215 protein-coding genes and 9 pseudogenes (1 of these 224 cut by a window edge) are annotated in these 227,362 nt (G+C 70.6%); 129 read left to right on the top strand and 95 right to left on the bottom strand.

What is annotated here, in order from left to right:
• The 9 genes from MQP27_RS38005 to MQP27_RS51795 form a co-directional block, all read left to right on the top strand.
• Positions 1–359 carry the 3' portion of an ABC transporter permease gene (locus tag MQP27_RS38005; protein ID WP_242773894.1) on the top strand. The gene continues 520 nt to the left of window position 1, outside the view, so only the last 359 of its 879 coding nucleotides appear in the window; its start codon lies off the left edge, out of view; its stop codon occupies positions 357–359.
• Positions 360–361: 2 nt separating this feature from the next.
• Positions 362–1,078: an ABC transporter ATP-binding protein gene (locus tag MQP27_RS38000; protein WP_242773892.1), complete on the top strand. Its 717-nt coding sequence runs from the start codon at positions 362–364 to the stop codon at positions 1,076–1,078.
• A complete protein-coding gene (locus MQP27_RS37995; RefSeq protein WP_242773890.1) occupies positions 1,075–2,043 on the top strand; it encodes an ABC transporter substrate-binding protein in 969 nt (322 codons plus the stop codon). Before MQP27_RS38000 ends, MQP27_RS37995 begins: the two co-directional genes overlap by 4 nt.
• 17 nt (positions 2,044–2,060) lie before the next feature.
• On the top strand, positions 2,061–3,161 hold the full coding sequence (locus MQP27_RS37990; protein WP_242773888.1) for an LLM class flavin-dependent oxidoreductase: 1,101 nt from the start codon (positions 2,061–2,063) through the stop codon (positions 3,159–3,161).
• 44 nt (positions 3,162–3,205) lie between these two features.
• Entirely contained in the window at positions 3,206–4,207 is a 1,002-nt protein-coding gene (locus MQP27_RS37985; protein WP_242773885.1) for an ABC transporter substrate-binding protein, read from the top strand.
• On the top strand, positions 4,204–5,325 hold the full coding sequence (locus tag MQP27_RS37980; protein WP_242773882.1) for an acyl-CoA dehydrogenase family protein: 1,122 nt from the start codon (positions 4,204–4,206) through the stop codon (positions 5,323–5,325). Before MQP27_RS37985 ends, MQP27_RS37980 begins: the two co-directional genes overlap by 4 nt.
• Positions 5,322–6,698, top strand: coding sequence for an FAD-binding oxidoreductase (locus MQP27_RS37975; RefSeq protein WP_242773879.1), 1,377 nt, complete (start codon positions 5,322–5,324; stop codon positions 6,696–6,698). The genes MQP27_RS37980 and MQP27_RS37975 overlap by 4 nt, the downstream gene beginning before the upstream one ends.
• A gap of 570 nt (positions 6,699–7,268) precedes the next feature.
• On the top strand, positions 7,269–7,517 hold the full coding sequence (locus MQP27_RS51800) for an nSTAND1 domain-containing NTPase (RefSeq protein WP_372511420.1): 249 nt from the start codon (positions 7,269–7,271) through the stop codon (positions 7,515–7,517).
• Between the two features lie 53 nt (positions 7,518–7,570).
• Entirely contained in the window at positions 7,571–7,726 is a 156-nt protein-coding gene (locus MQP27_RS51795) for a hypothetical protein (RefSeq protein ID WP_372511419.1), read from the top strand.
• Here the strand turns inward: MQP27_RS51795 and MQP27_RS37965 are convergent.
• Positions 7,716–8,480, bottom strand: a complete 765-nt coding sequence (locus MQP27_RS37965; protein ID WP_242773877.1) for an SDR family NAD(P)-dependent oxidoreductase — start codon at positions 8,478–8,480, stop codon at positions 7,716–7,718. The genes MQP27_RS51795 and MQP27_RS37965 overlap by 11 nt on opposite strands.
• Positions 8,481–8,639: 159 nt before the next feature.
• Between MQP27_RS37965 and MQP27_RS37960 the strand changes: the two genes are divergently transcribed.
• A complete protein-coding gene (locus tag MQP27_RS37960; protein ID WP_242773874.1) occupies positions 8,640–9,203 on the top strand; it encodes a TetR/AcrR family transcriptional regulator in 564 nt (187 codons plus the stop codon).
• A 287-nt stretch (positions 9,204–9,490) separates the two neighbouring features.
• On the opposite strand, the gene MQP27_RS37955 is transcribed toward MQP27_RS37960, so the two are convergent.
• Together MQP27_RS37955 and MQP27_RS37950 are read right to left on the bottom strand one after the other, a co-directional pair.
• A complete protein-coding gene (locus tag MQP27_RS37955; RefSeq protein ID WP_242773872.1) occupies positions 9,491–10,030 on the bottom strand; it encodes a TerD family protein in 540 nt (179 codons plus the stop codon).
• 179 nt (positions 10,031–10,209) lie between these two features.
• Positions 10,210–10,971 carry a class I SAM-dependent methyltransferase gene (locus MQP27_RS37950; RefSeq protein WP_242773870.1) on the bottom strand — a complete coding sequence of 254 codons (762 nt, stop codon included), beginning with the start codon at positions 10,969–10,971 and terminating at the stop codon, positions 10,210–10,212.
• Between the two features lie 153 nt (positions 10,972–11,124).
• Here MQP27_RS37950 and MQP27_RS37945 point away from each other — a divergent pair, with 153 nt between their 5' ends.
• Positions 11,125–12,534 (top strand): GNAT family N-acetyltransferase, encoded by a 1,410-nt coding sequence (locus tag MQP27_RS37945; RefSeq protein ID WP_242773868.1) that lies wholly within the window; start codon positions 11,125–11,127, stop codon positions 12,532–12,534.
• Positions 12,535–12,912: 378 nt separating this feature from the next.
• On the opposite strand, the pseudogene MQP27_RS37940 reads toward MQP27_RS37945, so the two are convergent.
• Positions 12,913–13,014, bottom strand: a pseudogene (locus MQP27_RS37940) (transposase); the annotation flags it as partial.
• Positions 13,015–13,327: 313 nt separating this feature from the next.
• Between MQP27_RS37940 and MQP27_RS37935 the strand changes: the two are divergent.
• Entirely contained in the window at positions 13,328–14,281 is a 954-nt protein-coding gene (locus MQP27_RS37935; protein ID WP_242773867.1) for an expansin EXLX1 family cellulose-binding protein, read from the top strand.
• Between the two features lie 23 nt (positions 14,282–14,304).
• Here MQP27_RS37935 and MQP27_RS51790 read toward each other — a convergent pair.
• Positions 14,305–15,114, bottom strand: a pseudogene (locus MQP27_RS51790) (LacI family DNA-binding transcriptional regulator).
• Between the two features lie 20 nt (positions 15,115–15,134).
• Here MQP27_RS51790 and MQP27_RS37925 point away from each other — a divergent pair.
• Positions 15,135–15,536: pseudogene (locus MQP27_RS37925) on the top strand (glycoside hydrolase family 6 protein); the annotation flags it as partial.
• Between the two features lie 219 nt (positions 15,537–15,755).
• On the opposite strand, the gene MQP27_RS37920 reads toward MQP27_RS37925, so the two are convergent.
• Complete coding sequence (locus MQP27_RS37920) at positions 15,756–16,232, bottom strand: hypothetical protein (RefSeq protein WP_242773864.1); 477 nt, start codon at positions 16,230–16,232, stop codon at positions 15,756–15,758.
• A 462-nt stretch (positions 16,233–16,694) separates the two neighbouring features.
• On the opposite strand from MQP27_RS37920, the gene MQP27_RS37915 reads away from it, so the two are divergent.
• Positions 16,695–17,030 (top strand): hypothetical protein, encoded by a 336-nt coding sequence (locus MQP27_RS37915; RefSeq protein ID WP_242773862.1) that lies wholly within the window; start codon positions 16,695–16,697, stop codon positions 17,028–17,030.
• A gap of 127 nt (positions 17,031–17,157) precedes the next feature.
• Here MQP27_RS37915 and MQP27_RS37910 read toward each other — a convergent pair whose 3' ends face one another.
• Positions 17,158–19,275, bottom strand: coding sequence for a pentapeptide repeat-containing protein (locus MQP27_RS37910; protein WP_242773860.1), 2,118 nt, complete (start codon positions 19,273–19,275; stop codon positions 17,158–17,160).
• 405 nt (positions 19,276–19,680) lie between these two features.
• On the opposite strand from MQP27_RS37910, the gene MQP27_RS37905 reads away from it, so the two are divergent.
• The 4 genes from MQP27_RS37905 to MQP27_RS37890 are packed head-to-tail and all read left to right on the top strand — an operon-like array spanning position 19,681 to position 24,351.
• Positions 19,681–20,514 (top strand): alpha/beta fold hydrolase, encoded by an 834-nt coding sequence (locus MQP27_RS37905; protein ID WP_242773857.1) that lies wholly within the window; start codon positions 19,681–19,683, stop codon positions 20,512–20,514.
• A 19-nt stretch (positions 20,515–20,533) separates the two neighbouring features.
• On the top strand, positions 20,534–21,439 hold the full coding sequence (locus tag MQP27_RS37900) for an alpha/beta fold hydrolase (protein ID WP_242773856.1): 906 nt from the start codon (positions 20,534–20,536) through the stop codon (positions 21,437–21,439).
• Positions 21,436–22,965, top strand: a complete 1,530-nt coding sequence (locus tag MQP27_RS37895; RefSeq protein ID WP_242773855.1) for an FAD-dependent oxidoreductase — start codon at positions 21,436–21,438, stop codon at positions 22,963–22,965. The genes MQP27_RS37900 and MQP27_RS37895 overlap by 4 nt, the downstream gene beginning before the upstream one ends.
• Positions 22,966–23,025: 60 nt before the next feature.
• Positions 23,026–24,351 carry an amidohydrolase family protein gene (locus MQP27_RS37890; protein ID WP_242773854.1) on the top strand — a complete coding sequence of 442 codons (1,326 nt, stop codon included), beginning with the start codon at positions 23,026–23,028 and terminating at the stop codon, positions 24,349–24,351.
• A 248-nt stretch (positions 24,352–24,599) separates the two neighbouring features.
• On the opposite strand, the gene MQP27_RS37885 is transcribed toward MQP27_RS37890, so the two are convergent.
• The 3 genes and pseudogenes from MQP27_RS37885 to MQP27_RS37875 all read right to left on the bottom strand — a co-directional run bounded on the left by MQP27_RS37885 (position 24,600) and on the right by MQP27_RS37875 (position 25,968).
• Positions 24,600–25,226 carry a TetR/AcrR family transcriptional regulator C-terminal domain-containing protein gene (locus MQP27_RS37885; RefSeq protein WP_242773853.1) on the bottom strand — a complete coding sequence of 209 codons (627 nt, stop codon included), beginning with the start codon at positions 25,224–25,226 and terminating at the stop codon, positions 24,600–24,602.
• A gap of 235 nt (positions 25,227–25,461) precedes the next feature.
• Positions 25,462–25,614 (bottom strand): annotated as a pseudogene (locus tag MQP27_RS51530) (transposase); the annotation flags it as partial.
• Between the two features lie 15 nt (positions 25,615–25,629).
• On the bottom strand, positions 25,630–25,968 hold the full coding sequence (locus MQP27_RS37875) for a hypothetical protein (RefSeq protein ID WP_242773850.1): 339 nt from the start codon (positions 25,966–25,968) through the stop codon (positions 25,630–25,632).
• Positions 25,969–26,363: 395 nt separating this feature from the next.
• On the opposite strand from MQP27_RS37875, the gene MQP27_RS37870 reads away from it, so the two are divergent.
• Positions 26,364–26,708, top strand: a complete 345-nt coding sequence (locus MQP27_RS37870; RefSeq protein WP_242773848.1) for a MerR family transcriptional regulator — start codon at positions 26,364–26,366, stop codon at positions 26,706–26,708.
• A gap of 222 nt (positions 26,709–26,930) precedes the next feature.
• Here the strand turns inward: MQP27_RS37870 and MQP27_RS37865 are convergent, their stop codons facing one another.
• The 7 genes from MQP27_RS37865 to MQP27_RS37835 all read right to left on the bottom strand — a co-directional run bounded on the left by MQP27_RS37865 (position 26,931) and on the right by MQP27_RS37835 (position 33,568).
• Positions 26,931–27,872: a lysylphosphatidylglycerol synthase transmembrane domain-containing protein gene (locus MQP27_RS37865; RefSeq protein ID WP_242773846.1), complete on the bottom strand. Its 942-nt coding sequence runs from the start codon at positions 27,870–27,872 to the stop codon at positions 26,931–26,933.
• Positions 27,873–28,195: 323 nt separating this feature from the next.
• A complete protein-coding gene (locus MQP27_RS37860; RefSeq protein WP_242773845.1) occupies positions 28,196–28,864 on the bottom strand; it encodes a response regulator in 669 nt (222 codons plus the stop codon).
• Positions 28,861–30,162 (bottom strand): sensor histidine kinase, encoded by a 1,302-nt coding sequence (locus tag MQP27_RS37855; protein ID WP_242773844.1) that lies wholly within the window; start codon positions 30,160–30,162, stop codon positions 28,861–28,863. Before MQP27_RS37855 ends, MQP27_RS37860 begins: the two co-directional genes overlap by 4 nt.
• A gap of 28 nt (positions 30,163–30,190) precedes the next feature.
• On the bottom strand, positions 30,191–31,030 hold the full coding sequence (locus tag MQP27_RS37850) for an ABC transporter permease (protein WP_242773843.1): 840 nt from the start codon (positions 31,028–31,030) through the stop codon (positions 30,191–30,193).
• The gene (locus MQP27_RS37845) at positions 31,027–31,971 is read right to left on the bottom strand and encodes an ABC transporter ATP-binding protein (protein WP_242773842.1); all 945 of its coding nucleotides are present in this window, start codon (positions 31,969–31,971) and stop codon (positions 31,027–31,029) included. Before MQP27_RS37845 ends, MQP27_RS37850 begins: the two co-directional genes overlap by 4 nt.
• Positions 31,972–32,106: 135 nt before the next feature.
• Positions 32,107–33,150: a M56 family metallopeptidase gene (locus MQP27_RS37840; RefSeq protein ID WP_242773841.1), complete on the bottom strand. Its 1,044-nt coding sequence runs from the start codon at positions 33,148–33,150 to the stop codon at positions 32,107–32,109.
• 4 nt (positions 33,151–33,154) lie between these two features.
• Positions 33,155–33,568, bottom strand: a complete 414-nt coding sequence (locus tag MQP27_RS37835) for a BlaI/MecI/CopY family transcriptional regulator (RefSeq protein WP_242773840.1) — start codon at positions 33,566–33,568, stop codon at positions 33,155–33,157.
• Positions 33,569–33,735: 167 nt separating this feature from the next.
• Between MQP27_RS37835 and MQP27_RS37830 the strand changes: the two genes are divergently transcribed.
• From MQP27_RS37830 to MQP27_RS37815, 4 genes are all read left to right on the top strand, one after another.
• Entirely contained in the window at positions 33,736–35,124 is a 1,389-nt protein-coding gene (locus MQP27_RS37830) for a glycosyltransferase (RefSeq protein WP_242773839.1), read from the top strand.
• Positions 35,121–35,858, top strand: coding sequence for a polysaccharide deacetylase family protein (locus MQP27_RS37825; RefSeq protein WP_242773837.1), 738 nt, complete (start codon positions 35,121–35,123; stop codon positions 35,856–35,858). The genes MQP27_RS37830 and MQP27_RS37825 overlap by 4 nt, the downstream gene beginning before the upstream one ends.
• Positions 35,859–36,084: 226 nt before the next feature.
• Positions 36,085–36,747 (top strand): response regulator transcription factor, encoded by a 663-nt coding sequence (locus tag MQP27_RS37820; RefSeq protein ID WP_242773835.1) that lies wholly within the window; start codon positions 36,085–36,087, stop codon positions 36,745–36,747.
• Positions 36,744–38,126, top strand: coding sequence for a sensor histidine kinase (locus MQP27_RS37815; protein ID WP_242773833.1), 1,383 nt, complete (start codon positions 36,744–36,746; stop codon positions 38,124–38,126). Before MQP27_RS37820 ends, MQP27_RS37815 begins: the two co-directional genes overlap by 4 nt.
• Positions 38,127–38,154: 28 nt before the next feature.
• On the opposite strand, the gene MQP27_RS37810 is transcribed toward MQP27_RS37815, so the two are convergent.
• The gene (locus MQP27_RS37810; RefSeq protein ID WP_242773831.1) at positions 38,155–38,946 is read right to left on the bottom strand and encodes a COG4705 family protein; all 792 of its coding nucleotides are present in this window, start codon (positions 38,944–38,946) and stop codon (positions 38,155–38,157) included.
• A gap of 390 nt (positions 38,947–39,336) precedes the next feature.
• Here MQP27_RS37810 and MQP27_RS37805 point away from each other — a divergent pair, with 390 nt between their 5' ends.
• Positions 39,337–40,464, top strand: a complete 1,128-nt coding sequence (locus MQP27_RS37805; protein WP_242773830.1) for a hypothetical protein — start codon at positions 39,337–39,339, stop codon at positions 40,462–40,464.
• 115 nt (positions 40,465–40,579) lie between these two features.
• Here MQP27_RS37805 and MQP27_RS37800 read toward each other — a convergent pair whose 3' ends face one another.
• On the bottom strand, positions 40,580–41,020 hold the full coding sequence (locus tag MQP27_RS37800) for a nitroreductase family deazaflavin-dependent oxidoreductase (protein ID WP_242774218.1): 441 nt from the start codon (positions 41,018–41,020) through the stop codon (positions 40,580–40,582).
• Between the two features lie 552 nt (positions 41,021–41,572).
• On the opposite strand from MQP27_RS37800, the pseudogene MQP27_RS37795 reads away from it, so the two are divergent.
• A pseudogene (locus tag MQP27_RS37795) lies at positions 41,573–41,659 on the top strand (IS5/IS1182 family transposase); the annotation flags it as partial.
• Positions 41,660–41,986: 327 nt separating this feature from the next.
• On the opposite strand, the gene MQP27_RS37790 reads toward MQP27_RS37795, so the two are convergent.
• From MQP27_RS37790 to MQP27_RS37780, 4 genes are all read right to left on the bottom strand, one after another.
• Positions 41,987–42,802, bottom strand: a complete 816-nt coding sequence (locus MQP27_RS37790) for an MBL fold metallo-hydrolase (RefSeq protein WP_242773829.1) — start codon at positions 42,800–42,802, stop codon at positions 41,987–41,989.
• 48 nt (positions 42,803–42,850) lie between these two features.
• Positions 42,851–42,979, bottom strand: a complete 129-nt coding sequence (locus MQP27_RS51175) for a hypothetical protein (RefSeq protein WP_278197009.1) — start codon at positions 42,977–42,979, stop codon at positions 42,851–42,853.
• 72 nt (positions 42,980–43,051) lie between these two features.
• Entirely contained in the window at positions 43,052–44,350 is a 1,299-nt protein-coding gene (locus MQP27_RS37785) for an amidohydrolase family protein (protein ID WP_242773828.1), read from the bottom strand.
• Between the two features lie 203 nt (positions 44,351–44,553).
• Positions 44,554–45,738 (bottom strand): trans-sulfuration enzyme family protein, encoded by a 1,185-nt coding sequence (locus tag MQP27_RS37780; RefSeq protein ID WP_242773827.1) that lies wholly within the window; start codon positions 45,736–45,738, stop codon positions 44,554–44,556.
• 152 nt (positions 45,739–45,890) lie between these two features.
• On the opposite strand from MQP27_RS37780, the gene MQP27_RS37775 reads away from it, so the two are divergent.
• On the top strand, positions 45,891–46,355 hold the full coding sequence (locus MQP27_RS37775) for an Lrp/AsnC family transcriptional regulator (protein WP_242773826.1): 465 nt from the start codon (positions 45,891–45,893) through the stop codon (positions 46,353–46,355).
• On the opposite strand, the gene MQP27_RS37770 is transcribed toward MQP27_RS37775, so the two are convergent.
• The 3 genes from MQP27_RS37770 to MQP27_RS37765 form a co-directional block, all read right to left on the bottom strand.
• A complete protein-coding gene (locus MQP27_RS37770; protein ID WP_242773825.1) occupies positions 46,345–47,193 on the bottom strand; it encodes a PhzF family phenazine biosynthesis protein in 849 nt (282 codons plus the stop codon). The genes MQP27_RS37775 and MQP27_RS37770 overlap by 11 nt on opposite strands.
• 247 nt (positions 47,194–47,440) lie before the next feature.
• Positions 47,441–47,563 (bottom strand): hypothetical protein, encoded by a 123-nt coding sequence (locus MQP27_RS51170; RefSeq protein ID WP_278197008.1) that lies wholly within the window; start codon positions 47,561–47,563, stop codon positions 47,441–47,443.
• 94 nt (positions 47,564–47,657) lie between these two features.
• A complete protein-coding gene (locus MQP27_RS37765; RefSeq protein ID WP_242773824.1) occupies positions 47,658–48,065 on the bottom strand; it encodes a RidA family protein in 408 nt (135 codons plus the stop codon).
• Positions 48,066–48,217: 152 nt separating this feature from the next.
• Here MQP27_RS37765 and MQP27_RS37760 point away from each other — a divergent pair, with 152 nt between their 5' ends.
• Positions 48,218–48,598: a winged helix-turn-helix transcriptional regulator gene (locus MQP27_RS37760; RefSeq protein ID WP_242773823.1), complete on the top strand. Its 381-nt coding sequence runs from the start codon at positions 48,218–48,220 to the stop codon at positions 48,596–48,598.
• A gap of 246 nt (positions 48,599–48,844) precedes the next feature.
• Here MQP27_RS37760 and MQP27_RS37755 read toward each other — a convergent pair whose 3' ends face one another.
• On the bottom strand, positions 48,845–49,681 hold the full coding sequence (locus MQP27_RS37755; protein WP_242773822.1) for a DUF1206 domain-containing protein: 837 nt from the start codon (positions 49,679–49,681) through the stop codon (positions 48,845–48,847).
• A 262-nt stretch (positions 49,682–49,943) separates the two neighbouring features.
• On the opposite strand from MQP27_RS37755, the gene MQP27_RS37750 reads away from it, so the two are divergent.
• From MQP27_RS37750 to MQP27_RS37725, 6 genes are all read left to right on the top strand, one after another.
• Positions 49,944–51,671: a serine/threonine-protein kinase gene (locus MQP27_RS37750; RefSeq protein WP_242773821.1), complete on the top strand. Its 1,728-nt coding sequence runs from the start codon at positions 49,944–49,946 to the stop codon at positions 51,669–51,671.
• A 127-nt stretch (positions 51,672–51,798) separates the two neighbouring features.
• Positions 51,799–52,545 carry a phosphotransferase gene (locus tag MQP27_RS37745; protein ID WP_242773820.1) on the top strand — a complete coding sequence of 249 codons (747 nt, stop codon included), beginning with the start codon at positions 51,799–51,801 and terminating at the stop codon, positions 52,543–52,545.
• Positions 52,546–52,918: 373 nt separating this feature from the next.
• The gene (locus tag MQP27_RS37740; protein WP_242773819.1) at positions 52,919–53,767 is read left to right on the top strand and encodes a class I SAM-dependent methyltransferase; all 849 of its coding nucleotides are present in this window, start codon (positions 52,919–52,921) and stop codon (positions 53,765–53,767) included.
• A 309-nt stretch (positions 53,768–54,076) separates the two neighbouring features.
• Positions 54,077–54,913, top strand: coding sequence for a DUF2182 domain-containing protein (locus tag MQP27_RS37735; protein ID WP_242773818.1), 837 nt, complete (start codon positions 54,077–54,079; stop codon positions 54,911–54,913).
• A gap of 144 nt (positions 54,914–55,057) precedes the next feature.
• Positions 55,058–55,714, top strand: coding sequence for a DUF1326 domain-containing protein (locus tag MQP27_RS37730; protein WP_242773817.1), 657 nt, complete (start codon positions 55,058–55,060; stop codon positions 55,712–55,714).
• 108 nt (positions 55,715–55,822) lie between these two features.
• Positions 55,823–57,742 carry a hypothetical protein gene (locus tag MQP27_RS37725; RefSeq protein ID WP_242773816.1) on the top strand — a complete coding sequence of 640 codons (1,920 nt, stop codon included), beginning with the start codon at positions 55,823–55,825 and terminating at the stop codon, positions 57,740–57,742.
• A gap of 278 nt (positions 57,743–58,020) precedes the next feature.
• Here the strand turns inward: MQP27_RS37725 and MQP27_RS37715 are convergent, their stop codons facing one another.
• Both MQP27_RS37715 and MQP27_RS37710 read right to left on the bottom strand, forming a co-directional pair.
• Positions 58,021–60,204: a 2Fe-2S iron-sulfur cluster-binding protein gene (locus tag MQP27_RS37715; protein WP_242773814.1), complete on the bottom strand. Its 2,184-nt coding sequence runs from the start codon at positions 60,202–60,204 to the stop codon at positions 58,021–58,023.
• A gap of 10 nt (positions 60,205–60,214) precedes the next feature.
• Positions 60,215–60,979 (bottom strand): siderophore-interacting protein, encoded by a 765-nt coding sequence (locus MQP27_RS37710; RefSeq protein WP_242773812.1) that lies wholly within the window; start codon positions 60,977–60,979, stop codon positions 60,215–60,217.
• A gap of 146 nt (positions 60,980–61,125) precedes the next feature.
• Between MQP27_RS37710 and MQP27_RS37705 the strand changes: the two genes are divergently transcribed.
• The gene (locus MQP27_RS37705) at positions 61,126–61,746 is read left to right on the top strand and encodes a TetR/AcrR family transcriptional regulator (RefSeq protein WP_242773810.1); all 621 of its coding nucleotides are present in this window, start codon (positions 61,126–61,128) and stop codon (positions 61,744–61,746) included.
• A gap of 58 nt (positions 61,747–61,804) precedes the next feature.
• On the opposite strand, the gene MQP27_RS37700 is transcribed toward MQP27_RS37705, so the two are convergent.
• Positions 61,805–62,497 carry a GntR family transcriptional regulator gene (locus tag MQP27_RS37700; RefSeq protein ID WP_242773809.1) on the bottom strand — a complete coding sequence of 231 codons (693 nt, stop codon included), beginning with the start codon at positions 62,495–62,497 and terminating at the stop codon, positions 61,805–61,807.
• Positions 62,498–62,610: 113 nt separating this feature from the next.
• Entirely contained in the window at positions 62,611–63,783 is a 1,173-nt protein-coding gene (locus MQP27_RS37695; RefSeq protein WP_242773808.1) for a lactonase family protein, read from the bottom strand.
• 731 nt (positions 63,784–64,514) lie between these two features.
• On the opposite strand from MQP27_RS37695, the gene MQP27_RS37690 reads away from it, so the two are divergent.
• The 15 genes from MQP27_RS37690 to MQP27_RS37620 all read left to right on the top strand — a co-directional run bounded on the left by MQP27_RS37690 (position 64,515) and on the right by MQP27_RS37620 (position 80,555).
• The gene (locus MQP27_RS37690) at positions 64,515–65,309 is read left to right on the top strand and encodes an ABC transporter ATP-binding protein (protein ID WP_242773807.1); all 795 of its coding nucleotides are present in this window, start codon (positions 64,515–64,517) and stop codon (positions 65,307–65,309) included.
• A 154-nt stretch (positions 65,310–65,463) separates the two neighbouring features.
• Positions 65,464–66,132 (top strand): SRPBCC domain-containing protein, encoded by a 669-nt coding sequence (locus MQP27_RS37685; RefSeq protein ID WP_242773806.1) that lies wholly within the window; start codon positions 65,464–65,466, stop codon positions 66,130–66,132.
• Positions 66,129–66,989, top strand: coding sequence for an HpcH/HpaI aldolase family protein (locus MQP27_RS37680; protein ID WP_242773805.1), 861 nt, complete (start codon positions 66,129–66,131; stop codon positions 66,987–66,989). The genes MQP27_RS37685 and MQP27_RS37680 overlap by 4 nt, the downstream gene beginning before the upstream one ends.
• Positions 66,990–67,051: 62 nt before the next feature.
• On the top strand, positions 67,052–68,122 hold the full coding sequence (locus MQP27_RS37675) for an amidohydrolase family protein (RefSeq protein WP_242773804.1): 1,071 nt from the start codon (positions 67,052–67,054) through the stop codon (positions 68,120–68,122).
• A complete protein-coding gene (locus MQP27_RS51525) occupies positions 68,119–69,774 on the top strand; it encodes a thiamine pyrophosphate-binding protein (RefSeq protein ID WP_242773802.1) in 1,656 nt (551 codons plus the stop codon). The genes MQP27_RS37675 and MQP27_RS51525 overlap by 4 nt, the downstream gene beginning before the upstream one ends.
• A 5-nt stretch (positions 69,775–69,779) precedes the next feature.
• Entirely contained in the window at positions 69,780–70,691 is a 912-nt protein-coding gene (locus MQP27_RS37665; RefSeq protein ID WP_242773798.1) for an ABC transporter substrate-binding protein, read from the top strand.
• A 65-nt stretch (positions 70,692–70,756) separates the two neighbouring features.
• Positions 70,757–71,917 carry a DUF3500 domain-containing protein gene (locus MQP27_RS37660; protein ID WP_242773796.1) on the top strand — a complete coding sequence of 387 codons (1,161 nt, stop codon included), beginning with the start codon at positions 70,757–70,759 and terminating at the stop codon, positions 71,915–71,917.
• Positions 71,918–71,980: 63 nt separating this feature from the next.
• Positions 71,981–72,859, top strand: coding sequence for a substrate-binding domain-containing protein (locus MQP27_RS37655; RefSeq protein WP_242773794.1), 879 nt, complete (start codon positions 71,981–71,983; stop codon positions 72,857–72,859).
• Positions 72,860–72,912: 53 nt separating this feature from the next.
• Positions 72,913–73,899, top strand: a complete 987-nt coding sequence (locus tag MQP27_RS37650) for an ABC transporter substrate-binding protein (RefSeq protein WP_242773791.1) — start codon at positions 72,913–72,915, stop codon at positions 73,897–73,899.
• 44 nt (positions 73,900–73,943) lie between these two features.
• Entirely contained in the window at positions 73,944–74,798 is an 855-nt protein-coding gene (locus tag MQP27_RS37645) for an amidohydrolase family protein (protein WP_242773789.1), read from the top strand.
• Positions 74,799–74,842: 44 nt separating this feature from the next.
• Complete coding sequence (locus MQP27_RS37640) at positions 74,843–75,547, top strand: GntR family transcriptional regulator (protein ID WP_242773787.1); 705 nt, start codon at positions 74,843–74,845, stop codon at positions 75,545–75,547.
• A gap of 49 nt (positions 75,548–75,596) precedes the next feature.
• Entirely contained in the window at positions 75,597–77,189 is a 1,593-nt protein-coding gene (locus tag MQP27_RS37635; protein ID WP_242773785.1) for a carboxylesterase/lipase family protein, read from the top strand.
• A gap of 13 nt (positions 77,190–77,202) precedes the next feature.
• Entirely contained in the window at positions 77,203–78,297 is a 1,095-nt protein-coding gene (locus MQP27_RS37630; protein ID WP_242773784.1) for an ABC transporter substrate-binding protein, read from the top strand.
• Between the two features lie 43 nt (positions 78,298–78,340).
• Positions 78,341–79,204 carry an ABC transporter permease gene (locus MQP27_RS37625; protein WP_242773783.1) on the top strand — a complete coding sequence of 288 codons (864 nt, stop codon included), beginning with the start codon at positions 78,341–78,343 and terminating at the stop codon, positions 79,202–79,204.
• A gap of 79 nt (positions 79,205–79,283) precedes the next feature.
• Positions 79,284–80,555: an MFS transporter gene (locus MQP27_RS37620; protein WP_242773782.1), complete on the top strand. Its 1,272-nt coding sequence runs from the start codon at positions 79,284–79,286 to the stop codon at positions 80,553–80,555.
• Positions 80,556–80,805: 250 nt separating this feature from the next.
• Here MQP27_RS37620 and MQP27_RS37615 read toward each other — a convergent pair whose 3' ends face one another.
• The 5 genes from MQP27_RS37615 to MQP27_RS37595 all read right to left on the bottom strand — a co-directional run bounded on the left by MQP27_RS37615 (position 80,806) and on the right by MQP27_RS37595 (position 86,101).
• Positions 80,806–81,867, bottom strand: coding sequence for an ABC transporter substrate-binding protein (locus MQP27_RS37615; RefSeq protein ID WP_242773781.1), 1,062 nt, complete (start codon positions 81,865–81,867; stop codon positions 80,806–80,808).
• An 80-nt stretch (positions 81,868–81,947) separates the two neighbouring features.
• Complete coding sequence (locus tag MQP27_RS37610; RefSeq protein WP_242773780.1) at positions 81,948–82,811, bottom strand: bifunctional 5,10-methylenetetrahydrofolate dehydrogenase/5,10-methenyltetrahydrofolate cyclohydrolase; 864 nt, start codon at positions 82,809–82,811, stop codon at positions 81,948–81,950.
• 31 nt (positions 82,812–82,842) lie between these two features.
• Entirely contained in the window at positions 82,843–83,748 is a 906-nt protein-coding gene (gene purU / locus MQP27_RS37605) for a formyltetrahydrofolate deformylase (RefSeq protein WP_242773779.1), read from the bottom strand.
• Positions 83,745–84,617 (bottom strand): methylenetetrahydrofolate reductase, encoded by an 873-nt coding sequence (locus MQP27_RS37600; RefSeq protein ID WP_242773778.1) that lies wholly within the window; start codon positions 84,615–84,617, stop codon positions 83,745–83,747. Before MQP27_RS37600 ends, purU begins: the two co-directional genes overlap by 4 nt.
• A gap of 98 nt (positions 84,618–84,715) precedes the next feature.
• Complete coding sequence (locus tag MQP27_RS37595) at positions 84,716–86,101, bottom strand: aminomethyl transferase family protein (RefSeq protein ID WP_242773776.1); 1,386 nt, start codon at positions 86,099–86,101, stop codon at positions 84,716–84,718.
• A gap of 471 nt (positions 86,102–86,572) precedes the next feature.
• Here MQP27_RS37595 and MQP27_RS51520 point away from each other — a divergent pair, with 471 nt between their 5' ends.
• Entirely contained in the window at positions 86,573–87,799 is a 1,227-nt protein-coding gene (locus MQP27_RS51520) for a PucR family transcriptional regulator (protein WP_242773774.1), read from the top strand.
• Positions 87,796–88,686 carry a methylenetetrahydrofolate reductase gene (locus tag MQP27_RS37585; RefSeq protein WP_242773772.1) on the top strand — a complete coding sequence of 297 codons (891 nt, stop codon included), beginning with the start codon at positions 87,796–87,798 and terminating at the stop codon, positions 88,684–88,686. Before MQP27_RS51520 ends, MQP27_RS37585 begins: the two co-directional genes overlap by 4 nt.
• Positions 88,687–88,800: 114 nt before the next feature.
• On the opposite strand, the gene MQP27_RS37580 is transcribed toward MQP27_RS37585, so the two are convergent.
• Positions 88,801–89,487: a TetR/AcrR family transcriptional regulator gene (locus tag MQP27_RS37580; protein ID WP_242773770.1), complete on the bottom strand. Its 687-nt coding sequence runs from the start codon at positions 89,485–89,487 to the stop codon at positions 88,801–88,803.
• A gap of 296 nt (positions 89,488–89,783) precedes the next feature.
• On the opposite strand from MQP27_RS37580, the gene MQP27_RS37575 reads away from it, so the two are divergent.
• The 7 genes from MQP27_RS37575 (at position 89,784) to MQP27_RS37545 (ending at position 97,656) form a co-directional block, all read left to right on the top strand.
• Complete coding sequence (locus MQP27_RS37575; RefSeq protein WP_242773768.1) at positions 89,784–90,929, top strand: sulfotransferase family protein; 1,146 nt, start codon at positions 89,784–89,786, stop codon at positions 90,927–90,929.
• Between the two features lie 17 nt (positions 90,930–90,946).
• Positions 90,947–91,981 carry a DUF7064 domain-containing protein gene (locus MQP27_RS37570; protein WP_242773766.1) on the top strand — a complete coding sequence of 345 codons (1,035 nt, stop codon included), beginning with the start codon at positions 90,947–90,949 and terminating at the stop codon, positions 91,979–91,981.
• On the top strand, positions 91,972–92,886 hold the full coding sequence (gene cysD / locus MQP27_RS37565) for a sulfate adenylyltransferase subunit CysD (RefSeq protein ID WP_242773764.1): 915 nt from the start codon (positions 91,972–91,974) through the stop codon (positions 92,884–92,886). The genes MQP27_RS37570 and cysD overlap by 10 nt, the downstream gene beginning before the upstream one ends.
• Positions 92,886–94,811 (top strand): sulfate adenylyltransferase subunit CysN, encoded by a 1,926-nt coding sequence (gene cysN, locus MQP27_RS37560; RefSeq protein WP_242773762.1) that lies wholly within the window; start codon positions 92,886–92,888, stop codon positions 94,809–94,811. Before cysD ends, cysN begins: the two co-directional genes overlap by 1 nt.
• 232 nt (positions 94,812–95,043) lie before the next feature.
• Positions 95,044–95,946: an LLM class F420-dependent oxidoreductase gene (locus tag MQP27_RS37555; protein WP_242773760.1), complete on the top strand. Its 903-nt coding sequence runs from the start codon at positions 95,044–95,046 to the stop codon at positions 95,944–95,946.
• Positions 95,947–95,990: 44 nt separating this feature from the next.
• Positions 95,991–96,863: an SDR family NAD(P)-dependent oxidoreductase gene (locus MQP27_RS37550; protein ID WP_242773759.1), complete on the top strand. Its 873-nt coding sequence runs from the start codon at positions 95,991–95,993 to the stop codon at positions 96,861–96,863.
• 10 nt (positions 96,864–96,873) lie between these two features.
• Entirely contained in the window at positions 96,874–97,656 is a 783-nt protein-coding gene (locus MQP27_RS37545) for an SDR family NAD(P)-dependent oxidoreductase (RefSeq protein WP_242773758.1), read from the top strand.
• Between the two features lie 700 nt (positions 97,657–98,356).
• On the opposite strand, the gene MQP27_RS37540 is transcribed toward MQP27_RS37545, so the two are convergent.
• The gene (locus MQP27_RS37540) at positions 98,357–98,782 is read right to left on the bottom strand and encodes a helix-turn-helix domain-containing protein (RefSeq protein ID WP_278197006.1); all 426 of its coding nucleotides are present in this window, start codon (positions 98,780–98,782) and stop codon (positions 98,357–98,359) included.
• Positions 98,783–99,069: 287 nt separating this feature from the next.
• Here MQP27_RS37540 and MQP27_RS37535 point away from each other — a divergent pair, with 287 nt between their 5' ends.
• The 5 genes and pseudogenes from MQP27_RS37535 to MQP27_RS37515 form a co-directional block, all read left to right on the top strand.
• Positions 99,070–99,480, top strand: a complete 411-nt coding sequence (locus MQP27_RS37535) for a peptidase inhibitor family I36 protein (protein ID WP_242773755.1) — start codon at positions 99,070–99,072, stop codon at positions 99,478–99,480.
• A gap of 1 nt (position 99,481) precedes the next feature.
• Positions 99,482–100,432, top strand: a complete 951-nt coding sequence (locus MQP27_RS37530) for a hypothetical protein (protein ID WP_242773754.1) — start codon at positions 99,482–99,484, stop codon at positions 100,430–100,432.
• Between the two features lie 503 nt (positions 100,433–100,935).
• Positions 100,936–101,661, top strand: coding sequence for a DUF4142 domain-containing protein (locus MQP27_RS37525; RefSeq protein WP_372511417.1), 726 nt, complete (start codon positions 100,936–100,938; stop codon positions 101,659–101,661).
• Between the two features lie 382 nt (positions 101,662–102,043).
• Complete coding sequence (locus MQP27_RS37520) at positions 102,044–102,337, top strand: hypothetical protein (RefSeq protein ID WP_242773753.1); 294 nt, start codon at positions 102,044–102,046, stop codon at positions 102,335–102,337.
• A 478-nt stretch (positions 102,338–102,815) separates the two neighbouring features.
• A pseudogene (locus MQP27_RS37515) lies at positions 102,816–103,397 on the top strand (aminoglycoside phosphotransferase family protein); the annotation flags it as partial.
• 401 nt (positions 103,398–103,798) lie between these two features.
• On the opposite strand, the gene MQP27_RS37510 reads toward MQP27_RS37515, so the two are convergent.
• Complete coding sequence (locus tag MQP27_RS37510; RefSeq protein ID WP_242773752.1) at positions 103,799–104,368, bottom strand: TetR/AcrR family transcriptional regulator; 570 nt, start codon at positions 104,366–104,368, stop codon at positions 103,799–103,801.
• Positions 104,369–104,473: 105 nt separating this feature from the next.
• Between MQP27_RS37510 and MQP27_RS37505 the strand changes: the two genes are divergently transcribed.
• Positions 104,474–105,868 carry an MFS transporter gene (locus tag MQP27_RS37505; protein WP_308290065.1) on the top strand — a complete coding sequence of 465 codons (1,395 nt, stop codon included), beginning with the start codon at positions 104,474–104,476 and terminating at the stop codon, positions 105,866–105,868.
• 811 nt (positions 105,869–106,679) lie between these two features.
• Here MQP27_RS37505 and MQP27_RS37500 read toward each other — a convergent pair.
• The gene (locus MQP27_RS37500) at positions 106,680–107,210 is read right to left on the bottom strand and encodes a hypothetical protein (RefSeq protein WP_242773751.1); all 531 of its coding nucleotides are present in this window, start codon (positions 107,208–107,210) and stop codon (positions 106,680–106,682) included.
• Between the two features lie 263 nt (positions 107,211–107,473).
• On the opposite strand from MQP27_RS37500, the gene MQP27_RS37495 reads away from it, so the two are divergent.
• Complete coding sequence (locus MQP27_RS37495) at positions 107,474–107,782, top strand: hypothetical protein (protein WP_242773749.1); 309 nt, start codon at positions 107,474–107,476, stop codon at positions 107,780–107,782.
• 444 nt (positions 107,783–108,226) lie between these two features.
• Here MQP27_RS37495 and MQP27_RS37490 read toward each other — a convergent pair whose 3' ends face one another.
• The 3 genes from MQP27_RS37490 to MQP27_RS37480 all read right to left on the bottom strand — a co-directional run bounded on the left by MQP27_RS37490 (position 108,227) and on the right by MQP27_RS37480 (position 111,645).
• Entirely contained in the window at positions 108,227–108,988 is a 762-nt protein-coding gene (locus tag MQP27_RS37490) for a class I SAM-dependent methyltransferase (protein ID WP_242774210.1), read from the bottom strand.
• Between the two features lie 490 nt (positions 108,989–109,478).
• Positions 109,479–111,014, bottom strand: a complete 1,536-nt coding sequence (locus MQP27_RS37485; protein WP_242773747.1) for an alpha/beta hydrolase domain-containing protein — start codon at positions 111,012–111,014, stop codon at positions 109,479–109,481.
• 493 nt (positions 111,015–111,507) lie between these two features.
• A complete protein-coding gene (locus MQP27_RS37480; RefSeq protein WP_242773744.1) occupies positions 111,508–111,645 on the bottom strand; it encodes a hypothetical protein in 138 nt (45 codons plus the stop codon).
• Between the two features lie 366 nt (positions 111,646–112,011).
• Between MQP27_RS37480 and MQP27_RS37475 the strand changes: the two genes are divergently transcribed.
• Positions 112,012–113,427, top strand: coding sequence for an alpha/beta hydrolase (locus MQP27_RS37475; RefSeq protein ID WP_242773742.1), 1,416 nt, complete (start codon positions 112,012–112,014; stop codon positions 113,425–113,427).
• A 271-nt stretch (positions 113,428–113,698) separates the two neighbouring features.
• On the opposite strand, the gene MQP27_RS37470 is transcribed toward MQP27_RS37475, so the two are convergent.
• Positions 113,699–117,106, bottom strand: coding sequence for a lectin (locus MQP27_RS37470; RefSeq protein ID WP_242773740.1), 3,408 nt, complete (start codon positions 117,104–117,106; stop codon positions 113,699–113,701).
• A 274-nt stretch (positions 117,107–117,380) separates the two neighbouring features.
• Here MQP27_RS37470 and MQP27_RS37465 point away from each other — a divergent pair, with 274 nt between their 5' ends.
• The 3 genes from MQP27_RS37465 to MQP27_RS37455 all read left to right on the top strand — a co-directional run bounded on the left by MQP27_RS37465 (position 117,381) and on the right by MQP27_RS37455 (position 119,773).
• Positions 117,381–118,595 (top strand): metallophosphoesterase, encoded by a 1,215-nt coding sequence (locus MQP27_RS37465; RefSeq protein ID WP_242773738.1) that lies wholly within the window; start codon positions 117,381–117,383, stop codon positions 118,593–118,595.
• A 183-nt stretch (positions 118,596–118,778) separates the two neighbouring features.
• The gene (locus tag MQP27_RS37460; RefSeq protein WP_242773736.1) at positions 118,779–119,363 is read left to right on the top strand and encodes a dihydrofolate reductase family protein; all 585 of its coding nucleotides are present in this window, start codon (positions 118,779–118,781) and stop codon (positions 119,361–119,363) included.
• Entirely contained in the window at positions 119,360–119,773 is a 414-nt protein-coding gene (locus MQP27_RS37455) for a VOC family protein (RefSeq protein WP_242773734.1), read from the top strand. The genes MQP27_RS37460 and MQP27_RS37455 overlap by 4 nt, the downstream gene beginning before the upstream one ends.
• Before the next feature lie 28 nt (positions 119,774–119,801).
• On the opposite strand, the gene MQP27_RS37450 is transcribed toward MQP27_RS37455, so the two are convergent.
• Together MQP27_RS37450 and MQP27_RS37445 are read right to left on the bottom strand one after the other, a co-directional pair.
• Positions 119,802–120,086 (bottom strand): hypothetical protein, encoded by a 285-nt coding sequence (locus MQP27_RS37450; RefSeq protein ID WP_242773731.1) that lies wholly within the window; start codon positions 120,084–120,086, stop codon positions 119,802–119,804.
• On the bottom strand, positions 120,083–120,901 hold the full coding sequence (locus tag MQP27_RS37445) for a phytanoyl-CoA dioxygenase family protein (RefSeq protein WP_242773727.1): 819 nt from the start codon (positions 120,899–120,901) through the stop codon (positions 120,083–120,085). The genes MQP27_RS37450 and MQP27_RS37445 overlap by 4 nt, the downstream gene beginning before the upstream one ends.
• Before the next feature lie 70 nt (positions 120,902–120,971).
• Here MQP27_RS37445 and MQP27_RS37440 point away from each other — a divergent pair, with 70 nt between their 5' ends.
• On the top strand, positions 120,972–121,769 hold the full coding sequence (locus MQP27_RS37440) for an AraC family transcriptional regulator (protein WP_242773724.1): 798 nt from the start codon (positions 120,972–120,974) through the stop codon (positions 121,767–121,769).
• 27 nt (positions 121,770–121,796) lie between these two features.
• On the opposite strand, the gene MQP27_RS37435 is transcribed toward MQP27_RS37440, so the two are convergent.
• Positions 121,797–122,444, bottom strand: a complete 648-nt coding sequence (locus MQP27_RS37435; RefSeq protein WP_242773722.1) for a dihydrofolate reductase family protein — start codon at positions 122,442–122,444, stop codon at positions 121,797–121,799.
• 164 nt (positions 122,445–122,608) lie between these two features.
• Between MQP27_RS37435 and MQP27_RS37430 the strand changes: the two genes are divergently transcribed.
• A complete protein-coding gene (locus tag MQP27_RS37430; protein WP_242773720.1) occupies positions 122,609–123,106 on the top strand; it encodes a hypothetical protein in 498 nt (165 codons plus the stop codon).
• Between the two features lie 42 nt (positions 123,107–123,148).
• Here MQP27_RS37430 and MQP27_RS37425 read toward each other — a convergent pair whose 3' ends face one another.
• The 3 genes from MQP27_RS37425 to MQP27_RS37415 all read right to left on the bottom strand — a co-directional run bounded on the left by MQP27_RS37425 (position 123,149) and on the right by MQP27_RS37415 (position 128,229).
• The gene (locus tag MQP27_RS37425) at positions 123,149–124,156 is read right to left on the bottom strand and encodes a LacI family DNA-binding transcriptional regulator (RefSeq protein ID WP_242773717.1); all 1,008 of its coding nucleotides are present in this window, start codon (positions 124,154–124,156) and stop codon (positions 123,149–123,151) included.
• A gap of 5 nt (positions 124,157–124,161) precedes the next feature.
• Positions 124,162–127,083 carry an aminotransferase gene (locus MQP27_RS37420; RefSeq protein ID WP_242773714.1) on the bottom strand — a complete coding sequence of 974 codons (2,922 nt, stop codon included), beginning with the start codon at positions 127,081–127,083 and terminating at the stop codon, positions 124,162–124,164.
• A 225-nt stretch (positions 127,084–127,308) separates the two neighbouring features.
• Entirely contained in the window at positions 127,309–128,229 is a 921-nt protein-coding gene (locus MQP27_RS37415; protein ID WP_242773711.1) for an SGNH/GDSL hydrolase family protein, read from the bottom strand.
• 181 nt (positions 128,230–128,410) lie between these two features.
• Between MQP27_RS37415 and MQP27_RS37410 the strand changes: the two genes are divergently transcribed.
• The gene (locus MQP27_RS37410; RefSeq protein WP_242773709.1) at positions 128,411–128,866 is read left to right on the top strand and encodes a hypothetical protein; all 456 of its coding nucleotides are present in this window, start codon (positions 128,411–128,413) and stop codon (positions 128,864–128,866) included.
• Between the two features lie 41 nt (positions 128,867–128,907).
• On the opposite strand, the gene MQP27_RS37405 is transcribed toward MQP27_RS37410, so the two are convergent.
• From MQP27_RS37405 to MQP27_RS37395, 3 genes are all read right to left on the bottom strand, one after another.
• The gene (locus MQP27_RS37405; protein ID WP_242773706.1) at positions 128,908–130,191 is read right to left on the bottom strand and encodes an alpha/beta hydrolase; all 1,284 of its coding nucleotides are present in this window, start codon (positions 130,189–130,191) and stop codon (positions 128,908–128,910) included.
• Between the two features lie 144 nt (positions 130,192–130,335).
• Entirely contained in the window at positions 130,336–130,911 is a 576-nt protein-coding gene (locus MQP27_RS37400) for a transcriptional regulator (protein ID WP_242773703.1), read from the bottom strand.
• A gap of 430 nt (positions 130,912–131,341) precedes the next feature.
• Positions 131,342–132,556: an MFS transporter gene (locus tag MQP27_RS37395; protein WP_242773699.1), complete on the bottom strand. Its 1,215-nt coding sequence runs from the start codon at positions 132,554–132,556 to the stop codon at positions 131,342–131,344.
• A gap of 138 nt (positions 132,557–132,694) precedes the next feature.
• On the opposite strand from MQP27_RS37395, the gene MQP27_RS37390 reads away from it, so the two are divergent.
• Entirely contained in the window at positions 132,695–133,231 is a 537-nt protein-coding gene (locus MQP27_RS37390; protein WP_242773696.1) for a hypothetical protein, read from the top strand.
• A gap of 35 nt (positions 133,232–133,266) precedes the next feature.
• On the opposite strand, the gene MQP27_RS37385 is transcribed toward MQP27_RS37390, so the two are convergent.
• Positions 133,267–133,884 carry a DJ-1/PfpI family protein gene (locus MQP27_RS37385; protein WP_242773693.1) on the bottom strand — a complete coding sequence of 206 codons (618 nt, stop codon included), beginning with the start codon at positions 133,882–133,884 and terminating at the stop codon, positions 133,267–133,269.
• 89 nt (positions 133,885–133,973) lie between these two features.
• Here MQP27_RS37385 and MQP27_RS37380 point away from each other — a divergent pair, with 89 nt between their 5' ends.
• Both MQP27_RS37380 and qcrB read left to right on the top strand, forming a co-directional pair.
• Entirely contained in the window at positions 133,974–135,311 is a 1,338-nt protein-coding gene (locus tag MQP27_RS37380) for an aminotransferase-like domain-containing protein (RefSeq protein WP_242773691.1), read from the top strand.
• A 279-nt stretch (positions 135,312–135,590) separates the two neighbouring features.
• The gene (gene qcrB, locus MQP27_RS37375; RefSeq protein ID WP_242774208.1) at positions 135,591–137,066 is read left to right on the top strand and encodes a cytochrome bc1 complex cytochrome b subunit; all 1,476 of its coding nucleotides are present in this window, start codon (positions 135,591–135,593) and stop codon (positions 137,064–137,066) included.
• Here the strand turns inward: qcrB and ctaF are convergent.
• The 3 genes from ctaF to MQP27_RS37360 all read right to left on the bottom strand — a co-directional run bounded on the left by ctaF (position 136,981) and on the right by MQP27_RS37360 (position 140,000).
• On the bottom strand, positions 136,981–137,385 hold the full coding sequence (ctaF, locus tag MQP27_RS37370; RefSeq protein ID WP_242773689.1) for an aa3-type cytochrome oxidase subunit IV: 405 nt from the start codon (positions 137,383–137,385) through the stop codon (positions 136,981–136,983). The two genes, qcrB and ctaF, sit on opposite strands and share 86 nt — an antisense overlap.
• The gene (gene ctaD / locus MQP27_RS37365) at positions 137,382–139,055 is read right to left on the bottom strand and encodes an aa3-type cytochrome oxidase subunit I (protein ID WP_242773687.1); all 1,674 of its coding nucleotides are present in this window, start codon (positions 139,053–139,055) and stop codon (positions 137,382–137,384) included. Before ctaD ends, ctaF begins: the two co-directional genes overlap by 4 nt.
• A 252-nt stretch (positions 139,056–139,307) precedes the next feature.
• Positions 139,308–140,000: an NADPH-dependent F420 reductase gene (locus MQP27_RS37360; protein ID WP_242773685.1), complete on the bottom strand. Its 693-nt coding sequence runs from the start codon at positions 139,998–140,000 to the stop codon at positions 139,308–139,310.
• 74 nt (positions 140,001–140,074) lie between these two features.
• Between MQP27_RS37360 and MQP27_RS37355 the strand changes: the two genes are divergently transcribed.
• The gene (locus tag MQP27_RS37355) at positions 140,075–140,443 is read left to right on the top strand and encodes a winged helix-turn-helix transcriptional regulator (protein ID WP_242773683.1); all 369 of its coding nucleotides are present in this window, start codon (positions 140,075–140,077) and stop codon (positions 140,441–140,443) included.
• Between the two features lie 15 nt (positions 140,444–140,458).
• Here the strand turns inward: MQP27_RS37355 and MQP27_RS37350 are convergent, their stop codons facing one another.
• Positions 140,459–141,019 carry a hypothetical protein gene (locus MQP27_RS37350; RefSeq protein ID WP_242773680.1) on the bottom strand — a complete coding sequence of 187 codons (561 nt, stop codon included), beginning with the start codon at positions 141,017–141,019 and terminating at the stop codon, positions 140,459–140,461.
• A gap of 96 nt (positions 141,020–141,115) precedes the next feature.
• Positions 141,116–141,466 (bottom strand): MarR family transcriptional regulator, encoded by a 351-nt coding sequence (locus MQP27_RS37345; protein WP_242773678.1) that lies wholly within the window; start codon positions 141,464–141,466, stop codon positions 141,116–141,118.
• A gap of 212 nt (positions 141,467–141,678) precedes the next feature.
• On the opposite strand from MQP27_RS37345, the gene MQP27_RS37340 reads away from it, so the two are divergent.
• Positions 141,679–142,344: an ANTAR domain-containing protein gene (locus MQP27_RS37340; protein ID WP_242773676.1), complete on the top strand. Its 666-nt coding sequence runs from the start codon at positions 141,679–141,681 to the stop codon at positions 142,342–142,344.
• A 23-nt stretch (positions 142,345–142,367) separates the two neighbouring features.
• Here MQP27_RS37340 and MQP27_RS37335 read toward each other — a convergent pair whose 3' ends face one another.
• From MQP27_RS37335 to MQP27_RS37325, 3 genes are all read right to left on the bottom strand, one after another.
• The gene (locus tag MQP27_RS37335; protein ID WP_242773674.1) at positions 142,368–143,381 is read right to left on the bottom strand and encodes a DNA topoisomerase IB; all 1,014 of its coding nucleotides are present in this window, start codon (positions 143,379–143,381) and stop codon (positions 142,368–142,370) included.
• A 206-nt stretch (positions 143,382–143,587) separates the two neighbouring features.
• On the bottom strand, positions 143,588–144,313 hold the full coding sequence (locus MQP27_RS37330; protein ID WP_242773673.1) for a GAF and ANTAR domain-containing protein: 726 nt from the start codon (positions 144,311–144,313) through the stop codon (positions 143,588–143,590).
• Positions 144,310–145,161: a GAF and ANTAR domain-containing protein gene (locus tag MQP27_RS37325; protein WP_242773672.1), complete on the bottom strand. Its 852-nt coding sequence runs from the start codon at positions 145,159–145,161 to the stop codon at positions 144,310–144,312. Before MQP27_RS37325 ends, MQP27_RS37330 begins: the two co-directional genes overlap by 4 nt.
• A gap of 218 nt (positions 145,162–145,379) precedes the next feature.
• Between MQP27_RS37325 and MQP27_RS37320 the strand changes: the two genes are divergently transcribed.
• The 6 genes from MQP27_RS37320 (at position 145,380) to MQP27_RS37295 (ending at position 151,254) form a co-directional block, all read left to right on the top strand.
• Entirely contained in the window at positions 145,380–146,852 is a 1,473-nt protein-coding gene (locus tag MQP27_RS37320) for an aminotransferase class I/II-fold pyridoxal phosphate-dependent enzyme (RefSeq protein ID WP_242773671.1), read from the top strand.
• A gap of 51 nt (positions 146,853–146,903) precedes the next feature.
• On the top strand, positions 146,904–148,439 hold the full coding sequence (locus MQP27_RS37315) for an FAD-dependent oxidoreductase (RefSeq protein WP_242773669.1): 1,536 nt from the start codon (positions 146,904–146,906) through the stop codon (positions 148,437–148,439).
• Between the two features lie 63 nt (positions 148,440–148,502).
• On the top strand, positions 148,503–149,165 hold the full coding sequence (locus MQP27_RS37310; protein WP_242774206.1) for an HAD family hydrolase: 663 nt from the start codon (positions 148,503–148,505) through the stop codon (positions 149,163–149,165).
• 199 nt (positions 149,166–149,364) lie between these two features.
• Entirely contained in the window at positions 149,365–150,042 is a 678-nt protein-coding gene (locus MQP27_RS37305; protein WP_242773667.1) for a HemK2/MTQ2 family protein methyltransferase, read from the top strand.
• On the top strand, positions 150,026–150,238 hold the full coding sequence (locus MQP27_RS37300) for a CDGSH iron-sulfur domain-containing protein (protein ID WP_242773665.1): 213 nt from the start codon (positions 150,026–150,028) through the stop codon (positions 150,236–150,238). The genes MQP27_RS37305 and MQP27_RS37300 overlap by 17 nt, the downstream gene beginning before the upstream one ends.
• On the top strand, positions 150,235–151,254 hold the full coding sequence (locus MQP27_RS37295) for an iron-containing redox enzyme family protein (protein ID WP_242773662.1): 1,020 nt from the start codon (positions 150,235–150,237) through the stop codon (positions 151,252–151,254). The genes MQP27_RS37300 and MQP27_RS37295 overlap by 4 nt, the downstream gene beginning before the upstream one ends.
• A 10-nt stretch (positions 151,255–151,264) precedes the next feature.
• Here the strand turns inward: MQP27_RS37295 and MQP27_RS37290 are convergent, their stop codons facing one another.
• Positions 151,265–151,969, bottom strand: coding sequence for an SDR family NAD(P)-dependent oxidoreductase (locus MQP27_RS37290; protein ID WP_242773661.1), 705 nt, complete (start codon positions 151,967–151,969; stop codon positions 151,265–151,267).
• A gap of 149 nt (positions 151,970–152,118) precedes the next feature.
• On the opposite strand from MQP27_RS37290, the gene MQP27_RS37285 reads away from it, so the two are divergent.
• Positions 152,119–152,751, top strand: a complete 633-nt coding sequence (locus MQP27_RS37285; protein WP_242773660.1) for a TetR/AcrR family transcriptional regulator — start codon at positions 152,119–152,121, stop codon at positions 152,749–152,751.
• A gap of 28 nt (positions 152,752–152,779) precedes the next feature.
• Here MQP27_RS37285 and MQP27_RS37280 read toward each other — a convergent pair whose 3' ends face one another.
• On the bottom strand, positions 152,780–153,694 hold the full coding sequence (locus MQP27_RS37280; RefSeq protein WP_242773659.1) for an AraC family transcriptional regulator: 915 nt from the start codon (positions 153,692–153,694) through the stop codon (positions 152,780–152,782).
• 98 nt (positions 153,695–153,792) lie between these two features.
• Between MQP27_RS37280 and MQP27_RS37275 the strand changes: the two genes are divergently transcribed.
• On the top strand, positions 153,793–154,803 hold the full coding sequence (locus MQP27_RS37275) for an aldo/keto reductase (RefSeq protein WP_242773658.1): 1,011 nt from the start codon (positions 153,793–153,795) through the stop codon (positions 154,801–154,803).
• Positions 154,804–154,883: 80 nt separating this feature from the next.
• Positions 154,884–156,323: a GNAT family N-acetyltransferase gene (locus MQP27_RS37270; RefSeq protein WP_242773657.1), complete on the top strand. Its 1,440-nt coding sequence runs from the start codon at positions 154,884–154,886 to the stop codon at positions 156,321–156,323.
• Between the two features lie 98 nt (positions 156,324–156,421).
• Here the strand turns inward: MQP27_RS37270 and MQP27_RS37265 are convergent, their stop codons facing one another.
• The 3 genes from MQP27_RS37265 to MQP27_RS37255 all read right to left on the bottom strand — a co-directional run bounded on the left by MQP27_RS37265 (position 156,422) and on the right by MQP27_RS37255 (position 158,639).
• Positions 156,422–156,724 (bottom strand): hypothetical protein, encoded by a 303-nt coding sequence (locus tag MQP27_RS37265; RefSeq protein ID WP_242773655.1) that lies wholly within the window; start codon positions 156,722–156,724, stop codon positions 156,422–156,424.
• Between the two features lie 140 nt (positions 156,725–156,864).
• Positions 156,865–157,830 carry an RHS repeat-associated core domain-containing protein gene (locus MQP27_RS51515; RefSeq protein WP_372511415.1) on the bottom strand — a complete coding sequence of 322 codons (966 nt, stop codon included), beginning with the start codon at positions 157,828–157,830 and terminating at the stop codon, positions 156,865–156,867.
• Between the two features lie 206 nt (positions 157,831–158,036).
• Positions 158,037–158,639: a response regulator transcription factor gene (locus tag MQP27_RS37255; RefSeq protein WP_242773652.1), complete on the bottom strand. Its 603-nt coding sequence runs from the start codon at positions 158,637–158,639 to the stop codon at positions 158,037–158,039.
• A 505-nt stretch (positions 158,640–159,144) separates the two neighbouring features.
• On the opposite strand from MQP27_RS37255, the gene MQP27_RS37250 reads away from it, so the two are divergent.
• A complete protein-coding gene (locus tag MQP27_RS37250; RefSeq protein WP_242773649.1) occupies positions 159,145–160,044 on the top strand; it encodes an NADP-dependent oxidoreductase in 900 nt (299 codons plus the stop codon).
• A gap of 477 nt (positions 160,045–160,521) precedes the next feature.
• Positions 160,522–160,938, top strand: a complete 417-nt coding sequence (locus MQP27_RS37245; protein WP_242773646.1) for a hypothetical protein — start codon at positions 160,522–160,524, stop codon at positions 160,936–160,938.
• A 26-nt stretch (positions 160,939–160,964) separates the two neighbouring features.
• Here the strand turns inward: MQP27_RS37245 and MQP27_RS37240 are convergent, their stop codons facing one another.
• Entirely contained in the window at positions 160,965–161,741 is a 777-nt protein-coding gene (locus MQP27_RS37240; protein ID WP_242773643.1) for a hypothetical protein, read from the bottom strand.
• Positions 161,742–161,844: 103 nt separating this feature from the next.
• Between MQP27_RS37240 and MQP27_RS37235 the strand changes: the two genes are divergently transcribed.
• The 3 genes from MQP27_RS37235 to MQP27_RS37225 all read left to right on the top strand — a co-directional run bounded on the left by MQP27_RS37235 (position 161,845) and on the right by MQP27_RS37225 (position 164,575).
• Positions 161,845–162,411 carry a uracil-DNA glycosylase gene (locus tag MQP27_RS37235; RefSeq protein ID WP_242773641.1) on the top strand — a complete coding sequence of 189 codons (567 nt, stop codon included), beginning with the start codon at positions 161,845–161,847 and terminating at the stop codon, positions 162,409–162,411.
• Between the two features lie 190 nt (positions 162,412–162,601).
• Positions 162,602–163,894 carry a NucA/NucB deoxyribonuclease domain-containing protein gene (locus MQP27_RS37230; RefSeq protein ID WP_242773639.1) on the top strand — a complete coding sequence of 431 codons (1,293 nt, stop codon included), beginning with the start codon at positions 162,602–162,604 and terminating at the stop codon, positions 163,892–163,894.
• 111 nt (positions 163,895–164,005) lie between these two features.
• The gene (locus MQP27_RS37225) at positions 164,006–164,575 is read left to right on the top strand and encodes a hypothetical protein (protein WP_242773637.1); all 570 of its coding nucleotides are present in this window, start codon (positions 164,006–164,008) and stop codon (positions 164,573–164,575) included.
• Positions 164,576–164,975: 400 nt separating this feature from the next.
• On the opposite strand, the gene MQP27_RS37220 is transcribed toward MQP27_RS37225, so the two are convergent.
• A complete protein-coding gene (locus MQP27_RS37220; protein WP_242774223.1) occupies positions 164,976–165,575 on the bottom strand; it encodes a hypothetical protein in 600 nt (199 codons plus the stop codon).
• Positions 165,576–165,677: 102 nt separating this feature from the next.
• Entirely contained in the window at positions 165,678–167,957 is a 2,280-nt protein-coding gene (locus MQP27_RS37215; RefSeq protein ID WP_242773636.1) for a catalase, read from the bottom strand.
• Positions 167,958–168,149: 192 nt separating this feature from the next.
• Here MQP27_RS37215 and MQP27_RS37210 point away from each other — a divergent pair, with 192 nt between their 5' ends.
• The 6 genes and pseudogenes from MQP27_RS37210 (at position 168,150) to MQP27_RS37190 (ending at position 174,008) form a co-directional block, all read left to right on the top strand.
• The gene (locus MQP27_RS37210) at positions 168,150–168,602 is read left to right on the top strand and encodes a PPC domain-containing DNA-binding protein (RefSeq protein WP_242773635.1); all 453 of its coding nucleotides are present in this window, start codon (positions 168,150–168,152) and stop codon (positions 168,600–168,602) included.
• Between the two features lie 159 nt (positions 168,603–168,761).
• Positions 168,762–169,871 (top strand): annotated as a pseudogene (locus MQP27_RS37205) (cbb3-type cytochrome c oxidase subunit I); the annotation flags it as partial.
• Positions 169,872–170,194: 323 nt separating this feature from the next.
• Positions 170,195–171,250: a copper resistance CopC family protein gene (locus tag MQP27_RS51510; RefSeq protein WP_308290064.1), complete on the top strand. Its 1,056-nt coding sequence runs from the start codon at positions 170,195–170,197 to the stop codon at positions 171,248–171,250.
• Positions 171,238–171,996: a CopD family protein gene (locus MQP27_RS51505; protein WP_308290063.1), complete on the top strand. Its 759-nt coding sequence runs from the start codon at positions 171,238–171,240 to the stop codon at positions 171,994–171,996. The genes MQP27_RS51510 and MQP27_RS51505 overlap by 13 nt, the downstream gene beginning before the upstream one ends.
• 352 nt (positions 171,997–172,348) lie before the next feature.
• Positions 172,349–173,155 carry a hypothetical protein gene (locus MQP27_RS37195; RefSeq protein ID WP_242773634.1) on the top strand — a complete coding sequence of 269 codons (807 nt, stop codon included), beginning with the start codon at positions 172,349–172,351 and terminating at the stop codon, positions 173,153–173,155.
• Positions 173,156–173,375: 220 nt separating this feature from the next.
• Positions 173,376–174,008, top strand: a complete 633-nt coding sequence (locus tag MQP27_RS37190) for a hypothetical protein (RefSeq protein ID WP_242773633.1) — start codon at positions 173,376–173,378, stop codon at positions 174,006–174,008.
• Positions 174,009–174,029: 21 nt separating this feature from the next.
• Here the strand turns inward: MQP27_RS37190 and MQP27_RS37185 are convergent, their stop codons facing one another.
• Both MQP27_RS37185 and MQP27_RS37180 read right to left on the bottom strand, forming a co-directional pair.
• The gene (locus MQP27_RS37185) at positions 174,030–174,443 is read right to left on the bottom strand and encodes a nuclear transport factor 2-like protein (protein ID WP_242773632.1); all 414 of its coding nucleotides are present in this window, start codon (positions 174,441–174,443) and stop codon (positions 174,030–174,032) included.
• 83 nt (positions 174,444–174,526) lie between these two features.
• Complete coding sequence (locus tag MQP27_RS37180; RefSeq protein WP_242773630.1) at positions 174,527–175,714, bottom strand: FAD-dependent monooxygenase; 1,188 nt, start codon at positions 175,712–175,714, stop codon at positions 174,527–174,529.
• A 251-nt stretch (positions 175,715–175,965) separates the two neighbouring features.
• Here MQP27_RS37180 and MQP27_RS37175 point away from each other — a divergent pair, with 251 nt between their 5' ends.
• A complete protein-coding gene (locus MQP27_RS37175) occupies positions 175,966–177,366 on the top strand; it encodes an amino acid permease (RefSeq protein WP_242773628.1) in 1,401 nt (466 codons plus the stop codon).
• 12 nt (positions 177,367–177,378) lie between these two features.
• On the opposite strand, the gene MQP27_RS51785 is transcribed toward MQP27_RS37175, so the two are convergent.
• Positions 177,379–177,759, bottom strand: coding sequence for a universal stress protein (locus MQP27_RS51785; protein ID WP_372511414.1), 381 nt, complete (start codon positions 177,757–177,759; stop codon positions 177,379–177,381).
• Between the two features lie 75 nt (positions 177,760–177,834).
• Here MQP27_RS51785 and MQP27_RS37165 point away from each other — a divergent pair, with 75 nt between their 5' ends.
• The 6 genes from MQP27_RS37165 to MQP27_RS37140 all read left to right on the top strand — a co-directional run bounded on the left by MQP27_RS37165 (position 177,835) and on the right by MQP27_RS37140 (position 184,394).
• Positions 177,835–179,514 (top strand): chloride channel protein, encoded by a 1,680-nt coding sequence (locus MQP27_RS37165; protein WP_242774200.1) that lies wholly within the window; start codon positions 177,835–177,837, stop codon positions 179,512–179,514.
• Between the two features lie 91 nt (positions 179,515–179,605).
• Entirely contained in the window at positions 179,606–179,851 is a 246-nt protein-coding gene (locus tag MQP27_RS37160) for a hypothetical protein (protein WP_242773626.1), read from the top strand.
• A gap of 5 nt (positions 179,852–179,856) precedes the next feature.
• Positions 179,857–180,561: a DUF4396 domain-containing protein gene (locus MQP27_RS37155; RefSeq protein ID WP_242773623.1), complete on the top strand. Its 705-nt coding sequence runs from the start codon at positions 179,857–179,859 to the stop codon at positions 180,559–180,561.
• A gap of 164 nt (positions 180,562–180,725) precedes the next feature.
• A complete protein-coding gene (gene glxA / locus MQP27_RS37150) occupies positions 180,726–182,660 on the top strand; it encodes a radical copper oxidase GlxA (RefSeq protein ID WP_242773620.1) in 1,935 nt (644 codons plus the stop codon).
• A gap of 113 nt (positions 182,661–182,773) precedes the next feature.
• A complete protein-coding gene (locus MQP27_RS37145) occupies positions 182,774–183,538 on the top strand; it encodes a DUF4142 domain-containing protein (protein WP_242773618.1) in 765 nt (254 codons plus the stop codon).
• 115 nt (positions 183,539–183,653) lie between these two features.
• Complete coding sequence (locus MQP27_RS37140; RefSeq protein WP_242773616.1) at positions 183,654–184,394, top strand: DUF4142 domain-containing protein; 741 nt, start codon at positions 183,654–183,656, stop codon at positions 184,392–184,394.
• Here the strand turns inward: MQP27_RS37140 and MQP27_RS37135 are convergent, their stop codons facing one another.
• The 3 genes from MQP27_RS37135 to MQP27_RS37125 form a co-directional block, all read right to left on the bottom strand.
• Positions 184,395–185,075 (bottom strand): hypothetical protein, encoded by a 681-nt coding sequence (locus tag MQP27_RS37135; RefSeq protein WP_242773614.1) that lies wholly within the window; start codon positions 185,073–185,075, stop codon positions 184,395–184,397.
• A 257-nt stretch (positions 185,076–185,332) separates the two neighbouring features.
• Complete coding sequence (locus MQP27_RS37130; protein ID WP_242773612.1) at positions 185,333–185,869, bottom strand: MarR family winged helix-turn-helix transcriptional regulator; 537 nt, start codon at positions 185,867–185,869, stop codon at positions 185,333–185,335.
• A 34-nt stretch (positions 185,870–185,903) separates the two neighbouring features.
• On the bottom strand, positions 185,904–186,992 hold the full coding sequence (locus MQP27_RS37125; RefSeq protein ID WP_242773610.1) for a PP2C family protein-serine/threonine phosphatase: 1,089 nt from the start codon (positions 186,990–186,992) through the stop codon (positions 185,904–185,906).
• Between the two features lie 169 nt (positions 186,993–187,161).
• On the opposite strand from MQP27_RS37125, the gene MQP27_RS37120 reads away from it, so the two are divergent.
• The 6 genes from MQP27_RS37120 (at position 187,162) to MQP27_RS37095 (ending at position 191,427) form a co-directional block, all read left to right on the top strand.
• Positions 187,162–187,665: a nitroreductase family deazaflavin-dependent oxidoreductase gene (locus MQP27_RS37120; protein WP_242773608.1), complete on the top strand. Its 504-nt coding sequence runs from the start codon at positions 187,162–187,164 to the stop codon at positions 187,663–187,665.
• A gap of 292 nt (positions 187,666–187,957) precedes the next feature.
• On the top strand, positions 187,958–188,503 hold the full coding sequence (locus MQP27_RS37115) for a hypothetical protein (protein ID WP_242773605.1): 546 nt from the start codon (positions 187,958–187,960) through the stop codon (positions 188,501–188,503).
• 73 nt (positions 188,504–188,576) lie between these two features.
• Positions 188,577–189,221 (top strand): TetR/AcrR family transcriptional regulator, encoded by a 645-nt coding sequence (locus MQP27_RS37110; RefSeq protein ID WP_242773602.1) that lies wholly within the window; start codon positions 188,577–188,579, stop codon positions 189,219–189,221.
• A gap of 10 nt (positions 189,222–189,231) precedes the next feature.
• Positions 189,232–189,885: an ATP-binding cassette domain-containing protein gene (locus tag MQP27_RS37105; RefSeq protein WP_242773599.1), complete on the top strand. Its 654-nt coding sequence runs from the start codon at positions 189,232–189,234 to the stop codon at positions 189,883–189,885.
• Positions 189,872–190,699 (top strand): hypothetical protein, encoded by an 828-nt coding sequence (locus MQP27_RS37100; protein ID WP_242773596.1) that lies wholly within the window; start codon positions 189,872–189,874, stop codon positions 190,697–190,699. The genes MQP27_RS37105 and MQP27_RS37100 overlap by 14 nt, the downstream gene beginning before the upstream one ends.
• 80 nt (positions 190,700–190,779) lie before the next feature.
• Positions 190,780–191,427 (top strand): hypothetical protein, encoded by a 648-nt coding sequence (locus MQP27_RS37095; RefSeq protein ID WP_242773593.1) that lies wholly within the window; start codon positions 190,780–190,782, stop codon positions 191,425–191,427.
• Positions 191,428–191,662: 235 nt separating this feature from the next.
• Here MQP27_RS37095 and glxA (MQP27_RS37090) read toward each other — a convergent pair whose 3' ends face one another.
• On the bottom strand, positions 191,663–193,615 hold the full coding sequence (glxA, locus tag MQP27_RS37090; protein ID WP_242773591.1) for a radical copper oxidase GlxA: 1,953 nt from the start codon (positions 193,613–193,615) through the stop codon (positions 191,663–191,665).
• Positions 193,616–193,795: 180 nt separating this feature from the next.
• On the opposite strand from glxA (MQP27_RS37090), the gene MQP27_RS37085 reads away from it, so the two are divergent.
• The 3 genes from MQP27_RS37085 (at position 193,796) to MQP27_RS37075 (ending at position 195,440) form a co-directional block, all read left to right on the top strand.
• Positions 193,796–194,377 (top strand): Rv1733c family protein, encoded by a 582-nt coding sequence (locus tag MQP27_RS37085; protein ID WP_242773588.1) that lies wholly within the window; start codon positions 193,796–193,798, stop codon positions 194,375–194,377.
• 152 nt (positions 194,378–194,529) lie between these two features.
• Positions 194,530–194,898 (top strand): hypothetical protein, encoded by a 369-nt coding sequence (locus MQP27_RS37080; protein WP_242773585.1) that lies wholly within the window; start codon positions 194,530–194,532, stop codon positions 194,896–194,898.
• 161 nt (positions 194,899–195,059) lie between these two features.
• Positions 195,060–195,440: a hypothetical protein gene (locus MQP27_RS37075; protein ID WP_242773582.1), complete on the top strand. Its 381-nt coding sequence runs from the start codon at positions 195,060–195,062 to the stop codon at positions 195,438–195,440.
• An 11-nt stretch (positions 195,441–195,451) separates the two neighbouring features.
• Here MQP27_RS37075 and MQP27_RS37070 read toward each other — a convergent pair whose 3' ends face one another.
• The 11 genes from MQP27_RS37070 to MQP27_RS37020 form a co-directional block, all read right to left on the bottom strand.
• A complete protein-coding gene (locus tag MQP27_RS37070) occupies positions 195,452–197,110 on the bottom strand; it encodes a penicillin-binding transpeptidase domain-containing protein (RefSeq protein ID WP_242773579.1) in 1,659 nt (552 codons plus the stop codon).
• A 101-nt stretch (positions 197,111–197,211) separates the two neighbouring features.
• Positions 197,212–197,589 (bottom strand): STAS domain-containing protein, encoded by a 378-nt coding sequence (locus MQP27_RS37065; RefSeq protein ID WP_242773576.1) that lies wholly within the window; start codon positions 197,587–197,589, stop codon positions 197,212–197,214.
• Positions 197,590–197,842: 253 nt separating this feature from the next.
• Positions 197,843–199,363: a flotillin family protein gene (locus MQP27_RS37060; protein ID WP_242773573.1), complete on the bottom strand. Its 1,521-nt coding sequence runs from the start codon at positions 199,361–199,363 to the stop codon at positions 197,843–197,845.
• Between the two features lie 104 nt (positions 199,364–199,467).
• Positions 199,468–199,977 (bottom strand): NfeD C-terminal domain-containing protein, encoded by a 510-nt coding sequence (locus MQP27_RS37055; protein ID WP_242773570.1) that lies wholly within the window; start codon positions 199,975–199,977, stop codon positions 199,468–199,470.
• A gap of 158 nt (positions 199,978–200,135) precedes the next feature.
• Positions 200,136–200,489 carry a hypothetical protein gene (locus MQP27_RS37050; protein WP_242773567.1) on the bottom strand — a complete coding sequence of 118 codons (354 nt, stop codon included), beginning with the start codon at positions 200,487–200,489 and terminating at the stop codon, positions 200,136–200,138.
• Positions 200,490–200,579: 90 nt separating this feature from the next.
• Positions 200,580–203,123, bottom strand: coding sequence for a sensor histidine kinase (locus tag MQP27_RS37045; protein ID WP_242773565.1), 2,544 nt, complete (start codon positions 203,121–203,123; stop codon positions 200,580–200,582).
• Positions 203,124–203,145: 22 nt separating this feature from the next.
• Positions 203,146–203,904, bottom strand: a complete 759-nt coding sequence (locus tag MQP27_RS37040; RefSeq protein ID WP_242773563.1) for a DUF4118 domain-containing protein — start codon at positions 203,902–203,904, stop codon at positions 203,146–203,148.
• 151 nt (positions 203,905–204,055) lie between these two features.
• The gene (locus tag MQP27_RS37035) at positions 204,056–205,354 is read right to left on the bottom strand and encodes an ArsB/NhaD family transporter (RefSeq protein ID WP_242773561.1); all 1,299 of its coding nucleotides are present in this window, start codon (positions 205,352–205,354) and stop codon (positions 204,056–204,058) included.
• Positions 205,351–206,604 (bottom strand): cation:proton antiporter, encoded by a 1,254-nt coding sequence (locus tag MQP27_RS37030; protein WP_242773558.1) that lies wholly within the window; start codon positions 206,602–206,604, stop codon positions 205,351–205,353. The genes MQP27_RS37035 and MQP27_RS37030 overlap by 4 nt, the downstream gene beginning before the upstream one ends.
• A gap of 193 nt (positions 206,605–206,797) precedes the next feature.
• On the bottom strand, positions 206,798–207,259 hold the full coding sequence (locus tag MQP27_RS37025) for a CBS domain-containing protein (protein WP_242773555.1): 462 nt from the start codon (positions 207,257–207,259) through the stop codon (positions 206,798–206,800).
• Between the two features lie 149 nt (positions 207,260–207,408).
• Positions 207,409–207,768, bottom strand: coding sequence for a hypothetical protein (locus MQP27_RS37020; protein ID WP_242773552.1), 360 nt, complete (start codon positions 207,766–207,768; stop codon positions 207,409–207,411).
• Positions 207,769–208,034: 266 nt separating this feature from the next.
• Here MQP27_RS37020 and MQP27_RS37015 point away from each other — a divergent pair, with 266 nt between their 5' ends.
• Positions 208,035–209,093 (top strand): PucR family transcriptional regulator, encoded by a 1,059-nt coding sequence (locus tag MQP27_RS37015; RefSeq protein ID WP_242773549.1) that lies wholly within the window; start codon positions 208,035–208,037, stop codon positions 209,091–209,093.
• 8 nt (positions 209,094–209,101) lie between these two features.
• Here MQP27_RS37015 and MQP27_RS37010 read toward each other — a convergent pair.
• From MQP27_RS37010 to MQP27_RS36990, 5 genes and pseudogenes are all read right to left on the bottom strand, one after another.
• Positions 209,102–209,513, bottom strand: a pseudogene (locus tag MQP27_RS37010) (TerD family protein).
• 123 nt (positions 209,514–209,636) lie between these two features.
• Positions 209,637–210,347: an LmeA family phospholipid-binding protein gene (locus MQP27_RS37005; RefSeq protein ID WP_242773547.1), complete on the bottom strand. Its 711-nt coding sequence runs from the start codon at positions 210,345–210,347 to the stop codon at positions 209,637–209,639.
• Positions 210,347–212,632: an MMPL family transporter gene (locus MQP27_RS37000; protein WP_242773544.1), complete on the bottom strand. Its 2,286-nt coding sequence runs from the start codon at positions 212,630–212,632 to the stop codon at positions 210,347–210,349. The genes MQP27_RS37005 and MQP27_RS37000 overlap by 1 nt, the downstream gene beginning before the upstream one ends.
• A gap of 41 nt (positions 212,633–212,673) precedes the next feature.
• A complete protein-coding gene (locus MQP27_RS36995; RefSeq protein WP_242773540.1) occupies positions 212,674–213,903 on the bottom strand; it encodes a S8 family serine peptidase in 1,230 nt (409 codons plus the stop codon).
• 2 nt (positions 213,904–213,905) lie between these two features.
• Positions 213,906–214,436, bottom strand: a complete 531-nt coding sequence (locus MQP27_RS36990) for a hypothetical protein (protein WP_242773538.1) — start codon at positions 214,434–214,436, stop codon at positions 213,906–213,908.
• 158 nt (positions 214,437–214,594) lie between these two features.
• On the opposite strand from MQP27_RS36990, the gene MQP27_RS36985 reads away from it, so the two are divergent.
• From MQP27_RS36985 to MQP27_RS36975, 3 genes are all read left to right on the top strand, one after another.
• Complete coding sequence (locus tag MQP27_RS36985) at positions 214,595–215,281, top strand: response regulator transcription factor (RefSeq protein WP_242773536.1); 687 nt, start codon at positions 214,595–214,597, stop codon at positions 215,279–215,281.
• Positions 215,278–216,687 carry a HAMP domain-containing sensor histidine kinase gene (locus MQP27_RS36980; protein WP_242773534.1) on the top strand — a complete coding sequence of 470 codons (1,410 nt, stop codon included), beginning with the start codon at positions 215,278–215,280 and terminating at the stop codon, positions 216,685–216,687. Before MQP27_RS36985 ends, MQP27_RS36980 begins: the two co-directional genes overlap by 4 nt.
• 70 nt (positions 216,688–216,757) lie before the next feature.
• Positions 216,758–217,015 carry a hypothetical protein gene (locus MQP27_RS36975; protein WP_242773532.1) on the top strand — a complete coding sequence of 86 codons (258 nt, stop codon included), beginning with the start codon at positions 216,758–216,760 and terminating at the stop codon, positions 217,013–217,015.
• A 31-nt stretch (positions 217,016–217,046) separates the two neighbouring features.
• Here the strand turns inward: MQP27_RS36975 and MQP27_RS36970 are convergent, their stop codons facing one another.
• Positions 217,047–217,724, bottom strand: coding sequence for a ferritin-like domain-containing protein (locus MQP27_RS36970; RefSeq protein ID WP_242773530.1), 678 nt, complete (start codon positions 217,722–217,724; stop codon positions 217,047–217,049).
• 172 nt (positions 217,725–217,896) lie between these two features.
• On the opposite strand from MQP27_RS36970, the gene MQP27_RS36965 reads away from it, so the two are divergent.
• The 12 genes and pseudogenes from MQP27_RS36965 (at position 217,897) to MQP27_RS36910 (ending at position 226,682) form a co-directional block, all read left to right on the top strand.
• Positions 217,897–218,592 carry a response regulator transcription factor gene (locus MQP27_RS36965; RefSeq protein ID WP_242773526.1) on the top strand — a complete coding sequence of 232 codons (696 nt, stop codon included), beginning with the start codon at positions 217,897–217,899 and terminating at the stop codon, positions 218,590–218,592.
• Positions 218,582–220,075 (top strand): sensor histidine kinase, encoded by a 1,494-nt coding sequence (locus MQP27_RS36960; protein WP_242773523.1) that lies wholly within the window; start codon positions 218,582–218,584, stop codon positions 220,073–220,075. Before MQP27_RS36965 ends, MQP27_RS36960 begins: the two co-directional genes overlap by 11 nt.
• A gap of 67 nt (positions 220,076–220,142) precedes the next feature.
• The gene (locus MQP27_RS36955; RefSeq protein ID WP_242773519.1) at positions 220,143–220,469 is read left to right on the top strand and encodes a rhodanese-like domain-containing protein; all 327 of its coding nucleotides are present in this window, start codon (positions 220,143–220,145) and stop codon (positions 220,467–220,469) included.
• Positions 220,470–220,518: 49 nt separating this feature from the next.
• Positions 220,519–221,748 carry an NAD(P)/FAD-dependent oxidoreductase gene (locus MQP27_RS36950; RefSeq protein WP_242773517.1) on the top strand — a complete coding sequence of 410 codons (1,230 nt, stop codon included), beginning with the start codon at positions 220,519–220,521 and terminating at the stop codon, positions 221,746–221,748.
• A gap of 135 nt (positions 221,749–221,883) precedes the next feature.
• Positions 221,884–223,269: an MBL fold metallo-hydrolase gene (locus MQP27_RS36945; protein WP_242773514.1), complete on the top strand. Its 1,386-nt coding sequence runs from the start codon at positions 221,884–221,886 to the stop codon at positions 223,267–223,269.
• Positions 223,270–223,356: 87 nt separating this feature from the next.
• Positions 223,357–223,938 carry a rhodanese-like domain-containing protein gene (locus tag MQP27_RS36940; RefSeq protein ID WP_242773511.1) on the top strand — a complete coding sequence of 194 codons (582 nt, stop codon included), beginning with the start codon at positions 223,357–223,359 and terminating at the stop codon, positions 223,936–223,938.
• A complete protein-coding gene (locus MQP27_RS36935) occupies positions 223,935–224,906 on the top strand; it encodes a sulfite exporter TauE/SafE family protein (protein WP_242773509.1) in 972 nt (323 codons plus the stop codon). Before MQP27_RS36940 ends, MQP27_RS36935 begins: the two co-directional genes overlap by 4 nt.
• 70 nt (positions 224,907–224,976) lie before the next feature.
• A pseudogene (locus tag MQP27_RS36930) lies at positions 224,977–225,253 on the top strand (metal-sensitive transcriptional regulator).
• Positions 225,254–225,287: 34 nt separating this feature from the next.
• A complete protein-coding gene (locus MQP27_RS36925; RefSeq protein ID WP_242773506.1) occupies positions 225,288–225,650 on the top strand; it encodes a three-helix bundle dimerization domain-containing protein in 363 nt (120 codons plus the stop codon).
• Positions 225,651–225,660: 10 nt separating this feature from the next.
• Positions 225,661–225,972, top strand: a complete 312-nt coding sequence (locus MQP27_RS36920; RefSeq protein ID WP_242773504.1) for a class I SAM-dependent methyltransferase — start codon at positions 225,661–225,663, stop codon at positions 225,970–225,972.
• A 29-nt stretch (positions 225,973–226,001) separates the two neighbouring features.
• Positions 226,002–226,265, top strand: coding sequence for a hypothetical protein (locus MQP27_RS36915; RefSeq protein ID WP_242773501.1), 264 nt, complete (start codon positions 226,002–226,004; stop codon positions 226,263–226,265).
• Between the two features lie 135 nt (positions 226,266–226,400).
• Positions 226,401–226,682, top strand: a complete 282-nt coding sequence (locus MQP27_RS36910; RefSeq protein WP_242773500.1) for a hypothetical protein — start codon at positions 226,401–226,403, stop codon at positions 226,680–226,682.
• 202 nt (positions 226,683–226,884) lie between these two features.
• Here MQP27_RS36910 and MQP27_RS36905 read toward each other — a convergent pair.
• Positions 226,885–227,362: PIG-L family deacetylase (locus tag MQP27_RS36905; protein WP_242773499.1), on the bottom strand; the 478-nt coding region annotated here is incomplete at its 5' end.

The following is a 227,362-nucleotide window of genomic DNA, read 5'->3' as shown; positions in this document are numbered from 1 at the left end:
ACATCTACGGCGGCATCCGCTCCACGGACGCCCAACTCGTCGAGGCGGCACGGATGATGGGCCTGGGCCGGTTCGGGCTGATCAAGTACGTGATCCTGCCGAGCGCGCTGCCCGGTGCTCTCGTGGGGCTGCGGTACGCGCTGTCGACGGCCTGGCTGGCGCTGGTCTTCGCCGAGCAGGTCAACGCCGACCAGGGCCTCGGCTATCTGATGAGCAACGCCCAGCAGTACTTCCGCACGGACGTCATCGTGCTCTGCCTCGTCGTGTACGCGCTGCTGGGCCTGGCCTGCGACTTCGCCGTACGGATCCTGTCACGGCGCCTGCTGACCTGGCGGGCCAACTTCGAGGGCGAGGCCTGAAGATGCCGAACAGCGTGGAGATCAGGGGCCTTTCACGGGCCTTCGACGGCAACACCGTTCTGCACGACCTCGATCTCGACATCCGCCAGGGCGAGTTCGTCGCCCTCCTCGGGCACAGCGGCTGCGGCAAGTCGACGCTGTTGCGGATCCTCGCCGGGCTCGACGACGAGATCGGCGGCGAGGTGACCGTACCGGCGCGGCGCAGTGCCGCCTTCCAGTCGCCGCGGCTGCTGCCCTGGCTGAAGGTGTGGCGCAATGTCGTCCTCGGTCTGCCCGGACGGCCCGACAGGGCCCTCGCGGCCAAGGCGCTCGACGAGGTCGGCATCGCGGACCGGGCCACGGTCTGGCCCAAGACCCTCTCCGGCGGCCAGGCGCAGCGCGTCTCGCTCGCCCGTGCACTGGTGCGCGAGCCGGAACTGCTGCTGTTGGACGAGCCGTTCGGTGCGCTGGACGCGCTGACCCGCGGCAAGGTGCAGCAACTGGTCGCCGAGCTGTGGCGCTTGCACGGCTGCGCGATCCTCCTGGTCACCCATGACGTGGAGGAGGCGCTGCTGCTCGCCGACCGTGTCCTGGTGATGGACGAGGGCCGTATCGCGCACGAGCTGACCGTCGAGCTGCCCCGCCCCCGTGATCTGACCGCCCCCGAGTTCGTGACCCTGCGCGCCCGCCTCCTGAACTGGCTCGGCGTGACCCACACCCTGGAAGGAACCCCCTCGTGACCCGCAGCATCGCCACCGCCGCGCTGAGCCTGACCGCCCTGCTGGCGCTGACCGCCTGCGGCGCGGACTCCTCGGCGGACGCCTCCTCGTCGAAGCAGGTCACCCTCACCATCGGCGACCAGGCCAAGACCCTGCAGACGATCCTCGCCGCCTCCGACGCGCTCAAGGGTGCCAAATACAAGGTGAAGTGGGCCGAGTTCGAAGGCGCGGCCCCGCTCTACCAGGCGGTACAGGCCGGCGCCGCCGACACCGGTTTCTCCGCCGATCTGCCCGCGCTTCAGGCACTCAGCGGCGGAGTGAAGATCAAGAACATCGCCGCGCTGAAGAACGACGGCACGCATGTCGGCATCGTCGTCCGCAAGGACTCCGGCATCGACAGCGTCAAGGACCTCAAGGGCCAGAAGGTCGTGGTGTCCTCGGCCAAGGGCAGCGTCTCGGAGTACCTGCTGGCCAACGTGCTGAAGCAGAACGGCCTCAGCTACCAGGACGTCAAGGTCCAGTACCTGCTGCCGACCGACGCGCAAGCGGCCTTCGCGTCCGGAAAGATCAAGATCTGGGCGACCTTCGGCGTCTACCAGGCCGTGGGCCTGGAGCAGGGCGGCAGGCTCCTCGTCGACGGCGGCGACGGCCGCGTCAGCGGCATCGGATACGTCAACGCCTCCGAGAAGGCCCTCGCCGACTCCTCGAAGAAGACGGCCCTGTCCGACTTCCTGCAGCGCCTCGGTACGGCCCTGAAGTGGACCAGCACCCACAAGGACGCCTACGCCAAGGCCATCGAGGAGCGCAACGGCGCCGACGCCACCGTCGCGAAGACCCTCGCCTCGGCCGCGTACGGCGAGGTCCTGCCCCTCACCGCCGACGTGGACAAGACCGTGCAGGGCGTGGCCGACCTCATGAACGGCATCGGCGTGCTCGACCCGAACGTCGACGTGGCCAAGTCCTCCGACACGTCCCTTCTCAAGTAGTCACGTAGGAGCCCTTCATGCCTGTCGAGTTCATCAGCGCCGTCCACACCGACGCCGGGGCCTCGGGCCCGGCCGCCTCCAGCCGGACCGGCCTCGACGTCCACCACCTGCGCAAGTACGCCCGCGCCCTGGACGACGGCGGCTTCGACCACACCCTGGTCGCCTACCACTCCGCGTCGCCGGACGCCTTCCAGATCGCCCAGTTCGTCGCCACCCACACCGAGCGGGTCCGCCCCATCCTCGCCCATCGCCCCGGCGTCGTCTTCCCCACGCACGCGGCCCGCGCGCTGGCCACCCTCGACCAGATCAGCGACGGCCGGCTGACCCTGCACATCATCTCCGGCGGCAGCGACGAGGAGCAGCGTCGCGAGGGCGACTACCTCAACAAGACCGAACGGTACGAGCGTTCGGACGAGTACATCCAGATCCTGAGGAAGGTGTGGCAGGCCGACGGGCCCGTCTCCCACGAGGGCAAGTACTTCAAGTTCGAGGGCTACTACTCCGATGTGAAGCCGGTGAACGGCCTGGTCCCGATCTCGGTGGGCGGCTCCTCGCAGGACGCCTACCGGGTCGGCGGAGAGCAGGGCGACATCTTCGGGCTGTGGGGCGAGCCGCTGAAGGAGACCGCCGAGCAGATCGCCGCGGTGAACGCGGTCGCGGATGCCGCCGGGCGCCCGCACCCCCGTATCTGGGTGTCGTTCCGCCCGATCATCGCACCCACCGACGAACTGGCCTGGGAGAAGGCCCACCGCACCCTCGGCGTGCTCAAGGACCAGGCGAAGAACACCGAGTTGCTGCGCCACTACCGCACCACCGGCCGCCCCGCCAACGTCGGCTCCCAGCGCCTGCTCGACATCGCCGACCGGGGCGAGGTCCACGACCGCTGCCTGTGGACCGCGCCCGCGGTCGCCACCAACGCCGCCGGCGCCTCGACCGCCCTGGTCGGCTCCCCCGAGACGGTCGCCAAGGCGCTGCTCGACTACGTGGACATCGGCTGCGACCTGCTCTCCATCCGCGGCTACGACCCGCTCAACGACGCGATCGACTACGCCCGTCACGTCCTGCCGCTGGTCCGCCAGGAACTCGCCCACCGAGCGGCGACCTCCCAGGCAGCCTGACCCCCACTCGCCCGTCTGATTGCGAACACCCTTATGGAGACCCCGTGTTGTTCCGCCGCGCCCTGCGCTCGTCCGCCGCCGCCCTCACCCTGCTGCTGCCCTTCGCGGCCGCCTGCGCGGGCAACGCCAAGGCCGACTCCTCCTCCGGCTCCGTCACCCTCAAAGTCGGCGCCACCGGCTGGAAGGTCGAAGAGGCTGTGCTGAAGTTCGCACACCTCGACGACACCCCGTACAAGGTGAAGTGGAGCGTGTTCCAGGGCGGTGACCAGCAGCTCCAGGCCATTCGCGCCGGAGCCCTCGACGTCGCCTCCTCCAGCGAGATCCCGCCCGTCTTCGCGGCGGCCGACGGCAGGCCCAACTTCAAGGTCGTCGCCGTCCAGCGCGGCTCGACGCTCAACCAGGAGGTCGTCGTCCCCAAGAACTCCAAGGTCACCGACATCGCCGGCCTGAAGGGCAAGAAGATCGGCTACGTCCAGAACACCACCGCCCACTACTTCCTCTACGAACTGCTCAAGCAGGCAGGCCTGAAGTGGTCCGACGTGGACGCCAAGCCGCTCCTGCCCAACGACGGCCTGGCCGCCCTCAACGGCGGCAGCATCGACGCCTTCGCCTCCTACGGCACCTCGATCATCACCGCCCACCAGCAGGGTGCCCGCACCGTCGGCTCGGGCGCGGACATCCTGTCCGGCAACTTCCTCTGGTCGGCCCGGGACAGCGTGCTGAAGAGCCCGGCGCAGAAGGCGGCGGTCGCCGACCTGGTCGCACGGATCACCAAGGCGTACGCGTACGTCCGTGACGGTCGTGAAGCCGCCTTCGCCAAGGTGATCTCGGCCAACACGCACCAGCCGGTCGCCCAGGCACAGAGCGACCTGGTCGCGCAGCAGAAGCAACGGCCCACCCAGGCCCGCACGGTGGGCGACGACACGATCGCCTCCCAGCAGAAGGTCGCCGACGCCTTCACCGAACTCGGCGCCCTCAAGGAGCACTTGGACGTGAAGTCGTTCTGGACCACCGCACTCAACACCGACCTGAAGAAGGCCCTGTGACCGACCGGAGCGTCATCTCCCGCATCGCCGAACTGGCCCCCGGACACGACCGGTCGGGCACCTTCCCCGCCGACTCCCTCCAGATCACGCACGAGGCCGGACTCCTCACCGCCACGATCGGGAAGCAGTACGGCGGCCAGGGCGCCGGCGTCGAGCAGAGCGCCCGCATCCTGCACACGCTGGGCCGGGGCGACCCGTCGGTGGCACTGATCGCGGCGATGACCCTCGCCACGCACGCACGGCAGGCCGTGCAGCCGCACTGGCCCGAAGAGCTGTACGCGCGCGTGGCGAAGGAGTCGCTGGAACGGCCCGTTCTGGTCAACCACGCGCGCGTGGAGCCCGAGTTGGGCTCCCCCGCACGGGGCGGACTGCCCGCGACGCGCGCCCGGCGGACCGCCGACGGCTGGACGATCAGCGGCACCAAACGGTTCGTGACGGGCGCCGACGGGCTGGACTGGTTCCTGGTGTGGGCGACCACTGACGAGACGGAACCGCGCGTGGGCACCTTCCTCGTGCCCGGCGGCTCGCCCGGCATCGACATCACCGGCCGCTGGGACCAGTTGGGTCTACGGGCGAGCGGCAGCCACGACGTGACGTTCCGGGAGGTCGAGGTCCCGTACGAGCACGTCATCGGGATCGGGCCGTACGGACCGGCCGCCGAGCAGGACAACCGGGCGGGAGCCGCCCTCCATCTCCCCCTCGCGGCCCTCTACCTGGGGGTGGCCCGAGCCGCGCAGTCCTTCTTCCACACCTTCGCCCACGAGCGGGTGCCCGCCAACCTCGGTCATCCGGTGGCCCGTACGGAACGCTTCCGGCGGGCCGCCGGGGAGATCGAGGTGCTCCTGGCCGCCGCCGAGCAACTGGTGTTCGACGGAGCAGCGAAGCTGGACGCGGGCGACACCTCGTACACCCCCGAACAGGCCCTCGGCGCCCGCGTGTTGGCGGACCGGCACGGTGTACGCGCGGTCGAGCTGGCCGTGCGGCTGCTCGGCAATCCGGGGCTGGCCCGGGGCAACCCGCTGGAGCGGCACTTCCGGGACATCCAGTGCGCGCCCGTGCACGCGCCACAGGAGGACATCTCCCTGCTCGCGATCGGAACGAAGGCACTCAACCCATGACAGCGGCACCGGAAACGACCGTGTCCGCGCGGTTCCTGGGCCTGCTGGCCCGCGATCTGCCGCCCGACCGGCTGACCACCGACCCGGCCGAGCTGGCCGCGCACGCCACCGACCGCTCGGGCACCCCGCCGGGCGGCGAGCCCCTCGCGGTCGTACGCGCCCGGCGCACCGGGGACGTGACCGTCACGCTCCGGCACGCGAACGCGTTGGGCATACCGGTGGTCCCGCGCGGCGCGGGCACCGGGCTGTCGGGCGGAGCGACGGCGGGCGAGGGCGCGCTCGTGCTGGACCTGTCCGGGATGAACCGCATCCTCGAACTCTCGGCGGAAGATCAGCTCGCCGTCGTCGAACCCGGCGTGATCACCGCCGAGTTGGACCGAGCGGCCGGCACGCACGGACTGCGCTATGCGCCCGACCCGGCCAGCGCGGCGATGTCCACGATCGGCGGGAACATCGCGACCAACGCGGGCGGACTGCGCTGCGCGAAGTACGGGGTGACGCGGGACAGCGTGCTGGGTCTGGAGGCGGTCCTCGCCGACGGCACGGTGATCGCCACCGGCCGTCGTACCGTCAAGGGCGTCACCGGCTACGACCTCACCGCACTGCTCACCGGCTCCGAGGGCACCCTCGCCGTGATCACCTCGGCGACGTTGCGGCTGCGGCCGACACCGGTGGCGACGGCGACGCTCGCGGCCTGGTTCGACTCGTTCGAGACGGCGGCCGAGGCGTCGTACGCCATCGCCCGGGCCGGGGTCGTGCCCGCGCTGGCCGAGCTGGTCGACGGGCCGGTGCTGCACGCGATCGACCCGGCGCTGAGCGAGCGGGGTGCGGCGCTGCTGGTGGTGCAGTGCGACGGGGCGGGAGCCGCGGCCGAGGCCGCTGCGGTCGCACGGGTACTGGCGCCGCTGGCCTCGGCCGTGCAGAGCACGGAAGATCCGGTGGAGGCCGAGGCGCTGCTGGCGGCGCGCCGGCTCGCACTCCCCGCGCTGGAACGGCTGGGCCGGCCGCTGATCGAGGACATCGTCGTGCCGCGCTCCCGACTGGCGGAGGCTGTACGGGAGATCCGGTGCATCTCCGCCCGCCACGATGTGCCCGTCTTCACCATCGCGCACGCGGCGGACGGCAATCTGCACCCGATCATCGTCGTCGATCCCACCCTGGACCGACTGCCCGACGCGGCCTGGGAAGCGGCCGGCGAGATCTTCGCGCTGGCGTTGCGGCTGGGCGGGACGCTCACCGGCGAGCACGGCGTAGGGGTGTTGAAGCGGCAGTGGGTGGCCGATGAACTCGGGCCTACCGCACACGCGTTGCAGCGACGCCTCAAGGACGTGTTCGACCCCCGGCACATCCTCAACCCCGGGAAGGGCCTCTGAGCACAACGGGGGCCCTCCACGATCGCACCACTGACGTCCGCCGACGCCACGAGGAAACAGATCCGGTTCGGCACCACGACGCGACTGCCAGGCACCTGGCAGATTCGCCGCCGTCCCTGCGTCCCGATCCGCCGCGCCGCGAGCGCTGCCCGCGCCGTCCGGGATCGAGCCGTCGGCAGGGTAGAAGGTCGCCCATGGGTAAGGGACGGTCGGTACCCGCGGAGGGCGTCGCCCCGCTCGTGCCCGCGGGGCCGCCGCCGATCACCAGTACGTCGGTGGACAGGATCGGTTCTGGATCGGTGTGCGTGATGGCATGCAATACGGAGTTCCACGCCCTCGCCCGAACACAGTCGGCTGACGACGCTCGGTACGCAAGAAGTCGCGCCGACGCCCGCGGGCCGCGTGCAACGTCTCGGCGCACCCCTTCGACCGGTCCTTCCGCCCGATTGTTCAGCGCCCGGCAAGGGCTACTGACCAATCCCCCGGCGGCCGAGACTCGGTTCCGGCCAGCGGCGTTCCCCCACGTCCGGCCCGCTCCAGGCGGCCCGGCGTCCGGACAGCCGGCTGCGGGTGGTGGTCGCCGTACGCGGGGACTTCTACGGGCCCTGCGCCGCCCACCGGGAACTGGCCGAGGCGGTCAGCCGTGCGAACCTGCTGGTCAGGCCGATGAGCGGGGACGAGCTGCGGGTGGTGGTCACCGGACCCGCCACCGCCGCGGGAGTCAACGTGGAAACCGCTCTGACCGCGCGGATCGTCGACGAGGACTCCGACCAGCCGGGCGCCCCGCCGACGCTCTTGCACGCCCTCCTGGAGACCTGACGCCGCCGCCGCGGCCGCACCTGACGCCGGCGGCGTACGAGGAGGCGGGCGGCGTGCGCGGCGCGATCGCCGCCACCGCCGAACAGGTCTACGGCGACCTGGACGAGGGACAGGCCCGGACCGCCCGGCGCATCCTGCTGCGGCCGATCGCCAACCGGAGCGGCGCCATGTCCGCCGACCGCTGGGTGAGCGAGAAGGTCAGGCGATGAAGGTGATTCCGCCGTCCGCTCCGATCGCCTGGCCGTTGATGTAGCCGGACTCCTCGCTGGCGAGGAACACCAGCAGCGGCGCGACGTCGTCGTACGGCGTGCCGAAGCGGCGCACGGGGCTGTGCGACTCGATCATGGCGGCCGCCTGGCGCCCCTGTTCGGTCAGGTTGAAGGCGTCGCTGCGGCCGACCGGAAGGAACGTGTTGGTGGTGATGCCGTACTGGCCCCATTCCTGCGACGCGACGCGCGTGAGGGCCATGACCGCTCCCTTGGCCATCGCGTACGTCGAGAATCCGGGCCTGGGGCTGACCGCGGCGCCGGACGCCGTGTTGATCACCCGGCCGTAGCCCTTCTCCTTCATGTACGGCAGGCACTTCTGCATGAAGAGCATGCTCTGCAGCGGCCCGGTGCGGTACGCGGTCAGCGCCTCGTCCTCGGTCGCGTTCTCCAGCAGGGCGTGCTCGTTGAGGCCGCCCTGTGCGATGTTCGCGAGGATGTCGACGGTGCCGTACTCCTGGATCGTGGCCTCCACGACGGCCTCGATCTGCTCCGGGACGCTGATGTCGCACTGCACCGCGATCGCACGGCCACCCTTGTCGCGGATCTCCTGGGCCACGGCCTCGACCGCCTCGCCGTTGATGTCGGAGAGCACCAGCGAAGCACCCTCGTCGGCGAACCGTCGCGCGGCGCCTCCTCCGATGCCGCCGGCGGCACCGGTGACGATCGCTACCCGGCCGTCAAGACGTCCAGTCATGAATCCGTTCCTTCCAAAACAAAGGTGTTGATGGTCGGCAGTGGAGCTGAACCGCCCGCACCGGACCACTGCCAACACTGTTGGCAGCCGGAGCCAACACCGTTGACAGACCGCTTGTCAACAGTGTTGGCTGCGGATGTGCCGGATACCTCCTCAGTCATGTCGATCGCCGCCCGAGAAGCCGCGACACCCACCCAGCGCGCCATCGCGGAGCAGGCGCACCGCCTGTTCCACGAGCGCGGCTACTCGGGCACGTCGATCCGTGACATCGCTTCGGCCGCGGCCGTCGACCCGTCGATCGTCATGCGGCACTTCCACTCGAAGGCGGAGCTGTTCGCAAGGGTGATCGGGTTCGACGCCCATTTCACGCCGCGGCTCGACGGTCCGCTCGAAACCCTGGGAGAGCGGCTCGTCGAATATCTCCTGGCCCCTGAACACGCGGAGATGCGACGAACGTTCACGGTCCTCCTGCGCGCGGTGGACCATGAGGCGATCCGGCTGGAACTCGGCCAGGCGATGTCGAGGCTCATGGTGGAAGAGCTCGGCGCACGCCTTGAGGGTGCCGATGCCATGACTCGCGCCTGGCTCGTCTCAGCGCAGCTGATGGGCCTGGTCCAGGCCTGGGATGCCATCGAGCATGAATCGTCCACGGGAGACGGGCGAACCCGCCTGGTGCGGCTCTACGGCCCGGCCATCCAGCAGCTGATCACTCCGGGCCCCTGAACGCGTACGTTGTGAGCGCTCGGCCACTCCCCCGACCAGGAACTCCTCGCACGGACCGGCGCCGAGATCGTCACCCTCGCCGGATGCCGCAGGCCGTCCGGCAGCTGCGGTGTGGAGATCGGCCACTGAAGGACGCTTTCGAGCGGCTCACAGCCTCCTCGCCACGCTCGACGCCAAGGGCAGGCTGGAGATGAAGCTCACGGTCGAGCGTGGGCCGTAGGTCCTACCGCTGCCTCAAGACCGAGCAGTCACGTTCGCATGACCCGCAACGGCCGGGTCATACGAAGTCAGGAATGTCTCTGCCGAGTGCTGCCCATCTCCGCGGCGAACAGCACCGGGTCGGCGTCGAACCCCCGGACCATCTCACCGAAACCCCACCGCCCGGACGTGTCCCTGCAGAACTCCGCGACCGTCGCCGCCGTCGAACCGGCGACCTGCGCGAAATCGTCCACCAGCAGCTCCCGGTACCCCTCGAGGACGACCACGCCGGCATTCGACATGTCAGCGAAGGTACGGGGACCGCCGTCCTGGTGGATCGCCACGCCGACCACCACCCGCCCGTACGAGGGCGACATCCGGTCGAACTCCAGCACCATCGCCTCGACGAACCCGAAACCCATTCCGGTCTCGCTGTGCCGGATCATGTTGATCGTGCCGTCCGGCGACCGGCTCTCGGTGTGGACGACGTACACGGGCCGCCCGTACGGGTCGTCCGCCGCATAAGTCGCGGCGATGATGTCGAGATGCCGAGGTGGTTCCCCGTACGGACTCGGGTCCCACCGGAGCTTCACCTCGGCCCTGCGCAGCCCCTCACCGACACCGCTCACCCTGCCACTCCCCGTCAGGCACCGCGAGACACCCCCGCAACCTCAAGTATGTGTCCTGACCAGGCTCTTGATGCCTCCTTGACTCGATTCTCCGCAAAGTCGCCGAGCCGAGAGCGGAGGTAGCGGCGCCCCTCGCGCCTCGCGCCCCGCGCCCCGCGACTTGGCACACCCGCGCGAGATCACGGACGAACGGCCACGAGCAGATCAGCCAGGTAGCCCTCCTCGACCGTGCCGTCCGGGAAGGATGCGCCCAGCAGCTTCCGTTCCTCGGCGAAGAACGCGTGTCGACGGGTCTTTCCCAGGACGAGGAACGCTGAGCGGCTACCGAGGTTGGCCAGGTGCACGTCGAGGGAGACCTTCCGGGTCCAACGCACCTGTCGACGTGCGACCCGTAGACCCGTCAGGCCCGCAAGCCGGACGGCCTCGTTGTCGTCGGGGCGCGTGGCGGGCCGCGGTTTCCTTGCGCAGCAGCGTGCGATGCGCTCGTGCTGGGCGCGGATCCACGGAACGTCGAAGGCCGTGGTGTTCCACCAGATCGCCAGCGTCCCGGTCAGGCGCAGGACACGCAGTGCCTCGGGGACGGAACGAGCCGGATCGGTCCACTGCCAGGACTGCGCGTAGGCGACGAGGTCGCAGGAAGCGTCGGCCAACGGCAGGCTGTTTCCGTCCCCACGCACGACCGGCACCTGCGGCAGCCGCCTGCGGCACTCACGTGCCATTGCCTTGCCGGGCTCGACGGCGATCACCTCGGCGCCTCTCTCGTACAGCAGCGCGGTGGCGATCCCGGTGCCCGCACCGACATCGGCGACACGAGCACCGGCCAGACCGCATCCGGTCAGCTGCTCGACGGCGTCGAGGAGCTCAGGCGGATACGAAGGCCGACTGGCCGCGTACTGGCCTGCGGCCATGTTGAACGACTGCGCACGAGATTCGTCGGTCATCTCCCCATCATCGCCCCGTACTTGGAGGCGGCGAGGCCGGCAGCACGGACGGCTTCTGCTCCGAGACCGTAAGGATTTCACTCCGTCCGGCTCTGGCAGCAGCGGCTAGCCTCCAACCATCACTGTGCAGACGGAGACGGGGGGCTGGCGGACATGAGCCGTGTGCCGCTGTTCTGCGATGTCGCCCTGGCGGAGCGTATCGAGCACGCCGAGGCCCGGTTGATGGCCGCGGCGGCCGAAGCGGCCCGGCTGCGGCGGGGAGACGACAGCGGATTCGTCGCGCCGGTGGCCGGCGGGGTGGCCGCGTACGCCGGGGCCGGCTCCCCTTTCAACAAGATCGCGGGCCTCGGGTTCGACGGCATCCCCGACGAAGCCGCCCTGGATGGCATCGAGCGAGCCTTCGCCGAGCGTGGCGCTCCCGTCCAGGCTGAAGTCGCACATCTGGCGAACCCGGCGGTGGACGCCCTGCTGACGAGTCGCGGATACCGGCTGACCTCCTTCGAGAACGTGCTCGGACTCGCCCTCGACAGCGGCCACGAGCGGGTGGTCTCTCCCGGCATCGAGGTCCGGGAGTGCCGCGACGGCGAGTTCGACGCATGGTTGCAGGCCGTGACCGACGGCTTCGCCCACCCTGACGGCCAAGGGGTTCCCACGCACGAGGAGTTCCCGCGTGAGGTGCTTGCCGACGCCGAGCGGGACTTCGCCGCGGCCGGTGTGGTGCACTACGTCGCCCTGCGCGACGGCGCTGTCGCCGCAGGCGGCAGTCTCCGCATCACGGACGGCATCGCCCAGCTCACCGGCGCCGCGACCGCCCCCGCCCACCGCCGACGCGGCGTCCAGACCGCGCTCGTCTCGGCCCGACTCGCCGATGCTGCCGCCGCCGGCTGCGACATCGCCGTGGTGACCACGCAACCCGGTTCCAAGTCCCAGCAGAACGTGCAGCGCCGGGGGTTCCACCTGCTCTACACCCGAGCCGTCCTGGTGAAGGAGGCACCACCGCCCGGCAGCGCGGCCCGCTTGGGCACGGCGATTGCCAGTCGGGCTGCCCGGAGGCCCCGCGGCGCATGGGAGGAAACCCCGGACGGAGTGCGCGTGGTGGAGCACGAGGGCTCGCGGGAGGGGCTCCGGCCGTTGTTCGCGCTGGCCGAGGACTCGCCGGAGCAACTCACGTCCTACATCGACGACGGGCGCGTCCTCGTCGCCCTGCGAGGAGCGGATGTGCTCGGTCATCTGCAGCTGACGGGTACTGACCGGGCCGGCGAGTTCGAGATCAAGAACATGGCCGTACGGGAAGACCGTCAGCGCGCCGGTGTCGGCAGCCGTCTGGTGCGGTGCGCGATGGACCTGGCGGCCGGTGAGTCTGGCACCCGCCTGCTGGTCGCCACCGCCGCGGCCGACACCGGGAACCTGCGCTTCTACCAGCGGCAGGGGTTCCGTCTGCACTCCGTCGAACGGGATGCCTTCACCGCCCGTACCGGCTACGAGCCCGGCACCGTCATCGACGGCGTCGAATTACGCGATCGCGTCTGGCTCGACCGCCCACTCGCCCCGGCCAACGCCTGACTCCCCTCCCATCCGCCCCGCGAGAGCTGACCAAGCCCTCCAGGGCCGGGGCCTTCAGCCCTTCTCCGTTGCCGGAACGACTCCGCCCGCGCGGCGCTGTTCACGAAGGCTCAGGACGGGCGGCGTCCTCACGCCCCGGCGCCGTTCCCTTCCCCTACGACGCAGCGGACCTCCTGCGGCGCCGGCGACGATTGCGGATGTCCCTGAGCGACAGGACGACGACCGCGAGGTTCAAGGGGACGGCCGCGATCAGGAAGGCCGGGTCCCTCACCTTCTGCACCGCCTCCGCCAGACGGGCGAGCAGGCTCTGCCACGGTGCTTCGCCTGATGTGCTGCTGTCCCGGCCCCTTTTGAGGCGGGTGCGGGCGGTGGCTGGGTGCGGGCACCGGCCGCGTGCTGATGGGCCCGCACGATGGTGGGATCCACGGCGATGTCCCAGTCGATCTCACCGGCGGCATCAGCCGCGGCCGGGACCTGCTGCGAGGGCGTTCCAACGGCCGCGCCGTCCCGCTCCGCATCCGTCGGATCACCCCACCTCATGCCAACATCAATGATCCGAACCGACCTGCCCGATCTGCATTCCTTCACTCGAAATCGGCACCGGACGGTGACGCCTGAACGCAGCCCTCTCCCACCACGCCCCTCAGCAAAGACCCAGCACTCCATCCAGTGCACTCCTGGATCGCCCCGGCTTTGATCGAGCAGTGCGGGGATCGAAAACTCGTCGGCAACCTTTTCGCCCTGGGCGGCCACTGAGCAATGCACCATCGGCTCGATCCCGAACGGACAGGTAATGATGACAACGAGGCAGGTCGCGCGGCAGCGCCGGCGCAGGCGCAGACTCGTGCTGGGCGCCACGGTGGCGCTGACCGCCGCGGGCGTTCTCGCCTATCTGGTCATGGCGTTGCTCCCCGGCCCCAAGGTCGATGCGGGGCCGGCCGCGGCCACCCCCCTCGTCACCGCCCAACCGAAGGCCGGCGGCTCAGCGTCCCCGAGTACGTCTCCGAGCCCGTCATCAAGTCCGGCTGCGAGCAGCTCGGCCAGCCCGAAGAGCACAGCGACTCCCAAGGCGGCGAAGTCGTCGCCCAAGAGCACCCAGACGACCTCACGCGCGTCCACCACGCCCCCGGCGGCGGGGCGGATTCGTCCCAACACCACGTATCAGGGCGTCGCGACGGCCTACGAGGCCGGTGTCGGGGACGGGGCCTGTCTGTTCGGTCCGAGCCCGGACATGATGATCGCGGCGATGAACACCACCGACTACGAGACTGCCAGGGCCTGCGGCGCGTACGTGCTCGTCCGCGCGGCCAACGGCAAGTCGATCACGGTACGGATCACCAACGAATGTCCTCTGCCCTGCGCGCCGGGGCAGATCGACCTCAGCCAGCAGGCCTTCGCCAAGCTCGCCGACCTCAAGGTCGGCCGGCTTCCCATCACCTGGAGCCTGGTGAGCCCCAGTTCCATCGGCACGATGTCCATCCGGTACAAGACCGGGTCAAGCGCCTACTGGTGCGGCATCCAGGTCATCGGACACCGCAACCCGGTCGCACGGCTGGAAGTGAGCACCGGGGGCGGCTGGCGCTCGCTGCCCCGTACCAGCTTCAACTACTTCATCTCCGCAGACGGCAGCGGTTGCGGCAAGGCGATCAGAGTCACCGACATCTACGGGGAACAACTCACCGTCAGCGGCCTCGCGGTACGGGCGAACGTCGTGCAACCCACGCGGGTCCAGTTCGCCCAGCACTGATTCCCACAGCCCCCGGGGGACGGTCAGGATGACTCCCGGACGACCAGCTCTGTGCGGAGGATGACTTGGCGCCAGGCCGCGGGCTGCTCCTCCATTTCCTCCAGCAGCAACCTGACCATGGCCCGCCCCATCTGTTCCAGCGGCTGTCGCACCTTGGTCAGGCGCGGCTCGGTGCGCTGGGCCAGCGGGAAGTCGTCGAAGCCGATGACGGCGACGTCCTCGGGTACCCGGCGTCCGGCCGCGCGCAGTGCGTGCAGCGCTCCGGCCGCCGTGGTGTCCGAGGCGGCGAGGACGGCGTCGATCTCGGGGTGGCGTTCGAGGAGTTCCGTCATGGCACGACGACCGCTCTCCTCGGAGAAGTCGCTCTCCGCGACCCGTACATGTCCAGCGGCCCCGTGATGGTGGCGATGGCCGTGCGACCCTGTTTTCAGAAGGTGGGTAACCGCATTCCGAGCGCCGCCGACATTGTCGACGTCGACGTGGCTGACGTACTCGTCGCCCGAGCGGCGCCCCAGCAGCACGGTCGGCAACCGTGCCTCGGCGAGCATGTCCGGCAGCCTGTCGTCCGCGTGCACCGACATCAGCAGGACTCCGTCGACCCGGCCGCCGCGCGCGTACTCCAGAAAGCGCGCATCGCCGAGTGAACGGACGATCTCCGAGAAGAACGGCTCCGCGAACTGCCTCCAGTCCGGTTCCGTCAGCACGAGGGCCACGGCGTCCGCACGCTGGCCGGCCAGGGACCGGGCCGCGAGATTGGACACGTACCCCAGTTCCTCGATGGCTTGCAGCACGGCCCGGCGTGTCGACTCCTTCACGCCGGCAGCGTTGTTGATGACCCGGGAGACCGTGCCCGAAGTACGCGGGCCTGCGCATCGCCACCGTCATCGAGCCCGACTCGCTGCCCAACCTGGTCACCAACGCCGGCGGCACCAGCACCACCACCGACGCCTGCGTGACCATGGAGAGCAACGGCAACTACGAGAAGGGCGTCTCCTACGCCCTCGACAAGCTCGGCGCCATCCCGAACGTCTACAACTACATCGACGCCGGCCACCACGGCCGGCTCGGCTGGGACAGCAACCTCGGCCCGTCCGTACAGGAGTTCGCCAAGGTCGCCACGACCAACGGTGCAAGCGTGAACGACGTGGCGGGCTTCATCGTCAACACCGCCAACTACAGCCCCGTCAAGGAGCCGAACTTCAAGGTCACCGACACGGTGAACGGTCAGACCGTACGCCAGTCGAAGTGGGTGGACAGGGCAGCACCGCCAGCACGATGGCGGCGATCTTCCCCGCGGGCAGGGCACGCCGCCGCGAACCGATCTTCTTCAAGTGGCCGCGTATCACGGTGGCGAGGTAGTTCAGGGTGGCGCTCGCCAGCGGCAGACGGGCGGTGTGGACAAGGCCGTCAGAGCCCTCGGCGGAGCCGTTGTTTTTCCTCACACCAAACTCAACTGCCGCCGGGGGCCCGCTGGTTACGGCCCGCCCGCGCGGTCACCGAGACGTGCGGTGAACCGTCCGTCGGGCCGCTTGCGCAGCCAACCGCGGTCAGCGAGCCTGGGCATCTTCGCGCGCAGCGGCTCCAGCTTGCCGCGCACCGAGGCGTTCAGGCCCAGCCGCTCGCCGACCGCCCTGACCTGCACCGGGCCGTCGGCCTCACGCACGATCGCCGGGATCCTGCGGTAGCCGCCGGGCAGCGCGGCCTCGTCGGGCTCCTCGCCGCGGTGCGGGATCAGCAGGAGCGCTCGCCCCGCCACCCGTGCGAGCGCCGGGGAGGCGGCCACGGCTGTCTCCGCTTCGGCCTGGACCTGCTCGGCGAGGCGGTACAACACCCGCTCCGCGATTGCCAGTTCGTCCCGCTCGACCTGGACTTCCTGAAGCTGCTTGGTCAACTGCTCGGCGAGGGCGTCCAGCTCGCTCCGGCGATCGGTGATCCACTGCCGCTCCTGCATCCCCACAGCGCTCGCGATCTCGTAGCATGCCGACCTGCTGACGGGTCGTAGGCGCGGGTCGGTCGCGGGCGCAGCCGAACGCGGCATCCCGCCGGAGCCGGTCCCGCCCGATGATCTACACCATGGTCATCGGTCACCGACCAGCGCGAGTACCCGCGTCGTTGGTCCGGTGTTCGTCAAGCGTGAGCTGTAGCGTGCCACGCTGTCGCACAATGAATCATGCGCATCCGACTCTCGTACCGGTCTCAGGACGAGTATCTCGCCTCTTCCCTGGCAACCCTGCTGAGGCGTGTCGGGGCCGATGTCGTATGCGACGCTGACACCTTCTGCTCCGAGTCGTCCGATGACGACACGGTCGTCCTCCTGTGGTCCGTTGCCGCACAGGCCGCGTGGGGCGAGCCCCTGGGGGATACTGGCCTGCCCGACGGACTCCCTGACACCGGGGCTGCCCGCCTCGTACCCGTGCGCCTCGACGCCACACCGCTGCCGCGCTCCCTCAGTGACCTGCGCCATATACGCCTGGCGAGCAGCAAGGAACCCGTGACAGAGGGGACGGCGGCCATGATCGTGCACATGGGCCGAGCAGCCGGTCCCGCACCGGCTGTTCGCGGCCACTACTCCGAACACACCGTGGTCATCAGCGACTTCAGCCGCCTGGGCCTGTTCGCGTCTTGCCCGAGGTGCGATGCGAGCAGTGAGCGGTTGCGCCCGTACCTCACCGTCGATCACCTCCACGACCGCGCTCTGCGTCTGGTCATCTGCGGCGCATGCGGCTGGCAGGATGCCTGCGACTTGTGACCAAGGAAATGGGACGGACGTACGGCGGCCCGACGTGCTCGGCGCCCTGTGATTCCGACGGCTTCAGTTCTCCCACCGTCTTCCTCTACAACGTTGTTTCGAAACGATCAGCAGAGAACGCGTCCGGTCACCCTTGTGAGGTTCCCGTGCGGCGTGGGAGGCGCTGAGCGGGTTTGGTGACGCGTACGCGGAAGGTGCCGTCGGAGGCGGTTTCGGATTGCGCCCGGATGCGGTTGGCAATCGGACCGGGCCACTTGGTGGTGCTGGACCAGACAACCTCCGCGAAGTCGGCGCCGTACATGTGGGCCCCGGTCAGGTCGGCCCCTGTCAGGTCCGCGCCGCGGAAGCGGGCTCCGGTCAGCTTGGCATCTTTGAGGCACGCGCCGATCATCCGGGCTCCGGCGAGGTCCGCGTGGGAGAGGTCGGCTCTCCTGAGGTTGGCGTCGTCCAGGTACGCCAGGGTGAGCCTGGCCCCTGTCAGGTGGGCCTGGGAAAGGTCCGCGCCGAAGAGCGAGGCGCAGGTCAGGGTGGCCTCCGTCAGGTCGGCCTGGGCCAGACCGGCCTCGCTCAGGTCGGCGTCGGTCATCTGGGCCCGAAGGAGCTTCGCGCCTCGGAGGTCGGCCTTGCTCAGTGCGACATGGGTGAGGTCCGCGTCCGTCAGGTCGGCCCGGACGAGCTTTGCGGACGAGAGGAAAGCGCGAGTCAGGTTCGTACGGGTCAGGCGGGCCCCGGACAGGTTCTGGCGCGGCAGGTAGGCGTGGTGCAGGTTCGCGCCGGTCAGCTTCGCCCCGGTCACCACGGTGCCGACCGTGCTCGATCCGGCCAGGTTCGCGCCCTTCAGGTTGGCCCCCGACAGATCCGCATCCATCAGACGTGTCCGGGTCAGGTCGGTCCGGGCCAGGTTGGCACCCTTCAAGGTCGCCTTCTTGAAGTCGACCCGGCTGAGGTCCGATCCGGAGAGGTTCACGCCGGTGAGGTCGATGCTGCCCAGAATCGTGCCGGACAGGTCGACCCCCGACAGGGCCGCCTCGGACGACGCCAGCGCGCGCCGGACGGCGGTGCTTCCGACGAGTCTGGGGCGCCCGACGTTTTCCGGACCCCTTCCGTTGCCGACGACACCGGCCCGCAGCGGCCGGAACGCCGGGGCGGCATCACTGACGGCGATCAACAGCCGCTGGACAAAGGGTAGTTGCTTCGCCCGGCCGGGCTTGAAGGGCCCGGGCGCCCCGCCGTGCAGGCGGTACACCTCGTCGAAGAGCCGCTCCGACCGGTCCCGCATCCGGTCGGCCTGCCCGGCGGGCCAGACGGTCTCCGACGTCCATCGTGCCCCGGCCAGGTTCGCGTCCGTCAGGTCCGCACCGCTGAGGTCCGCGCCCGTCAGGTCGGCGCGCTGGAGGTCGGCGCCGGTCAGGTCGGCGCCGGTCAGGTTGGCACGGACGAGTTTCGCTTCGTCCAGGGCGGCTCCGGAAAGCTGCGCTCCGGCCAGGTCTGCTTCGTGCAGCTTCGCACCTGTCAGGCGGGCCCCGGTCAGGTCGGCGCCCGTCAGCAGTGCCGCGACCAGACTCGCCGAGCCCAGGTCGGCGCCGTCCAGGCGAGCCCGGGTCAGGTCGGCGCCGATCAGATTCGCCACGTAGAAGATCCCCTGGGACAGGTTCGCCTCCCTGAAGCACACCCCCGGCAGGGTGCCCAGCACCGCGTAGACCCTGGGAAGATCCACGCCGGTCAGGTCCACCCCATTGAGGTGGGCGTCTTTCAGATTGACCGGCCGGGCCACCTCCTGCGCGCGTATGCGCCGGGCCAGTTCGGTGGCCCAGGGGTAAAGGCCGTCCGTGGCCCCGGGAGGGTGACCGGGCGGCGGGGTGCGGTACCGGCGGTCGGTCACCCGAATCTCGGTTCCCCCGTCCAGGGCATCGGGAATCAGTAGCCGGAGGGCGAGCCGGGCGACCTGCTTGAGCATGATCGAGGTGACGGCCCCCAGGAGCAGCGCCACCAAGGGGTTGGCCGCACCCGCCAAGGCCGCACCGAAGCCGACCGCCGCACCCAGGGCCCCGTGTACGCACAGGGATACGCGGAGGGCGTCGGCACCGGGGCCCTCCGGGTAGCTCCACCGCCGGTCCCGGACCAAGAACGGGTCACGATCGCGTAGAACGGCGGCCCGGATGATGAGCGACCTGTACAGGCCGGCACCGATCAATCCCCATACCGCGTATTGCCACATGCGATGACGATATGCGCTGATCGCCACTCGCCAACAGGGTGATTCCACAAGCTGGTTGACGCTGATCTCAGGCAATGGCCGGCGGCACCGGAGCCGCCGGCGATCACCGTCGCGGGCAACCGGCGGCGCACCGGTCACAGAGTCTCGCCGTGGTGCGGGATCGGCACAACCGCCCGCCCTGCCACCCGGGCGGGCGTCGAGGTGACGGCGGGGACGGCTCCCAGGTGGCCCGGTCCCGCTCGGCCAGCCGGTTCAGGACCCGTTTGGCGATCACGAGCTCCACCCTCTCGGCCCGGACCCCCTGCGGATGCTTGGCCAACTCCGCAGCGAGCGTGTCCAGTTCACTCCGGCGAGCAGTGATGCTGCCCCTCGGCAGCACCGCGCACCGGCTTCCGCTTGACAGAATCGCATATCGGCAACACTGTAGCCATTATGAGTATCTGGTCCGAGCCACAGCCCGATTCCCGGTTCGTCGTGGTGGACGGTCTGCGGATTCACTACAAACGCGACGGACAGGGCCCTGCACTGGTCCTGCTGCACGGCAGCGCTTCCTCGCTGCAGCACTTCGACCGTGCGGCGGGACTGTTGTCGGAGTCGTTCGACGTCATCCGTCCCGACCTGCCGGGGTTCGGCCTGACCGGCCCTCGCCAGGACCGCGACTACCGCATCCCGACCTATACGGCGACGGTGGCGGGTCTGCTGGAGGCGCTGGGGGTGCCGCGTTACGCGCTGGCCGGCAATTCCCTTGGGGGCAACATCGCCTGGAACCTCGCGCTGGACCACCCGGAGCGGCTGACCGGCCTGGTGCTGGTCAATGCCACCGGGTATCCGGAGAAGGCGACACCGGCGGGCATGCGCCTGACGCGCAATCCGTTGCTGCGCCCCGTATTGCGGCGGGTGATGCCGCGCGGCGCCATCGAGCGCAATCTGCGCTCAGCCGTCGGTCCAGGGTCGGCCGTCGTGGACGAGGCCATGGTCGACCGGGCCTACGAGCTCATGAGCCGCCCTGGGAATCGTTCGGCCTTCGTCGACTTCTGCAACACCGACCAGCCCGACCGCTCCGCACAGATTTCACGGATCGCGGTGCCCACGCTCGTGCTGCGCAGCGCGAGCATCGACGGCCAGCACTTCACCCGCGACATCCGTGGCGCCAAGGAGCTTGTGCATCCCCACGGCGGTCACCTGCTGCCGGAAGAGGAACCCCGATGGGTCGCGGACGCGATCGCCACGTTTCTCGGATCTTCCGCCGGCACCCCCACGTACTGACGCCAAGGAGTTTCGTTCCATGAAGTACTTCGTCGCATCGGGCGAGGACCGCCGGCTCACCGCCGAAACACGGCAAGCCATGCCCGGCAGTTTCATCGAGCTGTCCGACGGCGTCACACACTACGAACTGACAGGCCCTGAGGACGGGGACGTCGTCGTGATGGCGGGCGGGCTGACCATCCCCTTGTTCTACTGGGACAGCCTCGTCACCGAACTGAACGCCCGCGGACTGCGGACCCTGACCTGCAGCGCGTACGGCCGCGGCTTCTCGGACCGAGTGCGGGCGCGATACGACGAGAGCCTGTTCGCGCGACAGCTCGCCGAACTGACGGATCGGCTGGGTCTGACGGCACGGCCCCTGCATCTCGTCGGCACCTCCATGGGCGCCCTGGTCGCCATGACCTACGCCGCCCAGCGCCCGGCCTCCGTCTCCACCCTCACCCTCGTCGGCCCCGCCGGACTCACGAAACCGCGGCCGACCTCCCCCCACCGGCTGCTGCGCAACGACCGGCTCGCCGGTCTCGTCGCCCGGCGGCGAGGCCTGCAGATACTCAAAGGACACCTCGGACACAACGTCCGCGACCCCGACCTGGGCGCGGAACTGACCGAGATGGTCCTCGACGCGTTCCGCTACGAGGGCTCGCTGTACGCGGTTTTCGACACACTGCAGCATCTGCCGGTAGCCGGCCGCGGCGACCTCTTCCGGCAGACGGGAGCCTTGGGCATTCCGACGCTCCTGCTGTGGGGCGCCGAGGACCAAGTCACGCCGTTGGCTCACCTCGACACGGCGCGCACGCTGCTGAAGCCCCAGCACCACCAGGTCATCGCCGAATGCGGCCACATGGCTCCGTTCGAGCGGCCCCGCGACGTCGCCGACCAGATCGCTCCGTTCGTGGCCGCGCGCACCGAGAGGCTCGACTCATGAACCGCCCGCATGTCATCGACGTACTGGTCATCGGCGCCGGCCCCTCAGGTTCCGCCCTGGCCATCGACCTCGTACGCCGGGGCCTCGACGTACGGATCGTCGACAGGTCTGCCCGCGCCTTCGACGGTTCCCGCGCCAAGGGCATCCAGCCCCGCAGCCTCGAGATCCTCGAAGACCTCGGCGCCCTGGACGACGTGCTGGCCGGCGGCAGCGTCTACCCCAAGCTCGGGCTGCACGCGGGACCGCTCGCCGTGCCGTGGAGGATGTTCCCCCACAAGAAGGCGACCGCTGACGTCCCGTACCCCAACACCTGGCTGATCCCTCAGTTCCGCACGGACCGGGCGCTGCACTCCCGGCTCGGTGAGCTCGGCCTCAAGGTCGAGTTCGGCTGTGAACTGACCGAGCTGACGCAGGGCGAGGGCGCAGTGGTCGCCAGGGTGGCGGGCGCGGACGGTACGGAGGAGATCGTCGCCCGGTACGTCGTGGGCGCGGATGGCGGTTCCAGTGCGGTGCGCAAGCAGCTCGGCGTCGGTTTCGTCGGAACGACGCACGAGAGCGACCGGGTGCTCATCGTCGATGCCTCGGTGACCGGTCTGGCCCGTGACCGTTGGCACATGTGGCCCGGGCCGGGCGGCAAACTCATCGGTGCCTGCCCGCTCCCCCACAGCGACATGTTCCAGTGGATGATCCGTCTCGCACCGGACGAGGAACCGCCCTCAAAGAAGGAAGACCTCCTTCGGCGGATCCACGACCACACCCGCGACCGGCGCATTCAACTGCACGACGTCCACTGGACGTCGGTGTTCCGACCCAACATCCGTCTTGCGGAGAGCTACGGCCGAGGACATGTCTTCCTCGCCGGGGACGCCGCGCACGTTCACACCCCGGCCGGCGCCCAGGGCCTCAACACTGGCATGCAGGACGGTTACAACCTCGGCTGGAAGCTCGGCCAGGTCCTCGCCGGGGCGGACGCGACACTGCTGGACACCTACGAGGCGGAGCGGCAGCCGATCGCCGCCGGGGTCCTGGGCCTGTCCACGGCGAAGTGGGGCGGCATCGCCAAGCTCGACCCGTCGAGCATGAAGCGGGGCAAGGACGAGCAGCAACTCGCCCTGACCTACTACGGCGGCCCGCTCGCCCCGGCCGACGGCATGCGCACCGCCACGCTGCGCGTGGGCGACCGCGCCCCGGACGCCGAACTCCTCCGCGCCGACGGGACCGGGACCCGCCTGTTCGACGTCATCCGCGGACCCGACTTCGCCGCCCTCGCCTACGGCCCCGGCGCCGCCCGCGACCTCGAACAACTCGCCTGGCCCACGAAAGGCGCCCAACTGAAGCGGCTCGTCGTCGGCCCGACGGCCACGGACAGCTTCGCCTTCTCCGACTTCAAGAACACGCTGCGGCGTGCCTACGGCCTGACCGGCGACACGCTGCTGCTGATCCGTCCCGACGGCTACATCGGGCACATCGCCACGTCGGACTTCCTCACCACCACACAGACCGCCGCACGCGCCATGACGCCGTAGGCAAGGAGCCGCAACCATGTTCCAGCAACGCCACATCAGCCCGGGCTCGGGAGACGCAGCGTGAGCCGCACGCTGCTGCGCGGAGCGCAGGTCGTCACCATGGCGCCGGACCGGCCCGACGCCGAACACCTCGACATCCTCATCGACGGCGACCGCATCGCCGCCATCGGCGAGAACATCAAGACGTCCGACGCCGAAGTCGTCGACTTCGGCGGCCGCATTCTCATCCCCGGCCTGGTCAACGCCCACCTGCACACCTGGCAGAACGCGCTGCGCTCCGCAGGCGCCGACTGGACGCTGATGGAGTACCTCACCCACCTCCACGGCGAATGCGTCGACCGCTACACCCCGGCCGACATGCACATCAGCAACCTGGTCGGCGCGCTGAACCAGATCAACTGCGGTACGACCACCCTCGGCGACTGGTGCCACAACGCCCTCTCGCCCGAGCACGCCGACGCGGCCGTGGAGGGACTGGCCCAGGCGGGGATCCGTGCCGTCTTCCTGCACGGCACGCCCTACCGGTCGCCGGAGATCCCTCACCCGCTCGCCGAGATCGACCGGCTGCTCGACGGCCCCGTCCGCGACCATGCCCTCCTGACCCTGGGCATGGCCCTGCAGGGACCGCAGTATTCCTCGCCGGAGACGGCGGTCGCCGATTTCCGAGCCGGCGCGGACCGCGGTCTCGTCGTCTCGATGCACCAGAGCGGCGGCGAACTCTCCCCCGGCTGGGAGGCCGTGCGGGCCTCCGGGCTGTTCGGCCCCCTGACCAACGTCGTCCACGGAACCGATCTGCCCAACGCCTGGACCAAGATGCTCGTCGAGGAGGGCGTCACCTTCACCGCCACCCCGGAGAACGAACTGGGCCAGGGTCACGGCACCCCCGTCACCGGGGCCCTGTTGCGCCTGGGCTCGGCGCCCTCCCTGGGCACGGACATCGACACCGCCGTACCGGGCAACCTCCTCACCGCGGCCCGGATCGCCCTGGCCCATCAGCGCAGCCTGGACCACGCCCAGTACCGAGAGACGACCGGCATGCACGCCAACTCGGCCTCCGTCACCGCCAAACAGGCACTGGCCTGGGCCACGGTCGAAGGGGCAAGGGCACTGGGCCTGGCCGACCAGGTGGGCCAGATCCAGGTCGGCATGCAGGCCGACCTCGTCGCCGTCGACGCCCGAGCGCTCAACCTGTGGCCCGCGCACGACCCCGTCGCCACTGCCCTGCACGCCGACATCGCCAACATCGAAGCAGTGATGATCGCCGGCAACTGGCGCAAACGCGATCACGCCCTGCTCGCACCCGGCATCGATGACCTCAAGGACCAGCTCCGCGACTCCGGGCAACGGCTGTTGCGCAGCATCAGCCCTGCGCACAGCCACGCCTGACACACACAACGGCCCCGCAGCACGAACCGCGCGCCGACGTACGTGATGGTCCGTTCCTCATCGGCCGCGGGGCCACTCGGCCCAGAGCCGCGCACCGCGGCCGCCTCGCTTCGACGTCACCCCTTACTTCTGACCGCCATGAAGCTCGAATCGCTCGGCGGCCCGTGCAGGGATCGCCACGACGAACATGTGGTCGCGGTCTGTGAGACGTCCGGACTGACGGCCGCAGGCGCACATCGCTTGTTCGGTCAGCCCTCGCCGCGTAGGCGCTCAAGGCCGGTGAGAAGAAGGTCGAGGCCGAAGGAGAACTCCTCCTCGATCGGAACGGGCATCTCGGAGGCAACGGTGAGGGTGGCCGGGAACATATCCGGATCCACACTCTCGAAGACGGCCGCCGCCTGCGCGTCCTCAGACTGGCCCGCTCCCTCGTGGCGGTTGACCTGCACGGCGAATCCGAGGACATAGCGGGCCAGGGTCGCATACGCATGCGCGGCCAGCCGCGGTGGGAAGCCGCTGTCGAGCAACACCGCGACACAGCGCTCCCGCACTGCCATCGCCTTCGGCCCCAGGGGAACCCGCTCGACCATCAGGCGTGCCGCATTCTGGTGCCGGGACAAGGCGTCGAACATGGTGTGCGCGGCCGTTCGCAGTGCCTCCTGCCAGGCCATCGCGTGCAGTTCGTCGCCGTTCAGCTCCACGGCACCGAACATGCGGTCCACGACGTGCGCGATCAGCGCTGCCCGGTTGTCGAAGTGCCGGTACAGCGTCGCCGTGCCCGAGCCAAGTCGCTGGGCCAGCGTCCGCATCGACAGAGCGTCGGCGCCCTCCTCGTCCACGATCTGCAGGGCCGTGGAAACAATGCGCTCCAACGGCATGGGCGGGCGTCCGGGGGAACGCCGCGCCGGTGCGGTGCCCGCTCGCCCTGGATCAGTTGCTGCCATGGAACGTCCCATCCCCTCAGCCGGCACCAAAACAGCAACACCGTATCCGATATGAAAGCTACTGGCCGGACGGGGAGCGGAGGCTGAAGCCCCCAGTTCCGGGCGGGCGTTGGACGACATCGAGGATGGGGTGGTCGGTGGCCGCCTGCTCCAGGCGGGTGAAAGACGCCCACTGGTCGCCGGTGCGGTCCACGTGGAGAATCGCGTTCGTGATCTCGCGCAGGTCGCGGCGGGGGCTGCCCCAATCGAGCGCCCGGCCACGGCGCTTGGAGTGCCAGGCGGCCAGCGCCGGCTCGATCAACTCCCAGCAGACATCGGACAGTCACTCGGATACACGTCAGGTGCCGCCGAAGCGGGACGTGCGGCCGGCCGTCGACGAGGCGAAGCAGTACTGGGTCTTCTTGAGCCGACGTTGCGCGGCTCCGGCGATCTCGCCGAGGCCCGCAGCGGCCAGGTTGCGCAAAAGAGACAGCACCGCTGATGGCCACGGCCCACACGCCGTGGCCATCAGGTGTATGGAGCGAACGCTGCCAAACGATCTCGGTGGCTCACCTCCCAGCCGGCTCAGGCCGCCGCCGAGAGCTCGGCCACCCCAGCTGATGCCCCAACCTGCCATGCAGCACTCTTCCAGACGCGACGGAGAAAATCTGTCATGGCCGAGGTAGACATTGGCCATCCGCAGAGCTATTGTTTCTCCTGTACCCAGGAAGTCGAAGTGGGCACGGCAGACATGAACTGCCGTGCATGCAGGTCAAGTAGGACGTGATCCGAAGGGGTCGCGAGCAGTACCCGCGTTATCCAGCAGTGCAACCGAGTAACCGAAGGTAAGGAGCGAGACGCCATCAGGATCGCCCGGGCGAGGAAGCAGTCCGCCCGGGTACCGCAAGGCCCCGGATTGGAAGGTGGTCCCCGGTCACGCATCCGCGATCCCCGCAGCCCCGCCCTCCCAGGCGGAACCTGCGGACAAAGAAAGCCGGCACAGTCGGCCGGTAGATGGTGTTGAAAGCTCGGGGCCCGGGTTTGCCAGTACGGCACCCGGGCCCCCCGACGTATCCCCGAAAGAAGAGGTCTATGCCCCCTAGCAGTACCCGGCCCAGCGACATCCTCGACGACGACGATTACCCCGCCTACACCATGGGCCGGGCCGCCGAGATGCTCAACACCACCCCTGCCTTCCTACGCGCTCTGGGCGAACACCGCCTGATCACCCCCTTGCGCTCCGACGGCGGCCACCGTCGCTACTCCCGCTACCAGCTGCGCATCGCCGCCCGCGCCCGCGAACTCGTCGACCAAGGCACCCCCATCGAGGCCGCCTGCCGCATCGTCATCCTCGAAGACCAGCTCGAAGAGGCGCAGCGCATCAACGAACAACTGCGCGCCCAAGGCGGCCAGCCGCAGTCGAAGCCCCCAGCCTGACAAGAACGCCGGGTGCGTCTCCCACGTCGACCGATCAGCGGACCAGACGCCCCGCACCAGCTCCGCGCCGGGGCATAACCAGTACGCCCACAGCACTACACCCCGGATCACCACGTCGCGGGGGCACGGGTACCGGCTGGAACGGAAACCGGATCCGCCGGACTGACGCACACCGGGGCTGCGGGCCCGGCGGTGCTGAGGAAGGCGAGGCGGCCGCGCGGTTCACACGGCCGAGCGGCGGGCCAGCAGCGCCAGGACCAGCAACCCGGGGACCATCGGCAGCCACCCGGTCAGCAGGCGGTAGCCGAGGACCGCCGATACCGCCGCCGGTCCCGGCGCACCGGCCGCCGTGAGCGCCAGGGCGAGCGCGGCGTCCAGCGAGCCCAGTCCGCCCGGCGTGGGCAGCAGCGCCGCCGCGCCGCTGGCGACGAGGTAGGCCACGAGCACACGGCTCGCGGGCAGGCCGAGGCCGATCGCGTGAACCACGGCGAGAACCACCCCGGCATGCAGCAGAGCGAACGCGACCGACCCGCCCCACAGTGCACAGGCCCGCGCCCGGCACCGGTGCACGTCCCGCACATCGGCGAAGGCCCGGCCCAGCGTTCGTCGGAGGCGGCCACTGACAGCGACCGCCAGGCCGACGACTCCGGCCGCCACCGGCACCAGCAGGACCAGCCCATGGGGGACTCGCGCGGACAGATGGACCGTACCGGGCGAGGCGGTCAGCAGGACCACGCCCAGCACGCACCGGACGATCCCGCCGACGGCCGCCTTCACCGCCAGCGCGGTCGCCGAGCGCCGGGCCGACAGTCCGCACCGGGTCAGGAACCGCAGGTTGACCACTGCCGCTCCGGCCCCTGCCGGAAGCAGGTGGTTGGCCGCGCCGGCCGCGAACTGTGCGGCCACCAGCCGCCCCTTGGGCAGCGGTTCGACCACCGCGCCCTGCTGTGCGACGGCCGCACACACCCAAGTGCCCACCGCGGCGAGGCAGGCGAGCACCAGCCACTCCCCGTCCCCGGCGGCCAGCCGGTCGGTGCCGCTGTCCAGCGTGGCCCGGTGCGCGGCGGCCACCCCTCCGGCGACGGCGAGCACCACCAGGGTGATTGCCAGCTGGGTGTAGAAGCGCCGGCCCATGGTGATCGGCAGGCTCTCGGCCACGGTCACGACGGTCACCTGCCCTGCCGTGCATCGGGCGCCACGTACGCCCGAAGACCGCCGGTCCGCTCGAGCTGGGCGAGCGTGAAGGCTGCCGCGACCTTTCCGAGCCGGGGCTCGCCCCGAGGGCGCCGAGGCCCGGCGGCCCGCGTCGGAAGGACGGGGCGAAGGACTCCGGTCGTCGTGGCGTTCGAGCCGCCGTTCATCTCGCACCTCCCGTCGTCGCACACCGCGGAAGCGGCTCCTCCTACAGGTAGCAGGACGACATTCCACCCTACGGCTTGTAGGGTGAGAGCCGGGTGAGAAGACGACCAGTCGGTGCTGCCTTCCGCTCAGCTGGCCCCGGGGCGGGCGAGGCCCTGGTCGTAGGCGAAGATGACCGCCTGGACGCGGTCGCGGGCGCCGATCTTGGCGAGGACGCGGCCGACGTGCGTCTTCACGGTGGACTCGGTCACGACGAAGCGGGCGGCGATCTCGCCGTTGGTCCAGCCCTTGCCGATGGCGACGAGGATCTCGCGCTCGCGTTCGGTGAGCGAGGCCACGCGCGGGTCCTCGCACGAGCTGCCCCTTCTGGCGGGCACGTGCCGGGCGTACTCGTCCAGGATGCGGCGGGTGAGGGCCGGCGCGATCACCGCGTCTCCCCCGGCGACCGCGCGGATCCCGGCGAGGAGTTCCTCCGGGCGCGCGTCCTTGAGCAGGAAGCCGCTGGCTCCCGCGCGCAGGGCGGCGTGCACGTACTCGTCGACGTCGAAGGTGGTCAGCACGAGGACCCGGGAACGCCCTCCGGCCTCGGCGATCCTGCGGGTCGCCTCGATGCCGTCCATCCCGGGCATCCGTACGTCCATCAGCACGACGTCGGGGCGCAGTTCGGCGGTCTTGCGGACGGCCTCGGCGCCGGTCCCGGCCTCGCCGACGACCTCCGTCTCGGGGATGGAGTCGAGCAGCACCCGGAAGCCGTAGCGCTGCAGCTGCTGGTCGTCGACGATGAGGACCGTGGTCACCGGGTGCCTCCCTCGGGTGTCAGGTCGAGGGCGGCCTCCACGGCCCATCCGCCGTCGGCCGCGGGTCCGGCGCTCACGGTCCCTCCGTACAGTGCCGCTCGTTCGCGCATGCCCACGAGCCCGTGTCCTTCCTCGTTCCATGGTCCGGGGTGTCCGGCCGTCCCGTTGTCCCGGATCCGGACGACGAGCCGTTCGTCCTCGACGAGGACCGACAGGTTCACCGAGGTTCCGGCACCGGCATGCTTCAGGGTGTTCGTCAGGGCTTCCTGGACGATGCGGTAGACCGTCAGCTGCATCCCCCGGTCCAGGGCGTCCACCTCGCCGACGGTCCGGTAGACGATGTCCAGCCCTGCGGTGCGTACGCCGTCGCACAAGGTCTCGATGTCCGCGAGGCCGGGCTGGGGACTGAGTTCGGGTGCCTGGCGCGTGCCGTCCGAGGCCACGCGCAGGACGCCGAGTACGCGGCGCAGTTCGCCGAGGGCCGTGCGGCCGGTGTCGCCGATGAGCTGGAGCGCCTCCTTGCCGCGCTCGGGAGCGGCGTCGGTGGCGTACGCGCCGGCGTCGGCGAGGGTGATGATGACGGACAGGTTGTGGCCGACGATGTCGTGCATCTCGCGGGCCACCCGGGCGCGTTCCGTGGCGGTCGCGAGTCTGATGCGCTGGTCGCGTTCCGTCTCCAGCCGCGCCGCCCGCTCCCGCAGGCCCGCGAGCTGCGCCCGCCGGGTCCGCACCATCAGGCCGACGGCCAGGGCCGCGATCGCCGTGCTCAGCAGGAAGAACAGAGCGTCCCAGACGGACACCACGCCCGAGACCCGCACCGCGACCAGCACCATTCCCGCCGCCATGACCGCGCAGGCCCACGGCAGCCGGCGCAGCTGCCCGTGCAGGGCCAGGCTGTACAGGGCGATGAACAGGGCGACGTCCGCGCGCAGCGCGGCACCCAGCGACCACTGCAGGACGAAGACGACGGCGACGGCGACGAAGGCCGCCATCGGCCGGCGCCGCCGCCACAGCAGCGGCAGCACGAGACCGGCCTGGAGGGCCAGCACCGCCGCCGGCGGGAGCTGGGTGAAGGCGAATCGGAACTTGTCCGGGCCGTCGCCGTCCCGGTCCCCCGAGCCGCCGTGGTGCAGCAGGTCCGGCAGGCAGAACATGAGGAAGACCAGCGCGGCCACCGCGGTGTCCAGCACCCACGGATGGGCGCGGTCCGCCTGCCGCAGCCGCTGGCCGGCCCGGACGAGCCGGGCGGCCAGCGGACCGGTTCCGCCGATGTCCCCGTCGGAAGTGGTCGTCGTCAAGGTGGTCACCTGCCCATGGTGCAGGCGGTCAGACGTCGCTACGCACGAGTCGGTACGCCGCTCCCGCCAGCGCGAGCGCCGTCCAGCCGAGGAAGACCAGCAGTCCGGCGCCCGGCGACAGGGTCGTGGAGTCGTGCGTGAGGGCGAACATCGACTCGCCCGCGTTGGACGGCAGGTAGGGGCTGATGTTGTCCTGCCAGGAGCTGGGCAGCAGGGAGATCAGGCCGGGGATCAGCATCAGGGAGGCGACCAGTACCGAGATGCCGCCGGCCACGGACCGCAGCAGGGCGCCGAGGGCGGTGCCGATGACGCCGACCAGGCCGAGGTAGAGTCCGGCGCCCAGCAGGCTGCGTACGACACCCGCGTGCGAGAGGCCCATGGCCGCGGGCGTGCCCGACACGATCTGGCTGCCGAAGAGGAAGGCGACGAACACCCCCAGGGTCGCCACCAGCAGCGCGACCAGCCCGTAGACCGTCGCCTTGGACCAGAGCACGGGCAGGCGGCGCGGTACGGCCGCGACGGTGGAGCGGATCATGCCGGTGGAGTACTCCCCGGCCGTGACCAGCACACCGAGCACGCCGAGCGCGAGCTGGGCGAAATTGGTGCCGAAGAGGGACAGGCTCACGGCCGTCGCGGTGGCGAAGTCACGGTCCTGGTGTCCAGAGCCGATGCCGGACTTGTAGTGGTTCGCGGCGATCAGGCCGAAGGCGACGAGGAAGAGCAGGCCGAGGCCGAGGGTGATCCAGGTCGAGCGCAGCGACCACAGCTTGGCCCACTCCGAGGCCAGCACACGTCGTCCGGTCACCCGGTAGGCGGGACGGGCGGGAGCCGCCGGGGGCGTCTCGACAGTCGTGGTGAGGGTGCTCATGCGTTGCTCCCGACGGTCTCAAGGGTCTCGACGGTCGTGGAACCGTGGTACTCCACGGCGTCCCTGGTCAGGTTCATGAACGCCTCCTCCAACGACACGGTCCGCGCCGTCAGTTCGAACAGCGCGATGCCGTGCTCGGCGGCCTTGAGGCCGATCTCCCGGGCGCTCAGCCCGGTCACCTGGAGTTCCTCGGAGCCGGAGCGGCCGGTGATGGCGACGCCGGGACCCGCCAGCACCTCCCGCAGCCGCGCCGGGTCCTGGGCGGCCACCTGCACGGTGTCGCCGCCCGCCTCCCGGACGAGGTCCGCCACCGTGGTGTCGGCCAGCAGCCGCCCGCGCCCCACGATGATCAGGTGGTCCGCGACCAGCGCCATCTCGCTCATCAGGTGGGACGACACGAACACGGTCCGGCCCTCGTCGGCGAGGGCCTTCAGCAGGTTACGGATCCAGAGCACGCCCTCCGGGTCGAGCCCGTTGACCGGCTCGTCCAGCATGACCGTCTGCGGATCGCCCAGCAGCGCCGCCGCGATCCCCAGCCGCTGGCCCATCCCGAGGGAGAAGGCGCCGGCCCGCTTCCTGGCCACAGTGCCAAGGCCCGCCAGCTCGATGACCTCGTCGACCCGGCGGCGCGGAATGCCGTGGGTCAGCGCGAGTGCCAGCAGGTGGTTGTAGGCGGAGCGGCCCGGGTGGATCGACTTCGCCTCCAGGAGCGCTCCCACCTCCTGCAGCGGCGCCTGGTGGCGGGCGTAGTGGCGTCCGTTCACGATGACGGAGCCGCTGGTCGGGGCGTCGAGCCCGACGATCATCCGCATGGTCGTGGACTTCCCCGCCCCGTTGGGGCCCAGGAAGCCGGTCACCGTTCCCGGCTTCACGTCGAAGTCCAGACCGTCGACGGCCGTCTTCTCGCCGTACCTCTTGGTCAGCTGCTGCGCCTCGATCATCCGCGTTCTCCCTGTGGGGCTCGGGCGTCCGTCGCTTCCGACGCCTCGCCTGCCACGCTAGGAGCCGTTTCGGCCGATTCCGTGGTACCAGGAGCCCCAACCCCACCGGCCACGTAGTACCGAGGTACGACGCGGCTACCTGCGATGCCCTTCCTGGTCGCCGGGTCCGTGGTGGCCGCAGCAGGCGTCGTGGGGCCGCTGCGGACGGTGCCCTGTCCACGCCACGCCCCGCACTCCGACGTCCGCCGCGCCCTGCGCCCCGGCGTCGGCCGCGCACTGGGCCCGCTCCGCGCTGTCGACCAGGTTTTCGCTGTCGGACGCGGCGCTGGCGAGGCCACCGCAGCACAGGGTCAGCAGCAGGGCACCCGCCACGAAGGGCAGGGTGCGGGGCGCGGGCGGCGGGGCCAGCAGGGCCCGCACCCGCTGGGGCACGGCCCCGCCGGTCGCGGCGAGGGCGGCGGGCCGGGCCGCACCGGCGGCGGCGAGTGCCGCCCGTCCGACGGCGCGGGCGACGACCGTACGGCTGCCGACGCGGGCGGCGGCCTCCTCGTCGGCCCAGCGCTCCAGGACGAAGGCGCCCGCCCCGGCGAGTGGCCGCAGCAGGGGATTGGCGGCGGCCGTGAGGCGCCACACGGCCTGGAACACGTGGTGGCGGGACCGGAGATGGGCCCGTTCGTGCGCCAGCAGGGCCTCCCGTTCGAGGTCGCCGAGGCAGCGCAGCATCCCCCGGGACACCACGATCCGTCCTGGGGCGCCGGGCAGCGCGAACGCCTGCGGGACCTCGTCGTCGATCACCGCCAGTTCCATGTCTCCGGGCATCCGGCCGCACTCCCGCCGTGCCCACACGACGTGGCGGACCTGCCGTGCGGCGGCCACGCCCAGCGACGCCAGGCCCGCCGCCAGGGCCAGGGCGCTGACGGCCGCGACCGACAGGGAGACCGGGTCCTCGGTTCGCAGCGCGGCCGCCGACCAGTGGCCCTCCTCGGCGACCTGGGGGATCTGGGCGAACCCCGTGAAGGCGAGCAGGGCCAGCGAGCCGAGCCAGCCGACCGCGGTCACCAGCGCCGTACAGGCCAGGGCCCAGGCGGCGGCCCGCGGCGCCGGACGCCGCGCCGCCCGGGGGGCGAGCACCGCGAGCACGATGGTGACCAGGAGCGGGATGTAGACGCTGATCGTCATCGGCTCACGGCCCGTCGTCGCCGGGTCCGGCGTCCTGCCCGCCCAGCAGGCGGTGCAGCAACTGCTCGTCCTCCTGGGAGAGTTCGGACACGAAGCGGGACAGCACCGCCTCCCGGTCCGAGCCGCGCTCCAGCAGGCTGTGCATCTGTACGGCGGTCTGGGACGCCTCGTCCCGGACGGGCGCGTAGGCGTAGCCCCGGCCCACGGGGTGCCGTACGAGCATGGCCTTGTCGTACAGCCGGGACAGGATCGTCAGCACGGTCGTGTAGGCGAGGTCCCCGGGAAGCCGCTCCAGGACCTGCCGCGCGGTCAGCGGCTCCTCGGCGGACCACAGCACCGCGAGAACGCCGCTCTCCAGTTCGCCGCGTGCCCTCCTGCCGCCCGCCGAGCCGCTTTCGCCGCTCCTGCCGTCGCGCATCCTCCACCGACCTCCCTGCTCGGCGGACCAGCTTACCCGGGGGGCTACTACAGCTCGTAGAACGCTGCGCCGAGCCACCGGCCACGGAACTACTACATCTCGTACGAGGTTACCTACTACATGTTGTAGAGTCCGGCTGCCCGCTCCACACTCGGAGGAACCACCCCATGCCCTACCTCGGAAGTACGGTGCATCTGCGCGCCCTGGCGGCCTGCGCCCTGCGCCCCGAACCGGAGCCCCGAACGGCCCGGTCCGAGCGCGTCGCGATCGTCTCGGCGAGCATCGGCGCCGGCCACGACGGCGCCGCCGCCGAACTGGCCCGCCGGCTCACGGCCCACGGCCTCGTCGTCGACCGGTTCGACCTGCTCGACCTGCTGCCCGCCCGGCTGGGACGCCTGGTGCGGGACGGGTACCACCGCATGCTCGTCCGGGCGCCGTGGGCCTACCAGCGGGTCTACCGCAGCACCGAACGCGCGGGAGGCGGCGGGCCGTTGGCGAGGGCACTGCTGCGCACCGCCGAGCAGCGCATGCTGCGGGCACTGCATCCCGACACCGGCGCGGTCGTCTCCACCTACCCGGGAGCCAGCCGGGTCCTGGGCAGCCTGCGGCTGCGGGGACGGCTGGACGCACCCGTCCTCACGTATCTCACCGACTTCTCCGTGCACCCGCTGTGGGTGGCGGACGGCGTCGACGTGCACCTCGCCGCGCACGCCGTGCCCGCCGCCCAGGCCCGGGCCGCCGGGGCACGGGACGTCCGGGTGTGCGGGCCGGTGGTGGACCCGCGGTTCCGTCCCGGCGATGCGCGGGAGCGCGAGGCGGCCCGGGCCCGCTTCGGGCTGCCGGCCGACGCCCCGCTGGCACTGCTGGTCGCCGGCTCCTGGGGCGTGGGACCGGTCCGCCAGGTCGCCCTGGAGCTGCGCGAGTGCGGTGCCGCCGTCCCGGTCGTCGTCTGCGGCCGCAACGAGGCGCTGGCCGCACAGCTGCGCGCGGACGGCATCGAGCACGCCTACGGCTGGGTCGACGACATGCCCGCGCTGATGCACGCCGCCGACGTCCTGGTCCAGAACGCGGGCGGGCTGAGTTCTCTGGAGGCGTTCGCCGTCGGCCTGCCCGTCGCCAGCTACCGGTGCATACCGGGCCACGGACTGACGAACGCCGCCGCTCTGGAGGAGGCCGGAGCGGCGGTGTGGATCCGCGATCCGGACCGCCTCAAGGACGTGCTGTGCGATCTGATCGACGGACCGCTGGGCCTGCGCCGGCGCACGGCCGGTCTCGCACTCTTCGCCGCCGGGTCCGACGACGGCCCCGCCGCGGAGATAGCGCGCGTCCACCGTGCGGGGCCGCCGCCTCCGCGGCCCGTGGCGCGACGACGCAGGTCGGCCGCCCGTCGGCTCGTCGCCACCGCGGTCGTGGCCTGCGGGCTGTGGGCCTGCGCCGTCGGCACGGGGATCGCCACGGCCTACGACGGTCCGGACGTGCTCCACGCCATCGGGCACAGCCTCGACCTGGACGGCACCCCTGACCACGCGCACGTCCCGGAAGGCCACCACTCGTGACCGCCTCCCGCCTGCTGCGCACCGCCGCCCTCGCCGCCGTGCCCGCCCTCGTGGCCGCTCACGCCGCGCCCGTCGTCTCCACCTTCGGCCCGTTGCGCAATCGCGCCATGCCCCGCCTCTCGGGCCGGGGCCGCCCGGACCACATCGCCCTCACCTTCGACGACGGACCCGACCCGCTGTCCACCCCGCACTTCCTGCGCCTCCTGGCCGGGCGACAGGTCCGGGCGACGTTCTTCCTGCTGGGCAGCGAAGCACACCGCTCGCCCGGCCTGGTCCGCGAGATCGCCGCGGCGGGGCACGAGATCGGCATCCACGGCTGGCGGCACCGCCCCCTGCTGCTGCGCGGCCCGCGCGCCACCTACGACGACTTCGCCCGCGCCCGCGACACCGTCGCCGACATCACCGGCCACCGGCCCACGCTCTTCCGGCCCCCGTACGGGGTGATGTCCACCGCCGCCCATGTCGCCGCCCGCCGCGTCGGTCTCACGCCGGTGCTGTGGACCTGCTGGGGCGAGGACTGGACCGCCCGCGCCACACCGGAGTCCGTCCACCGCACCGTCACGTCCGACCTGGACGGCGGCGGCACCATCCTGCTCCACGACTCCGACTGCACCTCCGCCCCGGGCGCCTGGCGCTCAGCGCTGGGCGCCTTGCCCCGCATCCTCGACACCTGCGGGCAACGGGGCTACGAGGTCGGCCCGTTGCGCGACCACGGCCGACCCCAGCCGGGCTGACGTGTCTGGGGCGGAGAGCCCCGGCGGAAATCCGCAGTGGTACACGGACGTGGGCGGCGGCCGGCCCGGGGTGTGCCTGACCGCCGTGACCGCCGTGACCCACTGCACTGGCCACCCGGGCGCAGGACCTGTGACGGCGCGCGGACCGATACAGCGCGCACGGGGAACAAGCCGACGGATACGGCAGCCGGCCGCACGGACACAACACGCGAACCGAGGGAGAAGCATGCAGCAGACGATCCTGGTCGTCGAGGACGATCACGCCCTGCGTGACGTACTGGTGCGCGGGCTGCGCGACAAGGACTTCGACACCGTCCCCGCGCCGGACGGCGCCACCGCCCTGCGGCTGGCCACCGACGGCATCTCCGCCGCCGTGCTCGACATCGGGCTGCCCGACGCGGATGGACGGGACGTGTGCCAGGCGATGCGCGCCAATGGATTCCTCTCCCCCGTCATCTTCCTGACCGCCCATCACCGCCTCACCGACCGGCTGTCCGGGTTCTCGGCCGGCGGCGACGATTACCTGCCCAAGCCGTTCCACCTGGCCGAACTCGCGGCCCGCCTCCGGGCGGCTCTGAAACGGGCCGCGCCGCAGCCGGCCGCCACGGCGGGAGACCTGGTCCTGGACGCCGTCCGGCACACGGTCGCCGTCCGGGGCACCCGCGTCGACCTGACGCCGACCGAGTTCCGTCTGCTGGCCGCGCTCATGGCCACGCCGGGCGCCGTCGTACGCCGCCGCGAGCTGGTCCGGGCGGCCTGGCCCGAAGGTGCCCAGGTCAGCGACAACACCCTGGACCAGTACCTGACCAGGCTGCGCCGCAAGCTCCGCGAGGCGGGCAGCGAACGTACGATCGGCACGACGCGCGGCATCGGCCACCGGCTGTCATGAGCGAGGTCCTCCGCCGACTGCGCCCCGCCACGACCGCATTCCCACGCCGTCTGGCGCCCAGCACGCTGCGCGGCCGACTCTCACTCGTGGCGCTCGTCACGGCCACACTGCTGATGCTGGTCCTCACTGTCGCCTTCAACGCCGTGGCCCAGCACCGTCTCCGGCATCAGGCGGACGACGAACTCCGTACCCGCGCCGCCGCCGTAGCGACGACCGTCGACACCAGCGGCACGAAGGTACGCGTCCTGGAGACCTCGCACGACGACCTCCTCGACGCCAACGTGTGCATCTACTCCGGCCGACGCCTGCTCGAAGCCCCGACGGGCGCCGGATTCCTGACCCGCGTCGCCGACACACTCGCCGGGCACGGCGGCCGACGGTGCGCCACCATCGACGTGCGCGGCCCCCTCCGGTTGTGTTCCCAGCCGGTCCCGGGAGCCAAGAGCGAGGCCACAGTGGTCACGGCGCTGGACCTCTCCCCCTCCCGGAACTCGGCCGACACCCTGCTCCTGGGATCGCTCGTCCTGGACGCCGTCATGCTCGCCTGCACCTACGCCCTGACCCGGCTGGCGGTAGGCCGCGCGCTGCGCCCCGTCCGCACGATGACGGACCAGGCCGCGCAGTGGAGCGCCGTGACCTCCGAGGAGCGCTTCGGGAGCATGCGTCACCCCGACGAACTCGCCCGCCTCGGTGCGTCGCTGGACGCCATCCTGGACCGTATCCGCACCCTGCTGCGCCACGAGCGTCAGCTCACCGGGGAACTCTCCCACGAACTGCGCACACCCCTGAGCCGGATCATCGCCGAACTCGACTGGTGGCGGACCCGCCCCCGCACAGCCGACCAGACCCACGCCACCCACCAGGTCATCGCGGATGCCGCCGAGTCCATGCGCACGATCTGCGACACGCTCCTGGAGGACGCCCGCAACGGCACGCTCACGGCGCCCGGCACCGCGGAGGTCCTGCCCACGCTGCGCCGCCTCACGGAAGCCCTGGACGTGCCCGGCCACCTGACACTCACCACCGACGGCGCTCCTCCCCTGGTAGCCGGTGTCCCACCGAAACTCCTCGAACGCATCGTCAGCCCACTTCTCGCCAACGCCTGCCGCTACGCGCGCACCAGCGTCGCCGTCCGCTCCTACTCCGCGCCCGACGGGGTACGGGTCGACATCACCGACGACGGGCCCGGCGTACCGCCGTCGTTCGCGGGACAGCTCTTCGAGCCCGGCCGACGTGCGGATCCCGGCGACGGGCACGCCGGAGCGGGCCTCGGTCTCCCGCTTGCGCGGCGTCTGGCCCGCTCCGTCGGCGGCTCGGTGGCGCACGCCCCCGGGCACGCGCCCGGGGCACGCTTCGTGGTCAGCCTTCCTGCCGGGTGACGACAGGCCTGCTCAGCGCTCTGCCGTGTCACGGCACGTTGTCGTGCTGCACGTCCTTGTGCGAGACAGCCAAATAGCCCACGAAGCCGAGGATGGCCACCGTCCAGGCCAGCGTGACCGGCCCCAGGCCGAGAGCGAGCCCGCCCCGGCCCCGGCCGACCGCCATCCAGTCGGCGACGGACGCGCCGAGCGGACGGGTGATCACGTAGGCGGCCCAGAAGGCGGCCACCGCGTTCAGGCCGCCCCAACGGTGAGCGATCGCGGGAACGGCGATCGCGACGGCGTACACCACGGCGGACCCGAGGTAGCCGAGGCCGATCGTGGCGGTCAGATCCCCCGCGGCGGTGCCCAGAGCGAACGTGGCGAGCACGGTCGCCCAGTAGAAGGTCTCCCGGCGCCGGGTTCGGATGCTGTGGATGGACAGCGTGCCCTCACTGCGGTACCAGAGGACGAAGACGACGGCCAGCACGACCATGAAGAACGGCGTCGAAAGCGCGTACGGCACTCCGAGACCGACGTGCAGGACATCGGCGGCCATCGTGCCGAACACGCTGACCATGACGATCGCCGTCCAGTAGATCCAGGCCACGTACCGCCTGACGGTGAACTGCACCGCCAGGACTGCCGCCAGGGCGACGCCACCGAGGCCGACGGCAGGGACAGGGCCGAGCAGATGGGCCAGGAAGTCGGAGGCCGTCTCTCCCATGCCGGTCGTCAGCACCTTGATGATCCAGAAGTAGACGGTCACCTCCGGCACCTTGCTCGCCACGTGACGGATGTGGCCCACGGGCCGGTTGTGCATGAGGTGATCAGTCGTCATGGCACGGACGATGACAGGCACCCGGCAGTTCTCCCAGACCCCTTTGCCGGACTTTTGGGGCTTCTGGTGGTGGAGTTGTCCAAAGGCTCTCCGAACCTGAACACAACCTGAATGCGCCGGCGTATGCGCTGGTCAGCGGCGTGCGGTCGGCGCTAAGAGGGGCCGGTGGACCACGATGCCGTCACCAGGGGCTGCCCACAGCCCGTCCGTTCTCGACGACTCGTGCGGCGATGGCCGGGTACTGGTGCAAGACCCACTCGGGTTGCCAAACCCGGTCCGAGGCCGCTGACGGCGCCGGAGAGCGGTGGCGCAGCGTGCGAGTGCGGCCCATGCTGAGGTCGGGTCGGAGCGGGGCGATCGCGGGGCAGCCAACGAGAAGGAGTCACGCGGGTGTCGTCTCAGGGCGTTACGGTCGTGGCTCTCCTGGCGGATCCGGACGCGCCCACGGAGATCGCGCAGCGCATGGTCCGGACACTTCCTGCTCGGCTCGCCGACAAGTGGGGCCAAGGGCGACGGTTCGACGTCGAGGTGGTCAGCGAGCCCTTCACTGCGGGGACCGAGGACCCGGCCACCTTGATGCGCCGGATCATGGACCGGGGAAGTGCGGAGAACTGGGACATCGTCGTGGCCCTCACCGACCTTCCGCTGCACTCGAACGGGCGCAAGCTCGTGGTCGATCTGAGTCACGAACACGCCTTGGCGCTGCTGTCCCTTCCTCCATTGGGGGGCTTGCGTCTGCAGACGAGGGCCCGGCGGGCCGTGGAAGAAGCCGTGCTCAGCCTCGCGGGTCTGCGGGCCACCGAGGCTGAGGGGCCCCCGCCGAGTCAGCCGCTGCTGGCGCCCTTCGTCAGCCGTCTCGCGCCTATTCACCCGGGCCCGGTCGGTGAGGAGGAGACCGCCGATCTCCGGTACGTCATCAGCGGGCCGCGCGATTATCTGAGGGTGCTCCTCGGCATGGTGCGCGCCAACCGGCCGTGGCGCTTGGTGCCGGGCCTGTCGAAAGCCCTGGCGGCCGCACTCGCCACGGGAGCGATCGCCACCGTGAACTCCACCATCTGGAACCTGGCCGAGTCCCTGAGCCTGCCACGCCTCGTGATCGCCACGGTCGGGTCCGTCGCGCTCATGATCGGCTGGCTGATCGTGGACGCGCGGCTGTGGCATCGATCAGCTGAGGTCTCACCGGAGGCGAGGCAGAGGGCGAGGCTCTACAACACCTCGACGGTCGTGACCCTGGGTATCGGGGTGCTCGTCTGCTACACGGGACTGATCGTCATCAACTTTGTCTGGGCCCTGTTCATCCTCAACGACCAAGTATTCGCCTCCACGACCCAGGCCCCGCTGCACGCCGCGGAATACTGGACGCTGTCCTGGTTCGTTGCCTCGGTCGCCACCGTGGGCGGCGCGCTGGGATCGGGCCTCGAGAGCGACGAGGCCATCCGGGCAGCCGCCTACTCCAAGCGCGAACAGGAACGTCGCCACGCCCTCCAAGGCGACCAAGGTGACCAGCCCTCGGACTGAATCGACACCGAGGCACATGACTCCTACGGGCGGCGCTCTCTCGGCCCACCTCCAGCAGGCAGGTCCGTCGCCCTTGCAAGGTGTGGCGAGACGGCCAGGACCGAGGGCGGGCCTTCTACGCGGGTTCCAGCACGAAGACCGGGATCACGCGGTCGGTCTTCTCCTGGTATTCGGCATACGGCGGATACGCGGCGACCGCGCGCCGCCACCACTGGGCCTTCTCCTCCCCGCTGAGCTCACGGGCCGTCATCTCCTGGCGTTGAGAGCCGTCCTGGAGCTCCACACGCGGGTCGGACTTGAGATTGAAGTACCAGACCGGATGACGCGGGAAGCCGGCCTTCGAGGCCACGGCGGCGTAGCGGCCTTCGTGCTCCACACGCATGAGCGGGATCTTACGGATCTTGCCGCTCTTCGCGCCGCGCATCGTGACAATGACAACGGGCAGGCCCGTGTCCCAAAGGGTCGTACCCTGCGTACCGCCCGAACTCTCGTAGAGCTCGACCTGTTCGCGAATCCACTGCGCTGGACTCGGCCCGTATTCGCCCTCGAGAGGCATCGCCTTCATCCCATCGTCGCATGCGGGGTATGCGGCGCAGTTCACCACAATCCTCGCGCTTGGGCGAGACCGCCGTTCCCAGTCTGCCGACGGGGTCGAAGTGAGACGGCACGGTCTCCCTGTCTCACCAAGAGTGACCATATGGCCGGGTCCGACGATAAGGAACAAGGTGAGGGGTGTCCCGTAACTGCCGCTCGTCACCGGTTGAACTGTGTGCCGTCCTTGCTGTGCACCTGCTTGCCGGGGGTGAACCCTGCCCCCTGCGCGACCGCGGCCGATGCGGGATTCTCCGGCTCCACCTGGATCACCGCCTCCTCTCCCCCTCGTTCGCCGCAGACCACAAGTCAACCGCCCCCGCGAGCACCTCGTCGGTACCCACGCGTATGCCGAAAGCGCGGAGCGGCCCGGCCGTCTCCCACTGTTCCTGGCAGTGCCTCAAGTACGCTTCGACGCCGGAGCCGTGCCACACCATCCGATTCCGCCGGACATCGCGCAGAACCGCGCCATCACAGGAGATGATCTTGGTGTGGCTGGACGGCCCCGTCCACCGGGCTGAGCCCGCGGCAGTTCGTCAAGCCGCTGACCGCATTGCGACGCGAAGGCACGGACGCGCTCTGCAGGAGGCGACCGTGGAGCCTGCGGACGCAACGACTGCAAGGCATGGGAACTGTCCGGCGCCAAGGCCGCTGGATGACCTGGATGACCAAGGAACGAGCCGGTCAACAGGCCGGCGTTCCACCGTCATCGTGCAGAAATCCCGCGACCGTTTCGCCCGCCGCCTTTTCGACGCAGGCGTTCCGTCGGCTTCCGGGGGTCCACCGGCACGATCGTCGAATTCCCGTCCAGACCGCGCGCTCCACGGCGATCGTCGTCGGTGCCGCACGAAATCTCGGCGCCCAGGGCGGGACTGCGGCTCATGTTCTCCCGGGCGACCATCGGCGAACCGGATGCTCGTCAGGAGACTCGTCAGGAGATAGGCGGTGCGAGGTATTCGAGCGCGTAGCCGTCGCCGTCACGGTTTACGCGCCCCACTCCGGGTGAGTCCAGGTGGGCGCCGGCGACGAAGTGTTGCGGTGATGTCAGTTGTTCGAGGAGTGCGGTCCGCGCCTTGCGTGCCTGTGACTGGTCGCCGTCGAATTCCCAGGTCACGTTCGGCTGGGCGAATTGCAGGGAGGGCACGTGAACCGTGTCGCCCCAGACGAGGAGTCGGCCGGTGCTGCTCGTGACCTCGTAGACGGTGTGGCCGGGTGTGTGCCCGGGAGTGGGGACCGCCGTGACCCGGTCGTTGACGTCGATTCGGTCAGTGACGGGGACGACTCGGTCGCGGATCGGTGCGAGCCGGCCGGTGAACACCGATGTGTCGCTCGCGCCGACCCACACGCGTCGGAGTTGAGGGAACGCCTGTGAACCGTCTGGTGCGATGAGGCCGTTGACGTGGTCTTCATGGTTGTGGGTGATCCCCACATCCGTGACATCCCCGCGATCGACTCCGGCTTCGTCCAGGGCGTCGAGCAGTGATCCCATGGTGGGATGCCAGGCGTTGGACGCACCGGTGTCGATGAGCAGTGATGCGGTCCCGTCGGTGATGAAGAAGGCGTTGACCGACAGGCGCAAGTTGCCCTCGACGAGCGGGACGGTGTCCGGCAGGTCGTCGAGAGGGCGCCCGTTCTCGTCGCGCAGCCGTGTGGGCGGCATGTCGACGTAGCCGTCCCGCAGTGAGATCACCTCCAAGTCACCGAAGTCGAAGGTGGCGTGGTGACGGCCGATGGACGTGAGGCGCATGAGATCTCCGCTGAGAGTTTCGTGGTCGCTCGGTGCGGCTTGGCTTGTCTACTGCGGCGCGGCGCTTCCTTCAGCGTGCTGACGGTGTTGTGCAGCGCGCGCACCGCTGAGGTCGCGCGCCTGTCCTTCGTCGTCGATGCGGCCGAGCGCCACCTGGCCCGAATCGGTGAACGTCACGAGCGAGTTACATCAGCCGATTTCCCTTCATGTTTACGGGTTGAGCGGGCCGGCCGGGTTTGCCCGGTGCGGCTACTTCGATGCGGGCTGCGGCCGCCAGGTGCGGTCGAGCCGGACGCCGGCGGCCGCCGCGACGCGGTCACGGGAGGCGGTCAGGCGCTCCTTGAGCGTGGGTAGGTCTACGCCGACCAGGGCTCCGTCCCGTTTCACGACGCGGCCGGCGACCAGAACGGTGTCGACGAGACCGGGGTGCCCGTGGCTGACGATGGTGGCGGCCGGGTCGGTGACGGGGAGGACGGTGATGTCGTCGGCGCGCAGGAGGATGATGTCGGCGTCCTTGCCGGGTGTGAGGCTGCCGGTCCGGGCGTCGAGGCCACAGGAGGCGGCGGCGTCGATGGTGGTGAAGGCCAGCAGGTCCCGGGAGTTGAGGCCGCCGTCCAGGCCGCGCTGGACGGCGAAGGCGGTACGCAGGGTCGAGAACATGTCGCCGCCGGCCGAGGGGACGTCGTCGACGGACAGCGTCGGGCGCAGGCCGGCGGCCAGTGCCCGGCCCGTCATCGGCCAGCCGAAGCCCATCTTCAGCTCGACGTCCGGGCTGATCGAGATCGAGCTGCCCGCGTCGGCGAGCATGCGCAGCTCTTCGTCGCTGATCCCGTTGGCGTGCACGTAGGTGGTGGTGTCCCGCAGCAGTCCGTGCTCGTTCAGGTCGGCGACGGGGCGCTGGGTTCCGTCGGAGAGGGTATGGAGACTGGTGCGCAGCCCGAGCTCGGCGGCCAGCTTCAGCTCCCGGGCGAGGGTGTCCATACTCGTGTCCTCGGGACCGCGCAGCCCCCACGCCATGGTGACCAGGCCACCGTCGGTGAGTTCGGAGCGGACGCGGCGGACGGCGGTGTCGACGGAGTCGGCGGTGGCCCACCCGGCGCCGAGGCAGAAGATGGACCGCCCCGGCACGTCGCGCAGCGCCGCGACGGCGGCGTCCTCGTGCTCAGGGGTCTGCGCGACGTGGTACCAGTCCAGCATCGTGGTCACACCGGAGTGCAGGGCCTCCAGACGGCCGAGCAGGGTGCCCACGTAGACGTCTTCGGGCTGGTAGTGGGGTTTGACCGTGCCGTGCATGGCCAACGCCCACTCGGGGAACGTCCAGTCCGCGCCGACGCCCCGGAACGCCGTCTGCCAGCTGTGGCGGTGGTTGTCGACGAAGCCGGGCATGACGATCCGGTCGGTGGCGTCGATGACCTCGGCGTCGTGCGCGTCGATGCGCTCGGCCACGGCGACGATCACGCCGTCCTCGATGAGCACATCCCCGCGGTCGAGATCGCCGACCGCCGGATCCATGCTGACCACGGTGCCGCCAGTGAGCAGGGTTTTCATCGGTTGCACTCCTTCAGAGGCGTTGCGGGACAGTTGAAGATCATGGTGTGGGGGCTGCCGCGGTTCCGCCTCGTAGCCGCGCCGGTCGGCTACGGGCGGTCAGGGTTGTCGCGGCATAAGGGGCCGCCGCGGCGAGGGTCTTGCGGGTGGGACATGGAGGTGCGCCTCTTCGTCGAGCTGCCGGCCCCGGGCAGGTCGGTGGTTCAGGCGTTTGCCGTCATGGTGAGGACGGCGTCGGCGGCGGCCAGCGCGTCGGCGACCAGGTCGGCCGTGTCCTCGGTGCCCGCGGCCAGCCGGACCAGCCCGAGCGGCACCGACTCGGCTATCTGCTCCTCGCTGAGCATCCCGCGCCACATGGACGCCGGATGCACGGCCAGCGACTCCACGCCGCCGAGACTGGCCGAGCGCAGGGAGTAGCGCAGCTTGCCGAGGAAGGCGTCGGCCGTCTCGAAGCCGCCGGTGAACTCGATGCCGAGGACCCCGCCGAAGCCGCTCATCTGACTGGCCGCCAGCTTGTGCTGCGGGTGGGACGCCAGGCCCGGATAGTGCACCTTGGCCACGGCCGGATGACCGCTCAGCGCCTGGGCGAGGGCGAGGCCGTTGGCGTTGTGCCGGGGCACCCGCAGGGGCAGGGTGCGCATGCCGCGCAGCAGCAGCCAGGCGTCGATGGGGCCGAGGGTGGCGCCGGTGAGCAGGCCAACGTCCCAGATCCGGTTCAGCAGCTCGGCCGGGCCGGCGATCACTCCGGCGGAGACGTCGGTGTGGCCGTTGAGGTACTTGGTCGCGCTGTGCCAGACCAGGTCGATGCCGTAGTCGGCCGGACGCGAGTTCAGCGGGGTGGCGAAGGTGTTGTCCGCCAGGGTCGGCACACCGTGCGCGCGGGCCAGCTCCGCGACGGCCCGCAGGTCGGTGACCTGCAGCAGCGGATTGCTCGGCGTCTCCACCAGGATCAGCCGGGTCCGCGGGGTGAGCGCCTTCGCGAACGCCTCCGGGTCGGTCTGGTCCACCACGGAGGTCGACACGCCCAGGCGCGGCAGCAGGTTCAGCAGCACCGAGCCCGTGCCGCCGTAGGCGGACTTCTGCCCGATGACGTGGTCCCCGGCCGACACCAGGGCCAGCACGGCGGTGGTGAGCGCGGCCATCCCGGACGCGGTGACCATGGCCGCCTCGGTGCCCTCCAGTTCGGCGACGACGGCCGCGGCCTGGGCGTGGTTGGGGTTGCCGAAGCGGGTGTAGAAGTCCTTGCCGCGCGGTTCGACGGCACCGCGTGCGAACGTCTCGCCGTCCTCGGCCCAGAACGCCGCCGTCTGGTAGATGGGCGGTGCCACCGCCCGGCTGGGGTGGATCTCGCGGTCGGCGTGAACGGTGATGGTGCTGCTGCCCGGCATGACTGGCCTTCCGTGGACACCGGTATGACGTCATGAAGCCTGGCCGACCCAAGCCCGAATCGGGGCAGATCGCGGCAATTTTGGCAGCAAATTGCGCGCACCGAGGGCGCATGATTGTGGTACTCGATGCCGTGGCGCAATAATCTGCCACCATGGACGAGGTGGACCGGTCGATCCTGGCCGTGCTGGAACAGAACGGCCGCATCAGCAACAACGAGCTGGCCGCCCGGGTCGGACTGTCGCCGTCACCGTGCCTGCGGCGCGTGCGGCAGCTGGAGGAGGCCGGCGTCATCCGCGGCTACCGGGCCTTGATCGACCCCGCCGCGGTCGGCCGCAGCCTGCGGGTCTTCGCCGGAGTGCGCCTGGTGCGGCACACCCGCGCGGATGTGATCGCCTTCGAACGCGGGATCATCCAGCTGCCCGAGGTGATCGCCTGCCACCACATCACCGGCAACTTCGACTACCTGCTCCAGGTCGAGGTCGCAGACCTGCCCGCCTACGAGGACTTCCACGCCAACCAGCTGGCCGCCCTGCCCGGTGTGGCCACGGTGACCAGCTACGTCACCATGAAGACGCTCTCCCCGGCCCCGCACGGCAGTGGGGAGGTCAGACAGTGATGGTGCCGCGGACGCAGATGACGGCGGCGCCGCTCACCCAGACCGTGCCGTCCGGATCGGCGGTGACCTCGATGCGCGCCGCCCGTCCCAGCCTCGTGCCCTGGGAGACCCGGTAGTTGGCGGGTGCGGCGCCGCTGCCGATGAGCCACTGCCCGACGGCGGCGTTCATGCTGCCGCACGCCGGGTCCTCGGGAACGCCGGCGCCCGGGGCGAAGGTGCGCAGCTCGAAGTCGTACGCAGATCCCTCGGGGCAGGCGCCGATCGCGCCGACCATCGCGTCCGGGATGGCGGCCAGGTCGGGTTCGAGGGCGAGGACCTCCTTGGCGGTGGCCAGTTGCAGCACGGCCCAGCCGGGACCGTTGTCGACCCACTGGTGGGCCACGACCTGCTCCCGCGTGATGCCGAACGCGGCCACGATGCGGTTCAGCCGGCCCTCGTCGAGCTCGCCGTCCCGCACTCGCGGCGGCGCGGCGAACGACAGAACCCCTTCGCCGCGGCGCACGGTGACCAGGCCGGCCGCGCACTCCTGCACGATGCGGTCGGGGTGGCGGGGCGTTCCGCCGCCGTCCAGCCAGGCGCGGGCGGAACCGAGGGTGGGATGCCCGGCGAACGGCAGCTCGCCTCCCGGGGTGAAGATCCGCAGCCGGTAGTCCGCCTCGGGGGCGGTGGGCGGCAGGACGAAGGTGGTCTCGGACAGGTTCGTCCAGCGCGCCAGGCGCTGCATCTCCTCATCGCTCAGGCCGGTCCCGTCCAGGACCACCGCGACCGGGTTGCCGCTGTAGGGGGTTGTGGAGAACACATCGACCTGTACGAACGAACGGGTACGCGGCATGGTCATCGGGGGCCTCCCAGTAGCGGCCACGGCGGGCTCTGCGCATTCCGCCCGTCGACGGAAGCAGCACCATCCCAGCGGGCTCCCGCACGACCACGACAGGGCCAGTCGCCACAAAGTGGACTGACTGGCCCTGTCGTGAGTGGGCGGGGTCCTGGTCCCAGCTGGTGAGGCCAGCGAACCGGCCCGCGGTGAGGGTGCCGCGCAGGTGCTCCTCGCCGGTCAGTCGAGCAGCGTGGACGGCGTGCAGGGTTCAGTACCTGGCGTCCTCGGCGATGAACCGCACGACCTGCTCGACGTCAGGGCTGTTGGCTGCCCGCTCGTACGCGCCCATGAATACAGCGAGTTCGGACTTCAGGGGCACGTAATTCGTCATGGGGGGGGTCATCATGGTGCTCGCCCTACACGACCGTCGCCGGTATGTGTTCGATGCTCCATCGAGCGCCGGGGGCCGTCTGGCGCAGTGGGTTTCAGTCGAGGACCGCGGTGGCCTCGATCTCGACCAGGTGCTCGGGGGTGTCCAGCGCCGCAACGCCGATCAGCGTGGCCGGCGGCACCGGGGTGATCCCCAGTTTCGCGGCCGCCCGGGAGATTCCCTCCAGGAGCGGGGGCATCTTGTCGGGGCTCCAGTCGACGACGTAGAAGGTCAGTTTCACCACGTCGGTGAAGGAACCGCCGGCCTCGGCCAGCGCGATGGCGATGTTGAGATAGCACTGCTCGACCTGCGCGGCGAGGTCCCCGTCGCCGACCGTGACCCCGTCCGCGTCCCAGGCGACCTGTCCAGCGATGAAGACCAGCTGTGAACCGGAGGCGATCGCGACCTGCCGGTAGACATCGATCTTGGGCAGTCCCTCTGGGTTCCTGAGGGTGATGCTCATTCTGTCCGCTCCTTGTTCGGGCGCCTGGCGCCGAGCCCGCCGGTCCGCGTTCGTCGAAGACCAGCCTTGGTGGTCTCTTGTGGTTACTCAGGAACCGTAGGAGAGTATGCGTTGACATGGAAGAACGCACTTTTCAGTGACTGGGGAACCAGATGGTGACCAAGCAGTTCAGCGGCCCGGCCGAGGATGCCGATCTGCGGCGCGCCGACTCACTGGGGCGGGAGATCTTCTCCGACGTGGCCAACAAATGGGCTCTGCTGATCATCGAGGCACTCGGTGAGGGCACCCTGCGCTTCAGTGAACTGCGCTCCCGGGTCGAGGGCATCAGTCACAAGATGCTCACCCAGAACCTGCGCATGCTGGAACGCAACGGCCTCCTCGAACGGACCGTCTACCCCACCGTCCCACCCCGCGTCGATTACACGCTCACCGACGCCGGCCACGCACTCCAGGCCACCGTCGACGGCATGTGCGAGTGGACCTACCGCTACTTCCACCACATCGAATCCGCCCGGCGACGCTTCGAAACCTGACCGCCGGTGCACCCTCACAGCGACTCCCCTGGCCACGCACCACGCGTCCCGGGTGGGTGACGAGCTGGTGTGATCCTCGGCGCTGCCTTCACGTGCGCCAATGACCGTGCGGTGCCCGCCCGAGGTGGACGGTTCCTGTCCGCGGCCCTGTGAGCCAGACATGCTCGGCCAAGGCGATGAGTTCGCTGGTGTCGGCCGGATCTCGCCGGGTCGAAGCCCGCGAGGGGCAGAGGAAGGGGAAGGGGCTCAGACCTTGCGCCAGCGGGCCATGGCGAAGGAGAAGAGTCCGAACAGGACAAGCCCGGCCGCGACGCAGGCCAGCAGGCCAGGGCCGGCGGGCATGCGGGCGAAGGAGCGCAGGGTGTCATCGAGTCCCTTGGCCCGCTCGGGCTCGTAGTCGATCGCGGCACGTACGGCGAAGACTCCCGCGGTGGCGAATATCAGTCCGCGGGCCGCGCCGCCGCCGACACCGGTGACGTCGACCACGCGCCGAACGCGCGGCGACATCTCCCCCAGCCGCAGTTTGTCGTGATAGGTCCGCAGCACGGCCCGGCCGCCGATCCACACACCCGTGACGACGACACCCGCCCCCGCTGCTCCGACGATCCACTGCCCTCCGGGCACGCCGAGCAGCCGGGCGGTGACGTCCCTGGACTGCTGGTCGCTGGAGCCGCCCCCGTCGCCCGAGCCTGCGGCCATGGCGAGCACGGAGTAGGCGATGAAGGAGTAGAACACGCAGCGCGCCAGCGACAGCAGCCGCTTCTTCGCGCCGCGCCCGTCGGGACCGGCCGCGCCGAAGGCCGCCTCGGACAGCCGCCACACCGCCATACCGACCAGTGCGGCCCCCAGAGCCCAGAGCAAGACAGCGCCGAACGGCTTCTGCGCGATCTCGGCCAGAGCGCCCCGCCGGTCGGCCTCCCGGCCTTCCTTACCGAAGGCGATCTGCAGGGCTAGCGCGCCCACCAGCAGGTAGATCACCCCACGTGCGGCGAAGCCCGCCCGTGCGGCCGCTTTCACCACCGGTCCCCGGGCGGCCTTCCGCGCCTCGAACCTTCCCTCTCGCGCCAGCACTTCGGTGTTCATCCCAGCCTCCCGTCGCCTCCGAGAGTGCGAATGCCCCGAAGGGGCGGCTGTACGCGGGACGGCGGGGCGGGGGCGCGGGCACGGGCTGGGGCTGGGGCTCGAAAGGACGGTCGCATGCAGACGCCGGGCCCGCGCCCTCTCCTTTCCCGTGACCCGCGAGACAGAACTGACCGATTGCCTGAACACAGGCACGGGCTGGGGTTAGCCTCGTGTCCCCTTCTGGTGAACTGGCGTACGACGAACGTGACTTCGGGAGTTTTCCTTGTCGGGACAGCAGCCGGTGCCGGCGGACGATGCGGCTGCCGCGCTGCGGCAGACCGGTTCCTCACCGCTGCGAAAGGACGACCCGAGGCACGTGGGTCCCTATGTGCCGATCGCGCTGCTCGGCAGTGGTGGCATGGGACGGGTGTTTCTGGCACGTCCCACGGACGGCGGCCCCGGTCTGGTCGCGGTGAAGGTGATCAGGCCGGAGTATGCGGAGGATCCCCCGTTCCGGCGCCGGTTCGAACGCGAGGCGTCGGTCCACGCCCGTCTTCGTACGCCGCACGCGCCGCGCCTTGCCGGCACCGGCTTCGATGACGAACTGCTGTGGATGGCCACGGAGTACCTTCCGGGCTTCGATCTGGCGCAGGCCGTGCGGGAGGTCGGTGCCCTGGAGCCGGCCGCGGTCTGGCGGCTGGTGGCCGAGCTCGGGCAGGCGCTGGCGGCCCTGTGCGCCGAGGGAATCGTGCACCGGGATCTGAAGCCCTCCAACGTCCTGCTGTCCGTCCGGGGCGCGCACGTGATCGACTTCGGAATCGCGAAGGCCGCGGACGCGAGCGCGATCACCGGTACCGGAAACCGGGTGGGAACTCCCGCCTACATGGCGCCCGAGCATCTGAAGGAGGGCCGCTCGGACACCGCGTCGGACGTGTTCTCGCTGGCCGGCACGCTGGTCTACGCGGTGGCAGGGCGGGCGCCGTTCGGCGAGGGGACCGGCGTCGACGTGATGCACCGGGTGGCCTACGAGGATCCCGATCCCGAGGTGATCGCTCAGGTCTCGGCGGCGGACGCGCGGCTCGGCTCCCTGCTGACCGCCTGCCTGGCCAAGGAGCCCGAACGGCGGCCCACCCCGCAGCAGCTCATCGACGCGGCCGCCGTATGGACCGTTGCGTCCACCTGGCCGCAGCCGCTGGCCGGCAAGGTGGCGGCCCGGCAGCAGGCCTACGAGGCGCTGTGCCGCGTGCCCGTCGCGGACATGGCCCCTTCAGGGACTGCCGATGGCCTGTCGGCACGCCCGTCCGCGGAGGTGCCCGAGCCTGCTCCGCCCGGCTCCGAGAGCATGGCCGAGGCGGAAGACGGGCCGGTGAAAGCCTCTGCCCCGGGTCGGAGGAAGACGTGGCTGGTCGCCGTCGCGGGCATCTCGGCCTGCGCGGCGGTTGCGGTGACCTTATTCCTCACCCGGCAGGGCCCGCCCGCCGACGGCTCTGCGCACGACGGTGCCACCACGGTCGTCGGCACCGCGCCCGGTGGCGGCTCCAGCGCCCAGGTGTCCCCGGGTACGAACGGGCAGCCCCGCCCGAACGTCGACGGCGTCGCCGTCGAAGACCGCGCGAGTACGACCGGCTCCGCCCCACCGCCCGGCCCTTCCGGCCCCGCCGCCGACCAGCACGACGACGCCTCCACTCCCAGCAGCACACCGGACACCACCAACTCCCCCGCACCGTCCGCCGACAGCCCGTCCGCCGGGACCGGAACCGCCCCCTGGCTCACCGAGTGCACCTACTACTCCGGCAACGGGCGCACCCGCCTCGGTGACAGCGGCAAGCGCGTTCAGCAGGTTCAGTGCATGCTCACCGAGCGCGGATACAGCGTGGGAAGCACCGGCGTGAACGGCAAGTTCGGACCCGGCACCGAAACCGCCGTCGAGTCCTTCCAGACCGACCACGGGCTCACCGCCAACGGCATCGTGGCACACGACACCTGGAACGCCCTGCGCAGCACAACCTGACGCACCGGCCGCGCAGTTACGGGGGGATCGTTGTGCGGATCATGACGAAAGGGGTGGCGGTCAGCCGCGCCGTCGCACGCGACAAACCCGGGGACGTCGACGATCATCCCCGGGATACTCGTCGCCCATGGATGAAGTCAAAGTCGTCGTCGCCCATTCCGAGCGCGCGACACTGCGCGTGGGCGATGTGTTCTTGAAGGTGGACGCGGATCAGGCGCGCATCGACGTCGAGGTCGAGGCGATGGCCCTGGCTCCGGTCCCGACTCCGAAGGTCCTGTGGCGCAAGCCGCCCGTACTCGCGATCGCCGCGGTCGCGGGCACCGCGCTCGGCCGCCTCGGCGAGCCGTCCACCGCGCCCCCGGTTGCATGGGCCGCGGCGGGTGCCGCCGTCCGGAAGCTGCACGAAGCGCCCCTGCCGCCCTGGCCCGGCCGACGCCGCCGAGGTCCCGACGAGTTGGCGGCGGAACTCGACGCCGAGTGCGACCTGCTCGTGACCAACGGCGTCCTGCCCGCCGACCTGGTCACCCGCAACCGCCACATCGCCGAGGCCGCGATCCGGCCGTGGACCCGGCTGTTCACCCACGGCGACCTGCAGATCGACCACGTCTTCGTCGACGGCGACGAGGTCACCGGCATCATCGACTGGTCCGAGGCGGGCGGGGGTGATGCCCTGTTCGACCTCGCCACCCTGACGCTCGGACACGAGGAGCACCTCGACGACGTCATCGCCGGCTACGGCATCGACGTCGACCTCGAGGTGATCCGCGCGTGGTGGTCGCTGCGCAGCCTGCTGGGGGTTCGCTGGCTGGTGGAGCACGGCTTCGACCCGTCCGCGCCGGGTTGTGAGGTCGACGTGCTGAGATCCCGGATGTGAGGCTGCGGGCCGGAATGACGGCGCAGCCGGGGTACGAACGCGTGGTGGATGTCGTCGCGGATCTCCCAGCGGTACTTGCCCAGGCGGGCGGCGTGCTCGGTGCCGCGCCGGGCGATGGTCGGGGTGGTACGGCGCAGGTCATCCCCGAGAACAGCATCCCGCACAGCCCCTGGCGACCATCCAGACGCTTCCAAACGCTTACGACCTCGCCGTCGCGGATTACGCGGGACAACCGGCAGCAGCGGCTCGACGCGCGGATCGCGTCGCCCGTGCGCTCTGCTCGACTGCCCCACGTCTGAAGTGCGCGGCCGGTCCGGGACCGGCATCATCGGCTTGCACCAGCAGCGCCCCGCGGCGACAGGAGGTGGGGCCGATGCCGAGCCCTGACGAGATCCGGGACGCCCAGCGCACGACGTGGGCCGCGCTGGCCGCCGGCTGGGAGAAGTGGGACGCGCTGATCATGGATCAGCTGCGTCCGGTCGGCGCGGCGATCATCGACGCCCTCCACATCGCCGAGGACCAGCACCACCTCGACATCGCCTCGGGCACCGGCGAGCCGGGGCTGAGCATCGCGGCACTCGCGCCGAGCGGACGCGTCGTGCTGACCGACCTCGTGCCGCAGATGCTCGACGTGGCCGCGCGCCGCGCCGACGCACAGGGCGTCACCAACATCGAGACCACGGTGTGCAGTGCCGACGATCTGCCGTTCGCCGACGCCACGTTCGACAGCGTCTCGGTGCGGTTCGGCTACATGTTCCTCCCCGACACCACCCGGGCGACTGCCGAGTTCGCCCGCGTGCTCAAGCCCGGCGGACGACTGTGCTCGTCGGTATGGGCCCGGCCCGAGGACAACCCGTGGACGGCCATCGCCCTGCGCGCGATCGCGACCGAGGTGACAGTGCCACCACCCGCCCCGGACACGCCGAACATGTTCCGGTGCGCGGCCCCGGGTTACCTCAGCGAGCGGTACGAGGCCGCGGGGCTGCGCGACATCGCCGAGTGGGACATCCCCGTGGAGCTCGTCACAGCATCCCCCGAGGAGTACTGGTCCATGATCAGCGAGCACGTGTCGCTGGCGGTGGCCGTGCTCCAGCAGGTCGACGCACCTGCCCGGGAGCGGATCCGGGCCCACGCCCTCGCCGGGGTGCGCGCCTTCGAGCAGGAGGGGGAGCTCCGCGTCCCGGGCGTCGCACGCTGCGTCGCCGGAACCAAACCGAGCTAGCCGAAGCCACCGGCCAAGACTCACGGTGGTGCCCAGCGGCCACCTGCAGCGGGAGTCCTTGTCACGTGGATCGCGGAGCGCGGCGTAGATATCTGCCTTCTGGCGGCCCCGGCGACGATGTCGTCGAGCCATTCCTCCTCCTCGACGCCCGCCCAGAAGCGTTCGCAGCCCGCCTCATCGGGACTTCTGTCAAGCCGGTCAAGACACATGACGAATGGCTGCCGCCGCACATGGATGGAACCTCCCGTATCCGGTCGCGCCGACGGCCGGGCAGTGCTCTCCTGGAAGGAGCCGCAGGAGTACACGCCGATGCGTCACAGCCGGAGTTCCGCTCTCGTAGCCGGCCGGTCGGTCGCCCCGACCGGAACGGGTGGGGGTCTGCTGCCCACGCGGGATCTCGCGGCCGCCTGGTTCCTCGTGGTCCTGATCGCTGTCCCCGCCTGGGTGCTGACGATCGGCCAGGCACGGGACATGGGGGTCGAGCCCGGCACGATGGGGATGGCGCTGCCGCTGTTCCTGGTGCTATGGGTGACGATGATGGCGGCCATGATGCTGCCGTCCATGGCACCGGTGGCGATCACCTGGGTACGGGGTATCGGCCGGCAGTCCTCCGGCTGGGCCCGGACCGCCCGTACCGTCGAGTTCGTCGCCGGATATCTGCTGGTGTGGACGGCGTTCGGGCTGCTCGCCTACGCGGCCCTGGCCCTCACCGGCCGCCTCGTGGACGATCACCCCACGGCCGGTCGCTGGATCGGCTCGGTCGCCTTCCTGCTCGCGGGCCTCTACCAGCTGGGCCCCCTGAAGTCCGTGTGCCTGCGGCACTGCCGCGACCCGCTGGGCCACCTGGTGCGCTACTCCGGCTTCCGAGGGCCGGCCCGCGACCTGCGGGTGGGTCTCCACCACGGCGCCTACTGCGTCGGCTGCTGCGCCGGGCTGATGGTCGTCCTCGTGCCGCTCGGTGTGATGAATGTGGCGGCCATGGCCGGGCTGGCCGTGGTGATCTTCGTGGAGAAGCTGTGGTCCCGGGGACCACTGCTCGCCCGTGCCGTGGGCGTCGTGTTCCTGGTCCTGGCGGTGCTCGCGCCCTTCCAGGACTGGCTGCTGCCGGGACTGCAGGACTCGATGCCCTCGATGGACGGCATGTGATCTCTTACGCGTGACCGGGTTCCCCACCAGGGACGAGAGGTGCAAGCTGGAAGGGAGACCGTCTCCCGATCCCGGGACCGGGCTCGGCACACGCGGTCTCGCCACTCCGAGTGAGCTCCTGGGGCTCGGCAGGAGGGAAGCGAGATGACAGAACAGGCCACCACCGCGACACGCTGGCATCTGGCCGGCGACTGGTTCGATGTGTGCAAGTGCGCCATCCCCTGCCCGTGCACGTTCGCGCAGCCCCCGACCTACGGCGACTGCGAAGGCGTGCTGGTCTGGCACATCCGGGAGGGCAGCTACGGTGACGTCCGGCTCGACGGCCTCAACGTCCTGATGCTCGGCTCCTTCACCGGCAACCCGTGGACCGGCGAGCACACCGACCCGTACGCCGCGGTCTTCCTGGACGAACGTGCCGACGAGCAGCAGCGGGGTGCGCTCGGTGCCGTCTTCGGCGGTGAGGCGGGTGGCTGGCCGGCGCAGTTCGGGGAGATGTTCCACCCCGAGATGCGCGGCATGGACGTCGCACCCATCCACGTCGAGATCGACGAGGACCTCGCCACCTGGCGGGCCGAGATCCCGGGCCGGGTCACAGCAGCCGCCGAGGCGCTCACCGGCCCGACCACCCCAGACAGCGCGCGTGTCCAGGTCCACAACGCCCCGGGCGCCGAGGTCGGGCCGGGCCAGGTCGCCACGTGGGGCCGGGCCACCACCGACCGCGCGGACGCGTTCGGCTTCTCCTGGGACCGCTCCGGCAAGTCCAGCAAGCACTTCCCCTTCGACTGGAGCGGCCCCGACTGACGCACCGGACCTCCCGACAACAAGGCATTCTTGATCACCCCTCCCGCTGCCGCCGGCTCCGGGCTGAGGGCCTTGTCCTCCCGCCGGGTCGGCGGAGAGCATGATCGCGTGCAGCGCGAGGAGAAACTCCACGAACTACTCGAACGTGCCGGACTCACGGTCGTGGAGGACGTGCGCCCGGGCAACCTGTTCCCGCCGGAAGCCGGCTGGCGGATCGCGCAGGGGATCGCGGCGCCGGACGGAGCGGCCCGCGAAGTGCTCGATGCCACGTGGTGGCGCCGTCTTGTCGATGCCGACGGCGAGTTCCTGGTGGCTGTCCTCCGGCACCGAATCGGCGGCAACGACGCCTGGTGGACCCGCGTCCGGCACACCGGGAGCGGTGTACCGGAGTTGACCGGCGACCCCGGGTTCGTGGCGCTCTCCCTCGACGGGCAGGTGCTCGTGGCGGAGGTGCCCGGCGCGGGCGGGCCTCGGGTGACGGCCCTCGACCGACTGCCCGAACGGCTGGAGGAGTACGCCGCTGCCGCCGGGCACGAGACGGAAGCCGAGCGCGCCGACGTGTGGGCGGCGGTGCCCGGCCGACCTGCGTGGCCTCTGCACTGGGCGGAAGGCATCGGGGCCAATCCGGCCGCGACGGACGAACTGCTGATCCAACTGCTGGATGTGACGGTCGCCTTCCTGCACGGATGCGACCGGCCCGCCGTGCTCGACGCCGCCGTGGCGCACCCGGATCGGCGGGTCCGGGCGACGGTCGTCGACACGTTCCGGCCCAGGCTCACCTCCGACCAGTGGGTACGTCTGATCCGTGCCGAGCCGTCGCCGGAGCGGCGTGTGCTGTTCGCGGAGCACGCCTGCGTCTGGGGCGCCGAACTCCCCGAGGACCTGTACGACGACCTCCTCACCGGCCCCTCCCGCGCGCGAGCCGCCGAACTCCCGAAGCTGCCCGCACGGCACCTCCCCGGCCTCGCAGCCGACGCCGATCCCCGGGTGCGGGCGGCGGCCTGCGTCCGGTGGGACGACCTCCCCGCACCGCTGCGGAACCGGCTGCTGGCCGACGCCGACCATGCCGTGCGGACGGCTGCGCTGCTCGCCCACCACACCGCCGTACCCATGCCTCGCGAGGTCTTCGCCTCCCTGCCCGACCCCAGGCGGGCGCTCGAACGATGCCGCCTCGCGGCTGAGCTGGAAGCCGATCTGGTCCGGGACGGGGACGCGGAGGTACGCGGGGCACTGGCCGCCAACCCGGGCCTGAGCCCGCACGGCGTCGCCGTGCTCGCACAGGATCCGCGGGACGACATCCGATCCGCCGCGGCGCTGCGTTCCGACCTCACCGAGGAGCAACGTGCCGCGATCCGCCACCACTTCGACCCGACCTCGATGTCGCGCACGCTGCCCTGGGTCGAGGCCCTGCACGGTGACGCCGACGCGATGCGCCGCCTTTCCGCGTCGTCCCACCCGCTGGTGCGCCGTAGCGTTGCCCGGGCCCGGCGCCTCCCGCCGGATGTCGTGGCGCGCCTGGCGCGGGACGAGGACCGGGTGGTCCATCTCTTCCTCGCCGAGTCGTGCGAGGACGCGCCGGCCGACCTGCTGCTGGAGGTCTGGAGCTGGTGGGACGGCAATTTCAGCCACCCCGGCCGGCCCCGCAGTCACCCCAACTTCCCCCGTGCGGGCCTGCTGCGGCACATCGCCGACCCCAGCGGGCGTATGCGCCGGCTGGCCCTCGACGACCCGGAGTCGACACCGGCCGACGTCGCCCGCCTGGTCCGGGATCCCGAAGCCGAGGTGCGCCGCCGCGCGGCCAGGGACCCCCGGCTGTCACCAGCCGACGCGGTACGGCTGCTGAACGACCCCGAGGCCTACGTCCGCGGCGCCGCGTTGCGCAGTCCGCGGCTGCCTGCCCGCGTCCTGGCCGGGCTGCTGCACGACCGCGACACGGCATGCGAAGCGGTCACCAACCCGGCGATCCCGGCCTCCGTCCTGCACCGCATCCTCACAGCGGCTGCGGTGGCCGTGGCAGCCCGGCGCTGAACACCGTCCCCGGCGGGGCGCTCGGACGGAGGCGGTATGCGAGACCAACTAGGTGTATTGACCTGCAGCCTTGTTTACGTCGGCTGATGGGTCGCTGGCATCTGTGCGTTCGGCGTTGCTAGTGGCGCATGCGGTACCCATTGCGCCGGCTACATGGGCGACGGGGCGGCCAGCCCGGACCCGGTCGACCAGGAGTCGTCTGCCGTGAACGGTGAGTCGGGCATGAAGCGCGTCGGGTGTGTCGTACGACTGTGATGCCCGGCGGGTAGCGGAGAGCCTCAGCGCGGGGCGGGAGGCGTCGGATCGGCAATATCAAGGGTGACCTCGGACAACGGGCAACTGACGCATGTCAGTACCTGCCCCTCCGCCTTCTGCTTGCGGGTGAGGCAGGTGTGTTCGGGTTGCGTGACCTCGCCGCTGCTCACACGCACCATGCATTCCCCGCAGGTGCCGACCGTGCAGGAGTACGGCATGGGCAGCCCTGCGGCGAGACCGGCATCGAGCAGGGACTGGCCGGGTTCGACCACGGTCACTCCGACGAGGCTCCCGTCTTTCTCGACTCGCATCTCCTGGGGTGCCTGCGTGGTTACGGCGGGGGCGACACCACTGAAGCGTTCTTGGTGCATGTGCTCGTCCGGCACGCCGAGTTGTCGCAGTACGTCCTGCACGGTGTCCATGAGTGCTTCGGGGCCGCAGACGAAGTGGTGTGCGCTGTCCGTCAGCGGTAGGCCGGTCACCCACCGGCGGACACCTTCGGCGTCGAGTCGGCCATCGCGGCTGGTGAGGACGTGGGTGACCGCCAGCCGGTCTGGATGGTCCTTTTCCAGGCGGGTCAACTCGTCGCCGAAGATGATCTCTTCGGGGCCTCGGCTGCTGTACAGCAGATCGATCCTGCCGGTCGACGCAGGATCGGAAAGGCGGGCGCGGATCATGCTCATCATGGGCGTGATGCCGCTGCCGGCCGCGATGAGCACGAGCTGCTCAGTGGTCTGCGGCGGGGCGTGGAAGGTGCCGGAGGGGCCGCGTACCGCGAGTCGGTCCCCGGGACGCAGGTCACGATGGGCGTGTGTGGAAAACCGGCCGCCCTTCACGTGCTTGACGGTGAGCTCCAGCCGGGTGGCGCCCGGCGCCGAGGAGGCCGAATAGGCGCGTCGTACGGGGCGGCCCGCGATGTCCGTGACCAGGGTGAAGAACTGCCCGGGACGGAAGTGGAACGGCTTGGCCTCGGCGGCTGAGTCTTCGAGCACCAGGGTGCGGGCGGAGGGCGTCTCCTGCCGTATCTCGCAGATGCGCACAGGTCGCAGTGGGCTCTCCGTCACCTGACCGTGAAGCGTTCCGCCACGGCGTGCGGCAGCAGGGGCGCGGACATCGTCGTAACCCTCTTTGCGCAGCCCGGACACGTAGGCGCGGTCCATCGCTTTCCGCATCAGCCAACTCATGCCAGGAATGGCGGTGATGAGCTTGATCAGCCGCGCTGAGGCACGCTCGGACTCGGCTGCGCCTGCGGCCAGATGGGCGCTGGCCAGGGCCATCATGTCGGGGGCCGAGTCCCGGCCGGATCGTGTGTCGGGGTTCCACAGGCGGGCGCGGGCAACAGCGTCATTGCCGCGGATCTCCGCGTACTCCACGTCGATGAGGAGGGCGAGATGCGGTGGCACGCCGCGCAAGGCCAAGGTCTTCAGCAGCGCTGCGTCGTCGGTGATCACGGCGCGCCCGTGGATGTGCAGGACACCGCTGCGGCCGGGGACGAGGGCGGCGAGTGCGAGCCGGTCGTCGTGGAGCAGGTTGTGCAGGGTGTCCGCGCGTCTGTTGCCCTTACGGTCGGCCAGCACCAGAGTGCGGCCGTTCAGGATGCGGGCCACCGTCTGCCGCTCCCCGCGCGGGCTGGTGTCGCTGCCGCCTTCCGTGTCCCAGGTGGACAGGGCCAGGAAGGGGGAGGCGGCCAGGAAGTCGCCGATACCCGGGCCGGCCAACGGGCCCCGGTCAGGGACAGGCTCCGCGGTGTGAGGCGGGGCGGGCGACTCCCACAGGCCGGCGCGGATGACGGCCTGCGCGCAGTGCACGTACGCCTCGGAGATGTCCACGGCCGTCTCCCCGCCCTTGAGGGCGGATGCGGCTCCGTTGACGCGCAGCACCTCGCCCACCCCGGGCAGCAGAAAGAACAGCGAGACCGGGCCGGATGCGACACTCGCCCCCGGAACGGAGAAGGAGAACCGCTGCGAGGAGTGGACGCGCGCGAATCCGGGCGTGCCACCGACGAACGTGGTGCGCACGGTGCCGACGGTGTCCTGGTAGCCGAAGGCCGCGACCGGACTGTGGGCCAGGACGCTGCGGCACCCTGCGTCCAGGACGCTGATCTGCTTCTTCATGACCATCGCGGCCGGGCGGCCGACGACCGCCTCGACCTCGTCCACGCAGGACAGCCGGTGCATCGCGTCCGGCTCGAAGGTGTGCTGCTGCATGAGGGTTCTTTCAGCCGGGGGCCGACCGGCCCAGTCGCCAGTAGCCGTAGAAGGAGACGTCCCGCTTGGGTACGCCGCGGTCGTTGACCAGGTGCCGCCGGACACCAGTGGCCAGCCGGGTCTCACCCGCCACCCACGCATAGAGGGGGGCTTCGGGCAGCTCGGCATCACCGACTGCCTCCAGCGCACGGACACCGGGACGCAGGCTCTCGCTGTCGCGGCTGAGCCAGTGCATGCGCACCCCGGGCGGCGTGGACACGGACCGGATGTCGTACGCGCTCGCCACCTCCACGAAGACATCGGTGGGCGGCGGGTTCGGGTCACTGTCCAGGATCGACAAGATGGCCGGCAGCGCACTCTCATCGCCCACCAGCAGACGCCCCCGGGCGTGCTCGGGCGGCCGGTACATGGAGCCGAGATCGAAGATCCCGGCAGGGTCACCCGGCCGGACCCGGCGGACCCACGAGGTCATGGGCGAGTCGCCGTGGAGGGCGAACTCGATGTCGAGCTCCCGCTCCACCGGGCGCAGGCTCCGGATGGTCAGGTTGCGCACCCACGGACGGGCCGCTTTCGGCATCAGCAGGACCTGCGCCATCCACGCCTCGTTCGAGACGGTCGGCATCCGCAGCTCGGGCTGCCCCTCCCGCGGGAAGAAGAGACGGACAGCCTGGTCAGGGCCTCCTGGAACGAGGTGCCGGATGTCGGGGCCGCCCAGGGTGACGGTGGCGAAGCCGGGCGAGACCGGCTGACAGCGCCGCACCTCCAACGTGATCATCCTGCGCTCCCAGGGGAGGCTCACCCGGGGGATCACCGCCACACTCCCAGGCTTTGGTTCCTCTTGTTTCCGCAGCTCATGACAGTATTCTGAGCAAAAGCTCAGCTATTGGCTACTCGCTTTCCACCGGCCAGAAGGAACCACGGATGACATCCGCCGACCGCCGACTCGCCCCACGTCGCAAGCCCCGACAGGTACGCGCCGAACTCACCCGCGAGCGCATCCTCACCGCAGCTGCTCACGTTTTCGCCGAGTACGGGTACGCGGCCGGCACCACCAACCGGATCGCCGAACAGGCCCGCATGTCCATCGGCTCGCTCTACCAGTACTTCCCGAACAAGGACGCCATCCTCGCCGAGCTGCTGATCCGGCACATCGACCGCGGCGCATGGACAGGAGCCGATGAGCTGGACATGACTCCCGGCAGCCTGAAGGAAGCCGTCCGGTCCCTGGTCCGCGACGCGATCGACCACCATCGCGACGACCCCCAGCTCCTGCGGATCATGATCGAGGAAGCGCCGGTCTCCAGTGACCTGATCGAAGCGATCGACCGGCACGGCAAAGCCCGGGTGAGGCAGGTACGCGACGTGTTCGCCAGCCATCCGGATGTCCGGGTGCAGGACCTCGACATGGCCGCGGAACTCGTCGTGGGGACCGTGGAGATGAACACCCACAAACTCATGGCAACCCCCCACCCCAACCAGGTCGAGAGGCTGGAGACGGAGCTGGTCGCCGTGATCACCCGGTACCTGCACGGCGACCAGTAACCACAAGCACACCTCGGTCAATGCCGGTACGAGCATGCCCCACCACCAAGTACTGCACTCAGTCGTCGGCGTCCCGGGCCGATCGCAGCAGCAGCGCCCGGCGGGCGGAGCCGACGTGGTGGCGCATCGCGGCGGCGGCCGCCTCGGGGTTGCGGGTGAGTACGGCCAGGAAGATGGCCTGGTGCTCCTCCAGCGATCCGGTCCGCGGATGTGGCACGGTGAGGTCGCGGTACTGCCTCATGACGAGGGGATAGAGCAAGGTGTCGTAGGCACGGGCCAGGGTCTGCTGGTGAGCGGCGCGCTTGATCTGCTGGTGGAAGGTCCGGTTGCCCTGGGAGTAGCCCGCTTCGTCACCGTTCGCCTGGCAGTCGGCCATGAGCTGCAATGTGCGGCGCAGCTCCTCGATCTCCTCCTCGGTCGCGCGTTCGGCGGCTTTGCCGGCCAGGGCGGCTTCGAGTGTCTCCCGCGCCTCCAGGATGTCCAGGGCTTCCTCGACCGTGAAGTCACGGGTACGGACACCCCGGTTGACCTCGCTGGTCACGTAACCCTCCTGCGCGAGCTGCACCAGCACCGCCCGCATGGTGCTGCGCGACACGCCGAACCGCTGCGTCAGGTCCGCTTCGGTGAGACGAGTGCCCGGCGCGAAGGTTCCCGATCGCAGGAGCGCGCGCAGACCTTCGTAGGCCTGGCTCTGTCGCGTCGACGGGCTCTTCTCGGCTTCGGCCGTGCCGTCGTGATGCTTCGGGTTCACATGATCACCTGTGGGTCGGGGAGGTCCGGCGCGTATCGAGCAGTATGGCTGGCGACCGAGCCTGCCCGACCCTCCGAACAGCCCCGACGGCCGTCCCGCGGGAGCCCTCGCCCTCACGAAGGACCGGTGCCGGGTCCTTGCTCGCGTGTGCGGAAGGCGATGCAGTCGGGGTAGGGCACGGCGACGGAGGTGCCCGTGTCGGTGAGACGTCCGGTGGCCCGGTCGACCGAGAAGAGGTTCACGCTCCCGCTCGCCTCGTTCGCGACGAACAGCCACCGTCCGCCGGGGTGGAGGGCGAAGCTCCACGGCGTGACACCGGCACAGGGGATGCGCTGACGTTCCGTGAGCAGGCCGGTCGCCGGGTGCGTGGAGAAGACGACCAGCGCGTTCTCGCCGCGGTTGGATGTGTACACATGACGGCCGTCGCGGCTTATGGCCAGCTCGGCGGCGCTCGTGGTTCCGGTGTGGTCAGCCGCGTTGGTCGACAGGACCTGACGAGTCGTCATCACGCCATGTGTCGCATCCCACCCCAACACCTCTATGTCAGCGGTCAGTTCATTCAGCAGGTACAGCGTCCGGCCGTCCGGATGAAAGGCCAGCCGTCGCGGGCCCGAGCCGGGTGCGGTCGCGTGGAAGCCCGGCCCGTCGGGCGTGCCGGCCGACATCCGTTGGGTGGCCTGGTCGTAGTCGTAGACGAACACCCGGTCCGCGCCGAAGTCCGCGACCAGCGCGTACCGGCGGCTCGGGTCGATGATCACGTGATGGGGGTGCGGTCCCGTCTGGCGTGGACTGGGGCCGGATCCGACATCCTGGACGGTCGACGCGACGGCGCGCAGGCCGCCGCCCTGGCCCACCGGCACGGTCACCGCGGTTCCGGCCGCGAAGTCGGCGACCAGCAGGGCGTCCGCCTTCCCGGTCAGTCCGATGTACGACAGCCCGCCGCTGCCGGTCGGGACGGCCTCGACCGTGATCTCGTCGAGTTGTCGCAGCGCTCCCGAGGCGTCGTCCATGTGGAAGGCGCGTATGTATCCGCCCTGCTCGCCGCCGGCGACGTACAGAATCGGGCGGGTGGGATGCGTGACGAGCCAGTTCGAGCTGACCTGGGCCACGGACCCCAGTGAGGTCATGGTTCCGCGGTCGGGGTCGAACCGCACCGCGTACACCAGGCCCTGCCCCCAGGTGCCGATGTAGAGCAGATCGCCCGGCCGGTTCGGAGCGGCGTCGGCGGGCGTGCCGGAGAGCAGGGGCGTGGCCGCCGCCACCGACATCGTCATGGCCGTCAGCACGGTTCTCCGCGAGGGTGGCGCAGGAGACGGCCGGCCGTCGCGGGCGGCACGCGGGTCAGACTCAGGTCCGGGAGAGTCGTTCATCGAGCGGACGCCTTTCTCATGACAGGGCGCGGTGACCGACGACGCGGAGGATGAGCGTCACGGGTTGTCGGACAATGCCTCCGGGAACGTAACTCCCCGAGATGGTCCGGGCAAGAAGCGTGCACGCATAGGCAGTTCTCCGATAGGCCTGAGTGCCCGACCTCCGCATGGATTGCCCAACAATCGCCCCCACCCGCGCCACGCGCGGGACGAACCGGACCGCCGGGGAGGTGGCCGCACCACCGGCGGACCCGATCGCCGGGAACCTGTACGGCCGGCAGGCGGGGACACGCGGCTTCGGGCCATGCGTGATCGTGAACGGGACGCGTGTCGGCACTCATGTTGTCCAACAATGTCGGGCCAGGGTCGCCTGTCACCTATGAGACGGGCACGTTTTTCCGCAGGATCCTTGTCCGCGTAAGTCGACGGTGCTACGTTCGCATCACCGCTTGTCGGACAATCTCGGGGACACGCGGTGTCGCCGAGACTGCCTCGCCGGAAGAATCAAGCCGACCCCGGCACTCCTCCGAGGCCTCGATCACTCCACTCCACTGTCAGCAGTTCACGTCACACACCACCGCCACTACCGGCACGAGCGCACGGCGCCCGCTTCGTCCCGTGGCGGTGCGGGAGCCGAGGAGACAGCCATGTCGACCAGTCAGCGCACCCTTCACCCGGAGGCACTCCGTCTCGACGACGTCACCCTGCAGTTCCCCGGCACTCATCGACCGGCGATCCGGGATGTGTCGTTCACGGTCGACCGCGGCAAGGTCGTCGCCGTGATCGGGCCCAGCGGGTGCGGGAAGAGCACCATCCTCAACCTGGCCGCCGGACTGCTCACGCCCACTCAGGGCGAGGTCCACTACTCCGGCGAGCGCGTCACCAGCGTCAACTCCGATGCCGCGTACGTGACTCAGCACTCGCATCTGCTGCCCTGGCTGAGCGTGAAGGCCAACATCGGCCTGGCGCTCAAGTTCCGCAAGGTGCCCAAGGCGGAGCGCGAGGAGCGCATCGCGCACTGGGTCGATCTCGTCGGGCTGAGCGGCTTCGAGAACCACTTCCCCCGGGAGTTGTCGGGCGGTATGCAGAAGCGCTGCGCCATCGCGCGTGCGCTGATCTACAACCCGTCCATCGTGCTGATGGACGAGCCGTTCGGGCCACTGGACGCCATCACGCGGCTCGAGCTCCAGCAGGAACTGCTCAACATCTGGCGTGAGCAGAACGGGACTCTCATCTTCGTCACGCACGATCTCAACGAGGCCATCTACCTGGCCGACGAGGTCGTCGTGATGTCGAAGGGCCCCGGAACGGTCCGCCGCGTCATCCCGGTTCCCTTCGAGCGCCCGCGCCAGATCGGCGCGCTCGTCGAGACCCCTGAGTTCTCTGAGCTCTACAACGACCTCTGGGGACTCTTCGCCGCCGAGCGCAAGTCCGCCGCGTAGCGCGGACCGAGCCGGCCGCCGCAGTCGGCGACCGTCCGCCCCACGCTGCGAAGCCGTCAAGGCTCTATGCCGTCAAGTCGCCAAATCGCCATGCCGTCATGCCTTTTTCCGAGGTTTTCGGACGTCGTGCCGCCGCCGAGTTAGGTTCACAGTTTTGATATCGATCAAGGAAGAGATCGCCGTACCGAGTCCGCCCGACCGTGTCTGGGAAGTCATCTCCGACCCCTCTGCCGTCGTGTCGTGCATCGGCGGCGCAGAGCTCGGCGCGTCGCACGACGACGGGTCCTTCGACGGAGCCCTGGCCGTCAGATTCGGCGGCCTCCGGGTCAAGTTCGCCGCCCGGGTGGCCCTGGACCTCGATGAACCCGAACATGAGGGCCGTCTGACCGCCCGGGGTGCGGACGGGCAGGGCGCCACCCGCTTCAGCGCCGGCGCCACCTTCCGGGTCGCCGAGGGCCAGACCCCCGGCAGCTCCCGGGTCTTCTGCGACGGTGAGATCAAACTCAACGGCAAACTCGCCAAGTTGATCGAGTCGGGCGCCTCGATGGTCGTCGCCCGGATGACGAAGGAATTCACCGACGAACTGGTCAAGGCGTGCGCGGCGACCGCCGAGCCCGTTGCGGCAGCCGCCGGGTCGCCCGCCCCGGCGCCTTCGGACGCGTCCGCGGCCGTATCCCGCCCCACCGGTCTGATCGCCCGCCTGCGCGCGTGGTGGGCGGGGCGGCGAGCCAGGCGCCAAGGACAGTCGCCGCATCCGCCGACGCCCTCGGCGGGCGCGTCCGCAGAAACACTCGGCCAGGTCGGACAGGGGAGTCGCCGATGACAACGTCCAGGCTCAACAAGGTGATCGGCGCCCTGGACGCGGGGCAGCACGTCTTCGCGACCTTTTCTGCGGCCGACCCCGCCTCGGCGGTCGAGCTGAGCAACTCCGCCTACGACGCCGTGGTGTTCGAGATGGAGCACAAACCCTGGGACATCAACGCCCTCAAAGACAGCTTCCAGTACCTGCTGAGCCGTCGTCAGATCTTCGAGGCGGACAGCCTCGCACCCGCCGTCACCCCGCTGGTGCGCATCCCCGCCAACGGCGCGGAGAAGGCCCAGTGGCACGCCAAGCAGGCCCTCGACCTCGGTGCGTTCGGCATTGTCTGGCCGCACATCTCCACGGTCGAGGAGGCCCGTAACGCCGTCGCCGCCTGCCGCTACCCCCGGCTGCCCGACGCTCCGCACTACGAGCCCGCCGGCCTGCGCGGGGACGGTCCGCACGCGGCCACCCGCTACTGGGGCATCTCCAACATCGAGTACTACGCCAGGGCCGACGTGTGGCCGCTCGCCCCGGACGGGGAGATCCTCGTCGGCCTCATGATCGAGGACCAGCTCGGCATCCGGAACCTGGCGGACATCCTCGACCAGGTACCGGGGATCGGGCTGATCCTGATCGGCGAGGGCGACATGAGCCAGGAACTGGGCTTCCCCCGCCAGTACGAGCATCCACGGGTGCTGGAGTGCAAGCGCCGGATCCTCGACATCTGCGGTGAGCGCGGCGTCGCCGTGGGCCACCCCCATGTCACCGCCGGCAACGTCAAGCAGGTGCTCGACGACGGATACCGCTTCCTGATGTCGGCGCCGGTGCGCACCTACCCCGGCCTGGACAAGGCCCGCGAGCTGACCGGCCGCGACTGACCGCCCCCGCGCGGTCCGCGCACCCCCACGCCACCACCGCTACGCAAGTCTCGGAGTATTCCATGATCATCGACTGCCATGGCCACTTCACCACGGCGCCCCCCGCGCTGGGCAAGTGGCGAGAGAGGCAGATCCAGGCGTTCGAGGAGTCGGGCACCCGCGTGTCGCCCGACGAACTGCACATCAGCGACGACGAGATCCGCGGTGCCATCGAGAACGGGCAGCTCAAGCTGCAGATCGAGCGGGGCACGGACCTGACGGTCTTCTCCCCCGGCGCGGGCAAGATGGCCCACCACTACGGCGACGAGGTCACCAGCCTCGACTGGTCGCGCGTCAGCAACGACCTGATCGCCCGGGTGTGCGGTCTCTTCCCCGAGCGGTTCGTGGGCGTGTGCCAGCTGCCGCAGTCCCCGGGCGACGCCCTCGCCACCTCCGTGCGCAACTCCGTCAGCGAACTGGAGCGCTGTGTCGAGGAGTTGGGATTCGTCGGCTGTCTCCTCAACCCCGACCCGTCGGACGGGTACTACCAGGCCCCGCCGCTGACCGACCGCGTCTACTACCCGCTCTACGAGAAGATGGTCGAGCTCGACGTCCCCGCGATGGTCCACGTCGCGATGTCGAGGAACCCGGCCCTGCAAGGCACCTGCGCCCACTATCTCGCCGGTGACACCGCGGCGTTCATGCAACTGTGCGAGTCGGACCTGTTCAAGGACTTCCCGACGCTGCGGCTCATCCTGCCGCACGGCGGCGGTGCCGTCCCGTACCACTGGGGCCGCTACCGCGGCATGATGCAGGACCGCGGCCGGCCGCCGCTGGAGGAGTCGGTCCTGCGCAACGTGTACTTCGACACCTGCGTGTACCACAAGCGCGGCATGGAACTGCTGCTCGACATCATCCCGGCCCGCAACGTGCTGTTCGCCTCGGAGATGATCGGCGCCGTCCGCAGCGTGGACCCCGAGACCGGGCGCCGGTTCGACGACACCAAATACACCCTCGACTCCATCGACAGCCTGAGCGACAGCGACCGGCAGGCGGTCTACGGAGGCAACGCCCTGCGGGTCTTCGCACGGCTCGACGGTGTCCTCAAGGCGCGGGCGACGGCCGCGGCGAACGTGAAGGAGTCCCAGCAGTGAAGGTCTACGAAGCGCTGGCCGAGGCGTTCGTCCGGGAGGGCACCAGCGACGTCTTCGGCATGATGGGCGACGCCAACATGCACTGGATGGCCGCGCTCGCCGACCGCGGTGTGCGGCTGTACGAGGTACGGCACGAAGGCTCCGGCCTCGGCATGGCGGACGGCTGGGCGCGCGGCGCGGGCCGGCCCGGCGTGGTCACCACGACCAGCGGTCCCGGTGTCTCGCAGCTGGCCACCTCGATGATCGTGGCCAGCCGGGCGGGCACCCCGCTCGTCGCCTTCTGCGGCGAGACACCCCTGGGTGACGAGGGCGCCACCCAATACCTCGACCAGCGGCGCTTCGCCGCCGCGATCGAGTGCGAGTTCATCCACGTCACCCGGCCCGAGAACGCCCAGGAGGCCGTGCGCCAGGCGTTCTACCTGGCCCGCACCGAGTCCAAGCCGGTCATGATCAGCGCGCCCTTCGACGTCCAGGTGGCCGAACTGGACGACTACGACGAGGACTACGTGCCGTCCACAGCCCTGATCCGCACGCCGCGGCTGCTGCCGGACCCGGTCGCCGTCGACGCCGCCTGCGACCTCGTCCACAACTCCAAGCGCGTGGTCGTCATCGCGGGGCGGGGCGCGCGCAAGGCGGACTGCGGCGAGCAGATCCTCGCCCTGCAGCAGCAGACCGGTGCCCTGCTGGCCACCACCCTCCAGGCGAAGAACTGGCTGTGCGACCGCACCGACTTCCACGTCGGCCTGTCGGGGCTGTTCGGCGACAAGGCGTCGATGGAGCTGCTTCAGGAGGCCGACTGCGTCATCGCGGTGGGCGCCAGCCTGAACCACTACACCATCGAGAGCGGCTACCTCTATCCCGAGGCCAAGTACATCCAGATCGACACCGCCCCGCACCTGGTGATGGGCAACGGCAGGACGGCGGACTGCTACCTGCAGGCCGACGCGGTCACCGCCCTCACCGAACTGACCCGGGCCCTGAAGGAACGCTCCGTCCGGCTGGAGGGCTACCACACCGACGCCGTCCACCAGCACCTGACGGCCCGGCTCCAGCCGCCGGCCCAGTACGTGCGCGAACCCGGACGGCTCGACCCGCGCGAGGCGATCTGGATCCTCGACCACGAACTCCCCGGCGAGATGGGGCTGGTGCTGGGCAGCGGACACCAGACCGACTTCGGCACCATGCTCTTCCAGCGCTCCCGCGACGTGCTCTCCAACTACGGCATGTTCGGCGCCATCGGCCAGGCCCCGCTGATCGCCATGGGCCAGATGATCGCGATGGGCAACAGGCCCGGCTTCGTGGTGGAGGGCGACGCCAGCTTCCTCATGCACCTGTCCGAGTTCGAGACGGCGTGCCGCTACGACATCCCGCTGCTGGTCGTCGTCATGAACGACCAGGGCCTGGGCGCCGAGTACCACAAGGCGCGGGCGAAGGGACTGGACCCGGAGCTGGCGACCATCCCCACACCCGAACTGGGCACGGTCGCCCAGGCGTTGGGCGGCGGCGGAGCCACGGTCCGCACCCCGCAGGAGCTGCGCGAGGCCCTCGCGGAGTACGTACGCGCCCCCCGGCCGACCGTCATCGACGTCCGCATCACCCGTGAGGTGCTGAGCACCCCGTACCGGCGCATCCAGTACGGCGAGGACGTGTGAGCGGCATGAGCGAGAACCACGCGGCACCGCCGCTGACCGTCCTGCTCGGCAACTACCCGCACACCCGGCCCCTGAAGGACGGGACCGTCCCCGTGGACGGAGTGGACTGCCGCTACCCGGAGTCCTCCCCCCTGCCGCCGGCCTTCGCCCGCATGGTGCGTGAACTGGCCTACGACATCTGCGAGATGCCGACGGCCACCTACCTCCAGGCCCGCGACGCGGGCATCCCGCTGACGCTGCTGCCGGTCGTGCTGGTGGGCAGCACCCACCACCGCTCCCTGACCCGGCTGCCCGAGGACCCGGCGATCAGCCCCCGGGACCTCGTGGGCCGGCGCGTGGGGGTGCGCTCGTACGGCCAGACGACCGGTCTGTGGGTGCGCGGCTGGCTCCAGGAGGAGTACGGGATCAAGTCCTCCGACATCACCTGGGTGACCACCGAGGACGTCCATGTCGCCCAGTACGTCAACCCCCCGTACGTGACGCGGTCGGCGGCCGAGCGGGTCGGGGACCTGCTGCGCTCCCGCGACGTCAGTGCGGCGGTGCTCGGTCCGAAGGCGATCGGCGGACAGGGCGCGGGGCTGGTCCCGCTCGTGGCGGACGCGGAGGACGCCGGGAAGGCGTGGGCCGAGCGGCACGCCACCATTCCGGCCAACCACCTGCTAGTGGTGCGCGACGACGTCCTGCGCGACCGCCCCGACGCCGTGCTCGCCCTCTACCGGGCCCTGAAGCAGGCGATCGAGGACACCGCGGACCAGCGCGACGACTCGCCCGCCGGACGCGCGGTCGCGGCCGGGTGGAGCCCCTCGCTGACCGCCTGCCTGGAGGTCGCCGGACGGTACGCCCTGGAACAGGACCTGATCGGCGAGCCGGTGGACGTCGCGGCGATCGAGCGCGAGACGGCCTTCCTCGACACATGAGAAGGCCGACGGCAACGGCGCGCCGCCCGGCGGCGCCCGTCCATGACATCGAGAAAGGAGCAGCCGTGGGAGAGCCGGTAGGGCTGCGCAAGCGGGGCAACCCGCCCACCCGCAAGCCGGAGACATGGACGCCCGACCTGCTCGAGAAGGTCGCCTGGCGGGTGAAGGCGGCGAACGAGCCCTTCCGGGGCGTGGCCACCTCCGAGGGCATCCGGCGGGGACTGTTCCCGCTGCGCGGCACCGGCGCGGACGTCCGCAAGGTCTACCGGGCGGCGGAGGAGTACCTGGCGGGCCTGACGGAGAAACAGCTCGCCGAGGGCCGGTTCCCGATGGACGACGTCAGCTGGCGCCACTGGAACAACGGCGCCCGGTACTTCCTGCGCCACGGCATGCTGCTGGAGGAGCTCGACGACGAGCAGCGCGAGCGGGCCCTGGCCGTCATCCGCGAAAGCCTCAGCGCGGACGGCTACCGCCAGATGGTCGACCTCATGCACCTCAACCTCACCATCGGCGAACTGAGCGACAACACCGACGGCCTCAACGAGTGGCTGTACTGGTTCTCCCTCTACGGCGAGCCGGAGAACGGCGGCCCCTGGGGCTGGCAGCTCGACGGGCACCACGTCAACATCAACTGCGTGTTCGTCGGGGACCAGATGGTCCTCACCCCCTCCTTCCTCGGTGCCGAGCCCGTGATCGCCGGGTCCGGCAAGTACGCCGGCACCGTGGCCTTCCGGGGCGAGGAGGCACTCGGACACGAACTGTTCACCCAACTCGACCGCCGACAGCGGGAACAGGCCGTCATCGCGGACACCATGCCGGCCGAGCTGTTCGTCGGCGCCTTCCGGGACAACTACGAACTCGACTACCAGGGGCTGCTCCTGAGCGAGATGGCGCCCGGCCAGCGGGACACGGCACTGCGCCTGCTCGGGCTCTACGTGAACCGGGCCGCCGACCACCACGCCCGGGTGCGCATGGAGGAGGTCCGCGCCCACGAGGGCGACACCCGCTTCGCCTGGGTCGGTGACCCGGACGGCACCTTCTACTACCGCTTCCACAGCCCGGTGATCCTCGTCGAGTTCGAGCACATGCCCGGCGTGCTGTTCGACAACGACTACCACTCGCGCCGGCACATCCACACCGTCGTCCGCACCCCCAACGGCAACGACTTCGGCGTCGACCTGCTGCGCCAGCACCACGAGCGGCACCACGGCCCGCGCCCGGCGTAGCCGGTCCCCCACGCGATCCCCCACGTAACCCATGCGGTCCCCCACGTAAGAGGAGAAAGAGACATGAAGCTGGTGCTCGGCCGTGACGATCTCGCGGCGGCCGCGCTGTCGGCGGCCCGGGAAGCGGGCGCGGAGCCGGAGCGGGTCGGCATCAAGCCGGTGCACAAGGCGTCCCGCGGCTTCGTGAACGCCTCGGACGTCGACCTGTGCGAGCTGGCGATCGTGACCGTGCTGCAGGCCGTCGCCCACGGCAAACCGGTGCTGCTGCTGCCCGTCACGACCCTCGGGCGCCATCAGCACCAGACCCTGGTGACCCTTGGCCGGCTGTCGGTCGCCGACGTCGAGGGACACAGCGTAGGAGTGCGCGCCTGGAGCCAGACCACCGGCGTGTGGATGCGCGGCTTCCTCACCGAGCAGTACGGCGTCGACCTGCGCAAGGTGGACTGGACGACGTACGAGGGCCACCACGTGGACGGTGCCGAGGACCCGGCCTGGGTGAAGCGGGCGCCGGAGGGCACCAAGCTGCCGGCGGACTTCCTGGCCGGCAAGGTCGACTTCGGGATCATGGGCAACGAACTGCCCGCCGACGACCGGGTCCGCACCGCCATCGACAACGCCCACGAGGTCGCCGAACAGTGGTCCAGGGACCAGGGGTTCATCCCGGTCAACCACGTCGTCGGCGTCTCCAAGGCAGCCGCGGCGGAGCACGGCGCCGCCGTCCTCGCCGCGTACGACGCGATGCGCGCGGTGCTCACCGCCAAGGAGGAAGGCGGCCCGTTCCCTCTGCATCCCACGGGCTTCGAAGGCCTGCGCGGCGCGTTCACCAAGGCCGCCGACTACGCGCTGGAGCAGGAGGTGATCCCGCGGGCGGTGGACTACGACGAACTCGTCGAGCGGACCTGCGCGGCACTCGGCGTAACGCCGTCCCGGCTCGGCGGCTGACGACCGCGGCACAAAACGGCTCCCCACACGACACACGAGCAAGAGGACAAGGAATGGACAAGCTCACCGTGGTGCTCGGCGACTACCCGCACGCCCGGCAACTGCTGGACGGCGACACGGCCGTCGACGGGTACCTGGTCGAACCGGTGGAGGTCACCCCGGTCATCGGCGCCTACCGCAGGATGATCCGGGACCTGGAGTTCGACGTCTGCGAACTGGCCCCGGTCTCCTACCTGATGGCCCGGCAGGCGGGCATCGCGCTGACCGCGATCCCGGTCTTCCTCAACCGGCGCTTCCACCACGGCGACATGCAGTGCGCCGCCGACTCCGGCATCCGGGTGCCGCGGGACCTGGAGGGACGCCGCGTCGGCGTGCGCGCCTACTCGGTCAGCACCGGCGTATGGGTACGCGGTGTGCTGCGCGAGGAGTACGGCGTCGACATCGACAAGATCACCTGGGTGGTCGATGACGACGACCACGTCGAGGGCCGCATCCCCGCCAACGTCGAACGGGTCTCCGACGGCCGCTCGCTCGGGGAGCTGCTGCGCGCCGGGGAGATCGACGCCGCGCTCACCGGCAACGCCGGGACCGGACGGGCGGGCGCGCCCCGGGCCGGCTGGACCGCGACGGCCGAACCGGAGGCCGACGGCGACGACGACCGCCCGTATCCGCTCTTCCCCGAGGCCACGACCCTCGCCGTCGACCACTACCTGCGCACCGGCGTCTATCCGCTGCACTCACTGGTCGCCCTGCGCTCCGAACTCGTCGAACGCGACCCCGGCCTGCCGACCAGGCTGTACGCGGCGTTCGCCGACAGCAAGCGCCGCCACCTCGCCGAACAGCCCGCGTGGTCGGCGGTGCCCCGACTGGCCCGCCAGGGACAGCAGATCGGCGGCGACCCCGTCCCCTACGGCATCGACGCCAACGAACCCAGCCTGGCCGCGATGGTGCGTTTCGCCAGGGACCAGGGACTGCTCGACCCGCAGTTCCCCGCCGACCTGCCCTCGCTGTTCGCGGCGGGCGACTACCCGGACGCCTGAACCGGAACCGGACAGCACACACCGAAGACCAGGGAGCATCCGACGTGGACATCGTCGACGCACACTGCCACATCATCTCCGAGGACCTTGCCCGCTACCCCAGGGCGCCGATCGGCGGGAAGCAGTCCGAGTGGGCCGCCACCCGGCCCGTGACCGCCGAGGGCATGGTCGGCCGCATGGGCGACGCCGGCATAACCCAGGCCGTCCTGGTGCAGGCCACCACGAACTACGGCTACGACAACTCCTACGTCCTCGACAGCAGCCGGCACCGGCCCGAGCGGTTCGTCGCCGTCGGCACCGTGGATCCGCTGCGACCGGACGCCGCCGCCTCGCTCAAGGCCGCGGTCGGCGACGGCGGGCTGGCCGGCGTACGCCTGTTCACCAGCGGCAGCACCGTCCCCACACAGGGCGAGTGGTTCGTCGCCCCGGAGACGTTCCCCTTCTGGGAGCAGGCCGGCGAACTGGATCTGCCGGTCTGCCTCCAGATGCGCCTGGGACCGGCCACCAGGCAACTGGTGGAGTTGCTGGAGCGGTTCCCGGGTGTGAAGGTGCTGCTCGACCACATCGGCTATCCCGACATCGCCGCGTCGCCCGCACGGGCCGGCGCCGAGGTGGCGGAACTCGCCGTACACCCGGGCCTGCATCTCAAGCTCACCCACCGCAACCTGGAGCGGCTGCGGGACGCCGGGGAGCGGGCGGAGGACTTCCTCGGGCCGGTCGTCGAGGCGTTCGGCGCGGGCCGCATCGCCTGGGGATCGAACCTGCCGGCAGCCGAGCAGTCCCTGCCCGAACTCCGCACCCTGGCCGAGGACGTCCTGGCCGGACTGCCGGAGTCGGACCGCCAGGAGATCTTCGCGGGCACCGCCCGGCGACTGTATCCGCAGCTCGTGCGCGCCTGACTCAGACCGCAGCCGACCTCTCCGAAGAGACCTACAGGGTGATCATGCTGGATTCCAACGGCTTCGACGACGACGCGGGCCGAACGCTGCTGACCCGCGAGAGCCAGGCCTACGAAGGGCTGCGCTCGCTGCTGCTGTCCGGCAGCGTCGAGCCGGGGACCCGGCTCACCGAGGCCGACCTGACCCGGATGTTCAGCGTCTCGCGCAGCACCATGCGGGCGGTCCTGGTCCGGCTGATCCAGGAGGGCTACGTCACCAGCGAGGTCAACCGCGGGGTACGTACCCGCAGCTTCTCCGTCCAGGAGGCGGCGGACATCCTGGAGGCCCGCGAGACGCTGGAGTCCGCTCTGGCGGGCAAGGCGGCGGAGCGGGCCACCGAGGACGAGATCCGCGCCCTGCGCAGCACGCTGGCGGCGATGGAGGACTGCAGGTCCCGGGGGGACGCGACAGGTTACTCCCGGGGCAACCGGCGCTTCCACCAGCAGGTGAAGGAAGCCGCGCACCAGCAGACCCTGGCGCGGGCCTACGACACCCTGCTGTACCCGCTGGTGATGCGCCAGTACCGCAACCTGTCCGCACCGCACCCGCGCACCGGATCGCTGGAGGAGCACCAGGCCATCCTCCTGGCCATCGTCACCCGCAATCCCCCGGCCGCCGTCGCCGCCATGTTCCACCACGTCGCCTCCGCCCGCCGGGCGCTGCTGCTTCAGGCACAACAGGTGCACACCACCTCGGCAGTGGACGGCTGACGGTGCCGTCCGGCCTTCCGTACTCCGGCGACGACCAGAAAGAGAGAGCATGCACCAGCCAGTGAAGACCGAAGCGGGACTGGTCGGTGGCATACCGGGACGGGACCGGTCGGTCACCGTCTTCCGCGGCATCCCCTACGCGGCTCCGCCCCTCGGCGACCTCCGGTGGCGGCCGCCGCAGCCGCCGCTGCCGTGGACCGGCGTCCACGAGGCCGTCAGGTTCGGCCCCATGTGCCCGCAGGCGCCGGGCTCCGAACTGCACGGCAGCGAACTGCCGATGAGCGAGGACTGCCTGCGCCTCAACGTCTGGACCGCGGCGCGCCCCTCGGACGGGCACCTGCGTCCGGTGCTCGTCTGGATCCACGGCGGCGGCTTCCGGGTCGGCACGGGGGCCGGCCGCCGCTACGACGGGGAGGCCCTGGCCCGCAAGGGGCTCGTGGTGGTCACCTTCAACTACCGCCTGGGCGCTTTCGGTTTCCTGGCCACACCCGAGCTCAGCGCGGAGTCCCCGCACCACGCCTCCGGCAACTACGGACTCCTCGACCAGATCGCGGTACTGCGGTGGGTCCAGCGCAACATCGTCCACTTCGGCGGCGACCCCGACCGGGTCACCATCGCCGGGCAGTCGGCCGGCGCCGGGTCGGTGAACTTCCTCAGCATGTCCCCGCTGGCCGCGGGCCTTTTCCACCGGGCCGTCGCGCAGAGCCACGCCCGCCACTCCCGCGACCCCGACCTGCGCTACCTCAGCACCTCCTACCGGCCCCTGGCCGACGCCGAGGCCGCCGGCGCCCGGTATGCCGCGGAGCGCGGGGCGCGCACGCTCGACCAGCTGAGGGCGCTGCCCTGGCAGAAGCTGGTGGAGGGGGACGCCTCCGCGGTGGACAGCGCCGTGGAGACGGGCGGCCCGGCGAAACCGCCCTCGTTCCGCCCGGTCGTCGACGGCTGGGTGCTGCCGAACGGCTACGCGAAGACGTACGCCGACGGGCTGCAGAACGACGTGTGCTACCTGGCCGGGAACAACCTCGACGAGAGCGGGGCGGTGCCCGCGAGCGCCTTCGCCGAGTACCGGGCGCTCGGCAGAAGGGCATGGAGGCCGGGCGCGCCACCGGTCCATCTGACGCTGAAGGACTATGTCGACGCCTCCCGGCTCAAGTTCGGGCCGTTGGCCGACGAGTTCCTCCGGCTCTACCCCGCCGGCACCGACGACCAGGCGGCGCACGCCCACTGTGCCGCGGTGCGCGACAACGCCAGGATCTCCACCTGGCTGTGGGCGCGGGACTGGGCCGCACAGGCGGACCGGCCGGTGTTCACGTACTTCTGGACCTACGCCGCCCCCGCGGGGCACGGCGCCCGCCGCGCCTCGCACGGCTCCGAGATCGACTTCGTGTGGGGCAACCTCCACCCCGACCACGCCGAGTGGGCCGACGAGGACCACGCCGTCGCGGAGACGATGAGCGGCTACTGGGCCAACTTCGCGACCTCCGGCGACCCCAACGGACCGGGGCTGCCGCACTGGCCCGCGTGGTCCTCCGACACCCCGACGGTCATGGAGCTCGGTGCCGCCTTCGGCCCGATGCCCCTGGCGGAGCCACCCCGGCTCGACTTCTGGAAACGGTTCTTCCTTACTCAGCAAGCTTGGTGACAGGAGACAGCACATGACGCACGACAACCCGGCCACGCCGGCCGCCCGCAGAGCACTCCGGCCGCGACCCGGTGGCGGCCGCAGGCTTCTCGCCCTGGCCTCGGCCGCGGCGCTCGCCCCGGCGCTGCTCACCGCCTGCGGCGACAACTCCGGCACCACCGCGACCTCGGACGGACTCGTCCAGGTCACCGTCGGCGGCGGAGGCAGCATCTTCGACACCCCGCTGCAAGTGGCCGACGCCAACGGATACTTCCGCAAGCAGGGCCTGAAGATGAAGTTCGTGACGCTGACCGCGGCCACCGGCCCCTCGGCGCTCCAGTCGGGTTCGGTGCAGTTCTACGACAGCAGCCCCACCGCCTTCGTGTCAGCTCTCGCCAAGGGCCTTCCGCAGCTGGCGGTCTCCACCGACGGTCTGGGCAACCCGCTCGGCCTCGTCGTCAGCAAGAAGTTCGCCGACGCCCACAAGCTCACCGCGAAGAGTCCCGCCGCACAGGTGGCCAAGGCGCTGTCGGGTTCGATCGGCGGCTCCAGCTCGGCCAACACCAAGGCCGAGGCGGGCATCTTCCTCGACAAGTACGGCGTCGACCCCGACAAGAAGGTGAAGTGGGTGTCGCTGCCGAGCCCGGCCGCGGACAAGGCCGCCATCAACAGCGGCCAGATCGACTGGTTCGTCACCTCGGAGCCGATCCCGCTGCAGATCCAGAACGACGGGGACGGTGTCGTCGTCGCCGATCCGCTCAAGGTGCCCGAGTGGGCAGCCGAAGACGCCGGCTACGGACAGCTCGTGGTCACGCAGAAGAGCTACGCCACCGCCCACCCCGACGTGGTCAAGAAGTTCGCCACCGCGGTTCAGCAGGCCACGGCCTACATGAACACCCATCTCAAGGACAGCGACGACCAGACGGTGCTGAAGGCGGCGCAGAAGTCGCTCAAGGGCGTGCCGGACGGTGTCGTGCAAGCCAGCCTCCAGCAGGTCGAGTGGCCCACCAGCGGCTCGATGGACACCGCGGGCTGGAAGAAGACCATGGCGTTCCTCGACAGCCTCGGGACGCTTCCCGCAAACGCCAAGGTCACCACCGACAACTGGACGAACAAGTACCTGCCGTGAGACGGCCGGGCGTGCCGCACCGGCCAACCGAAAGGAGCAGACGATGGCGACTGCTACCCGTAGTGCAGAAAGCAAGACCGAGGTGAAGGCGACCCGGACCGGGAACGTCCGCAACAGTGCGTGGCGGGGCACCGCGCTGGTGGTGGTCCTGCGCATCGCGGTGATCGCCCTGACCCTCGTCCTCTGGCAGGTCATGAGCGGTCCCGTGCTGCCCGAGTACGCCGTCAGCAAGCCGACCGACGTGTCGCACGCCCTGTGGAAGCTGCTCGGCTCGTCGACCGGCTGGACCGACATAAAGACCACGGCCTTCGAGATCGTGGCCGGGTTCGGGATCGGCGTGGCGATAGGGACCGTGATGGGCCTGGTACTGGGCTCGGTGCCACTCGCCGGGCGCGTGTTCGAGCCGCTGATCGCGGCCGTCAACGGCATACCCAAGATCGCTCTCGCGCCGCTGTTCCTGCTGTTCTTCGGCATCGGCCCGATGTCGAAGATCACGATCGCGGCGACGGGCGTGGCCTTCGTGGTCTTCTACAACGTCTACCTGGGCCTCAGGCTGCGCGAACGCGAACTCGTGGAGATCGTCCAGGTGATGGGCGGACGCCGGCACCACGTCCTCAGTTACGTCACCCTTCCCACGCTGGCCGCGCCCTTCTTCGCGGCGCTCAAGACGGGCGGGCCGCTGGCGATCCTCGGCGTCATCGGCGGTGAGTTCATCGCCTCCACCGACGGCATCGGCCACGAGCTGTTCACCGCGGCCACCAACCTCGACGCACCCACCGAGTTCGCGGGCCTGATCATCCTGGTGGTGATGACGCTCATCCTCAACGGGATCCTCAGCGGGTTGGACACACTGGCTCTGAAGCGACTCGGCCTGGGAGACCGGCGATCGAAGGGCAGGGGCAACTGAGCCGGGCGGCGGTTAGGGCCGGATCGCGGCGTCCGGCCCCCCGCCCGCCCCAGCACACAGCAGGCAGGCGGGTGCGTCGATGACAGTCCGCCGACGTGTGCCGTTCCGCGCGAAACGCCACGCGTCCCCGCACGGAGGTACCGCGCACCTCAGCGGTTTCGCCTCGCTGCGGATCAGGAACTACCGGCTGTTCGCGATCGGACAGACCATCTCCGTGGTCGGCAACTGGATGCAGAACATCGCCGTGGGCTGGCTGACCCTGCAGCTGACGCACAGCGGCACGGTCCTCGGCATCGTGACCGGTGCCCGCTACCTGCCGGTCCTGCTGCTCGGTGTCTGGGGCGGGCTGGTCGTGGACCGCCACGACACCCGGACACTGCTGACGGTGACCCAGATCTGTTTCGCCGCGCAGGCCGCGGTGCTCACCCTCCTGTCCTGGGCCCACCTGACGACCCTGCCCCTGCTCGTCCTGCTGATGCTGACGATCGGCTTCACCAACGCCTTCGACAACCCCGCCCGGCAGAGCCTGATCAGCGAACTCGTCGACCGCGAGCACCTGGCCAACGCGGTCGCCGTCAACTCCACGTGCATCAACACCGCCAAGCTCCTCGGACCGGGACTGGCCGGCCTCGTCATCGCGGCGCTCGGGGTGACCCCCTGTTTCGCCCTGGACACCGTCTCGTTCCTGGCCGTCATCGCCAGCCTGCACATGCTGCGGACGGCGGAGATGCTCCCGGCACAGCGCGAGGTGCGTGCGCAGGGCCAGATCCGCGCCGCCGTCGCCTACGTCTGCCGCACCCCCGAACTGCTGTACCCCATGGTCATGGTGTACGTGACCGGCGTCTTCACCTGGGAGTTCCCCGTCAGCCTGCCGCTGCTGACCACGTCGGCCTTCCACGCCGGCCCCAGCGGCTACGGTGCCGCCATGGCCGTGATGAGCGCCGGCGCGGTTCTGGGCGGCTTCGTCGCGGTACGCCGCCGTCGGCTCGGCACACGCTCCCTGGCGGTGTCGGCGGTCATCTGGGGAACGCTGATCTGTGCCGCCGCCCTGGCGCCGACCCTTGCGGTGACGCTGGCCGCCCTGCTGTGCGTCGGCTCGGCCTCCATCACGTTCAATTCCTCGGCCAAGACGCTGATGCAGCTCACAGCGGCACCGCAGATGCGGGGACGGGTGCTGTCGATCTGGTCGATCGGCTGGCTGGGCGGCACGGTCGTCGGCGCCCCCGCCGTGGGAGCCATCGGCGCGACCTGGGGAGCCCGCAGCGCCCTCCTCGTCGGCGGGCTCGCAGCGTCGGGCATCGGCGTCGTCGTCCTGGCGATGCCCCGAGTCAGACCCGTGAACCGACGGTGAAACGCTGCGGGTTGGTGCCGATGGTGACCGGCCAGTGGATAGGACTGCCTGACGGTGCTGGTAGGCGAACGCGGCGTGGCAGGCCTCGGTGTGGTCCGCGGCGGCTGGCGGGCCGCGCCGAGCCCCGCTGTCAGCCCGCTGGTCTGCGACGAAGCGGCGGTCGACCCGTCGCGGCCGGCGAGACGGCCACCGAGGAGGACGGGCTCGCGGCGAACGCCGGTCCCAGTCGCACGTCAGCGCCCGCCTCGCTCTACGGCAGGTACTTGTTGGTCCAGTCGCCGGAGGTCACCTCGGCCTTCCGGGGCAACACGTCCAGCGAATTGATGAACGCCAGGGTCGTGTTCCATCCCGAGGCACTCATCGCGCCGCTGGTCGGCCAGTCGATCAGCGTCATACTCGCCTTGACCACGTCCGCGGGCACCCCCGGAAGCGCCTGCCGCGCCGCACTCTGCACGGTGGAGGAGCCGGGGTGTGCATTCATGTACGCCGTGGCCTGCTGCACCGCGGTGACGAACTTCCGGGCGACGGCAGCGTGCTGTCTCAGATAGCTGTTGCTCGCCGCTATGAACTGTGTGTAGCCGACCTTCGCGCTGGACCACGCCGGGACCTTGGTCGCGTCGGCGACCACCACGCCGTCCCCGGACTGCTGGACCTGCAGCGGGGTGGGCTCGGAGGTGGTGAACCAGTCGATCTGGTGGTTCTTCAAAGCGGCCTTGTCGGCCGCCGGACTAGGCAGCGAGACCCACTTCACCTGGTCCGGCCCGACGCCGTATGACTTGAGGAAGACAGCCGTCTGGGCCTTGGTGTTGGTGGAACTGGCACCGCCGGTGGAGCCGACCAGCGCCTTGGCGACCTGTGCGGCCGGGGTGTCGGCGGTCAGGTCGTGCTTCTTGGCGAACTCGGTGGTGACGACCAGACCCAGCGGGTTGCCGCCGGCGTCGCTGGAGATCACGGTCTGCGGGAGTCCCTGGGCAAGAGCGGACAGGAAGCTCGTGGGGCTGTCGTTGAGGAACTGCACGGAGCCCGACTGCAGTGCCGAAGTGCCGGTCGAGGCGGTCACCGTCGCGTACTTGACCTTGAGACCCTGCTTGGCGAAGTAGCCCCCCTTGTCGGCGAGACGTATCGGTACGTCGAAGATGTTGCCGCCGAGGCCCACGGTGACCGTGTCGCTGGAGCCTGAACCGGAGCCATTGCCGTCACACGAAGCCAGCAGGGTCGAGCCGAGAACCACGGCCGCCACTGCGAGGGCCCGGGAGGCATGGGGCGCGCGGGACCTACGTGGGGCGCGGGCGTACGGAGTGCGGGTCTTCATCGGGTCTCCTTTGACCGTGTCTGCTGGTTGTGGCTGAACCTCGGAGAACAGGGCCTGCGGCGATCTCGTGCGGCGATCGGTCAGACCGGGACGGTGTACGGTCGCGTGCCGCGTTCGGCCGCGTACAAGGTGTTGGCCAGGAGAATCGCGATGGTCATGGGACCCACACCGCCCGGGACGGGGGTGATCCTCCCGGCGACATCGATGAGTTCGCCCGTGCGCGCGTCACCACGAAGGCCGGCGGAGGTGCGGTGGATGCCGACGTCGATGACCGTGGCGCCGTGCCTGACGTGCTCGGGTCCGATGAGTCCGGGTACGCCGGTGGCGACCACGACGATGTCGGCCGGCCGGGTCACCGCCGCGAGGTCGGTGGTGTGTTCGTGGGCGACGGACACGGTCGCCCCGCGGCTGAGCAGGAGGTGAGTGAGGGGTCTGCCGACCAGCTCACCCCAGCCGACCACGGCGACGTGGGCGCCCTTGAGGGCGATGCCCTCGGCGTCGAGCAGCGCGATGATGCCACTGGGCGTGCAGGGGCGCAGCCCTTGTTCGCCGCGGGCCAGCAGGCCGAGGCTGGTGGTGGTGAGTCCGTCGACATCCTTGGTGACGGGGATGCGGTCGATGAGCGTGGCCGCGTCCAGCTGTACGGGCAGCGGGAGTTGGAGCAGGATGCCGGAGACCTCCGGGTCGGCGGCGAGGGCGTCGATCACCGCGGCCACGTCGTCGTGGGTGGCGTGGTGGGGCAGATGGCGGTGGAAGTCACGCATGCCGGCCTCTGTGATGGCCCGACGCTTGGCGGCGACGTACACGGCACTGGCCGGGTCGTCGCCGACCAGGATGGTGGCCAGCCCGGGGACCGTCCCCGAGAGCGCAGCGGCGGCGACCTCCGCGGCGACCTGCTGACGGATGCGCCGGGCGATCCGGGCGCCGTCGATGGTGGTTGTCATGGTGGCGAACCGTTTCTCGGGGCCGGCCCCGTCAGGCGAAGACGATGGTGTGGTTGCCGTCGCGGATGACCCGGTCCTCGGCATGCCACAACACCGCACGGGAGAGCACCGCGCGTTCCACGTCCGCGCCGCGGCGGGTCAGGTCGGCGGCGGTGTGGGCGTGCGTGACACGGACCACGTCCTGCTCGATGATCGGCCCCTCGTCGAGGTCCTGGGTGACGTAGTGCGCGGTCGCCCCGACCAGCTTCACGCCCCGCTCCTTGGCCTTGGCGTAGGGGCCGGCGCCGATGAAGGCGGGCAGGAAGGAGTGGTGGATGTTGATGATCGGCACGCCGACGTCCTCGATGAAGGCGCCGGAGAGAATCTGCATGTAACGGGCCAGCACGACGAAGTCGACGTTGCCCTTCAGCAGCCGCAGCTGCTCCGCCTCCGCGGCGGACTTGTCCGCGCCCTGGCACGGGACGTGGAAGAAGGGGATGCCGAACGAGCGGACCTCCTCGGCCACATCGGGATGGTTGGAGATCACCATCGACACGGTGACCGGGAGCTGGCCCTGGCGATGGCGCCACAGCAGGTCGAGCAGGCAGTGGTCGGACTTGGACGCGAAGATCGCCACCCGCTTGGGCACCGACAGGTCCCGCAGGGTGTAGCGCAGCCCGAACCCGTCGACCAGCTCCTTGTCCAGATCGGCCCGCAGCGCGGGCAGCTGGGCCTGGAGGCTGTCGAGGCCGAAGACGGTGCGCTGGAAGAACGCACCGCCCTGCGGATTGTCGGAATACTGGTCCAGGGAAACGATGTTCGCGCCATGGCCGCTGAGCACCGACGTCACGGCCGCGACGATCCCCGTCGCGTCGGCACCCTGCACGATGAGCGACGCCTGCTGCGCGGCGGCCTTCTTCGCGGCGATCCGGGCCGGGGCCTCCTGCGTGAGGGTCATGCCAGGCTTTCCTTCCGGAAACGGGCGGCCCACTCGCAAGTAGCCCGCAGCCCGCCGAACGTATAGAAGTGGATCTTCAACTCCCCGTGCCGAGCGGGGTCGTAGGCGGCCGCGAGGTCGCGCAGGAAGCGGTCCGGCCCCGCCGTGCCCATCAGGTTGGTGATCGAGAACCCGTACTTCCTGACGACCGAGGCGCTGGTGCCGACGCCGAACCGGGCCGCATAGGACATCAGTCGGCGCACTCCGGCGGGCCCGGGTACGCCGATCCGGATCGGAAGCCCGATCCCGCGGTCCCGCACCTCCTCCACCCAGGCGAGCACCGGGTCGACGCCGAACCCGAACTGCGTGATGATGCCGCCCTGAAGCGGCTGCTCCGACAGGGCTCTGTGCTTGTCGGACAGCGCGGACCACAGCGCGCCGGCATCGATCGCGGGATGGCCCTCCGGGTATCCGGTGATACCGACGTGCCGGACGCCGTACTCCGGAAGCAGGCCCGTGCGGAGCAGGGACAGGGAGTCGGCGTAGGGCCCTTCGGGCACCGACGGGTCGCCGCCGACCAGGAAGACGTTGTCGGCGGTGCCGTCGGCGCGCAGCCCGGCCAGGAATCCCTCGAAGTCGTCGCGCGAGCCGAGCCGGCGGGCGGATATGTGCGGCACGGGGACGAAGCCGAGCCGCTTGACCGCTCTGGCCGCCGCCAGCCGCATCTCCAGGTCCTCGTTGCCGAGGAAGGTGACGTTGATACGCGTCCCTCGGGGGATGGAGTCGCGGGCCCCCTCCAGCTTGCCGACGTCCTTGCCGGTCATCTCCAGGGAGAAGTCCTCCAGCAGTGCCGTGCTCACCGCCGTGGATGTCGTGCTGCCGAAACCCATGATGCTCCTCGTGAGAACGCGCGGGAGAGAACTCGTGCCGAGGGGCCGAGCCGCACCGGACCCTGCGGTTCGTCGCCTTCGGCGCTCCGGTCGGGGTGTCAGACCTGTGGTGCAGTGCGGTACTTGGTCCGTGCAAAGCGGTCCAGCGGCGCGGACTCGACCGTGGCGCGGACGGCGAGCTGCTCGTGGGGCTCGACGACGGGCTTCGCCGAGACAGGGTCCTCACCCCACAGAACCTGCACCTCGGTGCCCGGCCGGGCGAACTCCTCGTCGACGACGGCCAGTGAGACCACGGCCTGATCGCGTACGACGTATCCGCAGTCCGTCGAGATCCCCACTCGGCGTCCCTGCGACAGCACCTCGTCCAGCTGGAACTGGCCGTAGCGAGCCTTGGGGATGTTGAAGTACTTGTACGTCGGTCCGGGAGTCCACAGCGACGCGAAGAGCCGGGCGACGTCGTCGGGGTGCCACACCAGCGTCACCTTGTGCCGGTGGGGTTGGTCGGCCCGGGCACGCAGGGCGTCGCGGCCCACGAAGTCGTGGTCGAACTTGACGAGCCGTCCGTAGCCGAGGTCGTACGGCGTGAAGTAGTAGTCGGTGATGTCCGTCGAGTGCAGGCTTCCGCCCAGCGAACCCGCGCTGGTGGCCGGCAGCCACTCGCGGTAGGGGGCGAGACGGTCGCCGGTGAAGATCGCGGGCAGCGGCCCGGGGATCCAGCCGGACTCGAGGTTGGCCGTGGAATAGGCCATGGCGCCGACCTGCCGGAGGCCGAACTCCTGGCCACACTGCCGGATCGCCTCGTAGATCTCCTCGCCCTCCTCCCACGGCCCGAAGAGCTCGAACCCGATCTGCCCGGCCATCCCGTGCCGGAGGGCGCGCACCTTCCGGCCGGCGATCGTCAGGGTGGTCATGCCGAAGAACTTCACGTCGGGTACCGGCTGTCCGGTCAGCTTCTCCACCAGGGGGGCGGTCGAAGGACCCTGGATCTCGTACCGGTAGAGCTTCGGTGGCCGGCCTCCGCGCTGGACGGACTGCGGATCACGCTCGATGGTCACGTCCCAGTCGCCGGTGCGCGCGTTGTACTCGACCCAGTCGATCAGGGTGCGCCGGCCGACGAGGTCGACCGAGGTGTCCTCAAGGCCGAACAGGACGGCGTCACCGATGTAGAACCCGTCGTCGTTCACGGCGACGAACTGCTTCGCCTTGTCCCGGCCGAAGCCGGTGACACTGTTGACCCCCAGGTGCTCCAGCAGCCGGACCGTGTCCGGGCCCTCGATGAACAGGTCGGTCATGTGGTGGGACTGGTTCATCAGCGCGCAAGTGGTGTGCCATGCCATGGCCTCCTCGCGCCAGTTGGTGAACTCGCCGGGGACGAAGCCCAGTCCGTGCGAGAATGCCCTGATCGCCTGGTTGCGTATGAGGTCGACGGCGTTCCCGACGCGGTCGATCGCCGCCTGGAGACTCTCGGTCGTCGGCTTGTCCACGGTGTGCCTTTCATCCGGCGAGGGGACCGGAACCCGACTGGATCCCGGTGTGGCCGCCTTTTCGGCGTGTGCAGAACGCTCGCAGGGCGGCCGTTGTCCTGGCACGGTCGCCGGCCCCAAAGCGAAGAGGCCGATGCTTGTGGCCGGGCACAGTGCCGGGACTGCCGGATGCGGGGAAGCTACTGTCGCGGGTCTGGCGACGGTCGTATGATCACGCGGCACCATCGGTTCCGGGCCGTCTGTCGCCGACCGCACGGTTGCGCTGGTGGCCGGGACCGCCAGGCTGTTCAGGAGGTGGGGCATCGACACCGAGAGGAAGCAGTCGCGAGGTTCCGTCCTGCTGATCGTGCTCGTGCGCGGCGGCCGGCAGATGGCGTCGGCTCCGGGTCACGTCGGCGCCTCCTCCGACGGTCCTTCCGTCCGATGACCCCCTGGCGCGACGAGTTCGCCGGCCTGCGTCACATTGTGGCTGTGTGCAGCGAGCTTTCGAGTCTGGCGACGACCGACTCCGACCTCGAACAGATCGTGACCGTCGTCGCCGAACGCGCCGGCGTGTGGGCGGCCGTGGTCGACGACTCGCTCTCGGTGCTGGCGCTGTGCGCCGAGGGATCAGGGCGTACGACTGCGGACGGGCTCGCGAAGGTGCTGGACAGCGATCCGGAAGCCGTATCGCAGTTGGTCGCCGCGGCGGCCCGCATGCGCCGCGCCCTCTCCCTGCCCGCGGCGGGTGCGTCGGCGGTGTCGCTCGTGGTGGCACCCATCCTCGTCGGCGACGACTCGGTGGCCTATCTGGTGACCGCCGGCCACGACGCCGACGAGACCGGTGAGGACGCCCGGGTCATGGTGACCGAGCATGCGGCCATGGTCTGCGCGGTGGTCCTCGGCCGTCGCCGAGTCGTCGCGATCGCCGCCGGGCGCGCGCGCCGGGAGCTGTTCGACGGGTTGATGCTCGTCGGTGACCGTGCTGAGGCCGACGTCGAGGTATGGGCCCGGCACCTCGGTATCGAACCGGATCAGCGTCATCGGGTACTGGTGGCGGCGCTGTGCTCCGCTACTGGGGCACCCGTACGGGCTGCCACCGACATGGTCGAGCACATGATCGCCACACGCTGTCCGGCGGCGACGGTCGTCAACCGCGACGCGGATGTGGTCGTGCTCGTCCCGGGTGATGATGACGCCGGGCTCGCCCGGCAGCTCACCGCGTTGGCCCGGTTGTGCCGCAAGGCCGTTACGGCGCGTTTTCCCGGGGTGCGGTTGATAGCGGGGCTGGGTGATCCGCACACCGGGGCCGCGCGGATCAACACCTCCTACACTGAGGCACGCCGTGCCGTCGACGTCGGCCGCCTGATGACCAGGCTGCCGGATGTGACCGCGTTCGCCGAGCTCGGCGTGCACCGCCTGCTGGCCCAGGTGCACGACCCCGGCGAACTCGACGGGTTCGTCCGTGAGGTGCTGGGGGGCGTCATCGACCACGATCGAGCGAACGGCACGGACTACTGCGCGACGCTGACCGCCTATTTCCGCCAGAACGGAAGCCTGCAGCGCGCGGCCGCCCTGTTGCACACGCATCCCAACACGGTGGCCTACCGGGTTCACCGGGCCGAGAAGATCGCCGGTTTCGACCTCGGCTCCTACACCGACCGACTGGCGGTTCAGGTGGCACTGGAGATCGTCGACGGACTGGGGGTTGACGCGTGAGGGACGTCCTGGCCGCACGAGGTGCTCCTCTGCTCGGTGCGTACGTCGTGCCGGAGGCGGGGGACCGCGAGTCCGCGGCACGTGCCGCCGCCGCTGTCCGTGCCGCCGGCGCCGACCTCGTCGCCACCGCGACCTCCGGACCCGAACGGTCGAGGTGGACCAGCACCAACCAGTCGATCGATCTGGCCGCGACCTGCCAGGACCGCGCCGGCACGCCGGCTCTGGCCACGGTGACCACGTGGAGCCGGACCGTCATGTCCTTGCAGGCGCATCTGCTCGGTGCGCATGCCCGTGGGGTGACCCGGCTGATCTGCGGCAACGGAATGCCTCCGCCCCCCGAGGAACGCGCGTGGATCGACGGCCGGTGGGCGGTCGACGCCGTCGGGCTCATCGAGTTGCTGCGCGGGCTGAACGAGGGCGTGGACCGCTACGGTCTGCGACTGGACGCGGCCACGCACTTCGACATCGGGGTCAGGATCAGGGCAGTGCCCGTGCTCTCGGCCGCGGACCGCGCCCGGACCCGCCGGAAGATCAGCGCCGGGGCGGACTTCATCGTCACGAGCCCGGTCTACACGCCGCACGCCCTGGATGCCCTGCTCGACGTCGTCGACGGCGCCGTACCCGTGCTCGCCACCGTGCATCCGCTGCGTTCGTCCGCCGAGGCGGAACTGCTCCGGCGGGAACTGCCGGACGGCTGCATGCCCACCGAGTGGGTCGAGCGCCTCGACCGCGCCGGCGACAGAGCCGCGGAGGAAGGAGAGCGGATCGCGGTGGAACTCGCCTCGCGACTCGCGGAATCCACGCAAGGCATCATGCTGTCGCGGGCCGACCGGCCGGAAGTCGTCTCACGGGTGCGGGCGGTGCTGATGCGCCCGGTCGTCGGCTGAGACCGGACGGTTGTGTGACGGCGGGCGTAGGGATGATGCGACGTCGCTGACCGTCTGGTGTCGGCGTCGGGGAGTGACTTCAACTGCCCCTGGCGAGCAGGAACAAGAACCGCCTCACCCGCCGCCCGGGGCTTCCGGAGACTCCTCGGCCGGGCCTTCCTCGGGCCGGTGACCCTCACGGATCGCTTCCGTGAGGAGGTTCATGGCCCAGGTGATGGCGCGGGTCGAACGGGCCCCGTCGAAGCCCCACTTGCTCATGAGGCGCTCGTACGACGGCACGTTCCACAGGACGTCGAGTATGGCCGCGGCCATCTGACGCTGCTCTTCGGACCAGTCGGCGGTGTGGGGGGCGAGGGCGCCGAGGAGGGCGTCGCGACGGCGCTGGTCCTGCGCCGCGAGGGAGGGTTCCTCCGGGTCCGGGGCGGAGAAGCGGGGCACCGCGAACGAGGACAAGGTGGCGAAGGAGCGCTCGGTGATGCCGGCGATGTCGTCCAGCCCCACGCCGTCGTAGCTCACACCGGCCTCCTCTTCGAGCCGGCGCATGACCGCACCATGGAGCGCCCGCTCGGTGGGGAAGTGCCGGTACACGGTGCGCTCCCCCACCCCGGCCGCCTCGGCGACGGCGCGGAATGTCAGTTCCCGCCAGTCCCAGACGGGGAAACCGTGCACCAGCTCGGACCCGGCGGCGACGATCCGCTCCCTGGTCCGGGTGGCCCGCTCCTGCCGGAGCGCGCTGTCGTAGCGCCGCTTCTGCCGGGCGGGCTCATTTCCCTCTGTCCCGGGTGTTGCCGCACCGCTCATATTGGTGGCACCCTGCTGTCACGAATTCATCCGACGGCGGATGAGAGTTCTGTGTGGATCTCGGATTCGCCGATGATACGGCGGTCCGAGCCCAGCGCATCAAGGACGGGGCCGAGTACCCGCCGGGCCGTTGGACGCGGCTCGGGGTCCCCGGGACACCGGAGGCGCACGGACGGCCTCTGATCGTTCGCACCATCCCAGTACCTGTCACGGCCCGCGCCGACCCGGTTCACGGCGAGCCCGACGCTGCCCGCGCACAGGAGGCAACGCTACTCATCCGGCTGATGGGAGCCCCCATGGGACTGCACGACGAGGTGCTCGACACGGCCCGAACCGAGACCGGGCTGGACGACTTCGGCGACGACTCCTTCCGCGAAGGGCTCGAACTGCTCGTGCGCTCACTGCACGAGGAAGCGCGGCTCAACGGCAACGGCCAGACCGCGCTGCGCCGGAACATCGTCGGCCTGCTGGCGCAGCGGCTGCAGATCGAGGACTGGTACCGCCGCCACCCGGAGATCGACGAGGAGCGGATCGTCGCGCCGCTGATCGGCCTCGGGCTCCCGCGGACCGGGTCCACGGCGCTGTCGTTCCTGCTGGCCGAGGACCCGAATGCCAGGTCGCTGCGGATGTGGGAGGCGGCGCAGCCGTGTCCGCCGCCGTCCACCGTCACCGGCCCCGACTCCCGGGTCGAGGCCGGCCGGGCCGCCGTGGCGGGGCGCGCGAAGACCTCGCCGCGCCGCGCGAAGCTCGTACCGGCCAGCGCCGACGGCCCGACCGAGTGCCAGAGCCTGATGGCGCTCGACTTCAAGGCCCATCTCTTCCAGGCGTACGCGTACGTCCCGTCGTACTCCAAGTGGCTGCTCAACGCGGACCTCACCTCGACCTACCGGTACGAGGTGCGCGCGCTCAAGCTGCTCCAGTGGGGGTTTTCCGAGCGGCCGTGGCGGCTGAAGTGTCCCACTCACCTGCTCTTCCTCGACCACCTCGACCGGGCCTTCCCCGACGCCCGGTTCGTGATGACCCACCGGGATCCCGCCGAGGTCATGGTCTCGGTCGCCGACTTGTACGCCGCTGTCGCCCGGTCCTTCTGCGACGAGATCGACGCGCGCTACATCGGCGAACTCAACGTGGAGCACTGGTCGGTGGGCATGCGGCGGACCCTGGAGTTCCGCGCGGCCGGCCGCGACGACCGCTTCTTCGACATCGACTTCCGGGCGATGCACCGCGACCCGGTCGGTGAGGTCCGCAGGCTCTACAGCTGGCTCGGGGAGCCGGTCACGGCCGAGTTCGAGCGGGGCATGCAGCGGTGGTGGCAGGAGAACAACGAGAAACGCGAGCCCAACACGCATCCCGATCCCGCCGCCTTCGGCCTCGACATCGACGGGCTCCGGCCCCTGTTCGCCGACTACACCGCACAGATGCGGCGCTGGACCGCGCGCTGACAGGAGGGACCACCCCCATGGCCATCGATCTCACCGGCGGACTGGACGCGGCCCGCGAACAGGTCTTCGCCGAACGCCCCGAGAACCCCGAGATGCGGGACTCGGCCAGCATGTGGATCTCCGACGACCGGGGCGAACTCGGCATCCCCCGGGTCGCCGTCGAGGCGGTCGCGTCCGACTGGGACAACCACCTGCTCCAGCTCAACATCGCCTTCCCCGACGGCCGGGTGTACCGCCTGCGCGACTCGGGACGCTCGCACTCCCCGCTGGACGCCGACGGCCGTCCCACCGTCCTCGGCACCGGCCCGCTGGCGTTCCGGTGCGTCGAACCGTTCCGGACCTGGATCGCGGACTTCCGCGGTACGGCGGCACAGTCGTCGACCCGGGCGCTGATCGCCGGTGAACCCGACGGACCGCACGTCGACGTGGAATTCCACATCGAGGCCACCATGGCGGTACCGCCCTGGATCCAGGGGGCTCTGCTGCCCGAGGCCCGCGAGCGGCTGGAGAACTCGGAGGAGGGCGGCCTCATGGGCGGCCCTCGCTACGAGCAACTCTTCCGCGCGAAGGGGTCGTTGCGCGTCGGCGAGGAGGAGCACGGCTTCACCGGAAGCGGACTGCGCATCCGACGCCAGGGTGTACGCGACCTCACCGAGTTCCGCGGGCACTGCTGGCAGTCGGCGCTGTTCCCGAGCGGCCGGGCGTTCGGCTACATCGCCTACCCGCCCCGCGACGACGGGCAGCCGACCTTCAACGAGGGCTTCCTGTACGAGGGGGACGGGCCGCTCGTCCCGGCCCGCGTGGTCGAGGCGCCCTGGCTCGGCAAGCTGCAGCCCACCGGGGAGGACGTCTCCGTCGTCTTCGAGTCCGAACTCGGTCGCACGCGCGTCGAGGGCGTGACCGCCGTGTCGACCTTCGACGTCGTCCACCGCCCGACGATGCCGAACTTCCCCGTCCTCCACCAGGGCGGGGTGCGCTACCGCTGGGACGGCGAGGAGACCTACGGCATGCTCGAGCGCTCGACGATGCGGGACAAGATCGTATGGCCGTGACCACGGGCCGGCTGACGCACCTTCAGCGTCTCGAGGCGGAGAGCATCCAGATCCTGCGGGAGGCCGTCGCCGAGAGCGAACGCCCGGTGATGCTGTACTCGGTGGGCAAGGACAGCTCGGTGCTGCTGCACCTGGCGATGAAGGCCTTCCACCCGTCGCGACCGCCGTTCCCCCTGCTGCACGTGGACACCACATGGAAGTTCCGGGCCATGTACGAGTTCCGGGACCGGGTGGTGAAGGATCTCGGTGTCGAGCTGATCGTCCATCGGAACCCGGAGTGCGTACGGCTCGGGATCAACCCCTTCGACCACGGCTCCTCGACCCACACCGACATGTGGAAGACCGAGGGGCTCAAACAGGCCCTCGACCAGCACGGGTTCGATCTCGCGTTCGGCGGGGCCCGCCGGGACGAGGAGAAGTCGCGGGCGAAGGAACGGGTGTTCTCGATCCGGTCGGCCCAGCACCGGTGGGACCCCAAGGCGCAGCGCCCGGAGTTGTGGCGGCTGTACAACGCGGCCAAGCGGCCCGGGCAGAGCGTCCGGGTCTTCCCGTTGTCGAACTGGACCGAGCTGGACATCTGGCAGTACATCCACCGCGAGCGGATCGAGATCGTTCCGCTGTACTTCGCCGCGCCCCGCCCGGTCGTGGAACGCGACGGCGCGCTGATCATGGTCGACGACGACCGGATGCCGCTGCGCCCGGGTGAGGTCCCCGAGCAACGCAGCGTGCGTTTCCGCACGTTGGGCTGCTATCCGCTGACCGGGGCGGTCGAGAGCACCGCCGACACGCTGACCGGGATCGTCCAGGAGATGCTCCTCACCACCAGCTCGGAGCGCCAGGGCCGGGTGATCGACCACGACTCCTCCGGATCGATGGAGAAGAAGAAGCGGGAGGGGTACTTCTGATGGCGCACGCGACCAACGATCTGGTCACCACCGACATCGAGGGGTATCTGCGCGCCCACGAGCACAAGTCGCTGCTCCGCTTCATCACCTGCGGCAGTGTCGACGACGGCAAGAGCACGCTGATCGGCCGGCTGCTCTACGACTCGAAGCTCGTGTTCGCCGACCAGCTCGCCGCGCTGGAGGCCGACTCGAAGCGGGTGGGCACACAGGGCGGCGACCTCGACTTCGCCCTGCTCGTCGACGGGCTCACCGCCGAACGCGAGCAGGGCATCACGATCGACGTGGCCTACCGTTTCTTCTCCACCGAACGGCGCAAGTTCATCGTCGCGGACACACCGGGCCACGAGCAGTACACCCGGAACATGGTCACCGGGGCATCCACCGCGGACCTCGCCGTGATCCTCGTCGACGCCCGCAAGGGCGTACTCACCCAGACCCGCCGCCACAGCCACCTGGTGTCACTGCTCGGCATCCGCCGCATCGTGCTGGCCGTGAACAAGCTCGACCTCGTCGGCTACGACCAGCACGTCTTCACCGCGATCGAGGCCGACTACCGCGCCTTCGCCACCGGCATCGGGCTGACCGACATCACCTGCATCCCGATGTCCGCCCTGCGGGGCGACAACATCACCGAAGCCGGCCCGCACCTGCCGTGGTACACGGGGCCGACCCTGATCGGACACCTGGAGTCGGTCGACGTCACCGACGACCTGCTGGCCCGCCCGTTCCGTCTGCCGGTCCAGTGGGTCAACCGGCCGGACCTGGACTTCCGCGGCTTCTCCGGACAGGTTGCCGGGGGCCGCGTACGCCCGGGCGACCGGGTACGCGTGCTGCCCTCCGGCCAGGAGAGCACGATCGCGCGGATCGTCACCGCCGACGGGGATCTCGACGAGGCCGTGACGGACCAGTCGATCACCGTGACCCTCACCGACGAGATCGACGTCAGCCGTGGCGACGTCATCGCCGCCGCAGGCGATCCGCCCGAGGTCGCCGACCAGTTCCAGTGCCGTCTGGTCTGGATGAGCGAGGAACCGATGCTGCCCGGCCGGCCCTACCTGCTCAAGCTCGGCACCCTCGGCACCGGCGTCGCCATCGGCCGGCCCAAGTACGTGTACAACGTGAACACCCTGGAGCACACGGCGGCCCGCACCCTCGCGCTGAACGACATCGGCGTCTGCGACATCCGGCTGGACCGGCCCGTGCCGTTCGATCCGTACGCCGAGAACCGGCACCTGGGCGGGTTCGTCGTCATCGACCGCCTGACCCGGACCACCGTCGCGGCCGGACTCCTCGACTTCGCGTTGCGCCGCTCCCACAACCTGCACTGGCAGTCGATCGAGGTGGACCGTGCGGCCCGGGCCCGCAGCAAGGGCCAACGCGCCGCCGCCGTCTGGTTCACCGGGCTGTCCGGCGCGGGCAAGTCGACCATCGCCAACCTCGTCGAGAAGCGGCTGCACGACGAGGGCCGCCACACCTACCTGCTCGACGGCGACAACGTACGGCACGGTCTGAACCGGGACCTCGGCTTCACCGACGCCGACCGGGTCGAGAACATCCGGCGCGTGGCCGAGGTGACCCGGCTGATGGTGGACGCCGGGCTCATCGTCCTGGCCTCGTTCATCTCCCCGTTCCGTGCCGAACGCCGGTTCGCCCGCAGTCTCTTCGAGGACGGCGAGTTCATCGAGGTCCATGTCGACACCCCGCTGCGAGTCGCGGAGTCCAGGGACCGCAAGGGCCTGTACGCCAAGGCGCGCCGCGGTGAGCTGGTCCACTTCACCGGTGTCGACTCGCCCTACGAACCACCGGAGACGCCGGAGCTCCGCCTCGACGGCGGCGGCACGCTCTCCGCCGAGGAGTGCGCGGAACTCGTCGTCGAGCACCTGCGTACGGTCGGCGTCCTCTCCCCCGCCCAGGAGGAGCCATGACCGGCTCGGACGACCGGCAGTCCCAGGAAGGCCCAAGAGAACCGACCCGGTTGCGACGCCTACCGGCGGCCGCCGGACTGCACGTGTCCAGGCTCGACGGCTCACCGCTTCGCCACAACGCGCCCGACCCGTACCTGCCCGACCTCCTCATCTGCCGTCCGGAGCCGACAGGCGCCCTACCCGACGCACTCAGCGACTTCCCGGACACCGGACCAGCGGCAGGGAGATGACGATGCGATTCGTGTACCACTACCCGGAGGCGACCGGCAGCGAGCGCGATCTGCTCGACGCGGGGCCCCTGGACGAGGTGGCAGCCGCGGTGGAGCAAGCCGGGTTCCACGGGTTCTCGCTCAGCGAGCACCCCGTACCGAGTGCCCGGTGGCTGGCGTCGGGCGGGCACCAGAGCCTCGACCCGTTCGTCGCCCTCGCCCATGTGGCGGCGGTGGCCCGGCGGCTGCGCCTGCACACAAACCTGGTGGTGGCGCCGTACCGCAACCCCTTCCTGCTGGCCAAGGCGGCGACGACCCTGGACCGGCTGTCGAAGGGCCGCCTCGTGCTCGGACTCGGCGCGGGGTATCTCAAGTCGGAGTTCCACGCGCTCGGGGTGGACTTCGAAGAGCGCGGCGCGCTGTTCGACGAGGTCCTCGACGTGCTGCCACTGCACTGGAGCGGTGAGCCCTTCAGCTACCGGGGGCGCCACTTCGAAGCCCGGGACGTCGTCGCCCTGCCGCGGCCCGTGCAGCGGCCCGTTCCGGTGTGGATCGGCGGCAACTCGCGGGCGGCCCGGCGCAGGGTGGCGGAGCGGGCGCAGGGCTGGATGCCGCTGATCGGTCCGCCCTCGCTCAGCGCGACGGTGCGCACGCCAACGATCGGTTCGCTCACGGAACTTGCCGACATGATCGCCGGAGTACGGGACGCGGCGAAGGCTGCCGGCCGCTCGGACGAGATCGACGTGCAGTACTCCTACAAGGACCTCTCGCCCGCCTCTCCCGCCGACGACGCCGACCGGCACCGCGAGGCGCTCGCCGAGATCGAACGGGCGGGTGTCACCACCGTGGTCGTCTCCAGCCCCGGGACGGCGACGCCCACGGCCACCAGGGATTTCATCGAGGCATTCGGCTCGACCTATCTGTAACGAATCCGGCCATCTGCAACGAACACGGATCCACGGAGGTCTTCATGGACGCGACAGAGCAGGACTGGAACCGGCTGATGGGCTTCGACCGGCTGCCGACCCACATCGTCGACAAGCGCGTGACCGAGCTGATGGACCTGAGCGGCAAGAAGGCGATCGTCACCGGTGCCGGAGGGGACGGGCTCGGCCAGGCGATGGCCCACCGCCTGGCCGGCCTCGGCGCGGACGTCGCCCTGGTCGGCCGGACGCTGGAGAAGGTGGAGCGCCGGGCGGACGAGGTCGAGCGGCGGTGGGGGGTGAAGACCGCGGCGATCCGTGCGGACCTGTCGGACTGGGACCAGGTGCACCGGGCCGTACGGGAGAGCCGGGACGCGCTCGGCGGGCTGGACATCATGATCAACAACCCGGTCATGGTCGTCGCGGGCCCCTTCGAGAAGCACACGAAGGAGGAGATCGACCAGACCGTGCTCGGCAGCCTGACCATGCTGATGTACGGCGCGCACGCAGCCCTGGAGTACCTGCTGCCCCAGGGGGCGGGGCGGATCATCAACATCGGGGCCGTCGGCGGGCGTATCCAGCACCGAGGTCTGGTGGTCTACAACTCCTGCAAGGCCGGCGTGATCGGCTTCACCCGCAATCTCGCGCACGAGATGGCGCCCCAGGGGGTGAACGTGCTGGGTGTCGCTCCCGGGATCATGATCAAGCCGGACATGAGGCGGATGATCCTCGATCCGCAGAGCGACCGGGAGCGCGCGGCGCGCGCCACCATCCTCGAATCGATCACGAACCAGGTCCAGTTGGGCCGGTGTTGTCTGCCCGAGGAGGTCGCCAACATGGTTGCGTTCCTGGCGTCCGAGGCCGCCGACTATCTATGCGGCCAGACGATCGACGTGGCCGGCGGGCAGTGGATGAATTGAGGGAGCCGACATGACCGATTTCACACGAGAGTACGGACCCGTCGCGGTGATCACCGGAGCGTCCTCCGGCATAGGGCACTCGTTCGCCGGGCAACTGGCCGCCCGTGGCCTCGATGTCGTACTCGTCGCCAGACGCACCGACCGACTGGAGGAACTGGCACAGCAGTTGAGGCGCACGCACGGTGTCGAGGCCACTGTCGTGGCGGCCGATCTCGCCGACCCCGCAGCGCCGGAGCAGGTCCTGGACACGGTGGCCGACCTGGACGTCGGCCTGCTCGTGAGCAACGCCGGCTTCAGCAGCGTCAAAGGGCCGTTCGAGCAGGAGCGCGCCGAGGTGCTGTCGTCGATGCTGATGGTCAATTCCCTCGCGCCGACCCTGCTCGCTCACGGCCTGAGCCCACGATGGAAGGAGCGGGGCAGAGGCGGGATCGTCTTCACCAGTTCGGTCGAAGGGCTGCTGGGCATCCCCTACTCGGCCGCCTACCCGGCCACCAAGGCTTACGTGATCGCACTCGCCGAGGCCCTGTGGGCGGAACTCGGCCCCGCGGGCGTCGACGTCCTCGCCCTCTGCCCGGGGGCCACGGACACCGGCGCGATCCGACGTCAGGGCATCAACCCCATGACGCTGCCCCATCTCATGTCACCGGACGACGTGGCCCGATCCGCGCTGGACCACCTCCACGACGGGCCGGTACACATCCCCAGTGCGCACTATCAGGAGATGTTCCACACCTTGCTGGCCATGCCACGCCGCGACGCCCTGACGACGATGGCCCGGTCCATGCCGAAGTAGCTCGCAGGCGGACCGGGAACATCTCGGACATCCACACCCCCACGCCGATGCCGACGAACCCGGCCGCGCACAGCATCGGCGTCCAGAAGGTCAGGTCGGTCCACGGCCGAAGGGTAGGTGCTGGCCCTTCAGCGGATAGGTCGCGGGACAGGCGCATGCAGCGGGCGTTGCCGCCCTCGACCCGGTCGGTGAAGGGGATCTTCGCGGGGCGCAGTCGCTCGGCCGGTTCACCGACCGCCGGCGCGCGGCGGAACTCGGCCCGGTGCCGGGCTCCGGGAGGACGAGGACGGTCGCGACAGCCACCATGATGCGGGCGACGCCGATGAGCCGCTAGCCGAGACGCCACCCGGCATCGTGGCCCTGCGAGACGCATGCGAAGACCACGCCTGTGCCGACCTGCCCGACGAAGGACATCGAACGTGGTCCAGTCGGTCGCAAAGCCGCCCAGGGCCGCCGGGCCGAAGGAGAAGTGTCCTGGAGCGCTACCCGAAACCTGAACTTCCTGATCCACCACGGCGGCAGCATGGTCCCGCGCATCTGGAGTTCTTCGCCCCCGAGCGCGTCCTGTTCGGCGACGACGTCCGCCGGCTGCTCGGCGAGCGGCTCACCGGGGTTCGCTGAGCCGTTCTGCGCATCGCGCCGGGCAGGCGTGGCACGTCCTCTTGGTGATCGTGCCACCAGCCGGGCCCCGCTGCCGAGTTCACCTGATGTGCAGCGGCATCCGGGGCTGTCGGCCGCGAAGGACCGTGACGGCGGCTGTGAAGGCTGCCGTGAAGGCAATCACCGCCGCCGCTCCCCGCAGGACCCAACGCCAGGGCACGGACGAGTCGGTCACGGGCTGATCCTCGGCGGGTTCCGCGCCGGGCGCGGTCGCGCAACGCCCGGCGTCCGCGAGCGCCCACAGCCGGTGTGCCTCCCGCAGTTCCTCGTGTGTCGCGCCGCAAGCCGTGCCGAACGCGTGAACAGGGCCGAAGCCGATGGGAACCTTGGCCCCCGAGCAGTAGCGGTGCAGGGCGGACCGGCTGGCCCCGGTCCGCTGCGCCAACGTCGCGTAGCTCACCCCCGCACGGCTCTTCAGCATGCGCAGATGCGCCGCTAATCGCTCAGCCGTATCCGATCGATCCATGATCGTTCCCCCGTCGGCAGGTCGATGGAACCGGCTCATGAAGATGAACCGGCCTTCGGATGAAGCGGCTTGTGAGCACCGGTCCGGCGCGCGCGGTCACCGCGGCCGTGTCCCACCCCCGTCTCAGCCGGGGGCCAAGTGCCCCGCTGAGCCGCCTCCCCGCGTCCCACCATCCCACCGGGGACCGGTCCGTTGCCACCCGTCGCACGCCATTGAAACCGTCTGCACAAGCCGCCGGAGTCCATCTGCCACCGGCAGCCTCACAAGACCGTCGAGAGGGAGAATCGATGCGCTGCACCAAGACCCTCGGCACCATCGCCGGAGCACTCCTGCTGGCCGGTGGAACCATGCTGGCCGCGTCCCCACCCGCCTCCGCACTCGCCGCGGCCCCCTCGGGCTGTCCGTCCGGGGCGCTGTGCGTGTACAGCGGGCTGAATTACACCGGCAGCCACTCCTATCTGCAGGACTGCAACCGCTACTGGTCGGCCTTCGGCCGCGACAACATCAGCGCCTCGTGGTTCAACAACGGCACCAGCGGACGCTGGGCCCGCATCTGGGTGGACCCCAACTTCGGCAGCGCCAACTGGAGCGCGAACGCCCGCGGAACCGGTGACCCCGACGGGCGGGACCGCGTCGCGTACAACGCCGGCAGCAGCAACGACTGGCCGTGGGACCCCAGCGACGCCGCGGCCTGCTGACATGCGTTCCCGCCGATCACTCGTTGGGGCGTGCCTCGCCGTGGTGATCGCGGCGGCGGCCGGCTGCTCCACGCCGGCCGCCCCCGGCCCCGGGGCCGCGCTCAACGGGCCCACGGACACAGGGCCGTTGCCCAGGGCGCTGACCCCCGCGGAGGACGCCTCACTGCTGTATGCCGAGGACCTGATCGTGCACGCGTGTATGGCCCGCTCCGGTCTGCGGTTCGTTGCCGAACCGCTCGCCGCCTCCTCACGGCCCGCGGCGGAGCAGCGCTACGGCACCGCCGACGTCTTCGCCGCCCGCGCCCACGGATACGGCTACAGCGAGACCCCCGCCCGACAGCGGCGGGCCGACTCCACGTCCCCGGACCCGAACGAGGTCTACCAGCGCACGCTCTCACCCGGCGCCCAACGGGCCTACGAGACCGCCCTGTACGGCACTCCGGGCAGCCGGCCGCAGGTCGAACTCCCCGACGGGCAGGGCCTGGTGATCGCCACGGAGGGATGCGTCGCGGAGGCACGCAAACGCCTGTACGGCGACGACCTGCGCGGCTATCTGATCAGCCAGCACGTCACGGCCAACCTGGAGGGACACATCGCCCAGGACGTACGCAACGCCAAGGCCTACCGGTCGGCGCTCGGCGGCTGGCGTACCTGCATGGCGAACCGCGGCTTCACCTTCGCCACCCCTCAGGACGCCAGGCAGGGCGGGGAGACCGCCGCGCACAAGGGCGGCCTGGCGGCGGAGATCCGCGTGGCCGCGGCCGACGCGGAGTGCGGACGGGACCACCGCCTGCTCGCTACCGCGGTGGCCCTGGAACAGGACCGATTCGCGGATACGGGTCCCGAACTCACCGGCTGGATCAAGGAGTTCCGGTCCCTGCGGCTGGCCGCGCTGCCCAAGGCGCGGGACCTGATCCGGGCCGAGTCCGGCAGCCGGGGAGTAAAGGGATGACCGGTATCCCCGGCGCCCGGGACAACGTCGTAGTCGGCCCGGTCGGCCAGAACGCCTTCGTGGCCCGCCCGTGGTCGTCCTGACCTGGTGCCCCTGCTCGTCATGGACGCGCTCATAACGACGCGCATCCGCACGGTCGCACCTGCTGCATCGTGTTCACCGCACAGTGCCCTCCCTCCGTCGTTTCCTGCCATCGACGGGCCGGGAAGTGCCGTGGGTGCGGGATGTGGACTCGACGCTTCCCGGCCGCCGCCCCATGATCGGCGGTGGAGTACCGGGTCCGGCTAGGGCCCAACGGCCCCTGCGCGGGACCGCACATTGGGTCCAAGGTCCCTTCTTCGCGTCTTCCGGGCTGCCTTGTGGGCTTCCTGTGGTCCACGTGCTCCTCGCGCAGAGGACCCGACTCGTCGGCTTTGCCAACCCATTACGAGTCCGAAAGGTTCGTCAGGGCGCCGTATCCGTACTCCTGCGGGTGCGGGTTTCGAACCCGAACAGGAGACGCGGTGCTCGTTTCACGGAAAGCGGCGGGGACTCTCTTCATAGGCGGTGCACTCGCCGCCACCCTGGGGTCCCTGCTCTACCCCGCCATGCTCGGAGCCCAGAAGGTCAGCAGCGCGCCCGAACGGGTCATCGCCACGCCGCCGACCGGGCCGCTGACACTGGCCGACCGGGACTTCGTGGTCAAGGTGCGCTCGGCCGGGCTGTGGGAGTACCCCGTCGGGCAGATGGCGCTGAAGAAGCGCACCACGAGGGCGGTCAAGATCGCCGGTGAGCATCTGATCGCCGGGGACGCCTCCCTCGATGCCGCCTGCCGCAGGACCGCGGGTCAGCTGAACATCACGCTGCCCAACCAGTCCTCACCCCAGCAGCAGGGTTTCGTTTCCCGGATGAACGCGGAGAGCGGAAAGCAGTTCGACACGGACATGGCCACCACCTTGCGCGCGACGAACGGCCAGACCCTCTCCACCATCGCCGCCGTCCGCTCCACCACGAGGAATTCGCTGATCCGCGCGCTGGCCAACCTGGCCAACAGCACCGTCCTGGACCACATCACGGTCATCGAGAAGACAGGCGCGGTCGACTTCGACCAAGCTCTCCTGGAGGAGACTGCTCAACCCGCGCTCCCGGCGCAGGAGACGGCCCCGCCGCCCCCGGTCGCCGGCCAGCCGCAGGTCGTTCTCACCCCGCCGGCCGGCAACACGGTCTCGACGAGTCCGTCGACCAGGTGAGAGCAGGACCCGACCGGCCTGCCGGGGCCGGGCCGCCATGTCCGGCCCCGGCCACACGGCGTACCACCGCGGCACACGGCTGAGCAGCGCCTCTCCGGGCGGCCCACACCGCCGCACCGGAGAGCAGTACATGCGGAAAGTGTCAGCAGCCGGACGAGGAACCCGCTTCACTCCCGGAACGGGCTCCACCATTCATGGTGGCCGTATGGAGATGTGGCGAACTGCTGTGGCAGACCCGGCTTGGTGCTGCGCGTGCCTTGAAACTGGTACGGACGTGTGGCCGTCCGTCGTGGCCGCCGAGCAGGCCGTGGCAAGGAGTCAGGTGGCCCGTCGTGAACCGGCCGGACGGGATGACGCCGACCCAGCGCACAAGGAGCCGCTCATGAGATCGCATCTGCAGTGGATGCACGGCCGCGGAGAGCGTGTCGTCGTCCGGCGCAACCACACATACGCAGCCGAGGTCCTCGTCAAGTTCCTTGTCCTGGTCGGCCTGCTGTGCATGCCGGTTCTCGTCTTCCACTGGGGTGCCTGGATCCCCTTCGCCGGGGCCGGCGTCTATCTGCTGTGGGAACTGCACCACGTTCACAGCGCACTTGGTGAGCTCGCCGGCCTCTGGAACGAGCAGCAACAACAACGGCAGCAGCAGGAACCCGTCCGAGACAAAGCGATTCGCTGACAACCCCCAAGGTCGACGCGCACGACAGCACGGTCCGGGACCGACGGATCAGAATCCGGTGGGGAAGGCGTTCTGGTCGATGAAGGCCCATTGGCAGCGGGTGGAGTCGTCGGCTGCGGCCAGGCCACCACGACGCCGCCTACCGCGGCGCCGGCGGCCGTGAAGGCGCGTCGGGACCCCGAGTTGGACTCACTGGATCCGATGGGCGTACCCCAGCGGCGGGAAACAGGGTGATCGCTCGCCCCGGCGGGACAGCTGGTCACGTGGGAGATCCTGCACCACGGGCATCACCCACGACAGGGGCCTTGACCGGCATCAACTGCACACCCGTGCGCACCCGAGCCGGCCACCGCATCCTCCCCCAAGGGCTCCTGACGAAGTGGTGGCGGTCAGCCGCGCCGTCGCACGCGACAAACACGGGGAAGTCGGCGATCATCCCCGGGATACTCGTCGCCCATGGATGAGGCCAAAGTCGTCGGTGGACGCGGATCGGGCGCGCATCGACGTCGAGGTCGAGGCGATGACCCTGGCTCCGGTCCCGACTCCGAAGGTCCTGTGGCGCAAGCCGCCCGTACTCGCGATCGCCGCGGTCGCGGGGACCGCGCTCGGCCGCCTCGGCGAGCCGTCCACCGCATCCCCGGCGGCATGGACCGCGGCGGGTGCCGCCGTCCGGAAGCTGCACGAAGCGCCCCTGCCGCCCTGGCCCGGCCGGCGCCGCCGAGGTCCCGACGAGTTGGCGGCGGAACTCGACGCCGAGTGCGACCTGCTCGTGACCAACGGCGTCCTGCCCGCCGCCCTGGTCACCCGCAACCGTGACATCGCCGAGGCCGCGATCCGGCCGTGGACCCGGGTGTTCACCCACGGCGACCTGCAGATCGACCACGTCTTCGTCGACGGCGACGAGGTCACCGGCATCATCGACTGGTCCGAGGCGGGCGGGGGTGATGCCCTGTTCGACCTCGCCACCCTGACGCTCGGACACGAGGAACACCTCGACGACGTCATCGCCGGCTACGGCACCGACATCGACCTCGACGTCATCCACGCACGGTGGTCGTTAGCCGCCCGCCAGGACCCCAGCGCCGACCGTGTCCGCGGCATCGACTGCACACCCGTACGCACCCGAGCCGGCCACGGCGCTCGAACCTCTCGGAGGCCTCCGGGTGATCCGTCATCCGGCTGCCGGGTGTGCAACACCTTGTTGAGCAAGGTGTGCGGCTCCCCTGCCGGGGGTCGTGCCTCACCCGTCGCTGCGCACCGTACGCGCCGCGACAGCGGTCCGGCGGCCCACAGCAGCCCGGCCCGAGGCCGTGACGGCAGTCGCCCCTTGCCGGGGTCCTGCACGCCGAGCGCTTCGCGCAGGCCCTGGCCCGTGCGCTCCCGGACCGGGCGCTGTGCGATCGTCCGCTGACCGGTCTTGTCGACCGATGGGCGGACGCCGACCGCGTGGCCATCCGACGGTCAGCCGAGCAGCCGGTCGACCAGGCCCTCCACGTATTCCGGGGTGAGCGGCTCGGCGCCGAACAGGACGCGGATGTACATCGGGGCCATGACGTGGTCGACGACGGCCAGCGCGTCGGGGGGCGACTCCCCGCGCTCGCGCGCCCGGTCCAGCATGGACTGCAGCTGCCGGGCCCGTTCGGCGAGGAAGCCGTCGCGCAGGCGCAGGCCCTCGGGTCCGGAGCCGGACAGGAGGACGGCCAGGCGGAGTACTGCCAGCCCGTCGGGTCCGGTGATCTCGCGAGCCACTTGGGCCGCGTAGGTACGCAGGTCGCCGACCAGGGACCCGGTGTCGGGCATCGGGGAGCGCGCGGTGAGGCGGGTCAGCGTCACATCGGTGAGCAGCGCTTCGAGGCTGCCCCAGCGGCGGTAGACGGTGGTGTCGGCGACTCCCGCGCGGGCCGCGACCTCGCTGACGGTGAATCCGCCGTACCCGCGTTCGCCGACCAGGTCGGTGACCGCCTGATGCACCGCCGCGCCGATACGGGCGCTGCGTCCGCCGGGCCGCCGGGTGCGCTGTAGCTCGTCCATGCCTCCCACCTTAAAGCAGCCCGTACTTGCGTTTGCGTGCCCGGCTGCTCTACGGTCCCGCTTAACGCAGTCGATGGCTGCTTTAGTGAAGGGGGAGGAGACGTCGTGCTCGTAGTGACCTGCCTGGGGCAGTTCATGGTGCTGCTCGACAACACGATCGTCGGCGCGGCACTGCCCGACATGCAGCACCGCCTGGACACGGGACTGACCGGTCTGCAATGGATCGTCGACGCGTACGTGCTGCTGGTCGCCATGCTGCTGCTGTCCGGCGGAGTCTTCGCCGACCGCTTCGGCCGCAAGCGCGTGTACCTGAGCGGTGTCGCTGTGTTCACTGCCGCGTCCGTGCTGTGCAGCGTCGCCCCCTCGGTCGGCTGGCTGGTGGCCGGGCGGGTGCTGCAGGGAGTCGGGGCCGCGGCCCTGAGCCCCGCCTCGCTCGCACTCCTGGTGGCCGCGCATCCCGCCCCGCAGGAACGGGTCAGGGCGATCGGGCTGTGGGCAGGGCTCAGTGGCATCGGCCTGGCCGCCGGGCCCGTGGCCGGAGGCGTCCTGGCGCAGGCGTTCGGCTGGCCCGCGATCTTCCTGGTCAACGTGCCCATCGGCGTAGTCCTGCTGGTGGCCGGCCGGCGCGTCCTGCAGGAGTCCCGCAACCCTGACGCCCGCGCCCTCGACATCCCGGGCACGATCCTGTCCGCTCTCGGGGTCGGCACCCTGGCCTACGCCCTCATCGAAGGCGGCTCGCGCGGCTGGACCTCACCGGTGATCCTCGGCGGCTTCGCCGCGGCGGCCGTCCTCCTCGCCGCGTTCGTCACCGTGGAGGGGCGCCACCCCGCACCGATGCTGCCGCCGGGCCTGTTCGGTCAGCGGCTGTTCACCGTCTCCAACTCCGCCATGATCGTGGTGGGGTTCGCGCTCATGGGCTCGTCGTTCTTCTTCTCGCAGTTTTTCGTGGACGTCCAGGGCAGCTCGATCCTGCGGGCCGGACTGCAGTCCCTGCCCGCCACCCTCGCCATGGTCGTCGTCAGCCCCTTTGCGGGCCGCCTCGCCGCCAGCTACGGCTACCGGTCCGTCGTCACCGGCGGCCTGACGCTGGCCGGGCTCGGACTCCTCACGCTGGGCGCCCTACACACCGACACCGGTTACGTGAACGTGTGGTGGCGGCTGGCCACGGTCGGCGTCGGCTTCGCCCTGGCCATGTCCCCGCTGACCGGCGCCGCCATCCAGGCGGTCGCCCCACAGGAAGGCGGCCTCGCCTCGGGCATCAGCAGCACCACCCGGCAGATCGGCGCGGTGCTCGGTGTGGCAGTGCTCGGCGCCGTGGTCCGCGCTCGGCAGTCCGGCGGCGCCTCCTTCGAGGCCGGTCTCGACAGCGCCTTCGCCGTGGCCGGAGCCGTCACCCTGGCCACCGCCGTGTGCACGGGCCTGTGGCTGACGAGGTCCCGGCCGACACCCTCCCCCGCAGCGCAGCAGCAACCCGGCCTCAGCGCACGCCGCACACCGTGAACCACCTCCAGCCGCCCCCGACAGCACCAACGGCCCGCCCGCCGGGCGCTTCGAATCGCGCGGCGCGCCTGGAGATACAGGCACACGGCTACCGGGACGAAGCGGCCGACCGCCTCCCCGTCGAGGCGTACCGGCGCAGCCACACCCCACCGGACATCGCCCACCGTCCCACCCGGATCCTCCTTGATGCTCGGCTGCCCGGCCCTGTGGCCGAATGCCTCATCCCGGTGGGAACCGGCGCGTGCTCACCGGTGATCGGGCGGACCGCCGACGTTTGTCCGCAGCCTCGCACCAACGCCAAAGCGGGCGGGCTGTCCCGCCCGCGGGCCCCAGGGGCGACCACCCTGCCGGACCGGCCGGTGAGACCGTACGAGCAGCGGGCCGCCAACTCCAGGGGCCGTGCAACGCGGCGCCTGGGCCCGCGAGGAGCCAGTCACTCATGTCCTGCCCCGGCAGTCCGCGGCAAGTCCTCGGGGAAGGTGGACACGACGTCGATCCGTGGCGTCGGCACCGCGTCCCCGAGGGCCGACAGGCACGTACGGATCCCCTCGGCCGCAGCCGGGTCGGTCCTCGTCAGGAGCCGCACCCCGCGTTCCCGGACCGTACGGGCCGCACCGGGATCGCCGACGGCGAGGAGGTGTCGCCGCGGTGAGCATCGCCCCCGCCTCGCTGAACAGGTCGCCTGCTCGAAGCAGGCGGCGCCCGTGTGGTGTTCGCCCGAGGACGGCAAGGGGCCGCCTCGCCGCGTCAAGCGCCGAGGCGGGCCCGGAGCCAGCTGTGACTGCGCTGGGCGTGGACGAGACTGAGCCGGTCACCGAACTCGACGAACAGGCCGACCATGCAGCGGATGCGGGTGTGCGCGTCGCCGTACTGTTGTTCCAGACGGGCCGAGGCACGTGCCCGTACGCTCCTGGAACAGCCAGTGCCCGACCCCTTCGAGGAACGCCGACGCGCTGTAGGAGTGCCGGCTCAAAGCCTCCACCCAGTCGCTGTCGATCCCCTTGGGCTTGAGGGAGGCGGCCGCCGACAGCGACAGCACCGGGCAGGCGCGCCGCGACAGGTAGCCCACCACGCCCTGACGGACCGTCAGGGCCACGGCCGCCTCGTCGAACAGGCCCTGGTAGACGTCCCGCACCGTCATCGGATCCATGCCGAGGGCCCGCCGCGGCTGCCAGACCCGCAGCACGTCCGCGTCCGGCCCGTCCGCCGCAAGATTCTCCAGCCCGCCCAAAACCGCCACCATGACACCGGCCGGATCGGGGACGCTGAAGGCGCCGGCCAGCCGCGGCGCGAACTGCGCATCGAAGCCGTAGCCGGTCTCCACCGCGACAACGGCCCGCACGAGCAGTGGGTACTCCCACCCGCCGCCCACCCCTACGGGCTTGAGTGAGTGTCAGGTCCATCATGCCTGGTCACAGAAGCCTTCGGTAGGACCAAGCGCACGCCTGTACGGCCTTGTTCCGGGTGGTGCCAAACCCGCACACTCGTCGTCATCCCCTCTCCGGCCCATGCGCCGGCATCCGTCACCGGCTGTCGGCGCGTTTGCCGTGCTGTCGCACCGTGTGACACGCACCGGCCGGAGAGGGGCGGGGACGAAGGGGATCAATGGATCAGGACATGGTGGTGCAGGCGAGGGTCAGGCTGCTCAGTGCCAACCGCCGGGTGGTGCGAGGCACCGAGGGGGTGTGGACCTACCGTCTGCTGACGCAGCTCGAGCCGGAGGTGTACGGATCGAAACTGGCGTACGTCCTCGTGGAGGAGAGCACCTCCCCCCTGGTACGGGAACTGCCTGAACGCCAGCTGGCCCTGCTCGACGAGGCCGTGGAGGTGGCCAAGGCCCTCAGCCCAGCCAACCCCTACCGGGACAAAGTGCTGCAGAGGGCACTGGCCGCGAGAGCCCGCATGACGCCCTAGCTGTGCTGTCCCGACAGGTTGGTGACGCGGCTGGCTGGGGTGTGGCCGCTGGATCCGGTGTGGGGTCGGTGGCGGCCGCACAGGGAGCGGGAGCCCAGCGGGCCAACGCCGATGACCCCGGCGAAGGCTCAACGCAGGTCCAGCGGGCAACGCATTCGTCGCGGCCGACCCGCTGGACAACTGCACCCGGGACCACCGATATCGAGATCCATCGCAGAGAACCTGGAAGCCGGGGAGGGAACCGCGCGCTTGTTTCCGGGTGAGGGCGACAAGGACGTCGCTCGAACACCCTCTCGTCTTGTCGGCGGGCCACCTGTCCGGCTCGCCACTTTGCGGAAGAGGTCCCACGCTCCCGTCATCCGATCTCCGCACCTCCGGTCCGCGTAGGCCGCAACACGCCGCGAACGAGGCGCTCGCCCCTCCCCGGGCAGGCGCTTTACGTGTTCAGGCCACAGCGCAGAAGACGTACGCCGTCATCGGGGCGGTCACCGGACCCGGGCCCAGACGGGCCGTCATCTCCTCGACGACCGCAGCCCGCACCGCTGGTCCATCCCCACGCTCCTCCACGGCCGCGCGCACCGGCGTCCCGGTGAGGTACCCGGTCGCAAGGCCGGCGATCGACACCGCCCGGCCCTCAAAGGTCAGTTCCTGCTCCTCCTCGACGGCGAACCCGGCGGCCGTCAGATCAGTGACCACGACCCCCGGGTCGGCGTACCCATGCGGACCCGTCGCCAGGAACCGCGGCGGGTCGACCGGAAAGGCCCGCTCCAACCCGGCCTGCAGCGCGGCTTCGAAGGCGTGCGTGCCGAGCGGGCCCCACGTGTTGAACAAGAACCGGCCACCTGGGCCCAGCACCCGCCGGACCTCGGTGAAAGCCGCGACCCGGTCCCCAAAGAACATCACGCCGAACTGGCAGACCACCAGATCGAAGCCCCCGTCCGCAAACGGCAACCGCTGCGCGTCGGCCTGCCGCCACACCGCGCCCGGGACCCCGGCCGCCCCGAAAGCGACCATGGCCTCATTCAGATCGGTGGCCGTCACCTCCGCCGACGGAGCCGCAGCGAGCAGCTCCGAGGTCAACACACCCGTCCCCGCGGCCAGTTCGAGGACGCGCCGGGGGCGCAGAGCCACCGCCTTCGCGGCCAGATCCTCAGCGAAAGGCCGGAAGACCACCGGCACGAGGTACTGCTCATAAGCCACCGCCATGGACTGCGACCACCGGGGGCCGGCATTCGATCCGGTCACACCCGAAACCGTAGTGCCGCACTCAAGGACACCCGCCGCGCCGCGCCGCCATGTACCCCCAAGCCCACCCCGCCTCCAGCAGTCCTGCGCCGGCGACGCCGTCGCGGACGAACGTGACGGGCACCAGGCGCTTTGCGGGCCGGCCCGCGCCGGGTTCACGGTGGGTCGCTACGAACGCGCGTCCGCCGCCGGGCGGATTGCCGCCCCGGCCGCCGGAGTGGTCGAACACCCGATGGCCCGGTCCGGATCCACGGCAGCGCGGACCCGACCGGCGGCTCTCCCCAGGGCGCGCTGAGCCACCCTGACGCCGTACTCGTGATGAGCGAGTCGTGGTCGGACGAATTCCGATGGCGTATGGCGCAACGCCGTCCCGGCCCAGCGTGCTGGAGACCAGAACCGGGACGGCGCTGCTCGCCTGATCTCAGCTCACCTGGTCCGGGCTCACCTGGTCTCAGTCGCCGACCGAGGAACCGGCCGCCGCCTTGACCAGCGCGAGGCCGTCGGCGGGCCGGATGTGTCCGGCGGCCACCGCGCTGCCGGTGCTCGCGCTCCAGCGGGCGACGAACTGCGCGTGCGTGGGATACAGCTGGGCCAGTTTCGCGGCACCGAAGGGAACGGTGGTCCCGAACAGGGTGCAGTAGAAGGAGCCTTCCTGGCCGAAGCCGGAAAGCGTCGCCACCGGCGAGTCCACCGACGGGGTGCGAATGCCGCCCTTGACGTTGCCGTTGGCGTCGAGGACGAACGCCGGGGTCGAACTGCTCGTGTCGACTTCCAGCCTTGGGGCCGGGGCCGGGGCCACGCCCGTCGTCGCCCACCTGTTCAGGGCGTGGACGGCGGCCTCCAGCACGTAGTGCGCCTGGCCCGCGTTGATCGGTGTGTTGCAGCTGACCTCGGGATGACTGGGATCCGGGGTCGAGGGCGGGTCGAGAAGGGTGTCGAACGCCGCGACGTCCCCTTGTCCGTCGCCGGTGTCCGTGGGACCGACCGGGGTGATGTAGGTGTCGGCGTGGGAAGTGCCCGCGACCTCCCACAGCCGGAAGTGGGCGGAGTCCGGCTGGCGCGCGGCCAGATAACCAAGCATCAGCAGGTCGGTCTCGGTCTCGAACGTGAGGACGGGCACCTTCAGATCGGTCCGGATGAGGAGGCCGTCCGGGACCGGTACGTCGGCCTGCGGGGCCTGGGAGAGCGGCGCCGTGACCGGTGCCACCCCGCCCCGGCTCTCCAGGAGGATGCCGTCGTAGACGCCGGCGAGAGGCTGAACGGCGTCGGTGTAGGTGGTCAGCCGGAAGGCCGACTGGGACTCGCCGACGGCCAGCAGGGTGCGCGGCCGCAGGCCGCTCAGGACGGAGGCCGCCGAGTCACGCACTGCCTGTCCGGCCTGGGAGAAGATGTCGTACGAGTAGCTGTCGCCGGGGTGGGAGAGGGCGGAGTAGCGGGCCGGGTCGATGGCTTTGGCCGCGTTGACGCCGGCTGCCTGCGCGGAGACGCCGACCCAGGCGTACCCCTCACGGATCAGCTCGTTGTGGGCCTGGATCCAGGTGGTGGCCACGTCCACCCCGCCGGTGACATTGAGCCATTCGACCACCACGGTTCCGTTGAACTTCGCGGGATCCTTCGGCCGGTCGACGACGACACGTGTGGTGTACGGCGCCGTGCTCGCCGGCGCGACCGTCCAACGGCCGTCCGCGGTAAGGGGGTTGACGGGCTGGTAGCTGTCAGCGGTACCCGCCATGAAGTACTCGGACTGCTGGTAGCCGACCTGGCTCAGGTCGAACGTCGTGCCGTAGAGCTGGGGCGCACCGGCCCCACCGGTGACGGGCCCGGTGACGACCGGGTCGGCCACCGCGGGGGCGACCGACACCTGCTCGTCGGCGTGTGCGGCTGCCGTGGTGGTGAGGGCGGCGGCGATCGCGGTCAGGAACGCGACGAACGCGACCGCCGGCCGCGGCAGGTGAACTCGTGGTAATCCGCTGTGCTGTCTGGCCATGGAGGTGCCCTTCTGGGACAGGGAGGCCGTGCCGGGCTCAGAGAGCGCGGCAGGGATGGCGGAGGGGCAGGGGCTCACGGACCCCTTCCAGGGCGGCCGTTCCCGCGCCCGCGGAGCCCAGGCGCAGCGGCTCATGGACCCGCGTACAAAAGGGCGGGATCTGACGGGCGCCGTGCTGCCCCGCCATGCATGAAGGGCGCCGGGCCTGAAAGGGAAAGGCCGAAGCGTTCCGCGAGGAGTTCCTGGCTCACCGCTGGTGCACGGATTGAACGCCGAGACCGTATCGCCGCTCGGCATGCCCTCGTCAAGAGTGGTGAACGATATTTCCGTCAGACGGAGGCGCAATTCTCGCTGAAAGAGACTCAGGCTGCCCGCACCGCGCCTCACTCAGGCGACGGTGAGCATCGCCGCGCGGATACGAGCCTCGGGCCTGGTCACTCCCGCCAGGAGGCGACGGAGGCGTTCCACGATCCGGCGAAAGAGTTCGTGACCCTCACACGCCGTCCTCACCCGCCCCCGCTCCCGCCACGCCGGCGTCCATCACCGCGCTGAGCCGGGCCGGTTCCTCCTCGACGGCCGCGATGACGATCTCATCCTTGGTCTTGCACTGGCGATGGACCGCGGCACGCACGATCCGGGCTTTGGCGGTACCGGGCGCGGCGGGGACGGAAGGCCTGTCGGCTTCGGACTCGCCTGGGACGACCCTGCAGCGCACCGAGGACCGGAGCCGCCTCAGACAACGTGGCCGGCACGATCTCTGGCGGCGGACGGTCACCCCCAAGTTCCAGCGCAGCCCCCGCCATAGGTCTCGTTTGTCGCCGGTCGCCGGTTCGGTGACGCGCGTTCGGAGCGGTCCCGGTGGCGGCGGCGAGTTCGGTCAGGCGAACCCTGATGTTGTGCATCTTATTGACGACCGCAAGAAATTAGCCCTAGATTCCCTGGCGCTTCGCTCGGTGCACTGAGCATCCGCTCCACCCCACCCCCCAGGAGCCGCCCCATGCCTGCCGACACCCACCCCCACACCCGTCGCCCCCGCCGTGCCCGTCTGCGCATCGCGCTGACCGCCCTCGCCACGCTGACATCCGCCGCCCTCACCACCCTCCCCTCGGCCGCCCAGCCGGACACGGCCGTTTCCGGTCGGCTCACCGGTACCCTCGCCGACGGCGCCACCTGGGTCGCGGACGTCCCCGAGCAGTGGAACGGCACCCTGCTGATCTTCAGCCACGGCTTCGGACCCACCGTCGCCCAGGACGCCCCCTCCGACGCCGTACGCACCCAACTCCTCGCCCAGGGCTACGCCATGGCCGGATCCTCGTACGACCCCCAGGGCTCGATGTGGGCCCTCAACAGCGCCGAACACGACCAGTTCGCCACCATCGGCGCCGTCACCGCGAAGATCGGCGAACCCCACCGCACCCTCGCCGTCGGCCAGTCCATGGGCGGACTCGTCAACGCCCAGCTCGCCCGCGACGGCGACGGCCGCATCGAGGGCGCGCTCGGCCTGTGCGGCCTGGTCGCCGGCGCCAACGACCTGGAGAACTACCAACTGGACGCCGAGTACACCATCGCCCGCCTGTTCCTGCCGGAGCAGGACGTCAAGCTGGTCCGCTTCGGCTCCGCCAACGAGGCCGCGGCCACCGCCAAGACCCTCACAGACGCCGTCACCGCCGCGCAGGCCACCGCACAGGGCCGCGCCCGCATCGCGCTCGCCGCGGCCTTCCTCAACCTGCCCGCCTGGTCACCCGGCAAGACCAAGCCCGCCCCGACCGACTGGGCCGGCCAGGAAGCGCAGCAGTACGACTGGTTGGCGCAGGGCATCCTGTCGTTCGTCGAGGGCGGACGGTACGCGATCGAGCAGTCCGTCGGCGGCAACAACTCCTGGAACAAGGGCATCGACTACGGCCGTCTGCTCGCCGGTTCCGAACACGCGCCCCAGGTCCGCGCCCTGTACCAGGCGGCCGGCCTCGATCTGCGTGCCGACCTGGAGTCCCTCACCCAGGGCGCCGCCATCACGGCCGACCCGGCGGCGGTCCGTACCGCCCAGCGCACCTCCTCCGCCGGCCAGGGCCTCGGCGTGCCGCTGCTGGACGTCCACACCACCGCCGACAACCTGGTACCGGCCCAGCAGGAGAACCGCTTCGCCGCCCGGGTACGCGCCGCAGGCGACAGCGCCCTGCTCCGGCAGGCCTTCGTCGAACGGCAGGGCCACTGCGCCTTCACCACCGCCGAAACCGTCGCCGCCCTCCACGCCCTCGAACACCGCGTCGACACCGGCCACTGGGACGACGCGGCAACACCGGCCGCACTCCAGGAGTCCGCAACGGCGCTCGGCCTGGACGGCGCGGCTTATGTCCCGTACCACCCGGCCCGCCTGACGGTCGGCCGCGAGGACCGCAAGCACGGGAACCGATGAGTGACGGCCACCGCTGAAGCAGCACGTCAAGCACGCTGAGGTCGCAGGTGGAGCAGGCGGCGCTCGCACGCCATGGCGCCGCGGCCGCCGATGCCGGGCTCGACCAGCCCTCGGTGAGTTGATGCGGCGGAGGGCTACGACGAGACTGCGGTGCCGGCATCCGTCCGGTTGGACCGATGCCGGCACCTGTGCCCACCCGCCTACCCGCGTCGCCCAGTCGGTCGGCGTCGCGACCGGCTCGGCGGCGTCAGATACGGCAGGGTGAAGGCCGTTACTGCGCGAACCCGTACGCGAACAGGTGGTCGGTGCCTGTCGAGCCCGTTACCGGGAGCGTGATCGACGCCACCTGCTTGGACGCGTCCAGCGGGACCTTCGTGGCGAAGACGTACGTCTTGACGCCGTCCCGGCCTCCGCTTCCAGTGTTGCGGTACGCCGTCGTGACGGCCGTCGAGTTGCTCGCGATCGGCTTGCTGGAGCCGCCGTTCAGTGTCCAGTCCGAGAAGCCGACCGTCGCTTTCGAGGTCGTGCCGTCGGTGTAGGTGACGGTCAGCGTGCCCGAGACGCCGCTGCCGTCGGTCGGCGCGTTGGTCGCCGCGCCGAGCAGGCCGAGCGACGCGCCCGAGGTGCCGGCTGGCATCGGGATGGTCTGGCCGGCCATCTCCAGGTTGTCCAGCCGGCCGGATGTCACCGTCGGCCAGTTGTAGGTGATGCTGTCGGCCGTGAGGGTCGAGCCGCTCGTGACGCCCGCGGCGGAGAGGGCGTTCTGGGAGAACGCCCAGCCGCCGTTGTCGAAGCCGCCCGAGAAGGTCGCGCCGTCGGGGTAGATGCCCTCGTTGGTGTCGTACGGCCACAGCGCACCTGCCTTGGCCACGGCCACCCGCAGGGCGGCACCGCTCAGCGATGCCCCTGTGCTGTGGTCGGTCAGCGCGAAGGTGACCAGGTACGTTCCCTCGTCGTTGCCTGCCGTCACGTGGAACCTGGCCTCCGCGCTGCCCGAGGCGGGCACCGTCAGCGAGCCCGAGGAGGTGTCCAGCGTGACGCCGTCGGGCGCCGTCGCCTTCCAGTCGACGGTGACGTCCTTGCCGCCGAGGTTGGTCAGGTCGAGCGTGCCCTCGCCGGACGCGCCGGGTTCGAGGACGAGGCCGTCGCTGGAGGGGCCGGTCGCGGCCAGGACGCGGCCGCCGCCCGTGGTGTCCGACGGCGGCACCGCCGAGGGACCGGACGCCCAGGAGGCGTTGGGCTGGGTGCCGAGGGTGAAGTCGAGCGTGCTCGCGCCCTTGAACTGCCCGTACGTCAGCCAGGAGCTGTTCCACGCCTTGCCCTTGACGTCGAGCGACTGCACGTAGGGGGCGTCGGGCGCGGCCTGCGGAGCGTTGATCCGCACCGTCCTGCCGTCCGAGAAGGTCACCTGGGCCACCGGGAAGACCGGGCTGCCGAGGACCAGGGTGTCCGTGCCCGGGGTCTCCGGGTACATGCCGAGTTCGGACCACACGTACCAGGAACTCATCGCGCCTAGGTCGTCGTTGCCGAACGAGCCGACCGGAGCGTTGAAGTAGAGCTTCTGCTGGGCCTCGCGGACGGCCGCCTGGGTCTTGTACGGCCGGCCCGTGTAGGCGTACTCCCAGGGGATCTCCACACTGGGCTCGTTGCTGAGGTCGGCGTCGGTGTTGCCGGGGGCGGTGATGTTGTCGAGGAGGCTGTCCAGGTAGGACGAGTACGCCTTGTCGCCGCCGCGTGCCTGGATGAGCTGCTGCAGGTTGAACGGGACCATGGGGGTGTACTGGGCGGAGGTGCCCTCGACGAAGCCGTTGGAGGTGCCGGGGGTGAAGCCGCCGGCGAACTGGCCGTCCTTGTTCTTGGCCTGCATGTACCCGGTCTGCGGGTTGAAGACGTTCATCCAGTCCTGGGCGCGGGTGGCGAACTTCGTGTAGACGTCGGTCTTGCCGAGGGACTTCGCGAAGGCCGCGAGGGCGTAGTCGGCGGAGTCGTACTCCAGTTGCGTGGAGACCGGGCCGTAGAAGTTGCAGCAGTTGTAGTCGCCCTCGTCCAGCGGGAGGTAGCCCTTCGCGTCGCGTACGGACTCGCCGGGACGGTCGTTGTTGGGGACGGTGGCCTCGTGCTGCAGGGCCGCGAGGGCCTTGTCCGTGTCGAAGTCCTTCGCGCCGAAGGCGTACGCGTCGGCGATGATGCCGGCGGCCGGGTCGCCGACCATCACATAGCTCTCGCCGTTGTTCGAGGCCCACTTGGGCAGCAGGCCCGTCTGGTCGTAGCCGTTGAGCATCGAGGTGACGACGTCACTGGCGACCTTGGGTTCGACCATCGCCATCAGCTGGGTCTGGGAGCGGTAGGTGTCCCAGCCCGAGTAGTTGGCGTACTGGGCCTTCTGGCCCTTGGCCAGTTTGTGGACCTGGTTGTCCATGCCCATGTACTGGCCGTTGGCGTCGGAGAAGACGTTCGGGTGCAGCAGCGCGTGGTAGAGCGCGGTGTAGAACTGCGCCTGCTGGTCCGCGGTGCCGCCGCCGGTGCGGATCCTGTTCAGCACCGTGTTCCAGGCATCGTGGTTGGCCCGCTCGACGGCGTCGAAGTCCCACTTCCTGATCTCGCTGGCGAGGTTGTCCGCCGCGTTCGCGTCGCTCGTGTACGAGATGCCGACCTTCGCGTTCACCGTGGGGTCGGAGGATGTGTCGAACGTCAGGTACATGCCGTTGGCGCCCGTCGTCGGCGGCTGGGCGGCTTGGACCTTGGCTGTGGGCGAAGGCGTAGCTGCGCTGGGCGCCGCGGACGGCGTACCCGAAGACTTGCCGGAGCTGCCGTGGATCGTCGGGTCGGGCCGTGCCGGGACGGTGAAGTGCTTCTCCTTCAGTGGCGCCGACTTCGACGTCTGGGCGGGCTTCTCGACCTTGCCCGCCTTCAGCGACTTCGCGTCCGGGTTGATGGTGCCGCCGACCCAGGTGCCGCTCTCGGTGAACGGCCGGTCGAACTTGATGTCGAAGTGCAGCGTGTACCTGTTGCTCGCGCCGCAGAAGTGACCGCTGTCGATCGCGCCGCTGATCTCCTGGTCGTTCACGACCTGGACACGGGTGCCGTCCACCTGCGTGGCACCGCCGCTGAGCTTGAACAGCAGGTTCGCCTGCTGCCCCGCCGGGAAGGTGAAGCGGCCGAGGCCCGCGCGGGTGGTGTCGGTCAGCTCCGTCTTGACGCCGTTGGCGTCGGTGACCCCGTAGTACCCGATGCCCGCCTGCTCGTCGTCGTGGGTGAAGCCGACGGTCGTGTCGCCGAGGTTGCCGGACAGGGCGCCGGTCACCGGCAGGATCGGCAGGTCACCCGCGACGGGGCAGCCCGGTCCCGAGACGTGAGTGAGGCTGAAGCCGGAGATCTTGCTGTCCTTGTACTCGTAGCCGCCGCCGTCGGGACGGTGCGGGGACGTGTCGGGGCCCCACTGCACCATGCCGGCCGGCATGTCGGGGCCGGGGAAGGTGTCGACCGCACCGGACGTGCCGATGAGCGGGTTGACGAGGGACGCGGGATCCTTCACCAGGGCCGGGGGCGTGCTGCTCGCGGCCTGGGCACTTGCCGGGAGTGTGAGCGGGAGGGCGGCCATGCCCAGGACGCAGGCCGCGGCCAGGCGTCGGCGAAGTCTCTTGCGCTCACGCGCGGCTGAACGTCGGGGTCTCACCATCGGTTGCCTCCGCAACAGTTCGTGCTTCGCACATCAGGTGCCGACGCGCCGGAACCACGGAACGTCGGTGGCGGGCAACGTTGTCAGCACCCGTTCCTGCGAGCCTGACAACGTTGCCATGCACGAGTGTTGAGTGAAACGCCTGCGCTTGGGGCGTGTCAACGAGGCCAACAGAGCCTTTTGAGCCAGAAGTTCAGCCTTGTGGAAGAAGGGGGCGTATCGGGTGCGACGAGATACAGTGCGCGAGAAGGCCGCCAGGTCAGGGAGGGCAAGCGTGACCGATACCAGCGACACCCGGCCCACCGAGGATGAAGCGCGGGCACCGCGGCGCAGCCCACTGCTCCGGCTGATGCGCTACCTCCCGATGATCGCTCCCGTCCTGCTGTGGGCAGTCCCCTGCGGGGTGCTCCTGTACGGCGGCCAGCACTGGCCGTTGCCGGTCACGCTGGCCGGAACCGCTGTGTTCGTCCTCGGCCTGACCGGGATGCCGCTCGCGATGATGCGCGGCCACGGCCGACGTCAACAGGACCGGGCGGCGATCATCGGTGACACGCTGCTGGGCTCCAGCTGGGTTCTGTTCACCTGGTCCGTTCTGCTCGGCGTCCTCCTGCGGCTCGGCCTGACCGTGGCCGGGGTCGGCGAGAGCGAGGACCGTGCCCGTATCGTCACGTGGGCCGTTCTCGCCGTGACCGCCGTACTGCTCCTGTGGGGGTACGCCGAGGCCCGCCGCGTGCCACGCGTGCGCCGGGTCGACGTCCAACTCCCGCGGCTGAGCTCTGGGTTGGACGGACTGCGCGTCGCCCTCATCACCGACACCCACTACGGCCCCCTCGACCGCGCCCGCTGGTCGGCACGGGTGTGCGAGACGGTGAACTCGCTGGAGGCCGACCTGGTCTGCCACACCGGCGACATCGCCGACGGCACGGCCGAACGCCGCCGCGCCCAGGCCCTTCCGCTCAGTACCGTGCGGGCCACCCGGGCCCGGGTGTACGTCACCGGCAACCACGAGTACTACAGCGAGGCCCAGGGCTGGGTGGACCTGATGGACGAACTGGGCTGGGAGCCGCTGCGCAACCGCCACCTGCTGCTCGAACGCGGAGGTGACACCCTCGTGGTCGCCGGCGTGGACGACGTCACCGCCGAGTCCTCCGGCCTGGAAGGCCACCGCGTCGATCTCGCCGCCGCCCTGCACGGCGCCGACACCGACCTGCCCGTCCTGCTCCTGGCACACCAGCCCAAGTTCATCGACCGGGCCGCGGCCGCCGGCGTCGACCTCCAGCTCTCCGGCCACACCCACGGTGGCCAGATCTGGCCCTTCCACCACCTGGTCCGCCTCGACCAGCCCGCCCTCGCCGGCCTCACCCACCACGGCACCCGAACCCTCCTGTACACCAGCCGCGGCACCGGCTTCTGGGGCCCACCGTTCCGCGTCTTCGCCCCCAGCGAGATCACACTGCTCGTGCTCCGGTCCCCGCACGGGGAGGGCTGACACACCCGCTTGGAGCTGTCCACCGCCGCAACCGAGCTCCTGCCCCTCAGCGCTGCACCATTGCCGCCGCGTCGGGCCGATGAGTTCGCCTGCTGCCTGAAGTCTTCCTTGTGACAAGCCCGCCCCGTCGACGGATCCGAAACCGCCGACTGCCGGTGGCGCGGAGGAGAGACGGAGTCCAGGATGCGCAATCCCATTCGGCTGTACATGTCGATGTCCCTCGACGGCTATGTCGCCGGCCCGGACGATCGGCCGGGGCAAGAGCTCGGACGCGACGGTGGGCGGCTCTTCAACTGGCTCGACGACCGGGAGGCCGACGGTCCGAGCGGCCAGGTCTACCGCGAAGCGCTGGCGACCGGCGCGGTGATCTCCGGCCGTCGGACGTTCGAGCTCGCCGGACGCTGGCAGGGCGATCACCATGACGGTGTGCCGATCCTCGTACTCACCCACCGGGTGGACGACGGCGATGTACCGCCGGGCCACGCGCGTTTCGTCACCGACGTCGAGGACTGCGCCCGGCAGGCCCGCTCGGCCGCAGCGGGCCGGCCGGTCATGGTCCATGGGGCGGGGGCGGCCCAGGCACTTCTGCGGGCCGGGCAGATGGACGAGATGGAGATTCACCTGGTTCCGGTCCTCCTCGGGGACGGTCGACGGCTGTTCGACCACCTGGGCGGCGATCACATCGAACTCGACCTCGTGCGGCGGCTGGAGGACCGAGACGTGACGCATCTCCGCTACCGGGTGCTTCGACCTCAGGAGGCCGCGTGAAGACGCTCTTCGTCTCCTACCGCGTCACCGACCTGGACCGCTCGCTCGGCTTCTACACCGCCTTGGGCTACACCGAACTGGGCAGGGTCCAGGCCGACGAGGCGGGTCACCTCGTCATCCTCAAGTTCCCCGACGAACCGGCCGCCTCGCTCGAACTGGTCCACCGTCCCGGCGACGGACCGGTCGACGTGGGCAGCGGTTTCGACCACCTCGCCATCCACGTGGACGGGCTCGCCACCACTTTGGAGAAGCTGACCGAAGCCGGCCTGAAGCCTGGATCCCTCCAGTACCCGGCCGGCCCTGACGGCCCGAAGACGTCGTGGCTCACCGACCCGGACGGATACCGGATCGAGTTGGTGGAATGGCCGTCCGGACATCCCGACGGCATCACCGCGGCGGACTTCACCTGAGGCGGCCAGGGACCACAGAGCGACAGCCTCACGCCGGCACGAGGCGTTCGAAGAAGAACTCGTGCTTGAGGAACGACGTCTCGTGTTCCGCCCCGGGGTACGGCGGGATCAGCTGGGCCGCCTGGATGAGCCGCCACCCGTCCTGCAGGGCGGCCACGCCCGTCCCGTACGGCGGCTCGTCGGTGTCTCCGGTGGTGGGGCGGGTCGTGCCGGTTCCGTCGTAGCGGGCCCAGCCGAGGACCGGGGAGTCGAGGGCGGACGTGGCCAGGTAGAGGACCAGGACCTGCTGCCGGACGGAGGTGGAAGTGGTCACGCCGTGCTCCTTTGTGCCGGTCGGTTGGCGATGCGGGTGGCCCAGTACTCGATGTCGAAGTCGGGGTCTGCGGACAGGAAGCGCCACAGCCTGATGCGGTTGTGGATCTCCAGGCGGCCGGTGGCCGGTTCGTACCAGGGGAAGGTACGGCCCAACTCCTCGGCCACGGCCGGGTCGTGGAGGTCCGTGGTGTCCCAGAGCCGTACCTGCGCAACCGTCGGGTTGAAGCGGATCTTGTACATGTGGCGGACGGTGTCGCTGTCGTTGCGTCGGCCGCCGTGCCAGATGCCGTGGTGGAGCAGGACGACCGTGCCCGCGGGACAGGTCAGCCGGGTCTGGCCGCGCAGGTTCTGGTAGCGGCCGGTGTCGGACTCGTTGGTGCGGCGCAGATGGCTGCCCGGGACGATGAGCGTGCCGCCCATGTCCGCGGTGACCTCCCGGGGGTAGTACATGAGCTGCACGTCGAAGGCGTCGGTCCGCAGGTCGATGAGCGCGTCGGCGTGCAGTGGCTGCGCGCTGCCCTCGCGTGGTTCGCGGGTGTGCACGAAGTGGTGGTCGACGGTCGGGTCCGGGCCCACCAGGCTCTCCAACGCGCCCGCGACGGAGGGCAGTTCGAGGAGCCGGCGGGCGAAGGACCCCTCGGGGAACGCCTTCGGCACGGGAGTCCCGTACGGCACGGAGGGCAGTCCGGCGGCGAAGACGTCGAGGGCCTCGTCGTTGAGTTCCCGGGGCACGATGCCGTCCAGGCGCAGGAAGCCGTGCGCCACGAACCGCGCCACCTGGACGGAACTCAGCAGTTGTCGTGTGGTTGGCATGCGACAACCGTAGGGAGCGGCTTCCCGGAAGTCGTGGGCTGTAATCGACGAGTGCTGGTAATTTCCCACCATGACGCACTCGGTGGAGCTGGCCCTCGATCTGCCTCCGCACGTCGAGAACGCGGGCGTGGGCATCCACGGCCACACCGGACCGCACGACGTGTTCCGGCTGCCGCGGCTGTGGCAGCTTCATCTGTACGGCTACTCCGGCGCCCTGGAGTTCGACGGCTTCCGGCATCCGATCCGCCCCGGCCACCTGAGCCTCGTGCCGCCCGACACCGAGGTGCACTTCCACTACGACGCCACACCGTCCGAGCACCTGTACGCCCACTTCCGGCTGCCCGGCGCGGGCGAACTGCGCCGCGTCCCGGTGATGCAGGACGCCGGGGTGGACGCCTCGGTGCTCGGCGGGCTGCTGCGGCAGACGGTCGCGGCCGCCGCGCAGTCCCCGGCGCGGGCCTCCGCGGAACTGTGGACCGTGTTGTGGCGCATGACCGGCCTGACCGGCTCCTCCGACACCCACGGCACGTCCCGGCATCCCGCCCTGCGCACAGCGAAGGCCCACATCGAAGAGCACCTCGCCGACCCGCTGGACATCCCAGAGATCGCCCGTGCCGCAGGGATCTCCCACACCCATCTGACCCGGTTGTTCCGGGCCGACACCGGGCTCACGGTCGTCGGCTACATCCGGCACCGCCGTATGGAACGCGCCCGGCACCTCCTGATCGCCTCGACGCTCGCCATCCCCGCGATCGCCGCGACCGTCGGCATCCCCGACCTCCAGGCGTTCAACAAGACCTGCCGCCGCGAGCTGGGCGCCTCACCCCGAACAGTCAGACGCACCGGGCAGGCGGAGCGGCCCCGCTGACGCCCGGAGGGCTCGTCAGGAGGTGGTTCAACCGCCCGCGCGGGTGAAGGTCACATGGGTGACCCCACTGGGCGAGGAGACGGCCTCGATCTCGTAGTCCTTCTCCAGGTCCTCCAGCCCGTCCCAGAGGCGTACGCCTCGCCCCAGCAGGATCGGGGCCACCACGACGTGCAGGTGGTCGATGAGCCTGGCGGCGAGGAAGTCGCGGACGACCGTGGGCCCTCCGCCGATGCGTACGTCCTGGCCGTCAGCGGCCTCGCGGGCCTGCTCCAGCGCCTCGGCGGGCGAGGTGCCGAGGAAGTGGAACGTCGTGCCGCCCTCCATCTCGATCGACGGCCGCGGGTGATGGGTGAGGACGAAGACCGGCGTGTGGAAGGGCGGGTTCGGCCCCCACCACCCCTTCCAGTCCGGGTCCTTGTGCCATCCGGGGTAGCCGAACTTCCCGGCCCCCATGATCTCGGCGCCGATCCCGGGCGCGAACCGCCGCGCGAAGGCGTCGTCGAGACCGGTGCCGCCACCGGTCCGGCCCACCATGTCGTGCCAGAACCGGGTGGCGAACATCCACTCGTGCAACCGCTCGCCGGCGTGACCGAACGGCGCGTCGCGGCTGAGGCCCTCTCCGGTGCCGTATCCGTCGAGGGAGATGGAGAAGTTGTGCACTCGGACCAGTGACATGGCAGGCCACTTCCTAGGGACGGAGAGCTTCGAGCAACGAAGTCAGGAGGCTAGCGGCCAATGCCGTGCACCGCGACATTTAAGCCACCGCTTCAACGTGTGGCGGCCGTACGAAGCCTGCCGACAGGCTTGGCCCACACCATGCGGCATGAAGGGGGAACGTCGTGGAACGCAGCAACACCAGGCGCACGGCACTGGCGGCAGCGGCAACGCTCGCGCTCGCCGGATCACTGCTCGCCCACAGCACCGGTCCGGCCGGCGCCGCCACCGAAACCCGCGCCCTGGGCCCGACCGTCGCCTGCGGCGGCCTGGCCGGCCTCAACGACCCCAACACCGCGACCGGCGTCACCACCGCCGCGCAGGGCGCGAGCAGTTCGGCCGGCACCGCGCAGATCCGCACCGGCCTGGCGGGCGGCACCCGCTACGGCTGGGCCCGGGCGGCCGGCGGGTCCAGCAACTACGACCTGTACTTCGAGATCGACATCAACGGCGACCGGGCCGCCGACTGCGCCACCTTCATCAGCATCAGCTCGGGCCTGTACTGGACGTCGGGCACCCAGACCAGCGCGAGCTCCAGCGTCGCCTTCCGCGCCTGCATCATCGCCCGCTCGGCCCCCGACTGCGGCGGGACCGGAGTCGCCTCCCGCACACCTTGGTGGTAATCCCCAACCTCAGCTGCGGAGGGGGCCTCTACGTCTTCACCTCTACGTCTTCGTGGAGGCCCGGACGCGCAGGTCGACGGGGAGGGTGCGGACGGTGCCCTTCGGTGTTTCGCCGGAGAGGATCTCGCAGAGCAGGCGGGCGCATTCGGCGCCCATGGTCCGCGGTCGCAGGTCGACCGCGGTGATCGGAGGTTCCGCCGTGCGCATGGCGGAGCTGTCGACGCAGGAGGCGAGGAGCAGGTCGTCGCCCACCTGGCGTCCCGACGCGCGGAGTTCGGGCAGGATCGCCGCGGCGGCGCCGTCCGCGGCGCACACGATCGCGTCGGTCTCGGGTGCCTCGGTCAGCAGTTTCCGTACGGCACCCTGGAGAACGTCGGGCGTCGAGCCGAACGGCACCTTGCTGACGAGCTCGGGCAGTCCGCGCTCGGCGCACCAGCGGGAATGGCTCCTTTGGAGGGTGAGGGCCCAGTCTCCGGTGGTGTCGGAGGCGATGAACGCCGGGCGCCGGGCGCCGGAGGCGTGGAGGTGGTCGAGGAGTTCGGTCATCGAGGCGTCGTGGTCGGACCATATGACGCCGGTCGGCTGCCGGTCACCGACATACCGCTCGGCGGTGACGACGGGGAGTCCGCTGCTCATCAGCTGTTCCACGACCGGGTCCTCGGCGAACGGGTCGCACAGCACGAGCCCGTCCACCTGCGGGACCGCGCCCCGGCGGTACGGGAGGTGCCCGGAGGACAGCAGGGTGACGTTGAGACCGGCGCGGGCGGCCTGTTCGGCGACGCCGAAGACGAACGACATGTAGTACTCGGCGCTGGTCAGGAACTCCGGGATGTGCAGCGCGATGGTCTCGGTCACCGAGGTGCGCAGGCTGCGGGCGCTGCGGTTGGGGGCGTAGCCGAGCCGCGCGGCGGCGTCGAGCACCGCACGGCGGGTGGGCCCGGAGACCCGGCCGTGTCCGCGCAGGGCGTCCGAGGCGGTGGTCTTGGAGACCGAGGCCGCGCGGGCCACGTCGGCGATGGTGGGCGGCACGGCGGGACGCCCGGACGTCATAGCCGTCACCAGCCGTACGTGAGGACGTCGTCGAGGGCGGCGACGAACACGTCGGCGCTGTCCCGGGTCAGGCACAGCGGCGGCTTGATCTTCAGCACGCACTGCCGGTCGGACGTCGGCTGCATGACGACCCCGAGTTCACGCAGCCGTTCGCAGATGGCGGCCGTCTCCTCGGTCGCCGGTTCCAGGCTCATACGGTCGCGCACGAACTCCACGCCCAGGTAGAGGCCGCAGCCGTGCACCGTGCCGATCAGCGGGTGCCGTTCGCCGAGTTCGACGAGACGCCGCTTCAAGTATCCGCCGATCTCAAGGGCGTTGGCCTGGAGGTTCTCGTCGCGCATGATGTCGAGGACGGTCAGGCCGACCACCGAGCTGACGGGGCTGCCGCCGGCCGAGGAGAAGAAGTAGCCCTGGGTGCGGTAGGCGTCGGCGATCTCCCGACGGGTGATGACCGCGCCGAGCGGGTGCCCGTTGCCCATGGCCTTGGCGACGGTCACGACGTCCGGTACGACACCCTGCTGCTCGAATCCCCAGAAGTGGGTGCCGAGCCGGCCGTAGCCGACCTGCACCTCGTCCGCGATGCACAGGCCGCCGACGGCGCGGGTGGCCGCGTACACCTGCTCCAGGTAGCCGTCGGGGAGCGCCATTCCGCCGGCGTTGCCGTAGTACGGCTCGCAGAGGAAGGCTGCGGGGGCGTGTCCCTCGGCGGCGAGTGCGGCGATGCGGGCGGCGGCTTCGGGGCCGTAGTTCCGCGCTTCCTCGCCCCGGTGGCGGCCCCGGTAGGAGTTGGGCGCGGCGACCGTGTGCACCCAAGGCGGCCGTGATTCAAGGGCGCCCGGGTTGTCGGCGACGGACGTGGAGACGGCGTCGCTCGCGTACGTCCAGCCGTGGTACGCCTCCTCGACGGCGACCACGTCCTGGCGTCCGGTCGTCGCCCAGGCGAGCCGGAGCGCGAGGTCCACCGCCTCGGAGCCGCTGTTGACCAGGAACACGGTGTCCAGTTCGGCGGGGAGCAGCTGCGCGAGCCGTTCCGACAGCTCGACCACCGAGGCGTAGTGGAAGCGGGAGTTGGTGTTCAGCCGCTGCCACTGGCGGTGGACGGCGTCGCTGAGGACGGGGTGACCGTGGCCGAGGATGGTCACGTTGTTCAGCATGTCCAGGTAGCCGCGGGCCCGGGTGTCGACCAGGTACTGGCGCCAGCCGCGCTCGATGCGGGGAGGCTCTTCGTAGTAGTGCTCCTGGACGGTGGCGAAGGCGTCGTTGCGGCGGGTCAGCAACTCCTCTTCGGACATCTGGTGTTCCGGTGTCTTGGGGAGCAGCAGTGCCGTGGGGTCCGGGCACACCCGCAGCCATCCGTCGGCCAGCTCGGGAGCGGCGAAGCGAGGCGGGCGTGCCCCGGTCAGGTGGCTGAGCTGGACGCCCAGGACGTGGAGTCCGTCGAAGTCGGCGATGGTGCCGAGCAGTTGGCCGGGCTCGACGGGGCCGGGGGTCAGGGTGCCGGTGTCGAGGCCGTCGAGGATCAGGTCCGGCCCGTCGTCCTGACGCAGCGTCACCACACGGTCGGTGTCGCGGGAGATCGTGCCCGCCCAGGGGGCCCGGACCTCCAGGGGTTCGGTGACGTACAGCTCGACGCCGAGCGCACAGGTCTCGGCGGGGCCTTTTCCGTCGACCCTCGTGCGGGTCATTCGGAACTCCCCGTGCCGGGTGTGGACGCCCTGCGTGGCGCTCAACTCCTCGCGCACCAGGTCGTGTTCAGCGTTCGGCGACTGCCACAGGCCGGTGTGCAGGGCATCGGCGAAGACCGACAGGTCGAGGGCGTGGACGTGCTCCGGGAGGGTGGGGATCAGCCGCGCTCCGGCCGCCGGCCTCTCTCGCGTGGACGCCCGGTCCAGCGCGTGGCGGAGCTGTGCCGTCATCACCTGCGCCGGGACCGACGTCGCCACCTCGAGCATCGTCCACTCGCGCTCCAGGGCGTCCGAGGCGTAGTCGTTGTCCGGGTCGAGCAGCACGTCGTACTGACCGCTGACCACGAGGACGGCGGACCGCAGCACGACGAGGGGCCACAGCACCTCCAACTCGTCGTCGCCGAGGGGGCGTTCCTCGTGGAAGGCACGGACGGCGGGCAGTACGGAGGCCGGTCCCGCTCCGTGGTGGTGGAGTACCGAGGTGCAGGTGACGGCCAGTTCCGCGACGGTCCAGCCGAGGCCCAGGTCACCGAAGTCGATCACGCCGACCGGCATCGGGCGTCCGTCGGGGGCCGTCTCGCACACCACGTTGTTGTCGGTGAGGTCTCCGTGGATCAGCTGCGTCGCCAGTCCCTCGGCATACGGTTCCAGCAGGGCGTGGGCGGCGCGGGCCGCGCGCAGGACCCGCTGGGCGCCGATCTGGTCGCGCAGGTGCGGGGCGAGCGTTTCGACAACGGTGAGCGCGTTGCGCAGATCCCACAGGCGGGGGCGGTCCACCGCCGGGGCCGCCAGGGTGGACAGCCCGGCGGCGACCCGGCCGGCGATCGAGCCCAGCCGGGCCACGACCGCGGGGGCGAGGTAGCGGCTGTCCATGATCGGCTCACCTGGCACGAAGTCCAGCAGCAGGCAGGCGAGCTTCGAGCCGTCGGCCGTGAGCCACTGCAAGGGGTCGCCGTCCACGCCCGGTCGCGGCTTCGGCAGCCGCAACTCCGGCAGTGCGGCGGCCAGTTGCTCGATCGCCGTGCACTGCAGGCGCAGGGCGGACGGGTCGACGGCCGGGTTGGTCACCTTGAGGACATGGTCGGCGGTGTCCGTGCGCACCCGGTAGTTGCGGTCCTGCTGGCTGCCGAGCGCCTGAAGGCCGCCCCGCACCCCGTACCGCTCGCCGAGCAGCGCGAGCGCGTCGGCCTCGTCGACCGGGGCGATCGGTCGGACGAGCCAGTCGACGGAGGGAAGACCCATGGGTGGCACCGCTTCTCTTGCGTGTCTTTTGCCGGAACGTTCCGGCAAACCTAGAGCCGACATCCGGACGCGTCAATGCGGCGGCCCGCCGGCTACGGCACGGATCCGCCGGCCGGTGTCCGCGAGAGCTGCTGCCTCACTCCCTGAGCGCGGGCCCCGCATCCCGCAGTGGCCCGGGGCGGCCGATCGCCCCGGGCCACTGCAACGTTCCTCCTTGCCCGGCTGTCAGTGGCCGCGGCCAGTGTCGAGCCGGTCCAGTACGGCCTCCGCCATGGCCGCCTCCCCCTTCGCGTTGGGGTGGGCCGGGGCCGCGGGCGAGGCCGGCTGGAGGGGCTCTATCCAGCGGTCCGCGGGCGATTTGCACATGTCGTGGCCGCGCGTGGGCCCGTATGTGTCGACGTACTCGGCGTGGTTGAGCGCGGCCGTCAGGCGCAGCATCAGGTTCAGGCGCTTCTCCGTGTCGCGCAGGTAGGGGAAGTCCTTGGCGGCAAAGGGAACCGAGGGGTAGCAGCCGCTGCCGTCGTCGGGCAGGAGGTCGGGGTATCCGACGACCAGTACGCGTGCGTGCGGGGACCTCTCGTGCACGTCCCTGAGCACCTTGGTGATCTTCGGTGCCGTCTTGAGGACGGTCAGCGCCAGCTGGTCGACGCCGGACGAGGTGTAGTACTGCTGACAGGGGTTGCCCGTCAGGTCCTTGGCGGCGAGCTGGGCGCAGGTGGCGATGATGGAACCGAATCCGACGTCGTTGCCGCCGATCTGCACGGTCACCAGGTCGGTGTCCTCGTCCACCGCGTCCAGCTGGGGCCCGTTGGTGCCCTGGGGCTTCCACATCTCCTCGGTGGTCGCGCCGGCGCAGCTCATGTCGACGAAGACGCTCGTTCTTCGCTCCGCCGCCACCAGGGACGGGTAGTTGTGGTCGGAGCGGGCGCAGTTCGCGTCCACCTGGGTCGGGATCAGGGGGCCCGAGGTGTACGAGTCGCCGAGGGCCACGTACTCGGTGTTCCGGCCGCCGTGTCCGCCGTTCGTGTGCGCCGCCGCGGGTGTCCCGGCGGCCAGGACCAGCGCACAGCCGCTGACCGCGGCCGCAACTGTCCTTGTGCGTCGGCGCTTTGGCGCCGGTGCGGCCGAATCCGTCACAAGTCTCATGCAGGCCTCCTGGTCCGAGCCGTCATGGCAGGGCTCGACCCGCGTATGGTCGTACCCCGTTCAACTGAGCTTGTATACCGGCCAGTAGTGCTCTTGGACCAGGGTCGTACGCCGACCAGTTTCCCTGTGCTGTACTGCACTTCTCCCCCGCCGCTCCACATCGCTCCGGAGGCCCCGTCCGATGGCCCGCCTGCACCTGCGTTCCGGCATGGACCCCGACGCGCCCAAGACGGCCTACGCCGTCCTCGTCGTCGACCCCGAAGGCACGCCCGGGGAACGCGCCGTTGCCGCGCTGGGCTCCTGCTGTTACGAGGGCGACGGCGCGTTCTACCTGGTGCGGAGCGACGGTTGGGCCGAGAGGTCACCGGAGGACGGTCGACTCGCGGTCCGCATCGCCGTACATCCCGCCGTGTTGCGGCAGGTCGGCGTGGACCCCGAGGACTTCCCCGGCCGGTCGTCCGTGGACCCGCGAGCCCTGCTGGTGCTGGAGGCCCGTGCGGCCGCCGACCCGGCACTGACCGCACACCTGGCCGAACCGACCGCCGTCTTCACCGCGGGCCCGGATACGACGCTCGAAGAACTCCTCGCCTCGGACGCCGAGTGGCCCATGTTCCTCGCCCCGCCACCGGAGAGTTGACGCGACGAGGAGCAGCTCGGGGTCCCGGCAGGTGGCGGCCCTCACTTGTGCCGTGTGGCGGTGGGGGTGGGCTCCGTGCCCTCGGCGCGCAGGGTGCCGCGGCCGGGCTTGGGGCGGGCGGCCTCCACGGTGCCCTTCTTGTGGTGGCGGGGTACGACGTCCTGCGGGAACGTCAGCTGCTGGTTCATCCACTTCAGGGTCGCGGGCAGCTCCCGTACCCAGGTCGGGAAGTTGTGGCTGCCGTGCTCGGGCAGGATCGACGCGACGCGCATGGGTGCGCGGACGGCCCTGATGAACGCCTGGGTCTGCGGGTAGCCGCGCTCGCCGTGCTTGCTCTCGGCGACCAGGACGGACACCTGCGGGACGGGCAGGTGCTTGAGCCGCCACATCAGGTCGTGGCCGTTGACGCGGTTGACGCGGCCCAGTCCGCTGCCGAAGAGGTTGCCGGTCGTCGGGTCGTCCTTGACGCGGTAGTCGGGCGAGAGGGCACCGGCCGTCGTGTAGACGTGCGGGTTGCGCATCGTCAGCTGGAGGGCGCAGCTGGCGCCGGAGGAGTAGCCCATGACGCCCCAGGCGCTGGCGTCGTGGCCGACCCGGTAGGCGGACTTCAGTGCGTCGGGGAGGTCCTTGGCCAGGAAGGTCTCGGTCTGCGGGCCGCCCGGGACGTTCACGCACTCGGTGTCGCGGGGCGGGGCGATCGTCGGCCGGATCATCACCAGCACGGTCGGCTGCATCTGGCCGCTCTTCTGCAGCTGTCCCGCGGTCTGTGACACCCGAAGGTACTGCGCGAGGTTGAAGATGCTGCCCGGGTAGCCGCTGAGCGCGACGATCACCGGAAAGCGCTGCCGGCGGTACGCCTTCTGGAAGTACTGCGGCGGCAGGTACACGAACGCCGGGTCGACGACGCCCGTACGCCGGCCGATGACCTTGACGGACTCCACGCGCCCGTTGACCGACGCGGGGCCGGAGGGCAGTCCGCTGACCCGGCTCAGCTGCTCGTCGGAACCGGGCTGCACCAGCGCCCCCTTGACGGCCACACCGGTCACGGTGCCGTCGCCGCCGCTCGCCTGGGTGACGCCGACGGGTGCGGTCTCGACGTGGCCGAACAGCTCGCCCCACGATCCGAAGAACTGGTACGACGAGTTCAGCCAGCACGCGAACGCCGCGATGATCACCGCCTGGGTCACCCCGATGGCCGCCAGCCGCCCCAGCACCTGCCGCAGCCCCCGCGCGGCGAACCGCGGCCACAGCCACACGAGCAGCCCCACACATACGGCGGCCAGGGCTGCCGTCACGTAGACGGTCGTCTCGCTGGTCAGACCCATACCACTCGATCCCCGTTTGCCTGTCGGTGCGATCTCCTTCATCCAGAAGGAGGGCTACTGACTCTTCTACGTTCCCCAACGAACGCAAAAGGTACAAAGACGGGGGCCAAATGGTGGTCGGTCGCCACCCGTGCCGGCCTGGCTCTAGGCGGCGAATCCGATCGTGGTGACGTACTCGTACTCGCCCCACTGGCTGCCGAGGTCCATGGTCACGTCGTTGACCCAGGCGTCGTCGAGCGCCGCGTCGTCGTCCGCGGCCCAGGCCTGGACGATGCGGTCCCAGTGACGGACATTCAGGGTGCGGTACTCGATCACGCGCTGGCGGGGCCTGGGCACCTGGCTCTGGTTGAGCGGGTGGAACTCGACGCGGGTGCCGCGACCTTCGCGGTTGAGGCGGGCGAGGAGGTACCGGGCGACGTTGCGGCGCCGCACCGTGCGGTAGGCGGTCTCGATGGCCTGCAGGTTCTTCTTGGACGGGCTGCGCCTGCCCTCCAGCCAGGCCTTCAGGGTGCGGTCGGTGACCGCGAGACCTGCCTCCCTGGCCGCCTGCCGGGCGTGGTCGCTGCGCGTGAGGTAGTGCAGGCGTGCCAGGAGGCCGCGCTGTTGGGTGATGGGGGTGGCGATGAACCCGGCGAGTGCGTCGAGCCGGCGGGCCACTGCTTCATGTCCTTTGATGCCCCGGGCCCCGAAACTGCCGAAATTGATATTCCTCTCCGGCACTCTGGTCTCCTCGTTCCGAATAGGCGACGGGCCCGCACGGGCGGCTTTTCAATACAGGTCGATCATATCGCATTTCGCGGCTTCGAATGACCCCATCGCTCCCCAACTTCCGGTATTCTCCCGGCTTTTCAGTTCCGTCGTGGATGCTCTCATCGGGTGACGCCGAATATCGTGACTGCGCACTGTCGAGAACGCCGACCGGTGTGTGCCACCTCACTGGACGAGCAGCGTCAACGGCGGAACAGGCAGCGGCGGTTCGGCGTTCATGAGTATGTGGCTGCGGAGGGGACAGTGTCCCCGGGCCTCACCTTCCGCCCATGGGGACGATCGTTCGGCTGAAGCCCCATGGAGCATTCCGCCGAGAGGCGACCGCCCTCCGCATGCCACCACCTACGGCCCCGGCTGGCTTCCCCCGTCCAGCCGGGGCTTTTCACGCCCCGCTGACGACGGTCGCGTCGACGATCCAGATGTTGCGCCGCCGGTCGGCCAGGAATGCCGAGAGCGCAAGCAGCAAGGCTGCCGCCGCGGCGGTGAATGCGACCAGGAGGGCGCCGTCGATGCCGTAGCTCTGCGCAAGGCTGCCGGATACGGCCTGGCCGACCGCCGCGCCGAGGGGGCCGCCGGCGCACAGGACGGTCATGGCGACCGCGGCCCGCTCGGCGGGGGCGAGGCGTTCGGTCAACGCGTACAGGCTGATCATGTAGGGCGCGACGGTCAGGCTCGCGGCGGCGACCGCGGCGGGCAGGGACAGCAGCCGGGCGCCGACGAACAGGACGAGCATGCCCGCGCACAGGGTGGCCGCGAAGGAGAGATAGCGGGCGCGCAGGGTGAACTGCCGAGGGAGCCAGGCGCAGGCGACACCGGCCAGAGCGCTGCCGATGCCGAACTCGGCGTAGACGAGTCCTGCGGCTCCCGGCTCGTCGATCGCGTCGGCGTAGACGGTCACGGCCGTCTGGAGCGAGCCGAATACCGCCCCCATCGCGGCCATGGCCAGGAACATGACGGCGAGCGGGCGACGGGGCAGGCGCGGCTTCTCCTGCGGCGCGGTCGGCTGCTGGTGAGGGGCGGGGTGGGCGTAGACCGCTGCGAAGGGCAGGGTGGTCGCCGCGATCACCGTCATGGTCGCGATGGTCGGCGCAAGCGGGCTGAGGGAGGTGAGCAGCCCGACGAACACCGGTCCGGCGACGAAGCTCAGCTCGTCGGCGGACGCCTCGTAGGACAAGGCCGCCGGGAGCAACTCGCGCTCGCCGCGGGCGTGCAACAGGCGTGACCAGTGCACGCGTACGAGGGGGCCGACCTGGGGTTGGGTCAGGCCCACGAGGGCGGCCGCGACGAGCATGCCCTGTCGGCCGCCGGTGAGGCTCGCGGCCAGCAGGGCTGCCCAGGCGGCGAAGTTGGCGATCGCGGCGACTACACCGACCACGCGGTGGCCGTGGCGGTCGGCCAGGGTTCCGACCAACGGGCCGCCGAGGGCGGTGGCGATGCTCTGGGTCGCGCCGCCGAGCCCGGCGAAGGCGTAGTTGTGGGTCGAGGTCTGGAGCAGGATGAGCGTGGAAAGGGCTGAGGTCGCGTACGGCAGGCGGGCGAGCAGTCCCAGCGGGAAGAAGCCGGCGCCCGCAGCCCTCAGCAGGGAGCGGTAGGACACGATGTCTCCGTCGGACACGTCGAGGAGACGCGCCACCCAGCCACCAACGCGTCGACGAGCCCGATTCTGGACGTCAACGTAGCGGCGTCGGCTCAGAGCTGTACAGACGGGCCGCCTCGGAATGGAAGGGAGACCGGCTTGCCCCGTCGCCGCGACAGCCATCCCGCGCAAGGACCGGAAGCCCTCCTGCCACGCCTTCGCGACAAACGCTTCAACGGCTATCTGGGGATCCGGCTCCCACACGAACTCGACGACGCGGTCGAGGCGATCGTCGTCGCCCACACGAACGGATCCGCCTCGCTCAGACTGAAGATGGCCGACGCCGTCGACGGGCGAGCCGCCGCCGTACTGAGCGCGTACGGGCAGCGGATGGCGTCCATGGCGGTGCGGACCCTGTCCGTGGAGCCGCTCCGGCGCGGGCTCGTGGCCGTGAGTCTGGCGGAGGGGCGGCTGGAGCAGCCGTACGACAACCTGTTCGTGCTCGCCGCGCTCAACGATGCCGCGGCCCTCGTCGGCACCACGCTCCACGCCGTCCTCGCCGACGTGGCGCGCGTACTGCCTCCGGCCGGTCACACGGCGATCCAGGAATTCGACCGGCGCCAGGATCGAGACAAATCGCTTGAGGCCATGGGTCTCAGCAGGACCGGCACCGGACCGACGTTTCTCTACGGCTGACGCGACCTGGGTCGCAATGCGCCCAACTGCCTATGTCAGGCAAGCACCGGCGCCGGCAGGTAAGGCGTGATGTTGCGCCACGCGCGCTCGGCGTATTCTTCCTTTTCGCCGACCGGCGCGACATAGTGCAGCGCGCTTTCGGCCGCGTCCTTGCCCTTCAGGCGGGTGATGAGCCACGCGGCGAGGTAGTGGGAGGCGAGGCAGCCGCCGGCCGTGGCGATGTTGACCTCGGCGTAGAAGGGCTGGTTGAGGACCTCGACGCCGGCGGCGACGACCCACGGCTTGGTGGTCAGGTCGGTGCACGCGGGGATGCCGTTGAGCAGGCCGAGCCTGGCCAGTACGAGCGCGCCGGAGCACTGCGCGGCGATGAGTTGGCGCGAGGGGTCAAGGCCGCGCAGTACGTTCATGATCGCGGGGTCTTCGACGGCCTCGCGGGTCGCGATGCCGCTGCCGACGATCACGGCGTCGGCCCGGCACGCTTCCTCAAGCGTGGACATCTGCTCGATGACCACCCCGTTCATGGAGGTCACTTTGGGGGTGGGGGTGGCGATGGTGACACGCCAGTCGTCGGTCCTGATGCGGTTGAGCACGCCGAGGGCGATCAGGGAGTCGAGCTCGTTGTAGCCCTCGAAGGTGAGGATGGCGATGTGCACGGCGGCTGCCCCTTCCGGGTGGGTGGGGCTAGACGGTAAGGACCCGCGAACAGGACAGTCAAAGAATTGTCATGGATACAATCCGGCGCATGGCTGCCCCGCGGTACAAGACGCTCGTCGACGCCCTCGCCTCCGACATCCGGTCGGGCCGGCTCGCCCCGGGAGCGCGGCTGCCGACCCACCGCGGCCTCGCCGCCCGCGAGGGCATCGCCCTCGTCACCGCCACCCGGGTCTACGCCGAGCTGGAGGCGATGGGCCTGGTGAGCCGGGAGCAGGGCCGCGGCACGTTCGTGCGGGACATCGCGGTACCCGCCGGTCACGGCATCGACCAGCAGATCGCCGCCACCGATGTGGTCGACCTCAACTTCAACTACCCCGCGCTGCCCGAGCAGGCGGACCTGCTGCGGCAGGCCCTGCGCGAGCTGGCCACCTCCGGTGAGATCGACTCCCTGCTGCGCTATCAACCCCATCGAGGACGCCCCCAGGACAGGGCCTCCGTCGCACGGCATCTGACGCGTCGAGGGATCACCGCCGACGCCGATCAGGTCCTCGTCGTCAACGGGGCGCAGCACGGTCTGGCCGTCACGGTCATGGCCGCGCTGAGAGCGGGGGACGTCGTCGCGGTCGACGCGCTCACCTACCCGGGGTTCAAGGTGCTCGCGCACGCCTTCCGTCTCGACCTGGAGCCCATCGCCGTAACCGCTGACGGGCCCGATCTCGACGCCCTGGAGAAGCTGTGCGCGACCCGCCCGGTGCGGGCGATCTACGCCATGCCCACCCTGCACAACCCGCTCGGCTGGGTCATGCCGGCGGCCGACCGCCTCCGTCTGGTCGGGACCGCGCGGCGGTGCGGTGCGCTCATCGTCGAGGACGCCGCGTACGCCTACCTGGTCGAGGCCTCTCCCCCGCCGCTGGCCGCGACCGCGCCGGACATCACCGTCCACGTCTCGGGGCTGTCCAAGAGCGTCGCCACCGGCCTGCGGGTCGGCTTCGTCCTCGCCCCGCCACCCCTGGTGCCCGCGCTCGAACGGGCGATTCGGGCGACCACCTGGAACACCCCGGCCCTCACCACCGCGATCGCCTGCCGCTGGCTCGACGACGGGACGGTGGACCGCCTGGAGGCGCGGAAACGCGACGACGCCAAGGCCCGCCAGGCCCTCGCCCGGCAGGAACTGGCAGGCCTGCCGCTCGTCGGTCACCCCTCGTCGTACTTCACCTGGCTGCCGCTGCCCGACGACGCGCGCGCCGACCGGCTGACCGCCGCCCTCGCGCGTGAGCACATCTCCGTCAGTACGGCGGAGCCGTTCACCACCACGAAGCACACACCGCAGGCACTCCGCCTCGCTCTCGGCTCCACGGATCCGGACAGTCTCCGTTCGACGCTGCGTACGGTGCGGCGTGTCGCCGTCGAGGACGCCTACGCCTGAACCCGGGTGTGCGCCTCCGGTGGACCCGCCTCTGCTGAACGGGTGTTTGGGGCTTGTCGTGCGAGTGTTTCGCCAGGGTGGGGTACTCGGCGCGGCGTACCTCTGGCAAGGCATGACCAGAGTGCAGCCGTGCGGGTGAGCAGGAGGCGGGTCCATGGGGAGTGTGCCGGGCGAGGACATCACGGGCTGCTTCGCGGACGCGCGGTGACCGCGCCGCGTCGGCCGACCGCCAACGAGCCGGGTGAACGCCCCCGGCCGGGCGAGCGGTTCGCGAACGCCGTGGACGGGCGGCTGCCGGTCCACGACGGCGGCGGGCAGCTGCTGCGGAAGGCCTTCCCCGACCACTGGTCGTTCCTGCTCGGCGAGCTGGCCCTCTACAGCCTTGTCGTCCTGCTGCTGACCGGGGTGTGGCTGACCCTCTTCTTCAAGCCCGAGATGCGCGAGGTCGTGTACGACGGCGGCTACGCGCCGCTGCGCGGGGTGCGGATGTCGGAGGCCTTCGACTCGACCCTGCACATCAGCTTCGACGTGCGCGGCGGGCTGCTCATCCGGCAGATGCACCACTGGGCCGCGCTGGTGTTCATCGGCGCGATCGGGCTGCACCTGCTGCGTATCTTCTTCACCGGCGCCTTCCGCAGGCCGCGCGAGATGAACTGGGTCATCGGCGTCACGCTGTTCGTGATCGCCCTGGCCGAGGGTTTCGCCGGGTACTCACTGCCCGACGACCTGCTCTCGGGGACCGGGCTGCGGATCGCCCAGGGCATCATGCTGTCGATCCCGGTGGTGGGGACGTATGTCGCCATGTTCGTGTTCGGCGGCCAGTTCCCCGGCCACGACATCGTTCCGCGCCTGTACGCCATGCACATCCTGCTGCTGCCCGGAGTGCTGGTCGCGCTGGTCACGGTGCATCTGATCCTGGTGTTCTATCTCAAGCACACACAGTGGCGCGGCCCCGGCCGCACCAACGCGAACGCGGTCGGCAAGCCGCTCTACCCGCAGTTCATGGCCTCCTCCATCGGCCTGTCGCTGACGGTCTTCGGCGTGCTGGCCCTCCTCGCCGGCGTGGCCCAGATCAATCCGGTGTGGGTGTACGGCCCCTACCGCCCCGACCAGGTCTCCACCGGCTCGCAGCCCGACTGGTACGTGGGCTTCCTGGAGGGCGCGCTCAGGCTCGTGCCGCCGTGGGAGACGAACTTCGCCGGGCACACCCTGATGTGGAACGTGCTGCTGCCGGCCGTCGTTCTGCCCGGCCTGCTGTTCGCCGTCCTGTACGCCTACCCCTTCGTCGAGCAGCGGCTGACCGGGGAGTGGCGGCAGGAGCAGCACCTGTGCGACCGGCCCCGCGAGCGGCCGGTACGCACCGGGCTGGGCGTCGCGGGCATCACCTTCTACGGTGTGCTGCTGCTGGCCGGCGGGAACGACGTCATCGCGCAGAGCTTCCGTATCTCGGTGAACACCCTGACCTGGATCCTGCGGATCGCCCTCGTCGTCGGGCCGGTTGTCGCCTTCCTGCTGACCCGCGGGCTGTGCCACGCACTGCTGCGGATGGAGCAGGAGCGGCTGAGCGAGGGCGAGGAGACCGGTGAGGTGCGGCAGACCCTGGCGGGTGGTTACGAGAGCGGCCATCGCCCGGTGACGGACTTCCGGCCCGGCGCTCCGCGCGTGCCGGTCAGCTCTGCTCCGGATCTGCGCCCCGGTTCACGTACTGGAAAACCAGACCCAGAACGCTCCGCGCCAGAATCCCGACGCCGATGAGGAACAGCCACAGCCCGAACACCACACCGGTCGCCGCGACGGCGACGCCGAGGGCGGTGAGCACCGGCCAGGGGCTGTGGGGCGGAAAGAAGTCCAACGGCCCGGCGGCGTCGGCCACTTCGGCCTCGGTACGGTCCTGGGGGCGCCGACCGCGGCGGGCGTACTGGACCGCGCAGAAGAACGACACGAGGGCGGCCATGGCGAACGCCACGATGAGGGCCGCCGTGCCGGCCGGGTCCCTCGACCACAGGCCGTAGAGCGCGGCGGCGCCGGCGAAGAAGACGGCGACGCCTCCGAAGAGCAGTGCCTCGATCTTCACTGCAGTCCTTCCTTCTTCGCCTGCTGCGCGATGTCGGGGTGGTGCAGGTCGAAGGCCGGGGACTCCGAGCGCACCCGGGGCAGGGCCACGAAGTTGTGGCGCGGCGGCGGGCAGGCCGTCGCCCATTCCAGGCCGCGGCCGTAACCCCAGGGGTCGTCCTCGGTGACGCGGGTGCCCTTGGTGGCGGTGCGCCAGACGTTGTAGAGGAACGGCAGGGTGGAGACTCCGAGGAGGAAGGCGCCGCTGGAGGAGAGGGTGTTGAGGAGGGTGAAGCCGTCGGAGGGCAGGTAGTCGGCGTACCGGCGCGGCATCCCCTCCTCGCCCAGCCAGTGCTGCACCAGGAACGTCAACTGGAAGCCCGGGAACAGCAGCCAGAAGTGCAGCTTGCCCAGCCGCTCGTCGAGCATCTTCCCGGTGAACTTGGGCCACCAGAAGTAGAAGCCGGCGAACATCGCGAAGACGACGGTGCCGAACAGCACGTAGTGCAGGTGCGCCACGACGAAGTACGAGTCGGTGACGTGGAAGTCGAGGGGCGGCGAGGCGAGCAGCACACCGCTGAGGCCGCCCAGCAGGAAGGACACCAGGAAGCCGACCGCCCAGAGCATGGGGGTCTCGAAGGACAGCGAGCCCCCGCGCATCGTGCCGATCCACGCGAAGAACTTGATCCCGGTGGGCACCGCGATCAGGAACGACATGACGGAGAAGAACGGCAGCAGCACCGCTCCGGTGGCGAACATGTGGTGCGCCCATACGACCGCCGACAGCATGGTGATGGCGATCGTCGCGCCGATCAGGGGCACGTAGCCGAAGAGGGGCTTGCGCGAGAAGACCGGGAGGATCTCGGAGACGATGCCGAAGAACGGCAGCGCCACGATGTAGACCTCCGGATGCCCGAAGAACCAGAACAGGTGCTGCCACAGCAGGGCACCGCCGTTGGCCGCGTCGAAGATGTGCGAGCCGAACTTGCGGTCGCACTCCAGGGCGAGCAGGGCCGCGGTCAGGACCGGGAACGCGGGCAGCACCAGGATCGACGTGAACAGGGTGTTCCACGTGAAGATCGGCATCCGGAACATGGTCATGCCGGGGGCGCGCAGGCACAGGATCGTGGTGATGAAGTTGACGGCGCCCAAGGTGGTGGACACGCCGGTGACGACCAGGCCCATCACCCACAGGTCGGCTCCCGCGCCGGGCGAGAAGTAGGCGCTGTTGAGCGGGGCGTACGCGAACCAGCCGAAGGCGGCCGCGCCGCCCGGCACCACGAATCCCGACACGACCATGAGCCCGCCGAACAGGTACATCCAGTACGACAGCGCGTTGAGCCGGGGGAACGCCACGTCCGGGGCGCCGATCTGCAGCGGCATCACGGCGTTCGCGAACCCGGCGAACATCGGGGTCGCGAACAGCAGCATCATGATCGTGCCGTGGATGGTGAAGAGCTGGTTGTAGGTGTGCTGGTTCATGAACTGCAGCCCGGGCCGGGCCAGTTCGGCGCGCATACCCAGCGCGAGCAGGCCGCCGAAGAGGAAGAACCCGAACGCGGTCGCCATGTAGAGGCGGCCGATGACCTTGTGGTCGGTCGTCGTGAACCAGCCCAGCAGGGTGCGGCCCAGCGAGGCGCCGGCAGGGGAGGACGTACGCCCTTCGTCGAGGCGTGGTGCCACTTCGGTCATGGTCCTCCTCAGCCGTGCCGGGAGCGGCGAGCGCCTCGCGAGTGCCCTGCTCGCGGGGCGGGAAACCGGCGCCACGGTGGGCCGGCGTCCGCCCCGGGCACAGGCCCGACACTCCGAATGAGGCGATTCGCCCCTTTCGCGGCGACGCTACCGGTGAACCACCCGAACACCGGGTCCGCCACGCCTCCGCGACCACCCCCTCTCCCAGGCGCCTTTGTCCGGGCGCGCCGAAGAAGCGGTCCGCGTCGGCGTTCAGCAGACCGGCGCCACCGCCCGGCCGGCTTCTCCCGGCTCCTCGCGTCCCGGTCCGGCGGCACAGGCCAGCGGAGGAGCGATCGCCTGGACATCGGCTCCCTCGCCGACCCACAGCCCGATGAAGAGCGCGGCGGTCGCTTCAAGGAGTCCGGCTCGTTCGAGACCGCCGCCGGACACTGGTTCGCAACCGACATGCCGCACCAACTGGTGAACAAGTGCGAGAGCTGTCTCGTCGTCCCCGCAGACCGGAACGGCCAGTGGCCGGCCGTCGAAGACGGGCGGCGACATGCGCCACACGTCCTCGTGGCAGAGATTGAACGCCTTGACCACATGAGTTCCCGGTGCCGCCGCGGCCAGTTGCTGTGCGGCCGAGGGGCCGCCCTGCGTCAGCAGCGCGAAGCGCGGACCAACCGGGTTGGAGCAGTCGATCAGTACCTTGCGGTCCAGGGCCGTCCGCAGTTCCCGCACCACGCGTGCCCCCGCGGCGAAGGGCAGTGCGGCCAGCACCACCTGCCCGAACTCGGCCGCCGCGCGAAGACCGGCAGGCTTCGCACCGCGCCCGAGGCGCGTCGCGAGCCGCTGCGCCTTGTGCGCGTCGCGTCCTCCGATGGCTACCTCGTGCCCGGCTCGGACCCAGTGGGCGGCGAGCGCGTCCGCCATGCCGCCTGTGCCCAGTACACCGATTCTCATCACGCACTTCCTCCCAGGACCTGCTCGGACCTTCCGCAACGACGCTAGAGGGCCCGTCGGGCACCATTTGGTACGTGACGTCCGACGCTTTCCTTGCCGACTGCCGCGCCCGCCTGGCCTTCGACCTCCTGTCCAACACCTGGAACGCCGTCGTGCTCTGGGCACTGCGCGAGGGCCCCAGACGCCCGGTCGAACTACGCGAGCAGATCGGGGGGATCAGTTCCAAGGTCCTCACCGAGACGCTTCGGCGCTTGCAGTCCAACGGACTGGTGGACCGGCGGGCACACCCCGGCGCGCCACCGCGTGTCGACTACGAACTCACCGCCCTGGGGCGGACTTTGCTGGCCCCCATCGACGCTGTCGGAGCATGGGCCGTCGAGCATGGCGATGAGGTCATCGCCGCCCAGGAGGCCGAATGCGCCGCCGCCCGGTCGTCGTCCTGAAACGGCGGTACGGGCCTACGCGCCCTCATCGGGTGGAGTGATCCCGAGGTCGACGCGCATGACGTGGCGCATGGTCCACAGCGCGTCCCACAGCCGGTTCATGGTCTCCCGGGCGGCTTCGACGTTCTCTCCCGGTTCGGGGGTTCCCCTGTCCAGCCGTAGCAGCAGGCCGTAGAGATCGCCGAAGTGACGGTTCACGGTGCTGGCTGCGGTCATGACGGGGTCAGGCAGCACCATCTGGGCCTCCGCGTGACGCAAGCGGTGGTCACGGCGTGATCGGTCCAGGTCCGACCGCAGTTCCTCGGTCACCTCGTCCCTCTCCAGAGCGTGGACGAGTTTCGTCATCACGTTGATGAAGTCGCGCGTACCGGCGTTGAGGGCTGCGTAGCATGTGCGACGCGCTTCGAGCCGAGTCTGCCGAGTGACGTATTCACGCTCGTCCGCCTGGAGTTGTCGCGCATGCTGCAACTCACGGTCCCGGGCGCGGTTGCCGGCGCGCTGCGTGAGCAGGGCGGAGGCGAGGGTGCCACCGATGCCCAGGACCGCGACCAGGATCTGGCTGACCGAGCTGCTCATACCGCCCCCGACTCCGATCGGCTCGCCGGGACTGTACCTGCTCCGGGCGCAGTCCTCGGCGGGTGGGGCGTAGCACGATCTGCGGGCGGAGCAGCCTCAGGGCTCGGCCCGGACCTGCCCGACCACGCCCTGGCGCTCGGCCTCGTCCCGGACCAGCATCGACAGCAGAGACGCCACGGTCAGACCGGCCTCGGCCGGGTGGCGCAGGATCTTGCTCGGATCGATGCGGTAGCTGTTGGCCCGGCCGCTGCGGGTGTGGGACAGATAGCCGTCGCGCTCCAGGTCCGCGATGATCTTCTGCACGGCCCGCTCGGTGAGTCTGCAGCGAGCCGCGATGTCGCGGATCCTGGCGTTGTGGTTGTCGGCGATGCTGGCCAACACGCGCGCGTGGCTGGTGAGGAACGTCCATCCGTTGTGCGGCTCGGGTACTCCATCGACTCCCACCATGAGCAAATCGTACGACCGAACGTTCGCGCACACAAAAACGCGAAAGAAAATTCATGTATGCCTTGACGTGTCATGAAGGGGGTATGAGCCTGGGAGAAGGGTTTACTTCGAGTGTTCAGCGAGAGGCGATCATGCCGGAACGTTCCCATGAGGAGCCGTTCACGAGCGGACACCGCGCCGGTCGCACGTCTGAGCCCTCCAGGGATCTGGTGGTGAAGGCGGGACCGGACGGCGAGCGGGTGGCCGTCACGGTGAGCGGTGAGTTCTGTCTCGATGACAGCCAGAGTCTTCGGCACGCGCTGCGCGATGCCCTCGCCAGGTCGCGGACCGGGGTGGACCTGGACCTGGGCGGGCTGTCCTTCGCGGACTGTTCCGCGCTCAACGTGCTGCTCGCCGTGCGCCGTGACGCGTCCGCCATGGAGAAGACGGTCACCGTCACGTCCGCCAGCCCCGCCGCGGAGCGCCTGTTGAGGTTCACGGACACCTACGGACTCTTCACGGCCGAACCCGCCGAGCCCCCCGAACTCGCCGACGACGGGCTGCTGCAGGCCGAGGTCGTCCAGCTCCGGCGTGCGCTGCGGACCCGGCCGGACATCGACCTGGCCCGCGGGATCCTGATGGCGTCCTTCAACCTGGACCCGGAGCAGGCGTGGGAGGCACTGGTCACCGCCTCGCAGAACACAAACACCAAACTGCACCGCCTTGCCAAGGACGTCGTGTCCGCCGTGCACGGCGCCGCGCTGCCGGACGCGGTCCAGAAGCAGCTGACGGCGGCCGTCGCCAAGGCCGGCAGGAACGGGGCGCGGTCGAGGGACGGCGCCGATCCCGAGCCCGAGCCCGTCCGCGAGAGCGCGTACGAGGCGCAGGCCTGCTGGTAGGGGCGGTTCGGCGGAGGTTCGGGCTAGCCGAGGAGCCGTCGGACCGCGTCCTCGATGGCGCCGTGCGTGGCCAGGCGTCCCGGCGCCGCGTCGATACCGAGGCGGTCGAGGGCCGGGGCGATGGTGCGGCCCTCCTCGAAGTGCTCGACGACACGCGGGTTGATGTACGACGCCCGGCAGACGGCCGGGGTGTTGCCCAGGTAGTCCGCCACCTCCCGGACCGCCCGGCGCACGGCACGCTTGCGGGCCGTGGCGGACCCCTCCGCCGCCGGGGCGGAGACGGCCAGCGCGACGGCCGCGAGGACGGTGGCGTGCCAGGTGCGGAAGTCCTTCGCGGTGAGGTCGGCCCCGGAGGCGTCGCGCAGGTACTCGTTGAGGTCGTCCGCGTGCACGTCGTTCCAGGCACGGCGCTGCCAGTAGGCGAACAGGCGCGGGCCGTCGTCGGACCGCCGCAGCAGCGCCCGGGTGGCGGTGCAGGCCGGCTCGTCCACGAGGGTGCGGGAGATCTCCTTGGCGTTCTTGCCGACGTAGGTGAAGCACACCGCGCCGCGGCGGCAGGAGACGTGCTCGCGCAGCAGTGTGGTCAGGCCGTAGGTCTCGTTGTCCTTGGTGTACGACTCGTTGCCGACGCGGAAGAAGCCGAGGTCCAGCAGGCGGGTCGCGCAGCCCAGCACGCGGTCGTGGCACAGGCCGCGCAGGGCGAGGTCCGCCGTGACGCGTTCGCGCAGCCGTGGCAGGTGCTCGGCCACGGCCAGTACGTGGTCGTGCTTGGCCGCCTCCTGCCGCTCCCGGAAGAGGGGGTGGTAGAGGTACTGGCGGCGGCCCGCGGCGTCGGTGCCGATGGCCTGGATGTGGCCGTTCGGCATGGAGCAGATCCACACGTCCGTCCACGCGGGCGGGATCACGAGACCACGCAGCCGCTCCCGCTCGGCCGGGTCCGTGACCGGCCGCCCGTCGGCGTCGAGATAGCGGAAGCCGCGCCCGCAGCGCACGCGGGCGTACCCCGGGGCATGGACGTCGCTCGTCCTCAGACGCACCGACCGCACCTCCTCCGGCCCGTGAACCAGGTCCGGCACCGCGGCGCGGCCCGGGCGGGCCGGTGCGAGGCGGTGCCGGGGACCGGGTTCCCGGCAAGCGGCCGCCGATGCCGTCGGTCCGTCCGCGAGCCGGCGCGTGCGGACGTGGCCCGGTTCGACCGGTGCAGACCGTCGCCCGCTCCAGCCGGTACGGACCGTGCCCTGCTTCAGGCGGTGAGGACCGTCTCCGGCGTGAGGCTGCGCCGGACGAGGGCCTGCGTGACCTGCGTGAGGCGGTCGCCGGTGTGGCGGGCATAGGCGCGCAGGGCCGCGTGGGCCTCGGGGATGGTCAGGCCACCGTGTTCGGCGACCATCCCGGCGGCGATCTCGACCGTCGCCTTCGCGGCGACCGCGGCCTGCACGCGGGTGCTGACGTCGTCGGGGCGCAGGGGGTGCGGATGCCAGTTGACCAGGGCCACGGCGGTGACGTCGGCGAGGGCCTGCACCAGGTGCAGGTCCAGCTCCGGCAGTCCGCCGGCCGTGTTGAGCAGGAGGTTGACCGCGCCGATCGGCTGGTTGTGCACGCGCAGCGGCAGGGCGTGCATGGAGCGGAAGCCCATCTCCCGGGCCAGGGGGGCCGCTTGCGGCCAGCGGTCCGTGCTCGTCGCCAGGTCGGTGGCGTCCACGCGCTCGCCCAGGCGGTAGCAGTCCACGCAGGGGCCTTCGTCGGTCTGCAACTGGAAGAGCTCGACGAGGGCGACGCGGTCGTCGGTGACGGCCATCGTGCGCAGACCGCCGCGCAGCGGGGCGACCATGATGCCGACCGCGTCGGCGCCCGTGATCTGCCGGCAGTCGGCGGCGAGGCGGTCGAGGAGGACCACGGGGTCGACGTCGTCCGCGAAGGAGTCCGCCAGCCCGACGAGCGCCTCGGCGAGCTGCTGTTCGCGGTTCATGACGGGTCACCGTCCAGTCCGTCGTCGCCGGTGTCTCCCCGGCCCTTCCGGTCGCCCTGCCCGCCCTCCGCGTCCGTACGCAGGCGCAGCCGGCGGGCGACGACGTCCCTGGCCACCTCGGTGACCGTACGGCCCTGTACGAAGGCGCGTGCCCGCATCCGGTCCAGGGCCTCCTCGGGGTCCACTCGCAGCTGCACCATGACCATGCCGATCGCCTGGTGGACCTCGCTGTGCTCGGCCTCCGCGGCCTCCACCCATGACGCTACCTCGTCGCCGGGCCGCTGTTCGCCGTCGTTGCGGCGGGGATGCAGATTCATCACCGCGAACGTGACCGCGTCCCGCGTCCACAGCGCGATCGCGAGTTCGCTGCCGGACAGACCGCCGGGCCGGTCGCGGTAGAGATCCAGCGTGCCGATCGGCGGCCCGCCCACCCCGAGCGGCAGCGAGAACACCGCCCGTACGCCGAGTTCCACCGCCTGGTGGGCGAAGACGGGCCAGCGTCTGCTGTCCGGGCCTTCCGCGAGGTCCGCGGCGAGCACCGGGGTCGCCTCCGACAGGGCCGTCTGGCAGGGGCCGTCGCCCAGTGTGTACTGGGCCTCGGCGAGCTGGGCGGCGATCCGGTCGCTGGCGCACCAGGTGGCCCGCACCGCCGGGGCGGACCCGGAGATCGACACCGAGGCGCCGGTCACGGGCAGCAGACCGACGCAGGCCCGGCACAGTGCCTCCGGGGCCTGGTGTGTGTCGGCGCCCCGGGCGGCGGCGGAGAGCACCTCGACGACACGCAGCCGTACCTCCGCCCGCGAGGGGTCGGCGTCGCCGGGAGGCTGCGCGGAGCGGTCAGGTGGCACGGTCGACACCTCCGCTCCGGCGAGCAAGGTCGGCAGACCTGCTCGACCCGTTTCCCGATCCCGGCCCTCCCCGACCGCATCCGGGCGGCACGGCCGCGCTGCGGCGAGCCGGCCGGATGCCTTCTTCCGGGAGCGACGCGGGCCGGGTACCCGGCGGCGGCCGGGCCATCCGGACCGGACGCAGGCATGTGCCCGGCCGTCCGGGGAACTCCGTGACCATGGCTCTCAACCACGACGAGGTGCCCGTACTCGACGCTCTCGCCAGCTACCGGGATGCCGGTGAGCTGGGCTTCTCGCCGCCCGGGCACAAACAGGCGCGCGGCGCCGATCCGCGGGCGCGGGCGGTGCTCGGTGACGCCGTGTACCTCGGTGACGTACTGGCGAGCGGCGGACTGGACGACCGTCTGTCGCGCGGCCGGGTGCTGGAGCGGGCCGAGGAGCTGATGGCCGAGGCGGTGCACGCGGAGCACACCTTCTTCTCCACCTGCGGCAGTTCGCTGTCGGTCAAGGCGGCCATGCTGACCGTGACGCGCCCCGGGCACCGGCTGCTGGTCGGCCGGGACGCGCACAAGTCGGTGGTGGCCGGTCTGATCCTGTCCGGTGTCGAACCGGTGTGGGTCGAACCGGAGTGGGACGCGGGCCGCCACCTCGCCCATCCCCCGTCGGCCGCGGCCTACGAGAAGGCGTTCATCGAGAACCCGGAGGCCGACGGCGCCCTCGTCACCAGTCCGACGCCGTACGGTACGGCCGCCGACCTGCGCGGCATCGCGGAGGTCTGCCACCACCGGGGCCGCCCGCTGATCGTGGACGAGGCGTGGGGAGCGCACCTGCCCTTCCACGAGGGCCTGCCGTCCTGGGCGATGGACGCGGGCGCCGACGTGTGCGTGACGAGCATCCACAAGATGGGCAGCGGTCTGGAGCAGGGGTCCGTCTTCCATCTTCAGGGCGATCTCGTCGATCCGGCGGAGCTCTCCTCGCGCGCCGACCTGCTCGGCACTACCAGCCCCAACGTGCTGCTGTACGCCGGGATCGACGCCTGGCGGCGGCAGATGGTCCAGCACGGGCACGAACTCATCGACGACGCACTCCGGTTGGCGTACCGCGTGCGTAGTTCGATCGAGGAGATCGACGGCTTCCATGTCAACGACGCGGACGACTTCTGCGGTCCCGGGCTGGCCGCCGAGTTCGACCCTCTGCCGGTCGTCATGGACATCAGCGACCTGGGCACCACCGGGTACGCGGCCGCCGACTGGCTGCGCGAGCACCACCATCTCGACATGCACCTGTTCGACCACCGTCGTGTCAGCGCCCAGTTCACCCATGCCGACGACGAGGACACGGCGGCCCGGCTGCTGGGTGGGCTGCGCGATCTGGCCGAGCACGCGGACGAGCTGCGGGACGCCCCGCGGGTCGACGTGCCGTCCCCGGCCGAGTTGCGGATGGCGCAGGTCCGCCTGCCGCGCGACGCGTACTTCGCGGACCACACCGATGTGCCGGTGAAGGAGGCCGAGGGCCGGATCGCCGGCGAGATGATCACGCCGTATCCCCCGGGCATCCCGGCCGTCCTGCCCGGCGAGCGCCTCAGCGCGCCGGTGCTGCGGTACCTGGCCTCGGGGGTCCGGGCCGGCATGAACCTTCCCGACGCGGCCGACAGCGGCCTCGACACGATCCGTGTGGCGGCCCAGGACTGACCCGGGCGAAGGTCGTGGGTGTCGGTTCCGCCTGGTGGGAACCCGGCGGTCATGAGCAAAGACCGTGACCTCGGGGGATCGTACTGGCTCGAGACGGCGCCGCCAGGCGTCCCCGCGCCACCGCCCGCCGCGGACGTGAGCGTGGATGTCGCGGTGGTCGGCGGGGGGATCGCCGGGCTCAGCACGGCGTGGGAGCTGGCCCGGCGCGGCCGTGAGGTGGCCGTGCTGGAGGCCGACCGGATCGCCGCCGGAGTCACCGGGCACACCACGGCCAAGCTGACCGCGCAGCACACCCTCGTGTACGAGCGGCTACGGCGCAGCCGTGGGCCGGAGGGCGCGCGGCTGTACGCCGAGTCGCAGTCGGCCGCGATCCGTCGCGCCGCGGAGATCGTCGCCGACCTCGGAATCGAGTGCGAGTGGGAGGAGGCAGCGGCCTTCACCTATGCCCGCGATCCCGGGCGGACCGGGGAGCTGCGGGCGGAGGCGGACACCGCGCGGGAGGCCGGGCTGGCGGCCGAGTTCGTCACGGAGACGGACCTGCCGTTCCCGGTCGCCGGTGCGGTCCGGGTGGACGGGCAGGCCCAGTTCCACCCCCGCAAGTACCTGCTCGCGCTCGCGGACGACCTGCGCCGGCACGGCGGAACCGTCTACGAGGGCACACGGGTCACCGGCCTGACCGAGTCCGAGCCGTGCGTGCTGTCCACGGACACCGGCGTGTCGGTCCGGGCGAAAGTGGTGGTGATCGCCACGCACTACCCCGTATTCGACCGTGCCCTGCTCTTCACCCGGCTCTCCCCGCGCCGCGAGCTGGTCGTGGCGGGCACGATCGACGCCGACCGGGCCCCGCGCGGCATGTACATCACGCCCGAGCACTCCACCCGGTCCGTGCGCAGCGCGCCGTACGGCGACGGGAAGCGGCTGCTGATCGTCACCGGTGAGCACTTCACGCCCGGCACCGCCGACGTCGACAAGCGCTTCGACCGGCTCGCGGCCTGGGCGGACGAGCACTTCGCGGGGCTGGCGCTCACCCATCGGTGGGCGACGCAGGACAACGACTCCACCGACTCCGTGCCGCTCGTCGGCGCGCTGCACCCGGGCAGCCGGCACACCTATGTGGCCACCGGCTTCGGCGGCTGGGGGCTGAGCGGCGGCATCATGGCGGGCCGGCTGATCAGCGACCTCGTCGAGGGCCGCGAGGTGGAGTGGGCGGGCCTGTACGACCCGCGCCGCGTCGGGTCCGTGCTGCGCGAGGGGACGTCGTTCCTCAAGCACCAGGCGCAGGTGGCCCGGCACTTCGTCGGCGACCGGCTGCCCGCGGTGACATCGCCCGCGCCGGAGGACATCCAGCCGGGCGACGGTGCCGTGATCCGTCTGGGCGGGCACCGGTGCGCCGTGCACCGGGACGAGAGCGGGCAGTTGCACGCCGTGTCCGCGCAGTGCACCCACCTGGGCTGTGTCGTCGCCTTCAACCGTGCCGAGCAGGCCTGGGAGTGCCCGTGCCACGGCTCGCGGTTCGCCCCGGACGGCCGGATCCTGCAGGGGCCCGCCGTGCGTCCGCTGGAGAAGCGCGACATCCAGGCGCCGTGAGTCCGCGCACCGTACGGAAGGAGTCTCGTCATGCCTGATACGGGCGGCCGTGCGCACGACGGCCTGAACCGGGCGGCCGTGTTCGACGTGGACGGAACCCTCGTCGACACCAATCATCTGCACGTGGTGACCTGGTGGGAGGCGTTCCGCCGGGCCGGGCACGAGGTGCCCACGCATGCCATCCACCGGGCGGTCGGCCTCGGCTCGGACGATCTGATCGAGCATCTGCTCGGCGACCGGGCGAACCTGTCGCCCGGTGACGCCGAGGAGCTCAGCACGGCCCACAAGGTGCTGTACGGCCAGTACTTCGAGCGGCTGGTGCCGCTGCCCGGCGCGGGCTCCCTGCTGCGCCGGCTGGCCGACGACGGCTGGACGGTGGTCCTGGCCACCTCCGCCAGCGGCGACGAACTCTCCGCGCTGCGGCGGGCGATCGACGCCGACGAGGCCATCAAGGGGACCGCCAGCGCCGACGACGTCGACGAGGGCAAACCGGCCCCCGAGCCCGTCGAGCGGGCCCTGGAGCTGGCCGGGGTGCCGGCCGAGCGTGCCGTGTTCGTCGGCGACACCGTGTGGGACATGCGCGCGGGCAGCCGGGCCGGCGTGCCGTGTGTGGCGCTGCTGTGCGGCGGCATCCCTCGCGCGGACCTCGAGGAGGCGGGCGCCGACGCCGTCTTCGCCGACCCGGCCGACCTCCTGGGCTCGCTGTCCCGGAGCCCCTTCTCCTGACCGGCGCCCCCCGGTCGGGCAACTCATGGACGGTCGTTACGTGTGCTGCCTGGGGGTACCCGTGTGACACCGCCGGTTCCTCTCCCGGCTCTCCCCCCAGCCGCCGATTCCCCTTCGGAGCACCCGTGATCCACCCCTCATCTCCAGCCCCCCGACGCCGCGCCGCCGTCGCGGACCTCGGCCTGACGGCGGCACTGTCATGACCACCGAGTCCCTCGCCGCCGCGCCCCCGCTGCGCTGCTGGGCACCGCCCGGGGTCTACGCCCCGCAGACCGACACCCGGCTGCTGCGCCGGGCGATGCTCCGCGAGGAGATCCGCCGCGGCGCGGACGTGCTGGACCTGGGCACCGGAAGCGGTGCGCTGGCGGTGGAGGCGGCCCGGCTGGGCGGCCGGGTGACCGCGGTGGACATCTCCTGGCGGGCGCTGGCCGCCACCTGGTGCAACGCCCGGCTCAACGGCCAGTCCGTGCGGGTACGCCACGGCGACCTGGCGTCCGCGGTGCCCGGCCGCCGCTTCGACCTCGTGGTCACCAACCCGCCGTACGTGCCCGCCCCGGGCACGACCCCGCCCCGCGGCAGCGCCCGGGCCTGGGACGCCGGGCCGGACGGGCGCCTGCTGATCGACCGGATCTGCGCGACCGCGCCCATGGTGCTGCGGCCGACGGGGGCGCTGCTGATCGTGCACTCGCACCTGAGCGGTGTCGAGGAGACACTGGCCCGGTTCGGGGCAGCCGGGCTGCGCGCGGAGGTCGTCGACCGGGCGCGGCTGCCCTTCGGCCGTGTGCTGCGCTCGCGGCTCGCGTGGCTGCGCGAGCGCGGACTGGCCGCCGACCGTACGACAGAGGAGCTGGTGGTGATCCGTGCCGAACACGCCTGAACGCCCCCGCCGCATCCGCGTCCAGCGCGACGGCCCCCTGCTCATCGAGGGGCCGGTCGAGATCGTGGGCGAGGACGGCGAAGTGACCGTGTCGAACCGCTTCACGGTGGCGGTGTGCACCTGCCGCCGCAGCCGTCTGCTGCCCTGGTGCGACACCAGCCATCGCCGCCGTACGAAACGAGGGGACACGGCATGACGGTCCTGACCTCCCGACGGGACACCCGGCCGCCCGCCCTGCCCGAGCCGCGCGGCCCGCTCTCGGCCCTGGTGACCGGAGCCCTGCGCGGCGCGCCGCTGCGCACTCCCCCGCCCGCCCCCGACGCCTACGGCGAGGACCTCCAGCTCGCCCTGTACGTCCTCTACGAACTCCACTACCAGGGCTTCGACGGCGTACCGGACGACAGCGAATGGGACCCCGAACTCCTCGCCCTGCGCGCCGCGTTGGAGGACAGGTTCCTCAGCGCGCTGCGCGCGGACGTGCCGGCCAGTGCAGACGACACCGCCGAGCGGGTGCTGGACGAGCTGCAGCTCGAACCCGTCGGTGACGACGGCGGCCTCTCGTACTTCCTGCGCGAGCACGGCACCCTCGGGCACTTCCGTGAATACGCGGCGTTGCGCTCGCTGTACCACCTCAAGGAGGCCGACCCGCACGCCTGGGTGATCCCCAGGCTGCGGGGGCGGGCCAAGGCCGGGATGGTGGCCGTGGAGTTCGACGAGTTCGGCGCGGGGCGGGCGGACGAGATCCACGCGGAGCTGTTCGCCGCCCTCATGGCGGACCTCGGCCTCGACACCTCGTACGGCCACTACCTCGACGAGGCACCGGCCGAGGCGCTGGCCGTCGTGAACATGATGTCCCTGTTCGGCCTGCACCGCTCCCTGCGCGGCGCGCTGGTCGGGCACTTCACGGCCGTCGAGGTGACCTCGTCCCCGGCCTCCCGCCGTCTCGCCGAGGGACTGCGCCGGGTGGGCGCGGGTTCGGCGGCCGTCCGCTTCTACACCGAGCACGTGGAGGCGGACGCGGTGCACGAACAGGTCGTACGGCACGAGGTCGTCGGCGGGCTGCTGGCCGACGAGCCGTCGCTGGACGCCGACGTGGTGTTCGGGATCCGGGCGACCGGGCACCTGGAAGACCGGCTGGCCGACCGGCTCCTGGCGGCGTGGCGGGAGGGAGCCTCGGCGTTGCGCACGGCCGCGGTCGTTCAGGGCGCTTGAGCGAACCTGTTCAGGCGGGCTGAGGGTGCAGGCGCTCCACGCCGTCGCGCCCGGTGTACATGTCCCAGTACAGCGCGGCGAGTTCGTCGGGGTCGACGACGGGGAAGCCGTCGAGGCCGAGTTCGGCCGCCTTCCGGCTGCCCTCGCTGCGGGCGATCATGGCGCCGACGGAGAGGGTGCCCGCGTAGATGCCGGCCTCCGCGAGTTCGGCGTTGAGGGAGTACACGTAGTTGCGGGCGGCGGCCATGACCGGGCCCGGGCCGCTGAGGTGGGCCATCGGCGTCACGGCGGTGGCGCCGGTGGTCATCAGGAAGGCGCCGTCGCCACGCTCGGTCCACTCGGGCAGGACGGCGCGAACGACCTCGACCGGGGTGAGCAGGAGCAGCGGGATCAGCCCTTCGAGGGTGGCCGCGTCCAGCCGGGCGGCCGGCGTGAAGCCCTGGTCGCCGGCGATGGGCCCGTACTCGACCACGTCGATCCGGCCGAAGCGCTCGCGGATGGCCGCGACCAGTGCGGGGACCTCGGCCGGCCGTTGCAGATCGGCCCGGAAGCCGGCCGTCTCGATGCCTTCGGCGGCGAGCTCCTCGACCAGCGCGTCCAGACGCTCCTTGCGGCGCGCCACCAGGGCGACACGGAAACCCTCGCGGCCGAAACGGCGGGCCACGGCGAGACCGAGACCGGTACCGGCTCCGAAGACGGCGATCACTTTGGACATGGGTGCGCTCCTTACGGACATACATCTTGACCCGGCGGTCAACTTACTTTCGGGACCGTAACATGGAAGTTGACCCTGCGGTCAAGTTGCCTGCCGGGGAAGGATGCGACCATGGGGAACGCCGTACCAGGAGCGGGAGGAACGACCGGATGCGGGCCGACGCGCAACGAAACGCGGAGAAGCTGCGGGCAGCCGCCGCCGAGCTGTTCCAGGAGCGCGGGCTGCAGGTGCCGCTGAAGGAGATCGCGCGGCGGGCCGGCGTGAGCCACGGCACCCTCTACAACCTCTTCGGCACCCGCGAGGCGCTCATCGACGAGGTGGTGACCGACCTGGCGGCGGAGCGCCTGGACGCGATCGCCCAGCAGGCGCTGGCCTTCGAGGACGCCTGGGACGGATTCGCGTACTACATCGAGAAGCTCTGCGAGCTGCAGGCCACCGATCCGGCCGTGGCCGACGTGGTCGGCGGCCGCTATCCGGGCGCCGAGCGCCTGATGACGGTGTGCGGCCGCACCCTGGCCACGGTGGAGCGGATCGTCGAGCGCGCCCGGCAGGCCGGCACCCTGCGGCCGGACTTCACCAGCGCGGACCTCGTGCTGATCCTCGCGGCCAACGCGAACCTGGCCCGGGCCGCCGCCGCATCCGCCCCGCACGTCTGGCGCCGCGCCGTCGCCTTCCAGCTCGACGGCCTGCGCACCGAGGCCGCACGCCGACCGCTGCCGGTCGGGCCGCTGACGCCGGAACAGGTCTACGCGGTGTCGGGAAGCCTTACCCGGAATCCGTAGCCCACGGAATTCAGGGAACTCAGGGAGCTCAGGGTTTCGCACCCGACCCGTCGAGCAGCACGGGTGCCTGGCGGGCCTCGGCGAGGCGGGTGCGCAGCCGCCGGGCGTCCTGGCCGGGCGGCAGGCCGTACTCGCGGCGGTACTCGCGGTTGAACTGGGTGGCGCTGACGTATCCGACCGCCCGGGCGACCTGGGCCGCCGTCACATCGCCCGCGAACAGCCGCCGTCGCGCCTCCTGGAGGCGCAGGTGCTTCTGGAACCTCAGCGGGCTCATTCCGGTGGCCGCCTTGAAGTGCCGGTGCAGGCTGGCCGGGCTCATGCGGGCCACCTCGGCGATCTCGTCGATGCCGAGGGGCTCGCTGTAGTGGTCGCAGATCCAGCGGGCCACCCGGCGGATCCGGGAGGCGGCCGAGTCGGCCATCGACCACTGCCGCAGCACGGGGCCGAGCGGGCTGCGCAGCAGCCGGTAGAGGATCTCGCTCTCGACGCGGGGCGCCAGCGGACGGATGTCCTCCGGGCTGTCGAGCAGGCCCACCCAGCGCGTGACCGCGTCGACGAGTTCCGGCGCCATGGGCGCGGTCACGGCCGCGGCGACGGCGGGTGGCGGCGGTGCTCCGGCCTCGTCCAGTTCCATCTGTACGGCGGCCAGCTCCCCGCTGTCCAGGCGCATGACCGCGGCACGGTAGGGCACCTTCTCGAAGGCGGCCGTGACCGGCAGGTCGAGGGTGATCAGCGCCATCTCGCCGCGCGGGGTGACCCAGGTGCGGTCCCCCGCGGCGGTGCGCTTGGCGCCGTCGGCGATGAAGCAGATCATCGGCTCGTACGTCACCTGGATCGGCTCGATGAGCTCGTCGAGCGAGACCAGCGAGAGCCTGGACACGGCGGTCTCGGACCACGGCCCCACGCAGTGCCGCTCGATCGCACGGGCCAGCGGGTCCAGCATGGGAGTCACCCTTCACTGAAGGCGCTTGAAAGGATTGGGCAATCCTATGCGATCGGCGCCCCATGACCTCCGGGCGCCGCGTTCCTAGCGTTGACGGCATGACACAGCACGACGGGAAGCTCCCCCACCGCACACTCGGCACCCAGGGTCTGGAGGCCGGCGCCATCGGTCTGGGCACCATGGGCATGACCATGGCCTACGGCACCGGCGACGAACAGGGCGGCATCGCCACCATCCACCGCGCCTACGAGCTCGGCGTCACCCTCTTCGACACGGCCGAGCTGTACGGCATGGGCACCGGCACCAACGAACAGCTCCTCGGCCAGGCGGTGAAGGGGTTCCGCGACGAGATCACCATCGCCACCAAGTTCGGCTTCGACCTGAGCGATCCGGGCAAGGTCGGCGCAGCCCTCGACAGCCGCCCCGAGCACATCCGCGAGGTCACCGAGAACAGCCTCCGCCATCTCGGCACCGACCACATCGACGTGCTCTACCAGCACCGCGTCGACCCGGACGTCCCCATCGAGGACGTCGCCGGGACGGTGGGCGAGCTGATCGCCGAAGGCAAGGTGCGCTACTTCGGCCTGAGCGAGGCGGGCCCCGACGTCATCCGCCGCGCCCACGCCGTCCACCCGGTGTCCGTCCTGCAGACCGAGTACTCGGTGGTCGAACGGGCCGTGGAGGCGGAAGTCCTTCCGGTCGTACGGGAGTTGGGCATCGGCTTCGTGCCGTACTCGCCGCTGGGCCGCGGCTTCCTCACCGGCGTCGTGAAGCCGGCCGCCGAGTACCCCGCGGACGACATGCGCAGCTTCGACGAGCGCTGGCAGCCCGGGAACTACGAGAAGAACCTCGCCGCCATCCAGGCGCTGACGACCCTGGCGCAGAGCAAGGGCATCGCGGTCACCCAGCTCGCTCTCGCCTGGCTGCTGGCCCAGGGCGAGGACATCGTCCCCATCCCGGGCACCCGCAGCCCGCGCCGCCTGGAGGAGAACGTGGCCGCGGCGCATGTGCCTCTCACCGCGCAGGACCTGGCCGACATCCAGGAGATCCTCCCACACGGCGCGGCGGGCGCCCGTTACCCGGCGAGCATGATGCCGACCTGGCATTGACTCATGCTCCCTCCGCGCTTGGACAAGGGCGGTTAGCCTCCAACCATCACTGTGCGGATGGAGACGGGGGGCTGGCGGACATGAGCCGTGTGCCGCTGTTCTGCGATGTCGCCCTGGCGGAGCGTATCGAGCACGCCGAGGCCCGGTTGATGGCCGCGGCGACCGAAGCGGCCCGGCTGCGGCGGGGAGACGACAGCGGATTCGTCGCGCGGGTGGCCGGCGGGGTGGCCACGTACGCCGGGGCCGGCTCCCCTTTCAACAAGATCGCGGGCCTCGGGTTCGACGGCATCCCCGACGAAGCCGCCCTGGATGACATCGAGCGAGCCTTCGCCCAGCGTGGCGCTCCCGTCCAGGCCGAAGTCGCACATCTGGCGAACCCGGCCGTGGGCGCCCTGCTCACGGATCGCGGATACCGGCTGACCTCCTTCGAGAACGTGCTCGGACTCGCCCTCGACAGCGGCCACGAGCGGGTGGTCTCTCCCGGCATCGAGGTCCGGGAGTGCCGCGACGGCGAGTTCGACGCATGGCTGCAGGCCGTGACCGACGGCTTCGCCCACCCTGACGGCCAAGGGGTTCCCACGCACGAGGAGTTCCCGCGTGAGGTGCTTGCCGACGCCGAACGGGACTTCGCCGCGGCCGGTGTGGTGCACTACGTCGCCCTGCGCGACGGCGCTGTCGCCGCAGGCGGCAGTCTCCGCATCACGGACCGCATCGCCCAGCTCACCGGCGCCGCCACCGCCCCCGCCCACCGCCGACACGGCGTCCAGACCGCGCTCGTCTCGGCCCGGCTCGCCGACGCTGCCGCCGCCGGCTGCGACCTCGCCGTAGTGACCACGCAACCCGGTTCCACGTCCCAGCAGAACGTGCAGCGCCGGGGATTCCACCTGCTCTACACCCGAACCGTCCTGGTCAAGGACGCACCACCGCCCGGCAGCGCGGCCCGCTCGGGCACGGCGCTTGCCGGTCGGGCTGCCCGGAGGCCCCGCGGCGCATGGGAGGAAACCCCGGACGGGGTGCGCGTGGTGGAGCACGAGGGCTCGCGGGAAGGGCTCCGGCCGTTGTTCGCGCTGGCCGAGGACTCGCCGGAGCAACTCACGTCCTACATCGACGACGGGCGCGTCCTCGTCGCCCTGCGAGGAGCGGATGTGCTCGGTCATCTGCAGCTGACAGGTACTGACCGGGCCGGCGAGTTCGAGATCAAGAACATGGCCGTACGGGAAGACCGTCAGCACGCCGGTATCGGCAGCCGTCTCGTACGGTGCGCGATGGACCTCGCGGCCGGCGAGTCGGGCACCCGCCTGCTGGTCGCCACCGCCGCGGCCGACAGCGGGAACCTGCGCTTCTACCAGCGGCAGGGCTTCCGTCTGCGCTCCGTCGAACGGGACGCCTTCACCGCCCGCACCGGCTACCCGCCCGGTCTTCTGGTCGACGGCATCGAACTACGCGACCGCGTCTGGCTCGACCACCCCCTCGCCCCGACCAACGCCTCACTCCCCTCCCCTCCGCCCCGCGAGAGCTGACCCCACCCTCCAGGGCCGGGGCCTTCAGCCCTCCCCCGGTGCCGGACCGACTCCGCCCGCGCGGCACTGTCCACGAAGGCTCAGGACAAGCGGCGCCCTCACGCCCCGGCACGGTTCCCTTCCCCTACGACGCAGCGGACCTCCTGCGGGCGCCGCCGACGATTGCGGATCTCCCCGAGCGACAAGACAACGACCGCGAGGTTCAAGGGGACGGCGATGGCGTTGGCCACTTCCGGAATGTCGAAGGCGCGCAGCAGGCTCGCTCCGGCCGCGATCAGGAAGAGTGCGAGCGGCAGGAACCGCCGCCAGGTGGGCAGGTCGCGCATCCGGGCGACGGTGACCGCGCACCACAGGGTGAGGCAGAAGAAGGCGATCCCGAAAGCGGCGACGGCGAGAAGCATGCGAGGTAACTCCACGAGGGAAAGCCGGGGCCGTGCAGTGGACTAGGCGGCCGACGGCTTGCGGATAGAGGGTGGGGAGGGGAGGTGGTGCTCCGCGACAGGGCCGCGAAGCACCACCCTAGGTGCTGGTCAGGGCTGGGTCAGCCCTTGGTGTAGACGATGCGGTAGCTGGACACGTAGCGCCAGGAGGTTCTTGTCCAGCTCCAGCCTCCGGTGCGGGTCCATTTGGTGCCGGTCCACTTGATGCGGTACGTGGTCCGGTCACGGTAGGAGTATTGCCAGTGCGTTTCGAAGGTCGCCAGGATCTTCTGCCGGCCCCAGCCGTACCAGGCCACGACCTTGCACTTGAAGACGTACTGCTTGCGGTAGCGGTACTGGCGCTTCCACGCGCTGATGGGGACCGGCCCGTAATCGCCGCTCAGGATGTCCATGTACCAGTGCCAGTTCACGTTCTGCCAGCCGCTGTAGCTCCAGCGGGTGGTGCGCAGGACCGTGGTGAAACTGCGCCCGGTCCAGGCGTGCTTGGGCACACGGCAGGTCGCGCAGCCGGTGACGTCGTCGTTGTTGACGGGATCGGCGCAGGCGTAGTCGTAGGCGTTGCAACTGCCGCCGGGGATCGGGTCGGCGGACAGGAAGCGGCCGGTGACCGGGTTGTAGAGGCGGACGCCCATCAGTGTGAGACCGGTGAGCGTTTCCGTGGACCGGTGCATACCGCCGTGCCATCCGTAGCGGATCGCGCTGGAGGTGGTGGCACGGTTGCCGTACTCGTCGGTGGTGAGCACGGTGGGGGCCTGTCCCGCGGTGGTGGGCAGTTGCATCACCACGTCGCCGTGCAGGTTGACCAGTTGCAGGACGGTCGAGCCGGTCTTGGCGGTGGTGGCCACCAGCTGGCCGTCGAACCCGTTCACGTTGCGGGTGACCGCGCCGGTCGCGGCGTCCTCCACGGTCCAGCGCGGAGTATCGGCGTCGGAGCTGTAGTGGTTGAGTTTGGACTGGGTCTGCGTCCAGCTGCCGGAGGCGCTGGACTCCACCGTCCAGCCGCGGAAGCGCAGTTGGGAGTCGAGGGTCCAGGTCTGTCGCTGGCTTCCCGCGGTCTGCTGACGCACCAGGTCGTTGGTGTAGTAGGCCAGCGTGGTGCCGGGGGCCGCGGTGGTGCGGCCGAAGGCGTCGTAGGTGTAGCCGGAGTCGACCAGACGGTCGCGTCAGCTCAGGCAGCGGACTGTCGAACCTGCGGTATCGAGTCCTGGCGCTGGGTGGCACGTTCGACACGGCTTCCGATGATGGCCATTTCGCCCTGACCGCCGAGTTGCCGTTAGATCCACCCGTGACGCTCAGCGATGCGGATCGCGTCCACGAGGGTGCGCGCGTGTAGTTTTCCCACCGCAGCCGACAGGCGGTTGCGCACCGTACCTACGCCCAGGAAAAGGTCGGCGGCGATCGCCCGCGTGTCGGCGCCGCCCGCAGCGAGCCGGAGCACCTCGGCCTCACGCAGGGTCAACGGAGTCGCCGCGCCTGCCAGCTCCGCAAGCTCGGCCGGCTCGATGACCCGACCACCCGCGCTCACTGCCCGCACGGCGTTCGCGAGTTCCTGCGGCGACAGGGTTTTGAGCAGATACCCGGACGCACCGGCATCAAGGGCGCGCTGCACGTGGCCGGCCCGGTCCAGGGCGGTCAGCATCAGCGTTCGGCAGGTCGGCACGCGCCACGACAGTTCGTGGGCCAGCGCCAGCCCGTCCATGCCGGGCAGATCGATGTCCAGAAGCGCCACATCGGGTTCTGCGTCGCTCAACCTCGTCAGGGCCTCGGGGGCGTCGGCCGCATTCCCCACGACTTCGATGCCGAACTCACCGTCGAGAAGTGCGACCAGCCCCGCCCGGACCACGTGCATGTCCTCCACAACGAAGACCCTGATCATGGTGGGGATATTCCGCTCCGATTCTCGACCACGCACTGCCCAACTCCGGCAACTTCCACCTGCCGTTTCCTGCCGGGCTCGGGCAATGAATCTCGTTGCACGGCCATGTCCGGCTGCGGCTCTCGAATAGCACGTGGTATGCGTTCGTCAGCTCACAGGCGCCAACCTGGCCGCCCCCAACCCACCGTTGCACGTGCCAACCGCGTCAACACAACCCGCTCGCATCCGGTTTCACGTCCGTCGTATGTGTCGGCGCCACTCAACAGTGAGGCGTCACCGACACAATGGTGCAGACCTGTCCCAGATTGGCCCGGTCAGACACTCCTCGAATGGCCCATGCGCCCGGGCCACTGACCGCATAGGCTCGACACCAGTGTGGCTGCGACCACGAGCGACCTGGGCAGGGGATCCCAAGGTCGGGACTACTCCCTGCTTTGGGGGCCGGCCCGTATCTCCCGATCGGCCGGACTGAGCGAGAGGACAATAATCATTGAAGGCATGCGGAGTGTCCGGGGCCGAAAAGGAAGTCGCCCTCCTGGAGTTGCCCGAACCCCCGCCTCCCCGGCCGGGCCAGATCCTGCTGGGGGTTGAGGCGGCCGGGGTCGGCCCGTGGGACGAACTGTTGATCGGCGCTGATTGGGATGTGGGGCTGCGCCCCCCGGCGGCGCTGGGAGTGGAGGGCGCAGGCGAGGTGCTGGCCGTCGGCGCCGGTGTCTCCGCGTTTGCCGTAGGTGACCGGGTGCTCGCACACGAGGCCCCGCTGCCCGGGGGAAGCGGCTTCTGGGCCGAACGCGTTCTGATCAACGCGGATCACGCGGCGGCCTGCCCGCCCGGGTTGGACGCCGTGCATGCGGCGGCACTGCCGGTCAACGGACTCACCGCGTGGCAGGCCCTGGAGAAGCTTGACCTCAGCCGAGGACAGCGACTCCTGATCACCAACGGAGGCGGAGCCACCGGAGCCCTGGCCATCCAGCTCGCCTCGGCTCAGGGCATCGAGGTGACCGCGACGGCATCTATCGGCGCCGTAGAGCGCCTACTCGGTCTGGGAGCGGCGGAGGTAGTCGACTACCACGATCCGACCTGGTCGGGCACGGTACGCGGCGGGTTCGACGCCGCCCTCATCATCGCCGCCGGCACGGCGGACGCCGTCTTGCCTCTGGTCCGGGACGGCGGCCGACTCTGCTCGCTGACCTCGGACGCGCCTGCGGAGGAGCGAGACATCACGAGCTGGGATCTCTACGTCGAGCCCAACGCCGCGCAGCTTGTCCAGCTGGCGGAGCAGGCCGCCTCGGGGACCCTGAAACTCGCCCCCGAACCACTGCCGCTGGGCGAGGGACCGGCGGCGTTCACCCGGGTGGTCACCGGACACGCCGGCGGGAGGAAGATCGTGCTCACCCAAGCGTGACCCGTCAGAGCCGTCGGTCTCGTGACTTGCCGCCGGCCTTCAGGCGCACGTCAACGGAAGGGAGGGCAGCCATGGGGCTGGCCATGTGCCCGTTGTGCAGTGAGGACGAAGACATCGACGTGGCGGGCACGCTCGACGACGGCCGCCGGGTCGTGAGGCACCGGTGCGGCTACGAGTGGGCGCACGGGGAGCCCAACGCCCTCAGAAGGGAACCTGCGTGCTCCTTCACGGATCTCAAGGCCCGCTTCCCGAAACCCGCAGACGTGGCGGGAGCGTGCGGCCCGGCTCAAGGAGGAGTACCTCGCCACCAAGCCCGGCTTCGATCCCGAAGTAGCGGCCTACTGGGCGAGGTACCAGAAGATCTTCTCTCCCGACGGGCTGCCGGTCTGCGATCCCAGACTCCTCAAGGACTTCGCCAACTCCGACGTCGGAGCCCACCCCGGCAACCAGGCCACCTTCAACTCCGCCTGGAACGCGTTGGGAGACACCGCCGCCGGGGAGTCGACCCGCAGGACGATCGAGCACCTCCTGTACGGCCCCGCCGAAGTGCCGCCCGAAGACCGGCTGCAGGAGCTGCTCGCCGGCACCAGGCCGTTGGCCATGACGGGCTTCAAGGAAGCCCTCCTGACGAGGGTGCTCTGCGTGGTGGAGCCCGACCGGTATCTGTCGATCCTCAAGTACACGACGCCGGCGGGCGGCAAGCGCGAGATCGCGCGGCTGGTCTACGGGCTGGAACTGCTGGCGCCCGAGTCGGTGAGCTGGACCCTGGGACGGCTCATCCTTTGGAGCAATGACCTCTTGCGCACCCTCGTCGGCGATGGCTTCGCCAACCAGCAGCACTCCGCCGCCTTCCTGTGGTGGGCCAAGGACCAACCCGCAGGCGTTCGCCGGTAACTGGGTGTGCCACCGGAACTGGAACGCTACGTCGACAATTGACGGACCTGGTTGTCGTCGGTCACTTCGTACAAGTCGATGCGCAGCCGTCGTCGTATCTGCGGCACAACACGCTCGACGGCCTTTACCGATGAGGACGGCACTACGAGCGCGTACCGGATGTGCTCTGACTCGCTGGTCATACGGCGTAGGAGCTGCCCGTAGGCGATATCCGCATCGATGCCCTTCTCACTGGTCCGGCCCTTGGCTTCGCAGATCAACCGCTCGCTCCCCCGTACCGCCTCAAGATCGGTCCAGCGGTCCGTCGGAGTCACCGGCGTCCAGCCCTCGGCCAGCAGCCACGTGCGAAAGGCATCGGTGACCCGGTCCTCATCACTTTCACGCGCGAGGATCTTCCGCAACGCCGCAAGATCCGCCTCGCGGCTGCGACGCAGGCGGCCACGGCCATCCGCATCGAGATCGGACGGCCGGATCACCACCAGCTGCAGGCCATGGGCCGGAATCTCGGTGTCACGCCGAGCGTCGTACAGGGCTCGCTGTTCGCCTCGGTGGACTCCGCTGACCGTCAGTCGGTCCGGCTTATCGAAGTGCGGTACCGGCTGGTCGTGCTGCAGTTCCCGGTACTCGACCACGAGTTGGTGACCCTCCCAGTAGGCATCGACGGGCAATTTGGCCTGCCGCCCACCAGTGCCCGGGTCGCCCAGCAGCCAGTCGAATTTGTGTTGGGTGCGCCCGTCCTCGCCCAACACCTGGTTGCACAGGCCGACCACGTACGCCTCGTCGCTGTCATCTCTCGTACTCATTGGCAGGCATGATGCCAGCCGGGACTGACAGCGGTGAGGCGCTCCCCGGCGCCGAGAGCCGATGCCCCCACGCCTGTCACAGGCAGATGACACACTGCGCCGCATGTCTTCTCACGATGCCTTTCCTACCTCGGCGCCACGGGCGTTGCGTGATCCTGACGTGCTGCGGAAGCGGCTGCGCGCGGTGCGGACCGAGCCTGCCGTGCGCCCCTTGAACGACTGGGTGGAGAAACTGCGCGGTCGGCTCGGTGTCGGCGAGGCGGTGCCGTGGTTCGATCCCGCCTGCGGCAGAGTCGGCGCGCGCAGCCTGTTCCTCCTCGAAGCCCCGGGCCAGAAGTCCATGGGGGCCGAAGTCGAACTGCGCCGCACCGGCAGCGGGATCATCTCCGTCGACAACGACGACCAGACGGCACAGAACTGCTGGACTTTGCGTGCCGAGGCCGGTCTGCCCTACCACGAGTCCGTCCACTGGAACGTCGTCCCGTGGTACCTGGGATCGGCGGATCGGGTCGCCGCACCAAAGCGGACGGAGATCCAAGGCGCGGCGCCGTTTCTCCACGAAGTCATCGCCATGGTGCCTGCGTTGGAGGTGGTCGTCCCCGGGCGAGAGGTGTTCTGGCGGCGTCGCGTCGACGCGGCCGTCCGGTCTGGTTCCCTATTCCAATGGTGAGGTGATCTAGCGAGACGTGGGCGCGGCTCCAGTGCGTGCCATGCTCGACGACACCGTCAACCCATATTGACTCAAAAGGAGTCTTCCAATCGGCAATATTCCTTGCACGTGCCAATAGTTGGCCGCTCCACGAAGTACTGTCCGGGTCGGCAACGTGACGACATCGTCGATCTGAGACAGGAGTGATCTGATGTCGCAGCGCCGGGAAAGATCCCGAGCGATACGCCTGATACCCACAGCGGTGGTCGCCGCGCTCCTCGCGACCGTGGCCGCCATCGTGCCCGCCGAAGCGGCTTCGCCCGCGGCGGGCCAGGGCACCGTGAACCAGGCCACGACCGACAGTGGCACACAGGAGCAGTTGACGTCGCACGCGACTTCCGGGTCCGACCGCCCCGCCGCCCAACCCGAGCAGAAGCAGGCCCTGGCCTCCGAGGCGCAGACGTGTACCGCACCGAATGCCGAGGGCACCGCGGTGTGCGTCCAGGAGACCAGGCCGGCCGATCTTCCTGCGCGCCTAGCTCACAGCTCGCTCGCCGCCGAGGCTGTGGACCCGCCCCAGTGGTGCGAGGACGCCAACGGCATCATCCTCGGCACCCGTACCCAGATCTGCCTGGTGACCGGGCTGACGTACACCACCACGCGAACCGTGAACGGCACGACGACCGTCACCGGCGAGGCCGACATGGTCGTCATCAACTACAGCTACAGCGACACCGGCCTGCCCACCTTCGCCCACCAGATCGAACTCTCCATGTACGACGGATGGGGCGACGCCCTCAACGCCTCCGTCGACGGGCAGGCGACCCTCAGCGGGGCCTGCACCCTGGACAACTCCTCGTTCCCGGCCCAGCCCCTGCTGCCACTCAACTCGTGGCGGTCGGGCGAGGCGTTCTTCGACACCACCGCCACCGCGGCCGGTGCGATCGGCACCTGCGCCACGTTCTGGTACCTCACCTTCACCAACGCGGGCTACCCGGCGGCCGTCACGGACTACCAGCTCAACGAATTCCGCTGCGACAACGCCACCGTCGGACGGGCCAACGTCGGCTGCGTGGTGCCCTGGTACGCCTCGGAACTCGTCTACAGCAGTGCCTCCTACCCGTCCCTGGCCTCCCACGTCCAGCAGGCCCAGGCATCGGGACTGCCCGGCGCCACCTTCGCGAACCCGCTGACCAGGACCGAAGACGACACGATCATCCGCACGAACCGCAACCTGGCCTGCGGAGACGCCCCCAGCATCACGGGCCTGAGCTGCGACGAGTACCCCATCGCACGCTCCCGCGAGGGCCTCTCCTCGGGCGGCACGCGACGCACCTTCGACGGCTGCCAGATGCCCAACGTGTCCTCCGGGACAGGGCCGACCGGAGTCAGCGTCTGCATGATCACAGCCACTGAGAACAACGCCCAGGGCGGTCTGAACACCCAGTTCTTCCGCGCTGAACGCGTCCTGGACGGGGACCCCTTCAGAGTCACCGTCTCCTGACGCACCCGCGCCGCACGGCAGTACGGTGGTGGCGCCACGGAGCGCCACCACCGTACTGTTCGAACGTGGCCCGCACGCGCCCCGAGCGATGACGCACGAGCCGGGAGAGACATGGACACCGCGCACGACGTGTACATCCCCGAAGGCACTTTCGGTGTCTTGGACGCCGGGGAAATCCCTGTCCAGACGGCGGACTGGAGCAACGGACTCGCAGTCCCCATGATCCAGGGCGCCCTCGTCGTCACCGGCATCCACACCGGCATGGTCCGGGCCACGGCAACCGCTCTGGCCGGTCCACCGACGGCGCCTACGGACGCCTGCTGGGAAGAGATCGTCGAAGTCAGCGTTCACGCCACGACAGGCCTCCTCCGGGTCGAGTCCCTCGAACACGGCCCGGTCGAAACACTCCCTCCCCTCAGCCCTGCCGGGCAGGGCTGGTACCGGCTCCGTGTTCACGCGCGAGGGCGCAGCGTCCTCCCTGACAAGGTCAGCACCGAGCCCGTGGAGGACTATCTGCTGGTGACATGGCCGGCGCCACGCTCCGGCGCCGACATCATCCGCGGCAGCGACCGTATCGGCCACGCCCTCGCTCACGCACCCGGCATGCCCCAGCCCCAGACGCCCGCCCCTGCACGGAGCGCAGAGCAGGAGACGCTCCGCCGACGGTTGCTGCGGGAGTAGGGCGTTCTTCGCCTCAACCGGGTGGCTCGACCAATCAGGCTTCGAGGTCGGCGACGCGCCGGTCCTGGAAGCTTCAGAGCGGCGTTCTCGGCGGTGATCCAGTGGCGGGGTTCCTCACTCCACTCTGCTTCCAAGTAACGGATCTGGCCGAAGAGCTCGCCGATACGGGTGCGCTGGGCAAGAAAGTCGACGTGGGCCGTCTCGAGGGCGTCCTCGGCGTTGCGCGCACGTTCGCGCCTTGTCGCCTCGCGTTCGTCGGCCGGGCCGACGGTCACCCGAACGCGGCGTTCACCGGCTTCTGCCACAGCGGTGGAGACGACGGCTCTGGCCTTGGAATTGTCGGTCTCGGTCCTGCCGCAGCGGGCCACCGCGGTACTTGGTTCAGGGACGCGGGCGTTCTTCATGCGCCGCCCTGTTCGTGGCCGACCTCGTCAACAGTGCACATATCGCCGTACTCACCCTTCTGATCGCTTCCCGCGTCGGCGCGGTCGGCAGCCCGGAACGCGATGGACCAGATGCGGTGCAAGTAGTCCTGGGGTTTGCGCAGGTCGAGAGCGAGGGCATCGTCGAGAAGGCCAAGGCCGACCAGGGCCTTCTCCAGGCCGTCGATGGCGCAGGCGGTGGGCTCGAAGTAGCTGTTCAGGTAGTCAGCGGTGGCATCGTCCGGGGCGCGCTCGGCCAGCAGCCGCCATTGCTCGCGTTTGCGCCGCCGGTAGAGGAGGTCGGCGGCAGAGAGGACGAACTTGGCGCAGCTGTGGCAGTCGAGGTTCCAGGGGCAGGCGCCGCCGTCGCCGACGGGCTGGAAGGTGCATAAGCCGCCCTCGGCCGGGGTGCTGCGGCGAGAGAGGTCGATGGACAGGGCTTGGGCCTGCTCACGGGTGAGCAGGGTGGTGTCACAGGTGAGGAGTTCGCCGGGTGGGCAGTGCCGGAGTCGGCGAATCAGACATGCTGGACGACGTTGTCCAGGTCCGACGTCGACGCCGTACTCGCGCCCCCGCAACGCCCATCTCGCCCACCTTGCGGAAACAGCGAACCCGCGCAGCTGACGCAGCTGCGCGGGCCCTTGGTGACCGGGTTCCTTTCGCGACGCCGTGCGGCGCGGTCAGGTCGTGGTGGTGAACCGTTCCCAGACACGGTGGGTGCCCATCAGCCCGGTGAGCTGCTCCAGCGTGGCGGTCGGGCTGTCGCCGATGATCACACCGGGCGCGTCGACGGGCACGCCCGCAGCCTCCAGGACGGCCTCGGCCCCCTTCCAGGCGCCGATCGCCTTGCCGTGCCGGAACGCCTCCGTCAGCAGCAGGCCGACGCGCGGGTCGTGCTCCGGCCGCCGCACGCCGACGAGGGCCGCCTTGGCATCGCGGGCGGCGTTCGCGTCGCCGTCGAGGCCCGGCGTGCCGGCCAGCAGGACCGCGTCGAACTCGACGGACCGCGCGGTGGCGAAGGTCCGCTGCACCGTCAGCGCACCGTCGCTCCCGTTCAGGGTGCCGCCCCTCGAGGCGACCACGAGCGGCACCATGTCGGCCCGCAGGACCGCCTCGCGGACCGCGCGCACTCCGTCCAGGTCGCCGTCGGGCCCGGTGACGATGCCGATGATCCGCCCGTCGGTGGGCCAGGTCTGCCCGACCTGGGACAGGGCCGGGCTAGCCTCGACCTCGGCGAGCGGGACGGTGGGCTCCGGCGCCGGCAGGCCGAGGCCCTCCGCGACCTGCGCGCACAGGACGGGATCGATGTTGGCCAGCACTCGCAGCGCACGCTCCTTGACGGCCTGCTCGTAGCACTTGCCGAGTTCGAAGGTGTACGCGCCGATGATGTGCTCACGCTCGACCGGGCTCATGCTCAGCCAGAACCGGCGGGGCTGGCTGAAGTGGTCGGCGAAGGACTCCGGAGCCTCCCGCACCCTGGTCGCCTCCGGCACTCGTACGGGCGTCTCGATGTACGCCGCGGTGTCCGCTCCGGCGGTGATGGGGCAGCCGCCGTCCAGGGAGTTGGGCCGGTACGGAGCCACGCCGCGGTGCACGGCCGTCTGGTGCATGCCGTCGCGCAGCATGTCGTTGACCGGCGCGTGCGGGCGGTTGATGGGCAGCTGCGGGAAGTTGGGGCCGCCCAGGCGGGTGATTTGGGTGTCCAGGTAGGAGAAGAGGCGTCCCGCGAGGAGCGGGTCGTCGGTGATGTCGATGCCGGGGACCAGGTGACCGACGTGGAAGGCGACCTGTTCGGTCTCGGCGAAGTAGTTCGACGGGTTGCGGTCGAGGGTGAGCAGTCCGATGGGCTGCACGGGCGCGAGTTCCTCGGGGACGATGTTCGTGGGGTCCAGCAGGTCGATGCCCTCGAAGGTCTGGTCGGGGGTGTCCGGGAACGTCTGGATGCCGAACTCCCACTGGGGATGGGCGCCCGCCTCTATGGCGTCGGCGAGGTCCCGGCGGTGGAAGTCGGGGTCGACGCCGTTGATGATCTGCGCCTCCTCCCACACCAGCGAGTGCACGCCCAGCTTCGGCTTCCAGTGGAACTTCACCAAGGTGGATCCGCCCTCGGCGTCGACGAGCCGGAAGGTGTGCACGCCGAACCCCTCCATCGTCCGGTAGGAGCGCGGGATGCCCCGGTCGGACATGTTCCACAGGGTGTGGTGGGTCGCCTCGGTGTGCAGGGTGACGAAGTCCCAGAAGGTGTCGTGTGCGCTCTGGGCCTGCGGGATCTCGCGATCCGGGTGCGGCTTGCCGGCGTGGATCACGTCGGGGAACTTGATGGCGTCCTGGATGAAGAAGACCGGCATGTTGTTGCCGACGAGGTCAAAGACGCCTTCGCGGGTGTAGAACTTCGTCGCGAATCCGCGCGTGTCGCGCACCGTGTCGGACGAGCCGCGGGAGCCCAGCACAGTGGAGAAGCGCACGAACACGGGCGTCTCCACGTCCTTGGCGAGGAACGCGGCCCTGGTCACCGTGGAGGCCGTGCCATAGCTCATGAAGACGCCGTGGGCCGCGGCGCCCCTAGCATGCACCACGCGCTCGGGGATGCGCTCGTGGTCGAAGTGCATGACCTTCTCCCGCAGGTGGTGGTCCTGCAGGAGGACCGGACCGCGGGGTCCGGCCTTGAGCGAGTGGTCGGTGTCGTACCGGCGTGTGCCCTGCGCGTCCGTCAGGAGAGCGCCGGCCTGTGCCATCTGCGCCTGGTCTGCGCCCGTGAGCTGTCCGGTCGGCGACAGGGTGTCGGGGCCGCTCTGGTCGGGCTTCGGCGGCAGCGGTTCCCGGGCGGCCGTGGGCTCCGCCACCGGCGACGACTCGGGGCCCGGCTTGCCGGGGATGCCCTCCGCCGGTCCGTCGCTGTCGCCCTGCACACTCTCGGTGACCTTCTGTGCCGCCCTCTTGAGGGGATTGGTCTCGCTCATGGATACGCTCCTCGACATTCGTCTGCACCGGCTCGCCTGAGTACCCGCCCAGGACCACCCGAGGCACACGAACGGGACTCGATCCCCGGAAGCGGCCCGCGTCGTAGGGCTCAGCGGCCTCGCGTCCGGGGCTCGTCTTCTGACATGGCCCCATATCGGTTGGCCCGTGGGCGGCCGGGTACCCCACCGCGAATGAAATGGCAGCAGCTTGAGAACGGTGGCGGCGGCACGCACCTCGTAGTGCTCGACCCCGACGAGGAACCCGTGCAGGTGCTGACGGACTTCGCCCGCACCCACGGCATCCACGGCGCACAGGTCACGGCCGTGGGAGCGTTCGCGGACGCGGTCGTGGGATGGTTCGACCGGGAGGCGCGGGACTACCGGCCCATCCCGGTGAGGCAGCAGTGCGAGGTGCTCTCCCTGATGGGCGACATCGCCGAGGGCGAGAACGGGCCGGTGCCGCACCTGCACGCCGTCCTGGGAATGGCCGACGGCCGAACCCGGGGCGGTCATCTACTTCGCGCTCGGGTGTGGCCCACTCTGGAGGTGGTCATACAGAGCGTCGAGCCACCGCTGGCCAAGGTCTACCACCCCGACATCGGGCTCGCCCTGATAGCGCCCGGCCGGCGGGAACCCGCCCCGTGATCTCGGCGCGGCCCCTTCTGGGGTGCCACTGATGTCCTGCTCCGGCACGGCGTCCGAAATCTGCCCTCGAGCCAGGGGTTTGCGGCGTCGGCTCGGGGGCTACTCCGCCGCCGTTCGTTCCGCATGCCGCTTCGTCGGTTCAGCGCGTGGAGGGCCGCAATGCCGAAGACCCGACCAGAGCCGGGCGAAACGCTGGATGCCTCACAGAACCCAAGTGTCCGAACGGGAGAGAGGATCAGGGACTATCTGACGACGACCGATCACAAGAAGATCGGCCACCTCTGCCTGATCACCTCGTTCGGCTTCTTCCTGGTCGCCGGTCTCCTGGCGATGCTCATGCGCGCCGAGCTCGCCAGACCCGTCATGCAGATCGTCACCCACCACCAGTACAACCAGCTCTTCACCATCCACGGCACGATCATGATGCTGCTCTTCGCGACCCCCACCTTCGCGGGGTGCGCGAACGCCGTGATGCCCCTTCAGATCGGCGCCCCGGACGTCGCTTTCCCCCGGCTCAACGCACTGTCGTACTGGATGTTCCTCTTCGGCGGGCTCACCGTGGTGGCCGGCTTCGCCACCACCCAGGGTGCCGCCCCGTTCGGCTGGTTCGGCTACACACCGCTGAGCGAGGCCGTGCACTCGCCGGGGCACGGAGGCGACCTGTGGGCGATGGGTCTGGTGGTGTCCGGGATCAGTACGACGCTCGGCGCGGTCAACTTCATCACCACGATCATGTGTCTGCGCGCCCCCGGGATGACCATGTTCCGGATGCCCATCTTCACGTGGAACATCCTGTTCACCTCCATCCTGGTCCTGCTCGCGTTCCCCGTCCTCACGGCCGCGCTGCTGGCCCTGGAGGCCGACCGCAAGTTCGGTGCCCACATCTACGATCCGGCCAACGGCGGCGCACTGCTGTGGCAGCACCTGTTCTGGTTCTTCGGGCACCCCGAGGTCTACATCGTGGCGCTGCCCTTCTTCGGCGTCGTCACGGAGATCATCCCGGTCTTCAGCCGCAAACCCGTCTTCGGTTACGTCGGCATGGTCGGCGCGACCATCGCCATCACCATGCTGTCGGCGACCGTCTGGGCTCACCACATGTTCGCCACGGGCGCGGTGCTGCTCCCGTTCTTCTCCCTGATGTCCTTCCTCATCGCCGTGCCGACGGGGGTGAAGTTCTTCAACTGGATCGGCACGATGTGGCACGGCAGCGGTTCGTTCGAGACACCCATGCTGTGGTCGGTCGGCTTCCTGGTCAGTCGGCCGGTCGGCCTTTCTGTACGCCACTGTTGTCGAGGCGTCGCGAGCCTGTAAAACCTCACGCCAGGACTCTTGAGCTGCTCAGCACCGCAGAAACCGGTCGCCGAATCCCTGCCGAGGGCGGCTCGCCCTTCAACAAGACTTCCGACCACAGGTTCGACAGCGCGCCCACCCCGGCCGAACCCGGTGAGGTTCTCTGTCACTTGTGTCCGTCGTCGTCGGGTGGGCAACGCAAGCCGTGATCGTCGACGGAGGACGGGCAAGGTGAGTGCGGCGACTGATACGTCCGTACGTATCGGTGACTCAGGTACCGGCCGGCCCCCGGAGACAAAGACGTGACACGACAGGTGAACCACCCCACGCGCGCCGTCTACTCGCTCCTGGTGGTGGTCGCCGTCCTTGCCTGTGCCCTTCTTCAGGCCGCGGCTCCCGCCTCCGCGCACGCGGTGCTGACCGGCAGCGACCCGCGCGAGGGCAGCGTCCTGAAGGCCGCGCCGAGGCAGATCACTGTGACGTTCGACGAGTCGGTCGCGCTCGTGGAGGACTCGCTGCGGGTGCTCGACCCCGACAACCGGCCGGTGGCGGACGGCGATCCGCGGCACGCGGACGGCCAGGGCAACGCGGACAGCGTGGCGTTGGAGAGCGGGCTGAAGCAGGGTACGTACACCGTGTCCTGGCGGGTGGTGTCGGCGGACAGTCACGCCGTGTCCGGCGCCTTCACTTTCTCCGTCGGCAAGCCGTCGGCGACCCGGGGCGTCGCCGCTCCCCCGCCGGCCGTGGATCCCACCGTCGGTGCGCTGTACGGCGTCGGCCGCTACGTCGCCTACGCCGGGCTGGCCCTGCTGATCGGCCTCGTCGTGTTCGTCCTGGCCTGCTGGCGCTCGGCCACGGCCGCGCGCGTGGTGCGGCGGCCGTTCCGGGTCGGATGGTGGGCGCTGTCCGTTTCCACGGTCCTGCTGGTGCTGCTGCGCGGTCCCTACGACAGCGGTGACGGGCTCGGCGGTCTGTTCGATCCCGGCTCGCTGCGGCACACGGCCGGCAGCCGGCCGGGACTCGCGCTGATGGCCCGGTTGGTGCTGCTCGTGGTGGTGGCCGCCCTGGTGCGGAACCGGCCCGCAGAGCAGATGCCCGGCCGACGTGCCCTCGCGGCCGGCGGCGTGCTGGTCCTCGGCCTGGCCGCCACCTGGGCGGCGGCCGAGCACGCCTCCGCCGGGATCCAGGTGCCCCTGGCAGTGGCTTCCTCCATGCTGCACCTGCTGGCCATGGCGGTGTGGCTGGGGGCCTGGCCGCGCTGTTGCTCGCGCTGTACCGCTCCCCCGCCGAGGAACCGCTGCCCCCCGTCGCGGTCGCCCGCTTCTCGCGTATCGCCCTGTCCTCGGTGGCCGTCCTGACCGCCACCGGCGTCTACCAGTCCTGGCGCGGGCTCGGCTCCTGGGACGCGTTCTCGACGTCCTACGGCAGGATCCTCGTCTTCAAGGTCTGGGCGGCGCTGGTGATGCTGGCGGCGGCCTCGTACTCCCGGCGCTGGACCGCCCGTCTGCTGCACGCTCCGCAGGAGGAGCGGGTGTTGGTGGCCGCGGGTCACGCCGACAGCCCTCCCGCCGCCCCCGTCGACGGGGAAAGCCCGCACGGGTCGGGGCCCGAGCTGCACCGACGCGGTCTGCGAAGGTCCGTCCTGGCGGAGGTGGCGATCGGCGTGCTGGTCCTCGTCCTGACGACCGTGCTGACCGGCACGGAGACGGGCCGTGCCGCCGAGACCGCCTCGGTCACCTCGGTGGCCGGGCAGCCCGAGGTGTCTCTGACGCTGATCCCGTACGACACCGGCAAGAACACCCTGTCCGGACGCGGCAAGGTGCAGGTCACCCTGGAACCCGGCCGGGTCGGCCGGAACGTGGTCGAGGCGATCGTCTACGGCGCCGACGGCAGCCCCGTCGGCATCCCCGAACTGCGACTGACCTTCACCCTCGCCGACCAGCAGGTCGGCCCACTGGACGCCAAGCTCGTCGACGAACGCGGCTACTGGGGCTCCGACACCCTCAACCTTCCGATCGCCGGGACCTGGACGATGAAGGCCACGGTCCGCGTCTCCGAGATCGACCAGGTCACCGTGGAGAAGACGGTGGAGGTCGGCCGGTGACCGACCGACGCGAACACCTCCGGGGGGTTCGTGTGCCGGATCGTGAGCATGAACGCCCCGTCGTCCGTACCCAACGGCAGCCCGACAAGGGCCAGGCACCAGCGCGTTGACGTCAGGAGTGGTCGAATGCCCCGGGGAGCCGCCACGGCGGACCGAGCCCCGGGCGTGGTGCGTCCCCGGTCGGCGGAGCCTCCCTCGACATCCCGCGGCTGGCGCGGGCCGCGATGTTCGCGGCAGTCTGCGTGACGACGACCGCCCTGGGCCTGTCCGCCGGGCCGGGCCGTCGCACGCGTCCTGACGCCTGGCCCCGGTGTTCGCCGCCACGTGAGCGGCTGGAATAGTGGCGTGCGCCATGAACGTCCCGGTACGGGCTGCCACCGATCTGAGACTGCTGAGGGCCGCGGTGTTCTCGGCGGTGTGCGTGCTGCTGTCCGCGAGCGGGCACTCGCTGGTCTCCGGCGCCTCGGTGCCGATGTGGTCCCTGGCGACCGGCTGGGCCGGCGTGGTGTGCGTGGTGGGCCCGCTGGCCGGTCGGGAGCGCTCGCTGCCCGGCATCGCGCTCGGTCTGCTGGCCGGAGAGACCGGTCTGCACCTGGTCTTCTCCCTGGGCCAGGGGTCCGTGGCGCCCGCTCCCGCCGATAAGTCCGCTCAAGTGGTGGCTCTGGCCCAGCGGTTCCTGTGCGGTGCCGGATCGGCACATCTCACGCCGGAGAGCGCGGCGCGGATTCTGCGCCAGGCACGGATCGACCCGGCCCGCGCCGCACACGGTGTGCCGGCCATGGCCGGGATGGCCGGTCACGGCGGACACGCGGTGACGCTGGGCTCGACGCTCACGCCCCCGATGCTCGCCGCGCACCTGGCCGCGGTCGCCGCGACGGGCTGGGTACTGCGCCGCGGTGAGGCCGCGCTGTGGCAGACCGTACGGCTCCCGGCGGCGACAGCGGGCCACCTGGCCCGCCTCGTCCTGCTGTGGACGCTCCGCGCCCTGCTCGTCACGGCCACTTCGATCCTGGTACCGCTCGTCACACTGCTCAGGCGGATGCGACGCGCGCTCGCCGTGCACCGTCCGCGGGCCGCCGCCACCCGCCGACTGCGCTCGACGCTCCTGTCCACGTGCGTCGTCCTGCGTGGCCCGCCCACGGTGGCCACCTCCGCCTGAACCCCCCCTGCGTCCATACACAGCTGAGCGGGCGAGGGCTCCCTCTGACGCCACGCACCCGCGCCGCTGTGGGCCGCGACGCGCGTGACCACGCCCGGACTCGGCCCAGTCACCTGTGACGACACGTCAGCCGACCGCTTCACCGGCCACCCACAACACCCACTTCGCCCACCTCGTCGTTCCCCGAGAACTCCGCCTGAGCGCGGAGGGAAAGCTCGCCATGAACGTATACGGATTCACCCGCCACTCCCCCCTCAAGCGCCGGCAGATCACGTGGGCCCTGCGGCACGGCCGCAACCGGGACCACCGAGACGCAAGGGCGAAGGTACCGCTCACGCGCCACCGCACCGCCCTGGCAGCGACCCTGTCCGCGGCACTCACCGTGCTGGCCACCGGCTGCGGCAGCACCGGCCATCACACCAGCCCCGACAACGGCACGACCCGTGCCGGAACGCCGGGTGTCACCTCGTCGGTCGGCCGCCTCAGCGTACGGACCGCCGACGTCGACCTGACGATCACCGGCGTCGTGGCCCACCTCGATCACTCCGGCGACGGCTCACTCACGATGTCGATCCGCAACGACGGCGCGGTGCCCGAACACCTGGGCATGGTCGCGACACCGGACATGGGCAGGGGCGTCCTGGAGGGCGGGAAGTCGGCCGAGGGCAACGGGGCGCTGTCCACGGCGGGGATCCTGCTGCTGTCCGGCACCACCGTAGCCTTCCGCGGCGACGGGCCGCGGGTGGAACTGCATCACGTCCGCGGCGTCACCCCCCAGCACACACTCCCGCTGTCCCTGCAGTTCGGGGTAGCCGGGCTGGTCCGGCTCCAAGCACGCGTCTCCGTGTCCTGACCTCCGTCCCCTGGACGGGTTTCAACGCGCCGGACCCTCCGCCACGGCACCGGGGAAGGCCGCGTCGAGGGCCTGGGCGCGGTCGGCATGGCAGGTGATGCGGGTGACGAGTCCGTCGGCGACGTCGAACACGTGGTACATGACAGTCTGCGGGTCGGCCGGGGGCACGGTGCCGTGGATCCGGAGGCCGAGGACCACGGCCGCCGGGTAGGTGAAGGTCTCCTCTATCCGGGCCCGCAGCCCGAGAGCGTGCAGCCGAGCGCACCGGCTGAGGACGTGGGAGCGGGTGTGGCAGCCGTTACCGCTTGCGTCGGACGGATTCCAGCACACGTAGGGATGCAGGACATCGGCCAGCGACCGGCAGTCGCCGGTGCCCAGCGCCTCGCGCAGTCGAGCGGTCACGGCACCGGGACCGGGCCGGAAAGGTTGTTGCATGTGGTTCTCCTGATGGTGCGAAGCGCGGGTGGTGAACAGTTCCCGTCTCGCGGGTCTCGGCGCCGCGCCCTGAGACGGCTCGACTAGGTCGGCACTGTGGCGAGTTGGCGCAGGGCAGGCCGCTGCTTCCCGGTGAGCGACGTGCCGGCGAGGCGACTCGCGACCGGCAGGCCGGCGAAGCGCAGGGCGGCACGGCGGACGCGCAGTCGCCGTGCCGTTTCGGGGACGAACCAGCGGGCCGTTCTGCGGGCGGCCCGCTGTCTGTGTCTGATGACCGGCCGCCACAGTCGTTCGTAGCCGTGCAGCGCGTCCTCGACCCGGCGCGTACCGGCGAGTTGGTCGGCCAGGACATACGCGCCGGCGATCGCCAGGGAGGCTCCCTGTCCGGAGAACAGGGAAACGGCCTGGCATGCGTCGCCGACCAGGACGACCCGCCCGCGGCTCCAGGAGGGCAGGTCGGTCTGGGCGACCTGGTCGTAGTAGACCCGCGAGGAGGGCGGGCAGCCCGCCAGCGCGCGAGGCACGTACCAGCCGAGCGAACCGTACTCGCGGTACAGGGCGGCCCTCGCGTCCTCCGGACGGCGGGGATCGGCGCTGCGGTGGACAGCGAAGGCGGCGACCGCGCCGTCCCGGAGCGCGTAGAGACCCATCTGCCGCTCGACCGTGTCGGTGAGGCAGAATCGGTCGCCCAGTTCAGCGTGGACGTACGGGTCGTCGAAGGTGAACGCGGCGGTGTGATGGCCGAGGTAGCGCACGTACCGCCGTTCCTCGCCGAAGACCAAGGCCCGTACGGTGGAGTGGAGGCCGTCGGCTCCGACGAGGAGGTCGGCGTCGAGGACACTGCCGTCGGTGAGGGTGACCCGGACGCCGCAGGTGCTCGGGTCGACGCGCGCCGGGCCGACGCCGTAACGCAGGTGTACGGCGAACGACAGCCTCTCCCGCAGGGCGAGTTCGAGGTCGGGTCGCATGATGCTGAGCAGGCGGCCGTCCAGTGCACGGGCGAAGCGGTCGTACCCGAGGCTGGCGCGGCATCGGCCCTGGTCGTCGAGGAAGGCGGCCTCGGAGACCGGGTAGCCGAGCTCCTCCAGCCAGGGCAGCACCCCCATGGCCTCGGCGGCGTCGTACCCCGGGCCGAAGAAGTCGATCATGTACCCCTCGGTGCGGGGGTACAGGGCATTCTCCAGGACCACGACTTCCCAGCCGAGCACGTTGTGCAGGCGACCGGCCAGCGACAGTCCGGCGATACCGGCTCCGCAGATCACTGCTCTCATCGGTGCGCTTCGCCTCTTCCGCTACCCGGGCGCTCACGGCCTCTACTTTTGCACTATGCAAAGCTCGGGAGCAAGAAGGCCCGGTCCGCTCCGGCCGGAGGCCGGGAATCTTGACGCATCCCTAACACCTCACTGACGGCGTCCTGACGTAGCGTCGACGACGGTGTGCCGGGAAGTCGGGTCGGCGAAGTACTCCCTGTCGAGCTGTCCGTGCGGACCTTTCCGTCCGGACACCATGGAAGGTCTTCGCAATGACCCTCTCGAAGTCGGCTGCCGCCGCCGCAGCCGCCCAGCCGTTCGCCGTGCGCGGCCGTGGCCCGCGCCGCTCCGTGCTCTTCTTCGCCTTCGCCTTCGCGGTGATCGCCGACCCGGTCTCCTCCGTGGCGTACGCGATCGAGGCCGCGTTGCGCGCTCTGCACGGTGACCTGGCTCTGCTGCTGCCCACGATGAGCCTGGTCGTCGGACTGGTCGTGGTCGTCACCGCGAACTACTGGCAGCTGGTACGACGCTTCCCCAAGGGAGGCGGCGCGGCGGCCGCGGCTGGCCGGGCGTTCGGACCCCGCTGGACGTTCCTGCCCATCGGCGCCCTGGTCGTGGACTTCGTGCTGACGATCGGCATCTCGATCGCTGCGGCGGCCAGTGCGGTCATCGCGCTGTTTCCGGCGCTGGCCCCATGGCGCGTGCCGCTCGCACTGGTCCTGCTCCTGGTGGTGGCCGGGCTGACCTGGTTCGGGCACGGCGGGAGGCTGCTGTTCGCGTTCATGACCGTGGCGTTCGTGGTGATCTCCGTCGCCGTGCTGGTCCTCGGCTTCACTTCACCAGACACCGCCGGTCACGCCGCCGCCACGCGCGATCCGGGACACTCGGCGGTGCTCGCGGTGGTCCTGGCCTTCCCGGTCGCCATGGCGCTGGCCACCGGCATCGAGGCACCCTCGACCGCGATCGCCCAGCTCGGCCAGCTCGACGACACGCATCGCCGCCGCTTCGGCCGCGGCACCCTCGCCCTGCTCGTCGTGATCGTCGGCGGTCTGACCCTGGCCCTGACCGCACTCTCCGTCCGGCTGCACATCGGCATTCCCGGCGCCGACTCCACCCAGATCGCCGACATCGCGCACGCCGCCGCCGGACCCGGCTGGCTGTATGGCGCCTTCCAGCTGACCAGCTCACTGCTGCTGCTCGCCGCCGCCAGCTCCTCCTTCCAGGCAGGACCCGGACTGCTGAAGGCGCTGTCCGGCACGGACGAGCGGCCCGGCGTCCTGCCGCCGGTGCTCGGCCGGACCAACCGCCACCACACGCCGTACTGGTCGGTCGTGGTCCACCTGGGCGCCGCCGCGCTCATCATCGTCGCGGCGGCCGGCCAGGAACAGGAACTCGTCCTGTTCTACGCCGTCGCGGTCTTTGTCAGCTTCCTGGTCGGCCTGCTCGCCATGACCCGCTTCGCGCGGCGCGAGGGCAAGCCGACCCTGGCGTGGATCAACGGCACAGCCGCGGCGGCGGTCGCGTTCACCCTGGCGGTCAACCTGCTGCGCGGCTGGCCGGTGCTGTCGCTCGCCGCGACGCTGCTCATCGCGGCCGGCCTGTACGCCCGGTGGACGCGGGCCGGCCGCCCGAGCGGCATCGAGGACGTCGAGGCCCGCGCCGAGGCGGACTGACACCACGAAGGGTCAGGCGCTGTCGGCCCGGACCACCAGGACCGGGCACATGGCGTGGTGCACGCAGTGGTGGCTGACGGAACCGAGCAGCACCGCGGCGAACGCGCCGTGCCCACAGGTTCGCGTGGGCCCGTTTCCCGAAGTCGGTGTCCGAGAGGTCCACCGGCATGCCGTACGTGGCGAGCGGCTCAGCGCAACGCCGCCCGGCTCGTCTCGGCCCCGTCGACCCCCACCACGATCAGCGGCGGGGAAGCCCCCGTGCTCCAAGCGGCTCTTCGCCCCCGATCGACGGACACCGGCCTGTGACGCACACCCTTGACTCGTTTTGCATAATGCAAAGGTAGGGAAGGGAAGGCAATGAGCGCCATACCCGCAGCAACGGACGGGAAGCACGTGTCCAGCAGCACAACCAGTGGATTCACCCCAGCACCAAGCGTCGCGGGACTGCGCAACGCCCCTTGGGGGCTGATGGCCCTGGCCGTAGCCGTCGGCGCCGGGGCGGGAGCCGGCTCGATCGTCTTCCGCTGGTGCATCAAGACCTTCACCCGCCTCCTCTCCGGCCACGCCGACTACGCCGCCTCGCCGGGCGCGGACAATCCGCACGTGCCGTGGCTCGGCCCGTACTTCGTGCTCCTCGCCCCGGTGATCGGCGGCCTGCTGTACGGGCCCCTGGTGAACCGGTTCGCGAAGGAGGCGCGCGGGCACGGGGTGCCCGAGGTGATGCTCGCGGTCGCCCAGCGCGGCGGGCGCATCAGCCCCAAGGTCGCCGTGGTGAAAACGCTGGCCTCCGCCCTGTGCATCGGCTCGGGCGGCTCGGTGGGCCGCGAGGGCCCGATCGTGCAGATCGGCTCGGCGCTCGGTTCCACCCTCGGCCGGGTGACGAAGGTGACCGAGGGCCGGATGAAACTGCTGGTCGCCTGTGGCGCGGCGGGCGGCATCGCGGCCACCTTCAACGCCCCGCTGGCCGGCGTGTTCTTCGCCATGGAGCTCATCCTCGGCACCTTCAGCGCCGAAGCCTTCGGCGCCCTCGTACTGGCCAGCGTCACCGCGAGCGTCATCGGACGCGCCGCCTTCGGCGACAACGCCTTCCTGAGCCTGCCCGACTTCCACGTCGACCACCTCACCCAGTACGGCCTGTTCGCCGCGCTCGGTATCGGCGCCGCCGTGGTCGGCGTGGGCTTCTCCCGGTTCCTGTACCTGATCGAGGACGCCTGCGACTGGCTCTGGCGCGGCCCGGAATGGCTGCGCCCGGCAGTCGGCGGAGTGGTACTCGGCCTGTTGCTCCTCGCCCTGCCGGAGATGTACGGCGTCGGCTACCCCGTCCTGCAGAAGGCCACCGAGGGCGGATACGCGGTCGGTTTCCTGCTCCTGCTCCTGGTCGGAAAGATGCTGGCGACGAGCCTGACCATCGGCATCGGCGGCTCCGGCGGGGTGTTCGCACCGAGCCTGTTCATCGGAGCCATGCTGGGCTCGGCCTACGGCATCGGTGTGCACCATCTGCTGCCTCAGTCCGCCGGCGCGGTGGGGGCGTACGCGCTGGTCGGCATGGGCGCAGTGTTCGCCGGCGCGGCACGGGCGCCGATCACCGCGGTCGTCATCCTCTTCGAGCTCACCGGCGAGTACTCGATCATCCTGCCGCTGATGCTCGCGATCGTCCTGGCCACTGCCACCAGCCGGCTGCTGACCCACGACACCATCTACACCCTCAAACTGCGCCGCCGCGGCATCGACCTCGAAGGCCCCGCCCCCGGCGCCCGGATCGGCACCCAGCACGTCGGCGCCGTCATGGAACCGCTGCCCTCCCCCCTCGCGGCCTCCACCACCCTCGCCGACGCCGCCGACCTGCTGAGCCTGTCGGGCCACGGCGCCCTCCCGGTCACCGACGACACCGGTGTATACACCGGTGTCGTCACCGCGCAGGCGGTGGCCGAGGCACTCACGGAACAGCCGGAGGACGCGCCGACCCGGGTGGGTCAGCTGGCCGAGACGCCTGCTCCCGTTCTGGCCGAGCAGCCTCTCGCCCAGGCCCTGCACACCCTGCTGTCAGCTGCCGGAACCGGCGTACCGGTCCTCGAATCCGAACACGGCAAGCCGGTCGGCTGGCTCAGCCACCAGAGCGCGCTGCGCGCGGTGCACACAACCTCCTGATGCCGCCCGGCCCACCCGAATCGCAATTTTGCACTGTGCAAAATTGGGTACGGGGATCTCTGGACACCCTGAGTACCCAAGGAGGTGGGCCATGCACAACGAGCACGTCCAGCGCTCCTACTCGTTCGCGTGCCTCGACTGCGGACACGGCTGGGAAAGCACATACGACATCGACGTGTCCGTGGACGAGCACGCGCGGATCACCGCGATCTATCACCTCGGCGGCAGGCGCGTGCCCTCGCCACTGCAGTCACCCCGCTGCCCCGCCTGCGAAAGCCGCAAGATACGCATCATGCGGCCGGGGCGAGTGGCGACGGCCCACCTCCACGAGAGGTGACGCCGATGGAGCCGCACCACCAACCGGCGGCCTGGCTGGAGGCGCTGGGCTGGGCCTCGCTGGCCGCGGCAGGGGCGAGCGCCCTGCTGATCGCGGCGGACATGACACTGCGCGGATACCGCCAACGCATGTGGATCATGCACCTGGTCTACCCGATCACGGCCCTGTACTGGGGTCCGGCCGCCCTGTGGTTCTACGTCCGCCACGGCCGGCGCACCTCGCGGCCGGTGATCAAGCGGGAGGGCGAGGTGGATCCGGAGAAGCTGCCGGAATGGGTCACCTCCGCCAAGGCCATCAGCCATTGCGGCGCCGGGTGCGTGCTGGGCGACATCGTCGGCGAGTGGCTGGTGCGGTCGACCGGCATGACGATCGCGGGCAAACCGCTGTACGCCGATTTCCTGCTGGACTTCAGCCTGGCCTGGTTGCTGGGCGTCGGCTTCCAGTACTTCACCATCGCCCCCATGCGCGACATCGGACCCGCGCGGGGACTGTGGGCGGCCGTCAAGGCCGACACCTTCTCCATCGTGTCGTTCCAAATCGGCCTCTTCGCGGGTATGTGGTTCTACCAGGAGGTGCTCTTCGCGCCGGGACTGGCCAAAACCACGGCCGCGTACTGGCTGCTGATGCAGCTCGCCATGATCGTCGGCTTCTTCACGGCCTGGCCCGTCAACGGCTGGCTGGTCCGCGCCGGCTGGAAGGAACGGATGTAACCGCGCCGACCCACAGCACCTGGCATCCACACACGGCGCCCGCATTGCTCACATCGGGGCATTTTGCACAATGCAAACGCGCGTGTCTCCCGGGCGGGCCGGTATGGGCACGGTAGTCGTCGGTACGTCCACGCCCGGCCCGCCCGTCCGCGGAGGCAGTCCCGATGGCCAAGCGCCCGTCCCGCCCGACGACCCGCAAGACCCTGCTCGGCATCGCGGCCGCCGCCGCGCTCGTCGCCGTCAACGCCCCGGCTGTGGCGGGTTTCGCCCAGCACGCCTATCACCGCTACGAGATCAACCAGCCCGAGTACAAGGCGCGGTACGGCCACTGGACCCTGGCCACCCTGCGCAAGCAGTACGAGCTCAACTCCATCCACGCGATCCTGCTGCACACCGGCAAGGTCCTGCTGATCGCCGGAAGCGGAAACAACGTCAAGCAGTTCAAGGGCGGTTCCTTCAAGAGCACCCTCTGGGACCCGGCCACCGGCACCTTCCGGAAGATCGACACCCCCGCCGACCTGTTCTGCGGCGGCCACACCCAGCTGCCCGACGGAAAGATCCTCATCGCCGGCGGCACCGCGCGATACGAGGTCCTCAAGGGCGACGTCAAACGCGCGGGCGGTGCCATGCTGGTCAAGAACGAGGACCCGGACAAGGCCCGCACCTTCCCCAAGGGAACCGTCTTCCGCTCCCCCGCCGGCGTCGAGTACCGCTCGCAGTTCGCCGTACGTGTGCCCGCCGCCAAGAAGACGCCCACCGGCCGGGGCGGCAGCGTCACTGTCACCGCGAGCGAGGCCCGTGTCTTCGTCGAGGCCGTCGAGGAGGGACCGCTCGGCATCACCAATGCCACCGAGCAGTACGCGATCCAGGGCCTGAAGGGTGAGGACGCCGACAACCTCTACGGCATCGCCAACAAACTCGGCCTCGACAAGAAGGACTTCCAAGGCACCAAGGACGCCTACGAGTTCGACCCGGTCACCGAGAAGTACACCAAGGTCGGCTCGATGAGCGAGACCCGCTGGTACCCGACCCTCACCACCCTCTCCGACGGCCGCGTACTGGCCGTCTCTGGGCTGGACGACATCGGGCAGGTCGTGCCCGGCAAGAACGAGATCTACGACCCGGCCTCCAAGACCTGGTCCAAGGCGCCCACCCGCTACTTCCCCACCTACCCGTCCTTCTTCCTCACCGGCAGGCGCAAGATCTTCTACACCGGCTCCAACGCCGGCTACGGGCCCGCCGACAAGGGCCGCGCCCCCGGCCTGTGGGACCTCAAGGCCAACACCTTCACCCCGGTGCCCGGCCTCACCGACCCGGACATCCTGGAGACGTCCTCCTCCGTCCTGCTGCCGCCCGCGCAGAACGGGAAAATCATGGTGCTCGGCGGCGGAGGCGTGGGCGAGTCGCGGGCCGCGACCTCCCGCACGGCGATCGTCGACCTCGGCGCCCCACACCCCTCCTTCACACCGGGTCCGCGCCTGCCGGAGAACACCCGCTACCTCAACAGCGTGATCATGCCGGACGACACCGTCTTCACCACCGGCGGCAGCTCCGGATACCGCGGCAAGGGGGCCAGTGACATCCTCAGGGCGCAGTTCTACGACCCCGCGGCCAACTCCTTCACCCCGGCCGCCGATCCGGCCGTCGGCCGGAACTACCACACCGAGGCCCTGCTCCTGCCCGACGGCCGCGTCGCCGTCTTCGGCTCCGACCCGCTCTTCTCCGACAAGGCCGACTCCCGCCCCGGCCACTTCGAACAGCGCGTCGAGGTCTTCTCGCCTCCCTACCTCTTCCACGGCGCACGTCCCCGTCTCGACCTCGGCGGAAGGACCCGGGCGGACCGCGGCGACGACATCGCCCTCCGGTCGGCGGACGCCGCCGGTATCACCCGCGTCCGGCTCATGCGGCCCGGATCGGCCACTCACGTCACGGACTTCGACCAGCGCTCCGTCGCCCTGAAGGTGATCCGCCGCACCGGTACATCACTCACCGTCCGGATTCCCGGCGATCCGTCACTCGTCCCCTCGGGCTGGTACATGGTCGTCGCCACGAACGGCGACGGCACACCGTCGAAAGCCCTGTGGCTGCACGTGCGGTAGGCGGTCCACGGACATCTATGTGGCATAGTGCAACCTTTACTTGAAGCAAAGGTTCTCTTTCCGCTGCGGGCCCGTATCCGCCGACGACCCCGCCGGCCGCCCCAGGAGGCACGATGCCCATCTCGCGCAGCACGATCGGAACCGTCTTCGTCGGCGGCGCCCTGAGCGTCACGCTCGCCGCCCTGGCCTACCCGAGCATGCTCGGCATCCAGACCGTGTCCAGCGACCAGTCACGCGTGATCGCGAGCACCCGCTGGGGGCCACTCACCGAGGCCGACCGCAACTTCGTCGTCTTCGTGCGTTCCGCCGGGCTGTGGGAAGGTCCCTCGGGTGATCTGGCCATGAAGAAGGGGACGACCGCGGCCGTGCGGGAAGCGGGTCGGCACCTGGTCATCGGGCACGCCGCCCTCGACGCCAGCTGCCGCAAGATCGCCCCCGAACTGAACATCACCATCCCCAACCAGCCCACCCCTCAGCAGCAGGGCTTCCTGGACACGTTCAAGTCCGACACCGGCAAGCAGTTCGACTCCGACTTCGCCAACATCCTCCGCGTGACGCACGGCTCGATCTTCAGCACCATCGCCAAGATCCGTGCCACCACCCAGAACACCCTCGTGCGCCAGCTGGCCGACCAGGCCAACGACGTGGTCCTGGACCACATCACACAGATGGAGAACACCGGGGTGGTCAACTTCAACCAGGTCAACAACATGGAGACCAACCCGCCGAAGCTTCCGTCCAGCCAGGTGACGCCGCCGGTGCCTCAGCCGGGGGCGCCCGTGGTCGCCCTCACGGTGCCCTCCGGACTGGCGACCGACGGGGTGCCGACCGGCCCGACCGCCACTCCGTCGCCGTCCCCCACCCCGACCGTTGGATGACCGGCAATGTGACACACAACACGCTCCCCCCTGCAAATTTTACCTAGCGCAATGATCGGTCGGCCCGGCGCGCCCGTACCCCCTGGCGTACAAGCCGCTCACGCCTGGAGGCCGCATGCCCATCTCCCGCAACACGGCAGGAACCGTCTTCGTGGTCGGCGCGCTGGGGCTGACCCTCACGGCGCTCGCCTATCCCGCCATGCTCGGCGTGACGACCGTCTCCGGCGATCCGAGCCGCGTCGTCGCCAGCACCCGGTACGGCCCGCTCACCGAGGCCGACCGTGACTTCGTCGTCAAGGTCCGTTCCGCCGGGCTGTGGGAGTACCCGTTGGGCGAGCTGGCGCTGGAGAAGGGGTCCACGGAGGAGATGCGGGAGGCGGGCAGGCACCTGATCGTGGGGCACGCCGGCCTGGACGAGCTGTGCCGCAAGATCGCCCCCGAGCTGAACATCACGCTGCCCAACCAGGCCACCCCGCAACAGCAGCAGTTCGTGCAGACCTCGGCGGCCGAGTCGGGGAAGCAGTTCGACACGACCGCCGCCAACATCATGCGCGTCACGCACGGCCAGATCTTCCCGACCATCGCCAAGATCCGCGCCAGCACCAAGAACACCCTCGTACGTCAGCTCGCCGACCTGGCCAACGACACCGTGCTGGACCACATCACCGTGCTGGAGAAGACCGGGGTCGTCAATTTCGAGCAGGTCAACTTCCAGCAGACCACTCCGCCCAAGCTCCCCAAGGAGCAGCTCACCCCGCCGCCGCCCCAGCCGGGATCGCCCGTTGTCGTCCTCACCGCCCGCCCCGACCTGAACGTCAACACCGCCTCCCCGACGCCCAGCCCGTCGGCCGGCTGATCAGCGGTGGCCGGCCTGGCCGGTGCCGAACGGGGGCACGGTCTCGTAAGGGCGGGAGAGGCGGTAGGAGCGAACGACGGCGACGAGGCTCCCCACGACGAGGGCTGCGGCCCAGGGGGCCAGGTCGCGCACCGGCCCTGACATGCCAGCCCCCGTCTGCGCGCCGCGCGGGGGCACCCGCCCCTCGGGGTCCGACACGACAGCGAGGGCGTCGCCGGGCCGGGTCGCTTCTCCGCAGCCGCGCCAGATGCGGACCTTGAGCGGGACGCCGTCGGTGTCCGCCACCGAGCACAGGTAGCGGGCACGCCCGCCTTCCGCCGCTCGGCCGTCCTGGACGGACGTCACCACCACGGACTGCACCTGCCCCCGTTCGGCCAGCACCATCCCGGCAGCGGCCTGCGGGGCCTGGAGCGCGAGGCACACTCCGAGCAGCGCGGTGATGCCGATCAGCGCGCGTCCGGCCCCCACGAAGTAGAGGTACACGGCCAGCGCCCCCGCGCACACCAGGCCCGCCTCGCCGTCGGCCAGCGAGGGCCTGCCCGTCCAGGCACCGAAGAGTGTCGTACCGACGATCGCCCCGGCAGCGAGGATCCCGGCCACGAGCCCCTCCGTCAGGAGCCACCAGGGCGGCCGCCCGACGAACTCCGCCGGGCCCCACACCGAGGTGCGCAAGTACGCCATGAGGTGGTGTTCGGGCGGGGCCGAGTGATGCCGCCTCCGGCGCACGCGTGTCACCCCCGCACCTTCCTGTCCGTTCCGTCCCCGGCGAGCGCTCTCGCCGCGCTTACGGCCACGCCCTGTGGTCGACAACCACATGGCCCGCGCACCGCCGAAGCACGGCCGTGTTGCCGCCGTTCACAATTCCCTTGCATTATGCAAAATCTTTGGGCCTCGGAGAAGAGCCGTCCGGGAATCGTGACGCGCTGCCGGGAGGAGCGTCAGGTGTCGTGTGCCATCACACCGTCGACGACCCAGCCGAGCGGATGCGGTTCCGGGTCGTCCAGGGCGGGAGCGGGGGGCTCGCCTCCCGCCTTGTTGAAGGCACCCAGGGCCTCCACGAGCGCCAGGCGCTGGATCGGGGAGAGCCGCTCGACGATGGCGGCGATCTCCAGGCGGCGCCGCGCGGTGACGTCCTCGACGGTGCGCCGGCCCTCCTCGGTGAGCTGCAGCAGGGTCTCGCGGCGGTTGCCCGGATTGGTCTGCCGGTCGGCGAGCCCGGCCGCGATCAGCCGGTCGACCATGCGCATCGCCGTGGACGGCGCCACTTGCAGCAGGTCGGCGAGGGTCACCAGCTTGGTGGCGCCGCGGGTGGACAGCACGACCAGCATGCGGAACTGCGGGAGCGTCACCCGCTCCTCGACCTCGGCCAGCGAGCGGGCGGAGACCGCCACCAGCAGGCGGGACGCGGTCAGCACCGCACGGGTGACCGCATCGACGTCGTCCATCGCCCCCGCGGGGTTCTCACGCTCCGGCATGTGTCCTTTTTACCTTGCCGAAGGTGGTGCCCCCTCACCTGATGGGAACAGATTTTCCTTCCCCATGACCGTGATACCGCAGCAGCAGCATCGCGGCGTCGTCATGGAGCGGCCCGGTGACATGGCGCACGAGATCCTCCCGCAGCCCCTCCAGGGCCCGGCCGGCGTCAGGTTCCTTGAGCAGGTCCGCCCGCTCGCCGAGAGGGTAGAAGGAGCCGTCCGCGTCCCTCGCCTCGGTGACCCCGTCCGTGTACAGCAGCAGTTGCTCACCGGGGACGAAGTCCACCCGATAGGGCTTGGGCCCGTCGCCGCCGTGGGCTCCCAGCCCCAGGGGGAGGGCGTACGCGGGCGGTTGCGGAAAGTCGACGCCGCCGTCGCGGCGTACGACCATCGGCGCCGGATGCCCGTAGTTGAGGAACACGACCCCGTGATCCGAACCGATCTCGGCGAGTACGGCGGTGACGAACTTCTCCCCCTCCAACTCCCGGGCCACGCTGCGCTCCAGCCGCTCCCCCAGCCCGACCAGGTCGGGTTCCTCGTGGGCCGCCTCCCTAAACGCCCCGAGCACCACGGCGGCCGTCTCCACCGCGGCCAGGCCCTTGCCCTGTACGTCACCCACGATCACCCGGATCCCGTGCGGCGAGGCCACCATCTCGTAGAGGTCGCCGCCGATCCGCGCCTCGGCGACGGCCGAGGTGTAGGACACCGCCGCCTGCAGCGGGCCGGCGGTCCGCGGCACCGGCCGCAGCAGCACCCGCTGCGCCACCTCCGCGATCGACCGGACACTGGCCAGCTCCGCCTCCCGGCGCGAGCGGGTCACCGCGGCCGCGATGCCCACGCCGGTGACGCCCGCCACCGACGCCATCGCCGTGAAGCCCCGTCGCTCCTCGAACAGACCGTCGTACATCCCCAGCGCCACGCACACGAGCAACGCCACCGCGCCGATCAGCGCGGTGCGCCGCCATCCGCCGATCAGCCCGGAGAACGCCGGCCCCAGCGAGACCAGCGGCAGGAGTCCCACCCCCGGCCCGGCGACGACATCCGCCCCGGCCACCACGGCCATCACCGCCACCGGCATCCAGGACAGCACGGCAGAACCCTGCGTCGCCCCCTGCTCGGTCATGCGTCCTCCAGACAAGTTCCAGTGCATGAGAGCCGTCTGGTCGCGTTTGACATAGACACCCCTCCCCGCATTTAGACTATGCAAAGGTTCCTGTGAGGAAGGGGCTCTCGGTCGAGCCCTTTACCCAATGGAGGCCGAGAGCCGACATATCCGACGTCGGAAGGCGAAGATGCCCCACAGACAGACCGCACCGGACCGACCCCGGCTCCCGGCAGGCTGGCGGCGGCTCCTGGCACGCCTGCCGATACTTCTCTTTCGCTGCGGACTGGGCTGGGTCTTCGGCAAGCGGTTGCTCCTGCTGCACCACACCGGCCGCGTCACCGGACTCGACCGGCGGGTGGTCCTCGAAGTGGTGGAGTGCGGTCCGGACGGCGGCAGTTGGACCGTCGCGTCCGGCTTCGGCCCGAAGGCGGCCTGGTACCGCAATCTGCGCGCGGACCCAAAGACCCTGATCGAGGTGGGCACCCGCCGCCACGCCGTCACGGCCCACTTCCTCACACCGGACGAGGGTGCCGAGATCATGGCCCGTTACGCCCGGCGCCACCCACGGACCGCGCGGCGCCTGTGCGCGCTCATGGGCCTGCCCTCGGACGGCACTGCCGCCGGGTTCCGGGAGGCCGGCCGGGCCATCCCCTTTGTGCGCCTGGACGCCCCGGGCACCCGGCCGCCGTGAAGCCGGGGCCCTACTCTCTGGTTCAATTCCGGACCAAGACCACCCCAAGGCCCTGGCGATCAGATTTTGCACTATGCAAAACTTGCACCAGGGGACCGAGTCGGCGGTCGGTATCGCCCGGCGCCCAGGAGTGATCGGCACGCTGTCGGGAGGGAGGGCGACGCACCGGCCGCCGACAGGTCTCCCACCACTCGGTTGCCGGAACTTCGCGTGCTCCGCCCCCTCACCGCCGGTACACAGCGGCAGTCCGCAGAATGGGCCCGGTCGAAGAGGGTCGAGAAAGGGAGGCATCGTGGCCGCTGAGGACACGGGCCAGGGCGGAACACCGGGCGACGGGGACGGTGTTCCACCCCTTCCGGACGCCGTGTGGCTGCGGTTCCTGGGCGACACCGAGCAGGCCATTCGGGCCTCCGCGCCCAGGGAGCTCTCCGCCCGTGAGCGGGCAGCCGGGAGCCGCCCCGATCCGACGGGCCCGCACGGCGTCCGGCGGGAAAGGCGTTGGGCCGCGCCCGTCGAACCCCACCCGGCATCGTTCGAAGCGGTGGGCGAAGTGTGGCGGCCCGAGGAGCATCGGCCAGGACCTGCCTGGCGGGACATGGACAACCCGGAGCGGTGGCGACGGGTGGGGCGCGTCCTGGCGGCCGTCGCCGCGGTGCTCGTGGCCGTCGGGGCCTTCTCCCAGGCTGCCAGCCGTTCGAGCGCCCCGGGCAGTACGCCCACGGACGGCACCTCCCAGCAGTCCGAGGATCTGCTGCCGGACGGCGTTCCTGCCGCGACCGCCTCGCCTTCCGTTCCGCCATACGCGGGCACTCCTCCGCCGCGGCCCGCAGCCGGTTGACGCCCGGGGACGGCGCGAGGCGTTCCAGGCCCCGCCCTCGCCACTGACTGAACGCTCGTATAGTATTCTGTACATGCGTTCAATCCGCGACGACCGGACCACCCGCGCGGTCATCCGTGACGAGGCCCTGCGCCTGTTCGCCGCAGGCGGCACGGAGACGGTGACAATGCGGCAGATCGCCACTGCCGCCGGCGTGTCGCCAGGGCTGGTCATGCACCACTTCGGGTCGAAGGAGGGCCTGCGGCAGGAGGTCGACCAGTACGTCCTGGACGTCTTCGAGGCCATGCTCGGCGAGCTGACCGGCGACGGCGGGGCCGAGCTGCTCGATCCCGGGGCCGGGGCGAGTTCGCTGAGCGAGGTGTTCGCGCGGCACCTGCCCACCGACTCACCGCTGCCCGGCTACCTGCGCCGGCTCCTGCTGTCCGACACGGACGCCGCGCGACTGCTGTTCCGGCGCCTGTACGACCTGAGCAGGGACGCCCTGGACGGCCTGGCGGCGGCAGGACTGGCCTCCTCCGGTCGGGACCCGGCGGTGCGCGCCGCCCTGCTCCTCTCCAACGACCTGGCCCTGTTCCTGCTGCGCGACCGACTGGCCGAGGTCCTCGGCACGGACCCGTTGTCGGCCGACGGCATGACCCGGTGGGCCCCGGAGATGCTCAGCATCTACGCGGGCGGACTGAGCGCGGTACCACCGCAACCGCACGAAGACACACCTTAGGAGGCGGCGCATGGCGCCCGGCTCAACACCCGCACCCGTACTTCAGGCCCACGACATCCACAAGTCCTACGGCAGGCACCCCGTCCTGCGCGGCGCCGACCTCACCGTCACCCCCGGGCAACTCGTCGCCGTCGTAGGGGAGAACGGCGCCGGCAAGTCGACGCTGCTGAAGGCCCTGGCAGGCACCCTGCCCGTGGACAGCGGCGAGGTCGCCCTGACCGGCACTCTCGGCCACTGCCCGCAGGACCCCGTCCTGAACGCGAGCCTCACCGTCGAGCAGCACCTGCACTACTTCGCCGCCGCCCACCGCCTGCCCGACCTGGACCGCGGCCGGGAACTCGTCGATCTCCTCGGCTACGAGCGGTACTTGGCATCCGTCGCCGGCGAACTGTCCGGCGGCACACGGCAGAAACTCAACCTCACCCTGGCCCTGCTCCACGACCCGGACGTCCTGCTGCTCGACGAGCCCTACCAGGGTTTCGACTGGGACACCTACCTGCGGTTCTGGGATCTGGTCGAGGGCCTGCGCGCCCGCGGCAAGGCCATCGTGGTCATCACCCACCTCGTGTTCGAACAGGACCGCTTCGACCTGCTCGCCGATCTCACCGACGGCCGGCTCACCCCGCGCACGACGTCGAAGGAGGGTCACCATGTCGGTGCCTGACGCACTCCGACCACGGCCACTGTACGGGCAGTTCCCCACCGCCCTGCGCTTCTGCGTGCGCGACCAGACCCGCAACCGGCTCGCCGCCCTGCTGTTGGTCCTGTTCGTCCCCGCCTGGTACCTGATGATGGACGCCCTGGCCGGAGACACGCCGCTGGACTTCAAGCTGTACGCCACCGGCCGCGTCCTGCACGTCGACGGCGGCCACCTGACCCTGATCTCGGCCGGCCTCAACTCCGTCACGATGATCGCCGGGTTCGTCGTCTTCGACGCCGTCCGCAAGGCCCTCGCCTTCGACCGGCGCCTGGTCTTCGCCGGATACCGGCAGTCCACGCTCATCGGGGCCAAGTCCCTGGCCGTCGCCGTGGTCGCCTCGGGGATCGCCCTCTACACCGCGCTCGCGATGCTGCCCTTCTGGCGTCCGGATCCCGGCGGCTGGTTCGCCGTGCTCGCCGGCTTCACGGCCATCGCACTCACCTACGGTGCGCTCGGCCTGCTCCTCGGCGTCCTGGTCAAGCACGACCTGGAGGGCTTCTTCCTGATCATCATGGGCGGGCTGATGGACACCTTCCTGCAGAACCCGCTGGGCAACCCGCTCGCCAACAAGCCCGTCCTGGAATGGTTCCCCTCCTTCGGGCCCATGCAGTTCGCCGTCGGAGGCTCCTTCGGGAACACCGCGCTGTGGAGCCACCTCGCACTCGGCCTCGGCTGGGCGGCCGCCTTCGCCGCGATCGGGCTGGTCATCTTCCGGATCAGGACCCGCAACCGTACGCGCCGCCAAGCGCGGAGGGACCCGGTACTCCTGCCGAAGTAGTCCGCCACTCCGCTCGGAGCAGCCCCGACCCGCTCCCCTGGTACGACGACGGCCGCGGCCCACCGATCGAGCATGAAGTCATGATTGTCATCGAGCTCTTCGCACCCGCGGGCGTTCTCGACCCGGCACGACACCAACAGTTGGGCAAGCGGCTCATCGACGCGCTGATGGGGACCGAGGACGCCCACGCCGAGGCCGTCATGGACTCCGCACGCGCCCTCACCCAGGTCCTCATCCACGAGCCGGCCGCCTGGATCACCGGCGACCGTCACCCGGTCGACCCCACCGACCCGCCCCGCTACCTGGTCCGCGTCAGCGCACCGGCCGCCTGGCGCAAGGAGATGAGCGCCCACGCCATCGAACGCCTCACCCAGGCCCTCGCCGAGACCGAGGCCGAGGCCGGCCGGGACCCCGACCGGCTCCGCGACCAGCCGCACGCCCTGGTCCACGTCGTCGGCGTCGCCGAAGGCAGTCTCGGGATGTGCGGACGGCCCATGGGCAGCCTCGACCTCGTCCGGCACATGACCGCCCCGCACCGCGACACCATCGCCCACCTGCCCACCGACGGCCTACCGGCCGGCACGGTCATCGACCCGGTGTGCGGCATGACCGTCGACCTGACCACCACCGACCTCACCCTGGAGGTCGATGGCACGCTCCACGGCTTCTGCAACGGCCAGTGCCGGCGCATCTATGCCGACGAGCACGGCGTGCCACTGAACGCGTAGAGCGGAGCTGGCCGGGGTCCGGGGCGTCGAAGCGGCTGCTCACACGCCACGCCGAGCGCAGGTCGCGGTCGGAGAAGCCGCCCTCCTGACCGCCCGAGCCGGGCCGGGGTACCACGCCCCGGGTCACGCGCGGTGCGTCCTTCAACTCCCGTTGGTGCTGGTCGAGAAGGGCCCGGACCTCGAGATTGCCATTCTCGTCCCCGGCATGAGCGTTTGATGCCATCGGCACGACCCGCTAAGGCACGCGCACCCACAGCGCCTTGGACGGTGTGCCCTGGTCGTCGGTCACGAAGAGCATGTACCAGCCGGCCGGGACCAGGTCGCGGTTCTTCGGGACGGTGACCTGGATGCCCTTGCCGTTTTTCGTCCTCTTGAAGTCGAGGGCGATCGAGCGCTGTTCGACGTCGGTGACGTGGGTGGTGGAGCTAGGGTGGATCAGCCGCGCCGTCTTGATGACCGAGGCGTACTTGGTGGTGAAGGTCGCCGTCTGACCGAGGTTGACCGTTTTCGGGCCGCCGGTCAGGGTCGGCCGCGAGTCCCGGTACAGGTACGGCGGGGTGTAGATCTCCAGGCGCTGTTCGAACACCCCGGGCTTGGTCTTGGCCTTGTCGGCGAAGAGGGAGTCGCCGCCAAACGTGATGACGCGGCCGTCGGGCAGGAGGATGGAGCCTGAGTGGTAGTTGCGGCCGACCTCGGGGTCGGCGACCCGGCGCATCCCGCCGGTCTTGGCGTCGTAGATGCGGGCCTGGTGGATGTTCTCGGAGGAGGGGCCCCGGTATTCCCGGGATCCTCCGGTGATCAGAACGGTGTCGTCGGGCAGGATCGACAGCTCCGGGTAGCGGGTGCCTTCCTCCAGCGCGGGACCGTCCGTGAAGTGCGGGCTGTTCGCCTTGAGGTCGATGACCCGGGTCTTCTTCGACGACTTCGTGGACTCCCCGATGCCTCCCCCGCCGACCACCATGAACTTCTCGTCCTGGGCGGGCGGCAGCATCACCGTGCCGGAGGTCTCCATCAGGTTCGCGTCGTCCAGGCCCGGCAGCTTGGTGAACTTGTTGGTGTCGAACTGCCAGATGCCCGGCCTGCGGCCGACGTCACTGGGCCCGTAACCGGCATTGGAGCCGGAGTAGAAGAACGTGCCGTCGGGCAGCTGGAAGACCGCCGGGTAGGTGGGGAACTGACGGATCTTGCCGCTGTAGCGCCAGGTCTTCGTCTTCGGGTCGTAGATCTCGCTCTTACCGGGCACGACCTGGCCGATGTCGTCCAGGCCGGACAGGGCCAGCACCCGGCCGTCCGCGAGCCGGGTCAGGGTCGGGTACCAGCGGGCCTCGTTCATCGGGGCGACCTTGGTGAACTTCTCCGTGTACGGGTTGAACTCATACGCCTGTCGGATGCCCTGGAAGTCCTTCTTGTCCAGGCCGAGCTTGTTGGCGATGCCGTACACGTTGTGGGTGTCGGCGCCGGTCAGGCCCTCGACGCGATAGTTCTCCTGGGCGCCGGTCTCGTACTTGGCGCCGCTCTTCTGCGCCTCGACGTAGACGCGTCCCAGGCTCGCCTCGGTGCGCAGGAACTTCCCGGTCTTCTTGTCGAAGACCTTCTTCGCGGGTTTGACGGTGACCGGGTCCTTGGAGACGAAGGTCTTGTGGTTCTCCTTTCCGGTGAAGTGGGTCCCGGTCGACAGGGTGATCGGCTTGTCCGGATTCTCGTTGTGCACGACCATCAGGCCGCCGGCCTTGGTGACGTCGCCCTTGAGCTTCTCGTAGCGTTTGGTGCCGCCCGCGAAGAGCAGGTTGCCATTGGCGAGATGGATATGGCCGGTACAGAACAGGTCGGCCGGGGTCTTGACCTCGTGGAAGGTGTTCTTGACGGGGTCCCACACCACCGAGCGGAAGTTCTTCGCGTCGAAGTTGTCGAGGTTGTTACCGGAGCCGGCGACCAGCAGCACCTTGCCCGTCTGCAACAGGGCCCCGTGGATGGTGTTCTGCCGGAACTGCTCCGGGACGTCCACCAGATCCCAGTGGCCGTTCTCGGCCTTGTACTCCGATCTGTTGATCTTGTACGTGTGGTACTTCTCGCTCCCGAAGCGGTACAGCCACGGCCCGTTCATCCCCGCCAGGGCCAGCACCACCACGGTGCCGACCAGCAGACGACGGGTGCGGCGGCGGGCGCCGAAATCACGTGCGGAACTCATCCCACATCCCCCCGGAATGGGTGCAGCAGCGGTCAACGGCCACCCACAAGGGCGGCCGCACGACAGAGCGCCATCCTATTTTGCATAATGCAAAGTAGGGTCCAAACTCGGGTAACAGCTGCGACAACGACATCACGTCCGGCGACGGATCTGTCAGTGCTCGCGAAGGAGGTGTCGGCCATGGCGAAGACCCGGTACGGCAAGGTGTGGATGTGGCGCTGGCGCCACAACCCGCTCAGGCGCCGCAGCGACGTCGTCGACGCCTGGATCGTGCTCGCGGCATGGCTGATCGCGCTCTGCGGAGGTCTGTTCACGGGGCTGACGTCCGGGGTCACGGCGGACCACGAGCTGGACCGGCAGCGGGCGGAGCGCCACCCGCTCTCCGCCGTCCTCACCGAGAACGCGCCGGGCAGGACATCGGTATCGGCCCTCGACGGCGATCTCGTCCGGGCCACCGTGCGCTGGACCGCGCCGGACGGCTCGACGCACACGGGCCTTACGAAGGTGCGCGCCGACGCGAAGGCCGGCGCCCCGGCCACGGTGTGGGTCGACCGGCAGGGCCGACTGACCTCGAAGCCGCTCACGCCCGGTGACGCGACGTTCCAAGCGGCCTGGACCGGCGTGCTGGTCGGCCTCGGGGTGGCCGGAGCTCTGCTCGGTGGCGCTCAGCTGATGCGCCTCCAACTGGCCCGGCGGCAGTCGCGGCAATGGGACGAGGAATGGGCCCGTGTCGACACGCCCTGGGGATGGAAGACCGGCTGACGCCCTGTCAACCGGCGCCGCACGAGAAGGGGTTGCCCGAGGCGGCGTCGTGGACCCGCCCTGCCGTTTCCGGAGCCACCCAGCACGAATCGTGGCACGATGCAAAGACGGCCGGAACACAATCCCGCGCCGGTACGACGAGGGGGCTGACCGTGTCCGCCATCACCATCGTTATGCGCCGGGCGATGCGCCTCGACGGAGCGCTCGGCGTGGCGGTCGTCGACTACGTCAGCCGCATGACGCTCGGCGCCCTCGGCGAACCGGTCGGCCTCGACCTCGCCAAAGCCGCAAGCGGCGGTACGGACGTCGTACGCGCCGAACTCTCGGCCATGGACCTGGTCGGCTGCGCACCGGCGCGGCTGGAGGACATCCTCATCACGCTGGACACGGAGTACCACCTCATCCGGCCTCTGACCCGCCGCACACACGAAGGACTCTTCCTCTACGTCGTCCTTGACCGGAACCGCACCGATCTAGCCGGCGTCCGCAAGGAACTGCGGCAGATCGAGCGGATCCTGTAACTGCCTCTCCGCACTCGGCCCTCCGCCATCCGATCGCGGCAGCCACGAGGCCCGAGTCGACCACCGCGGCACGCGATGCGCTCTGGTCGCAACCGGTCACCTCGTGAGACCCTGCCTTCCGCCCACGACGGGGAGGCTGTCGGATGGTCTACGCGGAGCCCATGGCGAGCGGCACAGTGCAACCGGCGGTCCGTGAGCTCATGGCGCGGTGCTCCCCACGCCACGAGCTCAACACCACGGTCACCTTGGGTGGCGACAACTTCACGCTGTGCGCTCACATCCGGGTGAAACAGGTGGCGGACGATCAGGCGAAGGTCTCGCTGGCCTGTTGGGCCGTCAGCACGGACTTGGCCCGTTACATCGGCGGACATCCGCCGACGAAGGACGAGCACCAACACGCCCCGTACGGCACGGCCAAACCGGACGCGGACTTCACCGGCCGGGTGATCGGTCACCTGGCCACCCGCATGAACGCCCTCAACTCCCCGCAACCCGACCGTGACGGACACCTCGCCGTGACCGTCCCCCTCATCCGTTCCTAGCCGACGATGTGTCAGCCGCCGGTGAGCAGGTGCCGGACCACGTACCCGGCGGAGTCCACACCGGAGCTGCCGCCTTCGACCAGCGCGGCGACGGCGATGCGGGAGTTGTACGCGGTCAGCCAGCCGTTGGTGTGGTCGCCTTCTTCCGCGGTGCCGGTCTTGGCGCCGACGCCGGCCAGGCCGCCGAGGCGTGGTGCGGCGGTACCGCTGGTGGCCACGTTCCGCATCATCGACTGCAGGTAGCCGGCCGTGCGGGCGGAGATGGGCCGGGGTGCGGTGTCCTGGTGCTGTCCGGGCAGGATGACCGGCTGGTGGAAACCGACGCCTCGCACGGTGGCCGCCACCGATGCCATGAACAGCGGGGTGGCCGTGACCTGGCCCTGGCCGATGAACTGGGCCGCCTGGTCGCCGCCCTGGACGTCCGCCGGGATGCTCGGGTCGGTGGTGGCGACCCCGCCGCCGATGGACCAGCTGCCCATGCCGAAGACGTTCACTGCCTCGTCGTGCAGGGCGGAGGCGTCTCCGTCGTGCACGAGGTAGTGGAAGCCGTCCTTGATGAAGGCGGTGTTGCAGGAGACCGTGAACGCCTGGGCGAGGGTGGAGGCCGCGTTGGCCCGCACGCCGGAATCGTTGTGGAACAGCTGGCTGTTGGCCGTCAGCGAGTCCGTGCACGGGGCGGGGGAGTTCGGGGAGAGGCCCACCTGGTCGAACAGGGCCGCCGAGGTGATGATCTTCATCGTGGAGCCCGGCGACTTGATGCCGTTGATGGCGATGTCGCCGTCCGAGCCGGTGTGGGCGATCGCGAGGATGTGACCGGTCCTCCAGTCCAGCGCCACCGTCCCTGCGGGCTTGTCCTGAAGGTGGGCGTCCTTCACGGCGGTCTCGGCCACCGCCTGGAGCGAGGCGTCGATGGTCGTCCTGATCAGCGGCGCCTTGCCCTTGGTGAAGACCTTCAGCGACTTCACGCCCTCGCCGCTCGCGTCCACCACCGCGACGCCCGTGCCGGTGCTGCCGCCGGTCGCGGTCGTGTTCTTGCGGATCGTCGCAACGATGTCGTGCAGCGAGGAGAAGCGGGCGAGGTCGGTCTTGCCGTCGCTCGCCACGACCTCGGCGGTGCTCGCACCGACGGGCAGCTTGCCCGCGGTCAGCGACTGGTCGTCGCCCAGGCCGGGATAGAGCACCGAGTTGTTCCAGTGCACCGCCAACTGGCCGTTGGTGCTCTGCCGTACCGCCACGGCGCTCGGATAGGTCCAGGTGCCACCCGCCACCTGGGCGGTGACGTCGAAGGTGACCTTGGTGGCGCCCGCCGTCACCGTCGAGGGACCCGCCGAGGTGACCTGCTTGAAGGTCAGCGTCTTCAGGTGCAGGCCGTCCGCGTATCCCCGCAGGGCCGATACGGCCGTCGCCGACGCGTCGGTGTCACTCGCGGCCTGGTCGAACCGCTGCTTGGACCAGTTGTCCAGGAAGGCGCGGGCCAGCTTCACGGCCTTGGCGTCCGACGGCGGCTCGCTCGACACCGCCGCTGGGTCGAAACCGCGCGCCGCCTTGGTCTCGCCGCTCCCCGTCGTCCCGGAGGACATCGCCTGCACCACGTTGTATGCGCCGATTCCCCCGAGGGCGAGCAGGGCCGTACCAGTACCGGCCATGCCGATCTTCACAGCTCTGTTCATGTCGTGGATCGTATGTTTGTTTGCACTGTGCAGGTGTTCGCTCGGACAGATCGTTACCGGACCGTCAAGCCACGACCAGCAGGGTGAGGTGAGCAGAGCGGTTATCGGTTGCCGGGGCCTGATTCCCGCGGTCCGTCCCCTTCGTGCATGACCAGGACCCTGGCCAGGCCCAGTTGCCGGAGAGCGTCGAGGGCCCGGCCACGGACGTTCGTGACGATCATCCGTGTCCCGCGTGCCCGGGCCTCCCGCAGTGCCGTGAAGAACACGACGGCGCCGTCACCACTGATGTGGATCACCTCGCCGAGGTCGATCTCCAGGACCGCGGGGCGCGAGCGCAGGGCGGTCCGGAGGCTGGCGCCGATACGCCCGACGTTCGTCGAAGTGATCTCTCCGGAAAGACGGACGACGACGTGCTCCGGGACGGGGTCGGAACCGACACCGCGCAGTTCCCTCAGCGGATGGTGCAGCAATCTGGCCATCCTCCGCATTCCATGCGGTCCCCCGGCAGAAGAGGTGTCCGGCATCCGAGGGCTCCAAGCAGCAGGCGGCTGACTGCCGACCAGACTTCCCGGCGCACCTGCGGTCCAGCCTAGGGTGCCGGCCGCTGCCTCGCCTCCTGGTGCGACGGTTCGTGATCCGTTCGGGAGGCCCGCCGCACGTGTCCTGGGTAACCGTCGGTGAGGAGCCCGGGCAGTCACCGCCCGGGCTCCTGTCTCTGGTTCGTCGGCCGGGTCAGCCGGCGATCTCGATCTTCCCGTTGGCCTCCGGTGCGGGCTGCGTGGTCTCGGTCCGCCGTGTGACGCCCTTCAAGAGTTCGGCGAGGTCTACTCCGGTGGTGGAGCTGAGGAGTTCGATGCCCTGGGCCACGTTGTCGGTGACGCTGCGCGTCAACCGGCTTGCTCCGTCGGTGGAGATGACGGTCATCTTGTCCACGGCGGCAAGCGGCTCGGACGCCTTGGCGACGACCTGCGGGAGCACCTCGACGAGCATCTGGAGGATCGCCGCCTCGCCGTACTGTCCGAAGGCGTCGGCCTTCTTCTGCATCGCCTCCGCCTCGGCCGCGCCCTTGGCGCCGATCGCCGCCGCCTCGGCCTCGCCCTCCAACCGGACCGCCTCCGCGATCGCCGCACGGCGGGACCGCTCGGCCTCTCCCCTCTTGAGTCCCTCGACGGCCTCCGCCTCGGCGAGCGCGCTGCGGCGCTGCTTCTCACCCTCACCGGTCAGCCGGGCCCGCTCGGCCTCCGCCTGGGCGCCCGCGATGCCCGCGGCCTTCTCCGCCTCGGCCTGCTTGACCCGTGCCACCCGCTTGGCCTCGGCCTCCTGCTCGGCGGCGTACCGCTGGGCGTCGGCCGGCTTGCGGACCTGCGTGTCGAGCTGGCGGTCGGTCAGCGCGGCCTGCCGTTCGGCGACCTTCTCCTGCTGGGTGAGGATCTCCTGCTGCCGGGCCGCTTCCGCCAGCGGTCCCGCGGCGGCGGCACGGGCGGCGGCCTCGTCGGTCTCGGCCTTGATCTCCGCCTGCCGCAGGTTGAACGTCCGCTGCGCGATCGCGATCTCCTCCGCGGCCTTCAACCGGGCCTGCTCGGCCGCACGCTGGGCCACCGCCTCGGCGATGTCGGCCTCCTGCTTGGCGCGGGCGGCCTCCGGACGGCCGAGGTCCTCCAGGTAGGAGCCCTCGGTGGTGATGTCCTGGATCTGGAAGGCGTCCAGCACCAGGCCCTGCCCGGACAGACTCGCCTCCGCCTCCTCGGCCACCTGCCCGGCGAACGCGGCTCGGTCGCGGATGACGTCCTCCACCGACATCCGGCCGACGATCGCGCGCAGCGCGCCGGAGAGAACTTCCTGGGTGAAGCCGACGATGCCGTCCTGCTGCATCAAAAACCGCTGGGCGGCGGCACGGATCGAGTCCTCGGTACCGCCGACCTTGACGATCGCGACACCGTCGAGATTGGCCTTCACCCCGCGCAGGGTGACCGCTCCGCGGACAGCGACCGGGATGTGCCGCGAGGACAGGTCGAGGGTGAACTTCTGCTGCACGAACGGCACGACGAACACCCCGCCGCCGACCACGACCTTCTGCCCGCTGTTGTCGGTGAACACCCGGCCGGTCTCCGGATCGGTGGACTTCTTGCCCCGCCGGCCCGTGACGATGAACGCCTCGCTCGGCCCGGCGACCTTGTAACGGCTGATGACGACGAGAGCCGACAGGACGAGGAGTACGACGACTCCGGCCACGGCGACGACGACAGGACTCATGACAGTGCCCCCAGACACGTAACAACCCGGAGGGTTGGAAAAGCCCCCACAAGGGGCGGTGAACAGGATGAGGAAAGGCGGGTCGCCGACCGACGCGGCGAAGCTCAGCGGTGCACGGGCCGTACGAGGACGGAGGTCGCGGTCGGTGCCGCCTCCACCCACACCTCGGCGCCGCGGGCCACCGGTGTCGCGCTGCGCGCGGCGAACTTCACGGGCTGGCCCGCGAGTTGGAGGAGTACCTCACCGAACCCGTCGGCGGGGATCGCCGTCACCACGCTCCCGGACGTACCGATCAGGTCGCCCCCGGTGGGCGCCACCGAGGTCTGATCACGCATCAGGGCACGGCTGAAGCGGTACGTCAGCCAGGCTGTGCCCACCCCCGCAAGTGCGCCGACGCCGGTGGCGCCCGCGGGGCCGACCCCCGTGGCCGCCTGGGCGATGACTCCGCCGAAGCCGGTCATCGCCAGGAAGCCGGCGACGACCGGCAGCGACAGCCACCCGTCGAGACCGCCGCCCAGCGCGCCGTCGAGCACGCCGTCCAGCAGCCCGTCGAAGACCAGCGACAGGGCGAGCAGCACGACCCCCGTGATGCCGATTCCTAGAAACCAGGCCATGCGTGCCGTCCCCCTCTCACCCGTCGCTGATCTCCGGCTTGACGGAATCCTGACACGGCAGGGGACGCTGTTTCATTGCCGTGTTCCGGCAATGTTTACGCGATTTTGATGCCGTCTGTCGGCGAGGTGACACGCCCTCCCCCGGGAGGGCGACGGGCTCACCGCGGTCGGCGCCGTCCCCGGGTCACTCGGCGGGCGGCCAGGGTGGCCAGCGCGAGCGAGGTGACGAGAAGCAGGGCGGCCAGGACCGCCGCCAGTGGCTGGGCAGCCTCGTGGGGACGCAGCAGCAGAGAGCCGCCAAGGCTCAGGATCCAGGCGAGGGCGATGACCAGGGACGCCTCGGCGATGACCGGGGTCGCGCGCACGTGCGACGGGTCTTCCGCGCGGCGGGTGCGCCGGTCACGTGCCGACGGGCCCAGCAGAATCAGCGTCCAGAAGCCGACGACCAGGACGAGCGCGGCTGTGAACGTGGCCGTGGGGAAGCGGAGAGCGGCATCGGTGATCTCGCGCACCACTCCACCGTAGGCGTCGCGGGCGCCTGACGGGAGGTGCCCGCGGCCGGATACCGGCCCTGGCGCAGGCCGGATCGCCGTACGAGGCGTCTACGAGGTGGTCGTGGCGGAGAGGCCTTGTACGACCTCCGAGTTGTCCGCCGTGGGAAGGCTGAGAACCATGGTGAGACCGCCGCCGGGGGTGTCTTCTGCTCGCAGGGTGCCGCCCATCGCCTCGGTGAAACCGCGGGCGACGGCGAGGCCGAGGCCGACCCCGTTGCCGCGCGGCGCGTCGCCGTAGCGCTGGAAGGGCTCGAAGATGTGCTCCTTGGCCTCGTCGGGGACACCGGGGCCGCGGTCGACGACCCGGACCTCGACACGGTCGCCTAGCACGCTCGCGGACACGACGACCTGTTCCTCGGCAGGCCCGTACTTCACGGCGTTCTCGACGACGTTGGCGACCACTCGCTCCAACAGGCCCTTGTCCACGCAGACCATGGGCAGCGTTTCGGGGATGTCCAGCTCCACGCCGTCCTCCGGCACACCGGCCAGGGACATGGGGACGACCTCGTCGAGGTCGATGTCCCGGATCAGCGGAGCCACCGTGCCGGTCTGCACGCGGGACATGTCCAGCAGGTTGGCGATGAGGTGGTCGAGGCGGTCACAGCCCTCCTCGATTCCGGCCAGGAGCTCGGCCCGGTCCTGCTCCGACCAGGCGACGTCCTCCGACCGCAGCGAGGTGACGGCCGCCTTGATTCCGGCCAGGGGCGTGCGCAGGTCGTGGCTGACCGCGGCGAGCAGCGCCGTGCGCATCCGGTTCCCCTCGGCGAGCACCTTGGCCCGGTCAGCCTCCTCCTGGAGGCGTCGGCGATCCACCACCACGGCCGCCTGGGCGGCGAACGCGGCCAGCACTCGGCGGTCCTCGGCGGGCAGCACGCGACCGCACAAGGCCAATGCCATATGGTCACCGGCAGGCACCTCGACGTCGGCGTCCTCGGGGCGCCCGGTCGGCGCGTCCGGCCCCACGCAGCCCGCGACGGTCCAGGGCGCGGAGTCGTTCTCGCGCTCCAGCAGGGCCACGGACCGCATCACGAACGTCTCCCGCACCCGCTCCAGCAGCTCCTCCAGGCTGGTCTCACCGCGCAGCACGTTGCCCGCGAGGAAGGACAGGATCTCCGACTCGGCGCGCAGCCGAGCCGCCTGGTGGGTGCGGCGGGCGGCGAGGTCGACGACCGATGCCACCGACACGGCCACCGCCACGAAGATCGCCAAGGCGAGGATGTTCTTCGGGTCGGCGATCGTGATCCGGTGCACCGGCGGCGTGAAGTACCAGTTCAGCAGCATGGACCCGAACGCGGCCGAGGCGAGCGCCGGGAGCAGGCCGCCGAGCAGGGCCGCCGCCACCGTCAGCGTCAGGAACAGCAGCATGTCGTTCGTCAGACCGAGGTCGGCGTCCACATGGGTCAGCAGCAATGTCAGGAGCAACGGACCGCCGACACCCGCGAACCAGCCCCAGAGGATGCGCGAGCGCCCCAGCCGAGCGCCCCGTGCGGCTGGCAGTCCGCGTCCCTTGCCCGCCTCTGCGTGCGTGATGAGGTGGACGTCGAGGTCGGGGCCGGAGTCCCGGGCGACCGTCGCGCCGACGCCGGGCCCGAGGACGTACTGCCAGCTCTTGCGCCGGGAGACGCCCAGCACGATCTGGGTGGCGTTGACCCCGCGTGAGAAGTCCAGCAAGGCCGCCGGGATGTCGTCGCCGACGACCTGGTGGAAGGTGCCGCCGAGGTCCTCGACGAGGGTGCGCTGGACCGCCAGCTCCTTCGGCGAGGCGGACGTGAGACCGTCGCTGCGGGTGACGTAGACGGCGAGCACCTCGCCGCCTGCCCCCTTCTCGGCCAGCCGCGCGGCCCGCCGGATCAGCGTCCGCCCTTCCGGACCGCCGGTCAGCCCGACCACGATCCGCTCCCGCGAGCCCCAGATCTTCGAGACCCGGTGCTCGCTGCGGTACTGGTTCAGGTATTCGTCGACCCGGTCCGCCACCCACAGCAGCGCCAACTCCCGCAGGGCGGTGAGGTTTCCGGGCCGGAAGTAGTTCGAGAGGGCCGCGTCGACCTTGTCCGGCTTGTAGATGTTCCCGTGCGCCATACGGCGGCGTAGCGCCTCCGGCGACATGTCGACCAGCTCGATCTGGTCCGCGCGCCGGACGAGTTCATCGGGGACGGTCTCCTGTTGCCGGACACCCGTGATCGCCTCGACGACATCGCCGAGGGACTCCAGGTGCTGGATGTTGACGGTGGAGATCACGTCGATGCCTGCTGCGAGCAGTTCCTCCACGTCCTGCCAGCGCTTGGTGTTGCGGGAGCCGGGGATGTTCGTGTGCGCGAGTTCGTCCACGAGGGCGACCTGCGGGCGACGCGCCAGCACCGCGTCGACGTCCATCTCGGTGAAGACGGCGTCCCGGTACTCCAGTTCCCTGCGGGGGATCTCCTCCAGCCCGTGCAGCATCACCTCGGTGCGCGGTCGGCCGTGGCGCTCCACGAACGCGACGACGCAGTCGGCGCCGCGCTCGATCCGGCGGTGGGCCTCGGAAAGCATCGCGTACGTCTTGCCGACGCCCGGTGCCGCACCCAGGTAGATCCGCAGCTTGCCGCGTGCCATGTCTCTCGTCTCTTCGCCGGCCTCAGGCCGACGTACGGCCGTTCGTCAGACCCGCTGTGTCCAGCGCAGCACCCGTCTGGTCGGCCAGCGTCACCGCGACCAGGCGGGCCTTGAGCGACGGGGCGCTCTCCGGTGCGGGAGCCATCATGAAGCGACCGAAGTAGTGACCGTTGCCGTACGCCCGCAGTTCAATCTCGCCCTCCGGCCAGCCGGCCGCGTCGACGTCCCAGTGCCGGCGGCCCACCGCCACCGACCCGTCCTGCTCCAGCCGGGGCGGCTGTCCCATGAGCGTCCCGTACTCGAAGCGGCACATCCGCAGTCCGAGCAGCTCGATCAGCTGACGCCGCACGTGCTCGACCACGGGGTCGGCCGATCGGCTGGTCCGGGCGAGGTCTGCCGTCTCGTGGATACGGCGGAGGTGGTCGGCGTCGGTCACGGTGACCACCTCCAGACGCCTGGCGTGCGCGGCGAGTTGGGAGACGATGAGGCCGACCACCAGGAGCAGGACGGCGGTCTCGATGTCGTCGGTCTCCGTCATGGTGAACCGCTCGTAGGGTTCGGTGAGGAAGAAGTCGAACCACGCCGCCGCGGACAGCGCGGCGAGCGCGCCCGTGATCCGGTTGCCGATCGCCGCGACGGCGACGACCACCACGACCAGGATCAAGGCCGCGTTCGTGTTCGAGAGTTCGGTGCGAAAGGGTACGAGTGCCAGGGCCACCAGGAACGGCCCGAGCAGCGCTCCGGCCGCGGCCATCCGGTCCCGCAGCGGAAAGCCGGTCATGTGTCCTCGCCTCCTGTGGTCTGCGTATCCTGTTCCGCCCGCTGCCCAGGGGGACACTCTCCTCACCGAAGCCCTTCGGCCTGCCGCAGGGAACGGTTTTGACGCATCCCTGGCGCCCGGCACGTGGACCTTGACGCCTTCTTGATGCGGGTCACGTCAGAGCGAAGTAGCGCAGCCAGACGTAGGCCAGGGAGATCGCCACGGTCACGGCGGTCACGATCAGGCCGTACTTGGTGAACTGCCAGAAGGAGATGGGCTGCCGGTTGCGTTCGGCGATGCCGAGGACGACGACGTTGGCGGAGGCGCCGATAGCGGTGGCGTTGCCGCCCAGGTCGGCGCCCAGCGCAAGGGCCCACCACATGACGTGGTCGCTCGCGCCGCCCATGTCGCGCACCAGGTCGGCGGTGATCGGGGCCATCGTGGCGACGTAGGGAATGTTGTCGACGATGCCCGACAGCACCGCCGATCCGCCGAGCAGGGTCAGGGAGCCGCCCAGTTCGTTGCCTCCGATGACGTCCGCGAGTTTCTGCGAGATCTCGCCGACGACGCCGGTGTCGATGAGGCCGCCGATCATGACGAAGAGGCCGGCGAAGAAGGCCAGGGTCGGCCATTCCACCTCGGCCAGGACGTCGTTGGTGTCGACGGTGGAGACGGCGACCAGCAGTCCCGCGCCGAGCAGGGCGACGATGCTGGGCTCGTAGTGCAGCACCGGGTGCAGGACGAAGCCCGCGACCACGAGGGCGAGGACGACCAGGCCCTGGACGAGCAGGCGCCGGTCCCTGATGGCCTCGCCCTCCTCCAGTGCCATGATCTCGGCGGCGCGCTCCTCGTCGTAGACGAACGACTTGCGGAACATCACCCGGCACAGGGCCAGCAGGACGACCACCAGCAGCGCGGAGAGCGGGGCGAGGTGGACGAGGAAGCCGTTGAAGGTGAGGCCGGCCCGGCTGGCGATGATGATGTTCGGCGGGTCGCCGACCAGGGTGGCCGTGCCGCCGATGTTGGAGGCCATCACCTCGGCGATCAGGAACGGCGCGGCGGGCAGCGCGAGGCGTTCGCAGACCAGCAGGGTGACCGGGGCGACGAGCAGGACCGTGGTGACGTTGTCGAGGAGCGCGGAGGCGACCGCGGTGATCACGACGAGCATGGCCATGACCCGGAAGGGTTTCGCGCGGGCCCGCTTGACCGCCCAGATCGCCAGGTACTCGAACATGCCGGTCTTCTTCAGCACGCCGACGATCATCATCATGCCCATGAGCAGGAAGATGACGTTCCAGTCGACGCCCGAGTCCTCGGAGTAGAACGCCGAGACGTCGTCGGTCGCCCCGATCGCCAGCATCAGCCCCGCGCCGCCCAGGGCGACGGCGACGCGGTGGATCTTCTCGCTGATGATCAGGGCGTACGCGCCGACGAAGACGACGATCGCGGCCCAGCTGTGCCAGTCGTTCACGTTCCTCCGGTTGCTCCGTGTGCCAGCGGTGGTGCGGTCTGAGGGGTGTTCGTGCCGTGGGGTCCGTCCGGGAGTCCGGCCAGGTCCTCGACGTCGAAGGCGCGGGCGATCGGCACGTCCGTGGAGCTGTGGGCGACGATCGAGAACGCGATGCACACGGCGATGAGCGTGAACGCCTCTTCGGCCTGCGGGATACCGGACCGCAGCACCAGCAGTCCGTACACCACCGACGCGAAGCCCTTCGGGCCGAACCAGGCCGCGACCAGCTTCTCCCGGCGGGAGAGGCGGGTACCGAGCAGCGACAGCAGCAGCGAGGCCGGCCGGATCAGGAAGATCGCCAGGATCACGGCCGCGTAGCCGCCGAGCGGCAGGTCGCCGAACAGGTGCGGGGTGAGCAGCGCGCCGAAGACCAGGAGGGCCGCGAACTTCGCCAGCTCCGCCAGCGCCTCGCCCAGCGGTTCGAAGGACGCCTTCGCCTCCGGCGAGACGTGCGCGAGGACGGCGCCCGCCGAGAACGCCGCGAGGTAGGGGTTGGCGTGGGTGAGGTGGCAGGCCGCGTACAGGATGACGCCGGTCGCCAGCGGCAGCAGCGGTTGCAGCTTGGGCTCGGCGCCCAGCAGCCGGAACCGTACGAGCCAGTTGACCAGCAGCGGCAGCGCGACACCGAAGAGCAGGCCGAGGAGCAGCTCCACGGCGATCCTGCCCGGGGACGCCTCCATGCCGGACGCGGTGGGGCCCGCCGCCGCGATGAGCAGCATCACCACGGGCAGGGCGAGCCCGTCGTTGATGCCGCTCTCCACGTTCAGCAGCTGGCGCAGCTTGGCCGGGACCTCGCTGCGGCCCACGATCGCCGAGGCGAACACCGGGTCGGTGGGCGCGAGTACCGCGCCCACCAGGAACGACGTCGTCCAGTCCAGCCCCACCAGGAAGTGGGTGGCCAGCGCCATGAAGACGAACGCGAGCGGCATGCCCAGGCCGAGGGCGCGGACCGGGTTCTTCCAATTGGCGCGCAGCTTCGGCAGCGAGACGTGCATGCCGTCGGTGAACAGCACCGCGAACAGGGCCAGGTCGGCCGTCACGGACACCAGCTCGCTGTCCGGCGTGATGTGGATCAGCCCGAGGAACCCGTCGCTCACGAGGGCTCCGCCGACCAGGAAGAGGAAGGACGTGGACAGCACCGTCCGGGCCGCCAGGCCCGACAACAGCACCGCCACCAGCAGCGCGACGCCGAACACCGCCACCAGCACCATGGCAAACGCCCCGATCGGAAGAGAGATCTGTCCTCAACTCGCCGACCAGGCTTCCCGGCACACCGGACGGAACCTTACCTTCCCTTGATACGTCTTTGACAGGTTCCTTATGGGCACGTCCGGGGACGTGATCCCTGCCGGGCACCGGCAAGGTCGGGGGGCGGGCGTCGTCTCCGCCCCGGCCCGGGCCCGCTCAGGAGGCGGCGATCAGCAGTCGCTCCAGCAAGTGGGCGGCGGTGATCACACCGAGCAGCCGCATCCCGCTCTCGTCCTTGTCCACCACCGCCACCAGAGGACTGCGGACCTGCGCCATGAGCGCGGCGACCTCCAGCGCGGTCGCGTCCGGCTCGGCGACCGGCGGCGCGGGCAGGCTCTTGGACAGGCAGTCGCGGACCGTAAGACCGGCAAGCGCCTTGCACAGCTTGTCGGCGTGGCGTTCGTCGACGACGGCGGCCAGCGTCGGGTCCTCGATGACGTACGCCGGCACGACCACCTTGATCATCTGAGATGCCGGCAGGATCGCCTTCGGCACACCCTGCTCATCGAGCACCAACAGGGCGGGCAGCCGGTGTTCGGCCATCAGCCGCGCCGCCGCCATGGCGTCGGTGTCGACGCCGACTGTCTCGTACTCCACTGCCAGGTCTCGTGCCAGCACGGTCGGCTCCTGATTTTCGTTCTGTGTCCCGTTGGGGAGGCGGCACGCGGTCCCGGTACTCGGGTGGGCCGTCGCGCGGGGGCTCCCAGGTCATTGTGATGCAATCGAAGCGAGCGGCCACGCCCGCGTTCGTGGGAACCGGTCGTGAGTCAGATCCCGGCAGCGTCATGGCCGGAGCGGCGCTCGTCGGAGGAGAAGCGCCGCAGCCGCCGGACCGACGAACGCGTCAGCCACCAGGCGACGAGCAGCCCCGCCACCGGTACCACCAGCCGCAGAATCCCGGTCACGGTCCCCGTCAGGGACAACGCGGTGAGTACCGCGGTCGCTCCCAAGCCGAGGATCCAGGCGAGCGCCGTCAGCAGGGACATCGCGACGGCCACCGGCACACCGCCCATTCCCAGGCCGTCGAGGTCCGCGTCGGCGTCGAAGGTGTCCGCGGTGGTGACACCGAGGGCCACCAGCAGCCAGAAGCCCACGACCACCACCAGGGCCGCGGTGAAAAGGATCATCGGGAGGCCGGTAGCGGCCCCCACGAGCATCCGCATCTCCCGGCTCCCTCCCGCATGCGGCCTGGCAGATGGGAGCGCTGCTCCTGAGCCGGACACCGGTAGCTGCCCGGGGCCCGGCACCGGAACCTTCCGTAGTGCTCCCCGCTCGTCATGGTGCACGCCTGCGACCCGACGCGCATTGCCGGTTCCCGGCAGTGTTCACTAGTGTCTGCATGCCGGTGAGGCCAAGAAGCCGTCACCGGGGCATCAAGATTTCGGGGGACTGCGTGACCGAGCGGGAGATACCCGAGGCGTATCTGGAAGGCTGCGCCCGGATTCTGGCCGAGGTTTCGGCCACCGGCCGGCGCCTGACCCGCGAGGAGATCGAATCGCGCCGTGCGCTGGGCGAGCAGGCCGCGGAGGCAGGCCATGGACTGCGCGCCCTGGTGGGGGCCCATCTGGCCGCGGCCCGCGCCGCCTGGCCCGGCGCTCCCGGCTCGGTCGACACCACGCTCGCCGCGCTGCAGCAGGTCGTGGACGCCTTCGCCGAGGGCTACGAACGCGCCCAGCGCCTCGCCGTACGCCAGGAGGAGGCCGCACGCAGGGAGTTCATCGACGACCTCCTCTACGGCCGCAGCGACCTGGGCCGCCTTGCCGAGCGCGCGGAACGCTTCGGACTGCGCCTCTCCCACGCACACGCGGTCGCCGTCGCGCAGGGTCCCACCGCCTACGTGGAAGGCGATCCGGTGCCACGGCAGGTGGAGCACGCGCTGATCACCCGCTTCGGCAACCGCAACGTACTGCTCACCACCAAGGACGGACGGCTGCTGTGCGTCGCGCCCGGACACGAGGACGAGGTGCTCCCCTACTTCGCCAAGCAGGCGCACGCGGCCACGGAGGGCGGCCGGGTCGCGATCGGCCGCCCGCAACCCGGTCCCGGCGGAGTCGTCCAGTCCTACGAAGAAGCCCTCAACGCCCTGGGGATGGCCGAACGCCTCGGCCTCGACGACCCGGTACTGCGCGCCGCCGACCTGCTCGTCTACCCCGTCCTCACCCGTGACCGGCAGGCCATGGCCGACCTCGTGGTGAACACGCTCGGCCCCCTCACCACCGCCCGGGGCGGCGCCCAGCCCCTTCTCGACACCCTCACCGCGTACTTCGACTCCGGCTGCATCGCGGCCGAGGCCGCCCGCCGTCTGTCCTTGAGCGTGCGGGCCATGACCTACCGCCTGGACCGCATCCACCAGCTCACCGGCGCCAACCCGGCCGATCCCGCGCACCGTTACAAACTCCAGACCGCCGTCATCGGCGCCCGGCTCCTGGACTGGCCGGCCGAAGAGCTGTGACGGCGGCGTCAGTGCTGCCGGGTGCCGCCCATCTCCGCGGCGAACAGCACCGGGTCGGCGTCGAACCCCCGGACCAGCTCACGGAAACCCCACCGCCCGGACGTGTCCCTGCCGAACTCCGCGACCGTCGCCCGGGTACCCCTCGACGACGACCACACCGGCATTCATCCGGTCGAACTCCAGCACCATCGCCTCGACGAACCCGAAACCCATCCCGGTCTCGCTGTGCCGGATCATGTTGATCGTGCCGTCCGGCGACCGGCTCTCGGTGTGGACGACGTACACGGGCCGCCCGCACGGGTCGTCCGCCGCATAAGTCGCGGCGACGATGTCGAGATGCCGAGGCGGCTCCCCGTACGGACTCGGGTCCCACCGGAGCTTCACCTCGGCCCTGCGCAGCCCCTCACCGACACCACTCACCCTGCCCCCCCATCAGGCACCGCGAGACACCCCCGCAACCTCAAGTATGTGCCCTGACCAGGCTCTTGATGCCTCCTTGACTCGATTCTCCACCAAGTCCCCGAACCGAGAGCGGGGTGCCTGTCAGATGCCGTCGCGCGTCGGGAACCGGCTCGGCCCTCCCGCCAGGGTGACGCGGAGGCCGGTCTCGGTGACATCGACCGAGGTGGCCTTGAGATCCAGGGGATAGGCGATGTCCGTCCGCTGTGTCAGGTCGTTCTGGACCCGGTCGACGAGGGCGCCGGGTGCCGGGTTGCCGAGGATCTCGGCGTCTTCGAGGCGAAGGATCAGGTGCCCGTTCCTCAGTTCGGGCTTGAGGGTGGCCTGTCCGAGGCCGCCCCGGCCGAGGGCGAGGGTGAGTGTGTCGGCCCGGGCGTCGAGGCGGACGCCGGAGACCGGGAGCCGTCCGTCGGAGGTGGTGGCCAGGGTCTGGAGGGAGGCGGCGGGCACCTCGACATCGGCGTGGGTGCGGGCGACGGTGCCGGTGTGGTCGCCGGTCAGGTGCAGGTCGTCCAGGCGGGCGCGCACGGACACGTCGGGGATACGGCCGACGGTGGCGTGGTCGCTGCTGACCGTGACGGCGTCCAGGTGCCGTTCGAACAGGTCGAGCAGGGCCGGTCCGCCGTCGATGCGGACCTCGCTGCCCTGACCGAGCTTCCGGTCGGCCACGGCGGCCAGACGGCTGTGCAGCAGGCCGCGGGCGGTGAGTTCCGCCGTGGTGACGACCAGCAGCAGGACCGCGAGGGCGGCGGTGGCGATCGACGCGGTGCGGTACCGCCTGAACATGTAACGCATCACCCCTGCTCTCCCGTCGTCGCGGCCGGGGCCGTGGCGGACTCCGGGTGCCACCGGCCGGGCCCGTCCTCCGTGTCGGGCGCGGTCGGCGCCGGTCCCTCGGGATCCAGGTGGGGTAGGAGGCGGTCGAGCCAGTGGGGCAGCCACCAGTTGGCGCGGCCGAGCAGGTACATCGTGGCGGGGACCAGGACCAGCCGGACGACGGTGGCGTCGATGACGACGCTGACGCCCAGGCCTAGGGCGAGCGTCTTGATCACCACGTTGGTGGAGAGGAGGAAGGCGAGGAAGACGCTGGTCATGATCAGGGCGGCGCAGGTGATGACCCGGGCGGTGCCAGCCAGGCCGGTGGCGACGCTGAGGTGGTTGTCCTTCGTGTGCAGCCAGGACTCGCGGATGCGGGAGAGGAGGAAGACCTCGTAGTCCATGGACAGGCCGAAGACGATGGCGAACATCATCATCGGGACGTACGACTCGACCGGTACGGGCTCGTCGACGCCGAGCAACGAGCCGCCCCAGCCCCACTGGAAGACCGCGACGACGACTCCGTAGGCGGCGCCGATGGACAGCAGGTTGAGCAGGGCCGCCTTGAGTGCGACGAGGAAGCTGCGGAAGACGGTGAGCAGCAGGAGGAACGCCGCGGCGACCACGACGCCGATGATGACCGGGAGGCGGTCCGTCACGACGTCGCGGAAGGTGAGTTGGGCTGCGGTGACGCCGGTGACGTAGCCGTGGGCGCCGCTGCCGGCCAGGGCGGCGGGGAGCGTCTCGTCCTCCAGGCGGTGGAGGAGATCGGAGGTGCCCTGGTCCTCAGGGCCGGTGTCGGGGGTGACGGTGGCGGTGAGCAGGGCTTGGTCGGCAGTCCCGGTGGGGGTGGAGGCGCGGGCGACTCCGGGGACCGCTGCCAGCGCGTCGTGCAGGGACGCGGAGAGTTCCTTGATGTCGCTCTGCTGCCCGCCGACGTCGACGACGACGGTGAACTGGCCGTTGGTGCCGGGGCCGAAGCCGTCGGAGATCAGGTCGTAGGCACGGCGGTCGGTGTAGCCGGTGGGGTCGGCGCCGTGATCGATGTGGCCGAGCCGCATCGAGGCGGTGGGGATGCCCAGGGCACCGAGGACGACGACACCGAGGACGAGGAAGAGCCAGGGGCGGCGGCCGACCGTGCCGGCCCAGCGGTGCCAGGTGTCGGCGGTTCCGGTCGGCTCGTCCACCGGGGTGCGCACCCGCCAGCGGTCGATACGGCGCCCGGTGATGCCCAGGAAGGCGGGCGCGAGGGTGAGGGCGGCGACTGCCGCGACCAGCACGGTGATACCGGCGGCAGCGCCGAGGCTGCCGATGAAGCCGACGCCGGACGCGTACAGGCCGCCCAGCGCGAGGGCCACGGTCACCGCGGCCACGATCACCGCCCGGCCGCTGGTGGCCACCGCCCGGCCCGCGGCCTCGGCGGGGTCGGCGCCGTCGCCGCTGTCCCGCAGCAGCCGTCGGTGGCGGGTGGTCAGGAAGAGGGCGTAGTCGATGCCGACGCCCAGGCCCATCATCGTGGCCAGGGTGGGTGCGGCGTTGCCGAAGGTGAAAGCGGCGGCCAGCAGGCCGAGCAGGGATATGCCGGTGAGCAGGGCGATGACGGCGGTCAGCAGCGGCACTCCGGCGGCCGCGAGGCTGCCGAAACCGGCCAGCAGTACGACCACGGCGGTGGTCAGGCCGATGACTTCCGACAGCCGGTCGGCGGCTTCGGGGCGCGCCAACTGGCCCAGCGGGCCGCCGTATTCGACCTGGACGTGGTCGGTGCGCAGCGGCTGTACGGCGTGGTCGACACGGTCGAGATAGGACTTGTCGAACGTGGCCGGGCTCTCGGTGAAGCGGACCGTGACGATGCCGGTGGTGGCGTCGGCCGAGACGGCGCCCGGGGTGGTGAGCGGGTCGGTCACCGAGAGGACCTCGGGCAGTTTCGCGAGTGCCGTGACCGTCTCGTCGACCGCGTTCCGGTGCCCGTCGAGCGCTTCGTCGTCCGTGTGCAGCACGATTTGGGAGGCAGTGCCGCGCACCGCCTTGGAGCCGTGCGCGTCGAGCAGGTCGGAGCCGGTCTGTACGGAGGTGCCGGGCAGGGAGAAGTCGTCGTCGTAGGTGCCGCCCCAGGCGCGGTCTGCGCCGAGGGCGGCCACCGCCACCAGCAGCCAGGTGCCCAGCACCCACCAGGCTCGTCGTGCGCACCAGCGGCCTAGCCGGTGCAGTCGGCCGACGGGAGTGGGTGGTTGGGATGGTGTGTCGGTCGGGTGCGTCGTCGTCATGGTGTCGCTTCTGGTCGGGCCCGGGTGGGCGTGGGAGGGACTCAAGGGTGTCGGCGGGGGCGAGAACGAGGCTGAGGTTGTCGGCGGGTGCGGCGCAGGAAGACGGTGAGGGCCGTGAGCAGGCCGGCGACGCCGACGAGGCTCAGCCCCAGGAGGGCCGCTCCTCCCGAACCGACCGCATCCGCTCCGCCGGTACCGACCGTGTCCGCTCCTCCCGAGTCGACTGGACCGGCTGCGTCCGAGCCGACTGTCGGGTCTCCCTCCGAGCCGGCCGGATCTGTTCCTCCCGTACCGGCCGCATCACTTCCGGCGGTCGGCGCGGGTGTGGTCGGTGGATCGCCGGAGGGGTCCGGTGATGCCAGAACTGCGAGGGCCGCCTGTGCGTCGATGAGGCCGGCGCCGAGCCTCGGGTCGTCCGTCGGGTGTGCGGTGTCGGCGATCACCTCGCGGACGGTGGCCGGATCCGCGCCCCTGCCCAGCAGCAGCGCCGCCTCCGCCGCGACGTGGGGCGCCGCCATGGACGTACCGGACTTGCGGGCGTAGCCGCCCGGGACGGTGGAGAGGATGTCCACGCCGGGGGCGGCGACCGAGCGGGGGTCGCCGAAGTCGGAGAACTCGGCCGGGTGTCCGTCGGGGCCGACGGCCTGGACGACGAGGGCGGGGACGCCGGCCCGGTAGACACGCTCGGCCTGGTCCTCGTTGCCGGCCGCCGCCACGACCACCGCGCGGCCCGCGACGTCGCGCAGGGCACGGGACAGGGGCCCGTCCTTGCGCAACCGGTCGGCCGGGCCGGTGTCGTCCAGGGACAGGTTGATGACGTCGGCGCCGTGGCCGGCGGCCCAGCGCACGGCGTCGGCGATCACGTCGGGGTCTCCGGTGCCGTCGGCGTCGAGCACCCTGACCGGCATGATCTTCGCGCCGGGGGCACCGCCCGCGATGCCGATGCCGTTGCCGGTCCCGGCGGCGATCACTCCCGCGACGTGGGTGCCGTGGCCGTTCTCGTCGTCGGGCCGGGTGTCGCCGTCGACGAAGTCCCGGCCCGGGACGAGAGCGCCGGCGAGGTCGGGGTGGTCGAGGTCGACGCCGGTGTCGAGCACGGCGACGACCACCCCGTCGGCGCGGGCTCCGGCCTCGGTCGCGGCGGCCAGACCGCTCGACTCCAGCCCGTACTGCTGCGGGCGCAGCGGATCGGTACCGGCGGGAGCGGCGCCCACCAGCGACAGGACGGCGACGAGCACGGCCGACGGCACACCGGCCCTCAGGGGCGTCATGTTCAGCCCTGCTGCCAGAAGTCACCGTGGCGCTCGGCCCGCTGCCGCACCTGGTCGCCGTATCCGCCGTCGAGTGCCTTGTCGCGGACGGCCACGAGTCCGTCGCGCAGTTCGTCTCCGCCGAGTCCGCGCAACTCCCCCAGGTCGTTGCGCAGTTGCCCGGGCAGCAGCCGGTAGCGCTGTTGTACCCGCTCGGCCCGGAGCTGCACGGCGGAGCCGTAGTCACCGCCCAGTGCGTCCTGCCAGATCCGTGCAGCCGTCTGCTGTCGCCGTTCCGGGGCCATGCCACGCAGCCGCCGCAGGTCGGCGCGGAGGGCGGCGGGCGGGAGCGAGGCGGGCAGCGTGTGCGGGCCGGTGGCGGCGACGGACACGGCGAGTGCCGGTGCGGGCGTGATGGTCGTGGTGGTCGTGGTCGCCCCGGTCGAACCGGACGATGCCGCCCAGACCGGTCCGGTCATGGCAGTGGCGGCGACGGTGGCGCACAGCAGCGTCCCTCGGACACGGCGGGCCGCCACGGTGGTCAAGCGGTTCACGAGTTCCTCCCCTTGCTCGATCTGCGCCCCAGCGTGTCGAAGGAGTGCGAGGAGGAGGTTCGACGTGTGTTCGGGGCGTGTAAGGACCCCCTGGCGCGGGCGCTCACGTGGGCCGCTCTTGGTTAGCATCGGGAGCCGGACCGGGAAGAGAGAGGCACATGCCGCAGAGCAAAGGGCTGGTCCTGGTCGTCGAGGACGAGCGGAACATCGCCGACCTGCAACGGCGCTATCTGAGCCGGGAGGGCTTCGGTGTCCACGTCGAGACCGACGGCGTCGCCGCCCTGGCCGCCGCCCGCAGGCTGCGCCCGGCGGCGATCGTGCTGGACATCGCCCTGCCCGGAATGGACGGCATGGAGCTGTGCCGCCGGCTGCGCGCGGAGGGCGACTGGACTCCCGTGCTATTTGTGACCGCGCGGGACGAGGTCACCGACCGGATCCTCGGCCTGGAACTGGGCGGCGACGACTACCTCACCAAGCCTTTCTCGCCACAGGAACTCGTCGCCCGCGTCAAGAGCCTGCTGCGCCGCGCGGCGGACCCGGGGCGGGATCCGGTGCGCCGCCTGGGCCGGCTCGCCCTGGACACCGGACGGCGCACCCTGCGGGTGGACGAGCGCCCCGTGGAGTTGACGACGACCGAGTTCAACCTGCTCGCCTTCCTGATGCACCATCCCGAACAGGTCTTCACCCGTGAGCAGTTGCTCGCGCAGGTCTGGGGCTACGCCGGCTACCGCGACACCCGTGTGATGGACGTCTACGTCTCCCAGCTGCGCGCCAAGCTCGGTGACGCCAGCCCGATCCGCACCGTCCGGGGGGTCGGCTACGGCGTCACCGACACCGCCCGATGAGGGTCGCGGCCCGCCGCGGCTCCCTGCGGGGAAGCATCGTCCTGCTCACCACCACGGTGGCCGCGGTCGCCGTCGTGCTGACCGGCCTGTTCGCCTGGCGGATGATCAGTACGAACGCCGAGGCGCAGGAACGCGACCAGCTCTCCCGGCAGGCCCAGGTCCTGGCCCGCACGCCGCCGCTGGCCTCCTGGATGCTGAACCGGCAACAGCGCATCGCCGGTCCCGAGGAGATCCGGCTGGCCCTGGTCCACCCCTCTGGCGAGGTCGCCGGACCTGCGGCGGCCGTCGTCGACACCCAGCGTCGACGGGCCCTGCTCGCCGGGCACGACGTGTCCGCCACCGCAATGCTCGACGGACGGACGGTGCTGGTGGAGGGCACCCCCACCGCCACCGGGGGCGGGCTCGTTCTCACCGAGCCGATGAGCGCCGTCGACCAGGCCACCGACCGCATGCGCGGCGGCCTCGTCCTGCCCCTCGTCCTGGGCCTGGTCGGTGCCGCCCTCGCCGGTGCGATGCTCGCCCGCCGCCTGACCCGCCCGCTCGTCTCGGCCGCCCGTACCGCGCACCGGCTGTCCGAGGGCGAGCGCGGGCTGACGGTTGCCGCCGAGGGGCCCGCCGAAGTGGCCGAACTGGCGGGCGCGTTGAACACCCTCGACGCCGCCCTTGCCCACAGCGAGGGCAGGCAGCGGGATTTCCTGCTCTCCGTCTCGCACGAGATTCGCACCCCACTGACCAGCGCGCGGGGTTACGCGGAGGCCCTCGCCGACGAGGTGATCACCGGCGACGAGGTGCCCGAGGCCGGCCGCGTCCTGCGCACCGAGATCGAGCGGCTCGAACGGTTCGTCGGCGACCTGCTCGCCCTGGCCCGTCTGGAAGCCGACGACTTCCGCCTCGACACCGGCGAAACCGACCTCGACGCCCTGGTGACGGAGGCCGCGGAGGCGTGGGCGGTCCGGTGCGCCCGGCACGAGGTCGACTTCCGCCTCGAACGCCCGGGAGTCCCACTGACCATCACCACCGACGGCTTCCGGGTACGGCAGCTCGTCGACGGCCTCACCGAGAACGCGCTGCGCGCCACCCCGGCCGGAAAGCCCCTCGTCCTGGCCCTGCGCGCGCAAGCCCCCGGCGCCGTCCTGGAGGTCCGCGACGGCGGCCCCGGCCTCACCGACGACGACATCGCGGTCGCCTTCGAACGCGGCGCCCTCACCGACCGCTACCGGGGCATCCGGCCCGTCGGCAGCGGCCTGGGCCTGGCGATCGCCCACCGGCTGGCCACCCGTCTCGGAGGCACCATCACCGCCCACGGCCGGGCGCCCGAGGGCGGCGCCCGGTTCACCGTACAACTGCCACCCCACCCCGGTGCCGGCCCGCCGGACGGCCCTTACCCGCCCCGAACATCCGCCTGACACTGTCGTCGCTCCGATCCGCCACGCTCGCTCCCTCACCGGTCACCGGTCACCGAAAGGAGTGAGGAGCATGGCAGCGCGGATGAGGTTCCTCCCGCGACGATTGAGCGCCCTGCTGCGACGTACCGTGGCGGGCGACCAGGAGCGCGACATGCCCCGGCAACTGCTCCAGGACCTGGAACAGGCCCTGGAGTTGACCGACGAGACGACCCGGCGCGCTGCCGTCGACCGCGTCGTCAGGGGCATCGCCGACGGCACGTACGGAACCGGATTCCGCCGGCGAGCGCTGAACGCGGCCGACCGCAGCCGGCCGGACGCGACGCACTGAGCATCACCCGTGCGAAGCGACCGTCACCTCCCTATTCCGCGGCGATCCAGTGCTCGAAGGCCGCCTGGTGCCTCTCGGAGGCGGCGAGCAGGTTGGTGTACACCTGCCGCGCGTCCGGGGCGGTGAGTCCGGACAGCGCCTTGTTCAGTGCGGCGATGTCGTCGGTCTCGACCGTACGGCCTGCCGCCAGGGCGTCGGACAGGCTGTCCTCGCCCTGCTTCAACAGCCGGTCGTAGGTGGCCTGCACGGCGGGATCGGTGAACTCACCGGCGGACCGCCCGGCGGTCGGGTCACTGATGTCGTAGCGGTCCAGCAGGGTGCGGACGGCGGTCAGGTGCTGGGTCTCGGCTGCCGCGATCCGCTCGAAGATCCGTACGCCGTAGCGCTCCGCGAAAGCCGTGTAGAGGTCGTGCGCGAGCTTCTCCTCCTCGGCCATGCCGGCCAGCGTGGCCTTCTGGTCGGCTGTCAGGGTGCCTTGCGGAGCCAGGGCGGTGTAGCCGGTGCAGCTTCCGTCGCGACGGGTGTCGTGCGTGCCCTCCCTGTAGTCCTCGGCGTGGTGCTGGCGGCCCGTCATCATCTGCTGGTGCACGCCGGTTTCCGGTGTAGGGGTGCTGTCGGTGCCCGCCGCCACCGCGCCGCCGGTGAGCACTCCGCCGATGGCGAGCACGCCCGCGGTGACCGCGGTCGCGATCTTGGTGTTGCGCTTCATGGCGAACCTCCTCGACTCCGCGGGAGCGTCTTCCGTTCCCGCACCGTCACCGTCGCGCCGGGCCCTGCAGTCGCCGTGCGGTGTGTGTGGAGACGGAATGGAGACGGCCGGACGGGCGGGCGGGGCTGTTCGGCCCCTCCCGGGGCGTGCGCGTGGCGCGTAGGTGTGGGACATGACCGCCACGGTGCTCGTCGTCGAGGACGAGAGGGAGATCCGCGAGCTGCTGCGCCGCTACCTGGAGCGCGCCGGTTACGGGGTGCTGACGACCGGGTCGGGCGCGGAGGCCGTACGGCTGCTCGGTGAGCGTGGCGTCGATCTGGCGCTGCTGGATCTGGGGCTGCCGGATGTGGACGGTGACGAGGTGCTGCGGGAGGCCCGCGAGCGCGGGCGGGTGCCGGTGGTGGTGCTGACCGCGCGCACCGCTGTGGAGGACCGCATCCACGGGCTGCGGCTGGGCGCCGACGACTATGTGACCAAGCCGTTCAGCCCGACCGAGGTGGTCCTGCGGGTGGGCGCGGTCCTCCAGCGGGCCCGGGGCACGGCGACGGGTGCGGCGCCCGTCCTGTCGTACGGCTCGGGACGGCTGCGGATCGACGAGGCCCGGCACGAGGTGGTGCTGGACGGGGCGCCGGTGGAGGTGACGCCCACCGAGTGGGGTCTGCTCACCACGCTGGCGTCGGTGCCGGGACGGGTGTACTCGCGCTATGAGCTGGTCAACCGGGTGCGCGGTTACGAGTTCGCCGGCTACGAGCGGACGATCGACTCGCATGTGAAGAACCTGCGGCACAAGCTCGGGGGCGTCGGCCCCGAACTCGTGGAGACGGTCATGGGCGTGGGCTACCGGCTGGGGTGGTCCCGTGACCCCTGAGCCGCGTCTGCCACCCGCCGGCGTGCGGCCGTCCAGTGGGCTCGGCCCCCTCGGGCGGCGCCTGTTCGCGGCGTTCGCCGTGGTGGCGCTGGCGTCCGTGGCCCTGCTGACAGGCGCGGCGCTCATCGGAACCGACCTCGGGCTCAGCAGTGCCCGCCAGGCCGACCGGCAGCGCGCCGCCGACCGGGTGGCCACGGCTGCCGCCGACGCCTACCGGGCGGCGGACGGCTGGACGTCGGCCGACCTGTCCGCGTCCCGCTCGCTCGCCTCCGGTGCCGGGGCGGAGCTCACGGTACGGGACGCGGACGACGAGACGGTCTCCGGTGGCTCCGGGTCGAGCTCCGCGGACCAGGAGGAGCACGGCATGCCCGGTTCGGGTCGCGGGCGTCATGGGCAGGGCATGGGCTCCGGGCCCGGTCCGAGCGCGCCCGTGGTGGTCGACGGTCACACGGTGGGCTCCGTGACGCTGGTCTTCTCGGCCGGGTCCGGATCGGCGGGGCGGTCCGTCGCCTGGGGGTGGGTGGCCGCCGCCGCGCTCGGCGCTCTCGCTCTCGCCCTGGCCGTCAGCTGGTTCGTCACCCGGCGCCTGGCCGCTCCGGTGGTCCGGGTCGCCGCCTCCGCGCGTGCGCTCGCCGCCGGGGACCGCACCGCGCGGGCCCGGATCGACGCGCCCGGCGAACTGGGCGACCTCGCCCGCGCCTTCGACGCCATGGCCGACGACGTCACCCGTGCCGAGCGGGCCCGTCACCACCTCGCCGCCGACATCGCGCACGAACTGCGCACCCCGCTTGCGGCGTTGCAGGCGGGGCTCGAAGAACTGCGCGACGGCTACGCCGAACCGGCGCCGGAGCGCCTGGCCGCCCTCCACGACCAGACCCTGCGGCTGGGCCGGGTCGTCGGCGACCTCGGCGAACTGGCGGACGCCGAATCGGCGCGGCTGTCCCTCCATCTGGCCGAGGTGGATCTGGCCGCCGTGGTCCGTGCCGCCGTGGCCGACCACGACGCCGAGCTGCGCACCGCCGGCCTGACAGTGACGGCCCGCACGGACTGCGCTCCCCTGCCGGTACGGGCCGACGCCGACCGCCTGCACCAGGCCCTCGGCAATCTCCTCGGCAACACGGCCCACCACTGCCGACCCGGCGACGCCGTCACCGTCACCACCTCAGCGACCCCCGGCGAGGCGCTCGTCGAGGTGGCCGACACCGGGCCGGGAATCCCCGCCGACGAACTCCCGCACGTCTTCGACCGCCTGTGGCGCGGCTCCCGGGCCCGGGCGAGCGGCGGCAGCGGCATCGGTCTGGCCGTCGTCAGGGAACTCGTCACCGCCCACGGCGGCACGGTCACGGCGGCCTCCGGACCGGATGGCGGAACCGTGATGACCCTCCGTCTGCCCAGGGCCGATTCCCGGCGCCCGGGAGCGCGCCCGGAAGCCCGCGCGACACCGGGCATTGCCTCGCAGGCAAATACCCCCAGGGGTATTTGACGCCTCCTCCGGGCCGCCGTACTCTCGACGGCAAGATACCCCCGGGGGTAATTGAGGAGGCAATCAAGTGGCCCGTGAGGTAACACAGGAGGCGTTCGCGGCGGCCTGGGCCGACGGCGCGCTCGTGGTCGACGCACGAGAGTCGTACGAGTACACGGCCGGGCACGTGCCCGGCGCCCGCCTGATGGCTCTGCGCACCGTGCCCGCCCGGTGCGGTGAACTGCCCGCCGACCGCCCGGTGTTCGTGATCTGCGCCGGCGGCAACCGCAGCAGGACGGTCGCCGACTGGATGAACTCCCGCGGCATCGACGCCTACTCGGTGACCGGCGGCACCGGAGCCTGGGCCCGAGCCGGGCGCCCCGTGGCGGCCGGTGCGCACGAGCACGCCGCCTGACCCCCGACCCGACGCCCGCATCACCGGCCGGCCGGAAAGGAGCCCCGCCTTGGCCGCAACCCCCTCCCCCACCGACACCCCGATCCCCGGTCGTCATCGCGTCGCCGTCATCGGCGGCGGCAGCGCCGGCATCAGCGTCGCCGCCCGGCTGCGTCGCGCCGGCGTCACCGACATCACCCTGGTCGAGCCGTCGGACACCCACTGGTACCAGCCGCTGTGGACCCTGGTCGGTGGCGGCCAGGCCCCTCTGCACACCACCCGCCGCCCCGAGGGGTCCGTGATACCCGACGGCGTGCGCTGGATCCAACGGCGCGCGCTGGCCGTCGACCCCGGCACCCGCACGGTGACACTCTCCGGCGGCGCCGAACTCGCCTACGAGCACCTGGTGATGGCACCGGGACTCCAGCTCGACTGGGACGGCGTGCCGGGCCTGGCCGAGGCCGTCGGCCACGACCGGGTGAGCAGCAACTACGGACCCGAGTACGCCCCGCGCACCTGGGAACTCATTCGGCAGCTACGCTCGGGCACGGCCGTCTTCACCCACCCGGCGACCCCGCTGAAGTGTGGCGGCGCCCCCCAGAAGATCGCCTACCTGGCCGCCGACCACTGGCGCAGGCGGAAGGTCCTCGACGACATCCGCATCGTCCTGGTGATCCCCGACCCGGCGATGTTCAAGGTGCCCGCCTGGTCCCAGGTGTTGGAGGAGGTGGCCGCCCGCTACGGCATCGAGGTGCGGCTGCGCTCCGAGATGACCGCCGTCGACGGCGACGCCCGCGAACTCACGGTCGCCGACCACGCGAACGGCACCAAGGAGACCATCGGCTACGACCTCCTGCACGCCGTCCCGCCACAGAGCGCCCCCGACTGGGTGAAAGCGAGCCCGCTCGCCGACCCGGCCAGCCCGCAGGGCTTCGTCGCCGCCGACAAGCACACCCTCCAACACCCCTCCTACGACAACGTCTTCGCCCTCGGCGACGTGGCGAACCTGCCCACCTCCAAGACCGGCGCCGCCGTACGCAAGCAGGCCCCGGTCGTGGCCGCCAACCTGCTCGACGTCATGAACGGCCGCAGTCCCTCGCACCGGTACGACGGCTACACGTCCTGCCCGCTGGTCACGGCCCGCGACCGGATGCTGCTCGCCGAGTTCGACTACGACCTCAACCCCACGCCCTCCTTCCCGCTGCTCGACCCGTTCAAGGAGCGGCGCACGATGTGGCTGTTCAAGCGGTACGGCCTGCCGCCGGTGTACTGGCACGGCATGCTCACCGGCCGCCTCTGACCGGTCGGCCCGGGCATTCCCCCGACCCGGGCCGACCACTCCCCCGCCCCCTGCCGCTCGAACACGGGCGGACCAGACCCTTCTACATACCCCCCCGGGGTAATCAATCCTCTTCGACATGGAGGTCACCCGACCGTGTTCTTCGCCCAGTACTACCTCGACTGCCTCTCCCAGGCGTCGTACATGATCGCCGACGAGACCACCGGCAAGGCCGTCGTTGTCGACCCGCGCCGCGACGTCTCCGAATACCTCACCGACGCCGCCGAACACGGCTTCACCGTCGAGGCGGTCATCAACACCCACTTCCACGCCGACTTCCTCGCCGGCCACCTGGAACTCGCCGACCGCACCGGCGCCTGGATCGGCTACGGACAGCGCGCCGAGGCCGAATACCCCATCCACAAGCTCGTCGACGGCGAGCGCATCACTCTCGGCGACGTCACCCTCCAGATCCTCGAAACCCCGGGCCACACCCCGGAGTCGATCAGCGTCCTGGTGTACGAGCACTCCAAGGACACCGTGCCCTACGGCGTCCTCACCGGCGACGCGCTGTTCATCGGCGACGTCGGTCGCCCCGACCTGCTGGCCTCGATCGGCGTCACCGCCGACGAACTCGGCCACATGCTCTACGACACCATCCAGCACAAGCTGATGGCCCTGCCGGACGCGGTGCGGGTCTTCCCCGCGCACGGCGCCGGGTCCGCCTGCGGCAAGAACCTCTCCACCCAGCGTCAGTCCACCATCGGCGCCCAGCGCGCCACCAACTACGCCTGCCGCCCGATGAGTGAGGAGAGGTTCGTCGAGCTGGTGACCGAGGGTCAGCCCTCCGCGCCCGCCTACTTCGTCTACGACGCCATCCTCAACCGCAAGGAACACGGCCTGTTCGACGCGGCCGCCGCGCCCCGGCCGCTGTCCGTCGAGGAGTTCATGCGGCGGCGCGCGGCCGGAGCGGTCGTGGTCGACGCCCGTTCCCCGCAGGACTTCGCGCCCGGGTACTTGCGCGGCTCGGTCAACGTGCCCGCGGACGGCCGTTTCGCCGAGCAGGCGGGCATGGTCGTCGCCCCCGAGCAGGACGTCGTGGTCATCGCGCCGCAGGACCGCGAGGAGGAGGTCGTCACCCGGCTCGCCCGGATCGGCTTCGACAAGGTCGGCGGGTATCTGCGGGAGCCCGAGGGCGCCTTCCCCGCGCTGGCCGAGGAGATGGAGCAGGCCAGTCGGCTGACCGCCGACGAACTGCGCCGGCTGCTCGACGGAGACGAACCGCCGCTGGTGCTGGACGTGCGCAACACCGCCGAGCGCGAAGAGGGCCTGATCGAGGGCTCGTTGCACATCCCGCTGGCCGAACTCGCCCGCCGCACCGCCGAGATCCCCGTCGACCGGCCCCTGGTCGTGCACTGCGCCGGCGGCCACCGCTCCTCCATCGCCGCCAGTCTGCTGCGTCACCAGGGCCGCACCGACGTCTCCGACCTGCTCGGCGGCTACGGCTCCTGGCTCGCCCTGCCCGCATCCGCGGACGTCTGATCCGTCCCACTCCGGGCGGCGACCGGAAACACCGGCGGCCGCCCACCACCCAACCGCCCAACCACTCCAAGGAACAGAAGGAATCCCATGACCACCCGAGCCGGCAAGCCACGCCTCGATCCCGTCGCCCTGCGCGACCTCACCCGGGACGGAGCGGGCCCGCGCCTGCTGGACGTGCGCACGCCCGGCGAGTTCCGCACCGCCCATATCCCCGGCTCCTACAACGTCCCTCTCGACACCCTGCGCGAGCACCGCGCCGAGCTGCGCCACCACCTGGATGAGAACGTCATACTCATCTGCCGCTCCGGTGCCCGCGCCGCGCAGGCCGAACAGGCCCTCGCCGAGGCCGGACTGCCCAACCTGCGCGTCCTCGACGGCGGTGTCATGGCGTGGGAGAACGCCGACGGCCCGCTCACCCGAGGGCCCGAACGCTGGGACCTGGAGCGCCAGGTACGGCTCGTCGCCGGAGCTCTCGTCCTGGTGACCGGTGTCGTGGGCCTGTTCGTGCCCGGACTGCACCTGATCGGTACAGCCGTCGGCGCGGGGCTGACCGTCGCCGCGCTCACCAACACCTGCGCCATGGGCATGCTCCTGTCGAGGCTGCCCTACAACCGCGGCCCGCGCACCGACCTCGACACCGTCGTCGCCGCTCTACGGGGTGCGTCGTGATCGCCGTCATCATCGCCGCGTCGCTGCTCATCGGCGTCAGCCTCGGCGTCCTGGGTGGCGGCGGCTCCATCCTGACCGTGCCCATCCTGGTCTACCTGGCGGGCATGGATACCAAGCAGGCCATCGCCACCTCCCTGTTCGTCGTCGGCGTCACCAGCGCCGCCGGCGTCGTCTCCCACGCCCGTGCCGGACGCCTGCGCTGGCGTACCGGGCTGCTGTTCGGTCTGGCCGGCATGACCGGCGCCTACGCCGGCGGACGGCTGGCCGAGTTCGTCCCCGGCGGCGTCCTGCTCATCGCGTTCGCCCTCATGATGATCGCCACCGCCGTCGCCATGATCCGGGGCCGCAAGCGGCAGCCGAAGAAGGTCCACCACGAACTCCCCGTCCTCCACGTCCTGTTGGACGGGATCGTGGTGGGCCTGGTGACCGGACTGGTCGGCGCGGGCGGAGGCTTCCTCGTCGTCCCCGCGCTCGCGCTGCTGGGCGGACTGCCGATGACCGTCGCCGTTGGTACCTCACTCCTGGTCATCGCCATGAAGTCCTTCGCGGGCCTGGCCGGGTACCTCGCAAGCGTGCACATCGACTGGGGGTTCGCCACGCTCGTCACGGCGACCGCCGTCGTCGGCAGCCTGATCGGCGGTCGCCTCGCCGGGCGCATTCCGCAGGACGCGCTGCGCAAGTCCTTCGGCTGGTTCGTCGCCGTCATGGGCGTCTTCGTCCTCAGCCAGCAGGCCGAGGACGAACTGCGCCATACACTGCTGACCGGCCCCTGGACCTGGGCCTCCCTGGCTGCGGCGGCGGGGATCGTCTTCAGCTGGTACATGCTCAGGCGCGCCGGGCGAACACCCGAGCAGACGAGCGACGTCCCGGCCGAGTCAGATGACGCAAGCAGACCAGCCGTCTTGCTCGCCGACCGTTCCGAGACCGTACGCGGCAACGGCACCACCGCGTCGCCACAGGACGCATAGGGACGCGGTACACGCTCCGGAGAAACCCGGCCCGGCCCCGAGGAGGTGCCCGGTGAAAACCACCGAAGTCGTGAGCACCGATGACAAGGAAGCGGACTCGTGGCCCGAGGTACGCAACCGGTTGCGGCGGGCCAAGGACAACTGGCCGTGGTCATCGCCATGATCGAGGCGGGACGCGACCGCAGGACGTCGTCACCCAGCTGGCCGCGGTCTCCCACGCTCTGGACCGGGCCGGCTTCAAGATAGTGGCGGGCGGCATCCGCCAGTGCCTGATCGAACGGCAGCGGGGGCACGTCCCACCGCTGAGCGAGGCCGAACTGGAGAAGCTGTTCCTGACGCTCGCCTGACCAGGACCCCGAATCCCATCTCAGGGGGTGCAAGGTGATCTCCCGCGCCATCATCACCGACTGGGCCGTGCAGCCCGGCAGCCACTGCCCCGACACCCGGCCGGCCGGCCCACCGACACCGGCGGCCGAGCAACGTGCCCGCCAGGACGTCCAGGAGAGGCTCGTCCACCGATTCCCGGACCTCCCGTCCGAGACACTGGCGACGGCCGCGGCGGAGGCGTTCGCGTTCATCGCCGACGCGCGCGTGCGGCACTACGTTCCCGTCCTGGCCTTCAAACGTGCCTCGGGGCACCTGTCCAGCAGCTGCCCCTACCCCTATCTGCTCGCCGGGGACGACACGATGGACCCGGACGAGGACATCGACACGGACGACGATCCCGCGCACGCGGAGAAATGAGGCGGAAGACATGGACGCGGCGACCTGGGACGAGCGCTACCGCGGCAGCGAACTCGTGTGGAAGGCCGAGCCCAACCGCTTCGTCGCCGAGGATCTGGCCGGACTCAAGGCGTCCGGACGGGCGGTGGACCTCGCCGCCGGCGAGGGCCGCAACTCGGTCTGGCTCGCGGAGCGGGGCTGGGAGGTGGACGCCGTCGACTTCTCCGCCGTAGCCCTGGAGAAGGCCGAGCGGCTGGCCGCCGACCGGGGCGTGCGACTGCGGACCGTCCGCGCCGATCTCACCGCCGGGCACCCGCGGAGGCCACGTACGGGCTGGCGCTGATCGCGTATCTGCACCTGCCGTGGCCGCAGATGACCCAGGTAATGACCCGGGCCGCCACCGCCGTACGCCAGGGCGGAACCCTGCTGCTCGTCGGCCATGACGCGGCCAATCCCGAGCACGGTCACGGCGGACCGCAGGATCCGCGCGTCCTTTACACCGCCGAGCAGGTCGCCGACCTGTGGCGGCCCTACGCCGACATCGTGCGGGCCGAGACCGTCACCCGGCAGGTGACCGACGCCGACGGCAACAGTCGTACGGCCCTCGACGCGTTCGTCCACGCCGTACGAAGTTGACGCTGTCCCGGGCGACTGGGCCGGCCGGGGAACAACCCGGCCTCGCCCAGCGCTGTCACCTATACCCCGGCGGGTATCTGGGACACGAACGGCACCGCCGGGACGACACCGATCGGGCGGAGGAGCGTGAGACCGATGGCGACAGCAGGACGTGACCGGCTCCCTGCGAGCGAGGACACCTCTCTCGTGACCAGCTGCGGGCGCAGGATCGCCGTTCGGTGCCTGCGGCTCGCGCTCCCGGATCTGCCCATCAGCCGGGTCACCCTCGACGTGGGCCGGGACCAGGGCGACGAGCCCGGCGCGTGGGCAGCCCTCACCACCGACGAGGCACGCGACCTGGCCCGGCTGCTGCTTGTGCAGGCGGAGCTGGCCGACGCCGCCTCCGCACCCATCGGGCCGATGCGCGAGGAATGCTGAACCGATGTCACACCGGGGCTCTCCAGAACCGCCACGTACTCCCGGTCTCCGAGGAGCTCCAGACGGCGCCACAGCACCGGGTTGTTCGCCGACTGGCTGGCGTGACAGGCGATGGCGGCGCGTTGCCGGTCCCGTGGCACCGGCCCGACGACACGGTACTGGACCGGGTCCCGGCCGGTGAACGACGTGTTGAACTCGGTGTTCAGCCGATCCGCCACCTGTCGCGGCAGCGTCCAGCCCAGTACCGCGACACCAGCTCTGCGGGCGGCGAACAGCGCGGCATTCGTGGCCTGTTGATGGTCACCGTGTCCAGTGACACCCCCGTGTCGAACACCGGCAGGTGGGTGGGGCGTCGCTCGTCGACGAGACGGGTCACCTCCGCGGCGAGGCGGGACACCGGGTTGTCGGTGAGAGAGCCGTCCGGATGTCCGGATAGTCCCACGCGGTCGACGCCCAACTCCCCTGCGGCGCAAAAGAGTTCGCCCGCGCGTACGGTGTGCAGGTCGCCCGGTGTGCCGTGCAGGGTGGACGCCTCGCCGTGAGTGAAGCAGAGCACGGCCGTCGGCACACCGCGGTCGGAGAGCAAGGCCAGGAGGCCGCACAGTGGCCGGGCGGCGTGGCAGGGAGGCCGTCGGGTTTCTGCGAGGCGGGTCGCGGTCGTCCCGGGTGGCCTCAGGTGT

This window comes from Streptomyces cylindrosporus, from assembly GCF_022698165.1.
Lineage (GTDB): Bacteria > Actinomycetota > Actinomycetes > Streptomycetales > Streptomycetaceae > Streptomyces > Streptomyces cylindrosporus.
The sequence above is the reverse complement of the archived record's forward strand: the minus strand, read 5'-3'. Positions and strand labels throughout refer to the sequence as shown.

Bases quoted from the DNA above. Each gene is read 5' to 3' on its own strand.
- MQP27_RS38000 (WP_242773892.1), top strand. From the start codon at position 362: ATGCCGAACAGCGTGGAGATCAGGGGCCTTTCACGGGCCTTCGACGGC.
- MQP27_RS37990 (WP_242773888.1), top strand. From the start codon at position 2,061: ATGCCTGTCGAGTTCATCAGCGCCGTCCACACCGACGCCGGGGCCTCG.
- MQP27_RS37975 (WP_242773879.1), top strand. From the start codon at position 5,322: ATGACAGCGGCACCGGAAACGACCGTGTCCGCGCGGTTCCTGGGCCTG.
- MQP27_RS37965 (WP_242773877.1), bottom strand. From the start codon at position 8,480: ATGACTGGACGTCTTGACGGCCGGGTAGCGATCGTCACCGGTGCCGCC.
- MQP27_RS37960 (WP_242773874.1), top strand. From the start codon at position 8,640: ATGTCGATCGCCGCCCGAGAAGCCGCGACACCCACCCAGCGCGCCATC.
- MQP27_RS37950 (WP_242773870.1), bottom strand. From the start codon at position 10,971: ATGACCGACGAATCTCGTGCGCAGTCGTTCAACATGGCCGCAGGCCAG.
- MQP27_RS37945 (WP_242773868.1), top strand. From the start codon at position 11,125: ATGAGCCGTGTGCCGCTGTTCTGCGATGTCGCCCTGGCGGAGCGTATC.
- MQP27_RS37935 (WP_242773867.1), top strand. From the start codon at position 13,328: ATGATGACAACGAGGCAGGTCGCGCGGCAGCGCCGGCGCAGGCGCAGA.
- MQP27_RS37920 (WP_242773864.1), bottom strand. From the start codon at position 16,232: ATGCAGGAGCGGCAGTGGATCACCGATCGCCGGAGCGAGCTGGACGCC.
- MQP27_RS37905 (WP_242773857.1), top strand. From the start codon at position 19,681: ATGAGTATCTGGTCCGAGCCACAGCCCGATTCCCGGTTCGTCGTGGTG.
- MQP27_RS37900 (WP_242773856.1), top strand. From the start codon at position 20,534: ATGAAGTACTTCGTCGCATCGGGCGAGGACCGCCGGCTCACCGCCGAA.
- MQP27_RS37895 (WP_242773855.1), top strand. From the start codon at position 21,436: ATGAACCGCCCGCATGTCATCGACGTACTGGTCATCGGCGCCGGCCCC.
- MQP27_RS37885 (WP_242773853.1), bottom strand. From the start codon at position 25,226: ATGCCGTTGGAGCGCATTGTTTCCACGGCCCTGCAGATCGTGGACGAG.
- MQP27_RS37875 (WP_242773850.1), bottom strand. From the start codon at position 25,968: ATGGCCAATGTCTACCTCGGCCATGACAGATTTTCTCCGTCGCGTCTG.
- MQP27_RS37870 (WP_242773848.1), top strand. From the start codon at position 26,364: ATGCCCCCTAGCAGTACCCGGCCCAGCGACATCCTCGACGACGACGAT.
- MQP27_RS37850 (WP_242773843.1), bottom strand. From the start codon at position 31,030: ATGAGCACCCTCACCACGACTGTCGAGACGCCCCCGGCGGCTCCCGCC.
- MQP27_RS37845 (WP_242773842.1), bottom strand. From the start codon at position 31,971: ATGATCGAGGCGCAGCAGCTGACCAAGAGGTACGGCGAGAAGACGGCC.
- MQP27_RS37840 (WP_242773841.1), bottom strand. From the start codon at position 33,150: ATGACGATCAGCGTCTACATCCCGCTCCTGGTCACCATCGTGCTCGCG.
- MQP27_RS37835 (WP_242773840.1), bottom strand. From the start codon at position 33,568: ATGCGCGACGGCAGGAGCGGCGAAAGCGGCTCGGCGGGCGGCAGGAGG.
- MQP27_RS37830 (WP_242773839.1), top strand. From the start codon at position 33,736: ATGCCCTACCTCGGAAGTACGGTGCATCTGCGCGCCCTGGCGGCCTGC.
- MQP27_RS37820 (WP_242773835.1), top strand. From the start codon at position 36,085: ATGCAGCAGACGATCCTGGTCGTCGAGGACGATCACGCCCTGCGTGAC.
- MQP27_RS37815 (WP_242773833.1), top strand. From the start codon at position 36,744: ATGAGCGAGGTCCTCCGCCGACTGCGCCCCGCCACGACCGCATTCCCA.
- MQP27_RS37810 (WP_242773831.1), bottom strand. From the start codon at position 38,946: ATGACGACTGATCACCTCATGCACAACCGGCCCGTGGGCCACATCCGT.
- MQP27_RS37800 (WP_242774218.1), bottom strand. From the start codon at position 41,020: ATGCCTCTCGAGGGCGAATACGGGCCGAGTCCAGCGCAGTGGATTCGC.
- MQP27_RS37790 (WP_242773829.1), bottom strand. From the start codon at position 42,802: ATGCGCCTCACGTCCATCGGCCGTCACCACGCCACCTTCGACTTCGGT.
- MQP27_RS37785 (WP_242773828.1), bottom strand. From the start codon at position 44,350: ATGAAAACCCTGCTCACTGGCGGCACCGTGGTCAGCATGGATCCGGCG.
- MQP27_RS37780 (WP_242773827.1), bottom strand. From the start codon at position 45,738: ATGCCGGGCAGCAGCACCATCACCGTTCACGCCGACCGCGAGATCCAC.
- MQP27_RS37775 (WP_242773826.1), top strand. From the start codon at position 45,891: ATGGACGAGGTGGACCGGTCGATCCTGGCCGTGCTGGAACAGAACGGC.
- MQP27_RS37770 (WP_242773825.1), bottom strand. From the start codon at position 47,193: ATGACCATGCCGCGTACCCGTTCGTTCGTACAGGTCGATGTGTTCTCC.
- MQP27_RS51170 (WP_278197008.1), bottom strand. From the start codon at position 47,563: ATGACGAATTACGTGCCCCTGAAGTCCGAACTCGCTGTATTCATGGGC.
- MQP27_RS37765 (WP_242773824.1), bottom strand. From the start codon at position 48,065: ATGAGCATCACCCTCAGGAACCCAGAGGGACTGCCCAAGATCGATGTC.
- MQP27_RS37760 (WP_242773823.1), top strand. From the start codon at position 48,218: ATGGTGACCAAGCAGTTCAGCGGCCCGGCCGAGGATGCCGATCTGCGG.
- MQP27_RS37755 (WP_242773822.1), bottom strand. From the start codon at position 49,681: ATGAACACCGAAGTGCTGGCGCGAGAGGGAAGGTTCGAGGCGCGGAAG.
- MQP27_RS37745 (WP_242773820.1), top strand. From the start codon at position 51,799: ATGGATGAAGTCAAAGTCGTCGTCGCCCATTCCGAGCGCGCGACACTG.
- MQP27_RS37740 (WP_242773819.1), top strand. From the start codon at position 52,919: ATGCCGAGCCCTGACGAGATCCGGGACGCCCAGCGCACGACGTGGGCC.
- MQP27_RS37735 (WP_242773818.1), top strand. From the start codon at position 54,077: ATGCGTCACAGCCGGAGTTCCGCTCTCGTAGCCGGCCGGTCGGTCGCC.
- MQP27_RS37730 (WP_242773817.1), top strand. From the start codon at position 55,058: ATGACAGAACAGGCCACCACCGCGACACGCTGGCATCTGGCCGGCGAC.
- MQP27_RS37715 (WP_242773814.1), bottom strand. From the start codon at position 60,204: ATGCAGCAGCACACCTTCGAGCCGGACGCGATGCACCGGCTGTCCTGC.
- MQP27_RS37710 (WP_242773812.1), bottom strand. From the start codon at position 60,979: ATGATCACGTTGGAGGTGCGGCGCTGTCAGCCGGTCTCGCCCGGCTTC.
- MQP27_RS37705 (WP_242773810.1), top strand. From the start codon at position 61,126: ATGACATCCGCCGACCGCCGACTCGCCCCACGTCGCAAGCCCCGACAG.
- MQP27_RS37690 (WP_242773807.1), top strand. From the start codon at position 64,515: ATGTCGACCAGTCAGCGCACCCTTCACCCGGAGGCACTCCGTCTCGAC.
- MQP27_RS37680 (WP_242773805.1), top strand. From the start codon at position 66,129: ATGACAACGTCCAGGCTCAACAAGGTGATCGGCGCCCTGGACGCGGGG.
- MQP27_RS37675 (WP_242773804.1), top strand. From the start codon at position 67,052: ATGATCATCGACTGCCATGGCCACTTCACCACGGCGCCCCCCGCGCTG.
- MQP27_RS37665 (WP_242773798.1), top strand. From the start codon at position 69,780: ATGAGCGAGAACCACGCGGCACCGCCGCTGACCGTCCTGCTCGGCAAC.
- MQP27_RS37655 (WP_242773794.1), top strand. From the start codon at position 71,981: ATGAAGCTGGTGCTCGGCCGTGACGATCTCGCGGCGGCCGCGCTGTCG.
- MQP27_RS37650 (WP_242773791.1), top strand. From the start codon at position 72,913: ATGGACAAGCTCACCGTGGTGCTCGGCGACTACCCGCACGCCCGGCAA.
- MQP27_RS37640 (WP_242773787.1), top strand. From the start codon at position 74,843: ATGCTGGATTCCAACGGCTTCGACGACGACGCGGGCCGAACGCTGCTG.
- MQP27_RS37635 (WP_242773785.1), top strand. From the start codon at position 75,597: ATGCACCAGCCAGTGAAGACCGAAGCGGGACTGGTCGGTGGCATACCG.
- MQP27_RS37630 (WP_242773784.1), top strand. From the start codon at position 77,203: ATGACGCACGACAACCCGGCCACGCCGGCCGCCCGCAGAGCACTCCGG.
- MQP27_RS37625 (WP_242773783.1), top strand. From the start codon at position 78,341: ATGGCGACTGCTACCCGTAGTGCAGAAAGCAAGACCGAGGTGAAGGCG.
- MQP27_RS37620 (WP_242773782.1), top strand. From the start codon at position 79,284: ATGACAGTCCGCCGACGTGTGCCGTTCCGCGCGAAACGCCACGCGTCC.
- MQP27_RS37615 (WP_242773781.1), bottom strand. From the start codon at position 81,867: ATGAAGACCCGCACTCCGTACGCCCGCGCCCCACGTAGGTCCCGCGCG.
- MQP27_RS37610 (WP_242773780.1), bottom strand. From the start codon at position 82,811: ATGACAACCACCATCGACGGCGCCCGGATCGCCCGGCGCATCCGTCAG.
- purU (WP_242773779.1), bottom strand. From the start codon at position 83,748: ATGACCCTCACGCAGGAGGCCCCGGCCCGGATCGCCGCGAAGAAGGCC.
- MQP27_RS37600 (WP_242773778.1), bottom strand. From the start codon at position 84,617: ATGGGTTTCGGCAGCACGACATCCACGGCGGTGAGCACGGCACTGCTG.
- MQP27_RS37580 (WP_242773770.1), bottom strand. From the start codon at position 89,487: ATGAGCGGTGCGGCAACACCCGGGACAGAGGGAAATGAGCCCGCCCGG.
- MQP27_RS37575 (WP_242773768.1), top strand. From the start codon at position 89,784: ATGGGACTGCACGACGAGGTGCTCGACACGGCCCGAACCGAGACCGGG.
- MQP27_RS37570 (WP_242773766.1), top strand. From the start codon at position 90,947: ATGGCCATCGATCTCACCGGCGGACTGGACGCGGCCCGCGAACAGGTC.
- cysD (WP_242773764.1), top strand. From the start codon at position 91,972: ATGGCCGTGACCACGGGCCGGCTGACGCACCTTCAGCGTCTCGAGGCG.
- cysN (WP_242773762.1), top strand. From the start codon at position 92,886: ATGGCGCACGCGACCAACGATCTGGTCACCACCGACATCGAGGGGTAT.
- MQP27_RS37555 (WP_242773760.1), top strand. From the start codon at position 95,044: ATGCGATTCGTGTACCACTACCCGGAGGCGACCGGCAGCGAGCGCGAT.
- MQP27_RS37550 (WP_242773759.1), top strand. From the start codon at position 95,991: ATGGACGCGACAGAGCAGGACTGGAACCGGCTGATGGGCTTCGACCGG.
- MQP27_RS37545 (WP_242773758.1), top strand. From the start codon at position 96,874: ATGACCGATTTCACACGAGAGTACGGACCCGTCGCGGTGATCACCGGA.
- MQP27_RS37540 (WP_278197006.1), bottom strand. From the start codon at position 98,782: ATGGATCGATCGGATACGGCTGAGCGATTAGCGGCGCATCTGCGCATG.
- MQP27_RS37535 (WP_242773755.1), top strand. From the start codon at position 99,070: ATGCGCTGCACCAAGACCCTCGGCACCATCGCCGGAGCACTCCTGCTG.
- MQP27_RS37530 (WP_242773754.1), top strand. From the start codon at position 99,482: ATGCGTTCCCGCCGATCACTCGTTGGGGCGTGCCTCGCCGTGGTGATC.
- MQP27_RS37520 (WP_242773753.1), top strand. From the start codon at position 102,044: ATGAGATCGCATCTGCAGTGGATGCACGGCCGCGGAGAGCGTGTCGTC.
- MQP27_RS37510 (WP_242773752.1), bottom strand. From the start codon at position 104,368: ATGGACGAGCTACAGCGCACCCGGCGGCCCGGCGGACGCAGCGCCCGT.
- MQP27_RS37495 (WP_242773749.1), top strand. From the start codon at position 107,474: ATGGATCAGGACATGGTGGTGCAGGCGAGGGTCAGGCTGCTCAGTGCC.
- MQP27_RS37490 (WP_242774210.1), bottom strand. From the start codon at position 108,988: ATGGCGGTGGCTTATGAGCAGTACCTCGTGCCGGTGGTCTTCCGGCCT.
- MQP27_RS37485 (WP_242773747.1), bottom strand. From the start codon at position 111,014: ATGGCCAGACAGCACAGCGGATTACCACGAGTTCACCTGCCGCGGCCG.
- MQP27_RS37475 (WP_242773742.1), top strand. From the start codon at position 112,012: ATGCCTGCCGACACCCACCCCCACACCCGTCGCCCCCGCCGTGCCCGT.
- MQP27_RS37470 (WP_242773740.1), bottom strand. From the start codon at position 117,106: ATGGTGAGACCCCGACGTTCAGCCGCGCGTGAGCGCAAGAGACTTCGC.
- MQP27_RS37460 (WP_242773736.1), top strand. From the start codon at position 118,779: ATGCGCAATCCCATTCGGCTGTACATGTCGATGTCCCTCGACGGCTAT.
- MQP27_RS37445 (WP_242773727.1), bottom strand. From the start codon at position 120,901: ATGCCAACCACACGACAACTGCTGAGTTCCGTCCAGGTGGCGCGGTTC.
- MQP27_RS37440 (WP_242773724.1), top strand. From the start codon at position 120,972: ATGACGCACTCGGTGGAGCTGGCCCTCGATCTGCCTCCGCACGTCGAG.
- MQP27_RS37435 (WP_242773722.1), bottom strand. From the start codon at position 122,444: ATGTCACTGGTCCGAGTGCACAACTTCTCCATCTCCCTCGACGGATAC.
- MQP27_RS37425 (WP_242773717.1), bottom strand. From the start codon at position 124,156: ATGACGTCCGGGCGTCCCGCCGTGCCGCCCACCATCGCCGACGTGGCC.
- MQP27_RS37420 (WP_242773714.1), bottom strand. From the start codon at position 127,083: ATGGGTCTTCCCTCCGTCGACTGGCTCGTCCGACCGATCGCCCCGGTC.
- MQP27_RS37415 (WP_242773711.1), bottom strand. From the start codon at position 128,229: ATGAGACTTGTGACGGATTCGGCCGCACCGGCGCCAAAGCGCCGACGC.
- MQP27_RS37410 (WP_242773709.1), top strand. From the start codon at position 128,411: ATGGCCCGCCTGCACCTGCGTTCCGGCATGGACCCCGACGCGCCCAAG.
- MQP27_RS37405 (WP_242773706.1), bottom strand. From the start codon at position 130,191: ATGGGTCTGACCAGCGAGACGACCGTCTACGTGACGGCAGCCCTGGCC.
- MQP27_RS37380 (WP_242773691.1), top strand. From the start codon at position 133,974: ATGGCTGCCCCGCGGTACAAGACGCTCGTCGACGCCCTCGCCTCCGAC.
- ctaD (WP_242773687.1), bottom strand. From the start codon at position 139,055: ATGACCGAAGTGGCACCACGCCTCGACGAAGGGCGTACGTCCTCCCCT.
- MQP27_RS37360 (WP_242773685.1), bottom strand. From the start codon at position 140,000: ATGAGAATCGGTGTACTGGGCACAGGCGGCATGGCGGACGCGCTCGCC.
- MQP27_RS37350 (WP_242773680.1), bottom strand. From the start codon at position 141,019: ATGAGCAGCTCGGTCAGCCAGATCCTGGTCGCGGTCCTGGGCATCGGT.
- MQP27_RS37345 (WP_242773678.1), bottom strand. From the start codon at position 141,466: ATGGTGGGAGTCGATGGAGTACCCGAGCCGCACAACGGATGGACGTTC.
- MQP27_RS37330 (WP_242773673.1), bottom strand. From the start codon at position 144,313: ATGAACCGCGAACAGCAGCTCGCCGAGGCGCTCGTCGGGCTGGCGGAC.
- MQP27_RS37320 (WP_242773671.1), top strand. From the start codon at position 145,380: ATGGCTCTCAACCACGACGAGGTGCCCGTACTCGACGCTCTCGCCAGC.
- MQP27_RS37315 (WP_242773669.1), top strand. From the start codon at position 146,904: ATGAGCAAAGACCGTGACCTCGGGGGATCGTACTGGCTCGAGACGGCG.
- MQP27_RS37305 (WP_242773667.1), top strand. From the start codon at position 149,365: ATGACCACCGAGTCCCTCGCCGCCGCGCCCCCGCTGCGCTGCTGGGCA.
- MQP27_RS37295 (WP_242773662.1), top strand. From the start codon at position 150,235: ATGACGGTCCTGACCTCCCGACGGGACACCCGGCCGCCCGCCCTGCCC.
- MQP27_RS37290 (WP_242773661.1), bottom strand. From the start codon at position 151,969: ATGTCCAAAGTGATCGCCGTCTTCGGAGCCGGTACCGGTCTCGGTCTC.
- MQP27_RS37285 (WP_242773660.1), top strand. From the start codon at position 152,119: ATGCGGGCCGACGCGCAACGAAACGCGGAGAAGCTGCGGGCAGCCGCC.
- MQP27_RS37280 (WP_242773659.1), bottom strand. From the start codon at position 153,694: ATGCTGGACCCGCTGGCCCGTGCGATCGAGCGGCACTGCGTGGGGCCG.
- MQP27_RS37275 (WP_242773658.1), top strand. From the start codon at position 153,793: ATGACACAGCACGACGGGAAGCTCCCCCACCGCACACTCGGCACCCAG.
- MQP27_RS37270 (WP_242773657.1), top strand. From the start codon at position 154,884: ATGAGCCGTGTGCCGCTGTTCTGCGATGTCGCCCTGGCGGAGCGTATC.
- MQP27_RS37265 (WP_242773655.1), bottom strand. From the start codon at position 156,724: ATGCTTCTCGCCGTCGCCGCTTTCGGGATCGCCTTCTTCTGCCTCACC.
- MQP27_RS37255 (WP_242773652.1), bottom strand. From the start codon at position 158,639: ATGATCAGGGTCTTCGTTGTGGAGGACATGCACGTGGTCCGGGCGGGG.
- MQP27_RS37240 (WP_242773643.1), bottom strand. From the start codon at position 161,741: ATGAGTACGAGAGATGACAGCGACGAGGCGTACGTGGTCGGCCTGTGC.
- MQP27_RS37235 (WP_242773641.1), top strand. From the start codon at position 161,845: ATGTCTTCTCACGATGCCTTTCCTACCTCGGCGCCACGGGCGTTGCGT.
- MQP27_RS37230 (WP_242773639.1), top strand. From the start codon at position 162,602: ATGTCGCAGCGCCGGGAAAGATCCCGAGCGATACGCCTGATACCCACA.
- MQP27_RS37225 (WP_242773637.1), top strand. From the start codon at position 164,006: ATGGACACCGCGCACGACGTGTACATCCCCGAAGGCACTTTCGGTGTC.
- MQP27_RS37215 (WP_242773636.1), bottom strand. From the start codon at position 167,957: ATGAGCGAGACCAATCCCCTCAAGAGGGCGGCACAGAAGGTCACCGAG.
- MQP27_RS37210 (WP_242773635.1), top strand. From the start codon at position 168,150: ATGAAATGGCAGCAGCTTGAGAACGGTGGCGGCGGCACGCACCTCGTA.
- MQP27_RS37195 (WP_242773634.1), top strand. From the start codon at position 172,349: ATGAACGTCCCGGTACGGGCTGCCACCGATCTGAGACTGCTGAGGGCC.
- MQP27_RS37190 (WP_242773633.1), top strand. From the start codon at position 173,376: ATGAACGTATACGGATTCACCCGCCACTCCCCCCTCAAGCGCCGGCAG.
- MQP27_RS37185 (WP_242773632.1), bottom strand. From the start codon at position 174,443: ATGCAACAACCTTTCCGGCCCGGTCCCGGTGCCGTGACCGCTCGACTG.
- MQP27_RS37180 (WP_242773630.1), bottom strand. From the start codon at position 175,714: ATGAGAGCAGTGATCTGCGGAGCCGGTATCGCCGGACTGTCGCTGGCC.
- MQP27_RS37175 (WP_242773628.1), top strand. From the start codon at position 175,966: ATGACCCTCTCGAAGTCGGCTGCCGCCGCCGCAGCCGCCCAGCCGTTC.
- MQP27_RS37165 (WP_242774200.1), top strand. From the start codon at position 177,835: ATGGCCCTGGCCGTAGCCGTCGGCGCCGGGGCGGGAGCCGGCTCGATC.
- MQP27_RS37160 (WP_242773626.1), top strand. From the start codon at position 179,606: ATGCACAACGAGCACGTCCAGCGCTCCTACTCGTTCGCGTGCCTCGAC.
- MQP27_RS37155 (WP_242773623.1), top strand. From the start codon at position 179,857: ATGGAGCCGCACCACCAACCGGCGGCCTGGCTGGAGGCGCTGGGCTGG.
- glxA (WP_242773620.1), top strand. From the start codon at position 180,726: ATGGCCAAGCGCCCGTCCCGCCCGACGACCCGCAAGACCCTGCTCGGC.
- MQP27_RS37145 (WP_242773618.1), top strand. From the start codon at position 182,774: ATGCCCATCTCGCGCAGCACGATCGGAACCGTCTTCGTCGGCGGCGCC.
- MQP27_RS37140 (WP_242773616.1), top strand. From the start codon at position 183,654: ATGCCCATCTCCCGCAACACGGCAGGAACCGTCTTCGTGGTCGGCGCG.
- MQP27_RS37135 (WP_242773614.1), bottom strand. From the start codon at position 185,075: ATGGCGTACTTGCGCACCTCGGTGTGGGGCCCGGCGGAGTTCGTCGGG.
- MQP27_RS37130 (WP_242773612.1), bottom strand. From the start codon at position 185,869: ATGCCGGAGCGTGAGAACCCCGCGGGGGCGATGGACGACGTCGATGCG.
- MQP27_RS37125 (WP_242773610.1), bottom strand. From the start codon at position 186,992: ATGACCGAGCAGGGGGCGACGCAGGGTTCTGCCGTGCTGTCCTGGATG.
- MQP27_RS37120 (WP_242773608.1), top strand. From the start codon at position 187,162: ATGCCCCACAGACAGACCGCACCGGACCGACCCCGGCTCCCGGCAGGC.
- MQP27_RS37110 (WP_242773602.1), top strand. From the start codon at position 188,577: ATGCGTTCAATCCGCGACGACCGGACCACCCGCGCGGTCATCCGTGAC.
- MQP27_RS37105 (WP_242773599.1), top strand. From the start codon at position 189,232: ATGGCGCCCGGCTCAACACCCGCACCCGTACTTCAGGCCCACGACATC.
- MQP27_RS37100 (WP_242773596.1), top strand. From the start codon at position 189,872: ATGTCGGTGCCTGACGCACTCCGACCACGGCCACTGTACGGGCAGTTC.
- MQP27_RS37095 (WP_242773593.1), top strand. From the start codon at position 190,780: ATGATTGTCATCGAGCTCTTCGCACCCGCGGGCGTTCTCGACCCGGCA.
- glxA (WP_242773591.1), bottom strand. From the start codon at position 193,615: ATGAGTTCCGCACGTGATTTCGGCGCCCGCCGCCGCACCCGTCGTCTG.
- MQP27_RS37085 (WP_242773588.1), top strand. From the start codon at position 193,796: ATGGCGAAGACCCGGTACGGCAAGGTGTGGATGTGGCGCTGGCGCCAC.
- MQP27_RS37075 (WP_242773582.1), top strand. From the start codon at position 195,060: ATGGCGAGCGGCACAGTGCAACCGGCGGTCCGTGAGCTCATGGCGCGG.
- MQP27_RS37070 (WP_242773579.1), bottom strand. From the start codon at position 197,110: ATGAACAGAGCTGTGAAGATCGGCATGGCCGGTACTGGTACGGCCCTG.
- MQP27_RS37065 (WP_242773576.1), bottom strand. From the start codon at position 197,589: ATGGCCAGATTGCTGCACCATCCGCTGAGGGAACTGCGCGGTGTCGGT.
- MQP27_RS37060 (WP_242773573.1), bottom strand. From the start codon at position 199,363: ATGAGTCCTGTCGTCGTCGCCGTGGCCGGAGTCGTCGTACTCCTCGTC.
- MQP27_RS37055 (WP_242773570.1), bottom strand. From the start codon at position 199,977: ATGGCCTGGTTTCTAGGAATCGGCATCACGGGGGTCGTGCTGCTCGCC.
- MQP27_RS37045 (WP_242773565.1), bottom strand. From the start codon at position 203,123: ATGGCACGCGGCAAGCTGCGGATCTACCTGGGTGCGGCACCGGGCGTC.
- MQP27_RS37040 (WP_242773563.1), bottom strand. From the start codon at position 203,904: ATGACCGGCTTTCCGCTGCGGGACCGGATGGCCGCGGCCGGAGCGCTG.
- MQP27_RS37030 (WP_242773558.1), bottom strand. From the start codon at position 206,604: ATGGTGCTGGTGGCGGTGTTCGGCGTCGCGCTGCTGGTGGCGGTGCTG.
- MQP27_RS37020 (WP_242773552.1), bottom strand. From the start codon at position 207,768: ATGATCCTTTTCACCGCGGCCCTGGTGGTGGTCGTGGGCTTCTGGCTG.
- MQP27_RS37005 (WP_242773547.1), bottom strand. From the start codon at position 210,347: ATGCGTTACATGTTCAGGCGGTACCGCACCGCGTCGATCGCCACCGCC.
- MQP27_RS37000 (WP_242773544.1), bottom strand. From the start codon at position 212,632: ATGACGACGACGCACCCGACCGACACACCATCCCAACCACCCACTCCC.
- MQP27_RS36995 (WP_242773540.1), bottom strand. From the start codon at position 213,903: ATGACGCCCCTGAGGGCCGGTGTGCCGTCGGCCGTGCTCGTCGCCGTC.
- MQP27_RS36985 (WP_242773536.1), top strand. From the start codon at position 214,595: ATGCCGCAGAGCAAAGGGCTGGTCCTGGTCGTCGAGGACGAGCGGAAC.
- MQP27_RS36980 (WP_242773534.1), top strand. From the start codon at position 215,278: ATGAGGGTCGCGGCCCGCCGCGGCTCCCTGCGGGGAAGCATCGTCCTG.
- MQP27_RS36975 (WP_242773532.1), top strand. From the start codon at position 216,758: ATGGCAGCGCGGATGAGGTTCCTCCCGCGACGATTGAGCGCCCTGCTG.
- MQP27_RS36970 (WP_242773530.1), bottom strand. From the start codon at position 217,724: ATGAAGCGCAACACCAAGATCGCGACCGCGGTCACCGCGGGCGTGCTC.
- MQP27_RS36965 (WP_242773526.1), top strand. From the start codon at position 217,897: ATGACCGCCACGGTGCTCGTCGTCGAGGACGAGAGGGAGATCCGCGAG.
- MQP27_RS36940 (WP_242773511.1), top strand. From the start codon at position 223,357: ATGACCACCCGAGCCGGCAAGCCACGCCTCGATCCCGTCGCCCTGCGC.
- MQP27_RS36920 (WP_242773504.1), top strand. From the start codon at position 225,661: ATGGACGCGGCGACCTGGGACGAGCGCTACCGCGGCAGCGAACTCGTG.
- MQP27_RS36915 (WP_242773501.1), top strand. From the start codon at position 226,002: ATGACCCAGGTAATGACCCGGGCCGCCACCGCCGTACGCCAGGGCGGA.
- MQP27_RS36910 (WP_242773500.1), top strand. From the start codon at position 226,401: ATGGCGACAGCAGGACGTGACCGGCTCCCTGCGAGCGAGGACACCTCT.